The 230,686-nt window shown below is 72.3% G+C and carries 169 protein-coding genes and 2 pseudogenes (2 of these 171 running past the window's edge); 96 read left to right on the top strand and 75 right to left on the bottom strand.

Annotated elements, in window-relative coordinates; translation table 11 throughout:
• Both WMF24_RS39325 and WMF24_RS39320 read right to left on the bottom strand, forming a co-directional pair.
• On the bottom strand, nt 1-627 hold the 5' portion of the coding sequence (locus WMF24_RS39325) for an acyl-CoA dehydrogenase family protein (protein WP_437732590.1). 1,101 nt of this gene lie to the left of the window's left edge; only the first 627 of its 1,728 coding nucleotides appear in the window; the start codon lies at nt 625-627; its stop codon lies off the left edge, out of view.
• Nucleotides 628-684: 57 nt separating this feature from the next.
• The gene (locus tag WMF24_RS39320) at nt 685-2,706 is read right to left on the bottom strand and encodes an HDIG domain-containing metalloprotein (RefSeq protein ID WP_437732589.1); all 2,022 of its coding nucleotides are present in this window, start codon (nt 2,704-2,706) and stop codon (nt 685-687) included.
• 461 nt (nt 2,707-3,167) lie between these two features.
• On the opposite strand from WMF24_RS39320, the gene folP reads away from it, so the two are divergent.
• The 3 genes from folP to WMF24_RS39305 are packed head-to-tail and all read left to right on the top strand — an operon-like array spanning nt 3,168 to nt 6,406.
• The gene (folP, locus tag WMF24_RS39315) at nt 3,168-4,094 is read left to right on the top strand and encodes a dihydropteroate synthase (RefSeq protein WP_437732588.1); all 927 of its coding nucleotides are present in this window, start codon (nt 3,168-3,170) and stop codon (nt 4,092-4,094) included.
• 3 nt (nt 4,095-4,097) lie between these two features.
• Nucleotides 4,098-5,471 (top strand): diadenylate cyclase CdaA, encoded by a 1,374-nt coding sequence (gene cdaA / locus WMF24_RS39310; RefSeq protein ID WP_437732587.1) that lies wholly within the window; start codon nt 4,098-4,100, stop codon nt 5,469-5,471.
• Nucleotides 5,468-6,406 carry a CdaR family protein gene (locus tag WMF24_RS39305; RefSeq protein ID WP_437732586.1) on the top strand — a complete coding sequence of 313 codons (939 nt, stop codon included), beginning with the start codon at nt 5,468-5,470 and terminating at the stop codon, nt 6,404-6,406. Before cdaA ends, WMF24_RS39305 begins: the two co-directional genes overlap by 4 nt.
• Nucleotides 6,407-6,439: 33 nt before the next feature.
• On the opposite strand, the gene WMF24_RS39300 is transcribed toward WMF24_RS39305, so the two are convergent.
• Nucleotides 6,440-7,474: a BMP family lipoprotein gene (locus tag WMF24_RS39300; protein ID WP_437732585.1), complete on the bottom strand. Its 1,035-nt coding sequence runs from the start codon at nt 7,472-7,474 to the stop codon at nt 6,440-6,442.
• A gap of 36 nt (nt 7,475-7,510) precedes the next feature.
• The gene (locus WMF24_RS39295) at nt 7,511-8,029 is read right to left on the bottom strand and encodes a nitrate reductase associated protein (RefSeq protein ID WP_437732584.1); all 519 of its coding nucleotides are present in this window, start codon (nt 8,027-8,029) and stop codon (nt 7,511-7,513) included.
• An 85-nt stretch (nt 8,030-8,114) separates the two neighbouring features.
• On the opposite strand from WMF24_RS39295, the gene WMF24_RS39290 reads away from it, so the two are divergent.
• The 3 genes from WMF24_RS39290 to WMF24_RS39280 all read left to right on the top strand — a co-directional run bounded on the left by WMF24_RS39290 (nt 8,115) and on the right by WMF24_RS39280 (nt 13,264).
• Nucleotides 8,115-8,825: a hypothetical protein gene (locus WMF24_RS39290; protein ID WP_437732583.1), complete on the top strand. Its 711-nt coding sequence runs from the start codon at nt 8,115-8,117 to the stop codon at nt 8,823-8,825.
• A 644-nt stretch (nt 8,826-9,469) separates the two neighbouring features.
• Entirely contained in the window at nt 9,470-10,759 is a 1,290-nt protein-coding gene (locus WMF24_RS39285) for a serine hydrolase domain-containing protein (RefSeq protein ID WP_437732582.1), read from the top strand.
• Nucleotides 10,760-11,794: 1,035 nt separating this feature from the next.
• On the top strand, nt 11,795-13,264 hold the full coding sequence (locus WMF24_RS39280) for a carbohydrate porin (RefSeq protein ID WP_437732581.1): 1,470 nt from the start codon (nt 11,795-11,797) through the stop codon (nt 13,262-13,264).
• Between the two features lie 96 nt (nt 13,265-13,360).
• On the opposite strand, the gene WMF24_RS39275 is transcribed toward WMF24_RS39280, so the two are convergent.
• Nucleotides 13,361-14,146 carry a UPF0158 family protein gene (locus WMF24_RS39275; protein ID WP_437732580.1) on the bottom strand — a complete coding sequence of 262 codons (786 nt, stop codon included), beginning with the start codon at nt 14,144-14,146 and terminating at the stop codon, nt 13,361-13,363.
• A 286-nt stretch (nt 14,147-14,432) separates the two neighbouring features.
• On the bottom strand, nt 14,433-15,944 hold the full coding sequence (gene glpK / locus WMF24_RS39270; protein ID WP_437732579.1) for a glycerol kinase GlpK: 1,512 nt from the start codon (nt 15,942-15,944) through the stop codon (nt 14,433-14,435).
• A gap of 293 nt (nt 15,945-16,237) precedes the next feature.
• Between glpK and WMF24_RS39265 the strand changes: the two genes are divergently transcribed.
• The 10 genes from WMF24_RS39265 to WMF24_RS39220 all read left to right on the top strand — a co-directional run bounded on the left by WMF24_RS39265 (nt 16,238) and on the right by WMF24_RS39220 (nt 30,907).
• Entirely contained in the window at nt 16,238-18,178 is a 1,941-nt protein-coding gene (locus WMF24_RS39265; RefSeq protein WP_437732578.1) for an adenylate/guanylate cyclase domain-containing protein, read from the top strand.
• A gap of 173 nt (nt 18,179-18,351) precedes the next feature.
• Nucleotides 18,352-19,305 (top strand): acetyl-CoA carboxylase carboxyltransferase subunit alpha, encoded by a 954-nt coding sequence (locus tag WMF24_RS39260; RefSeq protein ID WP_437632571.1) that lies wholly within the window; start codon nt 18,352-18,354, stop codon nt 19,303-19,305.
• A 55-nt stretch (nt 19,306-19,360) separates the two neighbouring features.
• Nucleotides 19,361-19,753, top strand: coding sequence for a hypothetical protein (locus WMF24_RS39255; RefSeq protein ID WP_437732577.1), 393 nt, complete (start codon nt 19,361-19,363; stop codon nt 19,751-19,753).
• Complete coding sequence (locus WMF24_RS39250) at nt 19,750-20,754, top strand: Gfo/Idh/MocA family protein (protein WP_437732576.1); 1,005 nt, start codon at nt 19,750-19,752, stop codon at nt 20,752-20,754. The genes WMF24_RS39255 and WMF24_RS39250 overlap by 4 nt, the downstream gene beginning before the upstream one ends.
• A gap of 45 nt (nt 20,755-20,799) precedes the next feature.
• Complete coding sequence (locus WMF24_RS39245; RefSeq protein ID WP_437732575.1) at nt 20,800-21,138, top strand: gamma-butyrobetaine hydroxylase-like domain-containing protein; 339 nt, start codon at nt 20,800-20,802, stop codon at nt 21,136-21,138.
• Nucleotides 21,135-21,989: a ribosome biogenesis GTP-binding protein YihA/YsxC gene (gene yihA, locus WMF24_RS39240; protein ID WP_437732574.1), complete on the top strand. Its 855-nt coding sequence runs from the start codon at nt 21,135-21,137 to the stop codon at nt 21,987-21,989. Before WMF24_RS39245 ends, yihA begins: the two co-directional genes overlap by 4 nt.
• 210 nt (nt 21,990-22,199) lie before the next feature.
• On the top strand, nt 22,200-24,803 hold the full coding sequence (locus WMF24_RS39235) for an NADH-quinone oxidoreductase subunit L (RefSeq protein WP_437732573.1): 2,604 nt from the start codon (nt 22,200-22,202) through the stop codon (nt 24,801-24,803).
• A gap of 7 nt (nt 24,804-24,810) precedes the next feature.
• Nucleotides 24,811-27,069 carry a complex I subunit 4 family protein gene (locus WMF24_RS39230; protein WP_437732572.1) on the top strand — a complete coding sequence of 753 codons (2,259 nt, stop codon included), beginning with the start codon at nt 24,811-24,813 and terminating at the stop codon, nt 27,067-27,069.
• A 3-nt stretch (nt 27,070-27,072) separates the two neighbouring features.
• Nucleotides 27,073-28,596, top strand: coding sequence for an NADH-quinone oxidoreductase subunit N (locus WMF24_RS39225; protein WP_437732571.1), 1,524 nt, complete (start codon nt 27,073-27,075; stop codon nt 28,594-28,596).
• Nucleotides 28,597-28,756: 160 nt separating this feature from the next.
• On the top strand, nt 28,757-30,907 hold the full coding sequence (locus WMF24_RS39220) for a beta-galactosidase (protein ID WP_437732570.1): 2,151 nt from the start codon (nt 28,757-28,759) through the stop codon (nt 30,905-30,907).
• A gap of 270 nt (nt 30,908-31,177) precedes the next feature.
• Here the strand turns inward: WMF24_RS39220 and WMF24_RS39215 are convergent, their stop codons facing one another.
• Nucleotides 31,178-31,990 (bottom strand): TM2 domain-containing protein, encoded by an 813-nt coding sequence (locus WMF24_RS39215; RefSeq protein WP_437732569.1) that lies wholly within the window; start codon nt 31,988-31,990, stop codon nt 31,178-31,180.
• A 195-nt stretch (nt 31,991-32,185) separates the two neighbouring features.
• On the opposite strand from WMF24_RS39215, the gene WMF24_RS39210 reads away from it, so the two are divergent.
• Complete coding sequence (locus WMF24_RS39210; RefSeq protein ID WP_437732568.1) at nt 32,186-33,340, top strand: AI-2E family transporter; 1,155 nt, start codon at nt 32,186-32,188, stop codon at nt 33,338-33,340.
• A gap of 31 nt (nt 33,341-33,371) precedes the next feature.
• Here the strand turns inward: WMF24_RS39210 and WMF24_RS39205 are convergent, their stop codons facing one another.
• Nucleotides 33,372-34,124 carry an HAD family hydrolase gene (locus WMF24_RS39205; protein ID WP_437732567.1) on the bottom strand — a complete coding sequence of 251 codons (753 nt, stop codon included), beginning with the start codon at nt 34,122-34,124 and terminating at the stop codon, nt 33,372-33,374.
• Nucleotides 34,121-34,933 carry a myxosortase MrtC gene (mrtC, locus tag WMF24_RS39200; protein WP_437732566.1) on the bottom strand — a complete coding sequence of 271 codons (813 nt, stop codon included), beginning with the start codon at nt 34,931-34,933 and terminating at the stop codon, nt 34,121-34,123. Before mrtC ends, WMF24_RS39205 begins: the two co-directional genes overlap by 4 nt.
• A 221-nt stretch (nt 34,934-35,154) precedes the next feature.
• Between mrtC and WMF24_RS39195 the strand changes: the two genes are divergently transcribed.
• From WMF24_RS39195 to WMF24_RS39175, 5 genes are all read left to right on the top strand, one after another.
• Nucleotides 35,155-36,816 carry an extensin family protein gene (locus WMF24_RS39195; RefSeq protein WP_437732565.1) on the top strand — a complete coding sequence of 554 codons (1,662 nt, stop codon included), beginning with the start codon at nt 35,155-35,157 and terminating at the stop codon, nt 36,814-36,816.
• A gap of 191 nt (nt 36,817-37,007) precedes the next feature.
• Entirely contained in the window at nt 37,008-38,012 is a 1,005-nt protein-coding gene (locus WMF24_RS39190; protein ID WP_437732564.1) for a serine/threonine-protein kinase, read from the top strand.
• On the top strand, nt 38,009-39,508 hold the full coding sequence (locus tag WMF24_RS39185) for a serine/threonine-protein kinase (protein WP_437732563.1): 1,500 nt from the start codon (nt 38,009-38,011) through the stop codon (nt 39,506-39,508). The genes WMF24_RS39190 and WMF24_RS39185 overlap by 4 nt, the downstream gene beginning before the upstream one ends.
• A gap of 58 nt (nt 39,509-39,566) precedes the next feature.
• Nucleotides 39,567-40,562, top strand: coding sequence for a hypothetical protein (locus WMF24_RS39180; RefSeq protein WP_437732562.1), 996 nt, complete (start codon nt 39,567-39,569; stop codon nt 40,560-40,562).
• Between the two features lie 87 nt (nt 40,563-40,649).
• A complete protein-coding gene (locus WMF24_RS39175) occupies nt 40,650-42,767 on the top strand; it encodes an ATP-dependent helicase (protein ID WP_437732561.1) in 2,118 nt (705 codons plus the stop codon).
• A 157-nt stretch (nt 42,768-42,924) separates the two neighbouring features.
• Here WMF24_RS39175 and WMF24_RS39170 read toward each other — a convergent pair whose 3' ends face one another.
• Nucleotides 42,925-44,592 carry a nitrite/sulfite reductase gene (locus tag WMF24_RS39170; protein WP_437732560.1) on the bottom strand — a complete coding sequence of 556 codons (1,668 nt, stop codon included), beginning with the start codon at nt 44,590-44,592 and terminating at the stop codon, nt 42,925-42,927.
• 86 nt (nt 44,593-44,678) lie between these two features.
• Between WMF24_RS39170 and WMF24_RS39165 the strand changes: the two genes are divergently transcribed.
• Nucleotides 44,679-45,875 (top strand): trans-sulfuration enzyme family protein, encoded by a 1,197-nt coding sequence (locus WMF24_RS39165; RefSeq protein WP_437732559.1) that lies wholly within the window; start codon nt 44,679-44,681, stop codon nt 45,873-45,875.
• 215 nt (nt 45,876-46,090) lie between these two features.
• Here the strand turns inward: WMF24_RS39165 and WMF24_RS39160 are convergent, their stop codons facing one another.
• The 17 genes from WMF24_RS39160 to WMF24_RS39080 form a co-directional block, all read right to left on the bottom strand.
• Nucleotides 46,091-46,639, bottom strand: a complete 549-nt coding sequence (locus tag WMF24_RS39160) for a response regulator transcription factor (RefSeq protein WP_437732558.1) — start codon at nt 46,637-46,639, stop codon at nt 46,091-46,093.
• A 7-nt stretch (nt 46,640-46,646) separates the two neighbouring features.
• The gene (locus WMF24_RS39155; protein ID WP_437732557.1) at nt 46,647-48,065 is read right to left on the bottom strand and encodes a sensor histidine kinase; all 1,419 of its coding nucleotides are present in this window, start codon (nt 48,063-48,065) and stop codon (nt 46,647-46,649) included.
• A 260-nt stretch (nt 48,066-48,325) separates the two neighbouring features.
• The gene (locus WMF24_RS39150) at nt 48,326-48,823 is read right to left on the bottom strand and encodes a cytochrome C oxidase subunit IV family protein (protein WP_437732556.1); all 498 of its coding nucleotides are present in this window, start codon (nt 48,821-48,823) and stop codon (nt 48,326-48,328) included.
• A 15-nt stretch (nt 48,824-48,838) separates the two neighbouring features.
• Nucleotides 48,839-49,525: a cytochrome c oxidase subunit 3 family protein gene (locus tag WMF24_RS39145; protein WP_437732555.1), complete on the bottom strand. Its 687-nt coding sequence runs from the start codon at nt 49,523-49,525 to the stop codon at nt 48,839-48,841.
• A complete protein-coding gene (ctaD, locus tag WMF24_RS39140) occupies nt 49,522-51,159 on the bottom strand; it encodes a cytochrome c oxidase subunit I (RefSeq protein WP_437732554.1) in 1,638 nt (545 codons plus the stop codon). Before ctaD ends, WMF24_RS39145 begins: the two co-directional genes overlap by 4 nt.
• A 19-nt stretch (nt 51,160-51,178) precedes the next feature.
• Entirely contained in the window at nt 51,179-52,123 is a 945-nt protein-coding gene (coxB, locus tag WMF24_RS39135; RefSeq protein WP_437732553.1) for a cytochrome c oxidase subunit II, read from the bottom strand.
• A gap of 31 nt (nt 52,124-52,154) precedes the next feature.
• Nucleotides 52,155-52,997 (bottom strand): SCO family protein, encoded by an 843-nt coding sequence (locus WMF24_RS39130; protein WP_437732552.1) that lies wholly within the window; start codon nt 52,995-52,997, stop codon nt 52,155-52,157.
• Nucleotides 52,997-53,668, bottom strand: a complete 672-nt coding sequence (locus tag WMF24_RS39125) for a hypothetical protein (protein WP_437732551.1) — start codon at nt 53,666-53,668, stop codon at nt 52,997-52,999. The genes WMF24_RS39130 and WMF24_RS39125 overlap by 1 nt, the downstream gene beginning before the upstream one ends.
• 10 nt (nt 53,669-53,678) lie before the next feature.
• Nucleotides 53,679-54,884, bottom strand: a complete 1,206-nt coding sequence (locus WMF24_RS39120; protein ID WP_437732550.1) for a hypothetical protein — start codon at nt 54,882-54,884, stop codon at nt 53,679-53,681.
• A complete protein-coding gene (locus tag WMF24_RS39115) occupies nt 54,881-55,486 on the bottom strand; it encodes a c-type cytochrome (protein ID WP_437732549.1) in 606 nt (201 codons plus the stop codon). Before WMF24_RS39115 ends, WMF24_RS39120 begins: the two co-directional genes overlap by 4 nt.
• Entirely contained in the window at nt 55,483-56,253 is a 771-nt protein-coding gene (locus WMF24_RS39110) for a DUF3341 domain-containing protein (protein WP_437732548.1), read from the bottom strand. The genes WMF24_RS39115 and WMF24_RS39110 overlap by 4 nt, the downstream gene beginning before the upstream one ends.
• The gene (nrfD, locus tag WMF24_RS39105) at nt 56,243-57,676 is read right to left on the bottom strand and encodes an NrfD/PsrC family molybdoenzyme membrane anchor subunit (RefSeq protein ID WP_437732547.1); all 1,434 of its coding nucleotides are present in this window, start codon (nt 57,674-57,676) and stop codon (nt 56,243-56,245) included. The genes WMF24_RS39110 and nrfD overlap by 11 nt, the downstream gene beginning before the upstream one ends.
• Nucleotides 57,673-60,678 carry a TAT-variant-translocated molybdopterin oxidoreductase gene (locus WMF24_RS39100; protein ID WP_437732546.1) on the bottom strand — a complete coding sequence of 1,002 codons (3,006 nt, stop codon included), beginning with the start codon at nt 60,676-60,678 and terminating at the stop codon, nt 57,673-57,675. Before WMF24_RS39100 ends, nrfD begins: the two co-directional genes overlap by 4 nt.
• The gene (locus tag WMF24_RS39095; RefSeq protein WP_437732545.1) at nt 60,675-61,370 is read right to left on the bottom strand and encodes a cytochrome c3 family protein; all 696 of its coding nucleotides are present in this window, start codon (nt 61,368-61,370) and stop codon (nt 60,675-60,677) included. Before WMF24_RS39095 ends, WMF24_RS39100 begins: the two co-directional genes overlap by 4 nt.
• Nucleotides 61,371-61,678: 308 nt before the next feature.
• Nucleotides 61,679-62,461 (bottom strand): phytanoyl-CoA dioxygenase family protein, encoded by a 783-nt coding sequence (locus WMF24_RS39090; protein ID WP_437732544.1) that lies wholly within the window; start codon nt 62,459-62,461, stop codon nt 61,679-61,681.
• A complete protein-coding gene (locus WMF24_RS39085; RefSeq protein WP_437732543.1) occupies nt 62,461-63,492 on the bottom strand; it encodes an aldo/keto reductase in 1,032 nt (343 codons plus the stop codon). Before WMF24_RS39085 ends, WMF24_RS39090 begins: the two co-directional genes overlap by 1 nt.
• A gap of 10 nt (nt 63,493-63,502) precedes the next feature.
• A complete protein-coding gene (locus WMF24_RS39080) occupies nt 63,503-63,745 on the bottom strand; it encodes a hypothetical protein (protein WP_437732542.1) in 243 nt (80 codons plus the stop codon).
• 130 nt (nt 63,746-63,875) lie between these two features.
• On the opposite strand from WMF24_RS39080, the gene WMF24_RS39075 reads away from it, so the two are divergent.
• From WMF24_RS39075 to WMF24_RS39060, 4 genes are all read left to right on the top strand, one after another.
• Nucleotides 63,876-65,891 (top strand): SpoIVB peptidase S55 domain-containing protein, encoded by a 2,016-nt coding sequence (locus tag WMF24_RS39075; RefSeq protein WP_437732541.1) that lies wholly within the window; start codon nt 63,876-63,878, stop codon nt 65,889-65,891.
• Nucleotides 65,892-66,050: 159 nt separating this feature from the next.
• The gene (locus WMF24_RS39070; RefSeq protein WP_437732540.1) at nt 66,051-68,105 is read left to right on the top strand and encodes a hypothetical protein; all 2,055 of its coding nucleotides are present in this window, start codon (nt 66,051-66,053) and stop codon (nt 68,103-68,105) included.
• A gap of 353 nt (nt 68,106-68,458) precedes the next feature.
• On the top strand, nt 68,459-69,280 hold the full coding sequence (locus WMF24_RS39065; RefSeq protein ID WP_437732539.1) for a hypothetical protein: 822 nt from the start codon (nt 68,459-68,461) through the stop codon (nt 69,278-69,280).
• 200 nt (nt 69,281-69,480) lie between these two features.
• On the top strand, nt 69,481-70,737 hold the full coding sequence (locus WMF24_RS39060; protein ID WP_437732538.1) for a metallophosphoesterase: 1,257 nt from the start codon (nt 69,481-69,483) through the stop codon (nt 70,735-70,737).
• On the opposite strand, the gene WMF24_RS39055 is transcribed toward WMF24_RS39060, so the two are convergent.
• Nucleotides 70,700-71,374, bottom strand: a complete 675-nt coding sequence (locus WMF24_RS39055; RefSeq protein WP_437732537.1) for a hypothetical protein — start codon at nt 71,372-71,374, stop codon at nt 70,700-70,702. The two genes, WMF24_RS39060 and WMF24_RS39055, sit on opposite strands and share 38 nt — an antisense overlap.
• A gap of 133 nt (nt 71,375-71,507) precedes the next feature.
• Between WMF24_RS39055 and WMF24_RS39050 the strand changes: the two genes are divergently transcribed.
• On the top strand, nt 71,508-72,878 hold the full coding sequence (locus WMF24_RS39050; protein WP_437732536.1) for an OmpP1/FadL family transporter: 1,371 nt from the start codon (nt 71,508-71,510) through the stop codon (nt 72,876-72,878).
• A 36-nt stretch (nt 72,879-72,914) separates the two neighbouring features.
• Here the strand turns inward: WMF24_RS39050 and WMF24_RS39045 are convergent, their stop codons facing one another.
• Complete coding sequence (locus WMF24_RS39045; protein ID WP_437732535.1) at nt 72,915-73,685, bottom strand: response regulator; 771 nt, start codon at nt 73,683-73,685, stop codon at nt 72,915-72,917.
• A 59-nt stretch (nt 73,686-73,744) separates the two neighbouring features.
• Here WMF24_RS39045 and WMF24_RS39040 point away from each other — a divergent pair, with 59 nt between their 5' ends.
• The 3 genes from WMF24_RS39040 to WMF24_RS39030 are packed head-to-tail and all read left to right on the top strand — an operon-like array spanning nt 73,745 to nt 76,177.
• On the top strand, nt 73,745-74,839 hold the full coding sequence (locus tag WMF24_RS39040; RefSeq protein ID WP_437732534.1) for a DsbA family protein: 1,095 nt from the start codon (nt 73,745-73,747) through the stop codon (nt 74,837-74,839).
• Nucleotides 74,836-75,609 carry a 3'-5' exonuclease gene (locus tag WMF24_RS39035; protein WP_437732533.1) on the top strand — a complete coding sequence of 258 codons (774 nt, stop codon included), beginning with the start codon at nt 74,836-74,838 and terminating at the stop codon, nt 75,607-75,609. The genes WMF24_RS39040 and WMF24_RS39035 overlap by 4 nt, the downstream gene beginning before the upstream one ends.
• 4 nt (nt 75,610-75,613) lie before the next feature.
• Nucleotides 75,614-76,177, top strand: a complete 564-nt coding sequence (locus tag WMF24_RS39030; RefSeq protein ID WP_437732532.1) for a hypothetical protein — start codon at nt 75,614-75,616, stop codon at nt 76,175-76,177.
• Between the two features lie 147 nt (nt 76,178-76,324).
• On the opposite strand, the gene folK is transcribed toward WMF24_RS39030, so the two are convergent.
• The 6 genes from folK to WMF24_RS39000 all read right to left on the bottom strand — a co-directional run bounded on the left by folK (nt 76,325) and on the right by WMF24_RS39000 (nt 80,801).
• A complete protein-coding gene (gene folK, locus WMF24_RS39025) occupies nt 76,325-76,822 on the bottom strand; it encodes a 2-amino-4-hydroxy-6-hydroxymethyldihydropteridine diphosphokinase (RefSeq protein ID WP_437732531.1) in 498 nt (165 codons plus the stop codon).
• Nucleotides 76,823-76,928: 106 nt separating this feature from the next.
• Nucleotides 76,929-77,195, bottom strand: coding sequence for a hypothetical protein (locus WMF24_RS39020; protein ID WP_437732530.1), 267 nt, complete (start codon nt 77,193-77,195; stop codon nt 76,929-76,931).
• Between the two features lie 219 nt (nt 77,196-77,414).
• The gene (gene gshB, locus WMF24_RS39015) at nt 77,415-78,374 is read right to left on the bottom strand and encodes a glutathione synthase (RefSeq protein WP_437732529.1); all 960 of its coding nucleotides are present in this window, start codon (nt 78,372-78,374) and stop codon (nt 77,415-77,417) included.
• A gap of 90 nt (nt 78,375-78,464) precedes the next feature.
• Nucleotides 78,465-79,343: an anti-sigma factor family protein gene (locus tag WMF24_RS39010; protein ID WP_437732528.1), complete on the bottom strand. Its 879-nt coding sequence runs from the start codon at nt 79,341-79,343 to the stop codon at nt 78,465-78,467.
• Nucleotides 79,340-80,026, bottom strand: a complete 687-nt coding sequence (locus tag WMF24_RS39005) for a sigma-70 family RNA polymerase sigma factor (RefSeq protein WP_437732527.1) — start codon at nt 80,024-80,026, stop codon at nt 79,340-79,342. The genes WMF24_RS39010 and WMF24_RS39005 overlap by 4 nt, the downstream gene beginning before the upstream one ends.
• 34 nt (nt 80,027-80,060) lie before the next feature.
• On the bottom strand, nt 80,061-80,801 hold the full coding sequence (locus tag WMF24_RS39000) for a polyhydroxyalkanoate synthesis regulator DNA-binding domain-containing protein (protein WP_437732526.1): 741 nt from the start codon (nt 80,799-80,801) through the stop codon (nt 80,061-80,063).
• A gap of 90 nt (nt 80,802-80,891) precedes the next feature.
• On the opposite strand from WMF24_RS39000, the gene WMF24_RS38995 reads away from it, so the two are divergent.
• The 3 genes from WMF24_RS38995 (at nt 80,892) to WMF24_RS38985 (ending at nt 84,987) form a co-directional block, all read left to right on the top strand.
• Nucleotides 80,892-81,689 (top strand): ABC transporter ATP-binding protein, encoded by a 798-nt coding sequence (locus WMF24_RS38995; RefSeq protein WP_437732525.1) that lies wholly within the window; start codon nt 80,892-80,894, stop codon nt 81,687-81,689.
• A 98-nt stretch (nt 81,690-81,787) separates the two neighbouring features.
• A complete protein-coding gene (nuoH, locus tag WMF24_RS38990; protein ID WP_437732524.1) occupies nt 81,788-83,767 on the top strand; it encodes an NADH-quinone oxidoreductase subunit NuoH in 1,980 nt (659 codons plus the stop codon).
• 50 nt (nt 83,768-83,817) lie between these two features.
• Nucleotides 83,818-84,987 (top strand): hypothetical protein, encoded by a 1,170-nt coding sequence (locus tag WMF24_RS38985; protein WP_437732523.1) that lies wholly within the window; start codon nt 83,818-83,820, stop codon nt 84,985-84,987.
• Here the strand turns inward: WMF24_RS38985 and WMF24_RS38980 are convergent.
• Nucleotides 84,984-85,124, bottom strand: coding sequence for a hypothetical protein (locus WMF24_RS38980; RefSeq protein WP_437732522.1), 141 nt, complete (start codon nt 85,122-85,124; stop codon nt 84,984-84,986). The two genes, WMF24_RS38985 and WMF24_RS38980, sit on opposite strands and share 4 nt — an antisense overlap.
• Between WMF24_RS38980 and WMF24_RS38975 the strand changes: the two genes are divergently transcribed.
• The 15 genes from WMF24_RS38975 (at nt 85,123) to WMF24_RS38905 (ending at nt 106,059) form a co-directional block, all read left to right on the top strand.
• Nucleotides 85,123-85,617, top strand: coding sequence for a hypothetical protein (locus WMF24_RS38975; protein ID WP_437732521.1), 495 nt, complete (start codon nt 85,123-85,125; stop codon nt 85,615-85,617). The two genes, WMF24_RS38980 and WMF24_RS38975, sit on opposite strands and share 2 nt — an antisense overlap.
• Complete coding sequence (locus WMF24_RS38970; RefSeq protein WP_437732520.1) at nt 85,614-86,780, top strand: trypsin-like peptidase domain-containing protein; 1,167 nt, start codon at nt 85,614-85,616, stop codon at nt 86,778-86,780. Before WMF24_RS38975 ends, WMF24_RS38970 begins: the two co-directional genes overlap by 4 nt.
• Before the next feature lie 1,042 nt (nt 86,781-87,822).
• The gene (locus WMF24_RS38965; RefSeq protein ID WP_437732519.1) at nt 87,823-89,277 is read left to right on the top strand and encodes a hypothetical protein; all 1,455 of its coding nucleotides are present in this window, start codon (nt 87,823-87,825) and stop codon (nt 89,275-89,277) included.
• Nucleotides 89,274-91,484, top strand: coding sequence for a hypothetical protein (locus WMF24_RS38960; protein WP_437732518.1), 2,211 nt, complete (start codon nt 89,274-89,276; stop codon nt 91,482-91,484). Before WMF24_RS38965 ends, WMF24_RS38960 begins: the two co-directional genes overlap by 4 nt.
• 212 nt (nt 91,485-91,696) lie before the next feature.
• A complete protein-coding gene (locus WMF24_RS38955; protein ID WP_437732517.1) occupies nt 91,697-92,533 on the top strand; it encodes a hypothetical protein in 837 nt (278 codons plus the stop codon).
• A 30-nt stretch (nt 92,534-92,563) separates the two neighbouring features.
• The gene (locus WMF24_RS38950) at nt 92,564-93,625 is read left to right on the top strand and encodes a hypothetical protein (protein WP_437732516.1); all 1,062 of its coding nucleotides are present in this window, start codon (nt 92,564-92,566) and stop codon (nt 93,623-93,625) included.
• A gap of 255 nt (nt 93,626-93,880) precedes the next feature.
• Nucleotides 93,881-94,159 carry a hypothetical protein gene (locus WMF24_RS38945; protein ID WP_437732515.1) on the top strand — a complete coding sequence of 93 codons (279 nt, stop codon included), beginning with the start codon at nt 93,881-93,883 and terminating at the stop codon, nt 94,157-94,159.
• A 245-nt stretch (nt 94,160-94,404) separates the two neighbouring features.
• Nucleotides 94,405-96,786, top strand: a complete 2,382-nt coding sequence (locus WMF24_RS38940; RefSeq protein WP_437732514.1) for a 3-hydroxyacyl-CoA dehydrogenase/enoyl-CoA hydratase family protein — start codon at nt 94,405-94,407, stop codon at nt 96,784-96,786.
• 9 nt (nt 96,787-96,795) lie between these two features.
• Nucleotides 96,796-97,977, top strand: a complete 1,182-nt coding sequence (locus tag WMF24_RS38935; protein WP_437732513.1) for a thiolase family protein — start codon at nt 96,796-96,798, stop codon at nt 97,975-97,977.
• A 99-nt stretch (nt 97,978-98,076) separates the two neighbouring features.
• A complete protein-coding gene (locus WMF24_RS38930; protein ID WP_437732512.1) occupies nt 98,077-98,334 on the top strand; it encodes a BolA/IbaG family iron-sulfur metabolism protein in 258 nt (85 codons plus the stop codon).
• A 332-nt stretch (nt 98,335-98,666) separates the two neighbouring features.
• The gene (locus WMF24_RS38925; RefSeq protein ID WP_437732511.1) at nt 98,667-100,745 is read left to right on the top strand and encodes an OmpA family protein; all 2,079 of its coding nucleotides are present in this window, start codon (nt 98,667-98,669) and stop codon (nt 100,743-100,745) included.
• Between the two features lie 97 nt (nt 100,746-100,842).
• Nucleotides 100,843-101,337 carry a hypothetical protein gene (locus WMF24_RS38920; protein ID WP_437732510.1) on the top strand — a complete coding sequence of 165 codons (495 nt, stop codon included), beginning with the start codon at nt 100,843-100,845 and terminating at the stop codon, nt 101,335-101,337.
• 91 nt (nt 101,338-101,428) lie between these two features.
• Nucleotides 101,429-103,246: an acyl-CoA mutase large subunit family protein gene (locus WMF24_RS38915; protein WP_437732509.1), complete on the top strand. Its 1,818-nt coding sequence runs from the start codon at nt 101,429-101,431 to the stop codon at nt 103,244-103,246.
• Nucleotides 103,247-103,536: 290 nt separating this feature from the next.
• Nucleotides 103,537-105,255, top strand: coding sequence for an ABC transporter substrate-binding protein (locus WMF24_RS38910; protein WP_437732508.1), 1,719 nt, complete (start codon nt 103,537-103,539; stop codon nt 105,253-105,255).
• Nucleotides 105,256-105,408: 153 nt separating this feature from the next.
• A complete protein-coding gene (locus tag WMF24_RS38905; protein ID WP_437732507.1) occupies nt 105,409-106,059 on the top strand; it encodes a hypothetical protein in 651 nt (216 codons plus the stop codon).
• A gap of 12 nt (nt 106,060-106,071) precedes the next feature.
• Here the strand turns inward: WMF24_RS38905 and WMF24_RS38900 are convergent, their stop codons facing one another.
• Nucleotides 106,072-107,145: a cellulose binding domain-containing protein gene (locus tag WMF24_RS38900; RefSeq protein ID WP_437732506.1), complete on the bottom strand. Its 1,074-nt coding sequence runs from the start codon at nt 107,143-107,145 to the stop codon at nt 106,072-106,074.
• Nucleotides 107,146-107,320: 175 nt separating this feature from the next.
• On the opposite strand from WMF24_RS38900, the gene WMF24_RS38895 reads away from it, so the two are divergent.
• Nucleotides 107,321-107,563 (top strand): hypothetical protein, encoded by a 243-nt coding sequence (locus WMF24_RS38895; protein ID WP_437732505.1) that lies wholly within the window; start codon nt 107,321-107,323, stop codon nt 107,561-107,563.
• Nucleotides 107,564-107,896: 333 nt separating this feature from the next.
• On the opposite strand, the gene WMF24_RS38890 is transcribed toward WMF24_RS38895, so the two are convergent.
• From WMF24_RS38890 to WMF24_RS38880, 3 genes are all read right to left on the bottom strand, one after another.
• Nucleotides 107,897-108,640: a hypothetical protein gene (locus tag WMF24_RS38890; protein WP_437732504.1), complete on the bottom strand. Its 744-nt coding sequence runs from the start codon at nt 108,638-108,640 to the stop codon at nt 107,897-107,899.
• Between the two features lie 1,000 nt (nt 108,641-109,640).
• Nucleotides 109,641-110,870 (bottom strand): AAA family ATPase, encoded by a 1,230-nt coding sequence (locus WMF24_RS38885; RefSeq protein WP_437732503.1) that lies wholly within the window; start codon nt 110,868-110,870, stop codon nt 109,641-109,643.
• Between the two features lie 61 nt (nt 110,871-110,931).
• Entirely contained in the window at nt 110,932-111,855 is a 924-nt protein-coding gene (locus tag WMF24_RS38880) for an FKBP-type peptidyl-prolyl cis-trans isomerase (RefSeq protein ID WP_437732502.1), read from the bottom strand.
• Between the two features lie 166 nt (nt 111,856-112,021).
• On the opposite strand from WMF24_RS38880, the gene ppdK reads away from it, so the two are divergent.
• From ppdK to WMF24_RS38845, 7 genes and pseudogenes are all read left to right on the top strand, one after another.
• Nucleotides 112,022-114,799, top strand: coding sequence for a pyruvate, phosphate dikinase (ppdK, locus tag WMF24_RS38875; RefSeq protein ID WP_437732501.1), 2,778 nt, complete (start codon nt 112,022-112,024; stop codon nt 114,797-114,799).
• Between the two features lie 197 nt (nt 114,800-114,996).
• Entirely contained in the window at nt 114,997-116,532 is a 1,536-nt protein-coding gene (locus WMF24_RS38870; RefSeq protein WP_437732500.1) for a hypothetical protein, read from the top strand.
• A gap of 122 nt (nt 116,533-116,654) precedes the next feature.
• Entirely contained in the window at nt 116,655-117,401 is a 747-nt protein-coding gene (locus WMF24_RS38865) for a PspA/IM30 family protein (RefSeq protein WP_437732499.1), read from the top strand.
• 350 nt (nt 117,402-117,751) lie between these two features.
• Complete coding sequence (locus WMF24_RS38860) at nt 117,752-118,588, top strand: hypothetical protein (protein WP_437732498.1); 837 nt, start codon at nt 117,752-117,754, stop codon at nt 118,586-118,588.
• Between the two features lie 54 nt (nt 118,589-118,642).
• Nucleotides 118,643-118,759: pseudogene (locus tag WMF24_RS38855) on the top strand (NAD(P)-dependent oxidoreductase); the annotation flags it as partial.
• 132 nt (nt 118,760-118,891) lie between these two features.
• On the top strand, nt 118,892-119,596 hold the full coding sequence (locus tag WMF24_RS38850) for an NADPH-dependent F420 reductase (RefSeq protein WP_437732497.1): 705 nt from the start codon (nt 118,892-118,894) through the stop codon (nt 119,594-119,596).
• A 240-nt stretch (nt 119,597-119,836) separates the two neighbouring features.
• A complete protein-coding gene (locus WMF24_RS38845) occupies nt 119,837-120,286 on the top strand; it encodes a hypothetical protein (protein WP_437732496.1) in 450 nt (149 codons plus the stop codon).
• A gap of 35 nt (nt 120,287-120,321) precedes the next feature.
• Here the strand turns inward: WMF24_RS38845 and WMF24_RS38840 are convergent, their stop codons facing one another.
• Complete coding sequence (locus WMF24_RS38840; RefSeq protein ID WP_437732495.1) at nt 120,322-122,754, bottom strand: hypothetical protein; 2,433 nt, start codon at nt 122,752-122,754, stop codon at nt 120,322-120,324.
• Nucleotides 122,755-123,193: 439 nt separating this feature from the next.
• Between WMF24_RS38840 and WMF24_RS38835 the strand changes: the two genes are divergently transcribed.
• From WMF24_RS38835 to WMF24_RS38825, 3 genes are all read left to right on the top strand, one after another.
• Complete coding sequence (locus WMF24_RS38835) at nt 123,194-125,053, top strand: S53 family peptidase (RefSeq protein ID WP_437732494.1); 1,860 nt, start codon at nt 123,194-123,196, stop codon at nt 125,051-125,053.
• A 94-nt stretch (nt 125,054-125,147) separates the two neighbouring features.
• Complete coding sequence (locus WMF24_RS38830) at nt 125,148-128,732, top strand: poly-gamma-glutamate biosynthesis protein PgsC/CapC (RefSeq protein WP_437732493.1); 3,585 nt, start codon at nt 125,148-125,150, stop codon at nt 128,730-128,732.
• Nucleotides 128,729-131,452 carry a hypothetical protein gene (locus WMF24_RS38825; protein ID WP_437732492.1) on the top strand — a complete coding sequence of 908 codons (2,724 nt, stop codon included), beginning with the start codon at nt 128,729-128,731 and terminating at the stop codon, nt 131,450-131,452. Before WMF24_RS38830 ends, WMF24_RS38825 begins: the two co-directional genes overlap by 4 nt.
• Before the next feature lie 30 nt (nt 131,453-131,482).
• Here the strand turns inward: WMF24_RS38825 and WMF24_RS38820 are convergent, their stop codons facing one another.
• Entirely contained in the window at nt 131,483-136,855 is a 5,373-nt protein-coding gene (locus WMF24_RS38820) for a trifunctional serine/threonine-protein kinase/ATP-binding protein/sensor histidine kinase (RefSeq protein ID WP_437732491.1), read from the bottom strand.
• 412 nt (nt 136,856-137,267) lie between these two features.
• Here WMF24_RS38820 and WMF24_RS38815 point away from each other — a divergent pair, with 412 nt between their 5' ends.
• The 4 genes from WMF24_RS38815 to WMF24_RS38800 all read left to right on the top strand — a co-directional run bounded on the left by WMF24_RS38815 (nt 137,268) and on the right by WMF24_RS38800 (nt 142,554).
• On the top strand, nt 137,268-138,554 hold the full coding sequence (locus WMF24_RS38815; RefSeq protein ID WP_437732490.1) for a PAS domain-containing protein: 1,287 nt from the start codon (nt 137,268-137,270) through the stop codon (nt 138,552-138,554).
• A 166-nt stretch (nt 138,555-138,720) separates the two neighbouring features.
• On the top strand, nt 138,721-139,827 hold the full coding sequence (locus tag WMF24_RS38810) for a PEGA domain-containing protein (protein ID WP_437732489.1): 1,107 nt from the start codon (nt 138,721-138,723) through the stop codon (nt 139,825-139,827).
• A gap of 23 nt (nt 139,828-139,850) precedes the next feature.
• On the top strand, nt 139,851-140,774 hold the full coding sequence (locus WMF24_RS38805; protein WP_437738908.1) for a formylglycine-generating enzyme family protein: 924 nt from the start codon (nt 139,851-139,853) through the stop codon (nt 140,772-140,774).
• A gap of 121 nt (nt 140,775-140,895) precedes the next feature.
• Complete coding sequence (locus tag WMF24_RS38800; RefSeq protein WP_437732488.1) at nt 140,896-142,554, top strand: protein kinase domain-containing protein; 1,659 nt, start codon at nt 140,896-140,898, stop codon at nt 142,552-142,554.
• A 601-nt stretch (nt 142,555-143,155) separates the two neighbouring features.
• On the opposite strand, the gene WMF24_RS38795 is transcribed toward WMF24_RS38800, so the two are convergent.
• Nucleotides 143,156-144,433, bottom strand: coding sequence for an AAA family ATPase (locus WMF24_RS38795; protein WP_437732487.1), 1,278 nt, complete (start codon nt 144,431-144,433; stop codon nt 143,156-143,158).
• A 776-nt stretch (nt 144,434-145,209) separates the two neighbouring features.
• Between WMF24_RS38795 and WMF24_RS38790 the strand changes: the two genes are divergently transcribed.
• Nucleotides 145,210-146,121, top strand: coding sequence for a hypothetical protein (locus WMF24_RS38790; RefSeq protein WP_437732486.1), 912 nt, complete (start codon nt 145,210-145,212; stop codon nt 146,119-146,121).
• 165 nt (nt 146,122-146,286) lie between these two features.
• Nucleotides 146,287-152,145 carry a hypothetical protein gene (locus WMF24_RS38785; RefSeq protein WP_437732485.1) on the top strand — a complete coding sequence of 1,953 codons (5,859 nt, stop codon included), beginning with the start codon at nt 146,287-146,289 and terminating at the stop codon, nt 152,143-152,145.
• A gap of 99 nt (nt 152,146-152,244) precedes the next feature.
• Here WMF24_RS38785 and WMF24_RS38780 read toward each other — a convergent pair whose 3' ends face one another.
• Nucleotides 152,245-153,153, bottom strand: a complete 909-nt coding sequence (locus tag WMF24_RS38780; protein ID WP_437732484.1) for a sigma-70 family RNA polymerase sigma factor — start codon at nt 153,151-153,153, stop codon at nt 152,245-152,247.
• A gap of 3 nt (nt 153,154-153,156) precedes the next feature.
• Nucleotides 153,157-153,288, bottom strand: a complete 132-nt coding sequence (locus WMF24_RS38775; protein WP_437732483.1) for a hypothetical protein — start codon at nt 153,286-153,288, stop codon at nt 153,157-153,159.
• Nucleotide 153,289: 1 nt separating this feature from the next.
• Here WMF24_RS38775 and WMF24_RS38770 point away from each other — a divergent pair, with 1 nt between their 5' ends.
• From WMF24_RS38770 to WMF24_RS38750, 5 genes are all read left to right on the top strand, one after another.
• Nucleotides 153,290-153,769, top strand: a complete 480-nt coding sequence (locus WMF24_RS38770) for a carboxymuconolactone decarboxylase family protein (protein ID WP_437738907.1) — start codon at nt 153,290-153,292, stop codon at nt 153,767-153,769.
• Nucleotides 153,770-154,012: 243 nt separating this feature from the next.
• A complete protein-coding gene (locus tag WMF24_RS38765) occupies nt 154,013-155,011 on the top strand; it encodes a hypothetical protein (RefSeq protein WP_437732482.1) in 999 nt (332 codons plus the stop codon).
• The gene (locus WMF24_RS38760; protein WP_437732481.1) at nt 155,001-156,185 is read left to right on the top strand and encodes an alpha/beta hydrolase family esterase; all 1,185 of its coding nucleotides are present in this window, start codon (nt 155,001-155,003) and stop codon (nt 156,183-156,185) included. The genes WMF24_RS38765 and WMF24_RS38760 overlap by 11 nt, the downstream gene beginning before the upstream one ends.
• A gap of 750 nt (nt 156,186-156,935) precedes the next feature.
• Nucleotides 156,936-157,463 (top strand): hypothetical protein, encoded by a 528-nt coding sequence (locus WMF24_RS38755; protein ID WP_437732480.1) that lies wholly within the window; start codon nt 156,936-156,938, stop codon nt 157,461-157,463.
• Nucleotides 157,456-158,484: a formylglycine-generating enzyme family protein gene (locus tag WMF24_RS38750; RefSeq protein ID WP_437732479.1), complete on the top strand. Its 1,029-nt coding sequence runs from the start codon at nt 157,456-157,458 to the stop codon at nt 158,482-158,484. Before WMF24_RS38755 ends, WMF24_RS38750 begins: the two co-directional genes overlap by 8 nt.
• Nucleotides 158,485-158,697: 213 nt before the next feature.
• Here the strand turns inward: WMF24_RS38750 and WMF24_RS38745 are convergent, their stop codons facing one another.
• The 6 genes from WMF24_RS38745 to WMF24_RS38720 all read right to left on the bottom strand — a co-directional run bounded on the left by WMF24_RS38745 (nt 158,698) and on the right by WMF24_RS38720 (nt 166,207).
• Nucleotides 158,698-159,396: a DUF4336 domain-containing protein gene (locus WMF24_RS38745; protein ID WP_437732478.1), complete on the bottom strand. Its 699-nt coding sequence runs from the start codon at nt 159,394-159,396 to the stop codon at nt 158,698-158,700.
• A gap of 118 nt (nt 159,397-159,514) precedes the next feature.
• Nucleotides 159,515-159,880, bottom strand: coding sequence for a hypothetical protein (locus WMF24_RS38740; RefSeq protein ID WP_437732477.1), 366 nt, complete (start codon nt 159,878-159,880; stop codon nt 159,515-159,517).
• 442 nt (nt 159,881-160,322) lie between these two features.
• Nucleotides 160,323-161,282 (bottom strand): hypothetical protein, encoded by a 960-nt coding sequence (locus WMF24_RS38735; RefSeq protein WP_437732476.1) that lies wholly within the window; start codon nt 161,280-161,282, stop codon nt 160,323-160,325.
• The gene (locus WMF24_RS38730; RefSeq protein WP_437732475.1) at nt 161,279-162,451 is read right to left on the bottom strand and encodes an AAA family ATPase; all 1,173 of its coding nucleotides are present in this window, start codon (nt 162,449-162,451) and stop codon (nt 161,279-161,281) included. The genes WMF24_RS38735 and WMF24_RS38730 overlap by 4 nt, the downstream gene beginning before the upstream one ends.
• The gene (locus WMF24_RS38725; protein WP_437732474.1) at nt 162,441-163,523 is read right to left on the bottom strand and encodes a DUF262 domain-containing protein; all 1,083 of its coding nucleotides are present in this window, start codon (nt 163,521-163,523) and stop codon (nt 162,441-162,443) included. Before WMF24_RS38725 ends, WMF24_RS38730 begins: the two co-directional genes overlap by 11 nt.
• Before the next feature lie 506 nt (nt 163,524-164,029).
• On the bottom strand, nt 164,030-166,207 hold the full coding sequence (locus tag WMF24_RS38720; protein ID WP_437732473.1) for a hypothetical protein: 2,178 nt from the start codon (nt 166,205-166,207) through the stop codon (nt 164,030-164,032).
• A 124-nt stretch (nt 166,208-166,331) separates the two neighbouring features.
• Between WMF24_RS38720 and WMF24_RS38715 the strand changes: the two genes are divergently transcribed.
• Nucleotides 166,332-167,033, top strand: a complete 702-nt coding sequence (locus WMF24_RS38715) for a tRNA-uridine aminocarboxypropyltransferase (RefSeq protein ID WP_437732472.1) — start codon at nt 166,332-166,334, stop codon at nt 167,031-167,033.
• Nucleotides 167,034-167,049: 16 nt separating this feature from the next.
• Here the strand turns inward: WMF24_RS38715 and WMF24_RS38710 are convergent, their stop codons facing one another.
• The 4 genes from WMF24_RS38710 to WMF24_RS38695 all read right to left on the bottom strand — a co-directional run bounded on the left by WMF24_RS38710 (nt 167,050) and on the right by WMF24_RS38695 (nt 169,656).
• Nucleotides 167,050-167,865, bottom strand: coding sequence for a CAP domain-containing protein (locus tag WMF24_RS38710; protein WP_437732471.1), 816 nt, complete (start codon nt 167,863-167,865; stop codon nt 167,050-167,052).
• Between the two features lie 354 nt (nt 167,866-168,219).
• Nucleotides 168,220-168,489 carry a hypothetical protein gene (locus WMF24_RS38705; protein WP_437732470.1) on the bottom strand — a complete coding sequence of 90 codons (270 nt, stop codon included), beginning with the start codon at nt 168,487-168,489 and terminating at the stop codon, nt 168,220-168,222.
• 205 nt (nt 168,490-168,694) lie between these two features.
• Entirely contained in the window at nt 168,695-169,210 is a 516-nt protein-coding gene (locus tag WMF24_RS38700; protein WP_437732469.1) for a hemerythrin domain-containing protein, read from the bottom strand.
• Nucleotides 169,211-169,446: 236 nt separating this feature from the next.
• Nucleotides 169,447-169,656, bottom strand: coding sequence for a hypothetical protein (locus WMF24_RS38695; protein WP_437732468.1), 210 nt, complete (start codon nt 169,654-169,656; stop codon nt 169,447-169,449).
• Between the two features lie 351 nt (nt 169,657-170,007).
• Here WMF24_RS38695 and WMF24_RS38690 point away from each other — a divergent pair, with 351 nt between their 5' ends.
• The 8 genes from WMF24_RS38690 (at nt 170,008) to WMF24_RS38655 (ending at nt 183,057) form a co-directional block, all read left to right on the top strand.
• Nucleotides 170,008-171,297 carry a hypothetical protein gene (locus WMF24_RS38690; RefSeq protein ID WP_437732467.1) on the top strand — a complete coding sequence of 430 codons (1,290 nt, stop codon included), beginning with the start codon at nt 170,008-170,010 and terminating at the stop codon, nt 171,295-171,297.
• A 41-nt stretch (nt 171,298-171,338) separates the two neighbouring features.
• The gene (locus WMF24_RS38685) at nt 171,339-171,917 is read left to right on the top strand and encodes a flavin reductase family protein (protein ID WP_437732466.1); all 579 of its coding nucleotides are present in this window, start codon (nt 171,339-171,341) and stop codon (nt 171,915-171,917) included.
• A gap of 167 nt (nt 171,918-172,084) precedes the next feature.
• Nucleotides 172,085-173,923: an SLC13 family permease gene (locus tag WMF24_RS38680; RefSeq protein ID WP_437732465.1), complete on the top strand. Its 1,839-nt coding sequence runs from the start codon at nt 172,085-172,087 to the stop codon at nt 173,921-173,923.
• A 220-nt stretch (nt 173,924-174,143) separates the two neighbouring features.
• Nucleotides 174,144-175,670 carry a cation:proton antiporter gene (locus WMF24_RS38675; protein ID WP_437732464.1) on the top strand — a complete coding sequence of 509 codons (1,527 nt, stop codon included), beginning with the start codon at nt 174,144-174,146 and terminating at the stop codon, nt 175,668-175,670.
• Nucleotides 175,654-176,376: a potassium channel family protein gene (locus tag WMF24_RS38670; RefSeq protein WP_437732463.1), complete on the top strand. Its 723-nt coding sequence runs from the start codon at nt 175,654-175,656 to the stop codon at nt 176,374-176,376. Before WMF24_RS38675 ends, WMF24_RS38670 begins: the two co-directional genes overlap by 17 nt.
• A 146-nt stretch (nt 176,377-176,522) precedes the next feature.
• Entirely contained in the window at nt 176,523-177,854 is a 1,332-nt protein-coding gene (locus WMF24_RS38665; RefSeq protein WP_437732462.1) for a monooxygenase, read from the top strand.
• A gap of 209 nt (nt 177,855-178,063) precedes the next feature.
• Entirely contained in the window at nt 178,064-181,909 is a 3,846-nt protein-coding gene (locus WMF24_RS38660) for an nSTAND1 domain-containing NTPase (protein WP_437732461.1), read from the top strand.
• Nucleotides 181,910-182,043: 134 nt separating this feature from the next.
• Nucleotides 182,044-183,057: an ADYC domain-containing protein gene (locus tag WMF24_RS38655; RefSeq protein WP_437732460.1), complete on the top strand. Its 1,014-nt coding sequence runs from the start codon at nt 182,044-182,046 to the stop codon at nt 183,055-183,057.
• A 64-nt stretch (nt 183,058-183,121) separates the two neighbouring features.
• On the opposite strand, the gene WMF24_RS38650 is transcribed toward WMF24_RS38655, so the two are convergent.
• Nucleotides 183,122-183,781: a hypothetical protein gene (locus tag WMF24_RS38650; protein WP_437732459.1), complete on the bottom strand. Its 660-nt coding sequence runs from the start codon at nt 183,779-183,781 to the stop codon at nt 183,122-183,124.
• A 576-nt stretch (nt 183,782-184,357) separates the two neighbouring features.
• Between WMF24_RS38650 and WMF24_RS38645 the strand changes: the two are divergent.
• From WMF24_RS38645 to WMF24_RS38630, 4 genes and pseudogenes are all read left to right on the top strand, one after another.
• Nucleotides 184,358-184,747, top strand: a pseudogene (locus WMF24_RS38645) (cellulose binding domain-containing protein); the annotation flags it as partial.
• A gap of 321 nt (nt 184,748-185,068) precedes the next feature.
• Nucleotides 185,069-185,917, top strand: coding sequence for a polysaccharide deacetylase family protein (locus tag WMF24_RS38640; RefSeq protein WP_437738906.1), 849 nt, complete (start codon nt 185,069-185,071; stop codon nt 185,915-185,917).
• A 138-nt stretch (nt 185,918-186,055) separates the two neighbouring features.
• Nucleotides 186,056-186,682, top strand: coding sequence for a glutathione peroxidase (locus tag WMF24_RS38635; RefSeq protein WP_437732458.1), 627 nt, complete (start codon nt 186,056-186,058; stop codon nt 186,680-186,682).
• Nucleotides 186,683-186,851: 169 nt separating this feature from the next.
• Nucleotides 186,852-187,562, top strand: a complete 711-nt coding sequence (locus tag WMF24_RS38630) for a class I SAM-dependent methyltransferase (RefSeq protein WP_437732457.1) — start codon at nt 186,852-186,854, stop codon at nt 187,560-187,562.
• 57 nt (nt 187,563-187,619) lie between these two features.
• Here the strand turns inward: WMF24_RS38630 and WMF24_RS38625 are convergent, their stop codons facing one another.
• Nucleotides 187,620-188,207 (bottom strand): peroxiredoxin, encoded by a 588-nt coding sequence (locus WMF24_RS38625; protein ID WP_437732456.1) that lies wholly within the window; start codon nt 188,205-188,207, stop codon nt 187,620-187,622.
• Between the two features lie 376 nt (nt 188,208-188,583).
• Here WMF24_RS38625 and ypfJ point away from each other — a divergent pair, with 376 nt between their 5' ends.
• The 3 genes from ypfJ (at nt 188,584) to WMF24_RS38610 (ending at nt 195,148) form a co-directional block, all read left to right on the top strand.
• Complete coding sequence (ypfJ, locus tag WMF24_RS38620) at nt 188,584-189,420, top strand: KPN_02809 family neutral zinc metallopeptidase (RefSeq protein ID WP_437732455.1); 837 nt, start codon at nt 188,584-188,586, stop codon at nt 189,418-189,420.
• Between the two features lie 334 nt (nt 189,421-189,754).
• Entirely contained in the window at nt 189,755-194,440 is a 4,686-nt protein-coding gene (locus WMF24_RS38615) for a capsule biosynthesis protein CapB (protein ID WP_437732454.1), read from the top strand.
• Between the two features lie 105 nt (nt 194,441-194,545).
• Nucleotides 194,546-195,148, top strand: a complete 603-nt coding sequence (locus WMF24_RS38610) for a Uma2 family endonuclease (RefSeq protein WP_437732453.1) — start codon at nt 194,546-194,548, stop codon at nt 195,146-195,148.
• A gap of 96 nt (nt 195,149-195,244) precedes the next feature.
• On the opposite strand, the gene WMF24_RS38605 is transcribed toward WMF24_RS38610, so the two are convergent.
• The 5 genes from WMF24_RS38605 to WMF24_RS38585 form a co-directional block, all read right to left on the bottom strand.
• Entirely contained in the window at nt 195,245-196,015 is a 771-nt protein-coding gene (locus WMF24_RS38605) for a hypothetical protein (RefSeq protein ID WP_437732452.1), read from the bottom strand.
• A gap of 145 nt (nt 196,016-196,160) precedes the next feature.
• Entirely contained in the window at nt 196,161-196,901 is a 741-nt protein-coding gene (locus WMF24_RS38600) for a 2OG-Fe(II) oxygenase (RefSeq protein WP_437732451.1), read from the bottom strand.
• A complete protein-coding gene (ada, locus tag WMF24_RS38595) occupies nt 196,898-198,091 on the bottom strand; it encodes a bifunctional DNA-binding transcriptional regulator/O6-methylguanine-DNA methyltransferase Ada (RefSeq protein ID WP_437738905.1) in 1,194 nt (397 codons plus the stop codon). Before ada ends, WMF24_RS38600 begins: the two co-directional genes overlap by 4 nt.
• A 330-nt stretch (nt 198,092-198,421) precedes the next feature.
• Complete coding sequence (locus WMF24_RS38590) at nt 198,422-198,784, bottom strand: GFA family protein (RefSeq protein WP_437732450.1); 363 nt, start codon at nt 198,782-198,784, stop codon at nt 198,422-198,424.
• A 259-nt stretch (nt 198,785-199,043) separates the two neighbouring features.
• A complete protein-coding gene (locus WMF24_RS38585; protein WP_437732449.1) occupies nt 199,044-199,811 on the bottom strand; it encodes an SDR family NAD(P)-dependent oxidoreductase in 768 nt (255 codons plus the stop codon).
• A 297-nt stretch (nt 199,812-200,108) separates the two neighbouring features.
• On the opposite strand from WMF24_RS38585, the gene WMF24_RS38580 reads away from it, so the two are divergent.
• Together WMF24_RS38580 and WMF24_RS38575 are read left to right on the top strand one after the other, a co-directional pair.
• On the top strand, nt 200,109-201,707 hold the full coding sequence (locus tag WMF24_RS38580; RefSeq protein ID WP_437732448.1) for an FAD-dependent oxidoreductase: 1,599 nt from the start codon (nt 200,109-200,111) through the stop codon (nt 201,705-201,707).
• Nucleotides 201,708-201,768: 61 nt separating this feature from the next.
• Nucleotides 201,769-203,976 carry a sensor histidine kinase gene (locus tag WMF24_RS38575; RefSeq protein ID WP_437732447.1) on the top strand — a complete coding sequence of 736 codons (2,208 nt, stop codon included), beginning with the start codon at nt 201,769-201,771 and terminating at the stop codon, nt 203,974-203,976.
• A 117-nt stretch (nt 203,977-204,093) separates the two neighbouring features.
• Here the strand turns inward: WMF24_RS38575 and WMF24_RS38570 are convergent, their stop codons facing one another.
• The 3 genes from WMF24_RS38570 to WMF24_RS38560 form a co-directional block, all read right to left on the bottom strand.
• Nucleotides 204,094-205,278, bottom strand: a complete 1,185-nt coding sequence (locus tag WMF24_RS38570) for an aldo/keto reductase (protein WP_437732446.1) — start codon at nt 205,276-205,278, stop codon at nt 204,094-204,096.
• Nucleotides 205,279-205,309: 31 nt separating this feature from the next.
• Nucleotides 205,310-206,608 (bottom strand): putative metal-binding motif-containing protein, encoded by a 1,299-nt coding sequence (locus tag WMF24_RS38565; RefSeq protein WP_437732445.1) that lies wholly within the window; start codon nt 206,606-206,608, stop codon nt 205,310-205,312.
• A 272-nt stretch (nt 206,609-206,880) separates the two neighbouring features.
• On the bottom strand, nt 206,881-207,366 hold the full coding sequence (locus tag WMF24_RS38560) for a PIN domain-containing protein (RefSeq protein WP_437732444.1): 486 nt from the start codon (nt 207,364-207,366) through the stop codon (nt 206,881-206,883).
• 175 nt (nt 207,367-207,541) lie between these two features.
• Here WMF24_RS38560 and WMF24_RS38555 point away from each other — a divergent pair, with 175 nt between their 5' ends.
• Complete coding sequence (locus WMF24_RS38555; protein ID WP_437732443.1) at nt 207,542-208,885, top strand: hypothetical protein; 1,344 nt, start codon at nt 207,542-207,544, stop codon at nt 208,883-208,885.
• A gap of 93 nt (nt 208,886-208,978) precedes the next feature.
• Here the strand turns inward: WMF24_RS38555 and WMF24_RS38550 are convergent, their stop codons facing one another.
• Together WMF24_RS38550 and WMF24_RS38545 are read right to left on the bottom strand one after the other, a co-directional pair.
• Nucleotides 208,979-210,412: a glycosyltransferase family 87 protein gene (locus WMF24_RS38550; protein WP_437732442.1), complete on the bottom strand. Its 1,434-nt coding sequence runs from the start codon at nt 210,410-210,412 to the stop codon at nt 208,979-208,981.
• A gap of 102 nt (nt 210,413-210,514) precedes the next feature.
• Entirely contained in the window at nt 210,515-211,252 is a 738-nt protein-coding gene (locus tag WMF24_RS38545) for a caleosin family protein (RefSeq protein WP_437732441.1), read from the bottom strand.
• A 453-nt stretch (nt 211,253-211,705) separates the two neighbouring features.
• Between WMF24_RS38545 and WMF24_RS38540 the strand changes: the two genes are divergently transcribed.
• A complete protein-coding gene (locus WMF24_RS38540) occupies nt 211,706-212,260 on the top strand; it encodes a hypothetical protein (protein WP_437732440.1) in 555 nt (184 codons plus the stop codon).
• 59 nt (nt 212,261-212,319) lie between these two features.
• Nucleotides 212,320-212,634 carry a hypothetical protein gene (locus WMF24_RS38535; RefSeq protein ID WP_437732439.1) on the top strand — a complete coding sequence of 105 codons (315 nt, stop codon included), beginning with the start codon at nt 212,320-212,322 and terminating at the stop codon, nt 212,632-212,634.
• Nucleotides 212,635-212,762: 128 nt separating this feature from the next.
• Here the strand turns inward: WMF24_RS38535 and WMF24_RS38530 are convergent, their stop codons facing one another.
• Nucleotides 212,763-214,160, bottom strand: coding sequence for a cytochrome-c peroxidase (locus WMF24_RS38530; RefSeq protein WP_437732438.1), 1,398 nt, complete (start codon nt 214,158-214,160; stop codon nt 212,763-212,765).
• A gap of 507 nt (nt 214,161-214,667) precedes the next feature.
• Here WMF24_RS38530 and WMF24_RS38525 point away from each other — a divergent pair.
• Nucleotides 214,668-217,451 (top strand): serine/threonine-protein kinase, encoded by a 2,784-nt coding sequence (locus tag WMF24_RS38525; protein ID WP_437732437.1) that lies wholly within the window; start codon nt 214,668-214,670, stop codon nt 217,449-217,451.
• On the top strand, nt 217,445-219,352 hold the full coding sequence (locus WMF24_RS38520; RefSeq protein ID WP_437732436.1) for a PEGA domain-containing protein: 1,908 nt from the start codon (nt 217,445-217,447) through the stop codon (nt 219,350-219,352). The genes WMF24_RS38525 and WMF24_RS38520 overlap by 7 nt, the downstream gene beginning before the upstream one ends.
• Nucleotides 219,353-219,367: 15 nt before the next feature.
• Here the strand turns inward: WMF24_RS38520 and WMF24_RS38515 are convergent, their stop codons facing one another.
• On the bottom strand, nt 219,368-219,898 hold the full coding sequence (locus WMF24_RS38515) for an FHA domain-containing protein (protein WP_437732435.1): 531 nt from the start codon (nt 219,896-219,898) through the stop codon (nt 219,368-219,370).
• Nucleotides 219,899-220,218: 320 nt separating this feature from the next.
• On the opposite strand from WMF24_RS38515, the gene WMF24_RS38510 reads away from it, so the two are divergent.
• Nucleotides 220,219-222,156: a ribonuclease R family protein gene (locus tag WMF24_RS38510; protein WP_437732434.1), complete on the top strand. Its 1,938-nt coding sequence runs from the start codon at nt 220,219-220,221 to the stop codon at nt 222,154-222,156.
• Between the two features lie 120 nt (nt 222,157-222,276).
• Here WMF24_RS38510 and WMF24_RS38505 read toward each other — a convergent pair whose 3' ends face one another.
• From WMF24_RS38505 to WMF24_RS38490, 4 genes are all read right to left on the bottom strand, one after another.
• Nucleotides 222,277-224,166, bottom strand: a complete 1,890-nt coding sequence (locus tag WMF24_RS38505) for a hypothetical protein (protein WP_437732433.1) — start codon at nt 224,164-224,166, stop codon at nt 222,277-222,279.
• A 17-nt stretch (nt 224,167-224,183) separates the two neighbouring features.
• Nucleotides 224,184-226,319, bottom strand: a complete 2,136-nt coding sequence (locus WMF24_RS38500) for a protein kinase domain-containing protein (RefSeq protein ID WP_437732432.1) — start codon at nt 226,317-226,319, stop codon at nt 224,184-224,186.
• A 106-nt stretch (nt 226,320-226,425) separates the two neighbouring features.
• Complete coding sequence (locus tag WMF24_RS38495) at nt 226,426-227,817, bottom strand: ABC1 kinase family protein (RefSeq protein WP_437732431.1); 1,392 nt, start codon at nt 227,815-227,817, stop codon at nt 226,426-226,428.
• A gap of 43 nt (nt 227,818-227,860) precedes the next feature.
• Nucleotides 227,861-228,199, bottom strand: coding sequence for a DUF3634 family protein (locus WMF24_RS38490; protein ID WP_437732430.1), 339 nt, complete (start codon nt 228,197-228,199; stop codon nt 227,861-227,863).
• Nucleotides 228,200-228,373: 174 nt separating this feature from the next.
• Between WMF24_RS38490 and nadA the strand changes: the two genes are divergently transcribed.
• Nucleotides 228,374-229,333, top strand: a complete 960-nt coding sequence (gene nadA / locus WMF24_RS38485) for a quinolinate synthase NadA (protein ID WP_437732429.1) — start codon at nt 228,374-228,376, stop codon at nt 229,331-229,333.
• Between the two features lie 118 nt (nt 229,334-229,451).
• Here nadA and WMF24_RS38480 read toward each other — a convergent pair whose 3' ends face one another.
• Both WMF24_RS38480 and WMF24_RS38475 read right to left on the bottom strand, forming a co-directional pair.
• On the bottom strand, nt 229,452-230,099 hold the full coding sequence (locus tag WMF24_RS38480; RefSeq protein ID WP_437732428.1) for a hypothetical protein: 648 nt from the start codon (nt 230,097-230,099) through the stop codon (nt 229,452-229,454).
• Nucleotides 230,096-230,686, bottom strand: the 3' portion of a protein-coding gene (locus WMF24_RS38475) for a hypothetical protein (RefSeq protein WP_437732427.1). Its footprint extends 243 nt past the window's final position; only the last 591 of its 834 coding nucleotides appear in the window; the start codon falls outside the window, past its right edge; the stop codon is at nt 230,096-230,098. The genes WMF24_RS38480 and WMF24_RS38475 overlap by 4 nt, the downstream gene beginning before the upstream one ends.

Here is a 230,686-nt window from a genome sequence, read left to right as displayed (position 1 = left end):
CGGCTTGCTCCCCTCCTCGAGCGCCGACGTCCGGGCGAACACCGTGAAGACGTCGGCGAAGCCGCCGTTCGTGATCCAGATCTTCGACCCGTTCAGCGTGTAGTACGACCCGTCGGCCGACACCTCGGCGCGCGTCCTGATCGCCGCGGCGTCCGAGCCGGCGCCCGGCTCCGTCAGCGCGAAGGCCGCCATCCACTCGCCGGTCGCGAGCTTCGGCAGGTAGCGCTGCCTCTGCTCCTCCGTCCCGAAGAGCTGGATCGCCTTGAACCCGATCGACTGGTGCGCGCCGAGGGTGACCGCGATCGACGCGTCGAGCCCGCCGACCTCCTGCATCACGCGCGCGTACGCCATGTTGCTGAGGTTGATGCCGCCGTGCTCGGTCGGGATCTGCAGGCCCATCAGGCCGAGCCCCTTCATCTCGTCGATCAGGCCGGGCTCGATGGCGTGCTCTCGATCGATCCTGGCGCTGTCGACGCTCGCGGTGAAGAACCGCCGCACGCTGTCCAGGATCATCGACGTCGTCTCCCGGTCCTCGGCGGGCATCTCCGGGTACGGGAAGATGATGTCCTCGGCGATGATGCCGTGGAAGAGGGCCTTCATGAAGCTCTGCTCGATCGTCGGCGGCATCGGACCGTCCTTTCAGGGGCAGGCCGCTGCGCCGGGGGAGCGGTGCGCCCGGCCTGCTCAGTGTGTCTTCTTCGGCGCCCGCGCGGACTCCGCCGGGCCATCGTCCTTCGCGCCCCGCTCGCCGTCGTTGCTGGCCGCGGGGGCCGCCGCGGCCGCGCCCCGCGCTGTCGACGCGGGCGCCGCGGCCGCGCCCCGCGCTGTCGACGCGGGCGCCGCGGCCGCGCCCCGCGCTGTCGACGCGGGCGCCGCGGCCGCGCCCCGCGCTGTCGACGCGGGCGCCGCGGCCGCGCCCCGCGCTGTCGACGCGGGCGCCGCGGCCGCGCCCCGCGCGGATGACTCGGGCGCCGAGGAGGCGCTCCCGTCACGCGCCGCTGCGGCCGACGGCGGCACGGGCGTCGGCGTCGCGGGCCGCGCCGGGTGCGGCGTGGCCGTGGGCGGCGGCGGCGTGTGCCCGGCGCGATCGCTCTCGCGCTGCCACGGGTACTTGATGCGCCCATGGTACATGTTGACCAGCGTCGAGGCCATGCGGGTCGTCATGATGCGCAGGTCCTCGATCGTCAGCCCCGACTGATCGAGCTGGCCGGACGCGAGCTTCGAGAACATCACGCGCTGGATCATCTCCTCGAACTTCTTGTGCTCGGGCGGCCAGATGGTGCGCGACGCCGCCTCGATCGAGTCGACGAGCATCAGGATCGCCGTCTCCTTCGTCTGCGGCTTCATGCCCGGGTAGCGGAAGTGCTCCTGCGTCAGGTCCTTCGGGTTCCCCTGCTCGACGCACTTGTGCCAGAAGTACTCGACCACCTGCGTGCCGTGGTGCGTGTACGCGAACTCGACGACCGGCTCGGGGATGTTGCCCTCGCGCAGGATCTTCGTGCCCATCACGACGTGCGCCATGATGGCGTCGGCGCTCACCTCCGGCTCGAGATCCTCGTGCGGCGATCGCTCGCCCGGCGCGAGGTTCTCGATGAAGTACTTCGGCTGAACCGTCTTGCCGAGGTCGTGGTAGTAGGCGCCCACGCGCGTCAGCAGGGCGTCGGCGCCGATCGCCGCGGCCGACGCCTCGGCGAGGTTCGCCATCGCGCGCGCGTGCTCCCAGCTCCCCGGCGCCTCCGCCGCCATCTTCTTGAGCAGCGGCTGCTCCAGGTCGGTGAGGTCGAGCAGCTTGTCGCGGGGCACGTGCCCCATCGCGCGCTCGGCCGGCTCCCGGAGGCTCCGCCCGAGCAGGCCGACGAGCAGCCCGCCGCCGATGCAGGCCAGCACGTTCGAGCCGAGCCAGCGCTTCAGATCCGCGACGAGGTCGAAGCTGCCCTCGAACAGCACGGTCAGCGCGACGAACCCGATCGCCCCGGCGAGGCCCGCGAGGCTCCCCGCGATGAGGAGCTGCCGCGACCCCTTGCGCTTGAAGAAGAACATCGTCGCCGCGATGCCGCGCACGAGCAGCACCGACAGGAGGACCACGTCGAACCGGAGCAGCGACGCGGCGATGAACGCGACGCCCACCTCGACGAGGAACGCCGTCCGCCGATCGAACGCGATCGCGACCCAGAGCGGGAGCGCCGCGACCGGGACCCAGAACTCGGGCAGCGCCGTGAAGAGCAAGAGGAGCTTCGAGACGAGGAACGAGCACGTCATCAGGACGAACATGCCCACCTGCGTGCGGAGCAGCCGCACCCGGTTCTGGCCGAACCGGCGCAGGTAGACCGTCAGCATCAGGCAGACGATGAGGTAGATGACGTACGTGCTCGCGACGCGCGCGCCGAGCCCGGGCCGCCGCATGCGCCGCACCGTCTCGTACGCCATCGCGGCGTCGTGATCCTCGTTGCGCTCCGAGAGCACCGTGCCGCGCGGCACGATCACGCGCCGGTGCTCGTACGACAGCGAGAAGGCGCCGTCGTGCGAGTCGCGAACGATGCGCGGCCCGTACGGGACCCGCAGCGTCACGGGCGCAGGCTTGCCCATCTCGGGGCTCAGCGAGGGGATGAAGAGCTCGCCCACGCTGATCACGGCGAAGAGCGCCGCGAAGAGGACGCTCAAGACGAAGCCGGCGAGGGGACCTGCCCGGATACGCGTGCGCAGCATGGAACCGCTCGGTCTCGTCCGCTGGATGCAACCTGAGAAACGGTTGACGGGGCACGCTCGCGCGTCGCCCCGCCGCCACCGGACGGCCGCGGGCGGCCGCCGATGTCAAGGTGTAGGCGGGACCCTAGCAAAGAAGCGAGGCCGAGTCAGCGGCGCGCGGAGCGTCGCCCCCGGCGCGCGCCTCGCCCCCCGCTCGCCCCCCCACGCTTCCCGCGCCTCCCGCGCCTCCTGGCCGAGAGGGAGGGCCGCCCGGGAGCCCGCCCCGAGCGAGGGGGCAGCGCCCCGGAAGCCGGGAGCGCGGCCGGCTGTTGATCCCGGCGCGCCGTCCAACGCAGGCGCGCGCCCGCCGGCAACACAGGAGCGCGGCGCGGGGACGCCCTCGCGATGTTCCAAGTGCTCCCAGAAAACATCGATCGGAGCAGACAATTGCCGTTCGGCGCAAAAGTTGCTACCCACAGGAAATGTCCCCGCTGCGCATGCTGCTCGAACGCCGCAGGAGCGTGGTGATCATGGGGGTCCTCAACCGCACGCCGGACTCGTTCTCGGACGGCGGTCGCTTCGAAAATGAAGAGACGGCGCTCGCGCAGATCGATGCGATGCTCTCCGAGGGGGCGGACATGATCGACATCGGCGCGGAATCCACGCGACCGGGGGCGCAGCCGGTGCCCGACGACGAGCAGATCGCGCGCATCGGCGGCAGCGTCCGCGACGCGGTGAAGCGGGGGGCTCTCGTCTCGATCGACACGACCTCTCCCGTCGTCGCGGCGCGCGCGCTCGACGACGGCGCGGCGGTGGTCAACACGATCTCGCTCGACAGCGCGGCAGAGCTCGGCGCGCTCTGCGCGCGCCGGGGGGCGTCGCTCGTGCTCATGCACAGCCGCGGCCCGATGTCGGCGATGGCCGGCTTCTCCGCGTACCCCGACGACGCCTACGGCGACGTCGTCGCCGACGTGGCGCGCGAGTGGTCGAGCGCCGCCGCGCGGGCGCTCGACGCGGGCCTGCCGAAGGGCGAGCTCGTCCTCGATCCGGGCCTCGGCTTCGCCAAGAACGCGCGGCAGTCGCTCGAGCTGTGCGCCCGGCTCGACGAGCTGTGCGCGCTCGGCTTCCCGGTGCTCGTCGGGCCGAGCCGCAAGTCGTTCCTCGCGCGCGCCGCGGCGCTCGAAGGGCGGCGCGACGGCGGCGCGGACGGCGGCGCCGCGCTCGCGCCGCCCTCGGAGCGCCTCGGCGGCACGATCGCGGCCGCGCTCGCGTGCGCCGCGCGCGGCGCCGCGGCCCTGCGCGTCCACGACGTCGGCCCCGTGCGCCAGGCGCTCGACGTGATGCGCGCGATCGATCGCGCCGGCGGCGGCCGCCGCCCTGGTGCTCCCCTGACCGAGGGGGGTGCGTAAACGATGACGGACGGGTTCCTCCGCCTCTTCGCGGCGCGGCCGGTGGCGCAGATCGCCCGGGACCTCGTCGACATCTTCATCGTCGCCTACGTCGTCTACCGCGCGCTGCTCGTGCTGCGCGGGACGCGCGCGATGCAGATGGGCCTCGGACTCGGCATCGTCTTCCTCATCTACCTCGGGGCGAAGGTCTTCGGCCTGACCACGCTCCTCAACCTGCTCTCCTGGCTGCTCTCGTCGATCATCCTCATCGTGGTCGTCGTCTTCCAGAACGACATCCGCCGCGCCCTCATCCGCGTCGGCGGCAGCAACTGGTTCACGAGCGGCCGCGAGCAGCAGTCGCGCGTCATCGACGAGGTGGTCGCGGCCGCGACGGAGCTCGCCCGCCACCGCATGGGCGCGATCATCGCCTTCGAGCAGGACGCGAACGTGCTGGAGTTCGTCAAGAGCGAGGGGATCCACATCGACTCGGTCGTGACCCGGGAGCTGCTCGTGTCGCTCTTCGTCCCCGAGTCGGTGAACAAGCTGCACGACGGCGCGGTGCTGATCCGCGATCTCAAGATCGCGCGCGCCGGCGTCTTCTTCCCGATGCCCGAGACGAAGATCCTCGACGCGAGCCTCGGCTCCCGGCACCGCGCCGCGCTCGGGATCACCGAGGAGACCGACGCGGTGGTGGTCGTGGTCAGCGAGGAGCGCGGCACGATCAGCTTCTGCTTCAGCGGCAACATCGTCTCGAACCTCGACGGCCAGTCGCTGCGGCACGCGCTGCTCGGGCTCTTTGGCCGCTCGTCGCGAAGGCGGCGCTTCGCGAAGAAGGTGGCGCAGGGCGGCCGGACGAGCCTGCCGACGCCGCCGGTGCGCAGCCCCGCGGCGGGCGCCCCCGCCGGCGCCGCCGCGCCGGGCCACGAGCCCCCGAAGCCCGCCGCCCCGAAGCCCGCGGCGCCCACGCCGCCCGCGCCGCCCGCGCCGCCCACGCCGATGGAGGGCAAGCCCGCGACGGCGATCACCAAGACGTCCTCGATGATCAAGGGGCCCGCGGAGGGCGAAGCGCGGACGATGTCGAGGATGTCGACCTCGACGCCGATGCGCTCGGGCGCCGAGGCGCGCGCGTCCCTGGGGTCGAGCGCCGAGGTGCGGAGCCCTGCGGCAGCGCAGGCGCCGCAGGACGGCGATCGCCCCTCGTCCGAGCGCGGCCGGCCGGCGATGGTCGACGTCCCGGCGGGCGCGACCGACTCGCCGGTGCCGTCGCAGCGCACCTTCGTCCCGACGGGGCAGGCCGCGGCGACCGCCGCGTCCAACGCGGCGACCGCCGCGTCCAACGCGGCGACCGCCGCGTCCAAGGGGAGCGCGGATGGGATGCCCCCGCGGGATGAGCCATGACGCTGGCCGGCCTCCGCGAGGCGCTCCGCTCGGCGCTGCTCGACAACCTCGGGCTCAAGCTCCTCTCGCTCACGTTCGCGCTGTGCCTCTACGCGTTCATCCACGGGGCGGAGAACGCGCAGCGCACCTTCTCGCTCGACATCGTCACGATCCTCCCGCCCGAGTCGAGCAACCGGCAGCTCATGACCCAGGTCGGGAACTCGGTCTCGGTCACGGTGCGGGGCTCGCGGACCCAGCTCGACGACCTCCGCGCCGACGACCTCGGGACGCTGCAGCTCGATCTCCGGAACGGCACGCGCACGCGCATCGAGCTCGACAAGTCGATGTTCCACGTCCCGGCGGGGCTCACGGTCGAGCAGATCTACCCGCCGACGATCGAGCTCAGCTGGGACGACGTGATCGTGCGCCCGATCCCGGTGCAGGTGCCGCGCACGGGGGACGCCGCGCCGGGGTTCCTCGTCAAGGGGATGATCGCGATCGATCCGCCGATGGTCAACGCCCGCGGCCCGCGCTCGGTCGTCGACTTGATGCAGCTCGCGCGCACCGCGCAGTTTGACATCAGCGGGCTCACGGAGGGGACCTACCAGCGGCAGCTCGCCCTCGACCGGCCGCCGAAGCTCGTGACGTACGACGTCGACAGGGTCATGGCGACGCTCGAGATCGGGCGCGAGCTCGCCACGCGGACCTTCGATCGCAGGGTCGAGGTGGTCGGCATCCCGCGCGCTACCGTGTCGCCGGCGATCGTGCAGGTGAGGATCACGGGGACGCCCGAGGACGTGAGCGCCATCAACCCCGACGCGATCCTCGCGCGCGTGGAGCCCAGGGCGGCGAACCTGGATCTGAGCCAGCCGGGCAGCGATTTCCTCGACGTGCTCGTCGACGTCCCGCGCGTCACGGCCGAGGTCAACCCGCCGAAGGTCATGGTGAAGTGGTGAGCGCGCCGCGCTGACGCGCCGTCGCGGCAGAGGTCAGCGCGACGGGACCGCGAGCTCGCCGCGCGCCACCCGCGCCGCGAGCGCGTCGACGCGCGACCTCACCGCGGCGGGGATCCCGGCCGCGTGCGGGCCCTCGTTGACGTAGCCGACGCCGCCCTCGGCCAGGCCGAACGACGAGCTCCCGCCCTCGAAGCGGCCCTCGACGACCGCGCGGATCACCTCGAAGACCGCCACGTCGGCGCGCTTGATCATGCTGGTGAGCACCGTCCCCGGCATCGCGTCGTGCTGGTCGCGGTCGACGCCGATCGCCTTGACGCCCATGTCGCGCGCCGCCTCGAACACGCCGTGGCCCGTCGCTCCGGAGACGTGGAAGAGGACGTCGGCGCCCGCCGCCGCCTGGCTCACCGCGAGCGCCTTGCCTTTCACCGGATCGCGGAAGGCGTCGGGCGTCGTCCCGGCGTAGGCGACGCGGACGTCGCACGCGGGGCAGACGTCGCGCACGCCCGCGCGGTAGCCCGCCTCGAACCTGTGGACGAGCGGCATATCCATGCCGCCGATGAAGCCGACGCGCCCCGTCGACGTCGTGAGTCCGGCGACGGCGCCGACGAGGAACGCCCCTTCCTCCTCGCGAAAGGTGAGGCCCGCGAGGTTCTCCGGCGGCGCGGTGCCCGGCCGCGGGGCGTGATCGAGGCACGCGAAGCGGACGGACGGGAAAGCGCGCGCGACGACCTCCATGTCGGTCGAGAAGATGAAGCCCACGCCGATCACGAGGTCGAAGCCGCGCGCGGCGAAGAGCCGCATCGCCGCCTCGCGGTCCTCCGCGCCGCTCGGCTCGAGCACCTCGGTCGTCACGCCGAGCTCGCGCGCGGCGCGGGCGAGCCCGAGGTCGGCCGCGTCGTTGAAGCTCTTGTCCCCGCGCCCGCCCACGTCGAACACGAGCCCCACGCGGACCGACGCGTGCTCGCCGCCGCCTCGCGGCTCATCGCCGCGGGCGGGGAGGAGCAGCGACGCGGCGGCGAGCGCCGCGACGGCGGCGGTGACACGGCGGAGGGACAGCGCGGGGGGCATCGGATCGAGCGGCGACAGCGGGCGCCGCCCGATCCGTCAACCGGGCGGGCTAGCGCCCCCGGCGGAGCAGCCGGGCAGGCTCGCGCCGCCGGCGTCCCTGGACAGCCCGAGCTCGCCGAGCAGCGCGCGCAGCTTCTCGGGCCCGCGCTTCGGATCCGCAAGCTTGACGAGCGCGTAGCGCTCCTCTTCGGTCAGCGCTGCCAGCCGGCCGAGCGCGGCCTCGTCGAGCGCGTCCTCCGGGCCGAGCCGGTCGCGCAGCCGCGCGATCACGGCGTCCGTGTCCCACGCGGCGCGGCGCACCGGCGCGTCCGCGAGCGGGGTGAGGGGGACCCCGGCGCGGGCCGCGAAGCCGCGGAGCACCTCGGCGTAGACCGCGACGTCCTCGTCGGTGTCCACCGGCAGGTGGCACAGCGCGAGCCGCTCCGCGCGCGACAGCGTCTGCCACCCCGCGAGCGAGATCTTGAGCTCAGCGAGGTCCAGCTTCCGCCGCACCGCGAGCGGCACGCAATCGAGCACAGCGTGGACCTCGCCCTCGAGCGCGAACTGCCTGTACATGCGCCCATCCTACCGCCTCGCGCGCGCCGTGCGCGAGGCGTCGTTGCGCCTGGGAGGCGCGGGGCTCTTGCTGTAGGCTCCGGGCGTGCGCCGCCTCGGGATCTTCACGACGCTGACCGCGCTGCTCGCGCTCGCGTCGCTGACCGGCGCCGCCCGCGCCCAGGAGGCTGCGCCGCCGGCGTCCCCGTCGGTGCCCGTGCCGCTCGACCGCGTCGTCGTGCGCTGGCATGCGCCGGAGACGGGCGGCGTGCGCCGCCCTCAGTTCATCTTCGAGCGGGAGCTCGCCTTCGAGGCGCGCATCGAGGCGCTCGCCGACCCCGACGCGGAGCCCGGGCTTTACCGCGACCGGCACATCCGCGCGGCGCTCGATCGGCACATCGCCGAGACGTTGCTCGCGAGCCTGCCGATCTCGCCCGCGCCGAGCTCGTCCGAGGTGGCGCAGCGGGCCGAGGCGGCGCGGATCTCCCTGGAGCAGCGCGCCCGCGGCCGCGCGCGCCTCCTCGCCGCGGCGGCCGCCGAGGGCGTGAGCTCCGACGAGCTCGACGCGATGCTGCGCCGCCGGGCGCGCGCGAGCCTGTACCTGGACAGGATGGTCGCGCCGATGCTCGAGCCCAGCGATTTCGAGCTCAAGATCGCCCTGCGCTCCGGGGCCACGCCGTTCAAGGATCAGCGTTACGAGGACGTCGCCTCGGCGCTGAAGCGCTGGTACGTGGGACAGCGGCTCGCCCAGGCGCTCGACGCGTACTACCAGAACGCGCGGACCCGGGTCTCGATCAGCATCGTGCCCGCGCGTTGAGCGCGAGATCCCCCTGTTCGGGATCCCGGCCAAGCTTCCCAGTCTGAGCCCCGCGTCGCGCCTTCGCAACGGCGGCGCGGCGAGCGGCCGCGGGTGAGCACCGATCACTGCCGGCTGCTGGGTCGTGGTCTCCGGTAACCGGTCTCCGGTCTCTGGTCTCCGGCTCTGGTCTCCGGTCACCGGCCTCCAGCCACTTACAAGGCACGACCGAGCCGACCCGCCGCGAGAACTCACGACAGGCAGGGACGGCGGAAGCGAGCAGAAGCGAACGGACGCGAACGGACGCGAACGGACGCGAACACACGCGAGCACACGCGAACGAAACAAACAGAAGCGCGTATGAGCGGCCTGCGCGCGAACACGCGGGCGAGCTCTGACGCTTGATATCGAAGGACGGAACAGCGATACTGCTGCGTTGCCTGGTGTTCACTCAGGCAGCTTGGAGCGCGGGCGCTCCCGTGCTTGTCGCGCGGGATGGAGGTCCAGTGCGCCGTATCCGTGGGGGTATTCGCCGGGGTTACACCCGGCGATCGGCGCAGGAGGTCGCGTTCCAGGAGCCATGGGGTAGAGCATCGGAAGGGCGCTCGGCGTGAGCTGCTGTGAGGTGCTGTCGCGCCTTACCGGCGTCGCAAGGAGTTGTTCACATGGATACCGCAGATCGTCCTTTTCATCGCAGGCACCTGTTGCGGGGGCTCGGGGGCATCGCGGCGCTCACCGCGGTCGTCCCCGCGGTGCTCGGCAGCTCGCCGGCGGGCGCGACGACATCGACCGTGCTCGCCTCCGGCTTGCCGGAGGTGGTGGGCATGAACTCGGAGCGGATCGAGGACGTCTTCGCGCGCGTGCAGCGCCGCGTGAACGACGGCCTCTTCCCGGGCGCGACCGCGCTCATCGCGCGGCGGGGCGTCATCGTGGGCCACCGGGCCTTCGGCAACAAGGTCGCCGGCTGCACCGAGCCGGTCACGCTCGACACGATGTTCGACGTCCTGTCCCTCACGAAGGTGCTGGCGACGGCGACGTCGGTCATGGTGCTCGTCCAGCAGGGCAAGCTCCAGCTCTCCGACCGGGTGGCGTCGTACCTGCCGTCCTTCGCCGCGAACGGCAAATCGAGCATCACCGTCCTCGACATGCTCCGGTACTCGGCCGGGCTGCCGGTCGACAACCAGCGCCTCGACGAGCCCAACGTCAAGCTGGTCTGGCGGGCCATGGCCGAGACGCCGCTCGAGTACACGCCGGGCACCTCCATCCTCTACAGCGATCTCACCTACCGCCTGCTGGGCCGGCTGGTCGAGGTCGTCTCCGGTACGGATCTGAGCACCTTCGCGCACGCCCACATCTGGGGCCCGCTCGGAATGCACGACACGATGTTCAAGCCGCCGGCGGAGATCGCGCCGCGCGTCGCCGCGACCGGGACCTCGAGCCTCCGCGGCCGCCTCGTGCGCGGCGAGGTGCAGGACGAGCAGGACTTCGCGCTCGGCGGGATCACGGGCTGCGACGGCGTGTTCTCGACGGCGATGGATGTCGCGATCTTCTGCCAGATGATCCTGGGCCTCGGCAGCTACGGCGCCGTCCAGGTGCTCACCCCGAAGTCCGTCGAGCTGATGACGCGGAACCAGACTCCCCAGGTCTCCGCCGCGGCGACGGACACCTCGCCGCTCAACAACCTCCTGCTCGCGCCGAAGGGCCTCGGCTGGGAGATCTGGACCCCGCGCTTCTCGCACGGCGGAACGCGGCTGTCGCCCGGGTCGTTCGGCAAGGCGGGCGGCGCCGGCACCTTCCTCTGGATCGATCCGGCGCGCGCGCTGTTCGGCGTGCTCCTGACCAACCACGGCCTGCCGGAGCCCTTCGACGAGATCGGTTGGAACCGGATGCTCGACAGCATCGGCGTCGTCGAGTTCTTCGACGGGATGATCGGCGCCGTCGCGGACGCGTGCTGAGCGCCCGTCGCGGCCTGCGCCCCGGTGTTCTACATCACCGCTCCGCCTCGCCGCGCCTCGCGTGCACGACAACGTGCCTGTCCCCCGCGCGGCGCCGCGCCGCGCGCAGAACGCAACCCGAGGCGACCGCGTAACGCCGTTCCTGGACTCGATCGTGTCCACCCCGCCGTGCACTGCAATCGACACTCGCCGGCTCGGAGACTCCGGCGCGCGCGCTGCCGTTGTGACGCTATGCGTTATCTTGCGGATCGGGAAGCACGTTTCTCACGCGCTCGACTCGTGCCGCTCCGCCCTGCGCGCGCGCGCAGGATCTCACTGCGCCCTGCGCCGCTCCGGGAGCGCCAGCCATCGTCAATGGCGCTCCGTGGGCGCGAGGGCTCGCCGAGGACTCAACCCGGGACCGGAAGAGAGGAGGAGCTGCGCCGCCGGGGACTCAACCCGGGACCGGAAGAGAGGAGGGGCGGCGCCGCGGCGGTCCCTCGCCTCGCCACGAGACGAAAAGTCGAGTTCGAGGTCCTGAAACAAGACGCGCTCCGGCGCGCGCCGCGGCGCCGCGCGGCACGAAAAGCGCGGCCCGCCGAGGCTCGCCAGCGCAGCCCTCCAGTCGGCGCCACGCGTCCGGCGCACTCTCGGCAATGCGCGAAGCGCCTGCGGATTCTTCTGGCAGCACTTCACCTGACGCGAGTCGTCCGGCGCGAGCTGGCTTTGGTGCGGCGCGTCACGGGCTCCATGATGAACGGGCCGGAGCTCCTCCAGAGCCGGCGAAGCCCAGTGATTTCGGTCGCTTCATGATGACGCGCCGCGGAACTCAACAAACTGCTGTAGGTGCTTCGGAGACCTTTGACATGAACAGAACGTTCCTGTTAACTGTGCCCCCCGCATGCCCCCGCGTGTGTGGCAGCGGGCGGCTCTGTCGCACAGAGCCAACCTTGGATTCTCTTGACAGGCCGCTTCCTCTGCCGCGCTTGGCCACCTGGCCAAACCACGTCCCACCACCCCAAGCACACTCCCAAGAATGGATAGGAGCGTCGTTCGATGACATCACTTAAGACAGACAGGCCGTCGGTCCCCAGCAAGCGAATCGCGGGTCGGCGCGCCGTAGTCCGGGCCCTGGGGCTGGTTGCCGCCTCGGCCATCTGCCTCACGGCGGCGCCGCGTTCGGCCCACGCCGTTTCGGGCGAGAACTTCGAGTGGCACTGGTACTCGCGCCTCGGCATGGCGTGGTCCCCGGTCTACGGGCAGAACGTCCAGGGCGCGTCGATGAACCTGCTGAAGTTCGGCATCGGCGGCCGCTACGAGGAGGACGACTACTCCGAGCCTTCGTTCGTCGCGCACGTGGTGAAGGGCGCGACGCCGGACGACTTCTACGTGAAGTCCGAGATGACCTTCGCTATCTGGCGGCAGTGGGGCGGGGTGTTCATGCAGCCCGCCTCGAACGGCGGTCAGTCGATCACGGTCCAGTTCAACCAGGCCTACATCGAGGCCGGCAACTTCCTCGTCCCGGGCCTCGCGGTCTGGGGCGGCGCGCGGTTCTTCCGCGAGCAGTACGCGCCCATCGGCGACTACTTCTACCTCGACGACCTCTCCGCTCAGGGCGGCGGCCTTAGCTACAAGGGCCTGAACCTCGCGATCCTCGGGCGCCGGACCTTCGGAAGCGACGGCCAGGTCGTCTACAACTGGAACCTCGACGGGAACGAGGACAACGGGAACGAGATCGAGCGGTTCCGCACCATCTTCGCCGGCAACTACAAGTTCGAGTTCGGCGGCGAGGCCAAGCACCACGTCAAGGTCCACGCCGAGGCCCATGTCCTGCCGGCCGCGAAGCGTGGCGTGGGGACGCCGGTGCCCGACGACGGCAAGGCCGACTTCGGCGGCGTCATCGGCGCGAAGCTTCACCTCGGCCTCGGCCAGGGCAACTGGAGCGACACCGCCGTGCGCTTCGGCACCGGCATCGCCAACGGCGCCGCCGGCGGCTCGAAGACGTACGAGACGTGGGGCAACCGGAACGACGACGGCACCTACCAGGGCTCGTTCGGCATCGAGGCCGTCGAGCACGTCGGCTTCCGGATCGGCGACGTCGCCGCCCTGGAAGGCCTCGCCACCTTCCACTACACGAAGGCGGCGTACGAGGCGCCCGCCGGCGTCACCCCGACCGCCGATGGCCCGCACGAGAAGCAGTTCGACTTCTCGGTCCAGGCGAACGCGACGATCTTCGCGCACAAGAACTTCCACCCCGTCATCGAGGCGTCGTTCCAGGGCCGGAAGGACGGCGTGCAGGATCTCGGGACCGCCGTCAAGGTCTCCGTCGTCCCGACCCTCGTGCCCACGGGCGAGCTGAGCTCCGGCGCGCGGCCGCACTTCAAGCTCATCTACACGGCCGCCATCTACAACGACGCCGCGAAGCAGTACGCCCAGTCTGCTTACCTCCAGAGGACGGGCGCCGGGCCGAACACCGGGTCGACGGTCGGCCATTACATCGGCGCGCGCACCGACTGGTACTTCTAGGATCTGCGGCGATCGCTCCGCCGCTCCCCTCCGTTCGTCCCTCCCACCCTCAGGCCTGCGCTCCGGCGCCGCGATCGCGGCGCCGGGAGCGCGCCCTCACGCCGTATCGCTGCGCGACTCGCTCGCGATCTCCTGCGAGGCAGGGCCGGCGTCCTCGTCGGACGGCCCCGGCGCCTCGTGGTAGTGGTGCGCGAACGAGCGCGCCGCGCGCCGCGCCTTCAGGAACTCCGCGAACGCCGTCAGCGTGTCGAGGTCGCGCGGGCCGAGCGCTTCGGCGATGTCGCGCAGGTTCTTGCGCAGGCTCTCCACGCTCTTGCCGCCGCGGCGGGGCTCCCGCACCTCCTCGCGCTCGCGCGCCGGCGCCTCGACCGCAGGCGCCGCCGGCGCCGCCTCCGGGCGGGCCGGCACCTCCGGCACCCAGAGCGGACGCGGGACCGGGTTCAGCGCGTGCGCGCTCAGCCACGCCTCCATGAAGATCCGCAGCCGCTCGCTCCGGAAGGCGAACCAGCGCTCCCGCTCCGGACCGTAGGACATCAAGACATCCTTGAAGCGACGGAACGCGCCCTTGCCGTCGATGGCCTGGCTGAGCTTCGCCTGGAGCTCCATGTCCTCCACCATCGGGATGTAGCGCTCCATCCACCGGTACTGCTCGCGGGAGCTGACGGGATCGATCCGGAGGTAGTTGGCATCGGCCGCGATGCGCGCGTGCATCTGCGGATCGGCCACGCCGTCGACCACCCGCAGCACGTCGCCCGTGCCGAGGTGCAGGTACGAGTGCACCTCTGGGGCGTTGTTCTCGAAGGCGTCCTCCAGCGCCTCCCAGTCGATCGGGATGTCGCGAACGGCCGTCCCGCCGGCTGAAGCATTCTCGGTAGTCGGCATGTCCTCCTCGTCTCCATCGAAAGCAGCGAGGCGGCGGTGGGCTGGCCGCGCGCCTCGGTTCAAGTGCACCAAGTTTGAACGGAAATGCGCCGTCGTCATAGCACTCTACGCTGGTTGGGGGCTTCTGGGCCTAACTCTCGCAACCTAGGGTTGATTCCTTGATCCGGAAGCCCGTTCGGCCGCCGAGCCGCGGCGCGATGACGGCTCGGCAGAGAGCTTCGGAAGACCTGGTTCAAGCGGAAATCAGCGTGGAAATTCGGGGGAATCGTCGAGGAACGCCAGGCGCTCAGCCACGCTGCGAGCGCGCGCGGGCGACGGCGTCGGCCCAGCGGCGGAGGTGGGCGGATCGATCCGCTTCGCTCATCGCGACCTGGAAGCTCTGCCCCACACGGGACATGCGGGCCGAGTCCTCCTTCGTGCGGAAGAGGCCGGCCCCGACGCCGGCGAGCATTGCGGCGCCGCGCGCCGTCGTCTCCAGGTCGGTGGGGCGCTCGATAGCGACGTTCGCCACGTCCGCCTGGAACTGCATGAGCAGGTCGTTCGCGGCGGCGCCGCCGTCCACGCGCATGCGGCGCAGCGGGTGGCCCAGGTCGTCGGTCATGGCCTGGACGAGATCCGTCACGGAGAGCGCGATTCCCTCGAGCGTCGCGCGGGCGAGGTGCGCCGCGGTCGTGCCGCGCGTGACGCCGGAGATGATCCCGCGCGCGTCCGGATCCCAGTAGGGCGCGCCGAGGCCGGAGAGCGCCGGGACGAACGTGACGCCCTCGCTCGAGGGCACGCTGCGGGCGAGCGCCTCGACCTCCGCCGCGCTCTTGATGAGGCCCAGGCCGTCCCGGAGCCACTGCACCGCGGCGCCCGCGATAAAGGCGCTCCCCTCGAGCGCAAAGACCACCTCGGCGCCGATCTTCCAGCCGACGGAGGTGAGCAGGCCGAAGCGGCTCCGCAGCGGGCGATCGCCGATGTTGGCCAGCACGAACGCGCCGGTGCCGTACGTGCACTTGGCGTCGCCCGTCGCGAAGCAGGCCTGGCCGAAGAGGGCCGCCTGCTGGTCGCCGGCGATGCCGGCGATCGGGATGCCGTCGGGCAGGTGAGGGAAGCCGCGAGTCGCCGCGATCGGGCCCGCGGAGCCGACGATCTCCGGCAGGAGCTGGCGCGGGACGCGGAGCATCTGGAGCATCGCGTCGTCCCAGCGCAGCGACTCGAGGCTCATGAGCAGGGTGCGCGACGCGTTGGTGACGTCGGTCGCGTGCACCGGCGAGCCGCCCGCGACGTCGCCCGAGAGGCGCCAGACGAGGAAGCTGTCGATCGTGCCGAAGCACAGCTCGCCGCGCTCGGCGCGCGCGCGCGCGCCCGGCACGTTGTCGAGGATCCAGGCGAGCTTGGTGCCGCTGAAGTACGGATCGAGCACGAGGCCGGTCGTCGCCTCGACCGCCTGCTCGTGGCCCGCGGCGCGCAGCTCGGCGCAGCGCGCCGCCGTGCGGCGGTCCTGCCACACGATCGCGCGGTGGATCGGGCGGCCCGTCGCGCGCTCCCAGACGAGCGTCGTCTCGCGCTGGTTCGTGATGCCGATCGCCTTGATCGCGCTGCCGGCAACGCCCGCCGCCCGGAGCGTCTCGCCCACGGCGTCCTGAACGCTCTGCCAGATCTCCTCCGGGTCGTGCTCGACGTGCCCGGGCTCCGGGAAATGCTGGCGAAACTCGCGCGTGGCGCGGCCCAGCGTCGCGCCCGCCGTGTCCATGAGGAGGGATGTCGTGCCGGTCGTGCCCTGATCGATGGCGAGGAGGTACGCGGAATCCATGCGGCCGACTAACGCGGCGGGATGTGGGCGCATAGCAGTTCCACGCGCCACGTCCACATGGACCGTGGACGAAATACTGAACGTGTGATTAGTATCGAGCGATGCCCGCCACCCGGGCGGGCCAGCCCAGCCGGGCGCGCGGCGTCCGGGCTCGTCTGCGCGGGGCAGCGCGGGGTTTTCCAGCGCATGTTCCGGCTCATGTTCTGGCGCATGTTCCGGTCTCGCCGCGGGCGGCCCTGAGCCGGCCGGAAAGATTGTCGGTCCGTGCCGGGCTGGGTAATCTCCCAGGACCGATGGCCCGCCTCATCCTGCAGACCGCCGAGGGCCAGCAGGCGATCGAGCTGCGGCCCGTGAACTCGCTGGGGCGCCACCCGAACAACTCCATCCAGCTCCTCGACAAGATCGTCTCGAAGGAGCACTGCATCATCGAGCAGCGGGGCGATCACTTCGTCCTGCGCGATCTCGGGAGCCTGAACGGGACGTTCATCAACAGCGAGCGCGTCCGGGGCGAAGCGCCGCTCAAGCACGGGGACGAGATCGCCCTGGGGTCCACGCGCGGCCGGTTCGACGATCCGGGGGCCGCCGTCGCCCCGCCGGTCGCCCCGGGCTGGCCGCCCGCGGCGAACCACCAGCCCGGGGTGCCGGCGCAGCCGCCGGTGTACGGGCACGCGCAGCGCGAGGCGGGGTATCCGCCGCCGCCGCAGCCGCAGCAGCCGCAGTACGCGCGCCCGCAGCAGCCGCCGCCGGCGCCGCTCGCGGGCACGCCGGCGGCCCCGCCGGTGACGCGGCCGCCGGCGTACGTGCCGCCGCCGCCCCCGCCGCTGCCGGGGCCGGGCGGGACGGCGCCGCTGCCGGGGCGCTCGGGGGCGCACGGCGGATCGTACGTCGCGCAGGGCACGCGCATCGACGTGAACGATCAGGCCCGGCAGATCGGCACGCAGATCGCCGCGGTCGACAAGGGGTTCCTGGCGTTCGACCGGATCGCGAACGACATGAACCAGCTCCGCGCGGACTACGAGCGGCTGCGCCTGTCGCACGAGCTGTCCCGCGAGATCGCCGCCGAGCGCGACACGACGAAGCTGCTCGAGAAGATCCTGACGAGCGTCTTCAAGTTCATCCGCGCCGACCGCGGGGTCATCTTCCTGCGCAACGAGAGCGGCGAGCTCACGCCGCAGGCGATGCAGCGGCGCGACGGGACGACGGCGCCGATCAGCGTCTCCTCGACGATCTTGAACCACGTCGTGCACGAGCGCGCCGCGGTGCTGACGCACGACGCGGCGATGGACTTCGCGGCGTCGAAGGGCAAGAGCATGATCCTGAACCGGATCAGCTCGGCGATCGTCGCCCCGCTCGTGGCGCCGTTCCAGCACAACAACGAGGTGCTCGGGGTGCTCTGGCTCGACTCGGAGACCCTCGCGCAGTTCCAGCCCAAGGACCTCGAGCTCGTGACGGCCATCGCCTACCAGGCGGCGATGTTCATCGAGATCAACATCCTCGGGAAGAAGATCGAGAACGAGATCGTCACGCGCGAGCAGCTCCGCCGGCTGCTCTCGCCGAACATCGCCGAGCGCGTCCTGAGCGGTCAGCTCGCGGTGAAGCAGGGCGGCCAGCACGTCGAGGAGTGCACCGTCTTCAACAGCGACATCCGCGGCTTCACGCGCATGGCCGAGAGCAAGCGGCCCGAGGAGCTCGTCGTGATGCTGAACGAGTACTTCGAGCGGATGGTCGACACGATCTTCCAGTTCGAGGGCACGCTCGACAAGTTCATGGGCGACGGGATCATGGCGCTCTGGGGCGCGCCGGTCGCCCACCGGGACGACGCGGTCCGCAGCGTGGAGTGCGCGCTGAAGATGGGCGAGGTGCTCGGCGAGTTCAACCGCGAGCGGCTCGAGAAGGGCGAGCCGCCGCTCGCGGTCGGCATCGGGATCCACACCGGGCCGCTCGTCGCCGGGTACATCGGCAGCTCGAAGGCGCTTAGCTACACGGTGATCGGCGACGTGGCGAACACGTCGGCGCGGCTCTGCTCCATCGCGCTGGCCGGGCAGATCGTCATCAGCGACACGACGTACGCGCAGCTCGGGGGAAAGTTCGAGACCGAGGAGCTCCAGCCCGCCAGGGTGAAGGGCAAGGACAAGCCGATCCCGATCTACAACGTGATCCGGAGCCGGCCGATGGCGCAGGTCCCAGCGAACGCCTTCGTGAGCGCCGAGCCGACGAACGCCGCGCAGGAGTGACGGCGATGCCGCGGCGCCGCGGCAGGGCGGCGCGCGTCCGCGGCGCCCGGCCGGCGCGGCGCGTCCGCCGCGTCATGGCGTCGATGCGGCGCGTCCGCCGCGTCATGGCGTCGATGCGGCGCGGCAGCACAGCGCCGTAGCCGCCCGCCCGCTGCAGCGTTAGGGTCCGGCCCGTGGCTGCTTCCATTCTACCTTTCGAGAAACCCGTCGCTGAGCTCATCGAGAAGGTGCGGGAGCTGCGCGCTCTCGCCGCGGCCGACCCGCGCTTCGAGCCGGAGCTCGCGCAGCTCGAGGACAACACGGGCCGGCTGGCGCGCGAGATCTTCGCGGGCCTCACGCCGATGCAGAAGGTGCTGCTCTCGCGGCACGCGAACCGGCCGTACACGCTCGACTACGTGAAGCGGCTCTTCACGGACTGGGTCGAGCTGAAGGGCGACCGGCGCTTCGCCGACGACTGCTCGATCGTGGGCGGGCTCGCGACCTACCACGGGCGGAGCGTCGTCGTCGTGGGCCACCAGAAGGGGCGCGGCGCGAAGGAGAACGTGAAGCGCAACTTCGGGATGCCGCACCCCGAGGGCTACCGGAAGGCGATCCGGCTCTACGAGATGGCCGACCGGTTCGGGCTCCCGATCCTGACGTTCATCGACACGATGGGCGCGTACCCGGGCATCGGCGCCGAGGAGCGCGGCCAGAGCGAGGCGATCGGCGCCGCGCTCGCCGCGATGGCGCGGGTCGGGGTGCCGATCGTGGCGACCGTGATCGGCGAGGGCGGCTCGGGCGGCGCGCTGGCGCTCGGCGTCGCCAACCGGGTGCTCGTGCTGGAGTTCAGCTGCTACTCGGTCATCTCGCCCGAGGGCTGCGCGGCCATCCTCTGGAAGGACGGGTCGCGCGCCGACGAGGCGGCGGCGCGGCTCAAGATCACCGCGCCGGACCTGCTCCAGCTCGGCGTCGTCGACACGATCGTCGAGGAGCCGACCGGCGGCGCGCACCAGGACCACGACGAGGCGGCGGTGCGGCTCGACAAGGCGCTCTGGGCGACGCTCACGTCGATGGACGGGCTCAGCCCGGAGGAGCTCGTGGACGACCGGTACCGCAGGTTCCGCGGGCTCGGATCGTTCGTCGGGTAGCCCGCCCGGCGCTCCGGCTGGCCCTCCCCGGGCGCCGGGGCTATACGGCTCGCGGATGGACTACGGCAAGGCGCTGCGGACGCTGCTGCTCGTGGGCACAAGCGCCGTCGCCGCCGGCGTGGTCCTCCGCGTGCAGTCGAGGTTCAACGCCTCGGACCGCAGGGCGGCGCTCGGCGTCGTGCAGCAGTACCGCGCGGAGGGCGGCCGGAGCGCGCCGGAGGCGATCGGCGCGCGGCACCCGGGCAAGGCGCCCGTCTGGAGCGCGTCCACCGAGTCGGCCTGCCTCCAGCACGTGCGCGTGCGGGCGACGATCGAGGGGGAGCCGCCGCTCGTGTACGACTTCCTCGTCGACATCAACGGCCCGTCGATCCACCCGGGCAACGGCGAGGGCGAGGCGATCCTGCGCGAGGTCACCTCCGTGCCGGCCGCTTCGGCGGGGGCGCCGTGAGCGTCCGCGTCGCGCTGGTGGGCTGCGGGCGTTGGGGGGAGAAGCTGCTCCGCGCGCTGTCGGAGAGCGCGCGGGCGCGCGTCGTCGCGGTGGCGGACCTCGACCGCGGCCGCCTCGCGCGGGCGGGCGCGCTCGCGCCGGGGGCGCGGCTCGTGCGCACGCTCGACGAGGCGCTCTCGGCGCGCGTGGACGCGGCGCTCATCGCGACGCCGGCGGCGAGCCACGCCGAGCTCGCGCTGCGCGCGCTCGAGGCCGGCGCCGACGTCTTCGTGGAGAAGCCGCTGGCCCTGTCGGCCATCCACGCGGACCGCTGCGCCGCCCGCGCCGCGGCGCTCGGCCGGATCGGCATGGTCGGCCACCTGCTGCGCTACCACCCCTCGGTCGTGCACCTCATCGCGCTCGCGCGCGAGCGGCGCCTCGGCGAGCTCGTGAGCTTCAGCGCCGCGCGCCTGTCGACCGGGGGCACCGGCGGGGCGTCCGCGGCGCTCTGGACGCTCGGGCCGCACGATCTGTCGCTGCTCGCGGCGCTCGACCCGAGCCCGCTCGTCGAGGCGCGGGGCCACCTCTCGCCGGGCGGCGAGCGCGTCACGGTGGAGGCGCGCCTCGCGAGCGGCCTCGCCGCGCAGCTCGAGCTCGGCTCGTCGAGCCCGACGAAGGAGCGGCGGCTCCGGATCGCGGGCAGCGCCCGCGTCGCGGTCTTCGACGACGTGCGCGCGCCCGACCGGCTGCTGCTGCTGGACGGCCTCGGGGCCGACGGCCGCGGGGCTGCGGCGGGCGAGCGCGCGGAGCGCGACGCGCGCGCGCCGGCCGGGCACGCGCTGGAGGTGCCGTGGCGCGAGCCGCTCGCGGTCGAGATCGAGCACTTCCTCCGCTGCGTCGAGGAGCGCACGCCGCCGCTGACGCCGCTCGACGAGGGCGCGGCGGTCGTGCGGATCCTCGAGCGGATCGAGGCGACGCTCGCGCCCGTCGAGGCCGAGGCGCGGGCGGTCGCCGCGGGGTAGCGGCGCGGTGATCGGCGTGGTACTGCCGTCGGCTGGAAGGATACGATGCCGCAGGATCCGAAGATCACACCCACGCAGGTCAAGGCGCCGCACGGAGCGCGGGTGATGGAGATTCAGTGGGCCGACGGGCACCGCGGCGTCCTTCCGCACGAGATCGTGCGCGGGTACTGTCCGTGCGCGAACTGCCAGGGGCACGGCGGCACGATCAACTTCGTGCCCGGGGGCAACCTGGATCTCCGTGAGATCGAGCAGGTCGGCAACTACGCGCTCCAGTTCACGTGGGGCGACCGCCACGACTCGGGCATCTACACATTCCGGTACCTGCGCTCGCTCTGCCAGTGCGACGAGTGCAAGCCGCAGTTCCAGCCGCCCCACTCCAAGTGACCGCCCACCGCGCACCCAAGGCTCACGCCGCATCGAAGGCGCACGCCGCATCGAAGGCGCACGCCGCGCCGAAGGCGCACGCCGCGTCGAAGGGGCAGGCCGCGCCGAAGGCGCACGGAGCGCCGCCGGCGCGCGCCGAGCGGCAGCTCGATCCGTTCCAGATCGTCGACTCCTCGTTCGTCGCCGGGGCGGCCTCGGTCGCGTCGCTCCCGTCGCCCGCCAGCGCGGAGGTCGCGTTCGCGGGGCGATCGAACGTCGGCAAGTCGAGCCTCATCAACACGCTCGTCGAGCGCAAGGGGCTCGTCCGGACGAGCTCGAACCCCGGCTCGACACGGCAGATCAATTTCTACGAGGCGCGGGCGCGCGACGGCGCGGTGTTCCAGCTCGTGGACCTGCCGGGGTACGGCTTCACCCGGCGCTCGAAGGCCGAGCAGGCCGCGTGGGCGTCGCTGATCGAGGGCTACCTGCGCGGCCGCGTCACGCTGGCCGCGGTGCTGCTCCTCGTCGACGCGCGAAGGGGGCTCGAGGAGGACGATCTCGAGCTCATCCGCTTCGTCGAGGCGTCGCGCGACGTCGCCCGCCGGCCCGTGGAGCTGCTCCTCGTCGCGACGAAGGTCGACAAGGTGCCCCGCTCGTCGCTCCGGCGCGCGCTGGATCAGCTCGCCGCCGCGGCCCCGCGGACGGCGGAGGGCGCGCTTCGCCGCGCGGTCGGCTTCTCGTCGATCACGGGAGAGGGCAGGCGCGATCTGTGGCTCACGATCCGGCGCGCGACGCTGCTCGGCATCGGCGCGCCGGCGGCGAGCAGCGACGCACAGGCGGCGAGCAGCGGCGAGACGGACGAGGACGGATGAGCTCTGCGCGGTGCGCGACGCGCGCGACAGCGGCGCGTCGCGCACCGGACCGGAGCCGATGGAAGTATTGACCCGCCCTCCGGCCCTCATTAAACGTGCGGCTCCTCCGGCTTCGCGGGGGAGTCAACAGAGCCGACAGTTGCGCTGTCCCGCGGCGTTTTCAGCGCAGAACGCGCGCGGCGGCCCACGTTCCCACCGGCTGACCGTACGATGCCCGACTACTCCGGCCAGGTCACGCACGTCCACACGTCGCTGACGCCGCTCTGGTGGATCCCGCTCCTGCCCCTGCTCGGCGCGGCGGTGAACGCGCTGTTCGGCCGGGCGCTGCAGCGGAGCGCGTTCGGGCGCGACCTGTCGAGGCGGCTCCACATCGGGAGCCTCGGCGTCACGCTCGTCGCGGTGGGCGCCATGCTGGGCGCCTTCGCGCTCGCCGTCGCGAACTTCGTCAAGCTCGCCGGGCTCGCCCCGGAAGAGCGCGCCCTCTACAGCTTCGCCTGGAAGATGATCCGCGTCGGGTCGCTCGACGCGAACTTCGCGTTCCTGATGGACCCGCTGAGCGGCGTCATGGCGCTGATCATCACCGGCGTCGGCGCGCTCATCCACGTCTACGCCGCCTCGTACATGGAGGCGGAGCCGGCGTACTGGCGATTCTTCACCTACCTGAACCTCTTCGTCTTCGCGATGTTGCTCCTCGTCCTCGGGGACAACTTCATCGTGATGTTCTTCGGCTGGGAGGGCGTCGGCCTCTGCAGCTATCTGCTCATCGGGTTCTGGTACAGCGACTACAAGAAGGCCTCTGCCGGCATGAAGGCCTTCGTCGTGAACCGCGTCGGCGACTGGGGCTTCGTGTGCGGCGTCGCGCTCCTCTTCTGGGGCCTCGGCGCCAGGTGGCTCGACGACGGGCGGTTCCTCTCCGACTACCGCGCCCGCTTCATCGCCGTGGCCGCAGCGTCGCACGGCGATCAAGGCGCCTCCGCTGGCGCGCGCGACGCGGCGAAGGGCAAGGCCGGGGACCGCAGGGCTCCGCTCCACGCCGGCGTCCACGCGGGCGCCAAGGGCTATCTCACCTTCACCGGTCACCCCGGCGCGCGCGTGTACCTCGGTATTGCCGACGCGGCGCAGCTCGCCTCGAACCCGCGGCCGTTCGCCGTCTCGCCCTTCATCCGCAAGGAGATCGACGCCGGGGCGCACTCGGTGGTGATCGTGCCGGGCGACGGCGCCGTGATCGGGGGCGACGGCCTCGAGATCGCCGAGATCCCGCGGATGCGCGTCGAGCCGGGCAAGGAGGTCGTGGTGGCGACGGTGGGGTCGACGGTCACGTTCCGCGAGATCCACGACCAGCTCGTCATCAAGGACGCCGGCGGCAAGGCCTTCCTCAAGGATGCCTTCGAGTCGAAGACGGTGTGGGGCGGCGTCGCGCTGGTGACGCTGGCCTGCCTCTTCCTGTTCGTGGGCGCGGCCGGCAAGAGCGCCCAGATCCCGCTGTACGTCTGGCTGCCCGACGCGATGGCCGGCCCGACCCCCGTCTCGGCGCTGATCCACGCCGCCACCATGGTCACGGCCGGCGTCTACCTGATCGCGCGCCTCAACTTCGTCTACGCCCTGAGCCCCGTCGCCAGCGGGATCGTCGCGCTCGTCGGGGCCTCGACAGCGCTGTTCGCGGCCACGATCGGCTTCTTCCAGTACGACATCAAGAAGGTGCTCGCCTACAGCACGGTGAGCCAGCTCGGCTTCATGTTCATCGGGGTCGGCGTCGGGGCGTACTGGGCCGCCGTGTTCCACCTGATGACGCACGCCTTCTTCAAGGCGTGCCTCTTCCTCGGCTCCGGCTCGGTGATCCACGGGATGCACGCCGTGGAGCACGACGAGGCCGGGGCGCAGGACATGCGCAACATGGGCGGCCTCCGCCGCGTCATGCCGCGCACGGCGCGGGCCTACCAGGTGGCGTGTGTCGCCATCACCGCCGCGCCCATCCCGTTCCTCGCCGGCTTCTGGTCCAAGGACGAGATCCTCTGGAAGGCGTTCGGCACCGAGAACACAGGCCCGATCCCGGGGCTCCTCATCTACGGAATGGGCCTCGCGGCGGCGATCGGCACCTCGTTCTACATGTGGCGGAGCTACTACCTGACCTTCGAGGGGCCCCACGCCCACAAGGAGATCAAGAAGAAGGTCCACGAGTCGCCGGCGGCGATCACCGGGGTGCTCGCCGTCCTTTCGCTCCTGTCGGCGATCGCCGGCGTCGTGTTCGGCTTCTCGAGCCACTTCGTCGGCGGCCACGGCGAGCCCCTGCTGGAGGAGTGGCTCCATCCGGTGTTCGCGCACGCGGACGTGTCGTTCGAGCGCCACGGGCTCGGGCTGGAGCTCGCGATGATGGCGGTCTCCGTCGCCTGCGCGATCGGCGCCTTCTCGGTCGCCCGCGCCCGGTACGGCGAGCGGCGGTCCGCGCGCTGGGAGGCGGAGGAGCGGCGGCTGCCGGGCTTCAGGCTCCTGTCGAACAGGTACCACGTCGACGAGATCTACGACGCGACCGTGGTTCGCGCGTTCCTCTCGCTGCGCCTCTTCTTCGCCGAGATGGACCGGTGGATCGTCGACGGCCTCGTCAACGCGGTCGCCGTCCTGTCCCGGGCCGCGGCGTGGGTCACGGGCGCCATCGATCGGCACCTCGTCGACGGCGTCGTGAACGTCGTCGCCGAGGGCACGCTGAGCGCGGGAGAGAAGCTCCGCTCCCTGCAGACGGGCCGCATCCAGAGCTACATCTACTTCCTCCTTGGCGGCGTCGCCTTGTTCAGCATCGTTCATTATTTCCTGCGGTGAACGGCGGATGTCGAACCTCTCCTTCGTCAACATGCCTCGTGGGCTCGCCCTCGCGGGGTCGGGCAGAGCCACAACGATGAAGCTCCTCATCTCCCTCCTGGCCGCGCTCTCCGTCGTGCTCGGGGCGGCGCTGCCCGCGCGGGCAGAGGCGCCCGTGGCGCCGGGGTCGACCGGGCCGCGCGGCCAGATCGCGCTGCGCGCGGAGGTGCCCGGCGCGCCGGTCGAGCTCGTCGCGAGCGGCCCGGACCACGCCGGCTCGTTCACCATCGAGAACCGCGGCGACGGGCCGCTCAAGGTGACGCGCGTCATCGTGCGCACGTCGCCCGAGGACCCGCGCGTCCCGCCGGGCGTCAGCGCGGAGCTCGAGGGCGGCGGTACGGCGGCGACCCTCGCGCCGGGCGCGAGCCGGAAGGTCTTGGTCCGGTGGAAGACAGCGGGCGCGCGCGCACGGGAGCTCTACGGGCACGTCGTCGTCGAGTCGGACGCTGTCGCGGCCGGCGCCGCCGCGTCCGGCGCGGCGGCGCCGGGGCAGACCCTGGCGATGGGCATCCACGCGGAGCGCGGGCTCGGCTTCGTGGGCGACCACATCCTCTCGATCCTGACGTTCCTGCCGCTGCTCGGGGTGGTCGGCGTCTTCCTTGCGCACGTCCTGCGCCTCCGGGACGACAGGAAGCTCCGGCTGATGACCGTCGTGCTGATGGGCGTGAACCTCGTCCTCGCGGGGTGGCTCTACGCCCACTTCGACCGGGGCTTCACGCGCGCCGACGGCAACGACGGCTACCAGTTCATCGAGCACGGCGTGTGGATCCGCTCGCTCAACGTCGAGTATTTCGTCGGCGTCGACGGCGTGTCGATCTCGATGGTCCTCCTGACCGCGCTGATCTCGTTCGTCGGCGCCCTCGCGAGCTACAGCATCAACGACCAGCTCAAGGGCTATTTCGCCATGTACAACCTCCTCGTCACGGGGATGTACGGCGTCTTCATCGCCCTCGACCTGTTCCTCTTCTTCGTGTTCTGGGAGGTGATGCTCCTGCCGATGTACTTCCTCATCGGCATCTGGGGCGGGCCGCGGCGCGAGTACGCCGCGATCAAGTTCTTCCTCTACACGCTGGCCGGCAGCGTCTTCATGCTGCTCGCGTTCATCTGGTTCTACCTGAACGCCGGCCACACCTACCTCGTCGACGGCCAGGCGACAGAGCGCATCTTCTCGATCCCCGAGCTCTCGCGCGTCGCATGGACGGCGCAGGGGCTCGAGATCCTCGGCATCAACGCGGTGAAGGTGGTCTGGATCTGGCTCTTCGTCGGGTTCGCGATCAAGATCCCGATGTTCCCGTTCCACACCTGGCTGCCGGACGCCCACGTGGAGGCGCCCACGGCGATCAGCGTGATCCTCGCGGGGGTGCTGCTCAAGATGGGCACCTACGGCATCCTCCGCATCAACTTCTCCCTGCTGCCCGAGGCGACGCAGTGGGCGGCGCCGGCCATGGCGGCGTTCGGGGTCGTCAACATCCTCTACGGCGCCTTCTGCGCCATGGCGCAGAGCGATCTGAAGAAGCTCGTGGCCTACTCCTCGGTCAGCCACATGGGCTTCACGCTGCTCGCGCTCGGCGCCATGACGCCGCAGGGCATCCAGGCGTGCCTCGTCCAGATGTTCAACCACGGCCTGATCACCGGGATGCTCTTCACCCTCGTCGGGGTGATCTACGACCGCGTGCACACCCGCGACATCGACAGGTTCGGCGGCCTCGCGTCGGAGATGCCGCTCTACACGGCGCTCGTGGGCTTCGCGTTCATGGCGTCGCTCGGCCTGCCCGGCCTGTCCGGCTTCTGGGGGGAGGCGATGACGTTCATCGGCGCCTTCGCGCGCTACCGCGCCCTCACGATCCTCGCGGCCATCGGCGTGATCGTCACCGCGGCCTACCACCTCTGGGCGCTCCAGCGGATGTTCCTCGGCACGTTCCGCGCGTCGTGGCGGCAGAGCAAGTACCTCGAGCCGTTCGGCGGGAAGTTCCCGGAGATCAACCGACGGGAGCTCGCGTCGATCGCGCCGCTCGCGGCGCTCGTCCTCCTCCTCGGCTTCTGGCCGCGCCCGCTGCTCAGCCTCATCGACCGCGGGGCCCTCGAGGTGCACCGCCTCGTCGACAGGCCGGGGCAGTTCCAGATCGCCGGCGCGCCCGGCGTGGACAGCGCCGCGCCGGCCCGCGCCGCGCGCGCCCCGGAGCAGGGCGCCGCGGCGGGCCGGGGCGCCCTCGCCAGCGCCAGATAAGCCGTGGAAACCCGCACCCTCGACAACCTGGAGAGCCTCCCGTACTTCGCGCCGGAGCTCGGCCTCGTCGCCGCCGTCCTGCTGCTCATCGCGTGGGACCTCGCGGCGCCGGCGCGCCTCAAGCTCGGCGGCCTCGTGATCATCAGCCTCGCGGCGCTCGGCTGGTCGGGCGGGATGGGCGCGTACTTCCTGGCGAGGGACGCCGGGCCCCAGAACCTCTTCTACGGCCTGCTCGCGTTCGACCGCTTCTCGAACCTGTTCCGCGTGATCTTCGCGTTCGTCACCGCGGCGATCGTGCTCTTCTCGGTGCCGCCGTCGAAGGAGGCGGGGGTCGAGCCCGAGCTCCGGCGCGAGCCGGGCGAGTACTTCGCGCTGATCCTCGCGCTCTCGCTCGGCCTGAACCTCATGGCGGCGAGCCGCCACCTGCTGCTCATCTACCTGTCGCTCGAGCTCGTCAGCGTCATCAGCTTCGTGCTCGCGGGCTTCAAGGTCAACGACGCGAGGTCGAGCGAGGCGGCGCTCAAGTACGTCATCTTCGGCGGCGTCGCGTCGGGGATCATGCTCTACGGGATGAGCTGGATCTTCGGCATCACCGCGTCGATGCGCCTCGGCGAGATCGCGGCCCGCGTCGCCGAGCTCACGGCGCAGCAGGGCAGGGTGCCCGAGGTCGTCTTCGTCGGCACGGCCTGCGTCCTCGCGGGCTTCGGCTACAAGATCAGCGCAGCGCCGTTCCACATGTGGACGCCGGACGTGTACGAGGGCGCGCCCACCCCGGTGACCGCGTTCCTCTCGGTCGGGCCGAAGGCGGCGGGCTTCGCGGTGCTCGTCCGCTTCTTCTGGGACGCGCTCGGCGCCGCGAGCCCGCCGCCCGCCGTCGAGACGCCGTGGCCGGTGCTCGCCGGTTGCCTCGCCGTCGCGACCATGACGATCGGCAACCTCTCGGCGCTCGGGCAGGAGAACGTGAAGCGCATGCTCGCCTACTCGAGCATCGCGCACGCCGGTTACATGCTGCTCGGCTTCTCCGTGTTCAGCGACGCCGGCGTCGCCGCGATCGTGTTCTACGTGGTCGCGTACTGCTTCATGAACCTCGGCGCGTTCATGGTGGTGATGGCCGTGGCCGAGAAGAGCGGCGGCGACGAGACGCTCTCCGCCTTCCGGGGGCTCGGGCGCCGCGCGCCGCTCGTCGCGGCCTCGATGGCCGTGTTCCTCGTCTCGCTCACGGGCCTGCCGCCGATGGTCGGCTTCGTGGGCAAGTTCTACCTGTTCTCGGCGCTGATCTCCGCCGGGGGCGCGTGGAACTGGGGCCTCGCGGTGGTCGGCGTTGTGAACAGCGTGATCTCGCTCTTCTATTACGCGCGCGTGCTCCGCGCGATGTACCTCGAGCAGGGCGAGCGCACGGAGCCGACGCCCGTGCGGCGGCTCCTCGGCGCGATGACGTGCGCGCTCGCGGTTCCGACCCTGCTGCTCGGGATCTACTGGGGGCCCGTTTACGATCTCGTGGCCCGCTCGCTGACGATCATCCGCTGACCGCGCCGCCCTGCGTGCGCCGCGTGGGGCGCTCGCTGCGAGCGCTGCGCGGGACCGCACGGGCCGCGCGCGGCGCCGGCCGTCGCCCCCGGCCGGCGCGCTCGCCGGAACGCACGCGGCGGTATCGATCTCCGGGCGATCCTTGCTAGTGTGCGCGCGCGTGGCGACGACGCAGGACGCGAGCTCTCCAGAGGAACGCTTCACGCGGGGGGTGCGCCTCGTCCCGGGCGGCCTCGACATCGGCGGCAAGCTGGTCCCGCTGTACGCCGGAAGCCTGCACTACTGGCGGCTCGATCCGCAGGACTGGCGCGCCTGTCTCGAGGCCACGCGCGCGCTCGGCGTTCACCTGATCGACATCTACGTGCCATGGGCCGTTCACGAGACAGGCCCGGGCCAGTTCGATTTCGGCCGGCTCGACCCGCGCCGCGACGTCGGCGCGTTCCTCCGGCTCGCGCACGAGCTCGGCTTCTACGTCATCGCCCGTCCCGGCCCGCACATCAACGCGGAGCTCACCGGCTTCGGCATCCCCGAGCGCATCCTCTGGGACCCGAGCTGTCAGGCCCGCTCGGCGCGCAACAACCCGGTCGTGCTCCCGATGCTGCCGTTCGGCTTCCCGGTGCCGAGCTACGCGAGCGACGCCTTCCACGACGAGGTCGCCCGCTACTTCCACGCGCTCGGCCCGGTGCTCCGGCCGCACCTCTACCCGGACGGGCCGATCGTGCTCGTCCAGATCGACAACGAGGGCGCGCTCTACTTCCGCGACGGGGCGTACGACCAGGACTACCACCCGGACGCGATCTCCCTCTACCGCGCCTTCCTGCGCGAGAAGTACCGCACCATCGAGGCGCTCCAGCGCGCGTACGCGCGCCGCGCGGAGCCCGCGCCCGAGGGCGCCGCCGCCGAGGACGCCGGGGCGGCGCTCCTGCGCGTGGTCGGCCGCGAGCGCGCGCCCGCCGAAGAGATCGACCTGCGGTTCGCGACGATCGCGCCGCCGGTCGCGTTCGACGCCGAGACGCCGGCCGATCTCGCGCGCCACCTCGACTGGAGCGAGTTCCACGAGCACCTGCTCGAGACGGCGATGGGCCGCTTCGCGAAGGCGCTCGCCGCGGCCGGCGTCGACGGGCTGCCCACGATGCACAACTTCCCGATGGGGCAGGAGGCGACGCCGCTCAACCCGGCGCGCATCTCGCGCGTCGTCGACCTCGTCGGCCTCGACTACTACAGCGTCGCGAGCGAGAGCAGCCGCCAGCTCATCGCCCGCCGGACGAGCGAGCTCGCCGTGCGCTGCGAGGCGCTGTCGCTGCCGCCCTTCGCGTGCGAGATGGGCGCCGGCTTCCCGCCGTTCTTCCCGCCGCTCGAGGAGCGGGACAGCGTCTTCGTGATGATGGCGGCGCTCGCCTACGGGCTGCGCGGGTACAACATCTACATGGCGGTCGAGCGCGATCGCTGGATCGGCGCGCCGATCGATCCGCACGGCCGCCCGCGCCCGTTCGCCGCGTTCTGGCGGAAGCTCTCCGCGGCCCTCGAGGCGACGGCGTTCCACACGCTCCGCCGCCCGGCGCCGGTGCGCATCGTCACGCCGCGCACCGAGCGCCGGCTGCACCGCGTGATGCACGCGTTCGGCCCGCTCACCGGGGCGTTCTTCTCGATCCTGAACTTCCGCGCGCGCGATCGCTGCCTCGAGGACGACCTCGGCCTCGGCTACCCGCTCGCGGTGGAGTCCGACACGTTCGTTCGCGCGTTCGAGGAGGCGCTCGACGGGCGCGGCGTCCCCTACGCCCACGTCGGCGGCGAGGATCGCGACGTCTCGCTCGCCGGCGCGCGCTGGATCATCTGCGCCACCTCGGGCGGCCTGAGCCCCGATCTGTTCGCGCGGCTCGAGGCGGCGGCGGGGCAGGGGACGCTGATCACGCTCGGCCCGCGCGAGCCCGTCTTCGACGGCGCCTTCCGCCAGCTCCCGCAGCCCTACGACCTGAAGCGGCTCCTCGCCCCCGGCCAGAACCTGCCGGCGCTGCTCCAGGACGACCCCGCGGCCGCGGACCGCGCCGTGTCGCGCGCCATCGACGCGCTCGGCCTGCCGACCTTCGCGTGTGATCCGAGCACCGTGTTCGCCACGCTGCACGAGGACGCGTCCGGCACCCCGCGGGTGCTCTTCCTGCTGAACCCCGAGGACGCGGACGTGGTGGCGCGCGTCACCGTGCGCGCGTCGCGCGCGCGCGACGTGCTGGACGACGCGCGCTTCGAGGCGCGCCGCGGGGCGCTGGAGGTGCGGCTGATGCCCCGCACCGTGCGGATGCTCGCGCTGGAGTGATCGGCGGCGAGCGAGCCAGCCAGGCTCGCTCGGTGCGTTCCGGGGGGCGAGGGAGATGCGGAGATCGCCGGGGCGGGGAGCGCTCCAGGTGCTGACCTGCGCTGAAGATGTCGTGATCGTCGCCTCGTGAGCGCGGTTCTCGGGCGAGAAATGCTTGAACCGCCAAGACGCCAAGGACGCCAAGGCGAGAGAGAGAAGGAATGGCTGGGTGGGCTACTGGCGCCCTTGGCGGTTTTCTCGTCCGGGTCGCTGCGTCGCGCGCGGCCAGCGTCAGCGATCGAATCGCAGCGAGTTGCCTTCCGCGTCGCGGAAGCGGCCCATGCCGATCATGAGCGTGTCGATCAGCGACCAGATGCCCAGTCCTCCGCACGTCAGGAGCTTGGCGATGCCGAGCCCGGTCTGGCCGAGGTAGAAGCGATCGGCCCCGAAGCTCCCCAGGAAATACGAGAGCAGAAAGAGCGTCGACTGGCTCCTTGTCGGGTGACCGACCGGGGCGTCGCGCTTGAGCACGAGGCCCTGGGCGTCTCGCATGGATCCGGTGCCGATCAGGATCACGTCGATGAGGGTCCAGAAGCCGAGACCACCGCACGTGAGCAGCTTCAGGAGCCCGAGCCCCGTCTGGCCGAGGTAGAAGCGATCGACGCCGAAGATCCCGAGAAACACGGCGAGCAGGAAGGCTGTCGCCTGGTCCTTGTCCGAGGTGCCCTGGATCGGGCCGGGGTGCGGCGGCCCGCCGCCGTATGCGGGCGGCGGTCCCCAGCCGGCTCCCGGCGGCGAGCCTCCCGGCGGCGGCCCCCAACCGCCCCCCGGCGGCGCGCCCGGCCCTCCGGGCGGCGGGCCCCATCCCGCGCCCGGCGGCGGGTATCCACCACCCGGCGGCGAGCCCCACCCTGCGCTGCCCGCAGCCGGGTATCCACCTCCCGGCGGCGGGTATCCCCCGCCCGCCGAAGCCGCACCGCCGCCGGGCGCCGCGCCCTGTCCGCCTGGCGGGCTCGTCCCCCAGCCGCCGCCGTTTCCCCAGCTTCCGCCCCCGTTCCCCCAGCCGTCGCCTCCGGGCGGAACCCCACCACCGCTCGTGCTCATCGTTGTTTCCTCCAGCGGACGTGGCGGCGATGGCTGTCGTGCGCCGTCGCGGTCGTCGGCCGAGCTAGACTGTATCGCGGAACCAGCGCGCTGCGCTCGCACCGCGTGGAAATCGCTGGTGTATGCCGGGGGCCCACCCTACCTTGGGCGCGGAACGGACCGCTGAGAGCGGCATACAGGCGAGCGCACACGGCAATGAACGATACACAGTCCGATCGATGGCTGTCGTTTGCCCTCCGGGCGGGGCTCGTCGCGCTGTTCTTCTGGATGGTCAAAGGGCTGCTCGTCCCGGTCCTGCTCGGCGGCCTCGTCGCGCTCCTCGTCTCCCCGCTCCAGCGCCGCTTCTCGCCTCGACTCGGCCGCTTCCGCGGCTTCGCGCCCGCGATCTGCACGGTCGGCGTGATCATCCTCGTGTGCATCCCGCTCACGGTGATCATCATCGAGGCCTCCGCCTCGATCAGCCGCTTCTTCGCCCGGGACTGGTCCAGCACCATCGAGCGCGTCCAGGGCATCCTCAACGACGGGCGGATCACGGGGCTCATCAACAGGGCCGGCCTGTCCGGCGACGACGTCCGCAACTACGTGAGCAACCTGTTCCAGCGGGTGGGCAGCTCGATGGCGAGCTTCGCCGGGGGCATGGTCGCCGCGGTGCCGCAGTCGATCGTCGACGCCTTCCTGTTCACCGTGGCGCTCTACTACCTGCTCCGCGACGGCGGCCAGCTGCTGCGCTGGCTGCTCACGCAGTCGCCGTTCCGGCACGAGGAGACCGACGTCCTCTTCGCCTCGATCCAGGACACGGTGCACGGCGCCGTGCTCGGCCTGCTCGCGACCGCCGCCGTGCAGGGGACGCTGACGACCGTCGCGCTCTTCGTCTTCAAGGTGCCGGGCGCGTTCCTGTTCGGCATCCTGGCCACGCTGCTCTCGCTCGTGCCCATGATCGGGACCACGCCGGTGACGCTGGGCGCGGCCGTCTACCTGTTCATCGTCGGGCGCGTCGGCGGCGGCATCGGCATGTGCGTCGCGGCCGGCCTCATCGGGCTCTCGGACAACGTGATCCGGCCGTGGGTCCAGAGCTCGCACGGCGGCATGCACCCGCTCGTCGCCCTTCTCAGCATCTTCGGCGGCCTCGAGCTGTTCGGCGCGGCCGGCATCTTCATCGGCCCGGTCGTCGCCGCCATCGTGCTCTGGGCGGTCAACACGCGGTCTGCCCTCGCCCGCTCGAGCCTCCCGCTCGGCCTGCACTCGACGCCTCCGCCCCCGGCCTCGCTCGGGCCGACCTCGCGGCCGCCGACCTCTGGCGCGCCGCCGACCTCGCGGCCGCCGCCGACCTCGCGGCCGCCGTCGATCTGAGGCGCCAGCGCGCGGCGCGTCCAGCGCGCGCTCACCAGCGCTCGATGCGGTATCCCCGCCGCTCGGCCACCCGGCGCAGCCTGGGATCGGGGTTCACGGCGACCGGCACGGCGACGAGCTCGAGCAGCGGCAGATCGCTGATGCTGTCCGTGTAGAACGTCGCCTCCTCCAGCCGGAACCCCTGCGCCTCGGCGAGCGCACGCGCGCGCGCGACCTTGCCCTCGCCGAAGCAGAGCGGCTGCTCGGCGCGGCCGGTGAAGCGCCCGTGCTCGTCGATCTCGAGCACGCTCGAGACGAGGTGCTCGATCCCGAGCCGCCTGGCGAGCGGGTGCGAGGCGTAGCGCGACGCGCCGGTCACGATGGCGCAGAGATCCCCTGCGGCCTGGTGGCGCCTCACGGCCTCGCGCCCCCCGTCGGCGATGTGCGGCTCGACGTGGAGCCGGAACCAGTCGTCGCAGCGGGCCGCCAGGACGGTCTCCGGCAGGCCCTGGAGCGAGAGCAGCGCCCGCTCGGCGACCTTCGCCGCGTCGAGCACGCCGAGCGTGTATTGCCCGACCCAGTAGAGGGTCCTCAGCAGATCGCGCGTCGTCGCCTCGCCGATCTGGCGCTGGTACTTCACGTAGAGGCTCGCCGTCTCCTTGCGCAGCAGCGTGCGGTCCATGTCGAACAGCGCCGCGCGTCGGCGCGCCGCGCGGCCGCCGTGGGGCGCGGGGCCTTCGTGCCGCGCCGGCGCGCCGGGGGGGCGCGGGCGGCCCGGCGCCGTGTCGTCGAACGAGGTGCTCACGGCGACAGACCGTAACCGCGGGCGAGGGTGAGCGAGAAGAGGTTGCACGCCGCGTGGAACACGAGCGGCGCCCCGATGCCGCCGGTGCGCGCCCGCAGCCACCCGAAGAGGAGCGCGGGGAAGAACACGGCGAGCCGCGCGGGGTGCTGGATCGTGAGCACGTGGCCGATCGCGAAGATCGCCGACGAGAGGAGCCACGCCGGGCCGAGCCTCGCGCCCAGCGCGCGGACGCGCGGCGGGAAGACGCGGTCGAGGGCGCTCTGGAGGTAGCCGCGGAAGAACGCCTCCTCGGGCAGCGCGACCACGAGGAGCTGCGCGGCGATCTCGTCGACGGAGGGCGGTCGCAGCACGAACGGCGAGGCCGCGCCCCAGTACAGCCGGTAGCCCAGCCAGAACGGCGGGAAGACGATCGCGGAGGCCAGGGCCGCCCACGCGACGGCGCGGAGCGCGGCGCGGGCGAGCCGCGCGGCCGACAGCGGCACGGGCTCGAGGATCCCCCCGAGCGACAGGCCGTGGTCGCGGATCGTCGCCTCGTCGTACCGCAGCACGAGCCAGAACGTCGCCGCCAGGAACGTGAGGCCCACGAGCGTGCCGGCGTAGCTCGCCGGCGCCGCGTGGGACACCGCCGTCACGGCGGCGGTCGTGACGGCCGCGGCGACGAGCGCGCGCGCGAGGGTGGGCTCGGGGGGCCGCGGGCGCTCGTCGCGGAGCGCGTCCGCGGCGCTCGCGTCGGCGGGCACGCCGCGCGCCTCGCCGCCGGCTCGGGGGGTCGCGTCGCGGCTCGGATCGATGGGCGTCGGCGGTTGCAAGGTGGGTCGGTCGCGGGGCGTGCGGGCGGGGGCGTGGTGCGCTGGATCGCCGCGCCGCGGGCGGCGCGGTCGCGCGCGCTCAGCGTAACCGCGAGCACGCCGGTCCGCGATGGTCAGCGCTCGAGGCGCGCGTCTTCGGGACGTCTCCGCGCGCTGCTCACCGGTCCAGCCCTCGCCCATTTTCTGGCCTTCCAAGCTGGTCCCGTTAGAGTGCGGCCGCTGTGTCGTTTTCCCGACTTCGCCGTCTGCTGAAGCCGCTGGCCTGCGCGCTGCTCGCGTCCGTCGCGTCGCTCCCCCCGGCGCCCGCCTCGGCCGCGTCGCCGTTCCTCGTGACGCCGGAGGCGAGCATCGCCGAGGCGTCGCCGGCGTACCGCTACGCCAACATGACGAACGACGAGGCGATGGCCGAGCTGGATCGACGGAAGATCCTGTACATCAAGGTCGATCTCGCGCCCGGGGTGCGGGCGCCGATCCGGCTCACGGGCCGGCTCAACGGCGTGCACTTCCATTCGGTGCTCCCGCCCGAGCAGCGCGTGACGAGCGTGTTCGAGATCCTGGACGCGCGCCTCGCGCTCGCGCTCGACGATTTCGCGGCCCTGCTGGCGAGGCACGATATCGACGAGGTCGTCCATTACACGATGTATCGGCCCAACATGCCGATGCCCGGCCGAGGCGGCGCGGGCGACGACGGAGATCACGCGCACGCGACGGCCCCGGCGGCGGCCGCGGGCGGCGCCGCCCGCAAGCCATCGCCGAAGCCTGCGCCGCCCGTGGGGCTCGGGGAGAAGGGCACGCTCGACGCGACGTCGAAGGCGCAAAAGGAATTGCCGAGGCCCGCGCCGGACGCGGACCTCGGCGAGAAAGGCGCCGTCGACGCGGCGCCGAAGGAGCCCAGCGAATCGCCGGGGCCCGCGCAGGCCGTGGACCTCGGCGAGAAGGGCGCCGTCGACGCGGCGCCGAAAGAGCCCAGCGAATCGCCGGGGCCCGCGCAGGCCGCGGACCTCGGTGAGAAGGGTGAGGTCGACGCGACGTCGAAGGCGCCTGAAGAGCGCTCGCGACGCCTGAAGGAGAAGGGCGCCGCGGAAACCGTCGCGAAGAAGGGGGCCGCGAAGGAGAAGGGCGCGGCCGCGGTGGCTCCGAAGGAGAAGGGCGCCGCGAAGGAGAAGGTCGCGGCCGCGGAGGCCGTCGCGAAGAAGGGCGCCGCGGAGGCCGTCGCGAAGAAGGGCGCCGCGGAGGCCGTCGCGAAGAAGGGCGCCGCGGAGGCCGTCGCGAAGAAGGGCGCCGCGGAGCCCGTCGCGAAGGAGAAGGGCGCCGCGGGGGCCGCTCCGAAGGGCAAAGTCACGACGGCGGCCGCTCCGAAGCAGAAGGGCACCGCGGAACCCGCACGAACCGCCGCGCCCGGCGACCGGCCGCGGGCGACCGCAACGCGCAGCGGGCCGGCCAAGAAGCCCGGCAAGGCCGGAACCCGGCGCGTCGCGCTCCGCGAGCCCGTGGGCTCGACCCGGGCCACGGCGTCGTCGAACCGGCACCGCGGCGACGTCGCGCAGCGCAGCGGCGTGGATCAGAAGCCCCGCGGCAAGTGGGCCCCGCCGGGCACGCGCCACCCTGCGGGCCTGGCCATCGACGTCGGCGCGCTCAGGAAGCGCGACGGCACCTGGATGAGCGTCGCCCGCCATTTCCACGGCCGCCTCGGGGACAAGACGTGCGGAGAGGGGGCGCCCCAGCCCGAGCTCCCCGAGGCGCGCGAGCTCCGGTCCATCGTGTGCGAGGCGGCCGATCTCGGGATTTTTACATACGCGCTGACGCCCAATTACGACGCGCCGCACGCCGACCATTTCCACATGGAGATCAAGCCCGGCGTCCGGTGGTTCCTTTATCACTGAGCGCGCGCCGCATTCCGCTGCACAGCCCTGAAACGGCGCGCAGCGCGCCCCACTGCACATCCGTTGATTGCGGGATTTTTGGTGCGCCTGGCAGTTTGTTCGCGCAACTCCCGCCATGAGAGCGACGATTCCCTTCCCGAACGAAGGCGCCGGCGCTCCGCCGCGCGCCCCCGCAAGGGAGGTCGACGGACATGGTGCAAGAGAACGACGGACAGCCGCTCCCGGGGACTCCATTCCGCCTGCTCCGGAGGATCGGGTCAGGCACGTGCTCCGAGGTGTTCGAGGTGCTGGGTCGCCGCGGCCAGCTCCGGGCGCTCAAGCTGCTCCGCGCCATGCACGAGGGCTCGAGCGAGATCGGCGCGCGCCTCGTCCAGGAGGGGCGCGCCCTCGCGGCGCTGAGCCACCCGCACGTCGTGAAGGTCGAGGAGGTCGGCGTGACGAGCGACGGCCGGCCGTTCCTCGTCATGCCGCGCCTGTTCGGCGAGACGCTGCGCGAGCGGCTCGACGCGCGCGGGCCGCTCGCGACGCCCGCCGCCGTGCGCATCGCCATCCAGGTGCTCCGCGGGCTCGCGGTGACGCACCGGGCCGGCATCGTCCACCGCGACGTCAAGCCGGCGAACGTCTTCCTCGTCCAGCCGAGCGCCGGCGCCGAGCAGGGCGCCGACGACCTCGAATACGCGCCGGGCGCGCCGGGCGCCCCGGAGATCGAGCACGCCGTGCTCATCGACTTCGGCATCGCGAAGGTGAGCTGCGACGGGGTCGAGCCGTTGACCGGCTCGAACGTCCTCGGCACGCCGCGCTACCTCTCACCCGAGCAGATCCGGGGCGAGGAGGTCGACGCGCGCACCGACGTGTACGCGGTGGGGCTCCTGCTCTTCGAGGCGATCACCGGGCGAGGCCCGTTCCCGGTCGTCGACTCCATGGCGGTGATGCGGGCGCACCTCCACACGCCGGCGCCGCGGCTTCGCTCGCTGCTCTGGGTACCTCCGGCGCTCGACCTCGCCGTCGCGCGCGCCCTCGAGAAGGACCCGGCGCTCCGCTGGCAGACGGCCGACGCGATGGCCGCCGCGCTCGCCGACGCGCAGGGAGAGAACGGCGGCAGGGACACGCCGGCCGACGGCGACGCGGGCCTCGCCGCCCCGCCGGCCGGAGAGCGCAGCGCGCGGGCGCCGCTCGCGCACGGAGAGGCGCGATGAGCGGCGCGACAGCGGAGCGCTCCGAGGCGGGCACCTTGCTGTATGCGCGCGGCGCCTTGCTCGCGCCGCTCACCCCTCGCGCGCGGCAGCCCGGAGAGCGCGGGTCCTCCGCAGGGACGCGGCAGCTGCGCGCGTCCGGCGTCGGGTCTTCCGCAGGGACGCGGCAGCGCTGCGCATACGGGACCGGGGCTTCCGCAGGGACGCGGCAGCTGCGCGCGCTCGTCGAGGGCGAGTCGCTCCCGGGCACGCCGTACGTGGTGCTGCGCCTGCTCGGCCAGGGCGGCATGGGCGAGGTCTACGAGGTCGAGCACCGCGAGCTCGGCCGGCGGTTCGCGGTGAAGGTGCTGCACCGGATCCACGCTGGCCGCCTCGATCTCTCGGCGCGCATGCGGGCCGAGGCGCGCTCGATCGCCCGCCTGCGCCACCGGAACCTCCCCGATGTGTTCGACCTCGGCGCGATCGACGGCGGCCGGCCCTACTTCACCATGGAGCTCCTCGAGGGGCGCGACCTCAGGACCGAGCTCGCGCGCCTCGGCGTCGTCGCCGTCCCGACCGCGCTCGGCCTGGTCCTGCAGGCCCTCTCCGCGCTGTCGCTCGCGCACGCCGAGGGCATCGTCCACCGCGACCTCAAGCTCGAGAACCTGTTCCTGTGCGACGACGGCACGCTCAAGGTCCTCGACTTCGGCGTCGCGAAGCTCCTCCACGCCGGCGCCTCGCTGACCGACCCGGACGCGGTGATCGGCACGCCGAGGACGATGGCGCCCGAGCAGTGCGCCGCGCAGCCGATCGACCTGCGCGCGGACATCTACGCGATGGGCCTCGTCCTCTACGAGCTCGTCGCCGGGCGAGGCCCGTTCGACGAGCTGCGCGGCCGGCGCGACGCGCTCCGCTACGCCCACTGCGAGCGCGAGCCGCCCCCGCCTTCGCGCCTCGCGCCGCAGCCGATCCCGCCCGCTGTCGAGCGGCTGATCCTGCGCGCGATCGCGAAGTCGCCGGAGCACCGCTTCCAGACGGCCGCCGACATGGAGGCCGCTGTGCGCCGGCTGCACGGCGGAGCGCTCCCCGCGGCGGCGCCGGCGGCGCGCGCGAGAGAGATCACCCCCACCGCGAGCGAAGCGCCCGCGCTCGCGGCGGGCGCTTCGCCCCGCGTGCCCGCCGCGCGGCGCAGGCCGCGCCCCGCCGCGCCGATCGCCGGCAGGGCCGGCGCCGCGCTCCTCGCGCGCCGGCTGCGTGCGCGCTCGCGGCAGCGCGCACGCGCCGCCTCGCGCCCGGCCGCGCTCGTCGTCTGCGCGCTCGTCCTCGCGTCCGCCGCGCTCGCGCTCGCGCTCGCGCAGCGCTGGCTCCCCGGCGGCGACCTCCCCTCGCCGGCGTCGCCCTCCGCGCGCGTCGCCGCGCAGGCGCCGCCCTCCGCGCGCGTCGCCGCGCCGGCGCCGCCCTCCGCGCCGGCGCCGCCCTCCGCGCGCGCCGCCGCGCAGGCGCGCTCGGCTGTAAGATAGCCTCGTCGGGCCCGTTCTCCGGTCGACACCGCAATCGCAGTTGCGCAGTGGAGGGACCATGGACCGGACGCGACGACTCGGGCTGGCTTGTTTTGCGATATCGCTCCTCGGGGGCGCGGCCTCCTGCGGCGGCGGCGCCGCGCCGCGCCCGGCGGACGCCGCGCCCGGCAGGACAGCGCCCGCGGGCGATCCCGGGTTCGCGCCCTCCGGCGCGCACGCCTTCCCCGACGACGCCGCCTTCGAGCCGGCCGCTCCTCCACCGGCGGCGCCGGCGCCGCTCGGGGCATCGCCCTCTGCGCCCTCGGCCGACTTCGAGCGGCCCGCCGCGCAGGGCGCCGGCCGCGCCGAGGGCGCGGTGCGGAGGCCACAGAGCAGCCAGATCGCGCCGGATCCGGTCGAGCGCCCGGGGCTCGGCACCGCGTGGGGTGAGACGCGCGTGTCCCGCATCTCGACCGCGCCGTTCGTTCGGGCCGATGTCGAGCGCCCGTTCGCCGTCGCGAGCCTGTTTTACAACGACGACGAGGGCGCCCGCGCCATGGCGCGCGCGTCCGGCTTCCGCCGCACGTCGCCGCAGGCCTTCACGCTGGCCGGCGGCGCCGTCGCCGTCGGCCTGCGCAGCGAGGGCGGCGGCTTCCTGAGCGGCTTCGTCGCCGGCGAGACGAGCCACGTCATCGGCGAGGCCGGCCAGCGCTACAGCATCGTCCTGCGCAACCTCACGCCGAGCCGCGTCGAGTGCGTCGTCTCCGTCGACGGCCTCGACGTCATCGACGGCCAGCCCGCGGCGTTCGGCAAGCGCGGCTACCTGCTCGATCCGCACGGCGAGCTCGAGATCGACGGCTTCCGCCAGAGCATGGACACGGTCGCGGCGTTCCGCTTCGGCTCCGTCCGCGGCTCCTACGCGAACCAGAAGCACGGCGACACGCGCGACGTCGGCGTGATCGGCGTGGCCCTCTTCCACGAGCGCGGCGCGACGCCCTGGACGCTCGACGAGCTCCGGCGCCGCCAGGACGCCAATCCGTTCCCCGGGCAATTCGCCACGCCCCCCGGCCGCTGAGCCTTTCCCGCGGGGATCCGGGCCGGCGCCGCGCTCCGGGAAAATCAAGCTCCCGCTCCGGCCTCCTTCGGGCTACGCCACGCCACGGTGTCGGACTTATTGAACCCGTCTCAACGTGCGGCCGTCGAGCACGAGCTCGGGCCAATGCTGGTGCTCGCGGGCGCCGGCTCCGGCAAGACCCGGGTGGTGACGACGCGGATCGCCCGCCTCCTCGACCGCGGCGTCCCGGCGCGCTCCATGCTGGCGATGACCTTCACCAACAAGGCCGCCGCCGAGATGCACGAGCGCGTCGGCAAGCTGGTCGGCGCGAAGGTCGCGCGCGAGCTCAAGGTCTGCACGTTCCACCGCTTCGGCCTCGACGTGCTCGGCGCCGAGACCCGCGCGCTCGGCCTGCGCGGCGGCGCCTTCGCCATCTTCGATCAGTCCGACGCGCTCGGGGTCATCCGCGAGATCCTCCGCGAGCTGCGCGCCGGCAAGAGCTACGACGTCAGCGCCATCCTCTCGCGCATCTCGAACGCCAAGAACGCCTTCCTCGACCCGGAGCAGTGGGCCGAGGCGCAGCGGCAGGGCAAGGGCATCGACGACTACGACGAGATCTCGATGCTCGTCTACCCGCGCTACATGGCGGCGCTGCGCTCGTTCCAGGCGTTCGACTTCGACGACCTCATCTGCGAGGTGGTGCGCCTCTGGCAGACGCGCCCCGACGTCCTCGAGCGCTGGCGGATGCGCTACCGCTTCGTGATCGTCGACGAGTACCAGGACACGAACCGCGCCCAGCTCGAGCTCTTGCGCCTGCTCTGCGGCGAGCACCGCAACGTCGTCGTCGTCGGCGACGACGACCAGTCGATCTACGCCTGGCGCGGCGCCGACGTGCGCAACATCCTCGACTTCGAGGAGCACTTCTCGGGCGCGAAGGTCGTCAAGCTCGAGCACAACTACCGCTCACGCAAGCCGATCCTCGACGTCGCCAACGCGGTGCTCGCCAAGTCCGGCGGCCGGCGGCACAAGAAGTCGCTCATCGCCACGCGCATGGAGGGCGACAAGGTGCGCTCCATCATCTGCGTCGACCCGGACGTCGAGGCGAGCTTCGTGGCCACCGAGGCGCAGCGCCTCCTGGAGCGGGAGGGCGCGCGGCCGAAGGACATCGCCGTGCTCTACCGCTCGAACCTCCAGGCGGCGGCGATCGAGTCGGCCCTCAAGGAGCGGCAGATCCCCATCCGGATGATCGGCGGCCAGCAGTTCTTCGAGCGCAAGGAGGTGAAGGACCTCATCGCCTACCTCCGCGTCGCGCTCAACCCGAACGACGAGATGTCGCTGCGGCGCATCCTGAACTACCCGGCGCGCGGCATCGGCGACGCCGCGGTCGCCAAGCTCGGCGCCTACGCGACGGCGCACGACGCCTCGCTCTGGACGGCGGTGTCGCGCCCGCACGCCGTCCACGAGCTGAGCGCCGCGGCGATCGAGGGCTGCCGCCAGCTCCTCCGGATCATCGAGGCCTCGCGCGCGCGGTTCGAGCGCGGCGAGCCGTCGGCGGAGATCGCCCGCGCCCTCCTCGCCGACGCCGGCTTCAAGGAGGACATCATGACCGGCTCCTCCACGAACAACGCCGCGGCGCGCCGCTGGGGCAACCTCGAGGGGCTGCTCAACGTGTTCGCGCGCCGCGACGAGAAGGGGAAGGGGGATCGCGCGAGCTTCGCCGAGTTCCTGCGGCTGCTCGCCCTGCGGCAGGACTCCGAGGAGGAGGAGGCCACCGACCGCGTGACGCTCACCACGATGCACGGCGCGAAGGGCCTCGAGTTCCCCTACGTGTTCGTGATCGGCCTGGAGGAGGGGCTGATGCCCCACCAGCGCAGCCTCGACGAGCGCGCCACGGACGCCGCCCCGATCGGCGGGGAGGGCGGCGACACGGGCGGCCACAGCATCGAGGAGGAGCGCCGGCTCTTCTACGTCGCCGTCACGCGGGCCCGCGATCGGCTCTACCTCACGCGGGCGAAGCACCGCGGCTCGCGCGGCAAGATGGTGCCGAGGACGCCGAGCAGGTTCGTCCTCGACATCCCGCCCGAGCTCCTCGACGAGCGCGAGGAGCTCGCGCCCGTCGCTCCTGGGATGGAGAAGGTCAAGGCGGGCGCGGCGAGCGTCCTCGCCGCCCTGGCGATGAACCCCTTCGCCGGCGATCCGCCGCTGATCCCCCGCCGCCGTCCCTGAGCGGTCTTTCCCAGCTCTCTTCCACACGGAACAGAGCGACGGTCACCCGCACAGGAGACGGGCCCAGATCGGCGTTTTCGGCGCGCAGGCGTACTCAAGTACGCCGAGCACCGAAAACGTCGAGGTGGGCCCGTATCCGCAGCGGGTGGCCGTCGCTCTAGATCGCCGAGCCTTCGGCGGCAGCGAAGCCGACGCGGGTGATCTCGGGGGCGCCCTTGCGCGCGACGAAGTCGCGGAAGCTCTCGCCCTCGGCGCGCTCGGCCATGTAGTAGCGCGCGATGGTCGCGATCACCTTGGGCGTCTCCTCCTCGGGGATGCGGCCGTCGAGGCGCTCGCCGATGCGGGCGTTCGGGCCGCAGCCGCCGCCGACGCGGAGCGAGTAGTGCGGGCGCTCGACGCCGTCCTTGCCCTTGACCATCAGCCCCGTCATCCCGATGTCGGCGACGTGGTGCTGGCCGCACGAGTTCGGGCAGCCCGAGATCTTGATGTCGAACTCGCCGAGCGCGCTCACGAAGTCGTCGACGTCCTGGCGGCTCCCGTTCGGCACGAGGTGCTCCCGGATGCGCGCGCCGACCTGCATGCTCTTCGTGATCGCGAGCGTGCAGTAGTCGCCGCCGGGGCAGGTCACCACGTCCGTGACGTGCCCGGCGTCCGCCTCGGCGAGCCCGATCTGCGTGAGCTCGCGGTGCAGGTCGAGGAGCCGACCCTCCGGCACCCACCGCAGCACGAAGTTCTGGGTGTTCGTCGCCCGCACCTCGCTGTTGCTGTAGCGCCGCGAGATGTCGGCCAGGCTCTTCAGCTGCTCGCTCGTGATGTCGCCGAGCGGCAGCTTGACCGTCGCCACCCGGTAGCCGGGCTGCTTCTGCGCGATCGTGTTGGTCCGCTTCCAGCGCGCGAACGCGCCGTCCCCGAGCGTCTCCCGCAGCGGCGTGAGCGGGGGCGGATCGTTCTCCCGGTACCCGGCCACCTCCTGCGCCAGCTCGGCCGCGAGCGCGTCGCCGCGCGCCGCCTTGATGCGATCGAACTCCTCGTCGAGCCTGCGCAGGAACTCGGCCTCGCCGATCTTGCGCAGCAGGAACTTGAGGCGCGCCTTCTTGCGGTTCTTCCGCTCGCCGTCCCGGTGGAACACGCTCACCACCGCCTCGCACAAGGGCAGCAGATCGGCCTCCGGGATGAACTCCTTCCAGAGGTGCGCGATCTCGGGCGTCGAGCCGAGCGAGCCGGCCACGTAGACCGCGAAGCCGCGCCCGCGGTCGCCGATCTTCGCGAACAGGCCGATGTCGTTGATCATGACCTGCGCGTGATCGCGCGCGCTCCCCGAGAAGGCCACCTTGAACTTCCGCGGCAGCCGCCGGTTGTGCTCGTGGAAGAGGAAGTGCCGGGTGACCGCGAGCGCGTAAGGTGTCACGTCGAACACCTCGTCCTCGACGACACCAGCGAGGTGGGACGCGGTGATGTTGCGGAGCGTGTCCGCGCACGCGCCGACCGTCGTCACCCCCGCGCGCACGAGGACGCGCTGCAGGTCGATCGTCTCCTCGATCTCCAGGTAGTGGAGCTGGATGTCCTGGCGGGTCGTGACGTGCGCTAGCCCGCGACCCCACCGCTCCGTGACTTCCGCGAGGGCTTCCAGCTGCGTGGCCGAAAGCTGCCCTCCGGGAATCTTGATGCGTTGCATGTGCTTCACGTGCGCGAGCTGCGCGTAGACACCCATGGCCAGCCGCAGGGGGCGGAACTGGTCAGGCGTCAGCTCACCACGTTTGAACTTGGCGACGTTCTCGGCGTGTTCGTCGATGGCCGCCGCAAGGCGCTCGACTGGTTGCGACATGACTGATGCTATTCCCTATATTTCCGACGCGTCAAGTGCGACAATTCACCTGGCCCGGTGACCGAGGTACTTTGCCCTCCAGCCCCATGAAGATCGACCTGCCGAACTCGACCGATGCCGTCCACGCGGGGGTGCCCCGCGATCGTCCGTCCCACACCCTCGCGCCCGCGATCGCGCAGACGGCGACCTACACGTTCGCGGACACGGCGGACCTGGAGCGCTATTTCGCGGGCGGCGACGCGGATCCCGAGCGGCAGGAGTACGGCCGCTACGGCAACCCCACGGTGCGCGAGGTCGAGCAGCGCATCGCGGCGCTCGATCGCGCCGAGGACGCCGTGCTCTTCGCGAGCGGCATGGCGGCGGTGACGACCACGGCGCTCGCCCTGCTCAAGGCGGGCGACCACGTCATCCTGTTCCGCGACGTCTACCGCCGCACGCGGCAGTTCGTGATCACCGTGCTCGCGCGGCTCGGCGTCGAGCACACGCTGATCGACCCCGGCGCGTTCGATCAGCTCGAGGCGGCCTTCCGGCCGCGCACCCGCTTCGCGCTGAGCGAGTCGCCGACGAACCCGTACCTGCACTGCATCGACCTGTCGCGGTTCGCCGAGATCTGCAAGAAGGCGCGGGTCAAGACGATCGTCGACGCGACGTTCGCGACCCCGTGCAACTCCGACCCGATCGGCCGCGGCATCGACCTCGTCGTCCACAGCGCCAGCAAGTACCTGTCCGGCCACAACGACGTCCTCGGCGGCGCGGTCTCCGGATCGAGCGCGCTCGTCTCGCTGGTCCGCGACATGCGGAGCGTGCTCGGGTCGGTCATCGACCCCCACGCCGCGGCGCTGATCGGCCGCGGCATGAAGACGCTCGCGCTCCGCGTCGAGCGGCAGAACGCGACGGGGCTCGCCGTCGCGCGCGCGCTCGAGGCGCACCCCGCCGTCGAGCGGGTGTTCTACCCGGGGCTCCCGTCGCACCCGGATCACCGGATCGCCGCCGAGCAGATGCGCGGCTTCGGCGGCGTCGTGAGCTTCATCGTGCGCGGCGGGCGTGAGGCGGCGTCGCGCGTCGTCGACGGCACGCGCATCGCCGCGATCGCCCCGAGCTTCGGCGGCGTGGAGACGCTCATCGAGCAGCCGTGCATCATGAGCTTCCACGAGCTGAGCGACGAGCAGCTCGCGGCCATCGGCATCTCCCCGGCGCTCATCCGCCTCGCGGTCGGCGTCGAGGAGACGGAGGACGTCGTGAAGGACGTCCTCGGCGCGCTGGACGCGCTCGGCAAGCCCTAGAGCGACAAACGCGGGTTGAACCCGCCTGAAACGAGCAGAGCTTCGAACCGCCAGGACGCGAAGGACGCCAAGACTTTGTGTTCTTCTTGGCGTCCTCGGCGTCCTGGCGGTTCATTGCTCGCTCGATCAACGTGAGCGTTGTTCCAGGGCCGCGCCCCGGGGCGCTCCCGCTCGCAAGCTCCCAGCTCTCCCACCCAAGGCGCGCGCACGCGCGCCTAGCCGAGCTTCTTCAGCTTCCGCTGCAGCGTCCGCCGATCGATCCCGAGCAGCTTCGCCGCGGTGGCCACCACGCCGCCCGACTCCCGGAGCGCGGCGCGGATCGCCTCGCGCTCGAGGTCGTCCAGCTTCAGGCTGCCCGGCGGCGGCGTCGGCGCCGTCGAGGGCGGCGGCCGCTGGCGCTCCCGGAGGCTCGCGGCCTCGCGCAGCAGCTTGTCCGCGTCGACCGGCTTGCTGAGCAGCGTGTCCGCGCCCTCGCGCATCGCCGCCACCGCGAGCGGGATGTCCCCGAAGCCGGTCAGCATCACGATCGCCGCGTCGGGCTGCAGCTTGCGGTACTGGGCGAGCGCGCTCAGCCCGTCGCCGCGCGGCATGCGGTAGTCGATGACGACGAGGTCGACCGGCTCGTACTCGAGCGCCACGAGCCCCTCGTCGATCGTCGCCGCCGTCCTCGCCACGACCCCGCGGCGGCGCAGCGCCCCCTGCAGGGTCGTGCGGAACGCGTCGTCGTCGTCCACGAGGAGGGCCGTCTCGATCCGTCGCGTCATCTTCACCTCAGGCGGTCCCGGCGCGCTTCAGCGCCGCGGGGAGCTCCGCGTCCGTGGGGCCCGTGGTCCCGTCGAGCCGCAGGCGCAAGGTCGCCTTCGCCCCGCCGGTCTCGACGCTCTCCATGCGCAGCACCGCGCTCATGCGCGAGGCCATCATCGAGCTGATGTACAGCCCGAGCCCCATCCCGCCCTGGGACATCTTCGTCGTCTGGAACGGCTCCCCGAGCCGCCCGGCGATCTCGGGGCTCAGCCCCGGACCGGTGTCCGAGACGGCGATCTCGCAGACCTCGCCGCGCTCGAGCACGCTGACCTCGATCCGCTGCTCGGCCGCGTCCGCCGTGGCCTCGGCGGCGTTGGCGAGCAGGTTGACGAGCACCTGGCGCAGCGCCGGCCTGAGCACGTTCGCCTGCACGGGCCGCGGCGTGTCGAACGCGAGCTCGCCCCGGTAGCCGAGCCGCGCGAGCTCGACCTTCGCGAGATCGCGCACGTAGCGGGTCAGCTCGAGGGGCTCCAGGCGCTGGTCGAGCCGGATCTGGCCGCGCATCAGGCTGATGATGTCGCTCGCCCGGCGCGCCTCGCCGGCCACCGTCTCGGCCATGCGCGCCGCGTCCTCCGAGCCCGTCTCGCGCGCGACGTCGACGAGGTCCTTGCTCGCGAGGAGGATCGTCGCGAGCGGCGTGCTGAGCTCGTGCGACATGCCGCCGACCATGCGCCCGAGCATCGCGAGCCGCTCGTTCCGCTGGCTCTGCTGGCGCAGCTCCTCGAGCCGGTGCGCGTAGACGACGACGAAGAAGCCGAGGAACAGCGTCAGCGACGTGAGCGACACGAGGTCGCCGAGCTGCCGGATGCGATCGCTGCCGAGCGGCGCGGAGTCGAGCGGCAGCGGCGCCGCGTTCGCGAGCACGCCGATCGCGATCAGCGTCAGCAGGCCGACGAGCACGGTCGTGCGCCGCGGGCAGAGCAGGCCGGAGAGGGCGATGTGGAAGGTGAGGAAGACGGCGAACGGGTTCTCCAGCCCGCCCGAGAACCAGAGCATCCAGGCGCTCGCGATCACGTCGCCCACGAGCTGGGCGCGCGCGAGATCCTGCGCGGGCTCGCGCGCCGACGGCTCGCCGCCGGCCCGCCGGCGCGCGCGCCGCACCCGGAACGTCCACGCGACGTTGGCCGCCGTGATCGCCGCGATGCCGAGGACGAGCGGCGCGAGCCGGAGGTCGGGCACGAGCTTCCGGCTCGCGACCGTCGTCGCGATCATCCCCGCGATCGCCACCCAGCGGAGCTGGATCAGCCAGCGGTCGGCGGTCTCCCACGACGGGGGCTTCGGCCCGGACAGCAGCACCGCGAGGCGGCGCCGCGCCGCCGGCGGCGCGCTGCCCTTCGCCGGGTCGGAGCCCGCATCAAGTGACCATGACTGGAAAGAGGATTGCATCCGCGCGCGGACAGGGAGGGCTTGGCAGGGCGCGATCGCGGCGTCCGGAGTTCAGCCCCGGAGCAACCTTCCGACGTTGCCTTGCGACGGTCCCTTGTACCGCGCACGAAAGCCGCGAGCACGCTCGAGGTGCGCCGGAGCGCACCCCGGGGTGCCGGCGAGAGAAACCTGAACGGTTTCCGTGACTTGGAATTGTTGGCTGGCTTACAGTCTGCCGCGCGCTGCGGGGCCGGGCGCCCCGCAGCGAGGCAGCAGGGCGGTCAGTGGGGGCCTTCGGTCCCCTGGTGGACCTGCGTGGGCGGCGGGGCGACCTTGTGCGGCCGCTTGACCTGCCAGTTGTCGACGGCGCGCTTCCCGTCGAACGGCGCCTTCACGTCCGCGGGCCGCTCGGCCTCGATCGGCTCGGCCCGGCCGCGGTTGTTCGTGTCGAACATCGTGAAGCCGATGAAGATCGCCAGGAAGATCAGCGACGACAGGAAGATCAGCATGTGGAACTTATGGTCCCACTTGAGGTGCATGAAGATGAGGGCCACGACGCCCGCCTTCACCGTCGCGATGAGGATCGCGACGGCCAGGTTGGCCGCGCCGAGGTCGACGTAGCTCGCGCCCACGGTGACGACCGTGAGCACGAGCAGCGCGAGCCACGTGGCGATGTAGACCTTGAGCGGCAGGACGTGAGGCACGTGGTCCGCGCCGTGCCCGTGGCCATGACCGTGCCCGTGCCCGTGCGCGCCGGCTGCTTCTGCGTGTGTCGACATGCTGTCCTCTAGGCCTCAGCCCACCAGGTAGAGCAGGGGGAACAGATAGATCCAGATGAGGTCGACGAGGTGCCAGTACAGCCCCACCCCCTCGACCGGCGAGTAGTAACGGCTCGAGAACTCACCGCGCGTGTTGCGGATGAGGATCCACGTGATGAGCCCCATCCCGATGAGGACGTGCACCCCGTGGATGCCCGTCATCATGAAGTAGATGGCAAAGAAGATCCCCGCGTGGGCCGTCTGGAAGCCCTGGGCGGTGAAGTACTTCCCGGGCAGGAGGCCGTCGTGGAACTTGTGCTGGTACTCGAAGTACTTGATCACGAGGAAGGCGGCCGCGCACAAGAGCGTGATCACGAGCAGCCGCGTGGTGTTCTTCTGATCGCTCTTCTGCGCCGACCGGACGGCGAGCGCCATCGTCAGGCTGGAGCAGATGAGCACCACCGTGTTGACGCCGCCCATCACCTTGTCGAGGTGATGGTGGGCCTCGACGAAGGAGTCGAAGAACCACGTCCGGAAGATCGCGAACGCGCAGAACAGCCCGCCGAAGAGGAGGATCTCGGTGACCAGGAAGAGCCAGATGCCCATCCTGCCAGCGTCGAACTGCGTGTCCGCGGAGTCGAAATGATGGGCGACGTGGAAATCGGGGGACAGGACGGGGCCTGCCTTGTTCGGCCGCTCGGCGGCCGGGGCGTGCGCGCTCATGCGTTCTCCGTGTTGAAGTCGTAGGCGCCCTTGGTCACGATCGGGGTGCGGACGAAGTTCTCGGTGATGGGCGGGGAGGCGGTGGTCCACTCGAGGCTGAGACCGCCCCAGGGGTTCTTCGGCGCCGGAGCGCCGGAGCGCAGCGACTTGACGAAGCAGACGAACATCACCATGACGCCGGCGCCCAGGATCCACGAGCCCACGGTCGAGAAGGCGTGCAGCGGCTGGAACTGGTCCAGGTAGTTGTAGTAGCGGCGCGGCATCCCGCGGCTGCCCAGGATGAACTGCGAGAAGAACGTGACGTTGAAGCCGATGAAGATGAGCACGCAGGCGATGGCCGCGAGCCGCTCCGAGTACATCTTCCCGGTGATCTTGGGCCACCAGTGGTGGAGCCCGCCGAAGTAGGCGATGACGGTGCCGCCCACCATCACGTAGTGGAAGTGCGCGACCACGAAGTACGTGTCGTGGAGGTGCAGGTCGACGCTGAGCATCCCGAGGAACACGCCGGTGAGGCCGCCGATCGAGAAGAGGATGAGGAACGACAGCGCGTACAGCATCGGCGCGTTGAAGCTGATCGAGCCGCGCCACAGCGTGGCCGTCCAGTTGAACACCTTCACGCCGCTGGGGATGGCGACGAGGAAGGTCAGGAACGAGAAGATGATCGCGGCGAACTCGCTCTGGCCCGAGGTGAACATGTGGTGGCCCCACACGAGGAAGCCGACGAGGGCGATGGCGACGCTGGAGAAGGCGATCGCCTTGTAGCCGAAGACCCGGCGCCGCGCGTGGACGGCGATGAGCTCGCTGATGATGCCCATGCCCGGCAGGATCATGATGTAGACGGCCGGGTGGCTGTAGAACCAGAAGAAGTGCTGGTAGAGCACCGGGTCGCCGCCGAGCGCCGGGTCGAAGATGCCGATGCTGAACGCGCGCTCCGCGATGAGCAGGAGGAGCGTGATACCGAGGACGGGGGTCGCGAGGATCTGGACGATGCTGGTCGCGTAGGTCGCCCAGAGCATGAGCGGCATCTTGTACCAGCCCATCCCGGGCGCCCGGAGCTTGTGCATCGTGACGATGAAGTTCAGCCCGGTGAGCACGCTGGAGAAGCCGAGGATGAACACGCCGAACGTGACGCTCAGGACCGACGTCGTCGTCACCGTGCTCGAGTACGGCACGTAGAACGTCCAGCCGGTGTCGATGCCGCCCGTGAGGAGCGACGAGAGCGTGAAGAGGGCGCCGATCCAGTAGAGATACAGGCTGAGGAGGTTCAGCTTGGGGAAGGCGACGTCCTTCGCGCCGATCATGATCGGCAGGAGGAAGTTGCCGAGCGCGCCGGGGATGCTCGGGATGATGAACAGGAAGGTCATCACCGCCCCGTGGAGCGTGAACATCTGGTTGTAGGCGTTCGCGCTCATGATCGTCGCCTTCGGCGTCAGGAGCTCGAGACGCAGGACGAGCGCGAACAGGCCGCCCATCAGGAACGCGACGAATGTACTGGCGAGGTACATCAGGCCGATCCGCTTGTGATCGACCGTGGTGAGCCACGACATGATCCCGCTCTTGGCCCGGATGTAATCCGATCCGTGGCCGGCGTCGGGCGCCGTATTGACGTCGGCGGTGGTTACTGTCTGCGACATGACTGCTTCTCCCCGGCGCTCACTTCACCGTCTTGAGGTAAGCGATGAGCGCGTCCACTTCTCTGTCCTTGAGGAGCCCCTTGAACGACGGCATCACCGGCGGGTAGCCGCGCACGACCTGGCCGGCCGGGTTGAACACGCTCTCGCGGAAGTAGTTCTCGTCCGCGATGATCTTCGACCCGTCCGCGAGCTCCTCCTCGCGGCCGAAGAGGCCCTTGAGCGAGGGGCCCTGGAGGCGCGTGCCGTCGAGCGAGTGGCAGGTCGCGCAGCTCCGCTTGGCGAAGAGCGTCTTGCCGAGCTCCTCGGGCGGGAGGTCGCTGTTGTTGTTGCCCTCGAGCCACTTCTCGAAGTCCGACGGCTCCATCACCTTCACGGTCGCCATCATATCCGAGTGGCCGGAGCCGCAGTACTCGGTGCACAGCATCACCGTCTCGCGCACCTCCGTCGCCTCGAACCAGACCGACGTGTACGAGCCCGGGACCATGTCCTGCTTCACCCGGAACTCCGGGATGTAGAAGCTGTGGAGGATGTCCTTCGAGCTCAGGATGATCCGCACCGGGCGCCCGCGCGGCACGGCGAGCTCGTTCACGGTCGTCGTGCCGTCGGGGTAGGTGAAGGTCCACAGGTACATCTCGCCCGTGGCGTTGATCTCGTAGGACTCGGCCGGCGCGACGGAGGCGTGCACGTAGCCGCGCATGCCCACGAAGAAGAGCGCGATCAAGATGGCGAGCGGGGTCAGCGTCCACACGACCTCGACCGTCGTGCTGTGGTCGATGGGGCTCGTCTTGTCGTTCTCGCTGCGCCGCCGGTACTTCACCGCGAACAGCACGACCGCCCCGGTGACCAGGACGAAGAAGACGACGGAGACCCAGTAAGCCGCGTCCCAGCCGGCGTCGATGCGCTCAGCGAGCGTCGAGCCCTGGCGGGGCAGCCAGAACGAGCCGAGTTCGATCGGGTTTTTCATCACCATAGTTGTGGCTCCGCCACCTTGTATCCTAGGAAGCCTCGTTTACGCGCGCCCTCGTGCGAGAGCGTTCAGTCCGCCAGAAGCGAATGAGCCAGAGCCCGATCAGCACGACCGTGACGGCGCCCGACGCCTTCATCAGCCGCTTCGTCGCGAGGACGTACCCCCGGGCGTTTGGATCGTAATGGAAACAGAACAGGAGCACCCGATCCCAGGCGCTCCCCACCTTCCCGCTGCCCGCTTCGCGCAGCGCGAGGCCGAAGTTCTTCTGTGGAAAAGAGATGCCGTACAGCGTACGCGACAGGCGCCCGTCCGGCGTGAACACGAACGCGCCTGCGGCGTGTGCGTACTGCTTCGTCGTCTCGTCCCATCGGTAGCCGAAGCCCACGGCGTTGGCGAGCGCGCGCACCGACGCCTCGTCCCCCACAAGGAAGTCGAAGCCGTCGCCGGTGACCGGCCTGCCGTAGGCCTCAATATAGTTCGCCCGCTTCTTTCGCGCAGCTTCGGGCGTGTCGCGCGGGTCGAAGCTCACGACGAGGGTGCGGTACTCCTCGCCCGCGCTCCACTCGTTCTCCTTCATGGCTTGCAGCACGCCGTTCAGGACCAGCGAGCACAGCATCGGGCACTCGTAATAACCGAGCACCAGGACGAGGGGCTTGTCCCCCGTCGCATAGCGGCCGAGCTCGACCTCCTGCCCCGACTGGTCCCGGAGCCGGAGATCGCGCGGGAGCTGGGCCCCCGGCCGCTCCTCGATATCGACGCCGGTGAGCTCGGGAGGAATGGTCGTGTCCGCCGCCCGCGCGGCCCGCGCCGGGGCGGCCGCGACCACCACGAGCGCGAGCAGGGCGAGCAGGGCGGACAGCGGGCGGGACATCACTGCACCGGAGCAGGAGGCGCCGGCGTGGGCGCCGCGCCTCCGGGCTGGGCGGGCTTGGCGTCCGCAGGCTTCGCGGGCTGGGCGGGCTTTGCGTCGGCCGGCTTGGCCTCCGCGGGCTTGGCGTCGGCCGGCTTGGCCTCCGCGGGCTTGTTCGCGGCGTCGGCCGGCTTCGCCGCGTCCTTGTCGCCGGGCTTCGCCGCGTCCTGGCCCTGGAGCGGCGCGCCGCTCTCGGCGTTCGGCGCCGCGGCCTCGTCGGGCTTCGCGTTGCTGTCCTCGGGCTGCCCCGGCTGCGTCGCCGCCGCGGTCGCGCCGGGGACGGGCTGCCCGATGCGCTTCTCCTGGTACGCCTTCAGCGTGAGCGCCACCGCCTGGTCGACCGGGATGCGGACGATGCCGTCCTTCTCGTTCGCCCACTGGTAGTGGCTGAGGCGCTCCTGCTCCATGGCGCGCAGGCCGCGGAGCGCGCTGTTCGGCGGCTCGAGCACCTTGCTCGAGATCTCGCGCTCCATCGTCGCCTTGAAGACCTCGTTGACGAAGAGGACGGTCACCACGAGGGAGAGCAGCGTGGCGACCACGATCACGAAGATGAGCGTGTTGTTCGGTCGATCCGCCTCGGCGTGCTCGTGCTCGCCGTGCTGGGTCGCGGTGCTTTCGGTCGCTTCGCTCATGGCCGGCTCCTTACGGGTTGTCGATCCGAGCCGCTTCGGCAAGGTGAGGGTCGTTCAGAGGATACAGCGGGCTCTTGGCCGCTTGAAGCGAGAGCACCCAGGCTCCCACGCCCAGCGGTCCGAGCAAGCCGGCGGCGTCGATCCAGCTGAGGTGCGCGCCGTGGTGATCCACGTTCGGCATGACCAGCCAGTAGAGGTCGACGTAGTGCATCACGAGGAGGAGCACCGACGCCGCGCCGAGGACCAGCGGGCTCCGCTTTGCGTGTCGCGAGAGGAGGACGAGGAACGGCACGACGAAGTGGCCGAACAAGAGAGCCAGGCTGACGGCCTTCCACGAGCCCTCCCAGCGGTGACGATAGAAGATCGTCTCCTCCGGGATGTTGGCGTACCAGATCAGGATGAACTGCGAGAACGCGATGTACGCCCAGAAGATCGTGAAGCCGAAGAGGAGCTTGCCGATGTCGTGCTGGCGCTCGACGTTGCTCACCTTGCGCAGGAGCCCCGCCTTGTGCAGCGCGATCGTGATCAGCGCGAGCGCCGAGAGCGAGCTCGTGGCCGAGCCGGCGAACACGTAGACGCCGAAGATCGTCGAGTACCAGTGCGGGTCGATGCTCATCAGCCAGTCGAACGCCGCGAACGAGATGGTGAGCCCGAAGATCATGACGGCCGGCGCGCTGAAGGCGCGCATCTTCGCCGTGGGCCGGAAGTCGGCGCTCTCGTCCTGCGCCCGCGAGGTCTTGCTGAACCACACCGCGAGGGCCGCCCACGCCGCGAGGAACACGACGGCGCGGATGTAGAAGAAGGTCGCGTTCAGGTAGGGCGCCTTCTGGTGCAGGATGTGATCGTTCGCGGCCTCGGGCGACATCCAGTGGTGGTAGATGTCGTGGGCGAGCACCGCGACCGGGAGGAACAGCACGGCGCAGGCGGGCAGGACGCCGCTCATCCACTCCATGTGGCGGCGCGCGGCCGCCGACCAGCGCGCGCGGGTCAGGTGCTGGATGATCACGAAGAACAGCGCGCCGAGCCCGATCGTCACGAGCCAGGTGAAGCCGGTCAGGTACGAGAACGCAAAACGCTTCGCGTCGACGACCGCCGCCAGCGCCGAGAGCGCCACGCCGACGATCGCGAGCACCATGCTCCTCGAGACGAGCCGCTTCGCGACCGCCTTATCGAGGACCTTCGCGTCCTCGGCCAGAGCACTTCCGTGGGACTTCATGGAGTTCCGCTCTCCTTCGCGATGTTGCCCCGCTGGGTCTCAGGGACGTCGTCGATGCGGCCGTGCTGGCTCTGCTGCAGCACGCGCACCCACGTGACGATCGCCCACCGGTCCCGGACCGGGATCTGCTTCCGATAAGCCGGCATGTTCCGCACGCCGTTCGTGATGACGTGGAAGATCTCGCCGTCGGGCAGCCCGCGCGCCCTGTCGGACGCGAGGTCGATCGGCGGCGGGTAGCCGCGCTTCACCACCATGCCCTGCCCGCTGCCGCTCTGGTCGTGGCAGGGCGCACAGTAGATGTTGAAGCGGTCCTGGCCGCGCCGGACCACCGACTCGTCGACGGTGATGGGCGCCATGGCCAGGAACGTGTCGCCGTCCTTGCCGGTCCGGAAGGCGTCGCTCTCGTCGAGCGCGCCTTGGGCCACCGTGCCCTCGACGAGCGGCCGCATGGCGCGCCCGTCGGGGAACAGCCGGGTGCCCTCCTCGGGCTGGAACTTCGGCTGCCAGTCCATGTCCCCGAAGACGTGGATCGGCGGATCGCTGCTCGCCTGTCCGCGGCAGCCCGCCAGGAGGACGAGGAGGGGAATACACCAGCGTTTCACGCGGAGACCTCCCGGATGCCCTGCGCGCCGACGCGCTGGAGGAGGTTGCGTGTCTCGGTGGCGTCGAACTTCGGATCGGTCACCTCGACGCTGATGAAGAAGGCGTCGTCGGTCGCCCGGGGGAACGAGGGGTGCGTCATGGTGGGGTGGAAGAAGGACGGCAGGCGCCCGAGCACGAAGAGCCCGAAGAAGCACGTGAGCGCCGAGAAGAGGACCGTGAGCTCGAAGAAGATCGGGATGAAGGCCTGGTACGAGAACGACGGCTTGCCGCTGATGATGAGCGGATAGTCGTAGAGCTGCGTGTACCAGGCGAGCAGGACGGCGCTGACGAGCCCCGTCACGCCGCCCGTGAGCACGAGCCACGGCAGGGGAGAGGGCTTGAGCCCCATCGCCTTCTCCAGCCCGTGCACGGGGAACGGCGTGTGCGCGTCGAAGCGGCTGTACCCGGCGTCCCGGAGCGCCTCGCACGCGTGGTAGATGTCTGCCGGGCTCGTGAAGTAGCCCATGAGCGCGTACGGGATCCGCTCGCCGGACGCCTCCAGGGCCGCGTCCTGCTCGTGCCGGCGCTCGACCTGGCGCTCGGAGGTGAGCAGGGCCTTGCCGTGCGGCCCCTCCTCGTGGGGCTTGTCGTACTCGGCCTCGTCGGCCGGCACGAAGCCCTGCGGCTTGTCGTCGGCCGCGCCGGCGCGGGCCGAGTCCCTTGCCTCCTCGGCGGAGGCGGCCTCCTCGGAGCGCTTCTGGCTCGGAGGGTCGCTGTCACGCTGCATGGTGCGCCTCCTCGTGCTTGTGCGAGCCGTGCGGATCGGCCGCCGGCGTGATCCCCTTCACCTCGCTGATCGCGACCATCGGCAGGTAGCGGACGAACAGCAGGAAGAGGGTGAAGAAGAGGCCGAACGAGCCGAAGAACGTCGAGATGTCCCAGATGGTCGGGCGGAAGTAGGTCCAGCTCGAGGGGAGGAAGTCCCTGTGGAGGCTCGTCACGATGATGACGAAGCGCTCGAACCACATCCCGATGTTGACCAGGATCGAGATGATGAACATGGCGGGGATGCTGGTGCGCACCTTCTTGAACCAGAAGAGCTGCGGGAAGATCACGTTGCAGCTCACCATCGTCCAGTAGGCCCAGGCGTACGGGCCGAGGATGCGGTTCGCGAAGGCGAAGCGCTCGTACGGGTTGCCGCTGTACCAGGCGATGAAGAGCTCCATCGCGTACGCGTAGCCGACCATGGTGCCCGTCGCGACGATCACCTTGTTCATGTTCTCGAGGTGCCGGATGGTGATGAGCCCCTCGAGGCCGAACGCCTTGCGCGCGAACACCATCAGCGTGACGACCATCGCGAACCCGCTGAAGATGGCGCCCGCGACGAAGTACGGCGGGAAGATGGTGGTGTGCCAGCCGGGGACGATCGAGACGGCGAAGTCGAACGACACGATCGTGTGCACGCTGAGCACGAGCGGCGTCGAGAGCCCGGCGAAGATGAGGTACGCCTTCTCGTAGTGGAGCCAGTGGCGGTGCGAGCCGCGCCAGCCGAGGCTCAGGATCCCGAAGACGATCTGCTTCGTCCGGGTCGTGGCCCGGTCGCGGAGCGTGGCGATGTCGGGGATGAGCCCGACGAACCAGAAGAGCGCCGAGACCGTCGCGTACGTCGAGACGGCGAACACGTCCCAGAGCAGCGGGCTCTTGAAGTTCGGCCAGATGCTCATCTGGTTCGGGATCGGGAACAGCCAGTGCGCGAACCAGATCCGGCCGAGGTGGGCGACCGGGTAGATGGCGGCGCACGCGACGGCGAAGATCGTCATCGCCTCGGCCGCGCGGTTGATGCTCGTCCTCCACTTCTGGCGGAAGAGGAAGAGGATGGCGCTGATCAGCGTGCCGGCGTGGCCGATACCGACCCAGAACACGAAGCCGGTGATGTCCCACGCCCAGTTGACCGTGGTGTTCAGGCCCCAGATGCCGATACCGGTCCCGACGAGGTGGACCAGCGAGCCGCCGAGGATGAGCAGGATGCTGATGGCAAGGCACAGCAGGATGAACCATCCCGAGGGCGCCTTGTTGAGCACGATGCCCGTGACTTTGTCGGTGATCGAGCGGAAGTCGTCCTTCCCCTGCACGAGCGGCGCCTCGTCCAAGAGGGCGGCGCGCTCCGAGAGCCGGGGGTGTTCGACCTGGAGGGGTGCTGTGGCGCTCATGCGTCGGCGAGCTCCGGGTTCTTGTTGCGGATCTTCGCGAGGTACGTGACCCGCGGCTTCGTGTTGATCTCGTCGAGCATCCGGTAGCCGCGCGGGCTCGCGGACGTCACGGAGACCTGGCTCTGCTGGTCGTTGAGGTCGCCGAAGACGATGGCCCGCGTCGGGCAGGCGCCCTGGCACGCGGTCACGACCTCACCGTCCTTGACGTGCTCCCGTCCCTCTCGCTTGGCCTCGATCTTGGCGTGGTTGATCCGCTGCACGCAGAAGGTGCACTTCTCCATGACGCCCCGCGACCGGACGGTGACGTTGGGGTTGTATTGCATCTTCCGGTGCTCGGAGTCCGGCTGGCCGTACTCGAAGAAGTTGAAGCGACGGACCTTGTACGGGCAGTTGTTGGCGCAGTACTTCGTGCCGACGCACCGGTTGTACGCCATGTCGTTCAGCCCCTCGGGGCTGTGCGCCGTGGCGGCGACCGGGCAGACCTGCTCGCACGGCGCGTTCTCGCAGTGCTGGCAGGGGAGCGGCTGCTGGATGCTCTCCGGCTCGTCCGGGTTCGTGCCCTGGTAGTAGCGGTCGATGCGCAGCCAGTGCATCTCGCGGGTCTCGCGCACGCCGTCGGCGCCGACGACCGGGATGTTGTTCTCGGCCTGGCAGGCGACGACGCACGCGTTGCATCCGATGCAGGCGTTGAGGTCGATGCTCATGCCCCAGGCGTGCCCCTGCCTGCGGTTCGGCTCCTTGAAGAGGCTGAACAGCGCCGGCACGTGGACCTGCTTCTTGGCGAACTCGGGGTCGCCCTGGAGCTGGGCGAGCGTCCCCTCGCGCGCGAGCGGGCGGCCCTCCATGACGAAGTGCTCCTGCGTGCGCGCGAGCGCCGCGACCTCGCCGGTCCTCTCGATCGAGAAGCCGCCGGCGACCTCGAAGGCGTCGCTCTTCCTGAGCGGGGTCGTGTCGACGCCGACGCCGCGCCCGACGCGGAGCTGCGCGCGCCGCCCCTGGCCGACGCTGATCGCGACCGAGTCGTCCGCCTGCCCCGGCGCGACGACGACGGGGAGCCGGACCTGCGCCCCGGCGCCCGAGAGCGTCACGACGTCGCCGTCCTTCAGGTTGAGCCGCGCCGCGGTCGACGGCGACAGACACGCGCCGTTGCCCCAGGTGACCTTCGTCATCGGGTGGGGCAGCTCCTGGAGCCAGCCGTTGTTCGCGAACCGCCCGTCCCAGGCGTGCAGGTCGGGCCGGAACGTCACCTCCAGGCCCTCGGCCGCCGCCGGGGCGAACGCCCGCAGCGCGTCGGCCGCGGCCTGCGGCGCGGCGGTGACCTGCTCGTCCGTGAGCTGCGTGCCCGCCACGACGCCGTCGTGCAGCGCGCGGCGGATGTCCTGCTCCGTGCGCCGCGCGCCCTCGGTGGTCAGCCACGTGGCGCGCACGAGGTCGTAGGCCGTCCGCGTGCCGCCGAGCAAAAGCTCGATGACCTCGGCGTCGGTCCTGCCGCCGAAGAGCGGCGCGATGAGCGGCTGCGCGATGCTGGCCGTCCCGTCCTCCGCGCGGACGTCGTTCCACGACTCGAGCGGGTGGGCGCGGTTCAGGTGCCAGCGCGAGCGCTCGCTCGTCTCGTCGACGTGCGTCGAGACGTGGACGCTGACGGCCACCTTGGCGAGCGCGTCGGCGAAGCGCGCGTCGGCGGGCGCGTCGAAGACCGGGTTGCCGCCGAGGATGAGCAGCGTCTCGACCTCGCCGCGCTCGATGGAGCGCGCGAGCTCGACGAGCGCCTCGGGGCCCTCGCGCGACTCGTCGAACGGCGCCACGAGGCGGACCGCCTTGCCGGTGTTGTCGAGGGCGGCGTTGATGAGCAGCGCGAGGGCGTGGACCTCCTTCGGCTGCGTGCGCCCGGCGACGACGGCGCCCAGGCCGCGGTTCGCCGCGAGATCGGCGGCGATGGCGGCGACGTACCGGGTCGCCTTGGCGTCGAGCCCCTCCGACTTGCCCTCGATCGCCTTGAGCACGTCCGCGTCGATCGCGACCCCGCGCTTGCCGAGCTCGGCGGCGAGCGCGAACGTGAAGGCGGGGATCTTGCGGCTCTGGATGCGGAGCCGGTGATCCGCCGACGCGCCGGTGATCGTGAAGGTGCTCTCGATGGAGTACAGGCGGTTCATCGCCTGCGCGTCCTTGTCGACCGCGCGGCCCGCGGCGAACCCGCGCGCCTGCTTGACCGGGCTGCCGTCGGTGCCGAACAGGTCGGCGTCGAGCGCGACGATCACGCGCGCCTTGGCGAGGTCGAGCGAGGTCTCGAGCGGCCTGCCGAAGGCGAGCCGCGCGCCCTCGCGGGCGGCGTCGCGCGAGAACGGCTCGTACCGGACGACGCGCGCCTCCGGCAGCGTCTTGCGCAGGTCGGCGAGGCGCGCCGCCAGCGTGGGCGAGCGGTGGGCCTCGGTCAGGATGGTGAGCCCCTTGCCGCCGCGGCCGCGGAGCTTGTCGCCCTCGGCGCGCAGGAACGTGGCCGCGTCGTCCCACGACTTCGCGTTCGCCCCCTCGCGCGGCGAGGTGCTGCGATCGGGATCGTAGAGGTCGAGGACCGCGGCCTGCGTGTAGATCGTCGTCGCGCCGAGGCTCTCGGGGTGCTTCGGGTTGCCCTCGATCTTCGTGGGCCGCCCCTCGTGGCTCTCGACGAGGACGCCGAACGCGGTGCCCATCATCGGCAGCGCGGTGGCGAAGAAGAGCGGCTGGCCGGGGATGACCTCCTCCGGCGCGCGCGAGTACGGCAGGATCTGCTCGACGGGCCGGCGGCAGCCGACGAGGCCGCCGAGCGCGAGCGACGCGCCCATGAGGGAGAGGAACGTGCGCCGCCCGACGCCGTCCCCGTCCGCCGGCGGCTCGATCGCGCCCGGCGGGAACTCGCGCGCGAGCGCGTCGACGAAGGCGGGGGAGCCGGCGAGCTCGTTCAGGCTGCGCCAGTAGGTCTTTCCAGAGAGATCCTGGGCGAGGGGGAGAGGTGTTCGTTTCATCGGTGGCACCCCGAGCAGTGGAGCGGCGCCTGCACCTGCCGCCCGGAGGTCGTGACCGCTGGCACGCGATCTTGATAAGGTTCCGGGTTCGGGGGGACGACCCCGGCCGCCATGACGGCCGTCGACGGCGCCATATCCATCTTCGTGACGTCGGCGGGATTGCGGAGGTGGGGGCCCGGATTGCGGTGGCAGTCCAGACACCATCCCATCGAGAGCGGCGCGACCTGCCGGACCTTGTGCATCTGATCGACGCGGCCGTGGCAGCTCACGCATCCGACCCCTGCGGCCAGGTGGGCCGAGTGGTCGAAATAGGCATAGTCGGGCAGGTTGTGGACGCGCACCCAGGGAATGGGTTGATCGCTCGCCCAGCTTTCCTGCACGAGAAGAAGCTTTTCGCTGTCCCTCCGCACCTTGGCATGACAGTTCATGCACGTTTCGGTCGGTGGAACGGCGGCGAAGCCGGAGACTTCCACAGTGTTGTGGCAGTACCGGCAGTCAATACCGAGGTCGCCGGCGTGCAGCTTGTGTGAGTAATCGACCGGTTGATCCGGTTGATACCCGACCTCGATATGTTTGTTGGTACCGTAGTACCAGAATCCGCCGATCACAGCGGCGCCGAGGGGCAGGACTCCGAAGAGGAGCCCCAGCGGGACCACTTTGTTGGCCCATCGTGGGAACAGGAACCGAGCCATAGGGTTTGTGTAGCGTCGGAGCGACGCGCGGGCCCAGTTATGTCCTTCTGGTGGGGTGCGACAAGACGGCAAAACGCCGCGTGACCGCGGCAGATTGCCGCGGGGGAGGGCCGTGGCCCAGCGGCGCGGCAGGCCGCCGCGTCGCGCGGCAACTTGCCGCGGCTTGCTGGGTTCACCCTTACGGAGCGCGGGCGACACGGCGCGCTCGCTGGCGCGAAACATCGCCGAAATAATGAGCGCGGGGATCCGAGGAAACGACGAGGGGAGTGGTCGCCGGCACCGCAGGGCCAGGAATTCCCGCTGTGGGCTCAGAACACCGGGGTGAACGCCCGCGGCGCCCTCTTCTTCCTGAGGCAGCGGGTCGCCCTGCTCATGTAACAGATGGTGAGGGCCCGCCGCGGATGGCCGCTCCGGTTCACGCCGGAGCAGTGCCAGAGGTGGTTGTGGATCAGCAGGGACTCGCCGGCGCGGGCCGGCAGCGCGAGCTTGCGCGCGTCCGCGTCGGCGGCGCGCACGCGGTCGCTCGGGACGACCCCGCCGAGCGGCGTCGCGAGCCCGTCCCGGTGGCTTCCCTCGAGCACCTCCACGCAGCCGCCGTGCAGCGGGGCGTCGTCGAGCGCCGTCCAGATCTGCAGCTCGGGGTCGCGATCCAGCCCCCAGTAGCTGCCCCCGTCCTGGTGCCAGGGCAGCGGCGACCCTCCCGAGGCGGCCTTGGTGAAGAGCACGGCGCGGTAGATGGAGACCTCGCCCTCGATGAGCGACCGCGCGACGCGCTCGAAGAGCGGGTTCTCGATCCAGGCGAGGAACAGCGGGTCCTTCTCGAGCTTCTCGATCTTGCGGTACGACGTGCTCGGCCCCTGGTAGCCCTTGCCGTACGGCAGGTCCTCGTAGCGGCCCGACGCGGCGTCGTGCTGGAAGAAGAGCCCCGGGTACGTCACGCGCCCGAGCATCATGTCGTCCGCGCGCGCGCGCAGCGCCTCGAGGCCGGCGTCGCTCATCACGCGGCCGAGCCGCGCGTGGCCGCGCGCGGCGTAGTCCGCGAGGGGGCCCGCGAGATCGAGCGCCCTGGCCTCGGGCAGCAGGAGATCCATCACCGCGCGTAGCTCGCGTCCGTGCCGAGGTGGTCGCGGTGGAGCGCATCCATGCGCCGCGCCGCCTCCGGCGAGATCGCGCGCCGGATCGCGCCGGCGGCGGCGTCGAGGTGCTCCGCGCGGGCGGGGCCGACGAGGATGGAGTCGACGACGTCCCGCCCCGCGAGCCAGGCGTAGGAGAGCTCGAGCAGGCTCATCCCCTCGTCCGCCGCCACGGCGGCGTAGCTCTCGGCGAGCTCGAACATGCGCTGGCTCCAGTACCGGCGCTGGTAGAGGCGGTTGTCCTCGAAGCGCGAGCCCGCCTGCGCCGCGTCCGGCCCGGCGTGCCGCCCGCTCAGGAGCCCGCCCGCGAGCGGGTTGTACACAGCGGTGGCGATCGAGTACCGCCTCGCGAACGCGGCATACTCGAGGTCGAGCTGGCGGATCAGCGCGTTGTAGAGCACCTGCGACACCGCGGGGCGCGCCTTGCCCTTGGCGTCCCGGCGCGCGATGAGCTCCAGGATCTGCCACGAGGCGTGGTTGCTGACCCCGAAGCGCAGGATCTTCCCCTGCTCGATCAGGGCATCGATCGCCGAGAGGGTCTCCTCGACGGGCGTCGCCGGATCCGGCGCGTGCAGGTAGTAGACGTCGACGTGGTCGGTGCCGAGGCGCCCGAGGCTCTCCTCGAGGGCGCGGATCACCTGCGCGCGCCCGAGGCCCTCGGCCTTGCCCCGGATCCGGCGCAGGCCGACCTTCGTGGCGATCTGCGCCTCGGCCCGGCGGCCGCGGAGCGCCCTGCCGAGGATCCGCTCGGACGCGCCGTCCCCGTAGAGGTTGGCCGTGTCGAACGCGGTGATCCCGCGCTCGAGCGCGCGGTGGACGATGCGCTCGGCCTCCTCGGGCGGCGTGCGGCCGCCGAAGTTCATCGTGCCGACGACGAGGCCGGGCGGCGCGCCCGGCCGCCGCTTCGCCGTCATCCCAGCGTTCGCGTCGTCAGCGTTCGCGTCGTTCACGTCGTTCACGTCGTTCACGTCGTTCACGTCAGAGGCCACGCCGCGCTCCTCAGGCCCCCGCGACGAGGTGCGCGAGCACGTACACGATGAGCCACACGAGCCACAGGGTGCTCATCCGCCGCCACCCCTGCCGGAAGCCGTACATCGGCGCGAGGGGCGGCACCACCAGCGCGAGGAGCCCGCGCCAGCGGGGCTGGCTCCGGAGCACGAGCCGCGCCGCCAGCGCGACGTGGACGGTCACCCAGGTGGCGAACGCCAGAACGAGCGTCGCGGTCGCCGCGATATCCTTCACGGGGCGAAGCCTAGCGTCGCCGGCGCGCGCTGCCCCTGGAAATCATCGACCCGGGGTGCGCGCGGGCCCGCCCCGCGCTCGTCGAGCCCCGGGTCTGTCCCGCACCCAAATCCGGGCTAAGCTTGGCCCCGTGCCTCTGCGCGAATCACCTTGTTTTCGTCCGGGTTCCATCCTCTCCGCGCGCGCCGTCCCGCTCGTGTCCCGCTGCGCGAGGGCTATCGCGGGCGCGGCCCGCGCCCTCGTCGACCGCGAAGGTCGCCTCATCCCCCTGAGCCTGCTCGCCGGCGCGGCGTGCAGCGTCGCAGTCGGCGTCGGCGCGGCTCAGGCGATCTCCACGCCGCCCGACACGATGCCCGTCTCCGAGGTGAAGCCGGGGATGAAGGGATACGGCCTGACCGTCTTCTCCGGCACCACGCCCGAGAAGTTCGATGTCGAGGTCATCTCCACCCTCCGCAATTTCCGGCCGAACCAGGACCTCATCCTCATCAAGACGCAGCACCCGCGCCTCGAGGTGGCCCGCACCGTGGCGGGGATGAGCGGCAGCCCGATCTACGTGAACGGCAAGATGATCGGCGCCTACGCGTACGGCTGGCTCTTCGGCGCCGAGGCGATCGCCGGCGTGACGCCGATCAAGTCGATGCTCGACGAGCTCGCGCGGCCGCTCCCCCGCGCGATCGCGCCGAGGGGCGGCGGCCCGCTGCCCGCCCCGGTGAGCGCCGTCGGCCGCGTGCCGCCGCGCGCCGCCGCGCCCGCCCGGCTCCACGGCGGCCGCGGCTTCGTCGGGGCGATCGACGCGTACGACCTCGCCGGCCACGCCCGCCAGATCGCGGCGCGCGTCGCGCCGGCGCTCGCCCCGCCCGAGTCGGCGGGCCTCGCGCGCGCCTCGACGCCGGTGATGCTCGGCGGGCTCGGCGGCACGTCGCTGCGCATCGCGAGCGACCTGCTCGGCCCCATGGGGCTCGATCCGATGCAGGCCGGCGGCGGCTCGTCGATGACGCCGGATCCTGGCGCGCCGACGAGGTACGTCGACGGCGGGGCGATCGGCGTCGAGCTCGTGCGCGGCGACATCTCCGCGATGGGCATCGGCACGGTCACGCGCGTGTCGGGCGACAAGCTCGTCGCGTTCGGCCACCCGATGATGAACGGCGGCGTGACGAACCTCCCCACGGCGATCGCCCGGGTGCACTGGATCCTCGCGAGCCAGAACCGGAGCTTCAAGATCGGCGAGGCGGTGAGGTCGGTCGGCTCGCTCGTCAACGACCGGCAGGCCGCCATCGTCGTCGACAGCGCCGCGAAGGCGCCCGTGTTCCCGATGCGCGTCCAGATCGACGGCGTGGCGGGCGCGCCGCACCCGACGTGGAACGTGGAGGTCGCGCACGATCAGTTCCTCGCGCCGTCCTTCGTGTCGATGGCGCTCGGCAACGCTGTCGAGGCGACGACGGCCGAGCGGCGGGACATGACCTGGCGGGCGGTGAGCCAGCTCAAGATCGGGCGCTACGGCACGATCTCGCTCGTCGACTTCGGCGCCGGCAACGGCACCCCGCTCAGCGCCGACGACTTCGTCCGCAGCCGGATCGTCCGGGCGATGGGCTCGCTGCTCAACAACCCGTGGGAGGACGTCACGATCGAGCGCGTCGACACGCGCGTGAAGGTCACGTTCGATCGCGAGGTCGTCCTGCTGCGCGGCGCGAAGGTGCTCGAGCCGGAGATCGACGCGGGCGCGCCCGCGCGGATCCGCCTCGACCTCCAGCCGCACCAGGGCCCGGTCGAGTCGCGCGTCATCGAGGTGCCGTTGCCGCGCGAGCTCGCCGGCGGCAAGGTGGACATCGAGCTCTCGCCCGGCTACGAGGTCGAGCGCCCGATGGCGACGCCGAACAGCCTCGCCGAGCTCGTGGCGATGCTCCCGCACCAGAGCCACGACCCGGAGAGCGTCGTCGCGACGTTCAAGCTCCGGGAGAACGGCGCCGCGTACCGTGGCAAGGTCGCCTCGCGGCTGCCGCCGGGCGCGATGGACACGCTGCGCCCGAGCTCCGCGTCCGACGCGCCCGAGACCTTCGGCGCGCAGGTGCAGGTGCCGGTCTCCCTCAAGCGCTTTCTGGTCGGCAAGGATACCGTGAGCGTCACGGTCCGGCCTATCCTCCGCTGAGCCGCGCGCAGGCTCCCCGCCTCGTCTCCGCCGTGGCTCCGCCCTGAACTCGTCTGATTCCGCCTGATCCCGTCTGATTCCGCCCTGACCCCCTCCATTCTGCGATCCATGAGCAATCAGCGCTCTTCTGACCATCCCCGATCCTCACGCCCTCACGCCGTGTCCTCTCTGCGAACGTCCCTCGCGGCGGCCGTCGCCGCCGCGGGGCTCGTGGCGCTGCCGGCCCACGCGGTGGGCACGCGCAGCTTCGAGCTCAAGACGCTCGAGGACCTCAAGGACGGGGATCTCACCGGGGTCAGCGTCGACTCGAACGGCAACGTGCGCGCCGGGCTCACGCTCGGCGCGACGCCGCTGCCGGACGCTACCTCCGTCTGGAGCTCCGTCGTGCTGCCCGACGGGACGGTGCTGCTCGGCACGGGCAACGAGGGGAAGATCTACAGCGTGTCGGGCGGCCGGGTGGCGCTCGTCGCGACGACCGGGCAGATGGCGGTCAGCGCGCTCGCGCTCGTGGAAGGCGGCGACGTCGTCGCGGGGACGTTCCCCGAGGGCAAGCTCTACCGGCTGCCGCGCGGCGCCGGCAACGGCGGTCCGGCGAAGCTCTTCGCCGAGCTCCCGCAGACCGAGGACATCTGGGGCCTCGCCTACGACGCCAGGGCCAGGGCGCTCTACGCGGCGACCGGCCCCGACGGGAAGCTGTTCCGCATCGACGCCGCGGGCAAGGCGCAGGTGTACTTCGACAGCGACGAGCCGCACCTCGTGAGCGTCGCGGTCGCGGACGACGGCGCCGTCTACGCCGGCTCGAACGGCAAGGCGCTGCTCTACAAGCTCACGGCGCCCGGGCGCGCGACGGTGCTCCACGACTTCGACGCCGACGACGTGAAGGCCATCGCCGTCGCGCCGGGCGCCAAGGGCGGCGCCATCTACGCGATCGCCAACAAGTACGCCGAGGCGTTCGCGCCCCCGAAGCGCAACCGGAGCGGGCCGCCGTCGCCGCAGCCGGCGCGCGCGCAGAAGCCCGGCAAGGGCGTGCTCGTGCGCTTCGACAGGAGGGGCGTCGCGGAGCGGATGATGAGCGACGACGAGACCCACTACGTCTCGCTCGGCCTCGGCGACGATCTCGCGCCGTACGTCGGGACCGGCGCGGAAGGCCAGCTCTACACGGTGAGCGACAACCACGTCGCGCGGCTCGTCGCCGACACGGACGAGCGCCAGGTCGGCGCCTTCATGCTGGCCGGCGGCCGCCGGTTCATCGCCACGACCGATCCCGCGGTCTTCCACGAGGTGAAGGGCGTCGGCGGCGCGTCCGCGGTGTGGACGAGCAAGGTGCTCGACGCCGGCCTGCGGGCGACGTTCGGGCGCCTGACGTGGCGCTCGGACGGCGCGCTGGAGCTCGAGACCCGGAGCGGGAACACCGACACGCCGGACAGCACCTGGAGCCCGTGGTCCCCCGCGCTCGCCGCGCCGGGCGACACGAAGAGCCCGCCCGCGCGCTTCGTGCAGATCCGCGCGCGGTGGAGCCGGGACCCAGGCGCCGTGCTCCGCGAGGTGAAGCTCGCGTTCGTGACCGACAACGCGCGCGCGGTGGTCACGTCGATCGAGGCGGTGCCGAAGGGGCAGTCGAAGCCCCCGCGAACGAACCTCCCGCCGTCGGGCGGCGAGGCGCCGAAGCCCGTGAGCGCGCTGCAGCTCACGTGGAAGGTCGACAACCCGGATCAGGACGACCTCCGCTACCGGCTTTCCTACCGCATGGAGGGCCAGTCGACCTGGCGCAGCATGCTGAAGCCGGGCGAGAAGGTGACGCGCGCCGAGCACGTATGGGACACGACGGCGCTCCCCGAGGGCGAGTACCGCATCCTCGTCGAGGCGAGCGACGAGCTGGCGAACCCGCCGGAGCGCACGCTGCGCCACAGCCTCGAGTCGGGCACCGTCCTTGTCGACACGACGCCGCCGCTGTTCCGGACGCTCGCGCTGCAGGGGCGCCGGCTGACGGGCGAGGTCGTCGACGGCCTCGGTCCTGTCGCCCGCGTCGAGGTCTCCATCGCCGGCCTGGAGGAGTGGCGCCCCGTCTTCCCGAGCGACGGCATCTTCGACGAGGCGGCCGAGGCCATCGACGCGGACCTCAGCGCGGTCGTGCCGCCCGGCTCGCACCTGCTCGCGGTGCGCGCCTACGACACCGCCGGCAACGTGGTCACCCGCGACATCGAGGCGCGGTAGGCGCCGCCACACGCACGCCATCCCCGCCGTGCGGGGCGCAGCCCTCGGCGCGACACCGGCGTCATGCTTGCGCCAGAGCCCGGGCAGGGAAGGCGCTCGTGCGGACCGCGCGCGCGCCGCGCACCACGACGGCACCCACGTTGCGCCAGCGTGCCGGAAGGCATTCCGAACGGCACATTCTGTGGATGTCGAGAGGGGACATGATACGCTCGCTCCGCTTGTTCTTTTCTGGTGACCCTGGAATGAGCTGCCCCCGTACCCGTTGGCTTCACGGTCTCGCGGCGCTCTCGCTCGCCGCCGTCTCCGCGTGTTCGTCGTCAGACTCCGCCGAATCGGACGGCGGCGGGGACGACATGGGGGTGGGGGGCTTCTGGGGCGGGGAGGCGTCCACCGGATCGGGCAACTCCGCTCCGTTCGTGAGCGCCGGCGCGGGCGGTGACGGCGCCGAGGGGGCCGGCGGGGCCGCCGTGGAGGAGGACGTCAACATCCCCGCGCCCGCGGGGGCGCCGGATCCATACACGCGCTTCGCTCACCTGTGCGGCGAGGGCTGCACGCCGGGGGGCGACCCGAGCGAGTGCTCGTCGTTGGACGGGAGCTCGGGCACGGGGACGCCTGCGCAGATGCTTCACTGCCAGCTCGCGCTCGTCGACGGCGACGCGATCCCGAGCTGCCAGCCGGCGGGCCGCTTCCGCGCAGGCGGCCCCTGCCAGCGGGGAACGGACTGCGCGATCGGGCTGGGCTGCGCGGCGCTGGGCGGAGAGGGCGGCGTGTGCCGGCAGTACTGCTGCGGCAACGTCGAGAGCTGCTCGCCTGGGACCTACTGCGACGAGCGGCCGATGGCCGAATCGGTCGCCGAAGCGAGCGCTCCGGTCTCGATCCCGGTCTGCGTTCCCGCGGTGAACTGCGAGCTGCTGAACGACAGCGTGTGCCCGGCGGGCCAGACCTGCGCGATCGTCCGCGAGGACGGGACGACGAGCTGCGTGGAGCCCGGCGCCGGGCGCGCCGACGAGCCTTGCCCGTGCGCGCCCGGATTCGTGTGCTCGATGCTGACGAACCAGTGCAAGCAGCTCTGCCGGATCGACGGGAGCGCGCGCGACTGCGGCACCGGCGCCAAGTGCCAGGGCGGCAGCAGGGCTTACCCTCCGGGGTTCGGCGTGTGCGTCAACACGCAGTGAGTCCCGGAGCCGGCCGGGGGTGATCGGGCTCCTGAGCCGCTCCGCCGCGGCCTGACGCGGCCCTCGTCGACGGGCCTTTCGCGGCGCTGGCGCGCTGGAGGCCTCGGGGCCGCCGGGGGACCCGTTAAAAAATGTTATCGCGCCCCGCGCCGGCGTGGATCGGAGCGGCGGGCGCGCGCCGCCGTGGTCATGCTGGGCGCGTGCAGCGGCCTCTCCTCCCTTTCCTCCTCTTCATCGGCGTCTTCAGCGCCATCGTGGCCGGCGTCCATTACTACCTCTGGCACCGCCTGATCCGCGCGCCCGAGCTCGGCCCGGTCTGGCACCGCGCCGGCAGCGTGGCCCTGGCGGTGCTCGCGCTGCTCGTGCCGGTCGGCCTCGCCTTCACGCGCTCGCTCCCCCGGCACATCGGCAGCATCGTCGCGGGCGTCGTCTACACGTGGGTCGGGCTCGCGGTCCTGCTCTTCTTCCTCCTGCTCACCTCGGAGCTCGTCCGCCTCGGCGCCCACGGCGTCACGGCGCTGGTGAGCCAGCCGCTCGACAGCGAGCGCCGCACGTTCCTCTCCCGCGCCATCGCGGGCACGGTCGGCGCCCTGGCCGTCGGCCTCGGCTTCGCCGGCGCCGCGAGCGCCCTCGGCGAGGTCGCCGTCCGTCCGGTGCGCGTCCGCCTCCGCCGCCTCCCCGCCGCCCTGTCCGGCTTTCGCGTGGTTCAGCTCACCGACCTTCACATCGGTCCGACCATCGGCCGGGAGTGGCTGGAGCGCGTCGTCGCGCGCGTGAACGCCCTCGAGCCGGATCTCGTGGCGATCACGGGCGATCTCGTCGACGGCTCCGTGGAGGAGCTCCGCGAGCACACGGCCCCGCTCGCCGGCCTGCGCGCCAGGTACGGGGTCTTCTTCGTGACGGGCAATCACGAGTACTACTCCGGCGTCGAGGCGTGGATCGCGGAGCTCGGCCGGCTCGGCGTGCGGGTGCTCCGCAACGAGCGCGTCACGATCGGCGACGGCGAGCACAGCTTCGACCTGGCCGGCGTCGACGACTGGAGCTCCCGCGGCATGGGCCGCGACCACGGCCCCGACCTCGCGCGCGCGCTCGCGGGGCGCGACCCTTCCCGGGAGCTCGTGCTGCTCGCGCACCAGCCCAAGCAGATCGTGGAGGCCGCGGAGCGGGGGGTCGGCCTGCAGCTCAGCGGCCACACCCACGGCGGCCAGATCTTCCCCTGGGGCCTCTTCGTGCGGCTCGACCAGCCCTACGTGGCCGGGCTGTCCTCGCACGGTGAGGCCCAGATCTACGTGAGCCGCGGGACCGGCTACTGGGGGCCGCCCATGCGCGTCGGCGCGCCGTCCGAGATCTCGCTGATCGAGCTCGAAGGCGCCGCCCCGGCCGAGGCGCTGGCCCAGGCTCACCCGGGCGCTCCCGCGATCACGGGAGCGGGCGCGCCGGATCCCTGTCGCAGTTGATGACCGGCGCCGGGTAGCTTCCCGGGTCGGTGATGCGCTCCATCGCGAACGTCGAGCCCTTGAGATCGAGGGCCAGCGGCCTCGCCAGGGAGCCGGTCACATCGCCGCAGACGAAGTCGGCGGGCGCGCAGAGGGCGCCCGTCAGCGTGATGGTGGCCTCGAGCTCGCTGCCGGAGAAGGGGTTGGCGTTGCCTGGCACCACGATCGTGGGCAGCTCCGCGGTGAACTGCCCGTCGGCGGACACCTCGTAAGGACCCACGTCGACCGGCTCGCCCGTGGGCGTCGTGCGATCGGCGGACTCCAGCGCCTGGAAGCTCATCGAGAAGCTCAGGCCGCCGTCGCTCGGCTCGGTGGTCAGCCGGGTCAAGAAGAGGATCGGGGCCTGTGGGTTGAGATAGGCAGAAAGGCTGAAGAGGAAGTCGCCATCGGGCGTCCCCACCTCCGGAGTGCAGCTGCCGCCCCCGCCCCCGCCGCCGTCGCCGCCGGCCTGGGCTTCACGGATGGCGGTGTCGCGGGCCTGGAAATCATCGTATCTGCCCTCCGGATCGGCGCACCCGGCGAGGAGCGCGGCGCAAGACAGGGCCGAGGGGAGGGCTGTAGACGCGAGCTTTGTCCAGGTGGAGCGGGAGAAAAGCATTTGACACCGTGCGAAAGGTGGCATCTGACTCGATCGGGTCGAACGTCCCGCGAGCTTGCAGGTGATGCACACCCTACCATGCAGGTCTGTCGCCGGCGCGCGTTCCTCCGCCCGAACCCGAGGACACCCGGCCATGCTCATCCACCGCCACCGCGTCGCGCTCTCCCTCGGATTTCTCGGCGGCCTTCTCTGGACCGGGCCGGCGTTCGCCGGCGGCTTCGCGACCGCGCGGTTCGGCGGCGAGCACGGCAACCCGATCACCGGCAATCCGACCGCCGTTTATTACAACCCCGCAGGCCTCGCCGAGAGCGAGGGGATTCACCTGTTCGTCGACGGGACCTTCGCGCTGCGCGCCGCGTCCTACGCGCACGCGCAGGCGCCGTCCGACGACGTGACGGTGCCGGAGGCGAACACGGGGGAGGCGCGCCTGCTCAACGTGGCCGCCTCGCCGATGCTCGGCGCGTCGGCCAGGGTCGGCGACCTGGCGCTCGGGGCCGGCGTCTACGTGCCCTTCGGCGGCGCGGCGTCCTGGGACAGGAACACCGCCTTCGAGGGCAATCGCGATCTGGCCGGGCCGGTCGACGGCGTGCAGCGGTGGCACTCCATCGAGTCGTCGCTCCAGGCGATGTTCTTCACGCTCGCCGCGGCCTACGAGATCCCGGCGGCCCGCCTCAGCCTCGGCGTGTCCGGGAACCTGATCCGGACCCAGGTGCGCACCGTGCGCGCCCGCAACGCCTCCGGCGACAACCTCCTTGCCACCGAGGGGCGCTCGCTGCTCGACGTGAGCGGGCTGCACGCGAGCTTCGGCGTGGGCGCCCTGGTCGAGGCGATGCCGGAGAAGCTCTGGATCGGCGCGTCGTACCAGTCGCGGCCGAACGTCACCGGCGGAGAGACGCTCGAGGGCACGCTGACCAACCGCTTCAACGGCGTGTCGAACGCTCCGGCCGACGTCGAGCTGCACCAGGGCCTGCCCGATATCGTCCGGCTCGGCGCCCGCTTCGTCCCGGCGGAGCGCCTGGAGGTCCGGCTCTTCGGCGACTGGACGCGGTGGAGCTCGATGGAGAACCAGTGCCTCACCCAGCTGGGCGCGGCGTGCGAGATCCAGCGCGACGGCTCCGCCGCGGATCCCGCCGGCGTCGTGCAGAACATCCCGCGGCGCTGGAACGACACGTTCGGCGTCCGGGCGGGCGTGAGCTACTGGCCGGAGCCTCCGGTCGAGCTCTTCGGCGGGGTCGGGTACGACTCCAACGCCGTGCCCGACGAGACCCTGGACCCCTCGGCCACCGACTTTCACGACGTCTCGTTCGCCGTGGGGGGGCGCTTCCGGATCGCGGAGAAGCTGCACCTCGCGGCGTCGTACACGCACCTGTTCTATGCGAGCCGGGACACCACGGGAAAGAGCGTCACCGCGGGCCTCGCGGGCAACTCGAGGGCCCCCGACTCCGGCGGGATCTACGCGCAGACGATCGGCGTGCTCAACGTCAACGTGGACGTCGGCTTCTGAGCGCGCAGCGGGCCCCCGGCTCCGCGGCGCGACGGCTCAGGCGGCGCCGCGCCCGGTCCGGCGGAGCAAGCTGAAGAGGCGCGCCCCGAGCTCGGGGGCGCGGAACGGCTTCACCATGTAGTCGTCGGCACCGCTGGCGAAGGCGTGGGCCATGTCCTGCGAGCAGGCGTTCGTCGTCAGGAAGAGGACGGGCAGATCGCGGAGCTCGGGCTCCTGTCGAAGCGTCCGGCACAGCTCGATGCCGGTCATCTTCGGGAGGTGCCAGTCGAGGATCACGAGGTGAAACGCCGCGCCCCGGACGCGCTCCAGCGCCTCCTCCGCGCTGCCGACGGCGACGACGGCGAGCTCGACGGCCGCGAGCATGGCCGACAGCATCTCGCGCACGTCCGGATCGTCGTCGACGACGAGGACCCGCGCGCCCCTGCCCCTCAGCCGCGGAGGCGAGGACGCCGGGCCTGCGCCCTGGTCGCCCGGCGCCGCGGCGGGACGGACCTCGCCCGTGGCGCGGGGGCGCGCGGCGGCGCCCGCGGGCGTCGAGCGGGTCGCCTCCGCCTGTGCGAAGCGGGCGAGGCGGCGCCAGTCGCGCGGCTCGAATGTGAGCCGCGCTCCCTCCGGCGAGACGCACGCGCACGCGGCCGCCGACGTGGCGCGGCGGCCTTCGCCCAGCTCGAAGATGGCGAGCACCCACTCGCCGTCGGCGACCACCTCCCCCGCGGGCAGGCCGAGCTCGAGGTCGCCGTCCTCTGGATCGCACACGATTTGCTCGAACTGTCGCAGATCCGGGAAGCGGTAGAGGACGCTCCGCACGGGATGACGCTACACCCGCGCTAGCATCTCGCAAAGGGTCCGACTAAGCTCGCGCCGCGATGTCATTCCTGCGCTGGATGCTGCCGCTCCTCGCGCTGTTTTCGATCAGCGTCACGGGCTGTCCTGGGAATTCTGGTTCGAGCGAGCCGAAGCCGGCTCCGAGCCCGGAGGTGTCGGTCTCGCTCCCCGGGGTGGACACCTCCTCGCTCACGCCCCGCGAGCGTCGAGAGTGGGCCGCCCAGGTCTCCGAGCTCCTCTCGCCGTGCCCGGACACGCCCGTGAGCATCGCGCAGTGCGTGAAGGAGCAGCGGGCGTGCAAGGCGTGCCTCCCTGCCGCGCAGTTCCTGCTCAAGCAGGTCAAGGAGGGCCGGTCGAAGAAGGAGCGCGACGACGCGTTCCACATGCGCTTCGACGCGAACAAGGTCCGGACGCTCGCCACGGACGGCTCGCCCGAGATGGGGCCGCCCAACGCGCCGATCACGATCGTCGAGTGGGCCGACTTCGAGTGCCCGTTCTGCCGGCTGATGTCGCCGGTGCTCGAGGAGCTCGTGAAGCGCTTCGACGGCCAGGTGCGGCTGGTCTTCAAGTTCTATCCGCTCTCGGCGCACGTCCACGGGGAGCCCGCCGCCCGCGCGGCGATCGCCGCGCTCAACCAGGGCAAGTTCTGGGAGATGCACCACCTGCTCTTCGAGAACCAGGACAAGCTGGAGCAGGCCGACATCGAGCGCTACGCGCAGCGGCTGAAGCTCGACATGGTGAAGTTCCGCGCCGATCTCGTCTCGCCCGAGACGAAGGCGCGCATCGACAAGGACAAGAAGCAGGCGGACGAGGTCGGCCTCGAGGGGACGCCCCTCGTCTTCGTCAACGGCCGCGAGGTCGACCTGCAGCTCCTCACGAACCCGCCCGCGGATCTCGAGGAGTGGGTGAAGGTCGAGCTGGAGCTCCTCGGCCACACGCCGCGGCCCGCGCCGCCGAAGCCGGCCGGCACCCAGCCCGGCGCGACCGACGCGCCCGCTTCCGCGACCGCGACCCCCGGCGCCAGCGCGGCCCCCGCGGCCGGCGGCGCCGCGCCTGCGGCCGGCAGCGCCGCGCGCCCCGCCGCCTCCGCCGGACCGGCCCAGCCTGCCCAGCCCGCCCAGCCGAGGAAGCCTTGAAGGTCGCCGACCCGTGCGGCTGCTTCCCGACGGGCCGGCACTACCCGGGGATCGCGCACCTCCTCAAGGTGCGCGCCGTCGGCGTCGCGTCCGAGATCGACGCGGGCAGCGCCTGGATCGACCAGCCCATCGCCTTCGTCGACGTCGAGACCACGGGGCGCGACCCCGCCGGGGATCGCATCATCGAGCTCGGCATCGTCATCGGCCGCGCCGGGCAGATCCTGACCCGCTACAACTGGCTCATCCATCCAGGGCGGCCCATTCCCGCGGAGAGCACCGCGATTCACGGGATCAAGGACGCGGATGTCGAGGGCAAGCCGTCGTTCGCCGAGGTCGCGGAGGAGATCCTCTCCTGCTTCAAGGGGGCGATCCCCGCGGCGTACAACGCCGCGTTCGACCGATCGTTCCTCCTCGCCGAGCTCGATCGCGTGGGCATGCGCCCGCGCGAGCCGCCGCCCGCCATGCGGCGGGAGGTCGACTGGATCGACCCGCTCACGTTCGCGCGCGAGCTCTACAAGAACGAGGAGAGCCGGGCCCTCGGCGACATGGCCGCGCGGCTCGGGATCACGCTGGACAAGGCGCACCGCGCGACGGACGACGCCGAGGCGGCGCTCCAGGTCCTGTACGCGCTGGCGAAGGATCCGCGGGTGCCCCGCGCGTACGGCGGCCTGATCCAGGAGCAGCGGCGGCTCGTTCGCCTGCAGGATGAAGCGCGGAAGCTCTGGCGGAAGGCTCCTGCCGCCGCGCCGCCGACGACGAAGCCGAGCTGACGTCATGGGCGACGGGCCGAAGCGACGCCTGCCGCTCGTCGGAGGCGGCGCGCCCGGCGCGGCGCCCCCCCCGAGCGCGACGGCCGCGCCGGAGAAGCGCAAGCTCCCGGTGTTGCAGGGCGGCGGCGACGAGGGCGAGGACCGCCCGCCGTGGCACTGGGTCGCGCTCGGGACGGTGGCGACGTTCATCGCGTGGCTGCCGCTCGCCGGGCTCGTGAACACGCTGCTGCGCCGGATGCTCGAGGGGGCAGGGGACGCCGAGGCGCCCGCCCGCGTGCGGGTCGCGATGGTGGCGCTCAACGTCGTCGCGTTCGCGCTCGCCGGCGTGGCGGGCGGCTACCTCGTGGGGCGGTTCGGCGGGCGCGCCGGGCGGCGCGAGGCGGCCGCGAGCGGGGCCGTCGTCGCGACGCTCGCGTGGGCGCTCGCGCTCGCCGAGGGCGCTCCCGCGGGCGCCCTGGGATGGGCGCTGCTGCTCGTCGTCATGGTCGCGATCGGCAGCGCTGCGTCCTACGCCGGCGGCAGCGCCGGGCTCCGGGGTCGATCCGGCGGGGCGCCACCGACGCGCTGAGCGCGCGCTCGCGCGACGCCGCGCCGGAGCGTCGCGCGCGCGCGCGCTCCCGCGGCGCACGGCACGCGCCGTTCAGCTCGTGTGCGGCACGCGCCGTTCAGCTCGTGTGCGGCACGCGCCGTTCAGCTCGCGTGCGGCACGCGCCGTTCAGCTCGGATCGAGCCGGCGAATGGGCGCGCTCGCCTCGGCGAGCGAGGCGTACGCGAGGGCCGTGCGCGGGTCGCGCGCGTCGGGGGCGACGTCGAGCAGCGGCCTCAGCGCGAAGGCCCGCTCGTGCAGCCTCGGGTGCGGCACCTTGAGGTCCAGCTCCGCGACGGCCTCGCCCTCGATCCAGAGCAGATCCAGATCGATCGTCCGCGGGCCCCACCGCACCGGATCAGGGCGTATCCGCCCGAGCGACCGCTCCACGGCGAGGGTGCGCTCGAGGATCTCGCGCGCGGGCAGCGACGTGGCGACGAGCACCGCGGCGTTCACGTAGTCGCCTTGCGGCGGGCCACCTGCAGGCGGCGACTCGTAGCGCGGCGACTCGCGGACCACCTCGAGATCGGGATCGGCGTCGAGCGCCGCGATGGCGGCGCGGATCGTCGCCAGACGATCGCCCATGCTCGACCCCAGCCCGATGACGACGCGTCGCGTGGATCTCATGGCGAGAACCTACCACGCGGCCCGGGGCCGCTCGCGGCGCGCCGCCGTCCGGCGCGCGAGCGACGCGGGCCGAGCGCCGGCGCGATGGTCTGCGCGGGCGCCGCGATCACTCCCGCGGATCGGTGGCGCGGCGTCCTCCGCCGAGCCGGCGGCCTTCCGGCCGCGGGGGGAAGACGCGCCGATCCTCGGGGTTGCGGCGCGGGATGGGCGAGCGGCGCTCGACGAACGCGTCGCTCTGCGCTTGCTGTCCGCGCTGGAGGCCCACGAACAGCGCGCGCATCTCCTCGAACGTCTCCGGCATGGCGGCGGCCACGGTCGCCGCGTGCGGCCGGCACAGGCTCAGCGAGCGCCCCTGGATGACGACGCGCGCCATCCGCGTCCTCGCGCGAGCATCCCCGGACGACCCGCCCTCCCGGCCGTCCAGCTCGCGATCTTCACATACGGCACATCGCTCGAATGACTCGCCCATACGGGAGCCTTCGCAGAAACCAGGCATCCGGGCCAACTTCCCGGACGCCGCCCGGGCGCGACCGCCACCCGCGGGCGGTCTGGCCGCGCGCCCGCCCGCCGCCTGGCGGCCGGGCGCGACGGGTCATGCGCGCGCCCGGCCGCGCGCCCGGTCCTCGGCCCAGGCGATCACCCTGCCGGCGGGATCCGTGCCGGTGAAGCGCCCGAGCTCCTGGATGCCCGTCGGGCTCGTGACGTTCACCTCGGTCAGGCGCTCGCCGATCACGTCGAGGCCCACGAAGAAGAGGCCGTCGGCGCGCAGGCGAGGCGCGACCGCCCGCACGAGATCGCGCTCGCGCGGCGTCAGCTCCGTCGAGACGACGCGCCCGCCGACGTGGATGTTCGAGCGGTGATCGTCGTCGCGCGGCACCCGGAGGATGGCGCCGAGCGGCTCGCCGTCGAGCAAGAGCACGCGCTTGTCGCCCTCGACGACCGCGGGGAGGTACTCCTGCACCATCGCGAGGCGGCTCCCCTCGCTCGTCATCATGTCCGCGATGGCGCGCGCGTTCTTGTCGCGCTCGCTGATCTGCAGCACGCCGAGGCCGCCCGCGCCGTCCAGCGGCTTGATCACCGCCGTGCCGCCGAGGTCGCGCACGAACGCGTGGATCTGCTCGCGGTCGGCGCTGACCAGCGTCCTCGGCGTCCACTCGGGGAAGTTGAGCGCGTAGAGCTTCTCGTTGGCGTCGCGCAGCCCGCGCGGGTCGTTCACGATGACGGGGCAGCGCCGCGCGCGCTCCAGGATCAGCGTCGCGTAGAGGTAGCTGCGATCGAACGGCGGGTCCTTGCGGATGAAGATCGCGTCGACGTCCCCGAGCCGGAGCCGGCGCGGGCCGCCCGCGAGGTCGAGCGAGATGTACGGGGGCGCGTCGCCGATGAGGACCGGCGTCGCCGAGGCGTGCGCCTCGCCGCCCTCGATCGAGAGGTCGCGCGGCAGGCAGTGGTAGCTCTCGTGGCCGCGCGCCTGCGCCGCGCGGATGAAGGCGAACGTCGTGTCCTTGTCGTGCGTCACGCGGCTCAGCGGATCCATGACGAAGACGAAGCGCATGCGGTCTCTCGCGGGTTGGGGGTGGTGGAGGGGAGGGGCCAAGGGGAGGGGAGCAGAGCGGCGCGCCCGCCGGGGCGGGCGCGGGCGCTGTCACTGCATCGCAGCGAGGACGAGCTGCGTGCTGAGGTCGTCGCCGAGATCGGAGGCGAGCGCGTAGCCGACGCCGCTGTGCTCGGCGGCGACGACGGAGTAGCCGTTGATCTTGCCCACGTAGACGGGGCGCTCGCGCACCACGCGCGGCTGGAGGATCGGCTGCGCCTTCTGCACCGGGACCGCGCGCGAGTTGAAGAGGTACACCGTCACGCGGTGGTTGCCCCGCACGACGTACTGGAGCAACGCCGCGCGCCGGTGGCGCATCGTGTGCACGCGGGCGCCCATGAAGTTCACGGGCATCGACTGGAACTCCGGCCTGCGGACCGGCACGCCGACGAACGGATCGAAGCGCGGCAGGTCCTCCGGGTTCGTCGTCTCCGGCGGCAGCGGCTGGGCGTGCTGGGTGACGAGATCGTCGAGCAGCAGCTCGACGCTCTCGGCGCGCGCCGCGTCGGCCTCCACCTTCGCGGGGGCCCTCGCCGCCTCCGCCGCCGGCGCGGCGGCCTTCTGCCGCGTCGCGCCCACCATGAAGACGACGCCCGCGGCCACGGCGAGCGCGGCGGCGTACCCCTTGTGGATGAGGCGCGGCCTCGCCTCGAACGACTGCGCCGCCTCGCGCGCCGCGCCCCGCGCGTGCTCGTGCGCGATCGCCGAGGCGACGCGCGCCCTGAGCGCGTTCGGGCACCCCGGGGGCTTCGCCCGCTTCAGGCTCGCGCGCAGCGAGCGCAGCATCTTCACCTGCTCGAAGCAGGGCGGGCACTGGACGAGGTGGGACTCGAGGTCCACCGCGTGATCCGGATCCAGCTCGCCGTCGACGTACGCCGACAGCGCGTACTCGAACCGCGTACAGCGCTCGATCGACTTCGCGGCGCTCATGCGACACCTCGCTTTCGCTTGCGGTACGCGTCCAGGTCGGCGGGCGCCTCCTTCGCTGCGTCGTCGCTGACGATGCCCATCAGGACCGCGTGCTCGCGCAGCGTCTTCTGGAGGAGCTTGCGGCCCCGGTGCAGCCGCGACATCACGGTGCCGATCGGGCACCCCATCGCCTCGGCGATCTCCTTGTAGGAGAGCTCCTCGATGTCCGACAGCACCACCGCCAGGCGGAACTCCTCGGGCAGCTCGTCGAGCGCGCGCTGCACCTCCGCCTCGACGAGCGGCGTGAGCGCCTGGGTCTCCGGATCGCGCATCGCGCGCATCGTCGTCGCACCGACCCAGCCGTCGGTGAGCGGCTCGGCGTCGGGGCCCTCGAAGATGCCTCGCTCGAGGCCGCCGCGCCGGTACCGGTTGATGAACGTGTTGGTGAGGATCCGGAGCAACCAGGCCTTGAGGTTGGTGCCGGGCTCGAACTGATCCCGGGCGCGCATCGCCTTGACGATGGTGTCCTGGACCAGATCCTCCGCCTCGGTCGAGCTCTTGGTCATCCGGCAGCTCACGCCGTACAGCGTGTCCAGATGACCGAGCAGCTCGACCTCGAAGGCGTCCGCGCGCCCCCCCTCGCTGCTGGATAACGACAGGTCCTGCGCTACGGACGCAGGTTTCTTGCTGAAGAAGAACGGCATGGGATCGACGGGGGGAACAGAGGAGCGGTCAGGGCTATTCCGGCCTGCTCTCGCCCCCCTGACCCTCACCCGCGGGCTCGTCCGTGGCGGAGCCGACCTGGAGGGGCGCCGAGCCCTCGACCTGTTGACCCGTGCGCTCCTGGAGCTTCGCCTCCAGCTCGTCAATCCGCTGCGACAGGCGCTTGACATCGGCCTGGAGATCGCGGACGAGCCCGATGCCCGGCAGGATCGAGAGGATGCGATCGTCGACGGCCTGCTGCCACTGATCGAGCGTCTGCTTCGAGCTCTCGACGATGCCGCTCAGGCGGCCCTTCCCGTGGCTCGACCGGTCCGCGTCGAGCGGCGGCGGCGGCTGGGACGGCGACGCCGAGGCCGGCTGCTCCGGCGCGGGCGCCTGCGCGGCGCCCGGCACGGGAGCGCCGCCCTCGCCGGGGACCGCGCCGGGGATGAGCCGGCCGATCGGCCCCTCGCGGAGCTGCGAGAGCAGCCGCTCGCCGCGCTCCTGGATCAGATCCCTCAGCGTGCCGAGCGGAACGGAGCGCGGCTGCGACTTGAGATCCTCCGAGATGATCAACGCCAGCGTGACCTCGGTCTTGTCCTCCTTGGTCGCGTTGTCGATGATCTGGACCTCTTCACCGGCCCGCACCATCTCCCCGATCTGCTGCAGGGTGACGTAGCGACTGTCCTTCGTGTCGTAGAGCTTCCGATTGGAGTAGCGCTTGATAACGCGACGCGGTACCTCGCCGCTCCCCAGGGTCTCCTTCGCCGTTTCCATCTCCTCTACGCCTCGAGTCGATTGGACCACTGGTAGAAACCTCGCGCAAGGGAAGATCACTCGATATCACTCGATAAAAAACGAGGCGGCGTGCAGGAGCCGGCGATCGAGCTGCGTGACGTGACCGCGAGCTATCCCACCGGGAGGCTGGCGCTGGAAGGGATCAGCCTGGCGGTGCGCGCGGGCGAGCTCTGCGCCGTCCTCGGGCCGAACGGCGCCGGAAAATCGACGCTGGTCCGGGTCCTCTCCGGGGCCCTGCGGCCGGCGCGGGGGGAGGCGCGCCTGCTGGGGAGGTCGATCGGCGGCATGGACCGGCGGGCGATCGCGCGGTGCGTGGCGGTCGTGCCCCAGGGGATCGCCTCGGCGCCCGGGTTCACGGTGCGCGAGGTCGTGATGATGGGCCGCGCGCCCCACCAGGGCGCCTGGATGCGCGCCTCGGGCCGCGACGAGGAGGCGGTCGCCCGCGCCCTCGGCGCCTGCGACCTCGCCGACCTCGCGGGGCGGCCCGTGGCCGAGCTGTCCGGCGGCGAGCAGAAGCGGGTCGCCATCGCCCGCGCGCTCGCGCAGGAGGCGCAGGTGCTGATCCTCGACGAGCCCGGGGCCCACCTCGACATCCGCCACTCGATCGAGGTCCACGAGGTCGTGCGCAGGGAGGTGGCCGAGCGGCGCCTCGCCTGCGTCGCGGTGCTGCACGACCTGAACGCGGCCGCCCAGTACGCCGACCGCGTCGCGCTCCTCAAGGGGGGGCGGCTCGTCGCGCAGGGCACCATCGAGGAGGTGATGACCTACCGCCGGCTCAAGGACGTGTTCGAGGCAGAGCTCTACGTCGGCGTGAACGAGCTCGACGGCAGCCGGTACTTCCTCCCCGTCCGGAGCGCGCGCGGGTAGGTAGCGCGGCGCGCTAGTCGCAGGCCTTCCGCGGCCAGGGCCGCGCGCGATCCTCCGCAATCTCGACCGTTTGCGCGGCGCGGTTTATAAGCGGCCCCATGCGCGGATCTCCACCCTGGAGAGCTCTCCCCCGAGGCTTCCTGCCCTGCCTGCTGGCCCTCGTCGCGCTCCTCGGCGCGGCCGGCTGCGGCCGGAGCAGGACGGCGCCCGAGCTGCTGAACGTGATCGACGTCGTGCCGCGCGAGGTCGACCTCGGCGACCGCATCGAGATCCTCGGGACGAACCTGCCGACCGCCGAGGCGAAGGAGGCGGTCGTCACGTTCCGCGGGACGCTGCGGCGCCCGGGCCAGGCGCCGCTCACGGGCCAGAGCATCGAGATCGACGGCGCGCAGATCAGCAGCAGCAAGGTCTCGCTCGTCTTCTCCGAGGGGCTACAGGCGCGCTTCGCCGGCCGCGGCGACGACGCGGTGCACACGACGTTCCACGGCGACGTCGTCGTCGAGATCCCCGCGACGACGCAGGGGGCGCTCCCCGTGGCGGGCACGGTGCGGGGGGTCACGATCGACTTCATCCCGCCGACCCCGCGCCGCGCCGTCATCGAGGCGCGCGAGAAGGAGGGGGCGCGCGCGCTCGCGTTCCTCGGCGTCGAGGTCGCGGCCGAGTCGCCGCCGTCCGGCGGGCTCGTCGTGACGGGCGTGCGCGACGCGAGCCCCGCGAGCCGGGCGCAGATCGCCCCCGGCGACGTCATCACGAGCTTCGAGGGCGTGAAGGTCCTCTCGAGGGGCGACGTGATCCCGAGCGGCCACGAGCGGCTGTCGACCGTCGGCGTCCGGCGGGGCGACGCGGCCCCGTCCGAGGTCCGGGTCTCGACCGAGGGGTTCCACGCGAGCGCGCCGACCGACCTGCTCGGCGCCGGGATCCTCCTCGGCGTGGCCGCGGCGATCATCCTCCTCTTCATGGCGCCGACCGCGGGGATCATCACCTGGGTCGAGCGCCGCGTGTCGGCGCGCATGCAGTCGCGCATCGGGCCGAACCGCGCCGGGCCGCAGGGCTTCCTCGTGTGGATCGCCGACGGCATCAAGTCGATCCTCAAGGAGGACGTCATCCCGGCCGAGAGCGACAGGGCGCTCTTCCGGCTCGCGCCCTACCTCGTCTTCGTCGGCGTGTCGGCGACGTTCGTCGTGATGCCGTTCGGCCAGTACCTCATCGCGGCCGACCTCGACATCGGCATCCTGTTCGTCATCGCCGTGACCTCGCTCGTCACGATCGGCCTGATGACCGGCGGCTGGGCGTCGAACAACAAGTGGTCGCTCCTCGGCGGCATCCGCTCGGCGGCGCAGATCATCAGCTACGAGATCCCCGGCGCGGTCGCGATCGTGTGCATCGTCATGATGACCGGCTCGCTGCGCCTGCAGGACATCATCGGCGCGCAGGGCGGCACCGGGGCCTCGTTCCTCGACGTGGGCGGCTGGCCCTGGTACTGGTTCGTCTTCCGCAACCCGATCACGTTCGCGCTGTTCTTCCTGTACTTCACGACGGCGCTCGCGGAGGGCAACCGCGCGCCGTTCGACCTGCCCGAGGCGGAGAGCGAGCTCGTCGCCGGTTACTCGACCGAGTACTCGGGCATGCGGTACCTCTTCTTCTTCTTCGCCGAGTGGGCGAACGTCTTCGTGATGTGCGGCATCGCGAGCGCGCTCTTCCTCGGCGGGTGGCAGATCCCGGGCGTCTCGCCGGCCCAGCAGGAGGCGAGCTTCGGTCTCCAGCTCCTCGGTGTTTTCCTCTTCCTGCTGAAGAGCTGGCTGCTCGTCTTCGTCGTCATCTGGATCCGCTGGACGCTGCCGCGCGTCCGGATCGACCAGATGATGAACCTCTGCTGGAAGTGGTTCGTCCCGCTCTCGTTCGGGGCCTTCCTGCTGACGGCGCTGTGGATGGTGATCGGCGTCAGCAAGACGGTCCAGCTCGTCATCAGCGTTGTCACCTTCGCCGTCTGGGCCTACCTGCTCGTCCACTTCATTCGCAGGGTCCAGTACAACCTGCGGCAGGCCAAGGTCGCGCTCCACCTGAATCCGTTCCTGTGAGAGCAAAGCCCGGTGCCACCTCGGCCTTGCGCTGAGGTATGCTGTCGGGCGTGGCGGTCCCGTCGAGCCCGGCCTCCGATTTCTGCGCGGCGTGCGGCTTCCCGCTGCGCGGGCCGCGGTGCGAGGCGTGCGGGGTCGACCGTGCGCCGTCGGTCTCGCGCAAGCCGCCGCCCGCCGAGGCCGACTGGGACGGGAGCGCGATCGAGGCGTGGCGGACCCGCGACCCGGTGCGCTTCGTCTCCCACTGCGCCTCGGCAGAGGCCGGGACGAGCGTGCAGGCGACGACGCTGCAGGACGGCGTGGGGTGGATCGTCCCGCTCGGGGCCGCCACGCTGTTCGTCGCGCTCGACGCGGCGAACGAGCGGGTGTCGATCGACGTCCCTGTCGCGCGCGTCGCGGAGCGGCAGCGGGTGCCGCTGCTCCGGACGGCGCTCGAGCTCTCCGGCGGCCCCGAGCCCTTCCGGCTCTGCCTCCGGGACGATCTGCTGCTGCTCCGCCGCGTCGGCCGCGTCGCGGCCTTCACGCCGGAGGCGCTGCGCCAGGCGCTCCGCGAGGCCGGCGAGGCGGCGCAGCGGCTCGGCGCGACGATGGCCGCGTGGTTCGACGCGCGGCCGCCGTTCTCCGAGGAGCAGCGGGCGAGCCTGACGTGGGCGTCGGCCGGCCGCGCCCGGCCCCTCAAGAGCTTCTCCATCCCGCCGACCCCCGGCCGCTCGCCGAGCGCTCCGTCGGTGCGGGCCGCCGCGCCCCCGCCGCCGAACTCGGCGGTGCGGGCGCCGCACGAGGAGCACTCGGCGTGGGCCGCGCCCCCGCTGCCGCGCCTGCCGGAGTCGGTCGCGCGGCCCATCCGCGACGCGGACGCGATCCCCGACATCCTGTCGCCGTCGCTGGCGTCCGTCCCGGCGCCGGTGACCCCGTCGGCGAGGAACGGCGGCGTGCCCTCGGCCAAGGCCGGCATCCTCCCGCCGGCGCACGACGGGGGCGCCGCGTCGAAGGCGATCGGCAGCGCGGCGATGCCGGGGCCAGAGGTCGGCGCCGTGAGGCCGAGCCCGGCGAGCGCGATCCCGCTCTCGGGCGAGCACGCGCCGGCCGCGGACACGCCGGCGCAGATCAGCGATCGCCGCAGCGCGCGCACCGTCCCGTTCCGCCGCTCGAACTCCAGCGTGATGGCCGCCGTGGCGACGCCGGTGTCGGTGCGTCCGCCCGCGCTGCCGGAGGTCTAGATCGACCCGCCGTCGCGCCAGAACATCCCGTCCCGCCCCGAGTCGACGAACACGCCGGCCGACAGGTTCTGCCAGCTCCTCAAGGACGCGCAGGTGCTCGGCACGGCCCTCAGCTTCCAGGAGCGGCCGGGGGTCATGGTGCTCCTCATCCGGTGCACCGTGTTCCGGGCCATCTACGAGCACGGCGACACGATGCCGGACGCGGTGGCGCACCTCTACCGCGCCACGGCGGCGGCGACCCGCGAGCTCATCCAGGCCGAGGGCGGCGGGCGCCGCGGCGGCGCGGCCGGGGTCGCGGAGTCGGCGTTCGTCGCGATGGAGCGGCTCGTGACGCTGCGCGGGCAGGTGCCGGAGGAGAAGCCGCTGCACATCGATCCGCTCACCACGGCGGCGCTCGCGCGCGAGCACCTCGGCCGCTACCTGCGCGAGATCGAGCGCGCGCCGGCCGACCCGATGCTCCGCCACTTCCTCGCGATCGGCGCCCTCTCGGAGCTGCTCGTGCGCACGAAGCTGCCCGTCAAGACGGAGCAGCGGCTGCGCGACATCGTCGCCTACGCGCAGCGCGACGGCGCGAAGCCCGGCACGATCGATCTCTTGATGACGGCGCTCTCGAGGATCGTCACGCCATGACGTCGCAGCTCGCGGCGCACGCCGACGGCGATCTGGCGCTCTTGCACGAGCGGGTCGCCCGCGCGCGCCGCTCGATCGTGGCGATCCGCGCCGGCGCGCTCGTCACGACGGGCTGGGTGGCGCTCGGCAACGGCGTGGTCGTGACGAGCCGGCGCGGGCTCGGCTACCCGACGGAGGTCGCGCTGACGCTCGAGGACGGGCGGAGCATGGCGGGGCGCGCGATCGCCGCCGACGTGGGCCGCGACGTGGCGCTCGTCGCGCCGAGCGAGCCGCCGGGCGTCGCGGCGCTCGCGGTGCGCGCCCCCGTCGAGCCGCGGCTCGGCGAGCGCGTCGCGGTGCTGAGCTGCCTGCCGGGGCAGAGCCTGCGCCTCGCCGTCGCCCGGGTGTGCCACGTGGCGCGCAAGGTCGACGGGCAGCTCCCCGCGTTCGAGCTCGACGTGGCGGCGCCCCTCGGCGCGCCGGTGCTCGATCCGGAGGGGCGCGTGCTCGGGCTCGTCGCGGCGCCGTCCGGCGCCGCGGGGGAGCTGCCGGGCCACAGCGTCGTGCTGCCGGCGGGCTCGTTCCAGCCGCTGCTCGCCTCGGCGGACCGGCCGCTGGTCGATCTCAGGGAGCGGGCGCCGGTCTACCGCTGCCCGGCGTGCGAGGAGCCGTTCGACATCGAGAGCGACAGGTGCCTCGGCTGCGGCCGGCTGCTGCCGCACGCGTTCGCGCCGTCCCCGGCCCGCGCCGGTGCCGAGCGGATGATCCGCCAGGGCCTGTCGGCGCTCGGCATCGTCGCCAACCGGGCGCGCATCGGCCCGAGGACGTGGCGCATCACGCAGCGGCCGTTCCCGGCGGCGGAGACGGCGACGCAGGTGGACGTCGAGATCGACGAGGCGGGGCGCCTGCTGACGTTGCGCGCGCCGGTGGTCGGCCTGCCGGCGGCGAACCACGAGCCGTTCTACAGGTTCCTGCTCACGATGAACGACCAGACGACGGGGGAGCTCCGCGTGTCGATCGCGGGCGACGAGGTCTCGATCTCGTGCGTGGCGTCGCTGGAGGGCTCGTCGGACCACGACGCGGCGCTGCTCATCGACGGGCTCGTCCAGATGGCGGACGAGTACCGCCGGACCCTGGCCGAGACGTTCGAGGCGCCGCCGCGGTTCGAGTCGGCGCCGCGCTGACGGGCGGGGCCGGCGGGAGGGCTCCGGCGGTGGCGGGGAGGGTTCGGGGGGGCGGCGGGGACGCTTGGTGGTGGGGGAGCTCCCCCACCCTGCCGGAATGATGGAACCGCCAAGACGCCATAAGACGCCAAGATTTTTGTGTTTTCTTGGCGTCTTATGGCGTCTTGGCGGTTCAAAGGACCCCACCATCGGCCGAAGTACCCCACGACCGGAGGCTTCGGGGGTGGCACGAAAGCTTCGCGCGCGGTCCTGAAGCTTCGCGCGTGGTCTTGAAGCTTCGCGCGCGGGTCGGAAGGCCGAATTTCCCGGGAAATTCGTTCCCCGGCGCGCGCCCGAAGGCGCGGGGGGGCGGCGGACGCCGCCAAGTGCGCGAAATCTTGTGCTCCGGAGCGCGCGGGAAGCTTCCGGAGCGCGCGCGAAGCTTCAGGACCGCGCGCGAAGGTCTCGGGCGCGCGCGGGAAGCTTCCGGAGCGCTCCGGAAGCCGGAGCTTGTGTGTCGGATACCTTGAATTCGGCGCCTCGCGCCGCCGCGCGGCCTCGGGAAAATCGGCCGTCTCGGGCAGAGGCGATGTCGGGCCGAGCGCCAATTCGACAAGGCGCTTGAGACGCTTTCGCTCTGTCTTGTCGAGTCCGCGGGTGGCGAGGAGTGCGACGGCCTTCTTGTCGCCCTGCTTCGTCGCGGCGCGGTCCGGATCGGTGCCATTCTCGAGGGCGTCGAGCCCCGCGAGGAAGGTGGCCACTCCGCGGACTGCGGCGTTGCCGGTGGAGGGCGAGAGGTCCTTGACTACGTGGTCGTGCACGTCGGGGAAGCGCCGGCGGAGCACGGCGACATGACGAGCATAGTTGGGCTCGTCCCACGGACCGGCGTAACCCCACCGTCATTGTCTGTGCGGTGAGGACGGAGACGTTGACGATGGGAGTGCGCTCCGGCGCGCACCTCGGCTGAGCAATGTCCTACCGTTCCTGTGTGGCCGCTTGCACCAAGAGAATGGGCAGGTGAGCGTGCGCGGACGAGAAGAGTCGCGGGGTGGAGGGAATGCACATGGGAAGGAGAACGAGGCGGCGTGCGGCCATCGTCGTGGCGGCGGTGGCCGCCCTGGCGCTCGGCGCGACGGCCACAGGGTGCTTGTGGCCGCGCGAGGAATACGCGCCCGGCCGCTTCTGCGCGCAAGCGAACACCACCGCTCTCGAGCAGTGCGTGGACGCGAGCGAGGGTCCGGGCAGCGCGTGGAGCAAGGCCGAGCAGGACGGCGAGCTGCCGATCCAGATGTGGGCGTTGCCGCCGTTCAGCGTGCCCGACGCGTTCGTCGCGAGCGAGGCGGAGCTCAGGGCCTGGTTCGACAATCTCGATCGGCCCGTGGCGTACGTGCGCGACGAGGCGAAGCACGCCGAGTCGCTCCGGGCGACCCTGCACGGCGAGCTCCTCGGGCTGCTCGTGACGACCAGGCGTCATCAGGAGGAGATCCTCGAGGGGGAGCCGGTCCGCGCGGCCGACAACTTCACGCGGGCGATGACCGACAGGGCGAGCGCCGAGGAGGAGCCGCTCGCCGCGGCGATCGCGGCCGACAAGCAGGCGCTGGCCGCGGCGACGGCGGTCTTCGATGAGGCGAGGGACGAGGCCGCGCCGCTGCAATCGAGGTACGCGGCCGTCGCGGCGCGGTTCGCGGACTACCGCGCGACCGAGGCGGCAGAGACGGCGGCGTACGCAGCGCTCTCGGCGGAGGCGTCGCGGTCGGGGATCGACGGACTCGACGGCGTGGAGCAGGCGGTGCTCGCGGCGGCGCGCGAGGCGAGCCGCGCGTCGGGCGAGCTCGCCGCGGAGATCATGACCCTGTCGGCGGAGCTCGGGGCCCTCGCGGTCTCGTTCGAGGAGGCGCTCGCGCCGCACAGGGAGGTGCTGGCGACGCACGGCGCGGTGGTGCCGGACATGACGTCGGGGGCGCTGCGCTCGCTGGGCGCGATGCTGGGCTACGCGCAGCGCCGCGTCGCCCGGAGCGACGCGACCGCGACGGCGCTGCTCGGCGGCATCGCGCTGCGCCGGCAGGCGCTCCGCGCGCTGCAGGGCGACGAGGGGGCGCGCGAGGCGATCGCGCGCTCGCGGAGCGAGAGGGCCTCGGAGCGGTTCGGCGAGGCAGCGCGTGCGCGGGCGGAGGTGCTGTCGTCGGCGCCGCCGGTGAGCGAGAAGCTCGGGCTGCCGCTGCTGGCCGAGCGGTACGGGGAGCTCCTTGCGCTTGTGCAGATGCGGCCGCTGTGCGAGGCCGCGGAGGCGTCGTGGCGCGAGGCCGGGTGCGCGGCGCTTCGAGGGAAGCTCGACGCCGCGGAGGCTGAGCTCAGGACGGACCTGCCGAAGAAGATCGCGGCGGGCCTTTCGGCGCTGCGGGAGAAGGGAATGGCCGCGGCGGCGCTCGACGCGGCGCAGGCGCGGCTCGACGCGGGCGACGTGAAGGGCGCCGCGATCGCGTATGACGCCGCCGTGCGCGGCGCGGAGGGGACATGAAGGGCTCGAAGGACGTTGCGCGGCGTGGCTTTGGCGCCGCGGTGCTGCAGAAGCTCGTCGCGCTGGTCACGATGCTGGCGTTGCTCTCGCCGTCGTTCGCGCGGGCGGGCACGCCGTATACCATCCTCTGGAGCAGCCATCATGACCCGAGCTCGTGTGCGAGCCCCGAGCTGGACAGGGAGGGCGACACCCTCTTCGAGGTGAACCAGACGCCGCTGCCCACCTACGGGGTTCCGGGAGCGCTGCAGAGCCACGGCGACGGCTCCCAGAGCAACACGCGCGAGGCGGAGTTCGACTCGTTGCTGCTCCGCACGGGCAGCAACGACTTCCACTTCGGGGTCCACACCGCTGGCGGCGGCGACTGGTGCACCCGCGCGCACGACGTCGTGCACCTCGTCTCGGAGCCGCTCGGGCTGAACAAGCCGCTCTTCAACGTCCGCCGTGACGGGACCGGTTTCGAGGGCAGCACCGCGGTCGACCTGAGCCTCGCGGAGATCAACCCGGAGCTGGCGCGCGACATCGCGGAGCTGGAGGTCAGGATCGCCCGGCTGATGACGGAGCTCCTCCGCGACGCCGCCAGGGTCGCGAATCTCAGGGAGAAGATGGACCTCTTGCGGCAGCTCGATCTGGAGCTGCACGACCTGGTGCAGCGGCCGCTGGACGAGATCTCGCGGACCGACCTCGACGCGATCCTCGATCGGTACAAGGACGTCGTCGACGCGGAGACGCGGGCGGCGATGCAGCAGCTCGTCGACGACCTGAAGAAGGGCGTCAGCGACCTGGAGAGCGAGCTCGCGCGGCTGCTCGACGAGTTCGGCGCGCAGGCCGACGAGGTGGCGGACCTCGCGACCCAGGACGCTCGCGCCGAGGGGTGGGACCCGGACGACCCGTGGAACTACGCGCTCGGGGAGAGCGAGGTGCCGTGGGTGGAGGTGCCGGACATCGCGGAGGAGGACGGCGCGTTCGAGGAGGGGAGGGACCCGTACGCGGCGTACGCGGACACGGTGATCGCGGCGCTGGAGGCGGCGGTGAGCGGCGGGGCGGTGGTCGCGCGGGCGGACTTCGTGGCGAACGTGCGGGCGTGGAGGGCGAACAGCGAGGCGCTGGAGATCGCGCTGCGCGACCGGATGGGGGTGTCGCTTTCGGAGACGAACGCGTTCCTGAAGGCGCAGAACCGGATCACGGCGGTCGTGCGGCGGTACATGGATGCGTCGGACTGGTTCGTGGACTCGCCGGTGCCGGCGGATCTGCGGGCGGTGGTGGACACGGTGCTGAAGCCGCGGTTCGACGCGCTGGCGGACCAGATGAAGGACAGCCTGAACCTGTGGACGGGGGAGGCGCTCGACCTGGAGCAGACGCAGCTCTACCAGACGATCAGCGCGTTCGCGGGGGCGATGTCGACGGTCGGCGAGGGGTTCGAGGCGTACGGTGAGGTGATGCAGACGCTGGTGCACGCGACGACGCGGCTCGGGGTGGGGTTCGTGCCGGTGGTGGGACCGGCGCTCGACCTGTGCGAGGCGGTGACGGGCAAGGAGTGGTGCCTGCCGTCAGGGCGAGAGCTCAGCGACGAGGAGCGGATCTTCTCGGGGCTGGGGTTCAAGCTTGCCGCGGTCGGACCTGGCTGGCGCGCGATCAAGGGCGCCGGCGGGATGACGCCGGGGGCGATCCGGGTCGCCGGGGAGATCGCGGAGGTCGATAAGGTCGTTGTCAATGGGTTCGAGGTATGGAGGCTCCGCGGGTACAAGACGCTGGACGGGCACGTCACGAAGAACGCGTTCAACACCTTCGAGAAGTCGGCGATCAGCCACATGACTCGCGAAGGGCGGGCGCTCCTCGGCGTCGGCGACGGCGGCGTGCGTAAGATGCTCGACCTTCCAGACGAGTCGCTCCCCGGCATGTCCGGTGGGAGGGCTCCTGACTTCGTGACGGTGTCCCGCGGGCAGAAGCTCATCGTTAGCGAAGTGAAAGGGGGAGACACAGTAAGGATCAAGGACGTGACCGACCAGTTGTCGAACGGCATGGAGGGGCTACGGAAGAAGGGGGTCGCCGGGGATGTCGAGCAGGTCGAGCTCATCATGAAACGCGGTGCAAAATTCAAGCCGGAAGATACCTATACCGTCAAGGATGGGTACCTCTTCAATGTGAAGAAGGGCAAGCGGGAGACCCTGAACGGGTTCAACAGGCCCATCTGGGTGATCCAGCTATGAGCGACTCGGGACCGTGGTTCTTCGCCTGGTGTGATGGTCCACAGAGGCTCGACGCGTTGCTCGCCGCGCTGTCCGCCCTCGTATACCCAGGGACTCGTATCGGCGTGTCGCACGACGCTACCCTCATCGATACGACTTCCATGGACGAGGCGGTCGCGATGATCCGAACTGAGTTCGCCGAAAGTCCTTCTGGTGGAGCAATCTTCGACGTCATGCTGAGGGGCACCAAGCGCCTCTTCGGTTGCAGCTGCGACTGCTACACGGAAGAGGCTGGCCGCGACATCTCGGCCGGCCCCATCGACATGTCCACGTGCGACCAGCGTAGGTTTCTCTGCTCTTACCTCGAGCTCGCCTGGGGCAGGGGCCCGCGCTCGATCGAGGCCGAAGCTGCGGTCGCGTGGCACCTGCTCCGCGACGACCTCGAGGACCTCCTGCTCCGCCTCTGCGAGCCGGACGCGAGCGCGCGCGTCCGGACCGGCGCATGCGCGAACGGAGGGGACTGGATTGCACCCGTCCGCATGTGCGCGACGTACAACGCGGACGCCCGGGACATCGCGCGCGATCTCGCCCTCTCGTGGCTGCAGCGCCACAACAAGGAGATGGTATCGCGCAACGCGGGCCTGTCGCTGGAAGCGCTCCGCGCGCGGGTGGAAGCCGCGCCGGCAGGGGCGCGCGTCCCGCTCAAGGGCGGCAGCGAGCACGCGCACTCCCTCTCCCGCGAGACCGTCCTCAAGGCGCTGGCAACGCCGCCCTCCGCCCTGCTGGAGGCGCTCGAGGCCGCGGCGGCGCCCGACGAGGCGTGGCGCGCCGCAGAGCCGCGCGCGCGCGAGATCCTGGCGCTGACGAGCCAGATCGCGGAGACCGGCGAAGGCCCGCCCACGTGGGCGGTGCAGACGGACACGCGCGCCCACGTCCGCTTCCTCCGAAAGCACGCGCCTTTTCACGTGCGCCGCCTCGCGGGCGGCGGCGTGATCCTGGCGACCCACCCGTTCCGTGCGCTCTGGCCGCTCTGGGTCGACGCGCTCTTCTCGCTCGGCCTGATGCCCTGACCCAGCAACTCTCATGAGGGTGAACCAAGGATGAAACCAGGGCCGTACTTCTTCGCCTGGTGTGACGAGGCAGAGCGGGTCGGCGCGTTCGCAGCGGCGCTGTCGGCGCTCGTCATCCCAGGGATGAATATCCGCGTGACGATGGGCTCCGACGTGGATCGCACCGTGAACTTCGTGGACGAGGCGGTCGCGATGATCCGCGCCCACTTCGGACGCACCGACGCCGACACCTACTTCGCCATGGAGCTGGACGATCGACGCTCGTTCTATGGCCACTATCGCTGCTTCACCGGCAAGAGCGAACGTCTCAAGCCGAGGGGCCCCATCCACATGGTCCCTGCCAGCGCGGCGGACATTCTCCCGCTCGATTTGTACCTCGCCCTGGGCAGCGGCCCGCGCTCCGTCGAGGCGGAAGCCGAGCTCACGTGGCACATCGTTCTGGACGACCTCGAGGACCTGTTGCTCCGCCTCTGCGCGCCCGACGCGAGCAGGCGCGTCTCGACCGGCGGCTGCACGAGCGCGTGGACCTGGCTCGCGCCGGTCTCGATGTGCGCGACGTACAACGCGGACGCCCGCGACGTCGCGCGCGATCTGGCCCTGTCGTGGGTCAGCCTCCACGACAAGGAACAGGTCTCGCTGATCGCGGGCATGTCGCTGGAGGCGCTGCACGCGCGTATCGACGCCGCGCCGGCCGGGGCGCGCGTGGTTCCGACGGACAAGAGCGGGCGCTCGATCCCGCTCTCCCGCGAGACCGTCCTCAAGGCGTTGGCCATGCCGGGCTCCGCCCTGATCGAGGCGCTCGTGGCCGCCGCCGATGTGCCCGACGAGGCGTGGCGCGCCGCGGCGCCGCGCGCCGAGGAGATCCACAACCTGACGGTGCAGGCCAGGGCGCGCGGCGAGTCGTTCACCCGCGGCGGCGGGTGCCTCACCTGGGTGGAATTGACGGGCGAGCACGTCTACTTCCTCGTCGATCACGCCCCGTTCCACGTCCGGCGCCTCCCGAACGGCGGCATCTTGCTGGCAACCCACCCCTACCGCACGCTCTGGCCGCTCTGGTCCGATGCGCTCTTCGCGCTCGGCCTGATGCCCTGACGCAGGTCGTGCACGCGTCGCCGCAGCGCGAACGCCGCACGCAAGGGCGCCCCGCGCAGGCGCGGCACGCACGCCGCCCGGAGGATGTCAAGCCGCACATGCCCCGCGCGCGACCCCCGCCGGGGGCGCCGCCGCGCCGAGCCGTCCCCTCGCCGCCGCGCCGCCACGCTCGCGCCGAGCCCGCCGAGCGACACATGGTAGCGTGAGCCGCGCCCGCACCACGCCGTGCGGGCATCCCCGTCCCCAGAGGAGACCATGAAGCGAGAGAAGCGACTGACCAAGCGCGAGCGAAAGGCGCTCGCACCGGCCCGCCCGGCGGCGCAGCAGCACGCGCACCAGCACATCCACTGCGTCGCCTGCGGCAAACACCTCGATGCGATCGAGTTCGGGGCCCAGGGAACGGCGACATGGCTCCAGTGCCTCCACCGGTCGCGCTTCGCGTCCTGCACCGTATGCGTCGACATATCGAAGCGCCTCCTCGCCGAGCACGACCGCACCGGACAGCCGGTGCAGTCCGCCCAGGCGTGGCACTGAGATCCGCCCAGGCGTGGCACTGAGATCCGCCCAGGCGTGGCACTGAGAGCAGAGCCACAGGCCGCGCGCCCAACAGGCGACGCCTGAGGGCGCCCGCCACACAACGCACCACAGACGGACGATCAGGACAGATCGTCAGCGCACCTCCTTCGCGCGCTCACCCACCGGCGGTCCACGCCGGCTACGCTTGCGCTCGGCGCCCTTTGCGCCAATGGTTTGCGCCCCATTCATCTCGGAGGATCTGCATGACGAAACCAATCCGCCGCGCGGGCGTCATCGGCGCGGGCGTCATGGGCAGCGGCATCGCCGCCCACTTCGCGAACGCCGGCATCGAGGTCCTGCTCCTCGATATCGTGCCCCCGAACCTCAGCGAGGCTGAGCGGCAGGACCCGGCCGCCCGGAGCCGCTTCGCCGCGGGCGGGCTCGAGAAGGCGCTCAAGGCCAGGCCCGCCGCGTTCTTCCACCCGTCGCACGCCCGCCTCGTGCGCACCGGCAACACGGAAGACCACTTCGCCGAGCTCGCGCAGTGCGACCTCGTCATCGAGGCCATCATCGAGAAGATGGAGCCGAAGCGCGCCCTCTTCGCGCGGCTCGAGCAGGTCATGCGGCCAGACGCGATCGCGGCGTCGAACACCTCCGGGCTGCGCATCGAGGAGATGATGCAGGGCCGCGCCGAGGACTTCCGCAAGCGATTCCTCGTCATGCACTTCTTCAACCCGGTCCGGTACATGAAGCTCCTCGAGCTCGTCACCGGCCCCGACACCGATCCGGCCGTCGTCGCGCGCGTGCGGAAGTTCGGCGAGGACGTGCTCGGCAAGGGCATCGTCTTCGGCAAGGACACCCCGAACTTCGTCGGCAACCGCATCGGCACCCACGCGATGCTGACGGCCATCCACCTCATGATCGAGGAGGGGCTCGCGCCGGAGGACGTCGACGCGATCACCGGCGTCGCGATGGCCCACCCGAAGAGCGCGAGCTTCAGGACGGGCGATATCGTCGGGCTCGACACCTTCGCCCACGTCGCCGAAAACTGCTACGCGTCGCTCGAGCGCGACGAGGACCGCGAGGTCTTCAAGCTGCCCGCGTACATCCGGAGCATGATCGAGGCGAAGCTCCTCGGCGACAAGACGAAGGGCGGCTTCTACCGCAAGACGAAGGACGGGCTCGAGACGCTCGACCCCGCGAAGCTCGCGTACCGCCCGCACGGCGGCGACGAGGCGATCAAGAAGGCCACGAGGTCGTGCGAGAAGATCGAGGACCCGGCCGCGCGCGTGAAGAAGCTCGCCGGCGATCCGGGCAAGACCGGGCAGTTCGCCTGGAAGGTGCTCTCCCGCTCGCTCGCGTACACGGCCCGGCGCGTCGGCGAGATCGCCGACAGCATCGTGTCGATCGATGACGCCATGCGCTGGGGGTACAACTGGGAGCTCGGGCCGTTCCAGACCTGGGACGCGCTCGGCTTCGCCGAGACCGTCGAGCGCATGCAGAAGGACGGCATCAAGCTGCCCGAGTCGATCCTGCGCATGAAGCAGCGCGGCGCGACCTCGTTCTACCGCGAGGACGGCGCCGTGTTCGACCTGCTCAAGGGCGAGTACGTCGCCCGCCAGGTCGATCCGCGGAACGTGACGCTCGCCGGCGCGCGCGCGGCCGCGGGGGGCGCGAAGGCGGTGCTCGCCAACGACGGCGCGGAGGCGTGGGACCTCGGCGACGGCGTGCTCGGCGTCACCTTCAAGACGAAGGCGAACAGCCTGGATCCGGACTCGATCGGGATGCTCACGCTCGCCGCCGAGAAGGCCGAGCAGGACTTCCGCGCGCTCGTCGTCTTCAACCAGGGCGAGCACTTCTGCGTGGGCGCCAACCTGTTCCTCGTGGCGATGGCCGCGGGCAACAAGGACTGGGACGCGATCCGCAGGATGGTGAAGGCGTACCAGGACGCGACGCAGCGGCTGAAGTACGCGAGCGTGCCGGTCGTCGCCGCGCCCTACGGGATGACGCTGGGCGGCGGGCTCGAGCTCTGCTTCGCCTGCGACGCGGTGCAGGCCGCGGCCGAGACGTACGCGGGGCTCGTCGAGGTCGGCGTCGGCCTGATCCCGGGCGGCGCGGGGACGCTGAACATGCTCTGGCGCGCGTTCGAGGGCATCCCCGAGGGCGTGCCGGTGAACTCGTACGACCTCGTGACGCAGGTCTTCAAGAACATCGCCCTCGCCAAGGTCGCGACGAGCGCCGACGAGGCGAAGGCGCTCGGCTTCTTCCGCAAGACCGACGGCGTCTCGTTCGACAGGGCGCGCCAGCTCCACGAGGTGAAGGCGCGCGCCGTCGGCCTCGCCGAGGCCGGGTACCACGCGCCCGTGCCGCGCGCGTACAAGCTGCCGGGCGAGAGCGGGATCGCGACGCTGCAGATGATGATCGACACGCTCGTCGCCGGCGGCCACGCCAGCGAGCACGACGCGAAGATCGCGCGCAAGCTCGCCGAGGTGCTCTGCGGCGGCGCCGGGGGCGCGGCGCGCGAGGTGACCGAGGACGAGATCCTCGAGCTCGAGCGCGAGGCGTTCGTCAGCCTGTGCGGTGAGCCGAAGAGCGCTGAGCGGATGCAGTACATGCTGATGAACAACAAGCCCCTCCGGAACTAGGTGAACGCCATGGTCGACGTCGTAATTGCAGAGGCCGTCCGCTCGGCCGTTGGCCGGGCCCACAAAGGGTCGCTCGCGCAGAAGCGCCCCGACGAGCTCGCGGGCGAGGTCGTCGCCGCGCTCTTCCAGCGCGTCCCGCAGGTGAAGCCGGAGGACGTCGAGGACCTCGTCCTCGGCTGCGCCATGCCGGAAGGCGAGCAGGGGCTCAACGTCGCGCGCGTCGTCTCGCTCCTCGGCGGGATGCCGCAGGAGAGCTCCGCGATCACCATCAACCGCTTCTGCTCGAGCGGGCTCCAGGCGATCGCGCTCGCGGCGGGCAGCATCGCGATGGGATCGGTCGACATCGCCGTCGCCGGCGGCGTCGAGTCGATGAGCATGGTCCCGATGACCGGCAACAAGCTGAGCGCGTCGCCGGAGGCGATGGAGCGGTGTCCGACGGTGTACACGCCGATGGGCATCACCGCGGAGAACGTGGCGAACCGCTTCCAGGTGAGCCGCGCCGACCAGGACGCGTTCGCGCTGAAGAGCCACCAGAAGGCGGCGGCGGCGCGCGCGGCCGGGCGGTTCGAGGACGAGATCGTCACCGTGAAGGGGGTGCGCTACGAGAGCGGCAAGCGCGCGACCTTCGACTTCCGCACCGACGAGCTGATCCGGAAGGAGACCACCGCGGAGGCGCTCGCCGGGCTGAAGCCGTCGTTCGCGGCGAAGGGGAGCGTCACCCCGGGCAACAGCTCGCCGCTGTCGGACGGCGCCGCCGCCGCGCTCGTGATGAGCAAGGCGAAGGCGGACGCGCTCGGCGTGAAGCCGCTCGGGTACTTCCGGGCGTTCGTGACCGTCGGCGTCGACCCGGCGATCATGGGGATCGGCCCCGTGCCCGCGGTGCGCAAGCTGCTCGCGCGGATGGGGCTGAAGATGGCCGACATCGATCTCTTCGAGGTCAACGAGGCGTTCGCGTCGCAGGCCGTCTACGTGCAGCGGACGCTCGAGATCCCCGAGGACAAGCTCAACGTGAACGGCGGCGCGATCGCGCTCGGCCACCCGCTCGGGTGCACCGGCGCGAAGCTCACCGCGACCGCCCTCTACGAGCTGCGCCGCCGCGGCGGCCGGTACGCCATCGTCACGATGTGCATCGGCGGCGGCATGGGCGCCGCCGGCCTCATCGAGCTGGCCGGCGCGTCCGCGCGCGCCTGATCCCGCGCCGCCGATCCCCCCGCCGCGCGCGCCCCGCCGCGCGCCGGAGCCCCGCGCTCCGGCTTTCCTGCGGCGGGGCGATGGCCTATAGATCGCCCCATGCCGAGCCACCTGACGACCTTTGAAGGGTCGATCCCCGAGGCCCTGAAGCGGGCCATCGAAGCGAAGATCGAGGGCGCCACCGCCGAGGTGACGGGCGGCGGAGGGCACTTCAACCTGGTCGTGACCTCGCCGGTGTTCGCCGGCAAGAGCATGCTGGAGAGCCAGCGGCTGGTTTACGGGGCCATCGCCCACCTGATGGCCGGCGACCAGGCGCCGGTCCACGCGATCGACAGCCTGAAGACCCGCACCCCCTGAGCGCGGCTCACCCGCTTCGGATACGGGCCCACCTCGACGTTTTCGGTGCTCGGCGTACTGGAGTACGCCTGCGCGCCGAAAACGCCGATCTGGGCCCGTCTCCTGTGCGGGTGAGACGCGCTCGGCCGCCGGAGGCGTCGTCCGGGCGCGAGGCGCCCCCGTCGAGCGCGGCCCGCGTGGACATTTCTGGTCCAGGTATCCCGCCGTCACCGCGGCGGAGAGGCGTCGCGCCGTCCGTTTGACACCGGAATTCGCGCGGTGGTACGTGGCGGCCAGCGCCAGATCCAGGCGCGCTTGCCCGATCGCGACCTCACGACCCCGAGGACCTTGCCATGACGCCTCGCTCCCCGTTGCTCCCCGCCGCCCGTCCCGCGGGCGCCCCCGACGCGCCAGACGACCGGCGCGCGCTCCCCGCCCGCGGTCGCTCCGACAAGGCCTGCCGCCTCGGCGTCGGGCTGCTCTCCATCGTCCTCGGCGCGGCGATCTCCGCCGCGGCGCCGGACGCCGCCGCGCAGGTCCCCGACACGACGCGCACGGGCAACGGCGCGAACGGCGACGGCATGGATCTGCACCTGTTCCGGCCGGCTGTCGACTCCAAGGGGCTCTTCTCGGTCAACGGGGCCGACATCCTCGGCGCCAACGACATCAGCCTTGGGCTCGTGCTCGATTACGGGCACAACATCATGCCGCTGAACGAGAACGACCGGGGGACGAACGTGATGTTGAATCACGCGTTCCAGGGGACGTTCCAGTTCGATTACGGCATCGCCAACTTCCTCGTCGTCGGGCTGTCGCTGCCGGTCGTGCTCAACGGGGCCAAGGCGGTCGACGACATCGGCCCAGGGCCCGGCGCCAACTACAACGACAACTCGCTCGACGCCCAGGCGCTCGGCAACGTGGCGCTCCACGCGAAGGTGCGCCTGCTCCGCCCCGATCAGGACGTGATCGGGCTCGCGCTGATCGCGCAGGCGGGCGTCGGCGTGGCCGGGAGCGAGGACTTCGCCTCCGACCCGGGCTTCTTCTACTGGCCGCAGATCGTGCTCGAGAAGCGGTTCGGCATCACCAACCCGTTCCGGATCGCGGTGAACGCGGGCTACCGCGGCCACACCGGGGAGAACCCCGCGTTCGGCCTGCGCCAGGACGGCCTCACCTTCCAGCTCAAGGAAGGAGATTTCAAGTACTCCGACCTGATCACCGGCGGCTTCGGGCTCAGCTACCGCGTCCTCTCGCCGCTCGACCTCGTGGCCGAGACCTACCTCACGCAGCAGGTCGGCGGCGGCGAGAGCAACCGGCAGAAGCTGTCGGCCGAGGCGATCGGGGGCATCAAGCTCTTCATCGAGCGGAACAGCTTCCTCATGCTGGGCGCCGGCGTCGGGTACACGCCCGGGTTCCAGGCGGCGGAGCAGCGCGCGACCATCGGGTTCGTCTTCGAGCCGTCCATCGGCGACCGCGACGGCGACGGCATCAAGGACGATCAGGACGACTGCCCGGACGAGCCGGAGGACTACGACGGCTTCCAGGACACGAAGGCGGACTCGCCCCCCGGGAAGTACGGTTGCCCGGATCCGGACAACGACGAGGACGGCATCCTCGACGTCGACGATCGCTGCCCGAACAACCCCGAGGACAGGGACGGCGACGAGGACGACGACGGCTGCCCGGAGGGGAGCGACGGCGACCGGGACGGCGACGGCATCCTCGACTCGCGCGACAAGTGCCCGGACGACCCGGAGGATCGCGACGGCTTCCAGGACAAGGACGGCTGCCCCGACCCGGACAACGACAAGGACGGCATCCCCGACAAGTCCGATCAGTGCCCGAACGACCCGGAGGACAAGGACGACTTCGAGGACGAGGACGGCTGCCCCGACCCGGACAACGACAGGGACGGCATCCCGGACGTGACCGACAAGTGCCCGAACGATCCGGAGACGTTCAACGGGCTCGAGGACGAGGATGGGTGCCCGGACAAGGGCAATGTCATCCTCGAGGAGAACAACATCGTCATCCTCGAGAAGATCCAGTTCGCGACCGGCAGCGCCGAGATCCTCCCGGAGTCGTTCGGCATCGTGCAGGCGGTCGCCGAGACGCTCAAGCACCACCCGGAGTTCACGATGATCGAGGTGCAGGGGCACGCCGACGAGCGCTCGGCCGACGCGTACAACCTGAAGCTGACGCAGGCGCGCGCCGACGCGGTGGTGGAGGCGCTCGTGCAGCGCGGGGTGAGCAGGAACGCGGTGCGCGCCATGGGCTACGGCGAGTACTGCCCGCTCGACCCGGCCCACAACGCGGCGGCCTGGGAGAAGAACCGGCGCGTCGAGTTCAAGATCGTGCGCACCGACAAGGGGCCGACCAACGTGGAGCTCGGCTGCGCCCTCGCCCGCTCCAAGGGCGTCGTCCCGCCGCCCTGAGCGGAGCGCGCGGCGCGCGTTCGCCGCGCGCCCTCCGCGCGCGCCGCGCCGCCGCCGATCTGGACAGGACAGGTCGGCCCGCGAGAGAGTGAACCCCATGAACGCCCGCGCCTGGCTCCCCGCCGCCGCAGCGACGCTCGCCGCCGCGGCGAGCGGTTGCATCGACACCGACGCCGCCGTGTTCGTCGAGCCGTCCATCGCCGCGCCCGAGGCGACGGTCTCCACGAGCGCGCTCGGGACGAGCCTCGAGGCGCGCTTCACGCTGGAGCTCCACCTCGGTCCGCGGGCCAGCGGCCCCAGCCGCGTCGCGATCCGCGCCTTCGAGATCGCGAGCGCCGACCAGGAGACCTCGATCGTCGCGCCGCTCCCCGTCGAGACCGCGACGGCGCTGCCGGTCGAGGTCGCTCCGGGCAGCGACGTCACCGTGGCGTTCACCGCCGACACCGCCGCCGAGGGCGGGACGCTCCCGATCGACGCCGCGGCGGCGCTCTGCGCCGCGGAGGGGATCCGGATCACCGGCTCGATCGAGGACTCGCTGGAAGACGGGGCGACGCCCGTCGCCTCCGCCGTGTTCCACGCGCGCTGCCCGTGACGCGCCGCGTGCGCGCCGCGCCGGCGCCGTCTCGCCGGCGCGCTCCGCGATGGGCGGCGCCATCGCGCGCGCGCCGCGCTACATAGAGTCCATGGCGTACGAAGAGCGCACCCTCCCTCAGGAGACCGAAGCGGACCGCGCGCCCCGGGCCGCGGGCCCTGCCGACGAGAGCCGCGCGGACGCGCGCGATCCGGGGAGCGACGTCACGAACGGCGGGCGCGGCGAGGTCCTCGGGCTCGACGAGGGCGGGCTCGCCGCGCTCCGGCGCGCGGTGGCCGCGTGGCGCGCCGGCCCGGTCGCCGAGGCGTCGGCGCGCTTCCCGCCGCGCAGCGAGCGCTTCTCGACCTGGAGCGGCATCGACGTCCCCGACCTCGCGACGCCCGCCGACGCGCCGGTCGACCACGCGGCGGATCTCGGGCTGCCCGGCGAGTACCCGTTCACGCGGGGCGTCCAGCCGACGATGTACCGCGGCAAGCTCTGGACGATGCGGATGTTCGCGGGCTTCGGCACCCCCGAGCAGACGAACGCGCGGTTCAAATACCTGCTCGCCGAGGGGCAGACGGGCCTGTCCACCGCCTTCGATTTCCCGACCCTCATGGGATACGACTCCGACTCTCCGCGGTCGCTCGGCGAGGTCGGGATGTGCGGTGTCGCCGTCGACACGCTCCGCGACATGGAGGTGCTCTTCGACGGCATCCCGCTCGATCAGGTGACGACGTCGATGACCATCAACGGCCCGGCCGTCGTGCTGCTCGCGTTCTACATCGCGCTCGCCGACAAGCGCGGGATCCCGCGCAAGCGGATCGGCGGCACGGTCCAGAACGACTGCCTGAAGGAGTTCATCGCCCAGCACGCCTGGCTGGTCCCGCCGCGCCCGGCGATGCGCATCGTGACGGACATGATCGAGTTCTGCGCGCGCGAGGTGCCGCGGTGGAATTCGGTGTCGATCAGCGGCTACCACATCCGCGAGGCCGGCTCGACCGCGGCGCAGGAGCTCGCGTTCACGCTCGCGGACGGGCTCGCCTACGTCGAGAGCTGCGTCGAGCGCGGCCTCGACGTCGACTCCTTCGCGCCGCGCCTCTCGTTCTTCTTCGACGTCCACAACGACTTCTTCGAGGAGATCGCGAAGTTCCGCGCCGCGCGCCGCATGTGGGCGCGGTTCCTCAAGGAGCGTTACGGGGCGAAGAAGGCCGAGAGCATGAAGCTGCGGACGCACGCGCAGACGGCCGGCGTCTCGCTGACCGCGCAGCAGCCCTACAACAACGTGGTCCGCGTCTCGCTCCAGGCGCTCGCCGCCGTGCTCGGCGGCACCCAGTCGCTCCACACGAACTCGCTCGACGAGACCTACGCGCTCCCGACCGAGGAGAGCGTGACCATCGCCCTCCGGACGCAGCAGATCATCGCCCACGAGAGCGGGGTCGCGAACACGATCGATCCGCTCGGGGGGAGCTACTACGTCGAGTGGCTGACCGACCGCATGGAGCAGGAGGCGCTCGCGTACATCCAGCGGATCGACGAGATGGGCGGGATGGTGGCCGCCATCGAGAAGGGGTATCCGCAGCGCGAGATCGCCGCCTCGGCCTATCGCTTCCAGCGAGAGCTGGAGTCGAACGAGCGGATCATGGTCGGCGTCAACCGCTATGCCGCGGCGGGCGAGAAGACGATCCCCCTCCTCCGTATCGACGAGGAGGTCCAGCGCGTCCAGTGCGAGAACCTCGCCCGGGTCAAGGCCCAGCGCGACAAGGACCGGGTGCGAAGCGCGCTGGCCGAGGTGCGGAGCTGCGCGCGCGGCCGCGACAACCTCATGCCCCCCATCATCGCCGCGGCGAGCGTCTACGCGACCGAGCAGGAGATCTGCGACGTGCTGCGCGACGTCCTGGGGACTTACAGCGATCCCGCAGAATTCTGATCTGGCGCGCCGTCCCTCGGGGGCGCGGGGCCCCTCGTGGGCATCCGAGCAGGTCACGGGCCGCACATCGGGCCAGGAACCCCCCGCAATTCGTCAGGTTGACACTTCTCTACCCCCGCCGGTAGAGTGCGCCGGCGTCAGGTTGCCGCAGTCGCGGCTCATCCGTGGCGCCGCCGTACGGTCTGCTGTTGTCGCTGCGCTGCGGCGCTGCGTGCTGTCGGTCGAATGAGAGGGATCGTCGCTGGCGACAGAGATCGCCGCGAGGGAGCAAGCTTATGAAGAGTCGATCCATGACGCGCCGCATTTTTGCCCTGTCGGCGCTACTTCTGTCCGTCGGCGCCACGGCGGCCTGCGGCAAGAACGGCACCGAGGCCGGCAAGGAGCCGGGCGCGACCCCGGCCGGGACCGGGACGGCGCAGGCGGGCGGCGCCAAGAGCGGCGGCGCGAAGTTCGTCACGATCTCCCGGGAGCAGCAGGCGTCCTGGGTGCGCAACTTCAACCCGCTGCTCGGCGAGGGGAGCGTGCGCTTCCCCACCGTCGCCGGCATCTACGAGCCCATGATCGTGTACAACACGATGAAGGGCGAGTTCGTTCCGTGGCTCGCCACGAAGTACGAGTGGAGCGACCAGAACAAGAAGCTCACCTTCACGACCCGCACCGAGGTCAAGTGGTCTGACGGACAGCCCTTCTCGGCGAAGGACGTCGCGTTCACGTTCGGGCTGCTCAAGAAGTTCCCGGCGCTCGACCTCACGGGCGTGTGGAAGTTCGTCGACTCGGTCGAGGCCAAGAACGACACGACGGTCGAGTTCAGCTTCAAGGAGCCCTTCGTCCCCGGCCTCCACTACATCGGCCACCAGCCGATCGTGCCGGAGCACAAGTGGAAGGACGTCGCCGACCCGGTCACCTACACGAACGAGACCCCCGTCGCGACGGGGCCGTTCACCGAGGTCAAGACGTTCCAGAACCAGATCTACGAGCTCGGCAAGAACCCGCACTACTGGCAGAAGGGCAAGCCGGCCGTCGAGGGCCTGCGCTTCCCGGCCTACCCGGGCAACGACCAGGCGAACCTGGCGCTCATCAACGGCGAGGTCGACTGGGCCGGCAACTTCGTCCCCGACATCGACAAGACCTACGTCGCCAAGGACCCGCAGAACAACCACTACTGGTTCCCGCTCGTCGGCGGCACCGTGACGCTCTACCCGAACGCCACGAAGAAGCCGTTCAACGACATCAAGCTGCGCAAGGCCATCAGCATGGCCATCGACCGGGCCCAGATCGCCAAGATCGCGGTCAACGGCTACACGGTCGGCGCGGACGGGACCGGGCTCGACGACGCGTACGAGCGCTGGCGCAACCCGAAGGCGGTCGAGGCGGGCGACTGGACGAAGTACGACGTCGCCAAGGCGAACGCGCTCCTCGACGAGGCCGGCTACGCCAAGGGCTCCGACGGCATCCGCGCGAAGGACGGCAAGCCGCTGAAGTTCGACATCAACGTCGTGACCGGCTGGTCCGACTGGGTTCGCGCGGTCCAGATCACCACGCAGAACCTGAAGGCCGTCGGCATCGAGGCGACGCTGAAGACGTACGACTTCAGCGCGTTCTTCGAGGCGCTCCAGAAGGGCACGTTCGACATGTCGATGGGCTGGACGAACACCGAGCCCACGCCGTTCAACTTCTACCGCGACCTCATGGCCCCGGAGTTCGTGAAGCCGGTCGGCGAGGCCACGACGCGCAACTGGCACCGCTTCGCCGCCAAGGAGGCCGAGCCGCTGTTCAAGCAGTTCCAGGCCGCGACGGATCCGGCCGACCAGAAGCGCATCATCGACGAGCTGCAGATGATCTACGCGCAGCAGGTGCCGGTGATCCCGCTGTTCAAGAACCCGTCCTGGGGCGAGTACAGCACGAAGCGCTTCGTCGGGTGGCCCAGCAAGGAGAACCCGTACGCGAAGCTGTCGCCGAACAACTCGCCGGACTACCTCCTCGTCCTCACCGAGATCAAGCCGAAGTGACGTTCCCCGCGCAGCGCGCCGGGTCGCCGGCGCGCTGCGCGCGTGTCCCCTCGTCGCTTCTTCCGTCTTCGTCTCGCCTCCTCTCGTCTTCCAGCTTCCCCGTCTCAGCACAAACCTTGGCCGCTGGCGGCGCCGGTGCGAAGATCGCGCCGTATGCTCCGCTCGGGCGTCCAGATCGCACGGTTCGCTGCGCTCCTCTCCGGGGTCGTCCTCGCCGCCTGCGGCGGCAACCAGCACGCGGGGGCCGCCGCGTTCTGGGAGGGAGGCAGCGTCGAGCCCTCCGCGCCGGCGGAGCAGCAGGAGAACGCGAAGCAGAAGGCGCCGCGGCGGGCGTTCGCCACGCCCGACGACTACGGCGGCGCTCCCTCCACGCCGCAGGAGCGGGCGTCCGCGTCCTGGGTCGGCGTGCGGCACGATCTCGCGCTCGCGAGCGCCGCGGCGCCAAGGGAGCGCTGCAGCTGCCTGGCCGTCGAGGTGGGGGAGGCCCGCGATCCGAGGTTCCAGTGGGCGGCCGGCGCCCCGGAGACCGGGGCCGACACGCTCGCCGTCGCCCTGAGCGCGCGTGGGGTGTCGTGCCCGGGCGGCCCTGCCGACGAGGAGCGCCGGCGGCCGTCGATCTCGGCGGTCGATCAGGAGGGGAACGACGTCATCATCGAGGTCGAGGAGCTGCCGCCCGGCCGGCCGCTCGCGACGGGCGCCGTGATCCCGAGGCCGGCCCCGGGCGGTGCGATCTACGTGAAGGCGCGGAGCGCCGCGGTGCCTTACGCGCGCGCCGCCGGGGGCGCGCGCTGCAAGGTCTACTGAGCCGGTCGAGGCTCAGTCGGCGGGAGCGCCCGCGCAGATCCAGTCGGTGATCGTCTTGAGGTCGGCCGCCGGCAGCGGCGAGCCCGGCGGCATGGCGATCTCGTCGGGGTCGCACAGGTCGACGTCGTTCAGCTTGTTCATGAGGTAGCTGCTGCTCGGCATGAACGGCACGACGAGCGCGTGATCGCTGGAGCACGCGTTGGCGCTCTGATTGACGAGCGAGCCCACCGCCGCGGCGGCGCGGAGATCGAGCCCGCCGGCCGGCGTCGTCGGGTTGCCATGGCAGAACTGGTTCGCGCAGCTCCTCTCGAGGATCGGCTGGACCTGGGCGAACGTCGCGGTGTCCGGTCCGCAGGCGGGATCGACCGGAGTCCCGCCGCCCTCGCCGCCCGTGCCGGCGGAGGTCGTCGTCGTGGTGGTGGTGCCGCCGCCCTCGCCGCCCGTGCCGGCGGAGGTCGTTGTCGTGGTGGTGGAGCCGCCGCCCTCGCCGCCCGTGCCGGCGGAGGTCGTTGTCGTGGTGGTGGAGCCGCCGCCCTCGCCGCCTGTGCCGGCGGACGTCGTTGTCGCGGAGGTGGAGCCGCCGCCCTCGCCGCCTGTGCCGGCGGACGTCGTTGTCGCGGAGGTGGAGCCGCCGCCCTCGCCGCCTGTGCCGGCGGACGTCGTGGTTGCCGAGGTGGAGCCGCCGCCTTCTCCGCCCGCGCCGCCCTCGCCGCCGGCGCCCGTGCTGCTGCTCGTGGATGCGCTCGAGCTGCTTGCGACCGAGCCTCCGCTGCCGTTGACCGACACGATGGAAGGCCTCCCGCTGCCGTTCCCGCAGAACCCCCACATCGTCGAGGCGCCCGGAGCCAGCTTGCCGTTCCACTCCTTGCTGCTGGCCGTGAACTGCCCGTCCGACGGGGAGACATCCACGACCCACGCGTGGCCAAACGTCGAGCCGTTGAGCCCGACGACCATGCTCCAGCCGTCGGTCTCGGCGGTGCCCTTGTTGGTGACCGTCACGTTCGCGCAGTAGCCGGTTGCCCAGTCCGACGGGAGCGTGAGCAGGGCCTCTACCGTGCCGTCAGGGCTGAGCAATCCGGAGCGCAAGGTGTCGCTGTGCTCGTCGCCGGACGTCCCCGGGCTGCAGGCGAGAAGAAAGCATGCGAACGAAGCGGAGAGGGTGCCAAGTAAGCGAGTGGTGCGCATCAAGATTCTCCAGGTCAGTTCGGCGGGGTCGCAGGCTCGCTCAAGGTAGATAAGTGAATCCGCTCGCCTGCGACCCATGCCGCTTCATGGGTTTGAGTTCGTCATTCCCGACCAGCGCTCGAACGATCACGGATGTGACCGCCAGCGGGTGCTGGTCGCGCGGATGATGATCGTCTCCCTCGACGGTATCGGCCGCGTTGAACGCGGCTGTCCCCGCCGGTTCATGCTGGCCGTGTCGATCATCGACTCGAAATCGGCACGATATCGACATGCGTTGCACGTCCTATGCCGTGCCGCATGCATGGCGATGGATTCATGAACGATGCCATCGCGCGCAGGCGCCTGGGCGCGATGGCATCGATCATGAATTCACGCTGGAGCGGCTCGAATGCGTCGTTCGAATCCCATCGGAGATTTCCGGTAACGCGTTCCGAAGATCGTCTCTGATTCTATGATGATTCCGTGATGGGCACGAATATGAACCACCGAGGCACAGAGGTCACAAGAAAATGTTGTTGAGCCCGCTGTTTCCTCTGTACCTCGGAGGTTTCCTTCTTCTGTGAGCCAGGGACGAGCCTGGCGACGCGGCGATAGTGGCCCTTCGAGATGCTCCAGGAGGGCGCGGTGCTGCTGATGTCGAGTCGATCCGGCCTCACTCGGCGGGAGCGCCCGCGCAGATCCAGTCCGTGATGGTCTTCATGTCGGCCTCTGACAGCGAGCCGCCCGGGGGCATCTTGATCTCGTTGGAGCCGCAGAGGTCGACGCCCTTGAGCTTGTTGATGAGGTAGCTGCTGCTCGGCATGAATGGCACGACGAGCGCGTGCTCGCTGGAGCAGGAGCGGGCGTCCTGATTGACGAGCGCGCCGACCGCCGCGGCGGCGCGGAGGTCGAGCCCGGCGGACGGCGCCGTGGGGCTGCCGTGGCAGTACTGGTTCGAGCAGCTCGCCTCCAGGATCGGCTGTACCTGGGCGAAGGTCGCCGTATCCGGCCCGCAGGCGGGATCGGCCGGAGGCGCGCCGCCGCCGCCCGCGCCGCCTGTTCCGCCGCCCGCGCCGCCGCCGCCCGTGCCGCCCGCGCCGCCGGAGCCTGCCTCGGTGCCCGCGCCGCTGCCGCCGGAGCCTGCCTCGGTGCCCGCGCCGCTGCCGCCGGAGCCCGCCTCGGTGCCCGCGCCGCCGCCGCCGGAGCCCGCCTCGGTGCCCGCGCCGCTGCCGCCGGAGCCGCTGCCGCTCGCGCCCGCGCCGCCGGTGCCTGCGGTGGTGGCGCCGCTGCCGGTGCCTGTCGTGGTGCTGCTCTGGCTGGAGCTGGCGGCGTCGCCGCCGCCGGTGCCGAAGTTGTCGTTGACGTAGTCCTCGATGGCGTCAACGGAGCAGGCCGCCGCGGAGAGCCCGATGGCCATGCAAAAGACCAGTCGAAGCGAAGCGTTATAGTAAAGCAAGGTGCCTCTTCAAGGTGTTGGCCGCGCGACGTTCGCCGCGCAGGCGGTTCACAGAGAGATTAGAAAGCATGAGGGCGCACACGATGCAATGCGTGATGGCGGGCAAACCGATCACTTTATGCATGTCATCACTGCAATGCAATGGCATCGTTGGAATATGGTGTGTTCCTTGTCTCCTGATCGTGGTGCGTGCACGGGGGATGCTGTCGTATACTCAGATGGGTTTCACATCCTGGTGGGGTGGGTAAAATGCCAGTATGGTTTGAACCCAAGGCCTCGCCATGGCGCTCGAATGACGGCCAATTGAGCAGGCGGGGCCAAGAGAACCGCGCGGATCGAAGGAATTTTCTTCCTGTCCAGTGCCGCTATTGTGTCCTGGGGTTATTTTTCCGGGACAGCCGCGCTAGATCGATGTCTACAGGACGTATGCTGTTGACGCGGGTCGTGATCTCTTCGATTCTGCTGAGCGATCGAGGAATAGGCACTGCAACATTCCGGGCGGCCTCGATCCATCGGGCTGCCACGGAACGTCGATGGAGCGCACCGAGCGCATTGGCCGGCGTTCGTCTTCTGGTTGCGCTCCGGCGTCCGGTCCTCGGAGAGGGGGGGCGTCGCGCGATGCGGCGGCGGGCCGAGTCGGTGCCCGGTTCTGCGGTGGCTCACGCCCTCGGAGAGGGGGTTCGTCGCGCGATTCGGGTACAGTCCGAGTCGTTGCCCGGTTCTACGGTGGCGTCAGGCCCTCGGAGAGGGTGTTCGTCGCGCGGGGTGGGGACGGGCCGATGTCTGAGCCCTCATGACGTCCTGTGTCCGGCGTGCGCAGCACGACGGGCGCAGGACGTCCGGGCGAGCTCGGCGGGGCCCCACCCCGGGCGACGAACACCCTCTCCGAGGGCCGTGCTGTCTCGGAACACCCTCTCGTGCCCCGGGCAAGTCCAGCCGGCGCTGTACAGAAAGGCGAGGTCTACCCCGCGAGCGCCTTCGACGAGAGCAGCTCTCCCGGATCCCGCTCGGCGATCTCCGCGAAGCGCGGCAGGTCCGCGAGCCGCCGCGCCGTCGTCGCGCTGGTCTCGGCGTCGCGCTCGAACGCGATCGCCCGGCTGAGCCCCTGCTTCGACACCCCCCGGAGCAGCGCCGGCGAGTGCGTCGTCGCCACGATCTGGCACACCGACGGCCGCGCCGCCCCCTCCAGGAGCTGCGCCAGCACGCCGGCGCGCTCGGGGTGCAGCCCCGCGTCGGGGTCCTCCACGAGGAGCAGCGAGCCCTCCGGCGCCGTGAGCACCCCGGCGAGCTTGCCGAGCACCCGCAGCGCGCCGTCCGGCAGGCTCGGCGCCGGGACGCGCGCGCCGCCCTTCTCGACGAGCACCATCATGACGTCGCCGAGCCCCGTCTCCGCAAACTCGATATCGTCGATCTCCGGCGCGAAGATCGATCGCACCCAGCCGAGCACGTCGGCCTTGTGATCGGCCTCCTGGCAGAGCCAGCGGAGCACCGCGGAGAGGTTCTGACCGCCGGCGCCGAGGTTCTCGATCTCGTGCGGCACGTATCCCCTCATGCGCGAAGGATCGATGTCGATGGACAGCGTGCTCCGCATCGCGACCTGAAGCGCGTTGCAGAGCGCGATGACGTCCGCGAGGCTCACGTCGTCGCCGCGCCCGCGGTGGTGCTCGATCTGCCCGAGCAGGCTGCGCCGCGCCGGGTTGCGATCCATCGACGCGATCCGCATCGAGCGGCCCTTCTTCGACGCCGCCTTCAGCGCGCCGCCCGCCGCGAACCCCTCGATCCCCCGCAGCGCAGAGGTCGTCGTGTCGAAGAGCAGCCCCCCGGCCGACCTCGCCTCGAGCGACTCGTGCTCCACGATCACGTCAGGCTCGACCTGACACGTGATCTTGTGTGTGAGCTCCTCCTTCCCGATCGCCCACCGGCTCTCGATGGTGAACGATTTGGCGCCCCTGTGCGTGGCCCCCTGCGTGCCGCCGCGCAGCCCCGGCCACACCTCGCGCCGGCCGTCGACGCGGCCGCGGAAGACGTCGCACAGGGGGAGATCGAGCCCGACGCCCTGCAAGAAGCGCAGCGCGTCGAGGAAATTGCTCTTGCCGGAGCCGTTCGGCCCGAGCAGCAGCGTGAAGGGGGAGAGCTCCACCGTTTGATCGGCGAAGCTCTTGAAGTTCTTGAGTCGAATGGATGTCAGCATGCCTGGCCGCCCGAGGCATCCATGTAGCCAGGCGGCCAGCCGGATGTAAAGCGCCGACCGATCAGCGGAAGTCGATGAGCTCGATGTCGAACACGAGCATGCCGGCCGGGGCGCCGGGGCGCGTCGGCTTCTCGCCGTAGGCGAGCTCCGCGGGGATCCAGAATCGCGCCTTCTCGCCTTTCACCATGAGCTGTACGCCCTCGGTCCACCCCTTGATCACGCCGCCCACAGGGAAGGTCGCCGGCTCGTCGCGCACGATGGAGCTGTCGAACATCTTCCCGTCCGTCGTCCACCCCGTGTAGTGCACGGTGACGCGGCTCGTCGGCTTCGGGTGCTCGGTGCCTGTGCCCTTCTGGAGCACCTGGTAGGCGAGCCCGGAGGCGGTCTTCTTCGCGGTCTTCGGCGGCGCCTTCACGTCCGCCGGCACCGGCGGCGGCTTCGGCGCGGGCGCGAAATCGAGCAGCTCGACGTCGAACACGAGCATGCCGGCCGGGGCGCCCGGGCGCGTGGGCCGGTCGCCGTAGGCGAGGCTACCGGGGATCCAGAGGCGGCGCTTCTCGCCCTTGCTCATGAGCTGGAGCGCCTCCGTCCAGCCCTTGATCACGCCGCCCACGGGAAAGGTCGCCGGCTCGCCGCGCAGGACGGAGCTGTCGAACATCTTCCCATCCGTCGTCCACCCCGTGTAGTGGACCGTCACCTTGTCGTCGGGGCCGGGGTGCGCCGGGTCCTTGCCCGGCGTCAGCACCTTGAACGCGAGGCCCGACGCCGTCTTCTGCGCGTCCGCTGGCGGCGCGGCCACGTCGGGCGGCGCAGGCACGCCGGCGGGCTCTGCGGGCGCCTGCTGCGCGGTGGGCTCGGCGGTGGGCGCCGCCGGCGCGGCCGAGGCGGGCGGCGGGGATTCGGCGGTCGGCGGCGAGCTGGGCTTCTGGTCGCAGGCCGCGAGAGGGAGGGTGAGCAACGCGAGGAGGAGAGCGCAGCGCTTCATGCGCGGCTTCATAGCTCGTCCGCCGCCGAGAGCCGGTATTTTTGGTGACGTGCGCGCCGGGTCATGCGCCTTCCGTCGGTCGCGGATCCACTCGGCCGCTGGCAGCCGTCGCCGGCGTTCGAGGATCTCGACCGGCCTGCGCGGAAGGTCTAGCGTGCCTTCCGCCATGGCGAGATCGATATACTTCTTCGGCGCGGGGCAGGCGGACGGGGACGCACAGCAGAAGGAGCTGCTCGGCGGCAAGGGCGCTGGGCTCGCCGAGATGACGCGGCTCGGCATCCCGGTGCCGCCGGGCTTCACGGTGACCACCGAGGTCTGCAATGCCTATGTGGCCGCCGGCAGGGCGCTCCCCGCCGGTCTCGAGGACGAGATCAGGGCGGCGATCGGTCGGCTGGAGTCGCTGGTCGACGCGAAGTTCGGGAGCGTCGAGGCGCCGCTGCTCGTGTCGGTCCGCTCGGGCGCGCGCGCGTCGATGCCGGGAATGATGGATACCATCCTGAACCTCGGCATCAACGACGCGATCGCGCGCGGGCTCGCGCGGCGCACCGGGAGCGAGCGATTCGCGCTGGACGCCTATCGGCGGTTCATCCTGACCTATGCCGATGTCGTGCTCCGGGTGCCCCGCGACCGCTTCGACGAGGCGCTCGGCCGCGCGCGCAGGCAGGCCGCGGCGAGGCTCGGCGTCGACGCGACGCGCCTGAACGCCGCGGAGCTCGAGCGCAAGGTGCCCGACTCCCTGCTCGACGCGGACTCGCTCGCGTCGCTGATCCAGCAGCAGAAGGACATCGTGCGCGAGGCGGCGGGGCGGCCGTTCCCCGAGGACCCGATCGAGCAGCTGACGGGCGCGATCCGCGCCGTGTTCGACAGCTGGAACAACCACCGGGCCCAGGTGTACCGGAAGATGCACGATATCCCGGAGGCCTGGGGGACGGCCTGCAACGTCCAGGCGATGGTGTTCGGCAACCTGGGCGACGACTCCGGCACCGGCGTCGCGTTCACCCGCGATCCGTCGACCGGAGAGCGGCGCTTCTTCGGCGAGTGGCTCCCCAACGCCCAGGGCGAGGACGTCGTGGCGGGGGTGCGCACGCCGCACCCGCTCTCGAGGTCCGGCGCGGGCGGCGAGCCCGGCGCGGGCGGCGACGACGACGCGGACTCGCTCGAGGCGCGGATGCCCGAGGTGTACGCGAAGCTCGTCGAGGTGCAGGCCCGGCTCGAGCAGCACTTCCGCGACATGCAGGACCTGGAGTTCACGATCCAGCGCGGCGAGCTCTTCCTGCTCCAGTGCCGCACCGGCAAGCGCACCGGCCGGGCGGCCGTGCGCATCGCGGTCGAGATGGCCCGCGAGGGGCTGATCAGCCAGCGCGAGGCGATCTTGCGGGTCGATCCGGGCTCGATCGACCAGCTGCTCCACCCGAGCATCGACGAGGCCGCGCCGAAGAAGCTGCTCGCGCGCGGCCTGCCCGCGAGCCCCGGGGCGGCGACGGGGCAGGTCGTGTTCAGCGCCGACGAGGCGGAGCGGCGCGCCGGCCAGGGCAAGGCGGTGATCCTCGTGCGCTCCGAGACGTCGCCGGAGGACATCCACGGCATGAAGGCGGCGCGCGGCGTGCTGACGGCCCGCGGCGGCATGACGAGCCACGCGGCCGTCGTGGCCCGGGGGATGGGCAAGAGCTGCGTGGCCGGCTGCTCGGCGATCAGCGTGAGCCAGGGCCAGATGGCGGTCACGATCTACGACGACCACGGGCACGCGACCGGCGCGATCACCGTGAAGGCCGGCGACGTGATCACGCTCGACGGCGGCAGCGGCAGGGTCTTCCTCGGGGCGGTGCCGACCGTCCCGGCGGCGATGAGCGGCGAGCTCGAGGAGCTCATGCGCTGGGCCGACGCCGTCCGGCGCATGCGCGTGCGGTCGAACGCCGACACGCCCCACGACGCCCGGACGGCGCGCAACTTCGGCGCGGAGGGCATCGGGCTGTGCCGCACCGAGCACATGTTCTTCGACGAGGAGCGCATCCACGCGATGCGCGAGATGATCCTCGCCGAGGACGAGGCGGGGCGGCGGCGCGCGCTCGCGAAGCTGCTGCCGTTCCAGCGCGGCGATTTCCTGGGTGTTTTCCGGGAGATGGCCGGCCTGCCGGTGACGATCCGGCTGCTCGATCCGCCGCTGCACGAGTTCCTGCCGCAGGACGGCGCGCAGCTCGAGCAGCTGTCGAAGACGACGGGGGTGAGCGCGCAGGAGCTGCGGCGCAAGAGCCAGGAGCTCGCCGAGTACAACCCGATGCTCGGCCACCGCGGCTGCCGGCTCGCGATCACGTCGCCGGAGATCTACGAGATGCAGGCGCGCGCCATCCTCGAGGCGGCGTGCGAGGTCGCGGCGGCGGGCATCGAGGTGGAGCCCGAGATCATGATCCCGCTCAGCATGACCCGGCGCGAGCTCGCCATCGTGCGCGGGCTCGTCGAGCGCGTGGCGGAGGAGGTCTTCGCCGAGCGGGGGCGGAGGGTCGATGTCCGGCTCGGGACGATGATCGAGCTGCCGCGCGCCGCGATCGTGGCCGGCGAGCTGGCCGAGGAGGCGGAGTTCTTCAGCTTCGGCACGAACGATCTCACGCAGACGGCGCTGGGCATCTCGCGCGACGACGCGGGCCGGTTCCTCGGCGCGTACGTCGAGGCCGGCATCCTCGCGAAGGATCCGTTCCAGTCGCTGGACGTGGCCGGCGTCGGGGCGCTCGTGGAGATCGCGCGCGATCGCGGGCGCGCGGCGCGGCCCGGGCTGAAGCTCGGCGTCTGCGGCGAGCACGGCGGCGACCCGCTATCGATCGCGTTCTTCGAGCAGGCCGGGCTTGATTACGTCTCTTGCTCGCCGTTCCGCGTGCCCGTCGCTCGCCTCGCCGCCGCGCAGGCGGCGCTCGCGGCCGGGCCGTCGAGGGGTCCGCGCGCGACGGACTGAGCATCTTCCATCTCCGGACGTCTCCAGAGGACAGCGCGACATCCGTTCTCACGAGCGTGCTTTGGCGCGCTCACGAGTGAGCTTTGGAGTTTCGCCAAGTCTGCTAAACCAGGAACCTCGCTGTTCACCGCCGGTGTCTGGCCGGGCGCGCGCGTCGCGCCGGGCCGCCTCACCGCGCGCAGGCGACTGGAGGTTTCATGCGTCATCTCGGCGTCTCCTCTGCGCTCCTCGCTTTTCTGGGGGCCGCGGCCTCGGGTGCTTTCGTCGCGGTCGGCTGCAATGCCTCGGGGCCAGATCCCGGCGCGGGCGGCGCGTCGCCTGGCGGCGGCGGGGCGGGCGGCGACGGGGGTGACGGAGGCGGCGGCAGCGGCGGCGGGGGCCTCGATCCGGGGGACCCTCCGGGCGGGTTGATCCCGCCCGGCGACGACGCGGGGGTCGTCGACGCGGCGGTGAACCCGTGCGGCACGAAGTGCGGCCCGGAGGAGCTCTGTGATCTCAACCACCTTGGGTTCGACGACGACTGCGACGGTCAGGTGGACGAGACGTGCTCTTGCATCGCGGGGCAGGCGCGCGGGTGCTTCATGGGTGATCCGTCGTACCTCGCGGCGGAGGGGTGCTTTCCGGGCACCGAGCTGTGCAACGAGATCGGCGTGTGGGGGCCGTGCCTCGGCGGCCGGCACGCGACAGAGCAATGCTTCAGCGAGAACCCCGCGGGCTGTCACGCGCTCCAGGCGCCGCCGTTCGCCGACGTGGACCTGAAGGAGGGGACAGGCACGTTCAGCGCGGACGCGGAGCCCGGGTCAGAGACCTGGACGGTCGTTTGCCCGACGGGCATCGATCCGTGTCCGGCGGTGTCCGGAGCGAGCCCGGCGGATGACTACAAGCCGCTCCAGTCGGGAGAGTACAAGGTCGTCTACACGAAGCGGCTCGCGGACGGCACGACCGACTCCTGCGAGTATGCCCTTTACGTCGGCGCGCCCGGCCTGCGGGTCGAGCTCGAGTGGGAGCACGACCTCGGGGGCGACGGGGTGGATCTCGATCTGCACCTGCACCGGCCGGGCGCCATGGATCCGTGGCGGGTGGCCGGCTCGCCGAGCGACTGCGGTTACAACAACTGCACCGTGGATACGCTGGCGTCGGACCCGGAGATCCTCTGGTTCAGCGACACCGCGACGCCGCCGGAGCCGGTGCGCTGGTACGCGGATCCGGTGGAGGCGAAGAACACCTGCTATCACGCGCCCCGCGGCGCCGGGCAGGCGTGGCGCGATCTCGGCCGGGGGTGCCACAACCCGCGGCTCGACATCGACAACATCACGTGCGACCCCGCCGTCACGGATCCGAACAGCGACAACTTCTGCGCGCCCGAGAACATCAACGTGGATTTCCCGCCGATCGGGCAGTGGACGAGGATCGGCGTCCACTACTACTCGAACCACGGCCAGAGCTACGCGGTCCACCCGCGGATCAAGATCTTCTGCAACGGCGCCCTCGGGGCGGATCTCGGCCCGACGGGGTTCCACGACCCGGAGGCGCCCGTCACGTTCGCGGCGAGCGACGGGAGCGTCCGGTACTGGCTCGTCGCCGACGTGGCGTTCGTCGACGGCGGCGAGTGCGGCGAGGACACCTGCGTTGTGAGGCCGCTCTACGCGGACGAGACGATGAAGACCCCGCTGCTGACGACCCGGTCGTCCGTGGAGTCGAGCTTCGGCCCGGCGTACCCGCCGTCGCCCTGACCGGCGGGCGCGATCCAGGGGCCGCAGCGGGGCTCCGGGGACCGCGGCGGCCACGGGCGCGCCTCCGGAGGGACGGGCGCCCGTGGCCGGGCGCGCCGGCGCTTTACAGGCGCGGCGGGGCGGTGCACGCTACCGACATGGGCATCTTCGACCGGATGGGAAAGGTCATCTCGAGCAACGTCAACGCGCTCCTCGACAAGGCGGAAGATCCGAAAAAGTCGCTGGATCTCATCGTCGAGGAGATGAAGGACCAGGTCCGCGCGGCGCGGAAGGAGCTGGTCGACGCGGTGGCGGCCGAGAAGGTGCTGCGCAAGAAGGTCGACGAGCTCGACGCCGAGGCGGAGAAGTGGGAGAAGCGCGCCGAGCTCGCGCTGAAGGCGAACGACGAGAAGCTCGCGCGCGAGGCGCTCGTCCAGAAGAAGCGGGTCGTCGGCGAGCGCGACCGGGCCGAGGCGATGCGCGCGGAGCAGCGCTCGGCGGTCCTCTCGATGAAGGCCGAGCTCGAGCGCATGGAGGCCAAGCAGGAGGAGTTCCAGGCGCGCAAGGGCACGCTCGCGGCGCAGATCCAGCAGAGCCGCGCCGGCGGCGGGGCCGAGGGGCTCGGGGCGCGGGGCGGCCAGAGCGCCTTCTCGGAGTTCCGGCGGATGGAGGAGCAGGTCGAGGGCCAGGTCGCGCAGGTCGCCGCGTCGCGCGAGGTGGAGGAGGCGATCTCCGGCGGCGGACTCTCGGCGGCCGAGCTGGAGGCGAAGTTCGCCCAGCTCGAGCACGGCCGCGGCAGCGCGAGCAGCGCCGGCGCGGACAGGCCCGGGGGCTCGGCGGTCGACGATGAGCTCGCCGCGCTGAAGAAGAAGATCCGGATCGGGTCCTGAGCGCCGCGCGGCGGGCGGCAGGGGCGCGCGCTGCGCCCGCTGTCGCCGGCTGGATCCACCGCCGCCGGCGCTCCTCGGGCGCCGGGGCTTCGACCCCCTCGAAGCCGAGAAGCAAAGCAGACAGACAAGGCCGAGCGAGCAGCGCCACGGGATGGTGCGGGTCCTTGGCTCATGCGCTCACGCGCTCACGCGGTGGCGAGCGACCGCGGAGGTCGGGCGCCGCGGGCATCCGGGTCGATTCCTTGCGTGCATGGTGCTCACGTCACGCTTTCGTGGGTAACTTCCATCCGTAACGGAGAGCCGAGGTGCACATGAAATGGAGCTCGATTGTCTTTCTTGGATGCTTGCTGGTGGCCTGCGGGGACGATGACCCCAACCCCGGGGCCGGCGGCGCGGGCGGCAACGCCGAGGGCGGCGGGGGCAACAGCGCGGAGGGCGGCCCGGGCGAGGGCGGCAATGCGGAGGGCGGCGGCCCCGGCGAGGGGGGCAACGCGGAGGGCGGCGGCCCCGGCGAGGGGGGCAATGCGGAGGGCGGCGGCCCCGGCGAGGGGGGCAATGCGGAGGGCGGCGGCCCGGGCGAGGGCGGCAATGCGGAGGGCGGCGGCCCCGGCGAGGGCGGCAATGCGGAGGGCGGCGGCCCCGGCGAGGGCGGCGGCCCCGGCGAGGGCGGCGGCCCCGGCGAGGGGGGCAATGCGGAGGGCGGCGGCCCCGGCGAGGGGGGCAATGCGGAGGGCGGCGGCCCCGGCGAGGGCGGCGGCCCCGGCGAGGGCGGCGGCCCCGGCGAGGGCGGCGGTCCCGGCGAGGGCGGTGGTCCCGGCGAGGGCGGCTTCGATTCTGTCGAGCTCGCGATCGCCTCCGACGAAGACGGCACCTCAGGCTGCGCGACGTTCTTGAACGGCGTCTGGGGCGTGGACGAAACCGAGTTCTTCGAGGGCGAAGCCACGAACTACGCGTGCGCCCTGGTGCCCGTGCGGGTCGACGGGGACGCCTACTGGATCACGTCCCGCGATTTCGGGGGTGAAATCGATGGGTACGACCTGAACTACAGCTCGCTCTTCACCGACGCGCGGATCGAGGAGACGAGCGCATCGCTCGTGCTCCTCGACAGCGCGTTCGCGCCGATCTTCGCCGGCACGATCAACGTGACGTCGCTCACGGACGATAGCGTCACCCTGTCCATCGAGTAGAGCTCGCCGTTCGAGGCGGGTCGGGCCGCGCGGCCGCCCGGGCGAACGCACGAGGCGCTGCGCTCGGGTCTCCCGGCGGGGGCGGGGCTCGATGTGACGGACCCGGAGCCGCTGCCTGCCGAGCATCCGCCCTGGAAGCTCCCCAACGCGATCATCACGCCGCACACCTCAGGGCGGCTCGTCGTGGTACAGCCCGTCTCCGACGTGAACGGCGCGAGCGATCGCCCGTCTGCGTCAGGCGATGCACCTGGACCGCCGGCGTCCGCGCTCGATCGCGGGCGGCTCGGCTCGAAGGAGTGACGAATGAAGATCGGAATCATCGGCGCCGGCTTGATCGGCGGGTCGCTGGCGAAGCTGTTGGGGAAGCTCGGTCACCAGGTCGTGATCGCGAACTCGCGCGGGCCGGACACGCTCCGCGAGCTCGCCGCCGAGACCGGGGCCACCCCCGTCACCGCCGCGGAGGCCGCGCGCGGCGGCGAGATCGTGGTCGTCACGATCCCCCAGCGCGCGGTCGTGGACCTGCCGAAGGATCTCTTCGCCGGCGTGCCCGCCGACGTTGTGGTGATCGACACAAACAACTACTACCCGGTCCGCGACGGCAGCATCCCGGCCATCGAGGCGGGGCAGGTCGAGAGCGCGTGGGTCGCCGAGCGGATCGGGCGGCCGGTGGTCAAGGCGTTCAACAACATCTACTTCGAGAGCCTGCTCGCGAAGGGCAAGCCGAAGGGCACGCCGGGGCGCGTCGCGCTCCCGATTGCGGGGGATCCGCCGGAGGCGCGGGCGAAGGTCATGCGCCTCGTCGACGAGCTCGGCTTCGATCCGGTCGACGCGGGCGGCCTCGAGGACTCGTGGCGCCAGCAGCCGGGCACCCCCTGCTACGTCCACGACCTCGAGGCGCCTCGGCTGAAGGAGGCGCTCGCCGCGGCCGAGCGGAGCCGCATCCCCGAGTACCGCAAGGCCTCGGACGACTGGCTGCGATCGCTCATCGCGTCACAGAGCCCGAGCTGATCCGAGCGCGAGCGGAACCGTCGGCCGCCTGCCTCGACGCGCGATGCCGACGCGGACCGTGAGCACGGCCGACCAGCCCTCCGCGGGCCACCGCGGACTGCCGCCATCACGCCGCCTTGAGCGATCGTGAGCTTCTGATCGCAACCGACCCACGATCCAGGCAAGGAGTTGTAGCTGCGTGGCGTATCGGCTTCAGCGGTCGCCATCGCTATCCTGGCCAACGAGTGCATGAGCGCTGCTATGAACCTGATTCAGCTGGCCGACGCCCTGACCGCTTGCGCTGTCGCTGACCCCTGGGCGTTCGACGGCAGCGACCTCCTGGAGACGCTCTCCAGGATCGAGGTGACGGCTGGCGTTCATCAGCCGCCGTTTTGCCCGGAGATCGAGCTGGGCGATCGCTTCATCGTGGTCGCTCACGCCGGCCATGTGCCAGAGTCCTCTGTCTGGGGCTTCGCCGATCGTACGGAGCTCGAAGCGTTCATCCTTGGCCCCGCGGGGCTGACGAATCCGTTCACGACCTTCTGCGTCGCCTTTGTGGACGGCAGCTACTGCCCGTTTCAGCTGCTCTACGTGGATGGTGTACGAGATGTCGAGTTCAGCAAGGCCGCGCAGCTGGAGCGCGACCCCTTTGGGCGTGAGTATCCGAAGCTTCGACTGGAATGGTTGCCGACCGCGCGGCATCGCTCGTGACGCGTCCATGCGCCTGCCCCGCTTCGGGCTCGCACCTACTTCGGGCTCGCCCTGCCGATCGCGATGACGTTCTGCTGCGCCGCCGGCTTGCCGCCCTCGTGCGGGGCCACGCCGACGCGCGGGTGCGCCTTGAGCAGCGTCACCGTGAGCGTGATCCCCCAGCCGTCGTTCGTCTTGAGCTCCGCGTGGCCGTGGCTGTCCTCCACGGCCAGGATCAGCCGGCCGAGCGGCTCGAGCCCCGCCGGGGCGGCGCCTGGCGCCGTCAGCACGCGCTGGAGCGCCGACTCGGGGAGCCCCAGGCCGAAGCCGACGTCCAGGATCGAGAGCTGCACGCCGTGCGGCGCCTCGCGCACCGACACCACCGGGCCGTGGCCCGGCAGCCCGCGGCCCGCGACGTCGGTCAGGAACGCCTCGAGCACCTGCCCGAGCTCGCCGCGGTGCCCGAGCGCGTGCGTCGCGCCGCGGATCGGCTCGAGCCGCACCGCCCGGCCCGTCGCGCGCGCGGCGCTCGCGACGGCGTCGGCCACGACGTCGCCGAGCTGGAAGGCGCAGAGCGGATCGGTCGCGTCGCGCGCGGCGATGGGCCGCACGTTGCCCGACACAGGCGCCGGCTGCTTCACCGGGATGAGCGCGGCGACGTAGCCCGCGATCCACGACGAGCCGTCCGACTCGCGGCGCAGCGGGCGCACCGAGAGCACCGCGGGCTCGGGCGCGCTGACGCTGAGCTCGATGCCGTCGTCGCTCGCCATCACGCTGGAGAGCGAGACCGCGGCGCTGCCCGCCGACGTGGCGCCGAGCACGTCGCCCAGCGTGAGCGAGCCGGGCGGGAGCGCCGAGCTCGCGCTCTCCGCCGGGACCGCGACGTCGCGCGCGCGGAGCCACTTCGCGAACGCCGGCGCGACGAAGCGCACGTCGCCGAACGCGTCGGCGTACAGCAGCCCGACCGGGGCGTTGCGCAGCATCGACCCGAAGAGCTGGAGGTCGTCGAGCGCGACGCGCGCGCCCTCGACGAGATCGTCCGTCGGCGCGTGCCCGGCCCGCGCCTCGGCGCCGACCGCCTGCGCGGTGCGCGCGAGGCGCTTCCTGCGCAAGAGCAGCGCGAGCTCGCGGCCGACGTGCTCGGCCCGCTCCGGCTCGCGCGAGTACGTCGCCTCGGCGACAGGGCCGCAGAAGAATACGTAGCCCTCGATCTCGCCGAACGCGATGAGCGGGACGACGACCGCGGGCATGTCCTGCTTCGTCAGGAAGCGGCGCGCCAGGCGGATCGCCGGCACGCCCTGCTCGCTGCTGTACGGCGGGCGGCGGACGTCGTGGCGCCGCTCGGCGACGAGGTTCTCGCCGCCGCGCTCGGTGTTCCAGAACCTGAGGTGCCAGCTCCCCGGGGGCAGCTCCGCCACGAGCACGAGATCGGCCGGGTGCGCCTGCTCCGCGAGGCGCGCCACGCGCGGCCAGAACTCCTCGTCGCGCAGCGTGTGCACGCCCTGCATGCGGAACAGCGCGGCGCGCTGGATGAGCTCCGCGGCGCGATCGACGGCGCGCTGGATGCCGATGCCGCGCAGGATCATGACGCCCGCGAACGCGACGGCGAGGCCGAACAGGGTGCTCGGCAGCGGGAGCAGGCTCGCCTCGGCGCGCGCGGCGAGCGCGCTCTGGCCCGCGGCGAGCGCGAACGTGGCGAGGAACAGCGCGGCCGTCGCGACGAGGCTCCCGTGGCGGCGGCGCGCGAGCCACACGAAGCCGCCCGCGAGCAGGACGAACAGCGCCGGCACCCACGCCGGGGCCGACGCGCGCCGCCCGCCGTCGAGCAGCCCGCCGAGCACCGCGGCGACGCCCTTCGCCGGCGGCAGCGCCGACGTCGCGACGGCCTGGGGCGGCACGCCCCCCGAGCCCACCCCGACGACAGCGACGCGGCCCTCGAGCGCGCTCGCGGGGACCTGGCCCTCGGCGAGGGCGCTCAGGCTGACCGCGGGCACGCTCTGCGGCGCCTTCTTGAGGACCCACGGCGCCGCCGAGACGCCGAGCGCCCCGAGCTCCGCCGCGCGCTCCTCGCCGGCCGGCGACGCGAAGCCGACGACCTCGCCCGCGCTGAGGCGGAGCAGCCCGGGCGGCATGCGGACGACGGGCGCGGCGCGGTCAGCGTCGAGCGCGCCGCGCGCGCCGTCGAGCGCGTCGCCGGCGCAGAACGCGTCCGCGGGCGGGATCAGCAGCGCGCCGCGCGCGCGGCCGCGCTCGAGCAGGCCGGGGAGATCGCGCGCGCAGAGCCCGTCGCGCAGCGCCTCGGGCGAGGCGGTGACGAGCAGCACCTGCGCCGAGGGCGCGGCGTCGGCGAGCGACGAGGCGGTGAGGCCGCGCGCGACGTAGTCGAACCGCTCGAGCGGCGCGACGGCGGCGAGCAGCGCCCCCGCGACGATCGCGAGCGCGTCGGGCCTGAGCCACCCGAAGCGCCCCGCCTCGGCGGGCGAGGTCATCGGTCGCGGGATGCGAAAGGGCTTGGGGATCCGCGGACGGTAAGTCTTCGCCATAATCGCTGAAGAAGGCAGCGCACCAGGGGTTGCGGGACGCCCAGGTGGACCGAGCGTCGCATCGAGGTCGCTCCAATACAATTGTCTACCGGGGTGCGCCGCGCCAAAAACATGTGTCTTCGAAGAAGAAGGACGCGCCCTACAGCCGCTCGCTCAGCGCTGCCGCCCGCGCGCGTCTCGCCCGGCGCGGGTCCAACGACGCGAGGCGCGCTGCTGCGCCGCGGCGCAGCAGCGGATTCTGTTCGAGACAAGGTACGACGTGGTGCTCCGCACCCCCCGGCGAGGCACGTTGTGTTGCGGGCGGCGTGCGTGTCATGCGACGTCGGCGCGCGGTGACGATTGGGCTGGATCGGCCTGTCGGAAGGGGTTTGAATCGCCCCTGCGTATGCGTCGCTCCTCATCGGTCCTCCGGGTCGCTCCCGTCCTCGGCTTGTTCGTTCTGGCGAACAGCGTCGTCTTCTCGGCCTCCAGCTGTGGCTGCGAGTCGGATGTACAGCTCGCAAATCCGCCGGGCGCCGGCGGCGCCGGCGGCGCGGGCGGGGCGGGCGGCGCGACGGCGAGCGGCAGCGGGGGGGCGCAGGACGGCGGCGGCGGGGCCGAGGAGGGCGGCGGCGGGGTCGGCGGGGTCGGCGGCGCCGGCGGGGCCGGCGGGGCCGGCGGGGTGCCGCTGCCGGAGGTGCTGCCCGACTTCACCGAGGAGGAGCGCGAGCCCACCGACGCGACCGACGGCATCCCGAGCCCGCTGCCGGGCGTGTACGACGACAAGGGCGTCGCCGAGAGCGACGCGGTGGTCCGCGCGCTGATGGGCTTCCGCATCCGCAACTCGGGGCGCCTCGACCCGCTGATCGACGAGATCTACGACCCGGCGAGCCCGCGGTTCCGCCAGTACCTCACCGCGGAGCAGTGGATCGAGCAGTTCGCGCCGCGGGAGCTCGACGTGCACCTCGTGAAGCTCTGGCTCGAGGAGCAGGGCCTGACGGTGAACTTCACGGCCACGAACCGGCTGCTCGTCCAGTTCACCGGCACGGTGTCCCAGTTCAACGCGGCCTTCAAGACGGAGCTCAGGGTCTTCGAGCGGGAGAACCCGCAGGCGGGGAACCCGCCGTTCGACGTCTACGGCACCATCGGCAAGCTCACGGTGCCGACGTGGGTGGCCGATCGGACGACCGGCATCATCACCGCGGACCTCGCGGCCAGCACCAAGCCGCTGCCCGCCGAGGCCGGGGAGATCGAGGACGACGGGCCCGCCAGCGTCGACGAGGGGATCACCCTCGCGCAGATCGCGGCCGCGTACGATCTCGACGAGCTCCACGAGCTCGGGTTCACGGGCCAGGGGGTGAAGCTCGGCGTCACGGTCGGCGCCGCCTTCAAGTTCAAGGACCTCCAGTCGTTCTGGCGGTCGCTCGGCGTCCAGCGGTCGAACCCCCGGGTCATCCAGACGATGGAGCCGCCCGCGACGCGCTACGTGGAGTCGACGCTCGACGTGCAGTGGTCCGGGGGCCTCGCCCCGGGCGCGGAGCTCGTCGTCTACCAGGGGCCCGACGCGCGCAACACGTCGATGGTCTACACGTTCAACGAGGCGATCGCCCGCGGCGAGGTGTCGATCATCACGGACTCGTTCGCCCACCGCGAGGACTCCGAGCCGCCGGCCGTGCGGCTCCAGTACCACCACGCGGCGCAGATGGCCGCCGCGCTCGGGATCACGGTGGTCGCGGCGAGCGGCGACTCCGCGCAGACCGACACGCCGTCGGCGAGCCCGTACGTGACCGGGGTCGGCGGGACGTCGCTCTGGGTCACCGAGGACGGCGAGGTCGAGAGCGAGGTCGCCTGGTCCCGCTCCGGCTCGGGTCCGACGCTCTCGTTCGACATGCCCTGGTGGCAGGTCGGGATCGTGGAGGGATCCGGCGGCAAGCGCGCTGTCGCGGACGTGGCGCTGCACGCCTCGCCCTCGCCGGTGCCGTACTGGGTCTACTACCTCGGCGAATGGGAGCGCTACGGCGGGACGTCGTTCTCCGCGCCCGCGTTCGCGGGGATCATCGCCGCGGTGAACAGCTACCGCGCCGCGCAGGGGCTGCCGCGCGTCGGGTTCCTCAACTCGATCCTCTATACGACCCCGTCCGTCCAGGCGACGTTCCGCGACATCGTGCGCGGATCGACGGAGTTCTTTGCCGCGGGGCCGGGCTGGGACTACCCGACGGGCTGGGGCGCGCCGAGCGCGATCGGCCTGGCCACCACGCTTCCGTAGCGGCGCGGCACGCCGGGCCGGGCGGCGGCGCGCGCCGACCCGATCCGGCGGACCCGCGCCGCACCGCCGCACCGCCTCACCGCCGCACCGCCGCATGCTCGACAACCTGCCGCTCTTCCCTCCGAACGGGCTGGATCGCAGCCTCCATACAGCGGTCCTGATCGGGCTCGTCTTCGGGACGCTGTTCACGGAGACGCTCGGCTGGACGTACGCGGGGCTCGTCGTCCCCGGCTACCTCGCGACGGTGTTCTTCGCGGCCCCGGTCACCGCGGTGTTCATCATCGCGGAGTCGATCGTCACGTACCTGTTCGTCGCGCTGATCGGCCGCTGGATCACGCGGACGGGCGCGTGGTCGACGGCGTTCGGGCGCGAGCGGTTCTACCTGTTCATCGTCGGCGCGGTGATCGTGCGGCTCTTCGTCGAGGGCTTCGTCGTGCCCGAGGTCTCGGCGCGGTACGAGTTCACGCACTCGCGGGAGCTCTACAGCATCGGGCTCGTGCTCGTGCCGCTCATCGCGAACGCGTTCTGGAACAGCGGCTTCGTGCGCGCGGCGCCGCGGCTCGCGGTCGTCACGGCGCTGACGGCGCTCGTGCTCGGCGTGCTGCTCCGCACGACGAACCTCTCGGTCTCGCGCTTCCAGGTGCTCAACGAGAGCCTGTCGCTCGAGTTCCTCGAGCTGCCGAAGGCCCACATCATCCTCGTCATCGGCGCGCTGCTCGGCGCCCGCAACAACGTCCGTTACGGGTGGGACTACAACGGCATCCTCGTGCCCGGCCTGCTCGCCGTGGCCTGGTACGAGCCGACGAAGCTGCTCACGACGACGGTCGAGGCGCTCGTCGTCTTCTACCTCTCGCGCTGGATCACCTCGGTCCGCCCCTTCTCGCGGATGCTGCTCGTCGGGCCGCGGCGCATGATCTTCGTCTACGTCGTCGGCTTCATCGTGAAGATGGCGATCGGCTTCGCCATGGTGCGGTTCGCGCCGGGGCTGCAGATGATCGACTACTTCGGCTTCGGGTACCTGTTGCCGAGCCTCCTCGCCGTGAAGATGTGGAACAAGGAGCACGTCGGCATCGTGATCATGCCGACGCTCCAGGTGTCGTTCACGGCGTTCCTCGCGGGCAACGCGGTCGGCTACGCGCTCGTCGCGCTCGGCTGGGGGATCACGCCGCCGCCGCCGGCGGCCGAGGCGAAGCCGCCGCCGCGCATCGAGAGCGCGGCGCTGTCGCTCGTGCTGGCGGACACGGTGCCGCGGCCCGGCCCGCGCCCGAGGGCGGCCGCGATCGCCGCGGACATCGAGTCGCGGCGGATCGCCTACCGGCTCGCGCGGAGCGTGCTGCGCGACGGCCGGCCGGCGGACGAGCTGCTCGGCGTGGCGGAGCGGGCGCGGGTCTCGGTGGCGCGGGAGGGCGACGGCGACAGGCCGTGGTACGTGCTGACCGCGCGGTTCGAGGACCCGGAGGACGCGCCGAGCACGCCGCGGGCGGCGTTCCGCAAGCGCGCGGGCGAGGGCGGGGCGTCCGCGCCCGAGTGGGTGGTGCTGGCGGCGCCCGCGCAGATCGGCTCGGCGCTGCCCGCGGTGGCGCTCCGGGCGGCGGAGATCCTCGACGCGTCGGCCGTCGTGCTGCTGTCGCGCCACGGCGCGATCCGGCGCCACGACGAGGCGTTCGCGGCCTCGATGATCGAGGCGATGGAGGACCCCCAGGTGCTGATCGTCGAGCCGGGCGGCGGCGACGGGCCGGAGCTCAGCGTCGTGGGCTCGCCGGCGGGGCTGCCGGTCGTGGCGATCGGCGAGGGGCTCGGCGCCGAGGCGGAGATGACGTTCCGCCCGGCGGCCGAGCCGCAGGCGCCCCTCGCCGACGCGCCGCGGCTCCGGGTGCCGCTCCACGTCGCGGAGGCGGTGGGCGCGCGCATGCTCGGGGTGCCCGAGATCGTGCGCTGGAGCGGCACGCTGGAGGAGGAGCTCTCGAAGCGGATGGTGGCGCTGACCGAGGTGCAGCCGGGGCGGTTCCGGCCGCCGTCGATCGAGGAGCTGCGGCTGTTCGACAGCGTGGTGGCGCCGCGGCTGATCGCGGCGGCGACGCGGCCCGGCGGCGCGGCCGGTGCGCCGCCGCCGACGGCGTGGGAGCGGGCGATCCTCGGGCGTCTCGGCTTCCGCGAGGTGCGCATCGGCGGCACCGACGCCGCGCCGGCGGCGTGGGGCATCGCGGAGCCGGGGCCGTCCGAGGGCGGCCCGGAGCGCCGCGGGAACCCGGCGTGGCTCGTGCTGTCGCACCCGCCCGCGCCGCCGCCGCCCGCGCCGGCGCAGCGCCGCGCGGGGCCCGCGGCTTCGATCGGCGGGATCTTGCCGTCGCCCGAGCCCGAGCCGATGCGGTCGGCGCTCACGGGGGCGATGCTCGTCGAGGTGCCGGCGCCGCGGTGGCAGATCGGGGTGTTCGGCGCGGGGCTCGCGATCGCCGACGCGCTGTCGGCGCAGTCGCTGTTGCTCGCGGGGGCGGTGCCCACGGCGGAGCCGAGCGGCGCGGCCGACGTGCGGCGCGCCGAGGGGCTGCGCAGCTTCTTCCAGCGGGCGCACGAGGTCTGGGTGGGCGACGGCGGCAACGCGCTGTCGGTCCAGGCGATCGAGGCGGACCGGAGCTACGAGCGCGACGCGGTGATCTCGTTCGGGTACGAGGTCGTGCGGCCGGAGCACGTGCCCACCTTCGCGGGGCCGCTGCTGGAGACGCTGCGCGACCTCGAGCTGCGGGTCGGGATCTTCGACGGCGCGCGGGAGCAGGTGCCGTTCAGCGGCGCGACGGACATGGCCATGGCCTACGCGAAGCGGTTCGCGGAGGGGCGGTTCGCGATCGTGTACCTGGGCAGCGCGATCCGGCGCTTCTTCGAGCTGCGGCGCTTCGCGGCGCCGGGGCAGGGGGAGACGCGGCTCGAGGCGCGGCTCACGCGGCTCGGCGTGGCGCCCGAGCCGCGCGACGTAGCCGAGCGCGCGCGGGCGCTGGCGTCGTGCGCGACGGCGGGCGCTGGCGCGAGCGGGGACGAGGCGTGCCCGACCCGGGGCGTGGCGGCGGAGTGCGACCTCGCCGCGGCGATGGAGGTGTTCCGGCGCTACACGACGGAGCGGAACCCGTACTACCTGAAGGCGCATTTCTCGGCGCAGGCGGCCGCGGCGGGCGGCGCGCAGGCGGCGGGCGGCGCGCAGGCGGCGGGGAGCGCGCAGGCGGCGGGGGGCGCGCAGGCGGCGGGGGGCGCGCAGGCGGCGGGGGGCGCGCGGGCGGCGGGCGGCGCGCGGGCGGCGGGCGGCGCGCGGCCGGCGGGCGTGCAGGCGACGGGCGGCGCGCAGGCGGCGGCGGGCGCGCCCGCCGCCGGGGCCGCGGCGGCGCGGGTCGACGCGCGCTGCCACGTGGAGCTCGGGCGCGACGTGATCACCGGGCGCCCGTGGGTCATCGCGGCCCGGCCGGGGGAGGCGCAGCTCCTGCCGATCGACGGCGCGCTGGTCGCGATCCCGGGCGCGGCCGTGCCCGGCGAGCTGCGGCTGCGGCGCGCCGTCACCGTCGGCACGAGCGCGCTCCGGTTCCTGGCGGGCGCGCCCAGCGCCGCCGGCGCGGCGCCCGCGGCGCCCGGCGCGGCGGCGCCCGCGTCGGGGTCGGCGTCGCCCGGCGCGGCCCCGCAGGAGGCGTCGCCGTGAGCGCCCCGGCGAAGCGCCGCGAGCCGTCGCTCCACGAGGCGCCCGCGCCGCCGCGCCCCGCGCGGCCGCCGATGCGGGTGCGCCCGGCGACGGGGGGCTTCGTCGCGCGGCCGAGCGGGCCGCGCAAGGGGCTGAACCCGCGCTGGCTCATCGCGATGTCGCTGCTCGGCGTGACGGCGTTCGCGCTCTCGCTCTTGCCGAGCGCGCCGCCGCTCGGCAGCGCGCTGCCCGCCGAGGACGAGATCCTCGCCTACCACGTCGAGCCGCAGCGGGACCTCGTGATCAAGATCCCGGCCGAGATCGACGCCGTGGAGGTGACGACCTGGGCCAGCGTGAAGGCCGAGGCCTGCGACGCGGCGAGGCGCTACCCGTACGGGTTCGTCGCGGCGTTCGTGAACGAGCGGGGCGCGGAGGTCGCGCGGCACGTGTACGACCTGGAGAGCCGCGTGAGCTGCGACCCGGATCGCCCGCTCGGCGAGGGCGAGTACGCGGCGCGGCTCGCCGGCGGCGCGGGCGCGGTGACGGATCCGCGGTCGACGCTGCTGATCACGCACGACGTGCTCCCGCAGGGCGGGCAGGTGCGGCTCCGCGCGAAGCCCGCGGTGGGGGCCGACGGGGCGCCGATCGATCTGACCATCCTGTCGCGGCTGGAGGGCCGCTACGTGCGCAGCGAGGCGTCGCGCGCGCTGTACGAGCAGAGCCTCGACGCGGAGGAGCGGCGGCAGATGGGGCGCCGGGCGTCGGCGCTCGGGTTCGCCGATCTGCCGGAGCCGGCGCGCAGGGAGCTGCTCCGGGGCTGGGCGCGACGGCTCGAGGCCGGGGGCCGCCAGGGGCTCGACTACGAGATGTCGCGGCTGCTCCTGCGCCGCTTCCGGATGCCGTACCCGCGCGCCGAGGGCCGCGGCGCGTCCGAGTTCGTGATCGGCGAGCGCCACGCGGCCGCGCTGAACTTCCGCGGCCCGCTGTCGCTCGACATCGAGGGCCCGCCGGGCCGCACGGTGCGGGTCGCGGACGGCGCGAGCGCGCCCGCGAGCGTGGCGCTCGGCCCGCTCGGGCGGGCGACGGTGCGGCTCTCGCGCGAGGACATCCGCACGGTGGTGATCGACGGCGTCGGCCCGGATTTCGGCGTGCGGTTCGGCGCGCCGGAGGCGCAGGCGATGCAGCAGATCGGCGAGATCGTCCACCCGGCGATGCCGCAGCCCGCGGCCCCGAAGGCCCCCGGCGCGGCGCCGACCGCGGAGGCCCCCGGCGCCGCCGCCGAGGCCCCCGGCGCCGCCGCGGCGCCGCCCGCGCCGGCGCGGCTCCAGACGCCGCCGGACGTGCGCATCGTGCGCTACCTCGCGCTGGATCCGGCCGACCCGGTGATCGCGCGGATGGCCCCGGGGCAGGAGCTCCTCGGGCTCCTGATCCGCGCCGAGATCGAGGCGAGCAGCGGCGCGAACCAGGGCGAGGCGACGGTCGTGGCGCGGTGGGGCCCGGGGCCGTCCGAGCGGGCCGAGCTCAAGGTGGAGCTCCCGCGGTCGCGCTTCGAGTGGTGGAACGACGGGTTCGACGCGTCCGAGCCGCGGCTCGCGATCCTCCGTCCGCCGCCGGGGGTGGAGCGCATCGAGATCACGGGGGACGCGAGGACGCGCATCCGGCTGCGCACGATCGAGCCGGGCGTGAACGAGACGCTCTACCGGCTGCCGTACCGGGTCGAGCTGGCCGAGGACCAGACGTGGCGCTACGCGCCGTTCGACGTGAGCACGTGGACCGACGTGCGCGCGGCCAACCTCGACGACCTGGAGCGGAAGGAGCGCTTCTCGGACCTGCGCGAGCAGGTGCGGATCGAGCGCTCGGGCGAGGGCGCGAGGTCGGACGCGGACCGGCCGGAGCGCATCCTCGTCCCCGAGCACGCGCCGGTGCGCCGGCGGCTCCTGATGCCGGCGTGGCAGTCGGCCGGGGAGCCGTCGCCTGGCGACGCGTGGACGCCGCTGCTCGCGGCGAAGGACGTGCGCGTGGACGCCGAGGGGGCCCGCGCGGGCCGGCTGTCGGTCGTCTACCGGGCCGCGCGCGCGTCGCTCGGCAAGGAGGTCGCGGTGCGCGTGGACGGCGAGGTGGCGCTGCGCGAGCCGATCGTCGCGCTGTCGGGCACGCTCCGCGTCGCGGCGGAGCCCGGCGTGCGCCACGTCGCCATCGAGGGGCTCGGCGAGTCCGGCGTCGCGTACACGGAGGCGCCGCCGGCGAACGGCGGGGCGATCGTGCGCCGGCGCGACGTGTTCGAGCTGACGCGCGGCCGGCCGATGGCGTACCGGTTCCGGCAGGAGGCGGGCGAGACGCTGCACCTCGTGCTGTTCGTCGTGACGCCCGGGGAGAACGCGGATTACCGCATCCGGTACCGCGTCGAGGGGGCGAAGCCCGCGTCGCGCGAGGCCGCGTTCTTCCGGCGGGTGACGATCCCGGACGGCGTTCTGGCGGGCCGCGGCGGCGATCTCACGCGCGCGACGCTGTGGGAGGCGGCGACCGAGCAGCGCGGCACCGACGGGGTGGCGCGCTCGGTGATCCGGCTCGGCGACGACCTCGCGCCGGGCGAGCGCGTCGTGCGGCTGTCGCTGGTCGGGCCGCAGGCGGGCGACGCGGGGGAGACGGCGAAGGAGGTCTGGGTCGGCGCGGTGCTCGTCGGCCAGGAGGCGCCGGCGCGGGACAACGGTCCGAGGCTGTGGGTGGAGGACGATCCGTGAGGCGCACCCGCGCGAGCGCCGGCCCCCGCGTCACTGCAGAAGCTCGCTCGCGCGGCTCCTCGGCTCCGCCCCCCTCGCCGGCTCGCACCCCGGCCCCGCGATCGGGATCTCCAGCGTGGCCGTCGCGCCCTTGCCGGGACCGTCGCTCTTCAGCGTGAGCGAGCCCCCGAGGACCTTGGCGGCCAGCGCGCTGGAGTGCAGGCCGAAGCCGTGCCCGCCCTCGCGCGTCGTGTAGCCGTGCGAGAACAGCCGCGGCAGCACCTCCGGCGCGATCCCCACGCCGCTGTCGACCACCTGGATGCGCGCGACCTGCCCCTCGCGCCGGAGGCGCACGACGAGGCGCCGCTCGCCCTCGGGCGCTCCGGCCACGGCCTCCGCCGCGTTCGCCAGCAGGTTCACGAGGATCTGCAGCACCTTGTGCCTGTCCACCGGCAGCGCCGGCAGCGCGTCGAGCTCCCGCGTCACCGAGACGCGGTGGCGGCGGAGCGCGGCCTCCTGGATGCGCAGCGCGTTCTCGACCACCTCGCCGAGGGCGCACTCCTCGACGAAGAGCGCGCTCTTCGCGTAGAGCTGCTGCACCTGGATGATCGTGCGGATGTGCTCGATGTGCCGCTGCATGTAGCCGAGGCTGCCGAGCAGCGCCTCCTGCTGCCCGGCGAGCTCGCCCGCGAGGCCGGCGAGGTACTCGGTCAGGCGGCTCCCCCGCGGGTCGGTGGTGAGGAAGCCGGCGAGATCCCCGCGGTTCTCCCGGAGCATCGCCGCGACCTGCTTCAGCCGGCCGACGCGCGAGCCGGCCAGCGACTCCTGCATCATCTGCGCGTCCGCGGTGACGCTCGTCAGCACGTTGCCCACGTTGTGGAGCACGTTCGCCGCGATCTCGGCCATGCCCGCCGCGCGCGCCGACTCCGCCACCTGGGACTGCGCCTGCTTGAGCTCCCGCGTCCGCTCCTCCACGCGCTTCTCGAGCTCGTCGTTGGCGTGCCGCAGGGCGGCCTCGGCCCGCTGGATCTCCGCGTACAGCCGCGCGTTCTCGATCGAGATGGCGGCCTGAGAGGCGATGTGCTCGAGCAGCGCGATGCGGCCCGGCGTGAACGCCCGGGAGGCCAGCCCGTTCTCCAGGTACAGCGCCCCGTGGAACTCCCCCTTGCGCAGGAGCGGTAAGCACAGCACCGACTTGGCCCGGCCGCCCGCGAGGTACGCGTCCGACGAGAACGGGTGCGGCTCGAGCGCGTCGCCGATGAGCACGTGCTCGTGCGTGCGCCGGACATAGGCCACGATGCTCCACGGCAGCGCCTGCCCGGCGTCGCCCTGCGCGACGACGACGCCCCCTCGCTCCCGGTGGGCGTCGGCCACGGCCTCGACGACGAGCTTGTCGCCCTTCGGGAGCAGCAGGGCGCCGCGCTGCGCCCCCGCGTTCTCGATGGCGACGCGCATCAGCGTGCTCACGAGCCGCTCGATCACGATCTCGCCGGAGACGGCCTGCTGCGCCTTCACCACGGCGAGCGCGTCGATGTGCGTCACGCTCGTGTCGCGCGCGGCGTCCGCGGCCCTCGTGACCGCGGGGGAGGCGAGCTCGGGCCACTCCGCCGCGAGCTGCGCGACCTTGCCGTCGGCCCCCCACTGCCGGTACGCGTCCTCTGCCTCGCGCGCGTACGCGGCGGCGATGAAGGGCAGCCTCCGCGCGCGCCAGAAGCGCGCCGCGAGCTCGTTCGCCAGGCCGACGTTCTGGATGAAGCCGTGCTCGCGGGCCGACCGGATCGCCTCGTCGTACAGGTGCATCGCCTCGTCCGGCCTGCCGCTGACGCGCGCTATCTCCGCGCTCACCATCCGCTCGGCCGCGCGGAAGTTCTCCGGGCAGTTGCTCGCCCACTCCTCGAGCTGACGCTGGCTCTGCTGCATCGCCTCGAGGTGCTCTCTCTGCGCCTCGGGCGCCCTGTCGTGGAAGCGCGCCGCGAGGGTCAGGGGGCGATAGAGGTGGTAATCCAGGAGCTGGATGTGGCTGAGCGAGGCCCAGATCAGCTCCGTGGCCCTCCCCTCCGCGCGCAGCGCCTCATCGTAGGCGCCGGCCATGTACCTCGATTGCATCTTGAGGATCCAGTACCAGCACCGCATGGTGCTCATCCGGTCCGGCGTCAGCGCCGCCTCGAACGCCGCCTCGTCGAAGCCGTCGCCGTCCAGCGTGTCGCCGTCCAGCGTGTCAAACGCGCGCGTGAGCCCGCGCATCTGCTGCACGAAGCGCTGCGCGGGGAGCGTGATGTCCTGCACGTCCCGGAAGCCCGCCTTGCGCTGGAAATCGAGGCGCGCCACCGACTCGCGGTACACCTCGGCGAGGTCGTGCCCGAGGCTGATGCGGTCCGTGACGATGTGATTGCAGCAATAGCAGGCGACCTGGAAATCGCCCGACAGGACCGCGTTATGGAAGGCGCTCCGGGCCAGGCCGAGCGAGATGGAGATGGACCGAGTCCAGTAATTGATGATCCCCATGCTGTAGAGGACCTTGCCGCGGTACGCGGAGAAGTTGTATCGCTCGACCAGATCGCAGGCGAGCTTGCCGAAGGCATAACCCTGCTGGTACTTCCGGAAGACGCCGCCGGCCATGACGCCGTACCAGGTGTATCCCTGCGCTGCAGCGTCGGTGTTCCCGTGACGGAGGGAGAGAGAGACCATCCGGCAGAGGTGGAGCACGAGCAGGTTGCCGTCCGTGAAGAACGACGGCGCGAAGAGCGCCGCGAGCAGGCCCATCGCCGCCTTCAGCTCCGTGTCGGCCATGAGCGGCAGATCGAGCAGGCTCTCGACGGGGCGGTCGCCGAGGAGCGCCGTCACCTCCTCGTTGGCCGCCGCGACCTCGTCCCACGAGGGGTGGGCCGGCATGTGCATGCCGAAGAGGTCGAGGCCCGCAAGGATGCTCGCGACGGCCGCCTCGTTCTCGCTGGAGGCCACGTGGATGTCGCTCTTCAGGCGATACACAGCCGCCTTGTCCACGCGCGTGCGCGCCCGCTCGAGGAGATCGTCGGCAAGCCGGCGCGCCTCGGCGGCGCGGCCGAGCATGAACTCGCTGCTCGCGCGGTCGAGGCGCAGCTTGAAGGCCAGCTCGTGATCCGTCTCCCAGGGGTCGCCGGGGAGGAGATCGAACGCCGCGGCGAGGTACGAGGTGGCCGACTGGTGCGCGGCCGACGCCTTGGCCTTCCAGCCGGCCTCGGCGTTCAGGCGCGCCGCGCGGTGGCGCTCGGCGTCGTCAGCCATGAGCTCGGCCGCGGCGTTCAGCTGGTTCACCACGTCGAACAGCCGCTCCCGGACCTCCTCCGGCGTCAGGCTCTCGAGCAGCAGGCGGCCGATGCGGAGGTGTACGGCCTTGCGCTCGTCCTCCGGGGTGAGGGCGTAGGCCGCCTGGTGGATGCGGTCGTGGAGGAACCGGACCTGGTCCGCCGCGCTGCGCACGAGCATCCCTTCCTGGAGCGCGGGATCGAGGTGGCGCTCCACGTCCCCCAGGTCCTGGCCGGAGATGATGGCCAGCGTCTTCAGCGAGAAGGTGTTCGCCACGCACGCCGCGAGCCGCAAAAGGTGCTGCGTCTCGGCCGGCAGCAGGCGCAATCTCCCCGCCATGAAGTCGACGACGTTGTCGGAGTAGTCCCTTGCCCTCACGCCGTCCGCGTCCCACTGCCAGCCCCCGTCGGGCGCGCGCCGGAGCAGCCCGTCCCTGTGGAGCGTGGGCAGCATCTGGACGAGGAAGAACGGGTTTCCGCCCGTCTTCTCGTGGACGAGCCCCGCGAGGGGGGCGACGACGTCCTCGCCCGCGCCCGGGAGCGCGTCTTCGACGAGCTCCCGCGTCTGCGCGGGGCTCAGCGGGCCGAGCTGCACCTCGCTCACCCGCGCGCCCGCCTTGCGCATCTCGTCGAGCGCCAGCGCGAGCGGGTGGGACGGCCCTACCTCGTTATCGCGGTAGGCCCCGATCAGCAGCACCGGCGGGGTGTCCGGGTGGGTCGTGAGGTGCTGGATGAGCTTGAGGGTGGCCAGGTCGGCCCACTGCAGGTCGTCGAGGAAGAGGACGAGCGGGTGCTCGGTCTTCGCGAAGACGCCGAGGAACTGCTGGAACACGAGGTTGAAGCGGTTCTGGGCCTCGGCGGCGGGCAGGTCCTGGACCTCCGGCTGCTCGCCGACGACGAGCTCGAGCTGCGGCACGAGGTCCACCATGACCTGTCCGTTGTCCCCCCACGCCTCCCGCAGGCGCTGGCGAAAGGTGCCGAGCTCCTCGTCGGTCTCGGCCAGGAGGTGCTGCACGAGCTCGCGGATGGCCTGCGCCATCGTGGCGTAGGGGACATCGCGCTGGAACTGATCGAACTTGCCGCTCAGGAAGAACCCGCGCCGCTCGAGGACCGGCCTGTGCAGCTCGTGGACGACCGAGGACTTCCCGATACCCGAGTAGCCGCTGACGAGGAGGAGCTCCGGCCGCCCGCCGCGCGCCGCGCGGCCCCACGCCTCCAGCAGGGTGGCGACCGCGGGCTCGCGCCCGTAGAGCCGCTGCGGCATCTGGAGGCGGGTGGAGACGTCGCGCGCGCCGGGCTCGAAATCCTCGATGGCGCCGCGGCGCAGGCCGTCCCGGCACCGCACGAGGTCCGCCTTCAGGCCCTCGGCGCTCTGGTACCGCTCGTCGGCGGTCTTGGAGAGGAGCTTCATCACGATCGCGGAGAGCGCCGGCGCGAGGCCGGGCACGAGCTCGTGCGGGAGCCGCGGGACCTGCGCCATGTGCGCGTGGAACCACTCCAGGGCGTCGCGCCCGTGGTACGGCAAGGTGCCAGTCAAGAGCTCGTAGAGCGTGACGCCGAGCGAGTAGAGGTCCGTGCGGTGATCGATCGCGCGGTTCATGCGCCCGGTCTGCTCGGGAGACATGTAGGCCGGCGTGCCCTCGATGAGGTTCGTCGGCATCGCGTCCACGTGCTCCACCTTCTGGGACGCAGCGATGCGGAAATCGATGATCCAGGGCTCGCCCGAAGGCGTGATGACGATGTTCCCCGGCTTGATGTCCTTGTGGATGACGCCGTGAACATGAATCTCTGCCAGCGTCGCTGTCAGCGGGATGGCCACATCGAGGAACCGATCGACGTCGAGGGGCTCGCGCGCGAGCTCTTGCAGGGGCCGCCCCTCGACGCGCTCCAGGACGAGCGCCGGGCGGTCGTGCGAGAGCTCGCACGCGAGGACGCCGATGACCCCGCGCGCGCCGCGGAGCCGCTGGAGCGTGCCGTGCTCCCGGCGGTAGCGCTCGCGCTCGCGCGGCCCGGGGTGCGGCGCCGCCGGCGTCTTGACGAGGACGGGCAGCCCATCCGCGCGGCGCACCGCCCTGTACACCACATCGGCGTCGGTCGCCTTGATGGCGTTGAGAAGCGTGTATCCCTGGATCTCGAGCATGGCGCCTGCCTCGTCCTCTGTTGGCTGGGACACGTGCTGCAGATGGGCGCGCGACCGTCCGGTCGAGCGGCCGTGGCGTCGGGTCGAGCGAACGACGCGCACCGGCAGGCTCGGCTCTCTGCTGCGGAGTACGGCCCCGGGGATCATTGGAGCGACTTCGTGGGTGGCTTGCAACATCAAACCGAGCTCCTCGACGCGCGGCGCGGCGGACCTGGGCGCTCGCGCACAGGATCTCCGCCGCGCGCGGCCCGTTATGAGGTAGGCTCTCTCGGAGCTGGCGAGCTGGAAGGCGTCGGCCCGACATGGCGCTTCAGGTGCTCGCGAGGGCGCGTTGGTGGGAGCCAGCCACGATGGACGATCGTTGAGCGCCGAGGTCGATGATGTGTGGTCGCTCGCAGGAGGCCCTGAGCCGATGAACGGAGTCCGCGCGAAGAACAGGAGAGTCCTCGTCGTCGACGACACAGAGAGCATCCACAGGACGTTTCGGAGCGTCCTCGCCCCCGCCGGGAGCCAGGCCGGGCTCGACGAGCTCGACGCCCTGCTCTTCGGCGGCCGGGGCGGAGCGCCCCCGGGGCCGAGCTTCGAGCTGACATCCGCCTACCAGGGCGACGAGGCGCTGGAGGCGGTGCGGAGGTCGGTGCAGGCAGGCGCCCCCTTCGCCGTGGCGTTCGTCGACGTCCGCATGCCGCCGGGGCGCGATGGCGTCGAGACGCTCGCGCGCATGTGGGAGGAAGATCCCCGGCTCCAGGGCGTCATCTGCACCGCCTACTCGGACTGCTGCTGGGACGATGTGATGGCGCGGTTCGGGCAGACGGATCGCCTGCTCATCCTCAAGAAGCCGTTCGATGTCGTCGAGGTCCGGCAGATCGCCTGTGCGCTCACGGAGAAGTGGAGCCGCGAGCGCGAGCTCGAGGAGGCGGTCGACCGGATGTCGGCGCAGGACGAGAAGCACCGCCGGGTGATCGACGCGTTGCCGGACACGGTCCTCCGCGTGGACCGGGACGGCGAGTGCCTCGAGGTGAAGCCGCCGCGCGGGCTCCTCCCGGCCATGCAGCCGGGGTTCTCGCGGGGCGGCCGCATCGGCGACGTCCTGCCGGGCGACGTCGCGCGGCGCCTCCTGGACGAGCTCCGCCGGGTCCTCGCCGACGGCGCGACGCAGATCGTCGAGTACGAGCAGCCGGTGGGCGGCGAGCTGCGGCACTACGAGGCGCGGATCGTCGAGTTCGACGCGGCCGAGGCGCTGGTGCTGCTCCGCGACGTCACCGAGCGCAGGCGGGCCGAGGCGGCGGCCGCCGAGCAGCGGGCGCAGCAGGAGATCATCCGGGAGCAGGCGAGGGCGCTCGAGGCGCTCTCCATGCCGCTCATCCCGATCACCGACGACATCGCCGTGATGCCGCTCATCGGGCCCATGGATCGGCGCCGGATGCAGCAGGTGCAAGCCACCTTGACCGCGGGCATCGCCGCCCGGAGGACCCGTGTCACGATCGTCGACCTGACGGGCGTCCCGAGCCTGGGGCCGGACGTCGCCGACGAGATCGTCAAGGTGGCGCAGGCCGCGCGCCTCCTCGGCACGGAGGTCGTCCTGACCGGGATCGGCCCCCACATCGCGCAGGAGCTCACGCGCGTCGGGCGCGACCTGGGCAACGTTACGACGCGCCTGACGCTGCAGAGCGGTGTCGCCTTGGCCATGATGAGGTGACGCGCCGCGGGCGCCGCCCGTTCCCGCGCTCGACGCGTCGGACAGCGGAGGGGCGCTCGCCGTCGGCGCGGCCTTTCGCGGCCGTCGACGCGCTGGTCGTCCGGAGGTTTTTGTGTAGAGTTCCCCCCGCGCGCCCGCCGGGGTCGCCGCAGCGGAACGAGCACTCATGGTGGAAACGACGACGGATCCGGTCGGAAAACACCTCTCCCCCGCGGCGCCGAACCTCCCCCTCGCCGGCGCCCGTCGCCGCTCCGCTCCCGCGCCGGGCGCGCGCGCCGCCGTCGCGCTCGCGTCCGCGGCGGCGATCGCGCTCGGCGGCGCGGCGGCGCGCGCGCAGCAGCCCGCGCGCGACCCGGTGGCCGCTGAGGCGCTCTTCAAGGCGGCGCGCGCGCTCGTCGACAAGGGCGATCACGCGGCCGGGTGCCCGAAGTTCGAGGCGAGCCTCGCGCTGAACCCCTCCGCCAGCACGATGATCAACATCGCGCGGTGCCACGAGCACGAGGGCAAGCTCGCCACGGCCTGGCACGATTACCATCGCGCTCTCGTGCTGAACCGCGAGACGGCCGGCGAGCAGCGGCGGCGGGGCCTCGAGGAGCTCGCGCGGAAGGGCCTCGCGGCCCTCGAGCCGCGCGTGCCGAAGCTCCGCATCGTCGTCGAGGGCGCGCCCCCCGGCGTGGAGGTGCAGCGCGACGGCACGGCGCTCCCGGCGGCCGCGCTCGGCGAGGCGCTGCCGATCGACCCGGGCGCGCACGAGATCCGCGCGAGCGCCCCCGGGCACCAGCCGGAGACCCGCTCGGTCACGCTCCAGGAGGGCGAGACGGCCACGGTCGAGCTCACGTTGCGCCCGGCGGCCGCGGCCCCGCAAGCCAGCGCGCCCGTGGCGCCCGCGGAGGCGCCGGCGGCGTCGGGCGGGGGCGTCCCGGCCTGGGCCTGGATCTCGGGCGCCGCCGGGCTCGCCCTCGCCGGCGCGTCGGTCGGGTTCCTGATCGACGACCTGTCCGCGATCGGCTCGTTGAGAGAGAATTGCCGCGAGGCGCCGGGCGGCACGTATTGCAACCCGGGGTACGACGTCGCGGCCGACAACGCGCGAAAGAACCGCGATGTCGCCCTCTTCGTCGGCCTCGGCGGCGCAGGGCTCGTCGCGCTCGGGGTGGCGGCCTTCGGGATCGTCCGCGCCGGCGGCGATGGCCAGGCGGCGCCGGCGCGGGTGGCCGTCGTGACGCCCTGGATCGGGCCTTCCGGCGCGGGCGCCGGCATCTCCGGGAGCTTCTGATGCGCACAGGGGATCGCGTGGGAATGCATTGCTCCCGGTCGCTCGCCGCGATCGCGCTGGTATCGCTGTTCGGGAGCGCGTGCATTCCCGACGTCGAGCCCGACGTCTTCTCGCTCCCGCGCTGCGATCGGGTCGCGCCGACCTGCGGCCCAGACGCCAACGAGAGCTGTTGTGCGTCGGGGGAGGTGGTGGGCGGCGCGTTCAATCGCCTCGGCAATGCGGCGTATCCGGCGACGGTCAGCGATTTCCACCTCGACCGCTTCGAGGTGACGGTGGGCCGGTTCCGGCAGTTCGTCGCGAGCTATCCGGCGATCAAGCCGGCGGCGGGCGCGGGCGCGCACCCGCTCATCGAGGGCAGCGGCTGGGACCCGGCGTGGGATCCGGAGCTGCCCGCCAGCCGGGACGAGCTCGTGGACGAGCTCGAGTGCGACGCGAACTTCAGGACGTGGACCGACGAGCCGTCGGGCAATGAATCGGCGCCGATCAACTGCGTGAGCTGGTATGTCGCGTTCGCCTTCTGCGCCTGGGACCAGGGTCGGCTGCCAACGGACGCCGAGTGGAACTACGCGGCGGCCGGCGGGAACGAGCACCGCGCGTACCCCTGGGGAGCGGCGGCCCCGAGCGACGAGCTGGCCGTGTTCGGCTGCGACACGACGATGACGGTGTGCCCGGTCCCGAGCGTCGGATCGCGCTCCTCGGACGGCGACGGCAAGTGGAAGCAGGCCGATCTGGCCGGCAGCCTGTTCGAGTGGGTCTTCGATTACCATAACGAGCCCGTCCCTCCGTGCGACAACTGCGCGTCGCTGATCGAGGGGGAGTTCGGCAGGAGCGCCTATGGCGGGGCGTTCTCTCACGGCGAAGAGACGCTGGGCGCGAACTACCGTATCGGCGAGCAGCCCGAGCAGCGGTATTCCTTCTTCGGCTTCCGCTGCGCGCGCGACGAGTAGGGGCGGATCGCGCCGCGACGAGGGCGGCGGTCGCGGGCCGTCGCGTCGCGCCGGAGGCCGTCGTCCCGGGGGATCGGCCTCGCCGGTGGACCGAGCACGGCGCGTCCTCTATGCTCCCGCTGTGTTCGAGGTCGCGCCCGGTATCACCATCGCAGGCCGTTACCGCGTCGAGCGCGCGCTGGCGCAGGGCGCCATGGGCAGCGTCTGGGTGGGCCGGCACCTGCTTCTGGACGTCGATATCGCGATCAAGTTCATGGCGCCGCAATTCGCCACGTCCGCCGAGCTGCGGACGCGCTTCGAGCGCGAGGCGAGGGCGGCGGCCATGCTCAAGAGCGCGCACGCCGTGCAAGTTTACGATTACGGCATCGAGCAGGACACGCCGTACATCGTGATGGAGCTGCTCGAGGGCGAGGATCTCTCGGCGCGCCTCGCGCGGGAGCGGCGGCTCGGGCTTCCGGCGATGCTGGGCATTCTCGATCAGGTCGGCAGGGCGCTGCGCCGGGCGCACGAGCTCGGCCTCGTCCACCGCGATCTGAAGCCGGGGAACATCTTTCTTTCGCTCCAGGACGGCGAGCAGGTCGCGAAGGTCGTCGACTTCGGCGTCGCGAAGGCGGTCGACGTCGCCGCGAGCGTGCAGACGACGCGCCCTGGCGCGCTGCTCGGCTCGCCGAGCTACATGAGCCCGGAGCAGGTGCGGAGCAGCAGCCGGGTCGATCACCGCTCCGATCTCTGGTCGCTCGGCGTGATCGCGTTCGAGTGCCTCACCGGCCAGCTCCCCTTTCCGGGCCAGGATCTCGGCGACGTGCTCGTCGAGATCTGCACGGCGCCCATCCCGCTCGCCTCGCAGCTCGCGCCCGGCCTCGGCCCGGAGGTGGACGCCTTCTTCGCGCGAGCGCTCGAGCGCGACCCGGCGCGGCGATTCCAGAGCGCGACAGAGCTCGTCGAGGCCTTCGCGGCGCTGCCGGGGGCGCGGGAGCCGGGGGCGGGGGCATGGGGACCTGCGGCGGATGCGGGCGCGGCGCAGGGGGCGCCCGCGGGGGGGACGGTGAGGATCTCGGCGACGGAGGCGGCGCGGATCTCGGCGCCAGAGCCGGCGCCAGGGTGGATCTCGGCGACGCAGGCGGCGCCGGCGCGGATCTCGGCGCCAACGCCAGGGCGGCTCTCGGCGACGGAGGCGGCGCCGGCGCGGATCTCGGCGACGGAGCCGGCGAACGCACCGGCGGCTCCGTTCCAGCCTGGAACAGCCACGTTCTCGCCGTCATCGCAGACCCGGGCCGATGCGGTGCTGCCCCAGAAGCGAGGTCGCACCGGGCTCGTGGTCGGGGCAGCGGTCGGGCTCGTTGTGGTGCTCGGTGGGGTCCTGCTCTTGTTCGCTGCGCTCTCCGGCCCAGCGGACGTGGCCGGAGCGGTGCCTCCGGCGGCGAGCGTCGGTGGAGCGGCACCGGCGGCGAGCGTCGGTGAGGCGGCGCCGGCGGCGAGCGGCGGTGAGGCGGCACCGGCGGCGAGCATCGGTGAGGCGGCGCCGGCGGCGAGCATCGGTGAGGCGGCGCCGGCGGCGAGCATCGGTGAGGCGGCGCCGGGGGCGTCGGCGGCCGACGCGGCTCCCGCGGAATCAGCGTCGGAGCGCGGCGCGGCGCCGTTGCCCGATGCCGGGCTCTCCGCGGATGTGCCGCCGGGCGACCCGGCTGCGCCCACGGCGCCGCCAAGAACGCGCGCCCCGGGGAAGGCAGGCGGCAAAGCTCCCTCGAACACGCGCGATGATCTCCTGAACGAGATGTGACCTCCGCCGCGATCCCGGCCTTTGACCCGGGGCGTGCGCGTCGTCTGGGCCTGGAGGGGCGCGGTGACCGCAGAATCGAAGCGACGTTGGTCCCGCGCCGCCTCCGCGTTCGTGAACGGCGCCCGCATGCGCACGTCCTGCCTCACCCGGCCGTCCTTCAGCGTCACCCGGCCCAGCGCCGGCCGAGCCTCGAATGGGTCCACCACATCCAGCACACCCTTGGCCGCGTTCACGCAGGCCGCGCTGAGCCGATAGTTCGACCACTCGTACACGAGCTGCCAGCTCGTTGACTTCGGGATGAAGTGGTCGACCGTCGGGCTCCCCGTCGCCTTCTCGATGTGCATGGCGAGGTACGCGCACTGCTGGCCGTAGAGGTCCATCATGTCGTCGAGCGCGCTCTTGCCGTCTGCCTCACGAGGCTGAATCCAGAGGGCCGGGAACTTCGCCGAAGGGATGTCCTCTTCGCGAGCATAGGTATTCTTCGGCTTGCGGCCCCCCTTGCCCGTCACAGGCTTGCCCAGGAGCCGCGTGATCGCGTCTTTGCCTCGCTTGCGAACGTGATCGTCGAAGCTGGGCGGCTCGGCGGCCAGGGCGATCCGGATCACGTCCTCCTCCGCCTCGGCTTCGCCGGTGCCTGTTCTGCTCGACGGTCGCAGAAGTACCCCCATCGCACCCAGAACGGGTCGATGTCGGGCAGACCGGCTTCTCTCAGCGCCTTGTCCGCAGCGGCGACGGCGGCGTCGGAGGCTGCCTCTTGGTCCATCAGCGCCAGGGCCTCCTTCACGGCCAGCTCGCCCTCGAGGGATCTGGGCTCCTCCAGATCGAAGGCTTCGCTCGTGAGCCAGTTGCCGACCTCGCCGCGGCGCACATAGGTTCGCGGCGTCAGCTTGACGGAATAGGGCTTGCTCGTGCGGTCCAGATCGAGATCGAACCAGGCGTCCTTGTCGGCGTCGAAGAGAGGCTCGACCGAAGCCAGGACGAGCGGGGAGTGCGTCACGGCGAGGAGCTGGACACGCGAACCGTGTTCCCCGGTCAAGATGTCCATCACCTGCAAGAGCGCCGGTACGATGCGTCGTTGCCATTGCGGATGCAGGTGGGCCTCGATCTCGTCGATGAGGAAGACGACCTCTTTCACCGGCGGCTCGCCGCGCACCTTCGCGGAGGCGAGGTGCTCCTCCCACGCCCAGATGAGGAGGTAGGCGAGCGCGATGATCCTGCGCATCCCGGCCGAGGCGTGGATGACGGCGACGTCTTCGCCGTAGGGCATACGCAAGGTCGGATACCTGAGGGGGTCGGTCGCCGTGAGCTTGCGCAGATCGCCCGCCTGGAGCTTCTCCTTCTCGTCGCTCGACGGCGACAGCGCTTCGAGGACCTTGCTCAAGAGCTCGAAGGGACGGCTCTTCTCGCGTTGCCACGAGCCCCAGTCGCGAAGCAGGCCCTCGCAGTATTCGTTTCCTGCCCAGACCTCGGGGGCCGAAAAGAGGTAGGCGTTCGGGCGTTTGGGCGCGTCTTCCGTCCAGTAGTTCCGTGCCGGATCCCAGACGGAGAACCCGCCGTCCACCTGCGCGTAGAGGATGAGCCCAGGGATGGCGGGGCGGCCCTTGTTCACGCTCCATCGCTCGACGGCGGGGTCGTACTTGCTCGTGTAGGTGTACGGCCTGGGCGTCTTCTTCGTGTACGAATACGAGATCGATGCGCCCTCCCTGGTCGGGACGACAGGATGGCGGGCCCACGTCCGCGTCAGCGCCCACCACGCCACGTCGAGCAGGAAGCTCTTCCCGAGCCCGTTGTCGCCCGTGACGAGGTTCAGCCTCGGCGCCAGATTCATCGTCATCGCGGGCGCGGGGCCGACGTTCTTGAGGTGAATCGACTCAAGCATGGGGGCTGCCTCGCTTCGTCTGCTTCGGGTTCTTGTCGATGGTGCCCGCCATGATGTCGGCGGCGTCGCTCGCGAACGCGGGGCGACCGTTGCCCGCGTTTGCCGACGTACACCACAGGCTGCGGAGACGGCAACCTCTGCCGAAGTCGAAGGCGCGGGCGGGCGCCCGCATCCTTGCGATCGCACCTGGGGCAGCGGAGCAAGTCGACCCCCCACGCCCGCTTCATGAGCACCGCCCGTTTCGACCTTGCCGAGCCGCCCCCCGGTGGGGGGCGGTGCCCCGGGGAGGAGGGGGTTGAACCGCCCCATCGGGATCGTTTGCGGTGTGCGGAGAGGGTTGAACCGCCCCGTCGGGACCGTTTGCGATGCGCGGAGGGGGTTGAACCGCCCCGTCGGGACCGTTTTCGATGCGCGGAGGGCGGTTGAACCGGTGCCTCGGGGCCGTTTTCGATGCGCGGAGGGGGTTGAACCGCCCCGTCGGGACCGTTTTCGATGCGCGGAGGGCGGTTGAACCGGTGCCTCGGGGCCGTTTTCGATGCGCGGAGGGCGGTCGAACCGGTGCCTCGGGGCCGTTTTCGATGCGCGGAGGGCGATCGAACCGGTGCCTCGGGGCCGTTTTCGATGCGCGGAGGGCGATCGAACCGCGCCTCGGAGCCGGGCGCCGTGGTCGACCTCGATCCGCCGCCCGCCTGCGAGCCACGGAGCCCACCGGATGGCGAATCCGTGACCAGCCCTCCTGCGCGCCCGGAATCCACTGCATGCGACCCAGATATCCCGTGCAAGCTCCAGAGCTCCTCACCGTCCCGACCGACCCCGCCCCGACCCCGGCCCCGCACCAGCCCGAGCCCGCCCCCGCGCCCGCCACGGCGCCGCCACCTCCCCCGCACGCCGCCCCGCCGGACGACCCGGCCAGCCGCCCCGCCCTCGCCCCTGACCCCGGCCCGCGCGGGGCCTTCCGCGCCGCTCACATCCGGCCAGGCGACCCGTACGAGCTCTCGCACGGGCGCCCGATCGTCTGCCTGCCCGGCGGCGGACGCGCCTCGACCGCCCTCCTCCTCGGCGGCGCCGTCCTCGCCCTGGATCCCGCCGTCCGCGAGGCCGGCGCCGGCACGGGCTACGCCCCCGCGCCCGGGCTGCTGCGCGCGCCGCACCTGGCCGTGGGCAACGTGCCCGATGCCCCGGGCTGGGTGCCGGGCGCGCCGGCGCTCGCCGTCGAGTACGCCGACGTCGGCGAGGACGAGGCGCGCCTCGCCCGGAAGATCGACGACCTGCTCGTCGCAGGCGCTCGCTGGGTCTGGGTCGTGCGCCTCGCAGCGCCGCGGCACGTCGAGGTGCACGCGGCCGGCGCGCCGCGGCGGATCGCGCTCCCAGGAGAGCTGCTGCACGCGCCCGGCGTCCTCCAGAACCCGGTGCCCGTCGAGGCGCTCTACGACCGCGCCGCCGCGCAGCAGGCCGCCCTCACCAGCCTGCTGCAGCGCGAGGGGCACTCGAGCCTCGAGTCCCTCCGCGACAGAGGCCTCCGCGAGGGACGCAACGAGGGCCTCCAGCGGGCCGTGCGGGACGTGTGCGACGTGCTCGATGTCGCGCTCTCGCCCGAGGACGACGCGGCGCTCGTCGAGATGGACGGGACGGCGCTCGCCGCGCTGCTCGAACGGCTGAAGCGCGAGCGGCGCTGGCCGCTCCCGTAAGCCCTCACGATCCGCCCCTACAGCGGCTGCGGCGCGGCCCGTCCCCCGCGAGGGACGCGGCGCGCCATCGCCGATCGCGCGCTTGCGCTCGCCACCGGAAATCGGATAGCCCGATAGCTCACGGCGCACGGGGCGCAGGATGGCCATGGGAGAAGGGTAATCGCCGTGGATGTCGAGGCCTTCGCCGCGTCCGCTGCCCGCCGCGCGCTGCTCGGCGCGGCGCTCGCGCTCGCCCTCGGCGCGGCACCCGGCCTGCCGGGCGCGCGCGAGGCCAGCGCCGCAGAGCCGCTCGCCTGGGTCGCTCCGGACAGCGCGCGCATCATCGCGTGGAACCACGGCGCCCCGCAGGGCGCGCCCGCGTCGCAGGGCGCGACCGCGTCGCAGGGCGCGACCGCGTCGCAGGGCGCGACCGCATCGCAGGGCGCGACCGCGTCGCAGGGCGCGACCGCGTCGCAGGGCGCGACCGCGTCGCAGGGCGCGCCTGCGCCGCAGGGCGCGACGCCGAGGGCGAGCGCCGCGCCCATCGCAGCCGACCCGACGAGGCCCGTCGCGCTCACCCAGGAGCAGCTCCTCCTCGTGCCCGTCGAGCCCGGCGATCGGCTGGAGGTGCGCGGCGACGTCGCGGGCATCGGCCTCGGCTCCGGCATCGGCGACGCGCCCGACGTGATCACCTGGATGCCGCTGCCCCCGTTCGAGGCAGGCGCGCGCGACGTCGCGGTGCCGGCCTGGTCGAGCGCGCGCTTCGTCGCCGTGCGCGCGGCCGTCCCGCGCGGCGCCGAGAGCGCGCCGGTCGCCGTGCGGGTCGCCGCGCGGGAGAGCGCGCCGCTCGCCTGGTACCGCCTCGACGAGGACGTCGCCGCGTGGCTCGGCGGCGGGGCGTCCGCGCCGGCCTCCGCGCCGGCGGAGGCCGGCGCGCTGCTCCGGTGGGTCGACGCCGCGCGCGCCGCGCTGTCCGCGCCGAGCGCCGTGGGGGCCGCGCGCGCCGCGGGCACGCCCTCGAGACAAGGCGCCGCGCACGCACCCCCCGCGCCGGCGACCGCGCGCCTCGAGCCCGCAGCGGCCGCGTGGCTCACCGCGCGCTACCTCGAGGAGTCGCTGCTGCTCCGGCCGCTCATCGAGCCGTATTTCGTCCCGCGCGCGGTCGAGCTGCGCGGCGGCCGCGAGGGACCCGACCTCCCGGCCGTCGAGCGCGCCACGCCGTGGCGCTCGCTCGGGGCCGGGGCGCGGCTCGGGCTGCGCGCGCCCGGCGCCGACGTGCTGCGCATCGCCCTCCGGCCGCGCGCCTACGGGGCGACGCGCGTCGTGGTCCGCGCCGGCGGCGCCGTCGTCCGGGAGATCGCCTGGCGCACCGGGCCGCGGCTCGCGGACGCATCGCGCTGGCGAGATGCGCGCTGGATCCGGGTGCCGCTGCCGGTCGACGTGCGCGAGGCGACCGTCGAGGTCGTCGAGGGAGAGCTCGCCGTCGCCGCCAGCGCCTACCGGCAGCGCGGCGGCGTGGCCGAGCTCTTCGCCCCGCAGCGCGATCGCGCCGCGCTGCTCGACCGCGCGGCGCAGCGCGAGCCCGCCAGCGGCCGCGCGCCGGACCCCGCCGAGGCGCCGCGGCTCCTCGCCGCCGCGGATCGCGCCTTCGCGCCGGCCGCCGCCAAGGCCGCGCTCGACCTCGCCGCGCGGCCGGGCGTGCCGCCGCCGCTCCGGGCGCTCGTGCTCGCCGAGTCGGTGCGGTGGGCGCCGTCTCCCGGCGCGGCGTTCGCGCGCGCCGCGCAGGCCCACGCGGCGGCGCAGGGGGGCGTCGCCGCGATCGCCGTGCCTCTCCAGCGCGCCGCCCTCGCGCGCCTCGCGGCCGCGCACGCCGACCCGGGCGCCGCGTCCGCGCCCTGGGCTGCGCCCGCCGCCACGGCGCCACCGCGCGCGCCCGCCGCCACGGCGCCACCGCGCGCGCCCGCCGCCACGGCGCCACCGCGCGCGCCCGCCGCCACGGCGCCACCGCGCGCGCCCGCCGCCACGGCGCCACCGCGCGCGCCCGCCGCCACGGCGCCACCGCGCGCGCCCGCCGCCACGGCGCCACCGCGCGCGCCCGCCGGGGGCCTCGCCCACCCGGACGACGTCGCCGCGGTGTCCGCGCTCGGGGCGGCCCTGTCGCCGCCCGTCGACGGCCGCCGGCCGGTCGGGGCGCCGCTCGCCGAGCGCTACGCGCTCGGCCACGGCGACGTCGAGAGCGCGGCGCCCCTCGCGCGGATCGCCTGGGCGCGCGAGGCGCCGTGGGACGCGCTCGACATCCCCGACGGCGTGACGACGTGGAGCTCGGTCGCGCCGCCGCGCGACGAGCCGCCGGCCGCCGGCGTCCACGCCGCACAGCGCGCCGGCCGCGCCGCGCTGTGCGACGTGGACGCGGAGTCCGGGCTCCGCTGGACGCTCCTCGACGCCCCGCGCGCCGAGCTCACGGTCGAGGCGCCGCCGGGCGCCCATGCGCGGGTGCTCCTCCGGAGCGCCTCGAGCGAGGTGGTCCCCGAGTCGTCGGTGCGCATCGACGGCACGCCGGTCGCGGTGCACGGCGGCGCCGGGCTCACGTCGGTCGCCGCCGTCGCGCCCGGCGCGCGCACCTTCGAGCGCGCGCCGGGCGCCCCGCCGGTGCTCGCGCGCATCCCGCGCAGCGGGCGCGCCCCGTGCGCGTCGCTTCGCGAGATCGTGCAATGGGCCTGGGTCGACGGCGCCGTGACCTTCGCGCTCCCCGACCCGGAGCGCGCCACGGTGGCGCGCGTCGTCCTCGCGCCGCCCGCCGTGCTGGGCGAGGCGGCGCGCGCGCCGGAGACCCCCGGCGCCGCGGCGCGCACGCCGCAGGCCGCGGCGCGAGCGCCGGAAGCCCCGGCGCGCGCGCCGGAAGCCGCTGCGCGAGCGCCGGAAGCCGCCGCGCGCGCACCGGAAGCCGCCGGCGCGCCGCCCGCCGCGCGCGTGCTCCGCGTGCGCGCCGGCAGCGCCGTCCACGAGGTCTGGGTGACCGCGGGCGCCACCGGGGCGATCGAGATCCCCGTCCCCGCCGGCGCCGGCGAGCTGCGCGTCGAGACCGCCGCGCCGACGCTGCTCCGGGCCGCCGTGCGGCTCCACCCGGCCCCGCCCGCCGCGCCGCGCGTCGTCTCGCCGGCGCGCCCGCCCGCCGGCGCGCTCGTCGACGGCACGCTCGAGCAGATCCGGAGCGCCACGCGCGCCCTCCGCGCCGCGCCCGCGTCGGATCGCGCCGCGCTCCGCGCGCAGCGGGCCGCCGCGCTCGAGGGCCTCGGCTTCCCGGCGCTCGCCGCGCTCGACCGCGCCGCCGAGGACGACCCCGACGAGCCCGGGCAGCTCCCCGGCGCCTCGGGCGCTGGCGCGCCGCCGTCGACCGTCTTCGCCATGCCGCCGGGCAGCCCGCCGGCGGTCCCGCTCGGCCTGCCGGCGCGCGTGCCGCCGCTGCCGCTGCCCGCGGACCGCGCGCCCCTCGCCACCGCGCGCGCGGCCCGCATCGCCGGCGACCCGCGCCACGGCGTCGCGCTGCTCGCCGGCCCGGCGGGCGACAGCGCGGGCGCGGACGCGCTCCTCCTCGGCCTGCTCGCCGAGCGGGCCGGCGACGCGCGCATCGCCGCCGACGCCTTCACCCGGATCGGCCTCGCCCACCGCTCCGCCGCCGCGCTCGCCCGCGCCGCCAACCTCGCGACCGACGTGGCTTCCGGCGCCGCGCCGCCCGACAGGCGGCTCACCCTGCGCGCCCTCGCGCTCGCCGAGCTGGCCGTCCAGGCGGCCGACCGCGAGGCCGCCGGCGGCGGCCAGGGCGCCGCGCCCGCCGCGCCCGCGCCCGGTTCCCCTTCCGCGTCTCCCTCGGCCAGCGCGCCGGCGTCTCCCTCGGCCAGCGCGCCGGCCTCTCCCTCGGCCAGCGCGCCGGCCTCTCCCGCGCCCTCGCTCCATCTCCCGCCGGCCGCCCTCGCGCGGCTGGCGCCCGTGACCGGCTGGGACGTGCCGCCGCGCGCCGACGCCACGGCCGGCACCGCGACGCTCGAGATCCGGGCCCGGGCCGACAGCGACCTGCCGCTCCGCGTGCGCGTGCGCCGCGCGCTCGTCGACGCGCCCGAGCCCGCGCTGCTCATCACCGACGGCGCGCGCGCCGAGTTCCGGCTCGATCGCGCCGCGCCGGGGGCCATCGTGCTCGACGGCGTCTGCCGCGCGCTCGATCACGACGAGACCCCCTGCGCGTTCACCGTCGCGCTCGACGGCGCCCCGGTCGCGTGCTCCGCCGCGGCCGCGCCGATGACCGACCGCTGCGTCGTCCAGGTGCCGCGGGGCAGCCACCGCGTCGAGGTGCGGCCTCCGGCCGACCAGAGCGTCCTCGGCTGGATCCGCGCGACCGCCGCCGGCTCGCCGCAGCCCTTCTCGGGCCGCGTCCTCTCGACCTGGAACGACATCGATCCCGCCCGCCCGCTGGAGCTCGCGTTCGTCGGCCCGACCGTCGTGCGCATCCGCGCCCGCGCCGCCTACGAGTGCGCCGCGTCGCCCCGCGGCCGCGCCGCCCCCGCGAACGGCGACGATCCCGCGTGCCGCCCCGAGCTCGCCTCCGCCACGCCCGGCGGCCTGCTGCGCTTCGCTGTGTCGCCGCTCGGCGCCGCGCCCGGCGCGCCTGCCTCGAGCGCGGCCGCCTCCGGCGCACCTGCGTCCAGCGCGGCCGCCGCCGGCGCGCCCTCCACCGGCGCGGCCGCCTCCGGCGCGCCTGCCTCGGGCGCGGCCACCGCCGCCACGCCCGGCGCGGTGGAGGAGGGCACCCTCGCGCTCGACACCGCCGAGGACCCCGCCGCGCGCCGCCTGGGCGTCACGCGCGCGCCGTTCTTCTGGCTCGGCGGCGAGGTCGAGGCCCGCGTGGCCGTCCTCCCGGAGGGCCCGCACGTGCTGCGCGTCGCCTCGCCCGCCGGCAGGGCGCTGCTCCGCGTCGAGCTCGCCGTCGCCACCGGCGCGCCCCGCCCGCGCGTGCCGCCGCCCGCGCCCCCGCCGCCGCCCGCGCCGCGCGCGCCCGCGGACGAGCCGCTCCGGCCGGCGCCCCCGGTGGGCGAGGACCCGGACGCGGGGCCGCTCTCGTTCGGCGCGTACGCGCGCCTCGTCGACAGCGAGCTCACCGAGGAGGACCTCCGCCTGCCGCTCCGCTTCCTGGAGCTCGGCGTCGACGTCCACCGTGAGCTCGTCGAGCGGCGCGCCTGGATCTCCGCCGCCGGGTTCGGGCGGCTGCGCGACGGGCCGGAGAGCTTCGGCGCGGAGGCGCGCTTCGACCTGAGCTCGAGCGGCTGGATCCCCGGCGCCGCGCTGAGCGGCCGCGTCGTGTTCCAGCCCGGCGCCGGCGGCGCCGTCGGCGGCAGGGCGAGCGCGAGCGCGTTCTGGTCGATCCCGATCGGCGAGCTCTCGCTCTCGCCGTGGGCGGGCTTCACCCTGCTCGCGGTCGACGAGTCGCTCCGCCGCGTCCCCGGCGCCGACAAGGACATCTTCACGCCGTACGCCGCCGAGCACCGCACCCAGGCCTCGCTCGGCGCGCGCCTGCGGCACCGGCCGTTCGTCGACACCCTCGTCACGGCGGGCACGGCGCTGCGCCTCAGCCCGGTGCCGTCTACCTTCGACCGCATCGACGCGACGCTCGACCTCGACCTGCTCCCGGGCCGGGGGCTCTGGCCGTGGATCCAGCTCGGCTGGCTCGCGAGCTACCGGCCCGTGAACGAGACGCGCGACGAGGCCTTCCTGCGCGACGCGTTCACCGCGGGGCTCACGTTCTGGAGCTGGATCTCGCGCGGACACCGCGTCTCGCTCGGCGCCGAAGGGACGTTCCTCTTCGACATCCCGAGCCCGGCCGAGACCTCGCCGCGCCTCTCGGGGCTCCTCTTCGCCCGCTACGACTACACAGCCGGCCGCGGGCTCCGCGACTTCCCGCCGCACGCGACGCCGTTCCGCGACCGGCAGGAGGAGGGGAGCGGCCTCGTCGAGCGGGAGCGGCCCGCGGTCGAGCCGTCGTGGGAAGACCCGTAGGGCAGGGGGCGCGACGCCGGAACGCCGAGGAGGAACCGGCGGGGGCCGCTCCGATCAGGAGTACAGGGGGCGGGGGAGCGCGCCCCCGGGGAGAGCGCTTCACCGAGGGCGTGCGCCGATCTCCGGGGGCGGTCCGCCGTCGAGGACCGACAGGTCGAGATCGCGGAGCTGCTCGGGGTCGCCCACGACGTCGATCCGGGCGATTTTCCCCTGCGCGAGCGTGAAGCGGAGCACCCGGAAGAGCCGCCCGTGGGGGGCCACGACGACGCCCACCGCGCCGTCCACGAGGGCAGGGCGGGCGAACCTGGCGCCGCGCGCGCCGGCGATCGCCTGCTTGGCCCAGGCGCGCGCGCCGCGGACCTCCCTCCCGGCCGGGGGCGCGGCCGTGGCGTCGGTGCGGATCACGACGTCCGGATCGAGGATCGCCACGAGCGCGTCGAAGTCGCCGCCGCGCATCGCCGCGAGGAAGGCGTCGACGACCTCGCGCTGGCGGCCGACGTCGGCGTCCGGAGACGGGGGCGCTCCCTGCACGCGGCGGCGGGCGCGGCTCGCGAGCTGCCTCGCCGCGGCCGGGGAGCGGCCCACGATGGCGGCGATCTCCTCGAAGGGCACGGCGAACAGATCGTGCAGCACGAACGCGAGCCGCTCGGCGGGCGTCAGCGTGTCGAGCACGACGAGCAGCGCGACGCCGATGGAGTCGGCCAGCACCGCCTCGCGCTCGGGGTCGGTCCCGGCCTCGCGGTCCGCGGCGGGGTCGGGCGCGGCCATCGGCTCCTCGCGCCGCGCCTTGCGCGAGCGCAGCATGTCGAGGCACACCCGCGCCACGACCGTCGTCAGCCACCCGCCCAGGTTCTCGACGCCGCTCGTGTCGGCGCGGCTCAGGTGGAGCCAGGACTCCTGCACGGCGTCCTCCGCCTCGCCCACGGAGCCGAGCATCCGGTACGCCACCGCCCGCAGGTGGGCCCGGTGGGCCTCGAACCGCTCCGCCAGCCAAGTATTTTCATCCATCGGTCACACTCCCTCGTCGCGCTTCGTCATGGCTGTGACGAACGAACCGTAGCCGATGTGACGACGCGAACGGACGTTCTGCGCCCCGTCACGGTCGGCGAGCACACTCGAACCCTTCGAGAGGATCACGACCATGCTGAAAGCACGGATGAAGAACCCCGCGATGCTCATCCCCGGCGTCATTCAGCCCATCCACGCCCTGCTCGGCGCGGTGAAGAAGAGCGGCGTGCCGGCGCGGACGCTCGAGCTCGTCCACCTGCGGACGAGCCAGGTCAACGGGTGCGGCTTCTGCGTCGACATTGGCGCGCGCGAGCTCAGGAAGGCGGGCGAGACCGACGAGCGCCTGTTTGCCGTGGCGGCCTGGCGCGAGGCGCCCTGGTTCACCGACGCGGAGCGCGCCGCGCTGGCGCTCGCCGAGGCCGCGACGAGGCTCAGCGATCGCGCGGATCCGGTGCCCGACGACGTCTGGGAGGAGGCCGCGAAGCACTACGACGAGCCGGCGCTCGCGGCGCTGATCTTGCACATCGCGCTGATCAACTGCATCAATCGCGTCAACGTCACCACGCGGCAGATCGCCGGTTCGATGAAGGTGGAGGCGAGCGCGGACGCCCGCTGAGGAGTCGTCACCACGCCCGGACGGCGCCTCGCGCGATCCGGTCCTCATGGAAAAGCGACGCTGTCTCAGCTTCCTCATCCACGTGGGGGAGCGGCCTCCTTCACACCACAGCCACCCTGCGGGCCCCATGGTCTTCCGATCGTCGCCCCCCCGCGCGCCCGGGGGGGCGTCGGGTTTGTCACTCCCCCCCTGGCCTGCGTCGCGTTACTCTGCGGCGAGCGACAAGGCGTCTCGTCGACATCTATGACGGTTGAGCTGATTCATGCCATCGTTCGCCAGACCACGGTCCTCATCGCCCAGCTCGCGACCTCGGGGGGCTGGCGTGCCCCCCTGGCCCAGCTCGCGGATCAGGTGTTCCAGGACCTGGCGTCCGAGCTCGAGCGGCAGGGCGTCAGCCGCAAGGTGAGCGCCGACATGTTCGGGATGGGGCTCCGGAGCTACCAGCGCCGGGTCCGGCGGATCACGGAGAGCTCCGTCGAGCGAGGCCGCTCGCTCTGGGAGGCCGTGCTGGACTACATCCGCCGCCGGGGGATCACGCCGCGCGCCGAGGTCCTGAGGGCGTTCGCCGGCGAGGATGACGTCCTTCTCCGCGGGGTGCTCTTCGACCTCTGCGAGAGCCGCCTGATCTTCCAGGCGGGGCAGGGGGCTCAGGTGGTCTATCGCGCGGTGTCCGACGACGAGCTGGGCGCGCTCCGGGCGCTTCGCGCCGGCGAGGGCGTGGACGAGCTCGTCTGGGCGATCATCTACCGAGAGGGCCCGCTCGCGCGCGACGAGCTGCTGCAGCGGACGCACATCGAGCGGGTGGAGCTCGACGCCGCCCTCGTGCGTCTGGTGGAATCGGGGCGCGTCGAGCGGACCGGAGACGGGGCCGGGGCGACGTACAGCGCCGCGAGCCTCTACGTGCTGCTGGGCTCACCCGTGGGGTGGGAGGCGGCGATCTTCGATCACTACCAGGCGATGGTGAAGACGATCCTGTGCCGGTTGCGCGAGGATCGCACGGCGCCCGGCCTCGCCGACCGCGTCGGGGGGAGCACCTATACCCTCGACGTGTGGCCCGGGCACCCGTACGAGCAGCGGGCCTGCGAGACGCTGGGGCGCCTGCGCGCCGCGCTCGTGGAGCTGCGCGAGCAGGTGGAAGCGTACAACGCGACGCACGAGACGCCGGACAGGTACACGCAGGTCGTCCTGTACATCGGACAGTGCTTGATCCAAGAGGACATGGAGGGCGGCGATGAGGCCTAGCGGGGTCGCGGCGGCGTGCCTCCTCGCGAGCGTGGCGGGCGCGGTGCTCCTGGTCCCGGGCTGCAGGGACATGGGCCCTCGGACCGGGAGCGAGACGAACTTTCTCACGAGCTGCGATGCCGGCTGCGGCGACGGTCTCTCCTGCATCTGCGGCGTCTGCACGCGCGTCTGCTCGGCCGCCGACCAATGCGCGGCGCTCGCCTCCGGCGCCGCGTGCGTGGCCGCGGCGGAGCGGCCCGCCGAGGCGGCCTGCGGCGCGGCCGAGGGCGCTGCGTTCTGCGATCTCTCGTGCGGCGGCGACGCCGACTGCGCGCCGCTCGGCGCGCCGTTCCGCTGCCAGGGCGGCTTCTGCCGGGCGCCCGACGAGGGCGACGCGGCGGCCGCCTGCCCGGCCACAACGCTGGCGCTCGGCGACAACGACCGCACCGTGACGGTCGGGGACGGGACCCGCAGCTACGTCGTTCGCCTGCCCGCGAGCTACACGGGGGCGAGCCCCATGCCGCTGGTGCTCGACTTCCACACGTTCGGCGGGACGCCGGCGGCGGAGGCCGAGGCCTCGGGGTACCGCGAGCTCGCCGAGCGGGAAGGGTTCCTCGTCGCGTGGCCGCAGGGCATCGACGGCGCGTGGAACATCGGTCCGTGTTGCACGACGTCGCGCGACGTCGACGACGTGGGGTTCGCGCGCGCCCTGGTGCAGCAGGTCCAGGCGGAGGCGTGCGTCGACGTGAAGCGCGTCTACGCCGTGGGCGTCGCGAACGGCGGCGGGATGGCGTACCACCTGGCCTGCAACGCGGCGGATCTCGTCGCCGGCGTCGCTCCAAGCGCCTTCGACCTGCTGGCGGCGTCGGAGCAGCCCTGTCAGCCGGCGCGGCCGGTGACGGCGATCTCGTTCCGGGGTACCGCGGACGTGCTCGTGCCTTACGAGGGAGGGCCCCAGCAGGCGCCGAACGGCGCGGACATCACCTTCCTCGGCGCCGTCGGCACCTTCGAGCGGTGGGCCGAGCTGAACGAGTGTACGGGCGCCCCGAGCGCGGCGGACAGCAACGGCTGCTCGACAACCTCGAGCTGCGCGGGCGGCGTGGAGGTGACGCTGTGCACCGAGCAGGGCGGCGGCATGGCCTGGGGGAGCCCCGAGATCGGGTGGGCCACGCTGAAGCGGCATTCGCTGCCGTGAGCGCGTGAAGAGCGGCGTTCGCTGCCGCGAGCGCGTGAAGAGCGGCGTTCGCTGCGGCGAGCGCGTGAAGAGCGGCGCTCGCTGCCGCGAGCGTGTGAAGAGCGGGGCGCTGCTCGCGCGCATCGCGCACGGCACCACGCTGCGCCCGGGCAGACCAAACGGAACTTTCTGGCGACGCTCCCGCTCATGGAAGCGGGCACCGTGATGGCTCTCGAGGTCGACGAGGGGGGATGACAGATCTGTCCAAGGGGGGCGACGACGATCTCGCCGTCTATTCGCGCGGGCCGCAGGGCCGATAGAACGAGGGCGGTCGGAGGCGATCCGAGAGTCTCCGCAGGTCCTGACCAACGCCCTTAACAGAAGGTGACGACGATGAATTCTCCTGTTCTTTCCTGCCGACTCGTGGTCCGCTCCGCTCTTGGGATAGCCGCGCTCTGCCTCGGCGCTTGCGGCTCGGAGAGCGTTCCGCTCGATGATTCGGGGTCGGGCGGCGACGCAACCGCAGCGACGACGGGCTCCGGCGCTTCCACGACCAGCTCTTCGGCCAGCACTGGGGCAGGTGTCGGAGGCGCGAGCAGCAGCAGCGGAGCGAGCTCGGGAGGCGCCGTGAGCAGCAGCACCGGCGGTAGTCCCGGCACCGGCGGAGGCGGCACCGGCGGCGCAGGCACGGGCGGCGATGCCACGACGGGCGGTGGGGATGACGGCCTGCCTCCGACAGGACCGAACTCGGTCGCGTACACTGGCTGCTCGATGGCCAACAACATCGGCACCGGTTACAAGCGCGTCGGCGGCAAGATCATGTGGAACGCGGACAGCTATCAAACCGGCGCCATGGTGGTCCAGAACTGGACGAACCCCAATAGCTCTTCCTGGCAGCTCTTCGACCGGAAGATGGAGTCGATCGGCGGGAAAGACGTCGTCAAGGCCATCATGGTCCAGATCTGCATCCTGTCCCAGAGGGCGACCGATCAAGAGCTCCGTGACATGGTCAATGCGGCGCGCCAGCACGTGAACCCGGGCACGCATATCTACATCGTGGGGCAGCCGGTCTACAATCAAGGGCACGAGTGCTTCATCGCGGGGAACGGCGGCGCCGCCTGGACCGACATGAAGGCGCAAGAGCTGGCCAACGACCCGACCATCAACGAGAACATGAGCTACCTCGGGAAGTTCATCCTCAACAACGACGCGGGCGAGGTCAGCGACGGCTGCCACGCCAGCAGCCCGAAGGGCGAGGACGTGCTGGGAGAGCAGGCGAAGGCGTTCTTCGGTGGCTGATCGGAGCGCGGGCCCAACGAGCCCGAGCTGCGATGTCGGGACCGTCGGCATCGCATGCCTCGGGCTGCTGCTCTCGGCAGGTTGCACCTGCGGAAGCGAGGAAAGGACCGCGGCGGGCGGGACGATCGCGGACGACCGAGGCAGCGGCCACGCGGGCACCTGGACTGGAACGGCGCCAAGCTGCGCCGGGCTGCCGGCGACCTGCGGGCCATCGGGGGACGAGGACTGCTGCAAGAGCTTGCTGGTCCCCGGCGGGACGTTCGCTCGAAGCTACGACGGCGTGGACTATCTGGACCGGAGCTACCCGGCGACGGTGAGCGACTTCTACCTCGACAGGTACGAGATCACGGTCGGTCGGTTCCGGGCGTTCGTGGACGCAGGCATGGGCACGCAGGCCAGCCCGCCTGGGGACGGCGCGGGCGCACACCCGAAGATCCCAGGCTCTGGCTGGAGCTCAGCGTGGAACACCAGGTTGCCCCCGGACACGGCTGCGCTAAGGAGCGCCCTGAAGTGCTTTGTTCATCAGAGCTGGACGGACACGGCAGGGAGCAACGAGAACAAGCCGATCAACTGCCTGGACTGGTACACGGCGTTCGCGTTCTGCGCGTGGGACGGGGGGCGGCTGGTGACAGAGGCGGAGTGGAACTACGCGGCCTCCGGGGGCAGCGAACACAGGTACTATCCGTGGTCGAAGCCGGCCACCTCCACGACGATCGATGACAGTCACGCGGTCTACTGCGGCGGCACCTGCAGCCTGCAGGACGTCGGATCGAGGTCGCCACGAGGCGACGGGAAGTGGGGTCAGGCCGACCTGGGCGGGAACGCATGGGAATGGACGTTGGACTGGGACCCGGTCCAGTACCCGATGCCATGCCATGACTGTGCCGCTGTGACAGCAGGCTCCTACCGGGCTTTCCGGAGCGGCAGCAACGACGATCTCGCCCCGACCCTGCGGTCAGCCACGCGCCACGTCTACTACCCCGAGCACCGAGGCAACATCGGGGCGCGTTGCGCCAGATGACGCGCGAAGCCAATCGGCGAAGAGCTCGACGGCCTGATTGCCGAGGATCCGCTGTGATCTTGCCGCTTCCGCTTCAGTGGCGCTCCGTGGCGCGTGCGGCGACGGGTCCGCGCCGGCGAGCTCGCGCCCGCGCCGGACCCGCCGGTCGAGCTCGATAGCGCTCACGTCGTGCTCCGACTGACAGCGGGAGCGCGCCGCCCGTGACCAGGGCCGTCACCCTGCGCGCACGAAGCGCCAGGCGTCGAGGAGGGTCTCGGACGGACGGTCTTCGATGGCGTCCGCGTGGGCCACGAGGAGACGCTTCAACGGGAGCGCCGCCATGCGATCGATCGATCGCGCCGCAGCGTCGTTCGGCCTGGTCTTGGCCCGTACGTCCGGCGGCGTTCGGACTTTGCCATAACGACCCGTGAGCCGCCCGGCCCAGCGCCAGCTCCAATGGTCCCGCGCGCACGCGCTGATCACGACGTCCGCGCCGATGAGCGAGCCCGTCGGACGATGGAACAGCACCGTCTCGTCCAGAAAGGGACAGCCGTCGAGCGGGATCGCGTCGAGCTCCGTCACCGCGCCGAGGAACGCGTCGTCCCGCAGCCCCGTGTGGAGCTGGAGCTGCGGGTTGCGCGCTGTGGCCGAGGGCGGGCCGACCACCTTCGCCGACGCGAAGCGCGCCGCGGTGGCGGGCGCCCCGAGGTGATGGAAGCAGTTGGGCACGACGATCCAGCGAAGCTCGCCCAGCGCGCGGAGCGCTGCGCAGAATGCCTCCGTTGGCTCGGGCGGGCTGTGCACGAGGAGCCCGCCGTCTTCGAGTCGGAGCACCGTGCTCCGCGCGCGCAGACGAACCCCGCCGAACCACACCGGCCGCTCGCTCACCCAGATAGCGTCCGGGACGACGACTGACAGCTCGCTTGTATCCATTCAGACCCCCGCGGAGGCCGTGCGTGCTGCCACGGCTGTCAGGGCCCTGACGATAAGGGCCGGTCGACGACCGGTCAACGGTGTGGATGATCCCGGCAATCCGCGGGAATTCCGACGCTCACCACCAGCCGATGTCCTGGATGACGGTGCCGACGTCGCCGTGCCGCACGAACGCGCGGTTCTGCCGGAGCTCGTACGATTTCGGCGAGCCGTCGACGATGTCCTGCTCGAAATGGTGGCACTCGAGCTTGTGGACGCCCTCGCCGTGCATCAAGGCGCCCTTCAGCTTGACGTACGTGTTGTTGTGGCGCATCCGGAGCACGCTGATCGCCTCGTTGCTGGCATCGATGAGCAGTTCGAGGTGAACGGATTTCACTTCCTTCGGGTGGGACGCGTCGAACGCGAGATTGACGGCGATGCCGGCGTCGAGCAACGCCTCGACATCGGATCTGGAGAACGTCTCGTACACGGTGATCTTCGCCATCGCGCGCTCCTTTCAAGAGGTGTACCCGGGCCGTGCCACGCACGGCGGGACGAGCAGGGGATCCCCGGCGCAGCGCGTCCGGAGAAACGGTCCGGAGGGCTCGACGGCATACCCCCCATGAGGCCTCGCTACTGCAACGCTCCTCGGGATGCAAGCGACCGGCACATGTCGTTCGGATGCGCGCTCGGTTACATGTGGTTGCGTCCTCAGGCGTAGAGACATGAATCATCGGTTCATCGGTCTATCCGGTTCACCGATGCGTTGGTTGATCCGTTGCCGGTGACCGATTACCGATTCATCGTAAGGCCGTTGGAAGGGGCCCGGCGGTTGAGTCCACGTGGAAAAAACCTAGGAATTGCGGGTTTGCAGTTCTGATATCGTGCTCTCAGAGAGTTGGATGATGGATTCTACAATGAGCTGCACGCACCGCCGGCGAGTTTGTTCAACGCTTGGTGAGTTTCGGTCCAATATATACGATGTAGAGCGGACGGTCGTGTCGTATGGGATAGGTGAAGTGCATACGCATCTGCCCGATCTTTACCTTTCCATGCCATGTGCAGGAAATACTTGAGCCCGATCTCTCGGGATCTGGGAATGTTAGCTCGCTGCGGAAGTCACTTTTTTCGGTGTCCGAGGAATCAGTGAACCAGGCCTTTTCACCGACAAAGTGGTTTTGATACAACTCCATGCCTGCTTGCGTGAGGCTTCCGTCTTCATTGAAGCTTCCCTGGAGCGTGTCGAGTGTAGACAGAAGTACTTGGAGCCGTTGCGCGGCACCTGGAATGAAAGGATGCCCATCAAGCCATCGAATGACATCCGGTGTGAGCCTGAGCCGTGGGCACTCCTCACGTGCCCATTGGATGAGCGCTTCCCATGAGTTCAACGGAGCTCGGGTGTCACGCAGGTGCTGCTCCAATGCCGGGAGCACCCAGCAATTGTGGAGCCGGACGGTCTGTCGCACCTCTGCGTCGTGTACGCGATCGACCGCGATCGGCGTATACGTCCAATCCGACGGGTCGATGCTGATGACGGCACGAGGCAGTCCGCGGAACGCGGCCATCGCTGCTTCTCCGAGGCCTGTCTCCGTCACAATGCTGCCCTTCACCTCGAACCAGTCATCCGGGCCATGAATCGGGTCGTCATCCCAAAAAGGACCCTGCTGAGCCAGCCAGGTGACGACCACATTCGAGAGGTTCTTGTCGCCTGCCGCCGCCAATGCTTGACGTACGGTAGTTCCCGGACCGATGAACGCATCGAGCAGCTTGCGCGGGCAACGCATGATGCGACCGCTCTGCACGATGCGCTGACGCATGGCGAGTAGGCGCTTCAGCGAATCGATGAATGACGACCTTGTTGAGAACTGTGCATGGATGGAACAGTCGTTTATGACAAATTCTGTCACGGTCCGAATCCAGCGAAGTAGTTCATGTCCTTCTCGAATTGATCGAAGAAGCCTTGAGGCCAGTGATCGATGTTGCCCTCTCGATCCATGCTCGGGGAGATTACCTGTGCCTCGCCCTGCGCTTCCGCGGCGGATCGAGGCTGGAAGAAATGAATCGCCACGTTCTCCGGAGGAAGCAGCGAGGTTCTAACTGCGCGGCGGACGCCATTGAGGACATGATCGGAGTGCGTCTCGACGATCACCTGGATGCCGGCACTGGCTATCATTGATAGGAATAGGCCTATCTTTGCTTGACCCATCGGATGCAGGTGGACCTCAGGGTTCTCCACAAGAATGATATCGCCCCTTCGCGCATGTAGGCAAGCCACGAGGATGGGCAGCACGTGCGTGATCCCGAAGCCGACGTGCTGAGGGCGGTGATGATCGGTATCCGGACTTGTTCGGATGCCGAGGGTAACGAGGTTGGCTCTGGGCACGCGCTGTACCTCGAATGAGACGCCTGGGAAGAAGTCGGCAAGCCATGCCTGAGTCTGTTTGTAGAGCGTAGGCGCCGGTTCTCTCTTGCAGCGCAGGTGCTCTGGAACCTCGTAATCCTCATGCCAGTAGAGTTTCCCGGGCGCCCGGTCGCCTTGAGGGCCGACGGTGCGATGTCGGGGAAGATCATAAAGAGGATAGGTTTCTCGAGGCCCGGTTCTCTCTGCGCAAATATATGTCAATCCCTCGAGGAGCGAGGCGACCGCGGCGCGCGCCATGGAGGGATGCGGCGGCAGCAGGCTCGCCGGATTATGCTCGGCGCGGAAGACTTCCCTGGGCCCTTCCGTGAGTACCAGCCGTGACAGCGGGACAGAAATGTCTTGCCGATCGGCCGAGCTACTCTCAAACGTCCAGGTGCAGCCGAAATCCACGCCCGACAGGCCGATAGAGAATTGCCGCCGCCCATTCACCTTGTCGACTACGTCACCGAGCGTACCCAACGACAAGATGGATCCGTCGAGCAAGAGGCTCGAGCCCCAGTTCGTGTCGATGGCGGTCTGGTGAAGTAGCGTGAGTGTCTGGATGACCGTGGATTTCCCTGATGCGTTGAGCCCTGTGAGCAAGGTAAAGTGCTGGAGAGGTAGCCTGAGTGCTCGGAAGCACTTAAATAGGTCCAGCTGGAGGCTAGTGAGCATCAAACACCTCTACGAGCAGTTTCTCAGCGGCTCTGAATCGCCCTTCGACCTGTCTGCGACCGTTCGTTCCGTATGTGATATCGCGAACGAACTCTTCCTGTTTCATCAGAAGGAAGAAACCGTCCCGGATCTGTTCCTTGTGACTGTCGACCAAGGTGTGCTCATAGCGCGCGAGGCCTGTCGAGAAGACGTCGAATAGCGACATGTTGAACGTTGACCGTGTCTCTCTGTCGCGATCGTGCTTCCGAAACGCGTGTTTTCCGAAGACGAGCAAGTTGTTGCTCATGCTCTGGAGGAATGCCGCCTTCAATGCATCGATCCCCGCTTCGGGCATCTTGTTGATCTCGGCGAGCGCGTCGCCGAGGAACTGGTCCATGTCGTCGCCGTAGCTGAAGGAGCCGAGCAGATGAAATGCGCAGAATCGGTTGACAGCCTCCCGGTCACGCATCGTCTTGCTATCGAGGCTGCCCCCGGTAGCCTGCACAAACAGTGGATCATGGGCCAGCTCCTTGAGCGCCCTCGTCGCTTTCCCCTGGTAGAGGGCGTTGCGCATCTGCTGCCGCGTGAGCGGCACACCACCGTTCACGCGTTCGAAGATGTCGAGTCGTGCGCGATCTGGAACCTTCGAGTCAATCAGGTAGAGCGTGAGCTGAGTGTCCTCGATTCGGTTTTGGAGCTTTGCCGGGAGATCGCTAAACTTCTTGTTCTTGAGATCCGGATTCTGGAGCTTGAGCTTGAGCTTGTCTGTGAGGAATTTCTGGAAAGTGGTCAGCCGCTGAAGCCCGTCTACGACCACGAGCTTGCCGTCTGGATTCTCGGCAAGATAGAAGACTGGCAACGGGATCCGCATCAGCACGGACTCGATTAGCCGGCTCTGGCGCTCGTCGTTCCATACGAAGTCGCGCTGGAAGTCGGGGTCCATGATATAGAAACCCTTGCCGATACGTCGGGTCACGACCTCGTGGATCGTCCGTGTTTCCGTTCGGATCGTCAGGCTGTCGAGCGGATAGTCTCCCAAGTCGCTGGGCTGCTCGTAGCCTTCGGGGTCCTTCACGTCGCCCTGCTCCTTCATTGGCATCGCTCCTGACATCGCTCGGTTCCGCGTTCCGCACCCAGAGGCTAGTACAGCGCGTTCCGGATGCACAGGCGCATCGAGGGGGCCCCCGCCGTGGATCTTGGACGCGTTGCCGCTGCCTGGCGAGAAGCTGGAGCGCAGCCGCGTGTCAGCCAGTTAGCGGTCATCTGCTCGCGGTGCGCTCGGACCGGCCGCTCGGACCGCGAGCAAGCCTTGGTCGTCGCCCGGCTACGCAGGTCGGCGCGGTCCTGGATCGCGGCAAGAGGGTGGGTCCGCGAAAACCGCACGCGATCGCGAACTTGGGCGTGCTGTGCGGGCTCCGCGATCTGCCTCCGCAGGCGAGGCCGTTTCGCGACCGGCAGGAGGAGGGCAGCGAGCTCATCGAGCGCGAACGGCCCGCGGTCAAACCGACGTGGGACCCGCAGGTCGGCCGATCGGCGCCGCTGCCATCCCTCCGCGGCCCTGCCTCCGCGGTGATGATCACGCCCTACCATCCCCCGCCGTCACCTGAGCCGCTCCAGCTCGCCCTTCACGGCCGCGAGGCGCGCCTCGCGCTGCGCCTCGAGCTGCTCCACGCGGCGGCGGGCGCCGGAGAGCTCGTCCTCGAGCGCGAGGATGCGGACGACCAGCGGGTTCGCGCCGGCCGGCGAGCCGCTCTTGTCGCCGAGCGCCTCGAGGTGCTCGCGCAGCCGCGCGAGGTCCTTCTCGATCCGGTCGATGCTCGCCCGCTCGGCCGCCGCGTCGCGGTCGGTCTTCTCCACCTCCTCGAATAGCCTCGCCGCGGCGCCCAGCGTCGCGCGGCCCTCGGCGGGCAGCGCGGCGACGTCGGCCTTCTCCCGCAGCGCGCGCGCCGAGAGCGACCGCACGTCATACGAGCGCTGGAGAGCCTCGTCGATCGTCACCTCGCGCGCCAGCTTGCTCCGCGGCCCGACCCGCAGGACGCCGAGCGGCCTGTCGCTCGCCTCGTCGAAGTCCACCGCGTCGAAGCCGCGGGTGCTCGCGTTCTTGACGATGTCGAGCGCCACGTGGACGCGCCGCTCCTCGCCGCCGCGGTTCTCGACCGCGTACGTGCGCCGGTGCTTGCGGACGAAGTGCTCGGTGAGCCGCCCGCCCTCGAAGACGAGCCGCTGCGTCGCGTTGTCCGGGGGCCGCGCCGTCGTCCGGAGCTCGACGTCGAGATCGACGCCGAACAGGAGGAAGGCGCGCTCGCCCGGCTTGAGCCGCGGCAGCCCCGTCTCGCCCGCGAAGCCGCTCGCCTCGTAGACGGCGATGGGCCCCGCGGGCAGCGTCTGGGCGGTCGTGTTCGCGAGGCGCGCCCCGCTGCGGCCCCGCGCCTCGTCGCCCTCGAACCACGTGAGCCGCCGGGCCTCGACGTCCCGCTGCGTGAACGGGACGAGCGCCGAGCCGTGGGCGCGCAGGTGGAGCCCCTCGGCCAGCCGGTACGTGAACTGCGCGCCGTTCTCGACGCCCGCCGCCTGCGCGACCTCGGCGAGGTTGCCGATGCGGAGCGCGTCGCTCTCCGCGGCGGTCCCGTCGGGGATGGCCACCCCGGCGGACATCCTCGGACCCCTGGTGCGGTGGCTGCTCGCGAGCCTGCCGGAGCCGCTGCCGAAGCCCATGGAGGTGGTCGAGCCGTCGGCGTTGTCGCCCCAGATCTGGTCGGGGGTCCTGTCGGCGAGCTGCGGGACGGTCGAGAGGCTCTCGTCCGGATGGGCGAGCTCCCGGCGCGCGTAGCGCGGGGCGCTCAGCGGGAACAGGAACGAGTCGGGCCGGCCGTTGACGAGCTCCACGCGGACGCCCGCCCAGGGCTCGTCGGTGTCGTTGTGGACGAGCGCCCAGCGCTGCAGCCGCGCGTGTCCGCCACCGAGGAGCAGCCGGTACGTCGAGCGCCACACCGGCGTCTCCGCGATGTACCCGAGGCGCACCGGCGCCGCGCTCTCCGCGAGGACGCGCAGGCTCCGGCGGATCTGCGCCGCGCGCCCCGACAGCGCGCCGACCGCGGCGCCGAGCCGGCCCGCGACGATCGGGTCGACGGGGCGCACCTCGTCGACGCGCGAGGCGCGGAGGCGCCGGATCGCGCCGCCCCGCTGGATCAGGGTGAGGTAAAGGTCGCCCTCGGTGTCCGGCGCGACGGCGTCGCGCTCGTCCGAGGCGGCCTTGCCCGAGGAGGCCTTCCCGCCGCCAGGGGCGGCCGCCGCCGGCGCCGGCGGCGAGAGCTGGCTCGGCGGGGCGTCGGTCACCTCGGCGAGCTGGCCTGTCCACGCCGCGGCGCCGGCGGTGATCTCGACCTCGATGCCGCGCAGGCTCTCCAGCACGTCCCGGTACGTCACCGGCGTGTCCGACTCGAGCGGCAGCGCGGCGAGCGAGCGGCTCAGGCCGCCGCTCAGCACGCTGTCGAACTCGATGCCTCTCACCTGCGCTGTTCCGCTGGAGAGCACGATCAACGTCTTGAGCGCGTCATCGACGTGAGAGGCCGGCACGGGCAGTGAATCGGTGCTCGGCGAGATGTCCCCGCTGCGCTCGAAATAGCCGACGCCGGTCTCGTAGAGGCGCACTTTCTTCAAGGGGAGCGCCGACGCCGCGGCTGGCGGCGCCGCGGGGGGCAGGCGACACCCGGCGCTCAGGACAAGGAGGCTCAGCGCGACGGCTCGACGGCAGGCGAGCGCCCGTTGGGAAAGCATGGGTGTCACGACACCGCGGCTTCCTCCAGGTTCCCGGGCGCCGCGCGCCGCCCGTGCTAGGGTCCGGCGCCGTGGCCGGCGGCCGACGTCGCGCGGATGCGCTGGCCCGCCCGGTCCTCACCCGATGACGTTCGTCCCGCTGCAACCGCCCGATCTGCCCCCCATCCGCGCGCGGGGGACGCCGCGCTGCCGCGGCTGCGGCTTGCCGCAGGCGATGTGCCTCTGCGGCGCGCTGCCCCGGCTCCCGGTGCGCACGCGCGTCGTGCTGCTGACCCACCGGATCGAGCGCACCCGGAGCACCAACACGGGCCGGCTCGTCGCGCGCCTCCTCGAGGGCGCGGAGGTGCGCGTGCGCGGCGAGATCGCGCCGCGGCCGCGCCCGCCCTTGCCGGAGGGGCGCCGGCTCATGCTGTTTCCGTCGCCGGGCGCGCGCCCGCTCTCGCCCGACGACGCGCGCGGCGAGCCGGTGGTGCTGCTGGTCCCCGACGGCAACTGGAACCAGGCGCGCCGGGCTTTCCACCGCGATCCCGACGCGCGGGGCGCCGAGCCGGTCACCCTGCCGGACGGGGCGCCGAGCCGCTATGGCCTGCGCCGCGCGCCGCACGAGGGCGCGCTGTCGACGCTGGAGGCCGTCGCGCGCGCGCTCGGGCTGCTGGAGGGCGCGGCGATCGAGCGGCAAATGATGGAGGCGTTCGACGTGTGGGTGCACCGCGCCACGTGCGTGCGGCTCACCGGCAAGCTGAAGGAGCGGGAGGAGGGCGGCGGCGAGGAGGACGACGACGAGGCCGTCCCGGGCCGAGATCTTCACGGTCCTGGGAGCCCGTGAACGTCTGAAGCGCCGGTCACCGGAAGTTCTGCACCGCCCAGACGCTGCCATCCGGGAAGGTGTGGAATCCGCAAGCCACCTGCGTGAACTCGGGGTTGCTCATGTTGAGGTAATGGCCGTGCTGGTTGAAGTCCTCGCCGGGCCCCTCGTCCCACATGAGCTGCAGGCACGGGACGATCATCGATCCGGCGGGGCCGGGCCATCCGGGGCATTCGTTCTGAGCCCTCTCCTTGCAAGCGCCGAACGCGCCGTGCGGCGTGTTGGTGTTCCCGTCGGACTCGCACTCTTCATCGGAGCACGCCTCCGCCTCGGTCCAGCGCCCGAGGGGCGGCAATCCGAGCGTGGCGCGGTGCTGGTTGATCGTATCGACGCAGAGCTGCGCCGCGCTCGTCGCGCCGTCGCTGCCGCCGGCGCCGCCGGTCGGTGAGCCGCCGGCGCCGTCGCTGCCGCCGGCGCCGCCGGTCGGTGAGCCGCCGGCGCCGTCGCTGCCGCCGGCGCCGCCGGTCGGTGAGCCGCCGGCGCCGTCGCTGCCGCCGGCGCCGCCGGGACCTGAGGGGGCGGCGCCGGAGCCGTCGCTGCCGCCGGCGCCCCCGGTCGGTGAGCCGCCGGTGCTCCCGGAGCTCACGGTCGTCGAGGTGTTGCTGCCGCCGGCGGCCGGGCTGCCGGAGCCGTCGCTGCCCCCGGTGCCCGCGGCGGCCGAGCCGCCGCTGCCGGCGCTCGGTCCGCTGCCGGGCGCGCCGCTGAAGCTCCCGTCGCCGTCGCCGCTCGACGCCCCGCTGCTCTCGCTCTCGCCCCACGCGTCACCCAGCTCGCCCATGCAGCCAGACAGCATGGACGTGATGATTGTTGCGGTGAGCACAAGGGCTCGTGAGTGAATCCAAGAGTCAAGCATGGACCGAGTCTACGGCGTTCCTGATGCACGCTCAACATCGGCTGATCTCGCTGCATATTTGCATGCTTGATCGGTTCGACCGCGGCTTCTGGGCTTGTGATGTTGCTGTGCGAAGAGAAGCGTATGTGTCGCACAGAGGGGTGTTGGTCGGCGTTTGTTCCGATCGCGCGAGACAAGTTTGAAGAGAAGAAAACCAGCAAGGTGAAATGCGCCAAGAGCGCCAGGCGCGACAGAGAGCCCCGCGGGCAGCCGGCCCCCCGTGCCTCGACGCCCCCGGGGCCTCACCCCGTCCGTCTACGGCTGCTGCGCGCCGCGCCGCCGCTGGATGTAGACGATCACCGCGCCGGCGAGGGCGTTGGCGACCATGAGGAGGTTCGTCGCCACGAAGACCCAGTTCTCGACGAGCCAGCTATAGACGACGAACCCGACAGAGGCCGCGAGCTGACCGATGAAGAGCCATTTCGAGACGCCCTCGCTCGTCTTGCTCTTCCACTGCTTGTAGACCTGCTTCCCGACCGTCAGGACGAGGATGAAGGAGCTGAGCCAGCCGACTGCTTCTACCATGATCGACCGCCGAACCGCCGCTCGCGCGCCCCGGGCCTGCGCGCTCCCGGCGGCGCGCCGCGTGCCGTGACGAACGCGAAGACGACCACAAAAGAGAGCCACGGGGGCGACGAGGGCACGGAGCGTCCGCTGCGTCCGTGCCCTCGCCGCCCCCGTGGCTCATCCACCGCCATCGCGCTCCGCCCGCTCCGCGCGCCGGGCCTCGTCAGGCCGGGTTCGCCCCGTTCGTGTGTCGCGCGTGGCTCGCCTTGTCCGCGGACGTCTTCTTGTAGCCGGCCGGGAGGAGCGCCTCGTGGCCCTCGGCCAGCCGCTGCTCGAACTCCGCCTTCAGCTCCTTGCCGAGCTCGGACAGGCGCTTCTCGTCGATGGCCTCCTCAACCTTCGGGAAGAGCTCCTCTTCCTCCTCCTCGACGTGGTGCTGGATGAGCTCCTTCAGCGTCGTCACCCGCGCCTTGAACGAGATGTCCTCCGGGTCGGTGGCGAGCAGCCGCTTCAGGGCGAGCTCGGCGATGGCGTGCTCCTCGTAACTCTCGAGGATCAGATCCTCCTTGATCTGCCGCACCGCGGGATAGAAGCTCTCCTGCTCGATCGCCATGTGGGCGGCGAGCTCGTTCGCGAGCTCCGCGAGCAGCGGCGCCGGCTCCGACTTGCCGCTCTCGAGCTGCTTGAAGAGGGACTCCACCTTGCGGTGCTGCTTCTCGAGCAATGAGGTCGCTTTCATCGTTCTGCCTCCAACGTGCGAGCCGCGCCTCGGCACGGCCGGGGTCCTTCGTATTTCATCGCCGACCGCGGAGCACCTCGTGCGCACACGCTCCGGCCAGCTCTCCAGTCTCCAGGCGCGCCGGGCCCGGAGACGAGCGCCCTCGCTCGCCCCCGGGCCCGGACGGCCTGAGCGATCTCGATCGTCGCGCCGCGTGGCGGCCGCGCCGGCTCTGGGGGGCCGGCGCTCGCCCGGCGCTAGTCCGTCTTGTCCTCGATCTTGTCGCCCGCCTCCTCGGCCGCGTCGCCCGTCGACTCGGCAGCGTCCTTCGCCTCGTCCTTGACGTCGCGCGCAGCGTCGTCCACGGCCTCGCCGGCGTTCTCGGCCGGACCCTCCGGCTGAGGTTTGCTGCCACCACAACCGATGACCATGCCGCCCACGAGCAGCGACAGAACCAATGTTCTCACGGTACCATCTCCTCCCGTCCGCCCGGTGGCGATGACCCCGGGCACGTTCTTCGTCACTCAACGACTCTTCACTTCAGCGTCCTCGTCGTCGTTCACGTCCACGTCCAGCAACGCCCGGGCCAAAGGCAGCTCCATGAGCCCGCGTGCCCTCCTCGCCGTCGCTTCCCCGCTCCGGATCGCGCACTCTCTGAGACATATCGCCTCGACCGTGGCGTCCTGCGACGCGCAACGGCCGCCCGCTCGCGCTGCGCGCTTCCGCTGCACGGATGTCCTCCGGGCGGCGCCGCAATGCGGTCGCATTCGCTTGGCCTCGGTGCGGATCGGAGCAAGAATCCGCCCAGGAACAGCGACATGATTCACGACATCGCCCGGGCGCTCAGCGCGATCTTCACAGGCGAGCGAGCCTGCCTGCTGCACGCCGTCGTCCCGGCGCATGTCCATGGCCACACGCTCGCGCTGCTGCGGGCCCTCGGCGAGGCAGGGCCTGCGCCCCGGACGGTGTGGGTCCTGGCCGACCCCGTCTACGGGCCCAGCCGCGGCTGGGCGGCCCGCGAGCGGTCGCTGGCCCGCGAGCTCGGTCCCCCGGAGGCGCCTTCACCGGGGACGGCCGAGCCCGGCCCCCTGGATGATCCGCTGAGCGCGTTCGCGCGCGCCCTCGCGGCGCACCTCGCTGCCCGCGCGCCGGGCGCGGGCGCCGTCGTGGTGCTCGCGCCGCAGCACGTCGATGATCCGCCGGCGTACGCGCGCGACATCCTCTGGCTCACGCAGCGGCCCGAGCTCTCGCCCGTGCGCTGGGTCGTCGTGGACGCGGTTCACTCGAGCGTCGGCGACCTGCCGGCGCGCGTCGGCGAGGGCGCGTCCCGCGTCCTGTGGCCGGAGGCCGACAGCGCGGCCCTCGTCGAGATGGAGCGCGCGATCACCGATCTCTCGGCCCGCGGGCAGCGCCTCCCGGCCGACCTGGAGGTGCGCATCGCGCCCGGCTCGCCCCTCCGCACCCCCGAGCTCCTCCCGCTGCGGCGCCTCCTGCACGAGGCGGACAGGTGCTTTCACGCGGGGCGGCACGCCGAGGCGGCGCAGCTCCAGGAGCAGGCCGAGGAGACGCTCGTGAGCCGCGGGCTGGGGGAGGAGGCCGTCCACGTGGGCATGCAGCGCGCGCGCTCGCTCATCGCGGCGGGGGTGGTGGACGAGGGGCATCGGGTGTTCGTCGCGGCGCTGAAGGAGGCCGAGCGGCGCGGCCTCCTCGGGATCATCCCCGAGGCCTATGCCTCGCTCGGCAGCCTCCACAGCAAGCAGCGCCGGTTCCTCGACGCGACGGAGGCGTACGCGCGCGCCGGCGAGCTCGCGGACCGCCGCGGCAGCCGCGAGTTCGCGGCGGACATGCACCGCTGCGCCGGGCACGCGGCGCTCAACGCCGACATGCCGGACGCCGCCGCGCGGGCGTGGCGGCGGGCCTTCGAGCTGCTCGGCTCGGTGGCCCCGACCGTCGGCGCGCTGGAGAAGCCGCAGCAGATCGTCATCCTCGGGCTCGCCCTCGCGGACATCTTCGAGACGCACGGCAACCTCCCCGCCGCCCGCGGGCTGAGGGGGCACGCCGAGGCGATCGAGACGCGCCATCCGCGGCGCGCCGAGACGTGGAGCTGAGGCGCCCGGCTCACGGCACCTGACTCACGGCACCTGACACGATGCGCCGAGCACCCCGGAGGAAGACCCGTGCCAAGAAGGACTTCCCGGTGGCCGAGATCCGTCGGTTCCTCGAGCCCGGCCCGATCGTCCTCGTCAGCTCGGCGTGGCGGCGCGAGACGAACATCATGACCATGGGCTGGCACACGGTGATGGAGTTCACGCCGTCGCTCGTCGGGTGTGTCATCAGCAGCGGGAATCACAGCTTCGAGATGATTCGCCGGAGCAAGGAGTGCGTGATCAACATCCCGACGGTGGATCTCGCCGAGATCGTGGTGCGCATCGGCAACAGCTCGGGCCGAGACACGGACAAGTTCTCCGCCTTCGGGCTCACGCCCGTCCCTGCCGCGGCGGTCGGGGCGCCGCTCATCGCCGAGTGCCACGCGAACCTCGAGTGTCGGCTCGCGGACGCTCGCCTCGTGGAGCGTTACAATTTCTTCGTCTTCGAGGTGGTCAAGGCGCACGCGGCGACGACGCCGCGCTATCCGCGGACGATCCATTACCGCGGTGATGGCGTCTTCATGCTCTCCGGGTCGAACACGAGCCGCTATCGCCGGCTCTTCCGTCCCGGGATGCTGTGACGGAGCGACGACGAGCCGGCACGGTCACGACGGCATGAAGATGAGCGAGCGCGATAGGCTCGAGACCCAATCCATTCTCGCGCGCCGGAACGGGAGGTGAGCCGGCGCGCGCGGCCCGCCGCCCGTCGTGCAATCTCGCGACGATCTCGATAGGCTGCGCCGCCCCCATGACCTCCGCGGCCATCCTCGCGCTCGTCATCCTCGGGCTCACGATCGTCCTCTTCGTGAGCGATCGCCTGCGGCTCGACGTCGTGGCGATGCTGTCGTTGCTCGCCCTCACGATCTCCGGCGTGACGACGGTCCCGGAGGCGCTCGCCGGGTTCTCGAACCCGGCGGTGCTCATGATCGCCGGCCTGTTCGTCGTCGGCGCAGCGCTGACCGACACCGGCGTCGCCGACTGGCTGGGCCAGCGCCTCGAGCGCTTCGCCGGCGGCGGGGAGGCCAGGGTGACCGCGGCGGTGATGGGGGTGACCGCGCTCGTGTCCGCCTTCATGAGCTCCACCGGCACCGTGGCGATCCTCCTGCCGGTGGTCGGGACGCTCGCGCTCCGCCGCGGGATCGCGCCGGCGCGGCTCTTCATGCCCGTCGCGTTCGCGGCCCACCTCGGGAGCAACCTTACGCTCATCAGCACCCCGCCGAACCTGCTCGTCAGCGAGGCGCTCCGCGCGGCCGGCCGCGAGCCGTTCCGCTTCTTCAGCTTCACCCTCCCCGGCCTCGTCGTGCTCGCGGTCGGCGTTTCGTACATGATCTCGCTCGGCCGCCGCGCGCTTCCCAGCAAGGCCGACAGGGCGGACGCGGGCGCGCCGCGCGCCCTCTCGCTCGACGACCTCTCGATGGAATACGGGCTCGGCAGCGCCCTGCGCGCCGCGCGCGTCCCGCCCGGCGCAAGGCTCGCCGGCCTCACGCTCGGCGCGGCGAACGTGCGGGCCGACTTCGGCGTGACCGTGGTCGGCATCGCGCGCCCCGGGCCCCACGGCCTCGAGGCGCAGCGCGTCGTGCCGCAGACGGCGTTCGCCGCCGGCGACGAGCTGCGCCTGCTCGGGAGCGACGAGAAGATCGCGGCGCTCGTCGACAGCTTCGGGCTCGAGGCGCTCCCGGCGCGGCCCATCTTCTCGCTGCCCCCCGAGGAGTCGCTCGCCGAGGTGGTGCTGCCGCGGCGCTCCCGCCTCGCCGGGCAGACCCTGAGGGACGCCAGGTTCCGCGATCGCTACCGCGCGAGCGTGCTCTCGATCCGGCGAGGCGAGGGGTGGCTCCCGGTCTTCCACGCGACGCCCGAGCTGCGCGATCTGAAGCTCCGCGCCGGCGACACGCTCCTCGTGAAGGGGCGGCTCAAGCACCTGAAGAACCTGCGGGACGAGCGGCGCGACCTCGTGCTCGTCGCCGAGCCCGACCCGCAGGGCGACGTCCTCGTCGACCGCGAGCGCGCCGTCGTCGCCGTGGGCATCACCCTGGGCATGCTCGTCTGCATGGCGCTCGGGTGGCTGCCCAACGTCGTCGCCGTGCTGCTCGCCGCGGTCCTCCTCGTGCTCGCGCAGTGCGTGCGCGCCGCGGACGTCTACCGCGCCGTCAACTGGGAGAGCGTCGTGCTCATCGCCGGCATGGTCCCCCTCGCCACCGCGCTCGAGCGCACCGGCGCGATGGGCGCCGCCGTCTCCGCCGTCGAGGGGCTGCTCTCGGGGGCGCGCCCCGCGGTGGTCCTCGGGCTGCTCGTCCTGGCCACGTCGGCGATAGGCATGGTCCTGTCGAACACCGCGACGGCCGTGCTCATGGCCCCCCTCGCGGTCCGCCTGGCCGGGGCGCTCGGCCTCGCGCCGGAGCCGCTGCTCCTCGGGGTCGCGTTCGCGTCCTCCGCGGCGTTCGCCACGCCGATCGCCTCTCCGGTGAACATCCTCGTCATGGGGCCCGGCGGCTATCAGTTCAAGGACTTCACCCGGGTCGGCCTGCCGCTGCAGCTCCTCGTGCTCGCGACCACCGTGATCGTCGTCCCGCTCGTCTGGCCCTTCTGAGCGCCCGCAAACGCGCCTCCGTCGTGGGCGCGCAATCGGACGCGCGCCGACGCGCTGGACGCGTGTGGGACGCGCGCTGGACGCGTGGCTTGCGGATCCCGGAGCGATCAGGTAGCGGAGGATCTACGGTGATCGTCATCGAGGACCTCACGAGCGCCGCGGCGTGCCCGCCGCGCGCGCCGACAGACACGCTCCTCGCCTCGCCGCCGCGGGGCGACGCATGAGGGAGCGGCTCGAGAGCCTGCTCCTCGTCCTGGCCGTCGGCTCCGTCGTCGCCATCGGCGCCAAGCGCATCGGGGTCGCTTACAACGTCGCGCTCGTCCTCATCGGGCTCCTCCTCGTCGTCATCGACGTGTTGCCGAACACGCCGATGGACCCGGACCTCATCCTCATCGCGTTCCTCCCGGTGCTCGTCTTCGAGGGCGCCCTGGCCGCCGACGCGGACAGCCTGCGCGCCGCGAGCCGGCCCATCCTCGCGCTCGCCGTGCCGGGGGTGCTCATCTCGCTGCTCGGCACGGCCGCGGTGGCGACGCTGGTGCTCGATCTCCCGTTCTCTGCGGCGCTCCTCCTCGGCGCGCTGCTCGCCATCACCGACACCGTGAGCGTGCTGCTCGCCTTCCGGAGCGTCCGCGTCCCGCACCGGCTGGCCGCGATCATGGAGGGGGAGAGCCTCTTCAACGACGGCACGGCGCTCGTGCTCGTGATGCTCGCCTCGCGCGTCCTCGCGAGCGGCACGTTCGACGCGGTCGAGACCTTCCGCGCGCTCTCGATGGCGATGCTCGGCGGCGCCGTCCTCGGCGGCGCGTTCGGCTCCCTCGGCGCCGTCCTGCTCCGCCGCACGCCGGACCACCTGACCGCGATCCTCGCCTCGCTCGTGCTCGTGTTCGCCACGGCCCTGCTCACCGAGCGGCTCCACGCCTCGCCCGTCATCGCCGTGGTCGTCGCCGGCGTCGTCGTCGGCAAGGCGGCGCGCCGCCACCTCGAGCCCTCGCGCGTGCTCGCGCTGGAGGGGTTCTGGGAGACGACGGGCTTCTTCCTCAACGTGCTGCTCTTCCTGCTCGTCGGCATGCAGATCCAGGCGGAGATGCTCGTGCGCGAGGCGGCCTCCATCGGCCTCGCGCTCATCGCCCTGCACGCGGGCAGGGCGGTGGCCGTCTACGGCTGCTTCGGCGTCCTCCGCGCCATGACGCGCGAGGTCGTGCCGTTCCGCTGGCAGCACGTGATGCTCGTCGGCAACATCAAGGGCGCGCTCTCGATGGCGGCCGTCCTCAGCCTCCCGAAGGACATGCCGTTCCGCGAGCGGCTGATCACGATCGTCTTCGGCGTGACCTTCGTGACCCTCGTCGTGCAGGCGCTGCCGTTCGCGCGGCTGCTCAAGTTCCTGCAGGTCGCGGCCCCGAGCACCGACGGCGCGCTCGACGCCGCGAAGGCGACGCTCATCGCCGCGCGCCGCGGCCAGGCCGAGCTCGACGACCTGCTCGCCTCGGGCCTCGTGTCCCGCAAGGAGCACGCGGAGCGCCGGGCCGCGTTCCAGCGCCGGGTCATCGCGGCGGAGGCGGCGCTCCAGTCGCCGCAGGGCGAGGTGGAGCGCGATCACATGACCGACCTCGCGCTGCTCTCGGCGCAGAAGGCGGCGGTGCTCGACGCCGCGAGGCGCGGGCTCATCGCCGACGAGACGGCGAACGCCCACGTGGGCGAGATCGATCGCGAGATGATGACGCTGCACGAGCATGAAGGAGGCGGCTGAGATGCGCGTGCTCATCGTGGGCGCCGGGCGCGCAGGGCTGAGCGTGGCGGTCCACCTCGCGAAGACGGGCCACGAGGTGACCATCGTCGATCGCGACGACGCGATCGCCACGAGCGCCTTCGAGCGCCACGGCCTCGTCTCGCTCGTGGGCGACGCGACGGACGCCGGGCTCCTCAAGGAGGCCGAGGTGGGGCGCGCCGACGTCGTCGTGGCCATGCTCCGCCGCGACGCCGACAACCTCGCCGTCGCGCTGCTCGCCCAGGCCGCGGGCGCCAAGCGCGTGATGGTGCGCATGCGCGACCCCGACTACCGCAGCGTGTACGTCCGCGCGGGGGTCCACCGGATCCTCTCCGAGATCGACGTCTTCATCGGCGCGATGGCCACCGCCATCGAGCACCCGGGCGTCCGGCACGCGATGGTGCTCGGCACCGGCGAGTCGGTGGCGTTCGAGCTCGACATCCCCGTCGACTCGATGGTCGCGGGCCGCACCGTGAGCGTCATCGCGGGCAGCTCCGGCTTCCCGGCGTCGTGCGTCTTCGCCGGCGTCTACCGCCCCGACGGCCGCGTCGAGGCGCCGCGCGGCTCCTCCGTCGTCGCGGGGGGCGCCACGGTGCTCCTCGTGGCCGCGCGCGACGAGCTCGCGGAGGTCATCGCGTTCTTCCTCCGGCGCGATCCGGCGAACGGGGGGACCCTCGAACGGAGATGAGCAGATGATCGTCGCTGAACGACGCTGATCGTCGCTGAACGACGCTGACGGTCGCTGAACATCGCTGATCGTTGCTGAACGACACTGAACATCGCCGGGCGTCGTTGAACGTCGCCCGGCGACGCTGAGACAAGGCAGGTGTTTCCATGTCGATGTGCGCGGGTTTCACGGGCTCACGGGCGTGGATGGGCGTCGCTCTGGCCGTCGCCCTCGCGGCGTGCGGCGGCGACGACGAGGCCGGGGGCGCAGCGGGCGGCGGGGTCCAGGCCGCGGTCTCCTATTACAGGGACGTCAAGCCGATCCTGGACGCGAGGTGCGCCGGGTGCCACAGCGGCGGCGGCATCGCGCCGTTCTCGCTCGAGGGCCACGAGGCGGCGGCGACCTGGGCCCCGCACATCAAGCGGGCCGTCGTCGATCGCACGATGCCCCCGTGGCCGGCGGACAGCGGCTGCGCCGATTACGTGGGCGATCGCTCCCTGTCCGAGGCGCAGATCCAGAAGATCGCCGCGTGGGTCGACGGCGGCGCGGCCGCGGGCGACCCGGCCGAGGAGGGCCCGCCGATCGAGGCGCCGAAGAGCAGCGCGCTCGAGCGGGTGGACCTGACCCTCGAGATGCCGGTCGAGTACACCCCGCAGGCGGCGCCCGACGATTACCGCTGCTTCATCATCGACTGGCCGGAGGAGAGCACGCGCTACGTCACGGGCTTCCAGGTGAGGCCCGGCGAGGAGCGCATCGTCCACCACGTGATCGCCTTCATGGCCGCGCCGGAGCACCTCGAGACGCTCGACGCGCTCGACGCGGCCGACCCGGGCCCCGGCTATACCTGCTTCGGCGGGCCCGGGCTCAGGCTGGGCTGGCTCGGGGGCTGGGTCCCCGGCGCCGGGAGCCTGAACTTCCCCGAGGGGACGGGCACCCGGATCGAGCCCGGCTCCCGGCTGGTCGTGCAGGTCCACTACAACACGCTCTCGGCGGGCAAGCTGCCCGATCGCTCCGCGATCGACCTGACGCTCGAGAGCTCGGTCGAGCGGGAGGGCTCCACCCAGCCGTGGGCGAACCCGGCCTGGCTCGTCGGCGACTCCATGCTGATCCCCGCCTTCGAGGCCGACGTCGCCCACCGCTGGGGGACGGATCCCACCCGCCCGCTCTCCGACGGCGAGCCGATCGAGCTCCACATCGCGGCCCTCCACATGCACACGCTCGGCCGCCGCGCGCGGCTGGAGATCGAGCGCGCCGACGGCAGCTCGGAGTGCGTGCTCGATATCCCGCGCTGGGATTTCCACTGGCAAGGTAGTTATACGCTCGCCGCGCCCAAGGTGCTCAATCCGGGCGACAAGCTGTCGGTCGAGTGTCACTGGGACAACACGCCGGAGAACCAGCCGATCGTCGACGGGCAGCCGCGCGTCCCGCGAGATGTTGTGTGGGGAGAGGGCACGAACGATGAGATGTGCCTCGCCACCTTCTACATGACCGGGCGCTGACCTCCGCCGCGCCGCGCCGCGTCGCGGCGGAGATCCAGCCCACGCGCGCGACTTGACACCTCGCCGGGGCGGCGATTCTGCACATTGCAGGACAGATGGACTGCCGCCGCGCGTCGCGCGGTATCCTGCGTCCTCGTCGACTTCGACGCGGAGCTTCTCCCCGCGAGGCGGGTATAGTCTCCCGGCAAGGACGGGCGCGTCACGTCACCGTGAAACACAGCTCAGCCTCCACCCTCTCGCAGGCCGCCCTCCGGCCCGGCGGCACCGACACATGGCCGCGGGCGGCGGACGCGCCGCCGCCGAGCTTCATCCCGCCGAGCCGGGTCGAGGAGTACCGCCTCATCCACAAGCTCGGCAGCGGCGGCATGGGGGACGTCTACCTCGCGCACGACACGCTGCTCGACCGCATGGTCGCGGTGAAGTTCATCCGCGCGGCGTCGGCGGACGCCGGGGTGCGCGCGCGGCTGCTCGCCGAGGCGCGCGCGGCCGCCCGCATCCAGCACCCGAACGTCGTCGCCGTCTACCGCGTCGGCGAGCTCCGCGGCCAGATGTTCATCGTCTCGGAGTTCGTCCGCGGCGAGAGCCTCGATTGCGTCGACGTGCCGATGCCGTGGCAGCGCGTGCTCGAGCTCGGCGCGGGGCTCGCGCGCGGCCTCGCCGCCGCCCACCGCCGCGGGGTGCTGCACCTCGACATCAAGCCGGGCAACGCGGTGCTCACCGAGGAGGGCGAGGCGAAGCTGCTCGACTTCGGCCTCGCCAAGCTCCTCGATCCGGCCGCGCGCCCCGAGGCGGACGAGCCGCTCGACGGCGAGATCGTCCGGACCGCCGAGATGGCGGCGCGGCTCCTCGACGCGACGAAGCACGTGAGCGGCGGCACGCCCCACTACCTGCCGCCCGAGCTGTGGCGCGGCGACCTGGCGACGCGCCGCTCGGACGTGTACTCGCTCGGCGCGCTGCTCTTCGAGCTCTGCTCCGGCGCGCCGCCGCACGGCGACGTCGACCCGCAGGATCTCCCGCGCGTCGCCGTGAGCTACCGGCCGCGGCCCCTCGCCGTCCTCGCCCCGGGCATCGACGCGCGGCTCGCGATGGTCATCGAGCGGTGCCTCGAGATCGACCCCGCGGCCCGCTTCGCCTCGGGCGACGAGCTGCGCGACGCGCTGGAGGAGCTGCTCGCGCGCAGCCGGCACGCCGCGATCGCCCCGGAGGGCAACCCCTACCGCGGCCTGCTCGTCTTCGACCTCGAGCACCGCGCGGTCTTCTACGGGCGCAGCTCCGAGACCGGGACGATCCTCGACCGGCTGCGCTCCGAGCCGATGATCGTCGTGGCCGGCGACTCGGGCTCGGGCAAGTCGTCGCTCTGCCGGGCCGGCGTGCTCTCGCGCGTGCTCGAGGGCGGCCTCGGCGGCGCGCGCGACTTCCAGGCGGCCATGATGGTGCCCGGCCGGCACCCGCTCGCCGCCCTGGCCGCCGCGCTCGAGCCCGTCCTCGAGGCCCCCGCCGAGCACATCGCCGCGGCCGTGCGCGCGGCCCCCGGCTCGCTCGTCCGCGACCTCCGGGCGCGCCTCGGCGAGCACGCCGGGCTCGTGCTGTTCGTCGACCAGATGGAGGAGCTCGCGACGCTGAGCAACCCGGCCGAGGCGGCGCTCGTCGGCGAGGTCCTCAGCGCCTTCGCGGCGCGCTCGCCGTCGCTGCGCCTGCTCGCCACGGTGCGCGGCGACTTCCTCGCGCGCGTCGCCGGCATCTCGGGCCTCGGCGACGAGATCGAGCGCGCGCTCTACCTGCTCCGCCCGATGACGGCGGACAAGCTCCGCGAGGCGATCACCGGGCCGGCGCGGGCCAAGGGCGTCGCGTTCGAGTCCGACGCGGTCGTCGACGCGCTCGTCGAGTCGACCGCGCGCGCCGAGGGCGGCCTGCCGCTGCTCCAGTTCGCGCTCGCCGAGCTGTGGGACGCCCGCGCCGCGCCCGACGCGCCGCTCAGCAGCGCCGATCTCGCGCAGATCGGCGGCGTCGAGGGCGCGCTCGCCCGCCACGCCGATCGCGTGCTCGGCCGCATGCCGCCCGCGGTCCACGCGGCCGCGCGGCGGCTGCTCGGCGCGCTCATCACGCCGCAGGGCACGCGGGCGCGGCGCGCCGAGGCCGAGCTCGCGCAGCGCTGCGGCGACGAGGCGGCGCGCGCCGCGCTCGACGCGCTCGTGCAGGGGCGCCTCGTGTTCGCGCGTGAGGGCGAGCAGGGCACCGTCTACGAGATCGCCCACGAGGCGCTGATCCACGGCTGGGGGACGCTGCGCCACTGGCTCGAGGAGCAGCGCGAGCAGCGCGCGATGCGCCAGCGCCTCGAGGCGTCCGCCGCCGAGTGGGAGCGGCTCGGCCGGCGCCGCGACGCGCTCTTCAGCGCGCGCCAGCTCAAGGAGGCGAAGGGCCTCGATCCGGGCGACCTGCCGCCGCGTGAGGCGGCGTTCCTCCGGGCGTCGCGGCGCGCCGTCCTGACGCAGCGGGCGATCCGGTGGGCGCTCGCCGTGGGGGTGCCGCTCGTGGCCGCGCTGCTCTACGGCGCGCTGGAGCTCAGGGCCGTGCGCCAGCTCGCTGCGCGGGCGGACCGGAAGATCCAGGAGGCGACCGTCACCGCGTCCGCCGCGGCGCGCGAGAGCGCCGCGGCCGAGGCGCTCGCCGCGGAGGCGATCTCGGCGTTCGACGACCGGCGCCGCGACGAGGGCGAGGCGCTCTGGGAGCGCGCGCGCCGGCGCGCCGCCGAGGCCGAGGGGCTGTACCTGCAGGCGAGCCAGAAGCTGGAGGGGGCGCTCACGCTCGACGGCACGCGCGCCGACGCGCGCGCGCGGCTCGGCGACATCCTCTACGAGCGCGCGCTCGCCGCGGACCGGCGCGGCCACACCTCGCTGCGCGACGAGCTGCTCCAGCGCATGACCACCTACGACCCCGACGGCGCGCGCCGGCAGCGGTGGAACGCGCCCGCCGAGGTCGCCATCGAGACCGACCCTCCCGGCGCGGAGATCACGATCGAGCGGTACGAGAGCGACGCCGACGGCCGCCGGCACCTCGTCGACCGGCGGCTGCTCGGCGCGACGCCCCTCGCGGACATCTCGCTCGCGCAGGGCTCTTACCTGCTCACCTGCGAGGCGCGGAATCGCACCATCGTCCGCTATCCATTCCTCGTCCGCCGCGGGGAGTCGCTGCGGCTCTCCGTCCCGCTGCCGCCCGTCGGCGACGTCCCGCCGGGGTTCATCTACATCCCGCCGGGCCGGTTCCTCTTCGGCGCCGCGCTGGACGACATGTACCGGTGGGCGTTCCTCTCCACCGTTCCGCTCCACGAGATCAGCACGGGCGCCTACCTCATCGCGCGCCACGAGACGACGTTCCAGGAGTGGCTCGACTACATCGAGGCGCTCCCGAGAGAGCCCCGCGGCCGCCCCTCGATCCAGGCGGGCAACGGCGCCATGACAGGCGCCCTCGGGCTCCGCCAGCTCCCGAGCGGTGTATGGCAGCTCACAATTCAGCCCACGGTGCAAGCCTACACGGCGCGCGCCGGGGAGCCGCTCGTCTATGGCGCGCGGGCGGTGCGAGCGCACCAGGACTGGCTTCGCTTTCCGGTCACCGGCATCTCGTTCGCGCAGGCCACCGAGTACGCCGCGTGGCTCCACAGGACGGGCCGTGTCCGCGGGGCGCGCCTCTGCACCGATCACGAGTGGGAGCGCGCGGCGCGCGGCGCCGACAGCCGCATCTTCCCGCACGGGGACAGCCTCTCTCCCGGAGACGCCAACTTCGATGAGACCTACGGCAAAGAGAGCTCCACGATGGGTCCGGATGAGGTCGGCTCGCACCCCGCCTCACGTAGTCCCTTCGGCGTCGACGATATGGCCGGGAACGTCCTCGAGTGGGCGATTTCTTCAATAGAGGTTGATAAAGTCCTTTTACGCGGCGGCGCATACCTTTACGATCAAACATCGGTCCGGAGTGACAATCGGACCGTCGTCGACGGCACCTTCCTCGATCCGGTGATCGGTCTCCGCATCTGCGCCTCGTTCCCACCACCGCCGTGAAGGCGAGGGGGATGCGCGGCGCCACGGCGGCGCCTCCAGGCCGCGTGACACGCGCGGCCGGGGCCCGGGAGCCGGAGGGGAGCTCGTCGACGCAACGGCGTCTCGGTGTTCGGCGTCAGCTTCGGGAGGCGATCATGGTGCAGCGAGGGGTCCTGGCGGTGGCGATGGTCGGGCTCTTGTCCCTTGGCGGTGGGTGCGCCGCGGAGATGGGCGGCGAGGAGGGTGGGGAGGAGACGGCGGAGACCGCGCTCGCCCTGCGGGCGCTCAACACCCTCGCTCTCAACGGCACGTACCTGAACGGGTTCCAGCTCAACGGGGTGCGCTTCAACGGGGTCCGCTTCAACGGGGTCCGCTTCAACGGCGTCTCGCTGAGCGCGACGACGCTGGTCGGGACGCGCGCGAGCGACGGCCGGCCCGTCCGCGGGGCCGACTTCATCGGCGCGGACCTCGAGGCGGTCCTTGACGACCGGTCGACGATCACCGTCCGCATCACGAACGTCGTCGAGCGCAGCGGGATCTCGTACTACACGGTGAAGCACCCCGCCGGCGGCGGCGCCTGGGCGAACATCTGCGGTGAGGGCCTGGAGGCGATCCCGGTGCGCGGGACGTGGGACGCGGCGACCGGCGCCTACGCGGACGACGGGAGCAGCTTCACGTTCGGCTGCCAGGGCGCGGCGATCGGGAAGTGCGCGGAGTGGGGCTACGGCGCGGGCGCGACCCTGGCGGAGTGCCGCGGAGGCGCCTGCGAAAGCCGGGATCTCTCGTACCTTCACCAGGCGTGCGTCCGCCTCGTGCGCGCGGACTACTGCGGCGACGGCGTGCCGCACACGAAGACCGGGACGGCGATCGACGTCTGGGACGCGCTCGGCATCCAGAGGGAGACCGAGGGCTCCGGGATGAGCCTCGAGGCGGAGTGGACCGTGGGCGGCGCCGCCTGCATCAAGCACACGCGGTGGAAGGGCCTCGGGGCGAGCAACCCGGACCGCGACTACATCATGGCGCATTGCCCGGAGCGGTGGGCCGGGAGCGACCCGAGCTGCGGCGGGGACACGTCGACGTTCCACGTGGCGAACGGCTTCACGACGCCGCTCGGCCAGCGGCGCCTGCTGCGGAACGCGTCGTTCACGGGCAACGTGAGCCTTCAGTAGGCCGCGGCGCGGGCGCCAGCGCGCGGTGGCGGCCGCGCCCCGGCGGGAGTGCCGGAGGGAGCGCTCACGGGCAGCGCGGCGCCGTGTACTCTCCGCTGGGATCGGCGTCCCAGATCGAGGAGTCCAGGGTGACCCGGAACCGCACCTCGGCCTCGTCGATGGCGAGGATCTCGAGCGTGCCCGGGCCGAAGCTCCCACCTCCCCACGGGCAATCGTCCGGTCGCGGCGAGTAGGGCTCGCCTGTCTCGCTCATCATGCTGTACTGGACGAGCGCGGGGTCCTCCAGGTCATAGACCCCGACTTGCTGGTAGGCGCTCGGCAGGACGATGCTCAGCGACCAGTGCCCGCCGCACGTCAGCTTGGTTGTCGGCGAGCCGCACGACACGCCGAGATCGGACGCGCGGAGAAAGAGGTCGTTGGGATCGAGCTCCGTGGCGCCCCCCCCGGTGCTCCCGGTCCCGATGTCGTCCTGGTTTGCCCAGTACTCGTCCCAGAGCACGTCCATCTGAGCGCGCGTCAGCGCGACGGCCGGCAGCGCGTCGCCCGGCCCGCCGCCGCCGTCCGACCCGCCGCAGCCGTCATGTCCCACCGAGATGCCCTCTCCCGACGGCGCGACGGGGTCGGTCGCGCCGCCGTCGTTCGTCCCGCCGTCAACGAAGCCCACGTTGCAGGCGGTCAGCAGGAGGGGCATCAAGATACAGAGCGTCGAAGCGTGTTTTCTCATGGCGATCCACCAATGCACGATGGGCGCCAGCGCCAGGGCAGAGAGAAACCGCGGCAAACGGCGGCTCGAAGCGCGGAGTGTGCCACGTGTGTGCCAGCGTGCGCCGTGACGCACCTGCGCCAGGCAGGCATGCCGCCGTAGCCCGAAAGGCGGCCGGGATCTGCGCCGCGGGCGGAGCGTGGGCCAACGTCAGGACGCGAAGTCGCCAGGAGCGAGGACGCAAAGGCGCCAGGGAGCGCGACGGTGCAAGACAGCCGGTCTCCTTGCCTCGGAGTCCCTGCGCGCTCGAGGTGGCCTCTCTCCGGATTGCAGGACGGACACGGGGGTCGGGGGCGCTGTGCGTCGTTCGATGTGCCGGTGCCCTGGCGAGACGGGCCCCGCGTGGGCGCTGCCGGAGATGCTTCATCACATCCGGCGGCCCTCTGGGTCGTGGTGCGTTGCATGGATACACCGGGACCTCGACAATCGCAGCGCGTGATCAAAGGCTCGTCTCCCGGGCATATGCCCCCACGCGCAGAGCCACGCGCAATGCACGTGTAACGCTGACGTAAGAATCTTGCTTGATCATCTTTGCTGATGTCTTGCGGCCCCTCCGGCCGCTCCAAGGAGAAATTTATGCGTCTTAACAGCTTGCTGAGCTACGGCTCGGTCGCGATCGCATGCTGCCTCCTCGCCTGTGGCGGCGAGTCCTACGATGACGACGAGAGCGTGGCGCTGGAGAGCGACCCCAACAGCCTCGACGCTGCCATGTCGGCGAGAATCACGATGCAGTCGCAGTGGTCGGGGGGGTACTGCGCGAACGTGATCGTGACGAACGGGGCCACCCCGGTCACCTCGTGGCGCGTGGTCGTCGCGCTCAACGGCGCCAGGCTCGCCAGCGCGTGGAGCGTGACACCCACGTCGTCGAACGACCAGTTCACCGCCGTCCCCCTGGACTGGAACGCCGCGCTGGGCGCGGGGGCCACGACGCAGTGGGGCTTCTGCGCGAACGGCGCCGGCACGCCCACGATCGCGTCGGTCACCGGCAGCGGGGCGGGCTCGACCTCGGCGAGCTCGAGCAGCAGCGCGTCGAGCAGCAGCGCGTCGAGCAGCAGCGCGTCGAGCAGCAGCAGCTCCTCGGCCAGCTCCGGGGCCGGCGGCTTCGGGGGCGGCGGCGGCGCGGGAGGCGCGGGCGGTGGCAGCGGCGGCGCAGGAGGAGGCGGCGGCACCCCGGGCGGGAGCTCGGGGCTCCCGGTCCCGCCGGGCGGCAATGTGCCGAGGCCGTCCGGCGCGCCGGGCAACCTGGTCGTGCTCAACTGGGCGGGGTTCCGGGGCGCCGTGTCGTACAGCTTCGACGACTCGAACTCGAGCCAGATCCAGAACTACGACGCGCTGAACGCGCTCGACGTGCCGTTCACCTTCTACCTCCAGACCGGCAAGAGCGAGTCGAACAACGCGGTGTGGCGGAGGGCGCTGGCGGACGGGCACGAGCTCGGCAACCACACGAAGAGCCACTCGAGCAACGACAGCGGCGCCGACACGGACGCCGCGACGCAGTTCATCCAGCAGACGTTCGGCATCAGGCCGTACACGATGGCGGCCCCGAACGGCTCGTCGGTGTACACGAACATCGCGCGGACGCGCTTCCTCATCAATCGCGGCGTCGCCAACAACCTCATCGGCCCGAACGACTCGACCGATCCGTTCAATCTGCCAAGCTACATTCCCCCTGCCAACGCCTCCACGGGGGTGATGGACGAGCAGGTCACGAGCGCGCGGTCGGCCGGGAGGTGGCGCACCTTCTGTATCCACGGCTTCACCGGCGGCAGCGACGGTGCCTATCAGGCCATACCGCTCCGGGCCTTCCTCGATCACGTCCAGCACACCAAGAACCTCGGCGACGTGTGGATCGACAGCGTTGTCAACGTCGGCGCCTACTGGCGCGGCCAGAAGGTGCTCTCGTCGGTCACGCCCGCGACGTCCGGCAGCGACAGGACGTGGAGGTGGACGCTGCCCGCCAACTTCCCGCCGGGCAAGTACCTGCGCGTGCGGGTGGACGGCGGGACGCTCAAGCAGAACGGCGTCGCGCTCACCTGGGATCCGCACGGCTACTACGAGGTCGCGCTCGACACGGGCTCGCTCACCCTGTCGCCGTAGCCGATCGCGCCTCGTCGGCACCTCCCTCAGGATCGCGCGCGATCCTGCCGACCCCGGCCGGGCGGACCCGGCCGGGGGCCCCTCCCGACCTCCCTGCGAGCCTCGACGCGGCCCGGACGCGCGACTATCCATCCCGTCATGGAAAGCTCGCCGCGCGCGCTCCGGTGCGGACTCGCCCTGACCACCTCGATCGCCCTCGCCTGCGTGTCGGGCTGCGGAAAGGACGTCCAGCAGCCCTCGCCGGAGCGCACGCCCGGCGCCGCTCAGGAAGGAAAGGCCATGTCATTCCACGACTTCACCATGAAGACCATCGACGGACAGGACCGCTCCCTCGGCGACTACCGGGGCAAGGTGCTGCTCGTCGTGAACACCGCATCGGAGTGCGGCTACACGCCGCAGTACGCGGGGCTCGAGGCGCTCCACGATCGCCTCAAGGATCGCGGCTTCTCCGTCCTCGGCTTCCCGTCGAACGATTTCGGCGGGCAGGAGCCGGGGACCGACGCCGAGATCGCCGCCTTCTGCTCGACGAAGTTCGGCGTCAGCTTCCCCATGTTCTCGAAGATCCCGGTCAAGGGGGGCAACAAGCACCCGCTCTATGCCTTCCTCACGCGGTCCGCGCCCGGCGGGGAGGCGCAAGAGGTGAAGTGGAACTTCACCAAGTTCCTGATCGGCAAGGACGGGTCGGTGATCGCGCGGTTCGAGTCGTCCGTGGCGCCGGACGACCCGAAGCTCACGCAGGCGATCGACAGCGCGCTCGGCGGGTGAGCCCCGGCGTCCGCGGGGCCGACGCGGCGCCGGGCCCCTGGCCTGCGCGGGGGCGGGACAGAAAAACCCGCCGATCGGATCGAAAGCCGCGCCCTGTCGGCAGGGCATGAAAGGCGGTACTCCCTGGCGGCAGGCGGTCCGAGCGACCGTCGGCCAAGGAGGATGCGTGATGAAGACGCACGATCACGGGCAGCACGCAGCGGGCTTCGATCGCGAGCGGGCGCTGAGCTACGACGCCAATGTGCACCGGATGTGGGCGGCCTATGGCGCCATGTACCAGATCGTCGCCGAGGTGATCGCCGCAGCGCTCCCCGAGACGGAGGCCGCGTCGCTGCTCATGGTCGGCGTCGGGACCGGGAGCGAGGTGAAGCCGCTCGCGCGGTACGTGGGGGCCGGTGTCCGGTTCACGGGCGTCGACCCCTCGCCGGAGATGCTCGCCGTCGCGAGAGAGAAGCTCGCGGCGGAGGGCCTCCTCGAGCGGACGAGCCTGCATGCCTGCGAGCTGCGCGATCTCGAGCGCGGGCCCCTGTTCGACGGCGCCCAGATGATCGGCGTCCTGCACCACCTCCCGGGGGACGAGGCGCGCCTCGAGCTCTTGCGGGAGATCGCCGGGCGGCTGAAGCCGGGGGCGCCGTTCGTGATCGGCTGTCGGGTCGGAAACGACCCGCTGCTGAGCGCCGTCGAGGAGCGGCGGATCATCGCGAATGGGCGGCGCTCCGAGGCGGTGGAGCAACGACGGAAGGCCATGGCGTCGTTGCGTGTCCCGGCCTCGGATGACGAGGTCTTCGCGCTCCTGGCCCAGGCAGGCCTCGTGGCGCCTCGCCTGATCTTCGGCGAGCTGCACATCAAGGTCTGGGTGACGCGCCGCGAGCCGGCGTGATCGTGGCGCGAGCGTGCGCGGCGCACGCTCGCGCGCTCGGCGGCGCAATGGAGTCGCTCAGCTCTTCGCCGCGTCGAGGATGGCCGCGGCGTGCTCCTTGGGATCGACCTCGAGCCACACCTGCTTGATCTTGCCGTCCTTGCCGATGAGGAAGGACTGGCGCGAGGCGAAGTCGTTGCGCATCGGCACGTGGAACGCCTTCGAGACCGCGCCGTCGACGTCGACGACGAGCGGGAAGGGGAGATCGTATTTCTGGATGAAGGACTGGTGGCTCTGCGCGTCCTGGGTCGAGACGCCGTAGACCTCGAGCCCCGCGGCCTGGAGATCGGCCCAGCCGTCGCGCAGGCCCTTGGCCTGGACGGTGCAGCCCGGCGTGTCGTCCTTGGGGTAGAAGTAGACGAGGACCTGCTTGCCTTGCAGGCTCGAGAGCTTCACCTGCCTGCCGTCGTGGAGCGTGAGCGTCACGTCGGGCGCGGCGTCGCCGGGCTTGAGCGGGGCGGCCTGGGCGGCCCCGGAGACGCCCGCCTGCGCGGGCTTTTCGGCCGCCCCGCCGGGCGCGCCGGCGGGCTCGTTGCAGCCAGCGGCGAGGGCCAGCGCCGCGAGCGCGAGGCCGAGGGGGGAGGCGAGGTGCGTTCGGCTCTTCATGGCGCGCATGGTCCCACCGGCCCCAGGGGACCGCAAGCGACGTTGCACGAGGGACTCTGCCGCTGCCGAGGTTGACGGGGCGACGCTGACGCTGGCGAGTTGTCGAAGGGGGTCCTGCCTGATGAATGGAGAAGAATTCGAACCACAGAGGCACAGAGGCCACAGAGGGCAGAGGAGAGCGAAAACCTCTCTACCTCTGTGGCCTCTGTGGCCTCTGTGGCCTCTGTACCTCAGTGGTTCCTTTTCTGATGACAAGGACGCGTGTCGTCGGAGGGGGCGTCACCCCGGCGCCGCGGCCAAGCGAGCGATGCAAAACGTCCTGACCGAAAGCTAAGGTGCCACCTGACGCGCGGTCCACGCTATACCTGCGGTTGCCATGCGATGGACACCCGGGAAACGCAGTGCGAACCTCCAAGACCTCCGCGGCGTCTCCGGCGGAGCGAAGATGGGCATCGGCGGGACGGTGATCCTGCTCGTTCTCTCGCTCGTCTTCGGCAAGGATCTCCTCAGCTCGGGGCTCGGGCAGGGCGTCTCGCTCCCCGGCGCCCAGACCGAGCGGGCGAGCTCGCCCGAGGAGGAGCGGCTCGTCGATTTCGTTTCCTTCGTCCTCGATGACACCGAGGCGGTGTGGAAGCAGGTGTTCAGCCGGGATGGGCAGACGTACCCGGCGCCGAAGCTCACGGTGTTCACCGACTCCGTGAGGTCGGGCTGCGGCATCGGCGAGGCGGCGATGGGGCCGTTCTACTGCCCGGCGGACCGGACGGCGTACATCGATCTCGGATTCTACCGCGAGCTCAAGGCGCGGTTCGGCGCGCCCGGCGACTTCGCCCAGGCGTACGTGCTCGCCCACGAGATCGGCCACCACGTGCAGAACGTCCTCGGGATCGAGCGCCGCGTGCGCCAGGAGCAGCGAGCGAACCCCCGCGAGCAGAACGCCCTCTCCGTGCGGATGGAGCTCCAGGCGGATTGCTTCGCCGGCGTGTGGGCCAACTCCACGGCGAAGCGCGATCTGCTCGAGGCGGGCGACGTCGAGGAGGCGCTCCAGGCCGCGTCCGCGATCGGCGACGACCGGCTGCAGAAGTCCGCGACCGGCAGGGTCAACCCGGAGACGTGGACGCACGGCTCGTCCGCGCAGCGGGTCGCGTGGTTCAAGCGCGGCATGCAGGGCGGCCGCATCGCGGACTGCGACACGTTCGCGGAAGGCTCGCCGTGAGAGGGGAGCCCGCGCCCGAGATGGCCTGATCCCCGGGCAGGGAAGCGCTCGCCCGAGACGGCCCGATCTGTCCGCGCGCGCCGCCGGGCCGGATCCGCCGCGGCGCGCAGGCTCCGCTTGTGTTCAAGACGACCCCGAAGAGGCCGCGTCGGGCGGGCGCGATCGCGTGATTCCGCCCCCGGGACCTGCGGGGCGCACGGCGCGTGAAGAGCGGCTCGCGACAGCTCCGGCCGACGGTGTACCCTGCTCGCCCGCCGATGGTCTCGCCGTACGGTGCCGTTCGCCCCCCGCCGCAAGGCCGCTCCCTTCGCGATCGTCGTCGCGCGGAGGCGCCGTGAGCTCGCGCCTGCCGTCCGACGGCTGGACCGCCGCGCCGCGGTCGTTGGCGGAGGTCATCGAGGACAGCCTCCCCCAGATCGAGGTGCGCCTGCGCCCGCGCGCCATCGCCACCGTCGTCGCGCGCGTCACCGCCGACCTCGGCGACGAGGAGCACCCGGCGCCCGCGCTCCTCGCCGCGCTCGCGCGGTGCGCCGACGGCGCTGTCGCGGAGGTCGACAGGCTGCGCAGCGCCGAGTCCGCGCTCGTCGTCGCCTACCAGTCGGCCGCCACGCCCGCCGAGCGGCGCGAGCTGCTCGCCAGGCAGCTCCGCGTCTGGGCGCGCGAGCGCACGAAGGGCGGCGTCTCGCTGCTCGGCTGGGCCGCCGGGCGCCTCGAGCAGGCCGGCGATCTGTCGGCGCTCGGCCGCAACCTCGACCTCGAGGCGGCGCAGGAGCGCTTCGCCACGAACATCGCCGATCGCCTCGACGAGATCGAGGTCGCTTACCACGCGCTCACCCACCTCGCGCAGCACCTCGACGACCCGGCCGACGCGCTGCACGTGGTCCGCGACGGCGGCGTGCTCCGGCTCGCCATCGCGCACGCCGAGCCGAGCCGCCCCGCGCCCGTCCGCCGCGCCGCCCTGCTCGCCGCCGTCGCCCTCCTGCACCGCATCCCGGCGCGCGAGCGGCTCGGCCACCTCGGGCTCGACGCCGCCCGCTCCGTGCTGGCGTGGTCGCGCGGCGTCGGCGCGTCCCGCTGGGTGCAGATCGCCGCGCTCGAGATCGGCGTCCTGCTCTTCCCGGACGAGGCGTACTCGCTGCTCGCCGAGCGCCTCCGCGCGCGCGACCGCGCGGACAAGGACGGGCCCATCCTCCGCCGCAACGCCCTGCGCCTGCTCGGCGAGGCCGCGCGCCCCTCGGCCCCGGTGATCCCGCTCGACGGCGCCCGCGCGGGGCGCCGCGCCGGCGGGGCCCACGACGCGCCCCTCTGGAACGGCGCGCAGGCGGGCCGCGGAAGCAGGCCGGGCGTCGCCCCGGGGGACGCGGCGCCGCGGGGCCCGGAGAGCGCCGGCGGTCCCGAGGGCGCGGGCGGCCCCGAGGTCCCGGGCGGCCCCGAGAGCGCCGAGATCCCCGGGAGCTCCGAGCCGCCCGACGAGCCCGCGCCCGACTCGGCGCCGCGGCTCAGCGCTGTGCCCGCGGGCAGCGCGCAGCCGGCCCGCGCTGCGCCCGCGAGCGCGGACCCGCTGGCGATCGCGCTCATCACCCGCGACGACCCGAGCGAGCACGTCCGCCAGGAGCTCGTGCGCCAGCTCGTCGCGCTCGGCAGCGCCGACGCCCTCGCCGCGCTGGTCGAGCTCGCGGAGGCGGACGGGTCGCCGCGCGTCCGCGGCTACGCCATGCGGGAGCTCTCCCGCCACGCGACCGACAGCGCGGACGCCGCCCCGTTCGCCGAGCGCGCCGTGCGCCACGCCCTCACGAACCCCGGCCCGCCGCTCGCGTCCCGCGCGGCGCTCGAGGGGGTCCGCACGCTCTGCGCCGGGCCGTACGCCCCGCTGCCGCCGACGACGTTCGTCGACCTGCTCGCCGAGTTCGCGAGCCGCCCGGCGATGACGCCGGACCTGTCCGACGAGGCGGCCGCCGTGCTGCGGCTGCTCGAGGTCGAGAGCCGCCCTGTCGCCGAGCACATCCGCCAGGCCCTCGTCGCGGCGGCCTCGGAGCTCCTCGAGGGCGAGAGCGCGCCGGTCGAGATCCCGCGCGACGCCGAGCCGCGGGACATCGAGCGCGCGCTCGCGGTCGCGTCGCGCGGGGACATGACCTACACGCTGCGGCGCCGCGGCCGGGGCCGGTACGTGCTCACGCGCGGCGAGCCGCGCGGCTTCCGCCTCTGGCGGCTCGTGCACGAGCTGCGCACGCCGATGCCGGACAAGCGCAAGGGGTGGATCCACACGAGCGGCCGCCTCTTCGCGGGCGAGCTCGTCGCGCCGCCCGTCGGCATGGCGGAGGTGACGCCCACGCGCGTGCCGGGCGAGCGGCACGTCTACCCGCCCGTCGGCGGCTGGGGCCCGTTCGTGCCCCGCATCGACGATCTGCTCGCCGCCGCGAGCCTGACCCAGCGCGAGATCCGCCTGATCACGGCGCGCGGCACGGTCACGGTGCGCGCGCCGGAGAAGCTCGCGCACCGGCTGCGCGCCCGCGCCCTGCTCACGCTGCGCTACGACCGCTACGCGCAGGCGCGCATGCGCGCGCTCGTGGCGCAGGAGCCGGCGGAGCAGAAGAAGTTCACGCAGATCACGACCGAGCTCGGCTTCACCGTCTCGCTCGGCGACACGGGCGGCGACGTCGGCGGCCGGCCGTACGCGATCGAGCCGCACCTGCCGGGCAAGTTCCTCGCCGTCGCGCTGCCCTCGGCGCTCCAGCTCGGCCGCGACTGGCTCGCCGGCCCGTCGATGCCGGTCTGGATCGACAGCTTCTTCTCGTACCTCGTGTCGCCGGCGGGCAACGTCCCGACGCAGCTCGCGTGGATCGTGTTCCTCGTCCTCGCGTACATGGTGCTGCGGGCCGCGTGGATCATGACGCAGATCGAGCGCGCGCGGCGGGGCATCCCGCTCACGATCGGTGGCTGGGGCACGCGCGGCAAGAGCGGCTCGGAGCGGCTCAAGGCCGCGCTCTTCCACGCGCTCCGCTACGACGTCGTCGTGAAGACGACCGGCTGCGAGGCGATGTTCATCCACGCCATGCGCGACCTGCCGGCGCAGGAGATCTTCATCTACCGCCCGTACGACAAGGCGACGATCTGGGAGCAGCGGAACATCCTCGCCGCCGGCAGGAACCTGCGCGCGCAGGTGTTCCTGTGGGAGTGCATGGCGCTCCAGCCGCTCTTCGTGGACACGCTCTGCTCCGAGTGGATGCGCGACGAGATCACCACGCTGACGAACGCCTACCCGGATCACGAGGACATCCAGGGGCCGGGCGGCGAGGACGTGGCGCGGGTGATCGCGCGCTTCATGCCGACGGACGGGCTGTCCTTCACGACCGAGGAGCAGATGCTGCCGCTGCTCAAGGACGCGGCGCAGCGCAAGGGGACGAACCTCGTCGCCATCCCGCCGATCGACGCGGACCTCCTGCCGGTCGATCTGCTGGACCGGCTCCCGTACCAGGAGCACCCGCGCAACGTGGCGCTCGTGCTGGCGCTCGCGGACCACTTCGGCGTCGATCGCGAGTTCGCGCTCGTCGAGATCGCGGACCACGTGATCCTCGACCTCGGCGTGCTCAAGACCTACCCGACGGTGCAGTACCGGGGGAGGAAGCTCACGTTCTCGAACGGGATGAGCGCGAACGAGCGCGCGGGGTTCATGTCGAACTGGACGCGGCTCGCGTTCGACAAGCACGACATCGACGCGACGCCCGGCAAGGCGACGGTGATGGTGGTGAACAACCGCGCGGATCGGGTCGCGCGGTCGCGCGTGTTCGCGCAGATCATCGTGGAGGACATCGGGGTCGATCACGTCGTGCTGATCAACTCGAACCTCGGCGGGATGATGCAGTTCATCACGGAGGGGCTCGACACGCGGCTGCGCGACATGGTGATCACGGGCGACGGGGGCAAGGAGCGCGCGCTCGGGCGCTTCGACGAGCAGATGAAGAAGGTGGGCATCCCGGCGCGCGCTGGCGCGTTCGAGGACGATCTCACCCGGATGCTGCGCGCGCTGCCGACGATCGACGAGGCGGCGGCGGCGGCGATCGTCGGCAGCCCCGAGGTGGCGGGGAAGAAGGGCGAGCCCGAGGCGATCGAGGCGGCGGTGAAGAAGGCGCTGGAGGCGCACGCGCCGCCGGCGGGGGAGGACGACATCCGCCCGGACATCGTCCACCACGCGGCGCGGCTGGCGCGGCGGCTGGCCCGGCGCGACAAGGCGCGGGCCGAGGTGGAGGCGGCGCTGTCGCGGGGCGCGGACGCCGAGGCGAACCAGGCGTTCCGGGCGGCGTTCCGCGAGCTGTTCCTGGAGCGGATCGCGGTGCTGTGGAACGCGGACGCGAAGGGCGACAAGGTGATCGACTTCATCACGCGCGAGATCCCGCCGGGGTTCGACGCGCGGCTGATGGGGTCGCAGAACATCAAGGGGACGGGGCTCGACTTCGTGTACCGGTGGCTGTCGATGGACCGGGTGCGGACGGCGATCGAGCGGATGCAGAGCAACCCGTCGGCGCGGCGCGAGGTGCTGACGTTCTTCCTTTCGTACTCGGACTTCGGGCTCATCGACCTGCGCGAGGCGCTCGCGGCGGTGCGCGCGGCGAAGGAGCAGGGCGGCGCCGAGTGGGCGGAGCACGCGAACCTGATCGACGGGGCGATCCGCAGGCTGGAGGCGCTCGACAAGGAGAAGACGGCCGCGCTCGTCGTGACGGGCAAGACGGGGCTCGGGACGAAGGTGCTCTTGCGGATCGAGCAGTTCGTGGATCACATGGACTCGGTGCGCCGGACGCGGTGGGCGAAGATCGTGATGGACGACCTGTTCGCGATGCGCGTCGGCCACGGCCAGGCGGCGCTCATGCTGCGGGAGATCGTGGGGCGGCAGAAGGGCGGCTGGCTGGCGAAGGATCTCGCCAAGTGGGTCGAGAAGCGCAGGGCCTGGCTGGAGAGCCGGCGGAAGAAGAAGGCCGAGGCGGCCGCGCCGCCGCCGGGGGCGGCGCCGGCGGAGCAGGGGTGAGCGGGCGGGCTGGGCGAAGAGGAGCCGGCGGAGTAGCGGTCGGCGACGTCGGATCCGGGGGCAGGCCCCTCGCGCCGGGCCAGCGGATGCCGTAGGCTGTCCGCGATGGGGCAGCCTGCCAGGCGCACCGGGCTCTCGCCCGCGGAGTACCTCGCGTTCGAGCGGGCCTCCGAGCAGAAGCACGAGTACGCGAACGGCGAGATCTTCGCCATGTCGGGCTGTTCGCGGGAGCACAGCCTCCTGGCGGGGAACATCCAGCGCGAGCTCGGCAATGCGCTGCTGGAGCGCGCCTGCGAGGTCCACACCTCCGACATGCGGGTCAAGATCGCGTCCACGGGGCGCTACGTCTATCCCGACGCGTCTGTCGTCTGCGGCGAGCCCGTGTTCGAGGACGCAGAGGTCGACACGCTGATGAATCCGAGCGTGGTCGTCGAGGTGCTCTCCGAGACGTCGGAGGCCTACGATCGAGGCGACAAGTTCGCGCAGTACCGGAGCGTCCCCTCGATCGTGGAGTATGTGCTCGTCTCCCAGAAGGAGGCGCGCATCGAGCACTTCCAGCGGCAGCCGGACGGCCGGTGGCTGCTCTCGATCCTGGGCCCCGGCACGCAGCTCGAGCTCGAGTCGATCGGCGTCGTCATCGACGTCGACCGCGTCTACCGCAAGGTACCGCTCGCGCCCGCCGCGAACGAATGGGCTGAGCGGCGATAGAAGGTACGTCGGGCGTCCGCGCGCGGCGGCTCGACGGAGCACGGCGTCGGGGCACCACCGCCGGGCGCGCGCTCGCAACACGCGACGGTGAGCGCGTCACGGAGCCGGTCGGCAGTACTCCTCCTGCGACGTGACCGACTCCACGACGACCGTCGTGCCCTTTTCGATAACGAACTCGCTCTCGCCGACCTCCGTCCCGTCGGGGCTCCAGTCGTACGTGTAGCCAAGGCGCGTCCACGGGTAGCCGTTCTCGCCGTAGGACGTCGCCTCAAGAGCGTTGACCCAGTCCACGTGCTCTTGCGGCGTGCCGCTCGGGAAATCGAGCTCGGCGACCGAGTCGTCGATCTCCGGGTCCGGGCTCGGGCGGAACATCGACTCGGCCGGCACCCAGAGCTGAACGATGCGGTCCTTCCCGTCCTCCGGCGGCAGGCCGAGCCGCTGCTCGAGCCGCAGTGAGAGCGCCGTCCCTTCGAGCCCGCTCGCGCGGCAGAACGCCTGGAGCCTGGGCGCCGCCGTTCCCCAGACCTCGACGGCGAGCGTCGTCTCCTCGCCCACCAGCTCGTCATAGCCCGCGTACGACGTCCAGGTGACCATCAGCACGCGATCCTCGTCGTCGCGGAGGAGCTCACCGTTCTCGCCGTCGATCGCAATCAACGTGTCCACGCGCTCGCTCTCCTCGGCGACCTCGGCGTCGGCGACGGCCGCCTGGTACAGCGCGAGCAAGCTCGTCTCCCCGCCCGCGCCGCCGCTGCCGCCCGCGCCGCCGCTGCCGCCTGCGCCGCCGCTGCCGCCTGTGTCATCACCGCCGCAGGCGGCGAGCAAGGCACACGCGCAAGTCCCCACCAGCAGACCGAATTGGCTCCTCATTCCCTCGATGCCTCCCGCCCGTTTCGTCGGCTCGGCGAGAGCCGATCGGCGACGGGCCGCCGCAGGCTACAGCAACGAGGTCCCTCCACGTGACCTCACGGCACGCGCGGCAGGGCGAGCGCCTCGGCGGCGCCCGCGCACGCCATCAGGTCGCGTCATGAAAGATGATACCCACCGTGTGACGGCGCCCCGAGTGCACGCGGCTGACCCCATGTCGCATGTTGACCCGGTACACCCCGCGCGTCCCCTGCACCGGCCGGTGGCGGACCGCGAACACCGCCGCGTCGCCCTGGCGCATCGGCACCACCATCGGCCGAGATTGCATGCGCGGGCGCTGCTCCGTCATCACGAGCTCGCCGCCCGTGAAGTCGCGCCCGGGCTCGGACAGGAGCATCGCGACCTGGAGCGGAAAGACATGCTCGCCGTAGAGGTCCTGGTGCAGGCAGTTGTAATCGCCCTCCCCGTACTGCAAGAGGAGCGGTGTCGGCTGGACCTGACCCGCGGCGTGGCAGCGCTCGACGAAGCGCGCGTGGTCCTCCGGGTACTGCACATCGAGGCCCATGGCCTCGCTCCAGCGGTTGGCGATGGGCACGAGGCGCGGGTAGACGCTGGCGCGCAGGGCGGCGACGAGCCCGGGGAGCGGGTGCGCGAAGTACTTGTACTCCCCGCGCCCGAACCCGTGGCGTGCCATCACCACGCGGCTGCGAAAGGGCTCCTCGCGCCCGTACAGCGCCGCGAGCTCGCCGCACTCGTCCCCGGTGAGGAGCCCCTCGATCACCGCGCAGCCCTCGGCGTCGAGCGCCTGCGACACGCGCGCCCAGTCGGTCGACGCGACCCGCTGCTCCACGCTCCTTGCGACGGGGACGACCTCCTGGCGCGCCTTCATGCGCTCGCCTCCCGCGCCGGCGCGCCCGCCTCTCGTGCGCCCGCCTCCTGCGCCGGCGCGCTCGCCTCCCGCGCCGGCGCGCTCGCCTCCCGCGCCGGCGCGCTCGCCTCCCGCGCCGGCGTGCTCGCCTCCCGGTCGAGCAGCGCGCGCTTGCGCTCGACACCCCAGCGATACCCCGACAGCGCACCGTCGTTCCGCACGACGCGGTGGCACGGGATCGCCACCGCCAGCGCGTTCGCCGCGCACGCCTTGGCCACGGCCCTGGCCGCCCCGGGAGCGCCGATGGCGCTCGCGATCTCCGCATAGCTGGCCGTCGCGCCCATCGGAATGGCCCGCAGCGCCTGCCAGACGCGCTGCTGGAACGCCGTGCCGCGGACGTCGAGCGGCAGCTCCGCGCCGGCGCGGGGGCGCTCCACGAGGCCCACCACCTGCGCGACGAGCTGCTCGAACCCGGCGTCGCCGCCGATCAGGCGGGCCCGCGGGAACCGACGCTCCAGGTCGTGCACCAGCTCCTCCGGGTCGTCCCCCAGCAGGATGGCGCACACGCCCCGCGCGGTGGCCGCGACGAGGATCGAGCCGAGCGAGCACTCCCCGATCGCGAACCGGACATCCATGTCCGCGCCCCCGGCGCGGTACCTCGTCGGCGTCATGCCCAGCACCTGATTCACCTCCTCGTAGAAGCGCCCGCCCGAGCCGTACCCGGCCGCGTAGATCGCCTCGGTCACGGTGCCGTCCTTGCCCAGCGCGGCCCTGACCCGCCTGGCGCGGTGCGCGGCCGCGTACGCCTTCGGCGTCACCCCCGTCACGGCCTTGAAGACGCGGTGCGTGTGGAAGACGCTCAGCCCGGCACGGCGCGCCAGCTCCTCGAGGCTCGGCACCTCGTCGCTCTGCTCGATCAGCCGGCACAGCGCGGCCACCTGGGCCGCCTGACGCTCGGCCAGGGGAGGCTGGTCCGGCTTGCAGCGCATACACGGGCGGAACCCCGCCCGTTCGGCGGCGGCCGCGCTCGGGTGAAAGTCGATGTTCTCGGGCCTCGCAGGGCGCGCGCCGCACGATGGACGGCAGTACACACCGGTCGTCTTGACCGAGTAGAAGAACGTGCCATCGGCGCTCGCGTCGCGCGCCACGACGGCTGCCCAGCGCGGATCGCGCTCCACCGCGGCTGCGCGCGGGGGGGCCTTCTTCGACATGTCGTCCGTCGTCTGCCGGTGATGCTTGCGGTTCACGCGACGACCTTAACCCGCGCTGGAGAGCCCGGCACTCCGGGTCTTGCTCCCGAATTCGCGCGGCGGCGCGTGCCCGGGCCTCGCCGGGCGGGACGTCTCCGCCGACGAGCTCGCCCTGCGCGGCGCGCGGCGCTCGAGCGCCGGCCGGAGACCTCGACGGCGCTCGCTCGCCGCGCCTCGCTCACTGCTCCGGCGCCGCGTCCGTCTTCCGCACGCGCGCCCGCGGGCGCATCGGCGGACCCATCGGCGCGGCGCGGGCCTCGGTCCGCGCCGCATCGCGCGGCGCGGCGGTGATCACATGCTCTTGCCGTCGAACTTCATCGTCTCGAGCCCGTCGAGATCGACGTCGTCCAGGCAGCGCACGTTGATGGCGCACATCTCCTTCCCGTCGGGCCCCGTTCCACGCGCGAACGACTCGACGCCGCAGGCCGAGCAGAACAGATGATGAATGACCTTCTTGTTGAACTGGTAGTCCGTGAGGACGTCTCCACCCTGCTTGAGCGTGAACTGGTCCACCGGCGCGAAGGCCAGCATCACGCCCAGCTTCGAGCAGCGCGAGCAGTTGCACACGCCGACCGGGGCGCTCAGGTCCACCTTTACCTCGTAGCGAACCTTCCCGCAGTGACAGCCACCCGTATAGGTCTTGAGCTCCGTCATGTGCGCATGCTGCCACAGGGCGCCGGCCGCGTACCGCCAAAACCACCGAACGGTGCGGCCCGCGCGGGCCCAGAGGGGCGTCCGCTCCGGGGCGCCGCATGGGCAGGCCGCTTGGCGGCGACCTCCGCCCCGGCGCATTGCCTCTCGTCGAGGGTTCTTCTCGGTGCCCGGCCCAGCCGGCCGACCCCGCCGCCGCGCGAGGGATCCGGCGGCGGTTTTCTGCTGCACCCGCACTGCGTGCTTCCGGCGGTGCCAGCTGTTATTGCTCCTCGTAATCCCAGGTCAGCCCGCCGTCGACGAAGTACGTCGAGCCGGTCACGTAATCGGCGTCCGCGGAGGCGAGGAACACCGCGAGGCCGGCCACGTCCTCGGGCTTGCCCAGGCGTCCAAGGGGGATCTGCCCGAGCAGCGCGTTCAGCTTGTCGCGGTCCTTGAGCAGATCGGCGTTGATCTCCGTCTCGATCGCGCCCGGCGCGATCGCGTTGACGGTGATCCCGGTGCCGCGCAGCTCCACCGCGAGGGTGCGCGTGAGCATGCGCACGCCGCCCTTGCTGGCGCAATACGACGCGAAGTTGGGAAATGGCAGGTCCTCGTGCACGGAGCTGATGTTGATGATCTTGCCGGGCCGCCCGGTCTGGCGCAGGTGCCGGACCATGGCCTGGCTCCCGAAGAACACCGCCTTGAGGTTGGTGTTCACCACCTGATCGTAGTCCTCCTCGGTCACCTCCCAGAACGGCGCCCGCTTCTCCATGCCGGCGTTGTTGACCAGCACGTCGAGCCGGCCGAAGTGCGCGACCGTCTCCTTGATCAGCGCCTGCACGCTCTGGACGGAGGCGACGTCGACGGAGAACAGATGACCTCGCCGTCCGGCGGCCTCGACCTCGGCCAGGGCCTCCTCGGCGCCTTCTTTGCTCTTGTGGTACGTGATCCCCACGTCCGCCCCCTCGCGGGCGAAGCGGGCGGCGATGCTGCGGCCGATCCCCCGGCTGCTACCTGTGACGAGCGCGATCTTGCCTTGCAGTCTCATGGTGACCTCTCGTCTCCTGCTCTAGCACACCCGCTCCGAGCTCCGCCGGCACGCGTTCGACGATCAGCCCGCCTGACCGAGCGGCTCAACCGATCTCGCCCCCCGCGGCCGCGCTCTCCCGCCCAGCTCAACTGCCGCGCTCGCCACATGCCCTGTCGCAAATTGCCACGCGCCCGTCGCCCGCCGCGCGCATGACGCGCCGCTCTCGGCCCGCGCTGCGTGGCAGACCGCTTGCAGGGCACTGCAGCACAGGGACCGCCGCTCGGCACGGGCGGCTCGCCACGACCGGGAGGCCTCATGACGGATCGCGCATACGACAAGGACACTGCATGGACAAACGCAGTGCTCCCGCCCATCGCTCCTCTCGCGACCGAGCACCGGACGACGGTGTGCGTGGTCGGCGCGGGCATCGCCGGGCTCACGACAGCGTACATGCTCGCGAAGGAGGGCAGGGGCGTCATCGTCCTCGACGACGGCGTGATCGGCGGCGGCGAGAGCGGGTTCACGACAGCGCACATCGTGAACGCGCTCGACCGCCGCTGGACCGAGCTCGCCAAGCTCCACGCGCCGGAGCGCCTCCGCCTCGCCGCCGCCAGCCACACCGCCGCCATCGATACGATCGAGCGGATCGTGCAGGAAGAGGGCATCGATTGCGACTTCCGCCGGGTGCCGGGGTACCTGTTCGCGGCGCCGGGGCACCCGTCGAGCACGATCGAGGACGAGATCAGGGCCGCTCGCGAGGCCGGGCTCGATCTCGTCCACGGCGTCGAGCGCGCGCCCCTCGACACGTTCAACACCGGGATCGCGGCGGCGTTCCCGCAGCAAGGCCAGTTCCACATCCTCCGCTACCTCGCCGGCCTCGCCCGCGCCGTCGAGCGGTACGGGGGCAAGATCTACACGAGATCGCACGTCGTCGACGTCGACGAGCACGCCGAGCCCGAGCACGTCGTCGTCAAGACGGATCGCGGCGTGAACATCGTCGCGAACGAGGTCGTGCTCGCCACGAACTCACCCTTTTTGCCGTGGATCTCCGTGCACCTGAAGCAGGCGGGGTACAGGACGTACGTCATCGCCCTGCGCGTGCCGCGCGGCTCCATCCCGCCTGGCCTCTACTGGGACACCGAGGACCCGTTCCACTACGTCCGGCTCAGCAACCTCGACGGCGCCGACGGGCCGGACGAGCTCCTCCTCGTCGGCGGCGAGGACCACAAGACGGGGCAGGCCGACGACGCGGATCAGCGCCACGCGCGGCTCGAGGCGTGGGCGAGGGAGCGATTCCCCCAGGCGGGACCGGTCGTTCACCGCTGGTCCGGAGAGGTCATGGAGACGGCCGACGGGCTCGCGTTCATCGGCCGCCTGAAGAAGGAGTCTCGCATCCTCCTCGTGACGGGCGATTGCGGCAACGGCATGACGCACGGGACGATCGCCGGCCTCCTGCTGAACGACCTCGTCCACGGCCGCGAGAACGCGTGGGCCGGGCTCTACGAGCCCACCCGCGTGAACCTCACCCTGCACTCCGCGTCGGAGTACCTCAAGGAGAACCTGAACACGGCGGCGCAGTACACCGACTGGCTCACGGGCGGCGATCTCGACGACGTGGAGAAGCTCCCTCCGGGGGCGGGGGCCATCATGCGACGGGGGCTCACGAAGCTCGCCGTCTACCGCGATCCGCAGGGCCATGTTCACGAGCGGTCGGCCGTGTGTACCCACCTCGGGTGCATCGTCGCGTGGAACCCGGCCGAGCGGACCTGGGACTGCCCCTGCCACGGATCGCGCTTCGAGTGCACGGGCCGCGTGATCCGCGGGCCGGCGACGAGCGACCTCAAGCCGGTCGACTCCGCCGCGCCGGGCGAGGCCGAGGAGCCCGCGAAGAAGGAGCTCGCCCGGACCGGTTGAGCCTGCTTCAGGGCTCGACGTGGGACAGGGCCGGTGCGACGGGTAGATGGTCACGAAAACCATGCAGGAGAGAGAACCCCGGGGGGCCGCGGCCGGGCCCGGCGACGCGCCGTTCCTCGCCGGCGACGGAGAGATGGCGCAGCGCATGCGCGATCTCGACTGGTCGCGCACCCCTGTCGGCCCCGTGGAGACGTGGCCGCAGAGCCTGCGCACCGCGGTCAGCCTCTGCCTCGCCTCCCGTCACCCCATCGAGATCTGGTGGGGGCCTGAGTACGCCCGCTTCTACAACGACGCGTACCGCCCGATCCTCGGCGCGACGAAGCACCCGCAGTTCCTGGGCCGCCCGGGGCGCGAGTGCTGGGGCGAGATATGGGACGTCATCGGCCCGATGCTCGACGGGGTGCGCGCCACCGGGCAGGCGACGTGGTCCGAAGATTTCCAGCTGATCCTCTCGCGCAATGGCTACCTCGAAGAGACGTATTTCACGTTCTCCTATGCTCCTGTCCTGATCGAGGACGGCACCATCGGGGGCATCTTCTGCGCGTGCGCCGAGACGACCGCGCGCGTGCTCAGCGACCGTCGCCTCCGGGCGCTGCGCGCGCTGGGCGCCCAGTCGGCCGCCGCCGCGATGGTCTCCGTGGAAGAGACGTGCGCGCGCTCGGCGAGCACGCTCGCCGGGAGCTCCGCGGACGTGCCGTTCGCGCTCCTCTACCTGATCGAGCCGGGCGGCGCGGAGGCCCGCCTCGCCGCCGCCGAGGGCCTGTCTCCTGGCGGCCGCGCGAGCCCCGAGCGCATCGCGCTCGCGGAGCTCGCGAAGACCGACGCCGCCGACGCCGCGTGGCCGCTCGCCGAGGTCGCCCGGACGCGCCGGTGCCTGCGCCTCGACACCCCCGCCGAGCGGTTCGGCGAGCTCCCGGGCGGCCCGTGGCCCGAGCCGTCCCGCGAGGCGGTCGTGCTGCCGCTCGCGCGCGCCGGGCAGGCCGCGCTCCTCGGCTTCCTCGTGGCCGGCGTCAGCCCGCGCCGCGCGCTGGACGCGGCGTACAGCGACTTCTTCGAGCTCGCCGCCGGCCACATCGCCACGACGATCTCCGGCGCGCGGGCGTACCAGGAAGAGCGCCTCCGCGCCGAGGAGCGCGCCGAGCTCCTCGCGCGCGAGCAGGCCGCCCTCGCCGAGGCCGAGCGGCACCGGTCGCGCCTCGAGACGCTGTTCACGCAGGCCCCGGCCGGCATCTGCGTCCTGCGCGGGCCCGAGCACGTCTTCGAGCTCGCGAACCCCCGGTACCTCGAGCTCATCGGCGACCGCGACGTCGTCGGCAAGCGCCTCCGCGACGCGCTGCCCGAGGCGGAGCAGGTCGTCGTCCCGCTGCTCGACCGCGTGTACGCGACGGGCGAGCCGTTCTTCGGCAACGAGTTCCCCGTGTCGATCGAGCGCGGCGGCGAGGTCGAGGAGCGCTACTTCAACTTCATCTACCAGCCCATCTACGACGCCGCCGCCCAGGTCGAGGGCGTCGCCGTGCTCGCCTTCGAGGTGACCGACCAGGTGCGCGCGCGCCGGCGCGCCGAGCAGCTCGCCCACGCGCTCGCGATCACCAACCAGGATCTCGACCAGTTCGCCTACGTCGCGTCCCACGACCTCAAGGCCCCGCTCCGGGGCATCGCGAGCCTGTCCGAGTGGATCGAGGAGGGGCTCGCCGACAAGATGAACGACGAGGCGCGCCAGCAGATGCGCATGCTCCGGGGCCGCGTTCACCGCCTCGAGGCGCTGATCGAGGGCATCCTCAGCTACTCGCGCGCTGGCCGCATCCGCGACAAGCTCTCGCTCGTCGACGTGGGCGCCGTCATCGCCGAGTGCGTCGAGCTCCTCGCGCCGCCCCCCGAGGCGCGCATCGTCGTCGGCGACGGCATGCCGACGATCCTCGCCGAGCGCGTGCCGGTGCAGCAGGTGTTCATGCACCTCATAGGCAACGCGCTGAAGCACGCGCGCCGCGCGGACCCCGTGATCGAGATCGCGTGCGCCGACGCGGGCGACTTCCACGACTTCACGGTGAAGGACAACGGCCCCGGGATCCCGGCGCAGTTCCAGGAGCGCATCTGGGGCATCTTTCAGACCCTCGAGGCGCGCGACAAGCTCGAGGGCACCGGCATCGGCCTGTCGGTCGTGAAGAAGGTCGTCGAGACGCGCGGGGGTCGCGTGGCGCTCGAGTCCGAGCCGTACGCCGGCGCGACCTTCCACGTCTACTGGCCGAAGCGCCAGAAGGCCGCCTCGTGACAGCGGGGACGAGGCGGCGACGTGCTCGGAAGCCAGGCGTGCGGTGATGGGCATGGGCGCGGCCGGTCCATGGTCCCCCGCCGCCCGGAAGGCGGAGCTCGGCGCGCCGAGCGAGACTCAGTGTTTGCCGAGGCGCTTGACCTCTCTCCCGGCGAGCAGCGCGTGCGCCTCCGCCAGCACCTCGGGGATGCGGTGGCGCTGCGGCGCCCCGGCGAGCGCCTGCGCGAGATCGAGCTCCCGCGCGCGCTCGGCGCGGTTTCCGGGGAACCAGTGATCGCCGTTGCCGAGGAGGTTGTACCGCTGCTTGCCGTAGGCCGTCATGTCGAACGCCCTGGCGAGGTTGTAGAGCCGCAGGATCTCGCGGACGTTGATCTGCCCGGGGGCGGCCTCCCACTCGGGGAGGCCGACGTGCCATGTGTCGACCCACGCGCGCCCGAGCACCCGCGCGAGCTCCTCGTCGAGCCCGCGCAGGATCGGCCCCAGCGCGGCCTGCGCGGCGCCCTGGCCCTCGAGCAGCGGCAAGACCTTCATGTGCTCGTCGAAGTCGGACGGGCGCGCCGCGCCGACGCTGATCGTGTGGATCTCGGGGCGCGCGAGGCAGAACAGGTCGTTGAACACGATCGGCGAGAGCGGGGCGCAGAGCCGCACGAGCTTGTCGCTCGGCTCGTACAGCCTGCCGCCCTTGTCGGTGGGGCTGATGATGAACACCCCCATGTCGCGCTCGGCGGCGGCCTCGATGGCCGGCCAGTTGAGCTGGTTCACGTAATACCAGTGCAGGTTGACGTAATCGAAGCGACCGTCCTGCACCATGGCCAGGATCACGCGCGTCGACGCGTGCGTCGAGAACCCCACCGCGCGCACGCGCCCCTGCCGCTTCAGCTCGAGCGCGGCGTCGAGGCAGCCCCCTTCGCGCAGCGACCACGACAGGCGCGCCTCGTCGTTCACGCCGTGGATCGCGAACAGGTCGACGTGGTCGAGGCGAAGGCGCTGCATCGACCGCTCGAACGTATCGAGGAACTCCTTCGGATCCGCCGTGGGGCCGACCTTCGTCTGGACGATGATCCGGTCGCGCGGCAGCTTCGGCAGGATGTGCCCGAGCTGCTCCTCGCTCGTGCCGTATCCCCGCGCGGTCTCGATGTGGTTGATCCCGAGCTCGAGCGCCCGCGCGATGCACGCCTCGACGTTGCGCTGGCTCCCGGGCGAGATGCGGTCGCCGTCGTTCCAGGACTGCTGGTACCGCATCCCTCCGCACGAGAGGACGGGCATCTTGATCTCGGTGCGACCGAAGCGGCGGTAGAGCATGCGTGTCACCTCGAGCGTGGAAGGGGGGAGTCTACCGAACCGTGCCAGTCCGCCGCATGCGCCGCAGCGCGAGGAACGCGAGCGGCGCGAGCAGGGGGACGAGCCGCCATGGAGACCCGCCCTGGGGGTCGATCGCGCAGCCGCCGGACTGCCCGCCGCCGCCTCCCTCGTCCGGCGCGCTGCTCCCCGACGAGGCCGGCCCCCCCGCGCCGGGCCCCCCCGCGCCGGCGCCGACGCTCCCGGACCCGCCGCCGCTGCTCGCGCTGCTGCTCCCGCCCGGCCCGCAGATGCCGGGATCCTCGTCGATCTGGCCGTCGCAGTCGTCGTCGAGCCCGTTGCAGGTCTCGGCCGTCGGCTCGCCGGGCGTGCACGACCCGGGGCTGCACGTGGTCGCCTCGCGCGCGCACATGCCGACGCCGCACACCTCGCGCATGCCCTCGTCGATCCGCTCGTCGCAGTCGTCGTCGATCAGATTGCACGTCTCCGGGGCGTCCGGGTGGACGGTCGGAGCTCGATCGTTGCAGTCGTTCGAGCTCGGCGCATACCCCTCGGGCGGGCATTTCGCCATGACCGTCGCGCCGAAGAACGACCCGTACCCGTCGCCGTCGGCGTCCTCGTACTGCCTTGTGACCTCGAGGTTCTCATCGACCTCGCCGTTGCAGTTGTCGTCGCGCCCGTTGCAGGCCTCGGCCTGGCCGGGGTGGACGTTGACGCTGTAGTCGTCGCAATCGTCACCGAGGACGGCGTGATCCGGAGGCTGGCTGCAATCGACCCTGGGCACGCCGGGGTCGCCGTGGCCGTCTCCGTCGCGATCGAGGTAATACGTCTCTCCTGCGCATCCGTACGCGAACGCGGCGGTGGCCGACGACGCGCCGTCTCCGCGCGAGCCGTTGTCGCCGTTGCCCGCGACGGCCCACACCTCGAAGACCACCCCGCCCGGCGACGGCGGCGCTGTCCACCGCGCGTCGAAGCGCACGACGCCGCCGCTCGCCCGCTTCGGCGCGTCGTGGACGAGCTGGCGCTCGTCGACGAGCTTCGTGCCCTGACCGTCGATGGTGGCGAGCCGGCCTGCGCCGGTGCGCACATAGAGCCCGCCGACGCTGGCGTTCGTTCCCGCGATCGCGACCTGCAGAGTCACCGTCTCGCCGGCCGCCGGGGTCTTCGGGCTCACATCGATGGTGATGCTGGGCGCCGCGCCGCCCGTATGGCAGCCGTTGCACCCGTCCACCGCCGTGCCGTTGCGGCGCGCGTGGGCCTGCGACGCGGCCAGCGTGGTGAGCAGGGCCAGACCCACCGGGAGGACCGGTGAATGGAGCGATGTTCTTCGCATGCGCCTCGGTGCGCAGCCCGGGCTCGCGAGCTCCGCGCGCTCCGCTGCGACGCTCAGGGATAGCCTTACTCCCCGGGCACGACAAGCGCATACGCGCAGAGCGCAACATTGTAGCGCGGCCATCCAGCGCGGCAGTCCTCGGCGTTCTTCGCGCTCCTGCCGCGCTGTCGCGCTCCTGCCGCGCTCCTGTCACGCTCTTGTTGCGCTCTCGCCGCCGCTCGCATCTTCCGAGCAGCGGTGTCGCGATGTGTCCTCCCGTTCGGCGCAACGCGTTATCCGAGCCGGACGTGCTGCGGCCGCGTCACGTCGCAGACAACGCCGTGGTACTTGAGGAGCCCCTCATCCAGGGTCACCACGGTTGCCTCCGCTCCGTGCGCGGCCCACAGGTACACGAGGTCGGTCGCGTTCGCGAACGGCCTGCGGCCGCGCATGCGCCTCGTCAGCAGGCCGAGGAACTCCGTGAGCGCGCCCTCGCCCGCGGGCGCGACGAGCTCGACCTCGAGGCCCGCCAGCGCGGCCAGCGGGCCCGCGCTCGCCGCCGGGGCGCGCTGGGGCGACGCGCGCGACGCGCGCGACGCGGCGAGCCGCTGCTCGGCCACGTACACCTCGAGCCACAGCTCCGGCGGCGCGAGCACGCGCGCCCCGCCCGCGGCGACGGCCGCGCGGGCGCGCTCGAGGAAGGCGAGAGCGTCCGCGTGCCCCGGCTCGGCGGGCCTCATCGAGGCGATGGCGACGGAGCTGTCGAGAACGATACGCATCGCTGCCTCACCGCACCTGCGGAGCGGAAACCCCGCTGTCGGCCCCCGCGCGCTGCCCTGGACGCCGCAGCGCGCAGGGCGGCGGCGGGATGGCACACCCTGGCACGTCGGCGCGGCCCTCGCGGCGAAAACCACGTGTGTTCGCACGGTACATGGCTTGCCTCATGCATCGTTCATGAGATCGTTTCTGCTCCGCATCCTCGTAGCATCCCAGTGGGGGGCGAGCCTCGCGCTGGCCTCCGGCTGTGGCCCGCAGATCGAGTCCGGGTCCAGCTCCAACCCACCTGAAGGCGCGACCTCGTCGTCCAGCTCCAATCCACCCGAAGGCGCGGGGCCCGGCGGGGGCGGCGAGACCGACCCGCCGGACGCCTCGGCGCCGCTGGACCCGTATCCGGAGCCGACCTGCGTCGGGCCGTTTCATGACGGCGGCTATTATGGGCAGTGCTGTTACGAGGTGCACTGCGCGGCGCCTGTCGACGGCGCCTGCCCTGCGGTCGCCGAGGCGCGGCCGCACCTCCAGGGCCTGCCGCCCGGCTCGGGAACGTGCATGTGCGACGGCGACGGCGAGGGCGGGGCCGAGGCGATCCAGGGACCGTACGCGAACCGCGACGCGTCGGACCCGGCGAGCTGCTGCTATCTCGTCGGACATATCAGCTGCGAGGGCCGCCCGCTCCTCGTCGGGGGCGAGCCGCGCGTCGCGCCGCTGTCCCGCGCTCCGAGCGCCTGGTCCCGGACCGACTGGCAGCGCTTCGAGCGCGCGCTCGCGGAGACCGACCTGCGCGCGCTCGCGCCGGCCGCGCGCCGCGAGCTCGCCCGGCGCTGGGCCGAGCGCGGCCAGAGCGAGCACGCCTCGGTCGCCTCCTTCGGCCGCTTCGCGCTCGGCCTGATGGCGCTCGGCGCGCCGCCCCCGCTGCTCGAGGCGGCGCACCGCGCGGCGATCGACGAGGTGCGGCACGCTCGCCTCGCGCTCGCGGTCGCCTCGGCCTACGCCGGCGAGCCCGTGGGCGTGGGCCCGTTGCCCCTCGACGGCGCGCTCGACGACATGGGGTCGCTCGAGTCGCTCACCCTCGCCACCGTGGTCGAGGGCTGCGTGGGGGAGACCCTGTCGGCCGTCGAGGCGGAGGTCGCGGCGCAGGCAGCGGAGTCGCCTGCGGTGCGCATGGCGCTCCAGGTGATCGCCCGCGACGAGGCGCGCCACGCCGAGCTCGCGTGGGCGTTCGTCCGCTGGGCCGTCGCCGTGGGCGGCGCGGGCCTGCGGGATCGCGTCGCCGCGACCTTCGCGCGCGCGCTCGAACAGGTGGGCTCCGCGCCGATCCCCGCCGGCGGCGACATCCCGTCCACCCACGGGTTCGTGCCTCCGGCCGAGCTCCGCCTGCTGCGCCGGCAGGCGATCGCCGACGTGCTCCGCCCTGCCGCCGCCGCGCTCGTCGGCGCGCAGCTCTCCCCGGCGGACCGGGAGTTCAGCGGCGATCGCGGACATGCCCTCCTGAGCGGCGGCGCGACCTACCTGTCGACGTGAGCCCGCTGGGCGGCGCCGCGCTCCGGCGCGCGGCGGCGCCGCCTCGCCCCGGCGCGCCGCCTCTCGCCCCGGCGCGCAGCGCGGCTGCGGCCGTCACCCGCCGGCCGAGGCCGACGCGGCGGGCGCCCCGGTGCCCAGGCCGTGCGGCGCCTCGCTCTCGCGCGCCGGCGCGAGCCCCTCGGCCGCGGCCGCCGCGGCCGGTACTTCCCTGTCGATGCCGCGCCTCGGCTGCCTGTCGCTCTCGAGCGAGGCCGCCTCGGGCGCCTCGCGGCGCTCCCGCCACAGCACGACCATGCCGAGCGCGTAGATCGCGAGCAGCACATAGAGGTTCACCGACACGGCGAGGGGCGGCAAGGGCGCCTTGAAGCGCTCGTAGACATACGGAAAATCGATGGTGGCGAGCGAGATCAGGACCACCAGCGCGCCCATCTCGAGCCGGCGCTCGCGCTTCACGGCCTGGTCGAGCGCGTAGAGCGCGGCCGGGAAGATGTAGAGCACGTGGTGCACGTAGGTGAACGGGCTCGCGATGACCATCGTGACGAGCAGCGGCAGGAGAATCCGGAGCGAGCGCGCAGGCGAGGGGGCGCGGCCGCCCAGCGCGAGCGCGGCGCCGAAGAGGACCAGGATGGTGACCACCGACGCGGCCTTGATGGTGGCGACATCCTGGCCGAACAGCCGCGCGTAGAAGCCGGCGAGCGAGAAGTTCGGCACCGTGCCCGGGTCGAAGAGGCCCGGGATCTTGGACCCGTGCGACATCCGCGGCAGCCGCCGCAGGAACTCCATCCACGCCGGCGCCGCGCCGAAGGGCAGGCTGATCAGCACGAGCGCGCCGAGCCCGGCGCCGAGCCCGGCGAGCGCCCGGAAGCGCCGCTGGATGACCCACGGTATCGCGAGCAGGATCGGCGTGACCTTGATCCCTGCGGCGACCGCGAGGGCGAGCCCCGCGGCGGTGTCCTTGCCCGACAGCGAGAGCGCGAGCGCGGCGCAGACGAACACGAGGACCAGCGGGTTGACCTGCCCCATCGCCAGGCTGTGGCGCAGGTTGAGCGCCCACGCGAGGAAGGCGATGAGCGCGAGCAGCACCGTGGGGATCGCGACCCCGCGCGCAGGGGCGCGCGTGTCCCCCGCCGCGCGCCGGACGGCCACGACGGCGAACGTCGCGGCGAGGCCGTAGCTGACGACGGCCATGCTCGACCACAGCTGCTGCGCGGTGTCCGGGCCGAGGCGCGCGAACCACGAGAAGGTGTGGGCGAAGAACGGCGGATACAGATAGGGGAACGTCGGCACGTGCGGGAGCTGAAGCTCGCTGGCGATCGCCTCGAGGACGGAGACGTCGTAGACGTCGAGCCCCCGGCTGGCCGCGACGGCGGCGGTGTAGAACGACTTGAAGTCGATCGCGACGGGCTGTTTCAGGACGATATCGAGGACGCAGAGCCAGGCGGCGCCCGCGGAGAACGCGAAGACCGCGAGGTAACCCAGGTGCCGGTCCGAGATACGCGCCCTGGCGACGGCGAGGATCGATGTCACGGCGCGGACGACCTGGCGTGAAGGGGCGTGGCGTCGATGATCATGGCGGGTCGCTCGTCTCCTCTGTTGTTCATGCCAGGTGCCGTTCATGCAGGGTGCTCTTCATGCAGGCGTGCTTCCGGCCCCCGGGGCAGCCTGCTTCTCTCGCTCGAGCTCGTAGAACAGCGTGCCGTCGTACATCCGGCGGAGCTGCTCGCGCGTCAGCTTCCCTCCCTTCGCCGCGAGCGCGTAGAGCACCGCCCACTCGCCTGCTGACGCAAGGAAGCCGAACACGTCGAGGAAGTCGCGATCCCCCAGCGTGCGCGCCACGAGCTCGCGCGCGCTCAGGGCGCCGTCGCGGTCCTTGTCCCAGCGCGAGAACAGCTCGTCGAACTTCACCGGGTCGAACCTGCCGTCCTTGTCGTAAACGCCTGTATCGCTCGCGTGCTTGGCGCGGTGGATGTTCGCGAGGGTGATCGAGAGCGTGGGGACGAACGACCGCGACGTCGGGAGCCCGAGCGCCCCGTTGATGACGAGCGCGAACCACGCCGAGAGCACCCGTCCGATGCCGATCGCGCGCAGCCCTTCATAGGTCTCGCGGAGGGTGATGATCCCGTCGTTGTTCCTGTCGAAGAAGGCCGAGTGCATCTCGAGCGCCGTCCTGTCCCCGAGCGCCGCCCTCTGCGCGCCGTACACATCGCTTGTCGCCGTCGCCGACACGAACGCCTCCGGCCCGCGCCCCTCGCCGCGGGCCGCGCGCACCCGCGCGCCTCGCCCCGCGCTCTCTCCGGCCTCGGTCCCGGCGTCGTCGGACGCGTCCGCGGGCTCGCGGGCCCTCGGCTCACCGTTCAGCTCGCTCATGGTGCTCCTGCGGCACGCGCGATCCGCCCGCGCGCCATGGCCGGGCGCGAAAGCACGACGCGGGCCGACGGCGAGCAGCAACACGGAAATGCCGCATCGCAGCGGTCGCACGCCCGGCGCGCCCGCGCAGGGAGCGATGGACCATGAGGCAATGTGCCTCACAGTGGCCAATGGTCACAGCGGCGCCCGCCCGCCTCGACGCGCGCTGCTCCGGCGCGCCGCTCGTCACCCCTGCTGTCGCTTCTGGTCCCTCCTGCGCGACGCCGCGGCTTCGTGTCGGTCTCTGCCCGCCTCTTCGATCTCCGGTCTCCGGAGATTCGCACGCGCCGTGCCGGCGCGACCGTCGGCGCGCGCGTGGTGCTGAGTCGGCGCGCCTGCGACGGCCTGGATCACGGAGCGCGGTCCGGCCCTGGGCTCGATCTTGCTTGGGGCGTCGCCACGAGGTGCAACGATATGGCTACACTCTCGACGTCCGCGTGGGTCCTACATGAGCTCGGTCTGGCCGCGGGGTTCGGCGGCCCTCTCTTCGGCCGGCTCGCATTGCATCAGGCGGTCAGGGATATCCATTCCGAGGCCGAGCGCGGCAAGGTGCTCGCCGACGCCTGGCAGCGATACAACCTCGTCAATGCGATCTCGCTCGGCACCGCCGCGGCCACCTGGTTCATCGGGCGGACGATGATCTCGGGCCGGTCCATCGACGAGGAGACCCGCACCCTCGTGCGCGTGAAGGACATCCTGCTCGGCGCGACGCTCGCGACGAGCGTCGTCAACATGGTGAGCGGAAGGCAGATGAGCGAGCAGGCGCCGGCCCGCGCCGTGCCCGTCCACGACGGCGACACGCCGTCGCCGCGCACGCCCGGGAAGGCCGCGGCGCTGCAGCAGCTCCTCAACGTGATGGGTCCGCTCAACATCGCCCTCACGGCGGGCGTGATCGGCGTGACAACGATCCTCGCCATGAAGTCCGGCCGCTCGACGAAGTGGAGCTTCATCTCCCGGCTCCTGCCCTGAACCGCGCCTCACCGGAGCGGCTCGAGCGCGCCGCGCTCCGCTCGTGATACGATGGCGCGATGAAGGTCATTGCAAGGATGGCGCTCGCCGCGCTCGCCCTCGTCGCCCTGAGCTGCAGCAGCGGTCACGGCGAGGAGGGGTGCCCCGAGCTCTGCGAGCGAGAGGTCGAGTGCCCGGGCGCCACGACCGAGGAGGCCTGCCTCGACCGCTGCGGCGCCGAGACGGAGGCCGCCGAGGAGGCTGGCTGCGAGGACGCGTGGGAGACGTACCTCGAGTGCCGCAATCACGCCGAGGACAACTGCGATCCGGAGCAGTACCTCGAGGAGTGCAGCATCCAGTGGGAGTCGCTGAGCACCTGCCTGGACCGCACGTGAGGCGAGGGCTCCTCTGAGGGCAGCGCCTGCGGCCGAGGGGAGCGCCTCTGGCCGACAGGCGCGCCTCTGGCCGACGGGCGCGCCTGCGGCCCCCGCAGGCCGGTGAGCACCGGCTACCCACGCCGCGGCTACTCGAAGTCGTGGACCGCGCGGCCGCTCGGCAGCTCTTCCGGGATGAGCGCCTCGAGCCGCTTCGGGGTCGCGCGCGGGTCGAGCAGCGCCTCCCCGACGAACGCGCACAGCCAGCCGATCTCTTCCTCCGTGAGATCGATCGGCTGCTGCAGCAGCGGGTCGACGGCGGCGAGGACGGGGGCGAGCGGCCCCATCTGGCCCCGCAGGTCCGGCGCGAGGTGCTCGTTCGTGTACTCCGTCGCCGATCTGTACACGTCGAGGTGGTGGCGGATGGCGCCCTCCAGCGACGTGAACGATCCGTTGTGGAAGAACGTGGGCTGGAGGGCGACGTTGCGCAGCGGCGACGTCCTGAACTTGTACCGGTCGGACGGGTCGCCCGTGACCTGCTCCAGCCCGAAGTCCTCATCGGCGTTGGGACCGTCGAAGACCACGTTGGAGAGCGCCGGGTCGTCCGTCGGCGCGATCTGCGGCACGCCGACGGCGTGCTGCTGGAAATCGCTGAACATCTCGTTCGACTGTCCCGACACCGCGTGGCAGCGGACGCACCCCGCCTCGCCGAAGAAGAGCAGCGCGCCGCGCTTCTGCTCCAGCGTCATCGCCTTCCGGCGGCCGCGGGCGAACCGGTCGATGGGCGCGTCGGCGAACGTGAGCGACACCTCGAACTCGGCGATGGCGGTCGCGATCATCTCGTAGCTGATCGCCTTCCCCCGCTTCACCGCGTCGAAGCTCCGGCCGAACTGGCGGCGGTACGCCTCCACCCGGTTCACGCGCTCCGCGACCTCCTCGCGCACGAGGCCGTGCGACGCCGGCGCCTCGTACCCGGTCATCTCCGTGATCTCCGTCGGCGGGATGAACGCCTGCGCGACGAGCAGGTGCGGCAAGGACGACAGCGACATCCCCTCCGGCGAGGTGAACGAGAAGCCCTGGCGGTTGTCGAACGGGTCGCCGGACACGGCGAAGAACCGCGAGTTCCACATCAGCGCCGGATAGAAGGCCGAGTTGATGACCGTGGGCGCCCGGCGCTGGTTGCGCGGGCCCGCGCGGCGCGGCCCGACGACACCGTTGTTCTCGATGCCGATGGAGATGGACTGGGTATCGGCGAACCCCGCGGTGGGCGAGTGGCACCCGGCGCACGAGTTGTCGTCGTTCAGGCCGAGGATGCTGTCGTAGAACAGCTCACGCCCGAGCTTCGCCAGCGTCTTGTCGATCTTCCGCCCGAGCCGCGACTCCAGCGTCGACTCGATCTCTCCGGTGAACCCGTGCCGGGCCAGCGTCGCCGCGAGCTCCTCGTCGACGGACGAGGCCTTGGCGCGCGCCGGGCGCGCGAGGAGGAGCGTGAGGGTCAGGCACGCCGCCAGGGCGACGAGCGTCCGCCCGATCGAGCGCAGGGTCATGGTGCCTCCAGGTCCCCCGGAGGGGGAGGCGCACTGCGAGGTGCGCCCGTGAGATCAACCAGTCCTGCCCAGATGCTGGCCGAGCGGCGGTGAATCGGATGCTGAAAATCTAGTGTCGCGCGTTGCCAATCGGCAAGACAAATCTCGCGTGATTCAACGGGATCACCGCGTGTCTTTGCATATGCCTGCGTATGTTCGCGTATCCATGGGTATCCACGCGTGCCCGCGCGTATCCATGCGTATCCGCGCGTATGCTCGCGTATCCACGCGTGCCCGCGCGTATCCATCGTATCCGCGCGTCCGGACACCGCGCCACCTGCGGTTGTCGCGCCTACATCCAGGCGGCGGCGCGGCCGCGCCTCGCGCGCCGCGTCGCGCCGGAGTGGCGTCCTTGTAGGTGCGTGGTCGGCGCTCCGCGGCGTTGCTGCGCGCGCGCGCAGCGCGCCTCCGAGGCCGCCTGGTACTCATGCTTTGTGGGGCGCGAGGGGCCGTCGTATGCTCGACGTGATGGGGCGGACAGCACCTCTCGTCGATCCGACGGCGCTCGTCGGGGGCGCGCTCACCGGCGGATACCGGATCGTCCGTGTCCTCTCCTCGCAGGGCTTCGGTGTCGTGTTCGAGGCCCGGAGCCCCGCCGGCCGCCGCGTCGCGCTGAAGGTGCTGCGGCCCGAGGTCGTCACCGAGGACACGCTGTCGCGGCTCAGCCGTGAGGCGAGCGTCACCTCGAAGCTCGACAACGCCCACGTCGTCCCGATCGTCGACGCCGGCCACGACCTCGAGCGCGACCTCGCCTACCTCGTGATGCCGCTGCTCGACGGCACCGACGTCGCCGCCCTGCTCGCCGAGACGGGGCCGCTCTCGCCCGACGTCGCTGTGCAGATCGCGCTCCAGGCCGCCGCCGGGCTCTCCGCGGTCCACGCCGCGGGCCTCGTTTACCGCGACGTCCGCCCCCCGCGCCTCTTCCTCGAGCACCTCCCGGACGGCGAGGTCCTTGTCCGCGTCTTCGGCTTCGGGCTCTCGAAGGGCTACGACACGGCCGTCTCCAGCCCGGGAGGCCCGGGAAAGGCGCAGAGCTCCGGCCACCACCGCGACGCGTCGGGCCCGCGGGACCGCGCTGCCGACGTCCGGGGCGACGTCTTCGGCCTCGCGGCGACGCTCTACGAGATGCTCTGCGGCGTCTGCCCCTGGGCCGAGCTCGACGTCACGCCCGACACCGCCGATCTCGGCCCCGCCGACACCGCCGCGGACGCGCCGCCGTCGTCCTCCCTCGCGCAGCTCCCCTCCATCCAGGACCGCGCCCCGTGGATCGAGGCGCGCCTCGCGACCGCGCTGTCGCTCGCGCTCCACAGCGACGTGGACCGGCGCTACCCGTCGATCGAGGCGTTCGCCGAGGCGCTGCGCGCCGCCTCCAGCGGCGAGGGGCGGATCACCGTCGACATGCTGAGGCCGCTCGATCCCGAGCTGCGCGAGGCGATCGCCGAGCGCGCCGGCGCCGAGACCGATCCGCTCGTCGGCCGCGAGCTCGGCGGCCGGTACGCGGTGCGCCGCCTGATCGGGCGTGGCGGGATGGGCGCCGTCTACGAGGCGGAGTCGCCCGAGGGGCGGCGGGTCGCGGCCAAGGTCATCTTCAAGAGCGCCGTCGGGCAGGACGACCACGCCGTGCGCCGCTTCATCCGCGAGGCGCGCGCGGTGACAGCGATCCAGAGCCCGCACGTGGTGAAGACGTTCGAGCTCGGGACGGATCTGACGCTCGCGACGCCGTTCATCATCATGGAGCTGCTCCACGGCCTCGACCTCGCCAGGCTCCTCCGGATGCGCGGGCCGCTGGAGCCGGCGCCGGTCGTGCGCGTGTTCATCCAGGCGGCGCGCGGGCTCGCCGCCGCGCACGCCGAGGGCATCGTGCACCGCGACATCAAGCCCGCGAACCTCTTCCTTCACGCGCCGTTCGACGCCGTCGCGCACCGCGGGTCGACCTCGAACGCCCCGCCGTCCCGGCGCAGCCACGGCTCGGTCCGCCCGCCGCCGTCCCGGCGCGTCCATGGCTCGGTCCACCCGCCGCCGCCGTCGGGCCAGCGCCGGTCGGGCTCGATGCGGCCGCCGCCGTCCGTCCGCCGCCCGTCCGGCTCGATGCGCCCGCCGTCCTCGAGCGATCGCCGCATCGTCGTCAAGGTCTGCGACTTCGGCATCGCGAAGCGCACCGGCGACGGCGCGTCGCACGAGCTCACGCGCGCTGGCGGCGTGCTCGGCTCGCCGATCTACATGTCGCCCGAGCAGGCGAAGATGGCGAGGGACGTCGACGGCCGCTCCGACGTCTGGAGCCTCTCCGTCTCGCTCTACCAGGCGCTCTGCGGCAGCTGCCCCTGGGATCCGAACGCCTCGCTGGCCGAGCTGCTCGTCGCGATCTGCACCGAGCGCGTGCCGCCGCTCGCCGGGGCCGCGCCGTGGCTCGACCCGGCGCTCGCCGACGTCGTGCACCGCGGCCTGCGCCGCGATCCGGCCGAGCGCTGGCAGAGCATGGAGGAGATGATCGCCGCGCTCGAGCCGCACGCGGACGGCACGGACGTCGTCACGCTCGATCAGCTCCGCGGCGTCGACGCCGAGCGCCGCGCCCGCGCCACCCCGATGGCCGAGCTGCGCCGCGAGTCCAGGCTCTCCCGCTCCGTCGAGGGCGAGGAGCGATCGATCGGCGGCAGCTCGTTCACGGCCGCGCAGGCGGCGCAGGCGCCCGGCGGCGCCGCGCGGCGCCGCCTCGTCGGGGCGGCGGTCACGGCGGCCGCGCTCGCCGCGATCGGCGGCGGCCTCGCCCTGCGCGCCTCGACGATCGACGACGGGCGCGCCGCGCCCGCCGTCGCCATCGAGCCCGCGCCGCCCGCCGCGCCCGCGCCCGCGCCGCTGCCCGCGTCCTTCACCGCGGTCGTGACGCTCCCGGCGGAGGCGACGGTGCGGGTCAACGGCGCGGCGCGCCCGGTGATCGACGGTCGGCTCGACCTGACGGGCAGGGCCGGCGACACGTTCGAGCTCGAGGTGAGCCGCGGCGGCGCGACGACGAAGCAGACGGTGTTCCTGCTGAGCGACGGCAGCCTCCGCCCCGATCGCATCGAGCTCGATCCGCCCGCGCAGGCGCCAGCGTCGGCCTCCGCCTCGGCCCACGCCGCCGACCCTCCGCCGCGCCGCGAGAAGCCGCGCCGCGCCCCGCGCGGCCTCTCCGGCGCGACCGGCGCGACCACGTCGCCCGCCGCTTCCGTGCCGCCGCCGGCCGCGACCGCGGTGGTGCCGGTCGACCGGTGGTGATCCGCCGCCCGCGCGCCCCCCGGCTCTCCTGTGCCGCGTGCGCGCTCGCCGCCGCCCTCGCCGCGCCCCCGGCGCGCGCGCAGGCCGAGCCGTCCCGGCCTGCGCTGCCCGCGCCCGCTGCGCCGCCGGCCGCGCCCGCCGCGTCTTCCGCTGCGCCGCCGGCCGCGCCCGCCGCGTCTTCCGCTGCGCCGCCGGCCGCGCCCGCGCCCTCCGCGTCGCCCGACGAGGCGCTCGCCCGGGCCAAGGAGCTCTTCCAGGCCGGCAACGAGCTGCGCAAGGCCGGCGACTGCCAGCGCGCGCTCGAGCTCTACCTCCGGTCGCGCCAGCTCGTCGCGTCGGTCCCCAACACCCTCAACGCCGCGTTCTGTCTCGATCAGCTCGGGCGCCACGACGAGGCGCTCGAGCTCTACGAGGCGCTGCTCACCGAGCACCGCGCGGAGCTCGGCGAGCCCGAGCGCCGGGGCGTCGCGTCCGCGATCGCCGCCCTGCGCGGGCGGATAGGCAACGTGCTCGTCTCGTCGAACGTCGACGGCCTCGTGCTCGTCGACGGCAGGCCCCGCGGCCGGCTCCCCCTCGCCGGCCCGATCCGGCTGCGCCCCGGCGGCCACACGCTCCGCGTGGTCAAGGACGGCTGGCGCACGTTCGAGGCGATCCTGACCGTTCGCGTCGCCGAGACAACGGCGGTCGACGCGAAGCTCGAGCCGCTCGCCAGCACGGGCCGCCTCAAGATCGAGGACGAGCGGCTCGTCGGCGCCGATCTGTTCGTCGACGGCACGCTGATCGGGCAGCTCCCGTGGGAGGGGTCGCTCGCGCCCGGCCCGCATTTCTACTCGGTGCGCAAGGGCAGCTTCGGCTCCGCGCCGCGCGAGGCGAACGTCGTCGCGGGGCAGCTCGCCGTCGCCACCGTCGAGGCGGGCCCGCTCGGGGAGGAGGTGCGCGTCGTCGCCCAGCCGCTGAGCGCGGCGCTGACGATCAACGGCGTCCCGGTCGGCAAGGGGCAGTGGCGCGGGGCGCTGCCGCTCGGGCGCCACACCTTCGAGGCGCACGAGCCCGGCTACCACGCGCGCACGCTCCGCACGACGATCGACAGGACGACCACCGGCGACATCGTCGTGCCGCTCGCCGTCGACGAGAGCCACCCGCGCTGGGGGCGGAAGGTCGGGCTCTTCCGGCTGGAGGCGGTCGCCGGCTATGCGTTCGCCTCCTCGCTCGAGAGCGACGCCGAGCGGAGCTGCGGCAGCTTCCGCTGCTCCGACGTCTCTCGCCCTTCCGGCGTCCTCGCCGGCCTGCGCGGCAGCTACCAGTTCCCGATCGGCGCCGCCATCGAGCTCACGGCCGGGTACCTCCACCTCGGCACCGAGCTCGTGCGCTCGCTCGACGCGACGTACGCCGATCCGGGCGGGGGCGTACAGCGGCTGCCCATCCGGTACACCTTCCACGACGACCTCCGGATGGCCGGGGTCACCGTGATGGTCGGCGGCAGCTACCACCGCGAGCTCTCTTCCTGGTTCGACGTCGGCGGCGCGCTCGGGCTCGGCGTCGTGCTCGCCGAGGCGAGCGACGAGGTGACGGGCACCGCGTCCGACGACCGGAGGACCGTCGGCGTGGCCGTCTACAACGGGGGAAACGCGGTCCGCCACGCCGCCCCGTTCGCGATGCCCGAGCTCCGGCTGCGGCTCAAGCTCGGGCGGCTCAGCGCCAGCGCGGCCATGGGCGTCGGCTTCGTCCTCGTCGACGGCCCCCCGCTCGAGACGGGCAACACCTACGTGGTCGGCGCCATGTGCGACGAGGAGAGCCCGACGGTCGACTGCGCGCCGGGCAAGAAGGTCGTGTTCGAGGAGCTCGCCCACGGCACGTTCACGATGTTCATGCCGAGCATCGCCGTGGGCTACCGGTTCTGATCGCCCGCGCGGCGATCAGCGGTTCGCCTGGTCCCTCGCGATGCGCGCCTGCTCGCGCACGATGTCGAAGAGGCGCGCCGCGTCGAGCAGCGAGGTCGTGAGCCGGCCGAACTGGATCACGTCGCCCACCGCGACGGCGTGCGGCTCGTTCTCGGCGAGCAGCTTGCCGTTCACCCGGGTGCCGTTCTGCGAGCCGTTGTCGATGAGCACCAGCTGCCCCTGCGCATCCAGCCGGAAGTGCGCGTGCAGCTTCGACACCGAGGGATTGCGCAGCACCACATCGCAGTTGCGCGTGCGGCCCACCGAGATCTGATCGGGATAGGGGTTCCCCTTTGCCTTGGCGATCTCGTACACCTCGCTTGTCGGGCCCGGCGGAGGCGGCGGCTTCCGGTGCGCCGCCGGCGAGGCGGCGACGGTTCGGAAGGCGATCTGCTGGCCGTCGGCGCTGGTCTCGGACACAACGAGGAGCAGGTTTGTCACCCTGCGGACGAAGCGGTCCCGAGGCATCCCACGCGCCAGCTCGATGATGTCCCCTGAGTCTTCCACGTTGCGCCGAGTATAAGCCGATCCGGATCGGCGGATCCGTGGGTGGGCGCACCGCTTCTGTCTCGCGGCGCGCCTGCAGGGTGGGATTCATGTCGCCTGTTGTGTGTCGCTGTCTCGCGCGCCTCGCGACTCCGCAGCCCCGCGCGAGGCGCGCCTTCGCGACACGCCGGCCGGCGTCCGAGCGGCGCTGTCGCGCGATGATGCGATGTCGCGCCAGCGTTGAACTTTGCCGCGTGACGGTAATCTCGCCGGTGGCGCCTCGGACTCCCGCCGGACGATGTCGCTCGAAAATGCCAGGACCTAGCGTACCTTCGGCGCCCATGCACGGACAGGTTCGTGGACGCATCTCGGTCAACCCGCGCGGCTTCGGGTTCCTGAACATCGAGGCCTCGCCGGAGCCGGGCAGGCCGGGCGGGGCTGCCGCGGGCCCGCTGACCGCCTTCGTGACGCCGCCCGATCTCAACCCGTTCCTCGACGGCGACGTCGTGGACGCGACGATCGCGGAGGCGGAGCCGGGCCGCTACAGCGCGTCGCAGCTCGTCCTCGTGCAGCGCGACCGCGCCGAGCTCTTCGGCACGGTCGTGTCGCACGCGAAGCGGCCGCACCTCCGGGTCGATCGCCTCGTGTCCAACACCGACTGGCCGTTCAAGCCGGGCAGCGCCGACGATCTCGCCGAGGGCACGGCGGTCGTCGCTGTCATCGAGGGCGCGGCGGTCGTCCCGGCGCGCGTCGTCGCGCCGGGCGCCGATCTCGGCATCGAGCGCTGCCTTGCCCGCAACGGCGTGCGCGCCGTGTTTCCGGCCGAGCTCGTCGATGCGTCGCGCGCCGCCGCGGCGGCGGTGTCGATCGAGCGCGAGCTCGCGCGCGGCCGCCGCGACCTGCGCGAGCTCACCACGATCACGATCGACGCGCCGGTCACCACGGACATCGACGACGCCGTCGCCGTGCTGCCGGCCGGCCCGGACGGCGCGCTCCGCGTCTTCGTCTCGATCGCCGACGTGGACGTGTTCGTCCCCGAGGGCTCGCCGCTCGACGTCGAGGCGCGCGCCCGGGGCACGAGCGTCTACCTCGCGGGCCGCGTCATCCCGATGATCCCGGACGCGATCTCCAGCGAGGCGGCGAGCCTGCTCCCCGGCGTCGACCGGCTCGCGGTCACGGTCGAGCTGCGCATCGACCCCGAGGGCGGGGTCACCTCGATCGATCTGCACGAGAGCGTGATCCGCTCCCACGCGCGCCTCTCGTACGACGCCGTCGAGGAGTTCCTGACCACGGGCCGCTCCGCGGCCGTCCCCGCGCCGGTCGAGCCGGTCGTGCGCTGGCTCCGCACCGCGGCCGCGCGGCTGTCGACGGTCCGCGCGGCGCGCGGCGGCGTCGAGCTCGACCGCGAGGAGGCGTACGTGACGCTGGACGCCGAGACGCGCGAGCCGACCGGCGTCGCGCCGCGCTCCGACACGGGCGCGCACCGCCTCATCGAGCGGCTGATGGTGGCGGCGAACGAGGCCGTGGCCACATGGCTCGTGGCGCGCGGCCTGCCGTGCGTCTACCGCGTCCACGACGAGCCCACCGAGGATCGCGTCCGGACGCTCGAGCACTTCGCGCACAACTTCGGCATCGAGGCCGGCTTCGGCCCGAACCTCAGCCCCCGCGGCCTCGCGGCGTTCGAGGCGCAGTTCCGCGGCACCGGGCTCGCGCCGGCCATCCGAACCGTGCTCGGCAAGGCGCTCGGCCCTGCCCGTTACACGGCCGCGCCGGGCCTGCACTTCGGCCTGGGCGCCCCGCTGTACCTGCACTTCACCTCGCCGATCCGCCGCTACGCCGACCTCGCCGCGCACCGCGTCGTCAAGCGCTACCTCCAGGGTCACCGCGACCAGCTCGAGGACGCCGAGGCGCTCGCGTCGCTCTCCCACCACCTGAACGCGCGCGCGCGCAGCGCGGCCAAGGCCGAGACGGAGCGGCACCGCATGCTCGTCGCGCGCCTGTTCGCCTCCCGCATCGGCGAGGAGATCGAGGGAAACATCGTGGCCATCAAGCCGTTCGGCCTCGTCGTCCAGATGCTCCAGTCCGGCGCGACGGGCACGATCGCGCTCGAGGCGCTGCCGGGCGGCCCTTACCGGATCGACGCCGCCGCCCAGGCGCTCGTCGGCGCCGACCGCCGCTACGGCGTCGGTGAGCCGATCCGCGCGGCCATCGCGTCGACCAACGAGGAGCTCGGCCGCGTCGACCTGATCCCCGCCGGCGCCCGCGGCGCCTCCGCCTGAGCGGAGCCCGGCCGCGCCGCCTCGGTCCCCGAGCCGGCGTCCGCGGCGCGGATCCCCCGCCGGCGCCCGCGGCGCGGATCCCCCCGCCGGCGCCTGCGGCGCGGATCGGTCAGGCGGCGGCTACGGCGACAGGGTCACGGCGAACACGTCGGTCCCGCTCGCCTGGCGCTCGCCGAGGCCGAAGTCGATCGTCCCTTCGGCCGCGCCGCAGAGCAGGATGACCCCCGTGTCCGCCGTGATCGCCGCGGCGTTCGACTTCTGGTTGCCGGCGGCGCCGAGCACCTTGCCCCAGAGGTGATTGCCCTCCGGATCGAGCTTCACGACGAAGGCGTCGAAGCCGCCGCCGCCCGGGAGCGCCCCGCCGCCGAGGTCGACGACGCCCTGGACCGAGCCGGTCACGATGATGTTGCTCTCCGCGTCCGCGACGACCGACGCGCTCTCCTGCGGGCCGTCTCCGGCGAACCACCGCGCCCACACGGGCGTGCCGTCGGGCGCGAGCGACACGACGAACGCCGTCTGCACATCGTTCGTGGGGAGCGTGCCCGCCGGGCCGAAAGCGAGCGAGCCCGTGTACGTCCCCGTCACGATCACCGCGCCGGACGGGGCGGCGGCGATCCCGTTGCCCGCCTGCGACGACGTGTCGCCATAATCCGAGAGCCAGACGCCGTTGCCGCCGCTGTCGAGCTTCGCGACGAACAGGTTCGTCCCGAGCCCGTTGTTCCTCACCTGACGGGACCCGATGGTCAGGGTGCCGTAGTACCTGCCGGTGAGGAACACGCTGCCCTCGGCGTCGACGGCGACGCCGGTCGCGAACTGGCCCGAGCTGTCGCCGTAGATCCTCGTCCACAGGACGGCGCCCGACGGATCGTACTTCCGCACGAAGATGTCGGTCTGGCCTGCGCTGGTGGCGCAGACCGGGACCGGCGGCGCCGAGCAGACGAGCGATCCGCTGAAGTAGCCGGCGATCACGATGTTCCCCGTCCTGTCCACCGCGATGGAGCGCAGCGTCTGGTCCGCGGCGTCGCCGATCTGGCGCGCCCAGCGGGGGACGCCGTCCTTGTCCAGCGTGCCGACGAAGCTGTCGAGCGCGTGGGTGCTGCTCAGCGTCGCGTTGCCGAACATGAACGAGCCGTAGAACGTCCCGCCGATCACGACGTCATCGGTCGGGGTCAGGGCGAGCCCGTTGAGCGTCTCGGCGCCGCTGCCGCCGAACCTCTTGCTCCAGCGGTGCTTTCCGGACGGGTCGAAGCTCGCGACGTACACGTCGGCGGTCCCGATGCTCACCAGGGTATCGCCGCCCAGGTTGATGCTCCCCGAGAAGGTGCCGGCGACGTAGAGGTTGCCTTGCGTGTCGACGCCGGCGCCGGTCGCGCTCTGGATGCTCGAGTCGCCGAAGAGGTCGGCCCAGAGCGGCGCGCTGCACGCGAAGCCGTCGCAGTCCTCATCGGTCTCGTCCGTGCACGTCTCCCGCGCCGGCGTGATCTCGCCGCTGCACGGCCGCCACGCCGTCCCCGAGATGTCGCACACGCGCAGCCCCGCCGCGCAGAGCCCGACGCCGTCCGTCCCGTCGGGGCCGTTGTAGCAGGCCTCGATCTGCCCCGGCTCGCACACGCAGCCGGCGTCGGCCTCGTTGGTCTCGCCGTCGCAGTCGTCGTCCCCGGAGGTGCCGCAGTCCTCGGGCCCGGGGACCACGGCGCCCTCGCACGCGCCGAACGCCTGGCCGTCCGGCTGACACCTCCGCACGCCCGCCTTGCACGCGCCGACGCCCTCGGTGCCCGCCGGGCCCGGATAGCAAGGCTCCTCCTCGCCGGCGCTGCAGGCCGGCGCGCCGCCGCTGCCCCCGCTGCCCCCGCTGCCGCCGCCGCTGCTGCTGCTCGCGTCAGGTCCCGGGTCGAACGGCGGCGCCGGGTCCGAGCACGCTCCCGACACCGCGAGCACGAGCGCAGACCCGACGAACGTCGATCGAGCGCGCAGGCATGTCCTCGTGACCATGAGGGGGCGGAGCTCCATGTTCGGCGATTCTGGCTTCAGTCGTCGCGTGATTTTCTCGACCGCTGCGGCTTGGGAAGCTGGAGGATGAACGTGGCGGCGGGCGCGGGGCTCGGCTCGTCCCGGCGTATCGCCTCCGGCTTGCCTTCCTCATCGCGCGGCGGCTCATCGGTGCTCTCCGACGGAGAGAGCTGGGTCGGTCTGGTGCTCGCGCTCTGGGCGGGCAAGAGGTCGCGTTGCAGCGCGTCGTCCCTGGGCTCGTCGCGGAGCGCCATCCACAGCGCGAGCACGCTCGCGATCACGAGCGCCGCGCTGCCGATCGCGAGCAGGATCACGAGCTTCGGCGGCTGCTTCGGCGAAGCGCGGCGCGGGCTCCAGCCCGCGGCGGACTGCTCGCCGTACGGCGCGCTGGCGCTGTGCGCTGCGGGCGCGCCGTAAGAAGCGCCGGTGCCGTGCACCGAGGCGCCTGTGTTGTGGAGCGAGGCGCCTGTGCTGTGGAGCGAGGCGCCTGTGTTGTGGAGCGAGGCGCCTGTGCTGTGGAGCGAGGCGGGCGCGCCGTGCGTCGCGCTGGCGCTGTGCGCTGCGGGCGCGCCGTAGGATGCGCCTGTGTTGTGGAGCGACGCCGGCGCGCCGTAGGCCACGCCGCTGCCCTGCAGGGGGGCGCCTGTGTTGTGGAGCGAGGCGGGCGCGCCGTGCGTCGCGCTGGCGCTGTGCGCTGCGGGCGCGCCGTAGGATGCGCCTGTGTTGTGGAGCGAGGCGGGCGCGCCGTGCGGCGCGCTGGCGCCGTGCGCTGCGGGCGCGCCGTAGGGGGCGCCTGTGTTGTGGAGCGACGCCGGCGCGCCGTAGGCCACGCCGCTGCTCTGCAGGGGTGCGCCAGTGTTGTGGAGCGACGCCGGCGCGCTGTGCGGCATGCTGGCGCCGTGCCGCGACGCGGGCGCGCCGAGCGCTCCGGCCTGACCCGCTCCCGTGTTGTACAGGGCCGACGGCGGCCCGCTCGCCGCGCCGGCGCCGCCCTGCGCCATGCCGGGGTGGCCTCCGTGCGCCTGGGCGGCATCCATGGCGCCCGCGGGCCCGGGCGCCGCCATCGTGGGCGCGTCCCACGACGCGGTCGCGCCGCGGCTGCCCGGGCTCGGCTCCGGCGCGATCGCGGGCGCCGAGCCCCCCTCGTTCCACCGCGGGCCCGACGCGGCCGCCGGCCTCGGCTCGGCCGCCGCCTCCTGCGCGGCGGCGGCGGCCGCGAGCATCGGGGACAGCTGCGGCGCGCCCGCCGACGGCGCGTCGCCCGCCGCGAGGCGCGCCGTCGCGTGGGGCGGCGGCTCCCCGCGCAGCAGCGCCCGGATGTCCCCCTGCATCGTGCGGGCGTCCGGGTAGCGCCGCTCGCGATCGAACGCGAGCGCCCTGTCCACGACGACGCACAGCCCGTGCGGCGCCTCCGGCGCGACGCTCGCGAGCGGCGGCGCCGCCATCGTCGCCATCTTCACGAGCAGCTCGGACTCCGTGCGCGCCTCGTGGATGCGCCGCTTCGCGACAACGCGGAACATCGTCGCGCCCGCGGCGAAGAGGTCTGCCCTGTGGTCGACCGAGATGCCGCGCACCTGCTCCGGGGCCATGTACGACACGGTCCCGAGCGTCGCGCCGGTCCGGGTCCGCATCGCGGTCTTCACGCCGTCGCGCATGCGCGCGATGCCGAAATCGAGCACCTTCAGGCGCCCCGTCGTCTCGACGAAGAGGTTGTCGAGCTTGATGTCGCGGTGGATGATCCCCCGCTCGTGCGCCGCGCCGAGCACGTCGAGCAGCTCGTCCATGAGCCGCAGCATCTCGCCTGTCTCGATGTTGCCGAGCCGCTGGAGCCGGTCGGCGAGCGACTCGCCCTCGAGGAGCTCCATCACGAGGAACGGCGCGCCGTCCTCGGTCATGTCGATGTCGCGGATCTCGACGACGCCGGGGTGATGGAACTGATTGACCGCCTGCGCCTCGCGCTCGAACCGGGCGCGCAGGTCCTTCGAGCGCGCCACCTCGGGGTGGAGGATCTTGATCGCCTCGCGCCGCCCGATCTTGTGGGTCGCGGCATAGACGGCGGCCATCCCGCCGATCCCGAGGAGACGATCGATCGTCCATTTGCCCCGCAGGGTGGTCCCCACGCGCCTTTCGCAGGCCGCCCTCTCGTCGTCCATGCCCCGATCGAATGTCACAGCGCCCGGGATCGAGGTCAAGGTGAGAGCCGCGGCGGAGGCGACATCGCCCGCGTCCCCGCGCCGACGAGGCTGCCTGCGGCCCGGCTCAATCGGGGACCGGGTACACGCCGTCGCGCACCCAGGGATCGAGGGTGCGCCGGAACGGCGCCTCGGTGCGGAGCCCTGCCAGCACGGACGCGAGCCCCCACTGGAGCCGATTCACGAACGTGAAGTCCTGCGGCATCTTCGGCACGTGGGGGATGGTGGGCACCTTCTCTCCCTGCTTGAAGGCGAGCCCCCGGATGCCGCGCGTCAGGTACGCCACAGTCTCGCGCGCCTTCTCCGGAGAGCACTGCCAGTTCCCCTGCGCGCAGAGCGGGACCATGAGCTCCATCGTGTAGCTCCGGTAGAGGTCCCAGCTCTCGTCGTTCGGGTCGTAGCCGAGCACCTCCACGCACGCCCGGTCGAACTCCTTCCAGTCCGCGTCCATGGCGGCCCGCATGTAGCGCTTCATGCCCGCCACGAGGTCGGGCGGGAGCTCCTTCACGCACCCGAAATCGAGGATCGTGACCCGTCCATCCTCGTGGAATCGGTAGTTGCCCGGGTGCGGATCGGCGTAGAGCCAGCCGTACCGGAGCATCGAGCGGAAGGTGAAGCGCCAGATGGCGAGGCCCGCGCGGTTCTTGGCCTCCTGGCTTCCGCGCTCGCAGAACTCGGCGTAGCTCATGCCGTCGACGAGCTCGAGCGTGAGGACGCGCCGGGTGGTGAGGCTGTGGTGGATGCGGGGGATGGAGATGTCCTCGTCCCCGGCGTTCATGCGGCGGAACAGGTCCGCCATCTCGGCCTCGCGCGCGTAGTCGAGCTCGGACAGGAAGACCTTGCGGAGCTCGTCGACGGTCTGCCGTGCGTTGAGCTTCTTCGCGATGGGCGCCATCATCGTCTCGAGCATCGAGATGCTCTTCAGATCGTTCTCGATGGCCCTGTCCATGCCCGGGTACTGCACCTTGACGGCGACCCGCTCCCTCGATCGCGTCGTGGCCCGGTGCACCTGCCCGATGCTCGCCGCGGCGAACGGCTCGCGCTCCCACGCCGCGAACACCTCGTGGGGCGGGGCGCCGAGCTCCTGGACGACCATCTGCTCCGCGGCCTCGGGCGACAGGGGCGGCGCCTTGTCGAGCAGCTTCTTCAGCGCCGCCTGGAACTTCTCCTCGTACCCCGGCGGCGCGAGCCCGTCGATGTAGCTCGCCATCTGGCCGAACTTGAGCGGCAGGCCCTTCATCTCGCCGAGCGTCTTCAGCATCGCCTCGGCGGTCTTCTTCACCTCCTGGGTCATCCTCCGCCGCGCCTCGGCCTCTTCCTCCTCGGTCCGGGGCGCGCCGAGGGCGCGCTTCGCGCCCTCGATCGCGAACGGGATCGTGCGGGGCGCGAGGCCGGCGAGGCGCGCGAGGCGCCCCAGCTTGGAGGTCGGGGGTTTGTCTCTGGGTTGGTCTTCGGCCATGCGGGACTGACTCGTGAGGATAGCGGTGTCGGGCGCGGAAAGGTCACGCGCCCGCGCGGCGCTTCGGGGCCGCGCGGATCTTTGGAACAGGCCAGAGCGACACGGTGTTCCTGAGCTGCTGAGCTTGCTCCGGGGAGATGTCCCCCTCGACGTGGACCCGGGGCCGCCGGTCCTCGACGACGACCCGGACCGCGCCGCGGCCGACCGGCGCGGCGCGGAGCACGTCGACGATATCGTCGAGCAGCCGTTGCGGCAGCCGGCCCCGGAGCAGCCGGACGTTCCGCCCCTCGACGCGCACGTAAAATAGCTCGTTGGCCCGGAGGAGGGCCACGACGAGCGGGACGGCCACGGCGAGCAGGGCGAGGGGGATCAGGAGCGACATGCGTGGCCGCCCACGACGAGCGCGCCTTTGCCTGGCTCGCCGCGGGGCCTGGATCGTGGACCGGTGCCGGCCGTTGTCAACGCTGGGCGCGCCGCGCGCCCGCCGCCCGGGCGGCGGGCGCAGCTCGGCCGTGAGGCCTGGTCAGCGCGGCGCGCGGTGCCTACCTTATCGTCCATGACGAGCGCCGCGCCCCAGCCTGCAGCCATCGACCCGCGCCTGGATCTCCACGACGAGATCAGCCGCCTGAAGCGGGAGAGGAACGCCGTCCTCCTGGCCCACTATTACCAGGACGGCGAGATCCAGGATCTCGCAGACTTCCTCGGCGACTCGCTGCAGCTCGCCCAGCAGGCCAAGAAGACGACCGCCGACGTCATCCTGTTCGCGGGCGTGCACTTCATGGCCGAGACGGCGAAGATCCTGAACCCCGACCGCATCGTCGTGGTCCCCGACATGCAGGCCGGCTGCTCGCTCGCCGACGGCTGCCCGGTCGACCGATACCGTGCCTGGCGCGCCCGCCACCCCGGCGCGGTCGCGATTTCCTACATCAACTGCTCCGCCGAGGTGAAGGCGGAGAGCGACTACATCTGCACCTCGTCGAACGCGGAGAAGATCGTCCGCGCGATCCCCGAGGGGCAGGAGATCCTCTTCGCCCCCGACCGGAACCTCGGGCGCTGGCTCATCGAGCGGACGGGTCGCCCGATGCGCCTCTGGCAGGGGAGCTGCGTCGTGCACGAGACGTTCAGCCTGCGCAAGATCGTCGCGCTGCGCGAGCGCCACCCCGACGCGAAGCTCATCGCGCACCCCGAGTGCGAGGAGGCGATCCTGCGGATGTCCGACTACATCGGGTCGACGACCGCGCTGCTCAAGTACTCGATCGCGGACGACGCGACGAAGTACATCGTCGCGACGGAGAGCGGCATCGTGCACCAGATGCGCAAGGCGTCCCCGCAGAAGGAGTTCATCGAGGGGCCGCCGGAGGGCAACTGCGCCTGCAACGAGTGCCCCTTCATGCGGCTCAACACGCTCGAGAAGGTCTATCTCGCGCTGCGCGACCTCGCCCCGCGCCTCGAGATGGAGCCCGCGCTGCGCGAGCGCGCGCGCGTGCCGATCGATCGCATGCTGGCGCTGAGCTGAGCGCGCGCACGCTGGCGCTGAGCTCAGCTTGCGCACGCTGGCGCTGAGCTCAGCTTGCGCACGCTGGCGCTGAGCTCAGCGCGCGCACGCTGGCGCTGAGCTCAGCTCGCCGCGCCGTTCAACGTTCCCGACGTTGCGGGCACGCGTGGCGGCGCAGGGTGCAGATGTTCGTCCGCTCGCACGTCGTCGACAGCGTGAGGTCGCGGCAGGGGCGCCCCTTCTCGTGGGGCCGCTCGCGGGTCGCGCGTGCGGGGTGCGGGCGCGGCTCGTGGGCCACGGCGCAGTCGTGGTCCCCCTCGCACGGCACGGGCAGCACGCGGAGCAGCGCGCACGCGCCGGCGTCGCAGTAGCAGACGATCCCCTGGTCCGTGACGGGCGGCTGCCGGTTCAGCCTGGGATCCGCCCCGCATCGCTCGGTCGCCGGGTCATACCCGCAGCCCGTGTCGTCCGTGCAGGCGGCCGGGAGCGCCTTCGTTTCGGCCGGGTGCGCCAGCGCTGCGCTCGCGTGCGCCTGCGCTGCTGTCGCACCCGGGCTGGCGCGCCCCCGATCCTCGTCGTCCCGATCGGCGGGGTCGGTCGGTCCAGCGGCGCGCGGCGTTCCGCGGTCGCCGTGCTCCTCCAGCGCCGCCAGCGCGGCCGCGGCGGGCGAGCGCGCCGCGGCCGGTGCGCGTCGCGTCGCGGTCGCCTCGCCGCATGCCGGCGAGGCTGCGGCGAGCGCGACGGTGAGGGCCAGCCGCCTGCCGCGCGCGCTGAGGACGTCGTTCACAGCACGAGGGAGAGGCCGAGGGTCTGGATGAACGAGCCCCGGGCCTGCGGCAGCGCGCCGATGGTGCGCCGTCGCCCCTGGGCGTCGATGGCCTGGCCGGGTCGGGTGGCGTCGCCGCCCCGGCCGAGCAGGAACGCACCCGACGTCTCCAGCTCGATCGTGAGCCAGTTCCGGATGAGGTCGAACGACACCCCGACCCCGAGCGGGATCTCGACGTACGAGGCGCCGCGCTCGCGGATGGTGAACTCGCCTGCCGGCTCGTGGACCCGCATGCGACCGACGTAGAACCGATCGTAGCCGATGCCGACCGACAGCCACGAGCGGGCGCGCTCGCTGAGCGGCAGCGTCGGCGCGAAGCGCGCGCCGAGCGCGATGGTGCGCACCGAGGGCGCGCCGTCCTCGCGCGGCTCTGCGGTGATCGCGCCGGGCTGCGAAAGCGCGCCCGGGGCGAGCGCCAGCGCGTGCTCGGCGTGCACGAAGAAGGCGGAGAACCTCAGGTGATCGAGGATCTCCCAGCGCGCGTGGAATCCGAGCCCGATCGCGGGCTTCAGCCGGACCCGCGTCAGGTTGCCCTCGGTGTCGCGCGA

The sequence above is a fragment of the Sorangium sp. So ce1335 genome, from assembly GCF_051521615.1.
Classification (GTDB): Bacteria; Myxococcota_A; Polyangia; order Polyangiales; family Polyangiaceae; genus Sorangium.
The sequence above is the reverse complement of the archived record's forward strand: the minus strand, read 5'-3'. Positions and strand labels throughout refer to the sequence as shown.

Excerpts from the sequence above, each read along its gene's own strand:
- WMF24_RS38850 (WP_437732497.1), top strand. The coding sequence starts at position 118,892 with ATGAAGATCGGAATCATCGGCGCCGGCTTGATCGGCGGGTCGCTGGCG.
- WMF24_RS39305 (WP_437732586.1), top strand. The coding sequence starts at position 5,468 with ATGACGCTGGCCGGCCTCCGCGAGGCGCTCCGCTCGGCGCTGCTCGAC.
- WMF24_RS39170 (WP_437732560.1), bottom strand. The coding sequence starts at position 44,592 with ATGTCGCAACCAGTCGAGCGCCTTGCGGCGGCCATCGACGAACACGCC.
- WMF24_RS38690 (WP_437732467.1), top strand. The coding sequence starts at position 170,008 with ATGATTCACGACATCGCCCGGGCGCTCAGCGCGATCTTCACAGGCGAG.
- WMF24_RS38815 (WP_437732490.1), top strand. The coding sequence starts at position 137,268 with ATGAACGGAGTCCGCGCGAAGAACAGGAGAGTCCTCGTCGTCGACGAC.
- WMF24_RS38610 (WP_437732453.1), top strand. The coding sequence starts at position 194,546 with ATGGGGCAGCCTGCCAGGCGCACCGGGCTCTCGCCCGCGGAGTACCTC.
- WMF24_RS38890 (WP_437732504.1), bottom strand. The coding sequence starts at position 108,640 with ATGGCCATCGGGCTCTCCGCGGCGGCCTGCTCCGTTGACGCCATCGAG.
- cdaA (WP_437732587.1), top strand. The coding sequence starts at position 4,098 with ATGACGGACGGGTTCCTCCGCCTCTTCGCGGCGCGGCCGGTGGCGCAG.
- WMF24_RS39160 (WP_437732558.1), bottom strand. The coding sequence starts at position 46,639 with ATGACGCGACGGATCGAGACGGCCCTCCTCGTGGACGACGACGACGCG.
- WMF24_RS39245 (WP_437732575.1), top strand. The coding sequence starts at position 20,800 with ATGCCGCAGGATCCGAAGATCACACCCACGCAGGTCAAGGCGCCGCAC.
- WMF24_RS38920 (WP_437732510.1), top strand. The coding sequence starts at position 100,843 with ATGAACGCCCGCGCCTGGCTCCCCGCCGCCGCAGCGACGCTCGCCGCC.
- WMF24_RS38740 (WP_437732477.1), bottom strand. The coding sequence starts at position 159,880 with ATGGCGAAGATCACCGTGTACGAGACGTTCTCCAGATCCGATGTCGAG.
- WMF24_RS38820 (WP_437732491.1), bottom strand. The coding sequence starts at position 136,855 with ATGCTCGAGATCCAGGGATACACGCTTCTCAACGCCATCAAGGCGACC.
- WMF24_RS38530 (WP_437732438.1), bottom strand. The coding sequence starts at position 214,160 with ATGACCCTGCGCTCGATCGGGCGGACGCTCGTCGCCCTGGCGGCGTGC.
- WMF24_RS38805 (WP_437738908.1), top strand. The coding sequence starts at position 139,851 with ATGCATTGCTCCCGGTCGCTCGCCGCGATCGCGCTGGTATCGCTGTTC.
- WMF24_RS39275 (WP_437732580.1), bottom strand. The coding sequence starts at position 14,146 with ATGCCGACTACCGAGAATGCTTCAGCCGGCGGGACGGCCGTTCGCGAC.
- WMF24_RS39000 (WP_437732526.1), bottom strand. The coding sequence starts at position 80,801 with ATGGAAACGGCGAAGGAGACCCTGGGGAGCGGCGAGGTACCGCGTCGC.
- WMF24_RS38490 (WP_437732430.1), bottom strand. The coding sequence starts at position 228,199 with ATGTCGCTCCTGATCCCCCTCGCCCTGCTCGCCGTGGCCGTCCCGCTC.
- WMF24_RS39040 (WP_437732534.1), top strand. The coding sequence starts at position 73,745 with ATGTCATTCCTGCGCTGGATGCTGCCGCTCCTCGCGCTGTTTTCGATC.
- WMF24_RS38885 (WP_437732503.1), bottom strand. The coding sequence starts at position 110,870 with ATGCTGACATCCATTCGACTCAAGAACTTCAAGAGCTTCGCCGATCAA.
- WMF24_RS38905 (WP_437732507.1), top strand. The coding sequence starts at position 105,409 with ATGCTCCGCTCGGGCGTCCAGATCGCACGGTTCGCTGCGCTCCTCTCC.
- WMF24_RS39255 (WP_437732577.1), top strand. The coding sequence starts at position 19,361 with ATGGACTACGGCAAGGCGCTGCGGACGCTGCTGCTCGTGGGCACAAGC.
- WMF24_RS38970 (WP_437732520.1), top strand. The coding sequence starts at position 85,614 with ATGACGTCGCAGCTCGCGGCGCACGCCGACGGCGATCTGGCGCTCTTG.
- ada (WP_437738905.1), bottom strand. The coding sequence starts at position 198,091 with ATGTCGAAGAAGGCCCCCCCGCGCGCAGCCGCGGTGGAGCGCGATCCG.
- WMF24_RS38555 (WP_437732443.1), top strand. The coding sequence starts at position 207,542 with ATGAGATCGTTTCTGCTCCGCATCCTCGTAGCATCCCAGTGGGGGGCG.
- WMF24_RS38725 (WP_437732474.1), bottom strand. The coding sequence starts at position 163,523 with ATGAAGGAGCAGGGCGACGTGAAGGACCCCGAAGGCTACGAGCAGCCC.
- WMF24_RS39215 (WP_437732569.1), bottom strand. The coding sequence starts at position 31,990 with ATGAGCACGAGCGGTGGTGGGGTTCCGCCCGGAGGCGACGGCTGGGGG.
- WMF24_RS38720 (WP_437732473.1), bottom strand. The coding sequence starts at position 166,207 with ATGCTTTCCCAACGGGCGCTCGCCTGCCGTCGAGCCGTCGCGCTGAGC.
- WMF24_RS39300 (WP_437732585.1), bottom strand. The coding sequence starts at position 7,474 with ATGCCCCCCGCGCTGTCCCTCCGCCGTGTCACCGCCGCCGTCGCGGCG.
- WMF24_RS39155 (WP_437732557.1), bottom strand. The coding sequence starts at position 48,065 with ATGCAATCCTCTTTCCAGTCATGGTCACTTGATGCGGGCTCCGACCCG.
- WMF24_RS38870 (WP_437732500.1), top strand. The coding sequence starts at position 114,997 with ATGCGTCATCTCGGCGTCTCCTCTGCGCTCCTCGCTTTTCTGGGGGCC.
- WMF24_RS38965 (WP_437732519.1), top strand. The coding sequence starts at position 87,823 with ATGGGAAGGAGAACGAGGCGGCGTGCGGCCATCGTCGTGGCGGCGGTG.
- WMF24_RS39030 (WP_437732532.1), top strand. The coding sequence starts at position 75,614 with ATGGGCGACGGGCCGAAGCGACGCCTGCCGCTCGTCGGAGGCGGCGCG.
- WMF24_RS38565 (WP_437732445.1), bottom strand. The coding sequence starts at position 206,608 with ATGCGAAGAACATCGCTCCATTCACCGGTCCTCCCGGTGGGTCTGGCC.
- WMF24_RS38510 (WP_437732434.1), top strand. The coding sequence starts at position 220,219 with ATGCACGGACAGGTTCGTGGACGCATCTCGGTCAACCCGCGCGGCTTC.
- folP (WP_437732588.1), top strand. The coding sequence starts at position 3,168 with ATGTCCCCGCTGCGCATGCTGCTCGAACGCCGCAGGAGCGTGGTGATC.
- WMF24_RS39235 (WP_437732573.1), top strand. The coding sequence starts at position 22,200 with ATGCCCGACTACTCCGGCCAGGTCACGCACGTCCACACGTCGCTGACG.
- WMF24_RS39210 (WP_437732568.1), top strand. The coding sequence starts at position 32,186 with ATGAACGATACACAGTCCGATCGATGGCTGTCGTTTGCCCTCCGGGCG.
- WMF24_RS38605 (WP_437732452.1), bottom strand. The coding sequence starts at position 196,015 with ATGAGGAGCCAATTCGGTCTGCTGGTGGGGACTTGCGCGTGTGCCTTG.
- ctaD (WP_437732554.1), bottom strand. The coding sequence starts at position 51,159 with ATGTCGCAGACAGTAACCACCGCCGACGTCAATACGGCGCCCGACGCC.
- WMF24_RS38760 (WP_437732481.1), top strand. The coding sequence starts at position 155,001 with ATGAGGCCTAGCGGGGTCGCGGCGGCGTGCCTCCTCGCGAGCGTGGCG.
- WMF24_RS38960 (WP_437732518.1), top strand. The coding sequence starts at position 89,274 with ATGAAGGGCTCGAAGGACGTTGCGCGGCGTGGCTTTGGCGCCGCGGTG.
- WMF24_RS38685 (WP_437732466.1), top strand. The coding sequence starts at position 171,339 with ATGCGCCGAGCACCCCGGAGGAAGACCCGTGCCAAGAAGGACTTCCCG.
- WMF24_RS38650 (WP_437732459.1), bottom strand. The coding sequence starts at position 183,781 with ATGAGAAAACACGCTTCGACGCTCTGTATCTTGATGCCCCTCCTGCTG.
- WMF24_RS39295 (WP_437732584.1), bottom strand. The coding sequence starts at position 8,029 with ATGTACAGGCAGTTCGCGCTCGAGGGCGAGGTCCACGCTGTGCTCGAT.
- WMF24_RS38810 (WP_437732489.1), top strand. The coding sequence starts at position 138,721 with ATGGTGGAAACGACGACGGATCCGGTCGGAAAACACCTCTCCCCCGCG.
- WMF24_RS38505 (WP_437732433.1), bottom strand. The coding sequence starts at position 224,166 with ATGGAGCTCCGCCCCCTCATGGTCACGAGGACATGCCTGCGCGCTCGA.
- WMF24_RS38675 (WP_437732464.1), top strand. The coding sequence starts at position 174,144 with ATGAGGGAGCGGCTCGAGAGCCTGCTCCTCGTCCTGGCCGTCGGCTCC.
- WMF24_RS38775 (WP_437732483.1), bottom strand. The coding sequence starts at position 153,288 with ATGGTCGTGATCCTCTCGAAGGGTTCGAGTGTGCTCGCCGACCGTGAC.
- WMF24_RS39050 (WP_437732536.1), top strand. The coding sequence starts at position 71,508 with ATGCTCATCCACCGCCACCGCGTCGCGCTCTCCCTCGGATTTCTCGGC.
- WMF24_RS39285 (WP_437732582.1), top strand. The coding sequence starts at position 9,470 with ATGGATACCGCAGATCGTCCTTTTCATCGCAGGCACCTGTTGCGGGGG.
- WMF24_RS39010 (WP_437732528.1), bottom strand. The coding sequence starts at position 79,343 with ATGAGCGCCGCGAAGTCGATCGAGCGCTGTACGCGGTTCGAGTACGCG.
- WMF24_RS38715 (WP_437732472.1), top strand. The coding sequence starts at position 166,332 with ATGACGTTCGTCCCGCTGCAACCGCCCGATCTGCCCCCCATCCGCGCG.
- WMF24_RS39125 (WP_437732551.1), bottom strand. The coding sequence starts at position 53,668 with ATGAGCGAAGCGACCGAAAGCACCGCGACCCAGCACGGCGAGCACGAG.
- WMF24_RS38835 (WP_437732494.1), top strand. The coding sequence starts at position 123,194 with ATGCGTCGCTCCTCATCGGTCCTCCGGGTCGCTCCCGTCCTCGGCTTG.
- WMF24_RS38545 (WP_437732441.1), bottom strand. The coding sequence starts at position 211,252 with ATGAGCGAGCTGAACGGTGAGCCGAGGGCCCGCGAGCCCGCGGACGCG.
- nuoH (WP_437732524.1), top strand. The coding sequence starts at position 81,788 with ATGCGCGGATCTCCACCCTGGAGAGCTCTCCCCCGAGGCTTCCTGCCC.
- WMF24_RS38560 (WP_437732444.1), bottom strand. The coding sequence starts at position 207,366 with ATGCGTATCGTTCTCGACAGCTCCGTCGCCATCGCCTCGATGAGGCCC.
- WMF24_RS38600 (WP_437732451.1), bottom strand. The coding sequence starts at position 196,901 with ATGAAGGCGCGCCAGGAGGTCGTCCCCGTCGCAAGGAGCGTGGAGCAG.
- WMF24_RS39055 (WP_437732537.1), bottom strand. The coding sequence starts at position 71,374 with ATGCTTTTCTCCCGCTCCACCTGGACAAAGCTCGCGTCTACAGCCCTC.
- WMF24_RS39100 (WP_437732546.1), bottom strand. The coding sequence starts at position 60,678 with ATGAAACGAACACCTCTCCCCCTCGCCCAGGATCTCTCTGGAAAGACC.
- WMF24_RS38950 (WP_437732516.1), top strand. The coding sequence starts at position 92,564 with ATGAAACCAGGGCCGTACTTCTTCGCCTGGTGTGACGAGGCAGAGCGG.
- WMF24_RS38880 (WP_437732502.1), bottom strand. The coding sequence starts at position 111,855 with ATGAAGCGCTGCGCTCTCCTCCTCGCGTTGCTCACCCTCCCTCTCGCG.
- WMF24_RS38625 (WP_437732456.1), bottom strand. The coding sequence starts at position 188,207 with ATGAAGAGCCGAACGCACCTCGCCTCCCCCCTCGGCCTCGCGCTCGCG.
- glpK (WP_437732579.1), bottom strand. The coding sequence starts at position 15,944 with ATGGATTCCGCGTACCTCCTCGCCATCGATCAGGGCACGACCGGCACG.
- WMF24_RS38910 (WP_437732508.1), top strand. The coding sequence starts at position 103,537 with ATGACGCGCCGCATTTTTGCCCTGTCGGCGCTACTTCTGTCCGTCGGC.
- WMF24_RS38655 (WP_437732460.1), top strand. The coding sequence starts at position 182,044 with ATGGTGCAGCGAGGGGTCCTGGCGGTGGCGATGGTCGGGCTCTTGTCC.
- WMF24_RS38670 (WP_437732463.1), top strand. The coding sequence starts at position 175,654 with ATGAAGGAGGCGGCTGAGATGCGCGTGCTCATCGTGGGCGCCGGGCGC.
- WMF24_RS39090 (WP_437732544.1), bottom strand. The coding sequence starts at position 62,461 with ATGGATCTCCTGCTGCCCGAGGCCAGGGCGCTCGATCTCGCGGGCCCC.
- WMF24_RS38925 (WP_437732511.1), top strand. The coding sequence starts at position 98,667 with ATGACGCCTCGCTCCCCGTTGCTCCCCGCCGCCCGTCCCGCGGGCGCC.
- WMF24_RS38665 (WP_437732462.1), top strand. The coding sequence starts at position 176,523 with ATGTCGATGTGCGCGGGTTTCACGGGCTCACGGGCGTGGATGGGCGTC.
- WMF24_RS38915 (WP_437732509.1), top strand. The coding sequence starts at position 101,429 with ATGGCGTACGAAGAGCGCACCCTCCCTCAGGAGACCGAAGCGGACCGC.
- WMF24_RS38845 (WP_437732496.1), top strand. The coding sequence starts at position 119,837 with ATGAACCTGATTCAGCTGGCCGACGCCCTGACCGCTTGCGCTGTCGCT.
- WMF24_RS38955 (WP_437732517.1), top strand. The coding sequence starts at position 91,697 with ATGCTGAGGGGCACCAAGCGCCTCTTCGGTTGCAGCTGCGACTGCTAC.
- WMF24_RS39320 (WP_437732589.1), bottom strand. The coding sequence starts at position 2,706 with ATGCTGCGCACGCGTATCCGGGCAGGTCCCCTCGCCGGCTTCGTCTTG.
- WMF24_RS39130 (WP_437732552.1), bottom strand. The coding sequence starts at position 52,997 with ATGTCCCGCCCGCTGTCCGCCCTGCTCGCCCTGCTCGCGCTCGTGGTG.
- WMF24_RS39005 (WP_437732527.1), bottom strand. The coding sequence starts at position 80,026 with ATGCCGTTCTTCTTCAGCAAGAAACCTGCGTCCGTAGCGCAGGACCTG.
- gshB (WP_437732529.1), bottom strand. The coding sequence starts at position 78,374 with ATGCGCTTCGTCTTCGTCATGGATCCGCTGAGCCGCGTGACGCACGAC.
- WMF24_RS38570 (WP_437732446.1), bottom strand. The coding sequence starts at position 205,278 with ATGCTCTACCGCCGCTTCGGTCGCACCGAGATCAAGATGCCCGTCCTC.
- WMF24_RS39095 (WP_437732545.1), bottom strand. The coding sequence starts at position 61,370 with ATGGCTCGGTTCCTGTTCCCACGATGGGCCAACAAAGTGGTCCCGCTG.
- WMF24_RS38630 (WP_437732457.1), top strand. The coding sequence starts at position 186,852 with ATGAAGACGCACGATCACGGGCAGCACGCAGCGGGCTTCGATCGCGAG.
- coxB (WP_437732553.1), bottom strand. The coding sequence starts at position 52,123 with ATGAAAAACCCGATCGAACTCGGCTCGTTCTGGCTGCCCCGCCAGGGC.
- WMF24_RS38780 (WP_437732484.1), bottom strand. The coding sequence starts at position 153,153 with ATGGATGAAAATACTTGGCTGGCGGAGCGGTTCGAGGCCCACCGGGCC.
- WMF24_RS38635 (WP_437732458.1), top strand. The coding sequence starts at position 186,056 with ATGGAAAGCTCGCCGCGCGCGCTCCGGTGCGGACTCGCCCTGACCACC.
- WMF24_RS39065 (WP_437732539.1), top strand. The coding sequence starts at position 68,459 with ATGGGGGTGGGGGGCTTCTGGGGCGGGGAGGCGTCCACCGGATCGGGC.
- WMF24_RS39190 (WP_437732564.1), top strand. The coding sequence starts at position 37,008 with ATGGTGCAAGAGAACGACGGACAGCCGCTCCCGGGGACTCCATTCCGC.
- WMF24_RS39110 (WP_437732548.1), bottom strand. The coding sequence starts at position 56,253 with ATGCAGCGTGACAGCGACCCTCCGAGCCAGAAGCGCTCCGAGGAGGCC.
- WMF24_RS39185 (WP_437732563.1), top strand. The coding sequence starts at position 38,009 with ATGAGCGGCGCGACAGCGGAGCGCTCCGAGGCGGGCACCTTGCTGTAT.
- WMF24_RS38975 (WP_437732521.1), top strand. The coding sequence starts at position 85,123 with ATGGTGCTCCTCATCCGGTGCACCGTGTTCCGGGCCATCTACGAGCAC.
- WMF24_RS38575 (WP_437732447.1), top strand. The coding sequence starts at position 201,769 with ATGCAGGAGAGAGAACCCCGGGGGGCCGCGGCCGGGCCCGGCGACGCG.
- WMF24_RS38680 (WP_437732465.1), top strand. The coding sequence starts at position 172,085 with ATGACCTCCGCGGCCATCCTCGCGCTCGTCATCCTCGGGCTCACGATC.
- WMF24_RS38980 (WP_437732522.1), bottom strand. The coding sequence starts at position 85,124 with ATGACCCCCGGCCGCTCCTGGAAGCTGAGGGCCGTGCCGAGCACCTGC.
- WMF24_RS38935 (WP_437732513.1), top strand. The coding sequence starts at position 96,796 with ATGGTCGACGTCGTAATTGCAGAGGCCGTCCGCTCGGCCGTTGGCCGG.
- WMF24_RS38895 (WP_437732505.1), top strand. The coding sequence starts at position 107,321 with ATGCCGCTTCATGGGTTTGAGTTCGTCATTCCCGACCAGCGCTCGAAC.
- WMF24_RS38840 (WP_437732495.1), bottom strand. The coding sequence starts at position 122,754 with ATGACCTCGCCCGCCGAGGCGGGGCGCTTCGGGTGGCTCAGGCCCGAC.
- WMF24_RS39230 (WP_437732572.1), top strand. The coding sequence starts at position 24,811 with ATGTCGAACCTCTCCTTCGTCAACATGCCTCGTGGGCTCGCCCTCGCG.
- WMF24_RS39120 (WP_437732550.1), bottom strand. The coding sequence starts at position 54,884 with ATGAAGTCCCACGGAAGTGCTCTGGCCGAGGACGCGAAGGTCCTCGAT.
- WMF24_RS39020 (WP_437732530.1), bottom strand. The coding sequence starts at position 77,195 with ATGGCGCGCGTCGTCATCCAGGGGCGCTCGCTGAGCCTGTGCCGGCCG.
- WMF24_RS38940 (WP_437732514.1), top strand. The coding sequence starts at position 94,405 with ATGACGAAACCAATCCGCCGCGCGGGCGTCATCGGCGCGGGCGTCATG.
- WMF24_RS38540 (WP_437732440.1), top strand. The coding sequence starts at position 211,706 with ATGGCTACACTCTCGACGTCCGCGTGGGTCCTACATGAGCTCGGTCTG.
- WMF24_RS38710 (WP_437732471.1), bottom strand. The coding sequence starts at position 167,865 with ATGCTGTCTGGCTGCATGGGCGAGCTGGGTGACGCGTGGGGCGAGAGC.
- WMF24_RS38495 (WP_437732431.1), bottom strand. The coding sequence starts at position 227,817 with ATGGCCGAAGACCAACCCAGAGACAAACCCCCGACCTCCAAGCTGGGG.
- ypfJ (WP_437732455.1), top strand. The coding sequence starts at position 188,584 with ATGCGATGGACACCCGGGAAACGCAGTGCGAACCTCCAAGACCTCCGC.
- nadA (WP_437732429.1), top strand. The coding sequence starts at position 228,374 with ATGACGAGCGCCGCGCCCCAGCCTGCAGCCATCGACCCGCGCCTGGAT.
- WMF24_RS38500 (WP_437732432.1), bottom strand. The coding sequence starts at position 226,319 with ATGGACGACGAGAGGGCGGCCTGCGAAAGGCGCGTGGGGACCACCCTG.
- WMF24_RS38755 (WP_437732480.1), top strand. The coding sequence starts at position 156,936 with ATGGCCAACAACATCGGCACCGGTTACAAGCGCGTCGGCGGCAAGATC.
- WMF24_RS39150 (WP_437732556.1), bottom strand. The coding sequence starts at position 48,823 with ATGTCGACACACGCAGAAGCAGCCGGCGCGCACGGGCACGGGCACGGT.
- WMF24_RS39280 (WP_437732581.1), top strand. The coding sequence starts at position 11,795 with ATGACATCACTTAAGACAGACAGGCCGTCGGTCCCCAGCAAGCGAATC.
- WMF24_RS38745 (WP_437732478.1), bottom strand. The coding sequence starts at position 159,396 with ATGGATACAAGCGAGCTGTCAGTCGTCGTCCCGGACGCTATCTGGGTG.
- WMF24_RS39180 (WP_437732562.1), top strand. The coding sequence starts at position 39,567 with ATGGACCGGACGCGACGACTCGGGCTGGCTTGTTTTGCGATATCGCTC.
- WMF24_RS38765 (WP_437732482.1), top strand. The coding sequence starts at position 154,013 with ATGACGGTTGAGCTGATTCATGCCATCGTTCGCCAGACCACGGTCCTC.
- WMF24_RS39145 (WP_437732555.1), bottom strand. The coding sequence starts at position 49,525 with ATGAGCGCGCACGCCCCGGCCGCCGAGCGGCCGAACAAGGCAGGCCCC.
- WMF24_RS38945 (WP_437732515.1), top strand. The coding sequence starts at position 93,881 with ATGAAGCGAGAGAAGCGACTGACCAAGCGCGAGCGAAAGGCGCTCGCA.
- WMF24_RS38700 (WP_437732469.1), bottom strand. The coding sequence starts at position 169,210 with ATGAAAGCGACCTCATTGCTCGAGAAGCAGCACCGCAAGGTGGAGTCC.
- WMF24_RS38585 (WP_437732449.1), bottom strand. The coding sequence starts at position 199,811 with ATGAGACTGCAAGGCAAGATCGCGCTCGTCACAGGTAGCAGCCGGGGG.
- WMF24_RS39165 (WP_437732559.1), top strand. The coding sequence starts at position 44,679 with ATGAAGATCGACCTGCCGAACTCGACCGATGCCGTCCACGCGGGGGTG.
- WMF24_RS38795 (WP_437732487.1), bottom strand. The coding sequence starts at position 144,433 with ATGCTTGAGTCGATTCACCTCAAGAACGTCGGCCCCGCGCCCGCGATG.
- ppdK (WP_437732501.1), top strand. The coding sequence starts at position 112,022 with ATGGCGAGATCGATATACTTCTTCGGCGCGGGGCAGGCGGACGGGGAC.
- WMF24_RS39265 (WP_437732578.1), top strand. The coding sequence starts at position 16,238 with ATGGCCCGCCTCATCCTGCAGACCGCCGAGGGCCAGCAGGCGATCGAG.
- WMF24_RS38525 (WP_437732437.1), top strand. The coding sequence starts at position 214,668 with ATGGGGCGGACAGCACCTCTCGTCGATCCGACGGCGCTCGTCGGGGGC.
- WMF24_RS38730 (WP_437732475.1), bottom strand. The coding sequence starts at position 162,451 with ATGCTCACTAGCCTCCAGCTGGACCTATTTAAGTGCTTCCGAGCACTC.
- WMF24_RS38830 (WP_437732493.1), top strand. The coding sequence starts at position 125,148 with ATGCTCGACAACCTGCCGCTCTTCCCTCCGAACGGGCTGGATCGCAGC.
- nrfD (WP_437732547.1), bottom strand. The coding sequence starts at position 57,676 with ATGAGCGCCACAGCACCCCTCCAGGTCGAACACCCCCGGCTCTCGGAG.
- WMF24_RS38580 (WP_437732448.1), top strand. The coding sequence starts at position 200,109 with ATGACGGATCGCGCATACGACAAGGACACTGCATGGACAAACGCAGTG.
- WMF24_RS38930 (WP_437732512.1), top strand. The coding sequence starts at position 98,077 with ATGCCGAGCCACCTGACGACCTTTGAAGGGTCGATCCCCGAGGCCCTG.
- WMF24_RS38705 (WP_437732470.1), bottom strand. The coding sequence starts at position 168,489 with ATGGTAGAAGCAGTCGGCTGGCTCAGCTCCTTCATCCTCGTCCTGACG.
- WMF24_RS38590 (WP_437732450.1), bottom strand. The coding sequence starts at position 198,784 with ATGACGGAGCTCAAGACCTATACGGGTGGCTGTCACTGCGGGAAGGTT.
- folK (WP_437732531.1), bottom strand. The coding sequence starts at position 76,822 with ATGAGATCCACGCGACGCGTCGTCATCGGGCTGGGGTCGAGCATGGGC.
- WMF24_RS38535 (WP_437732439.1), top strand. The coding sequence starts at position 212,320 with ATGAAGGTCATTGCAAGGATGGCGCTCGCCGCGCTCGCCCTCGTCGCC.